At 60.0% G+C, this 221677-nt stretch carries 148 protein-coding genes (1 of these 148 running past the window's edge); 74 read left to right on the plus strand and 74 right to left on the minus strand.

What is annotated here, in order from left to right; genetic code table 11:
- Positions 1-1272: the final stretch of a circularly permuted type 2 ATP-grasp protein gene (locus tag TBK1r_RS33055; RefSeq protein ID WP_419580634.1), read on the plus strand. It extends 1284 nt beyond the left edge of the window; 1272 of the gene's 2556 nt are visible here — the last part of the coding sequence; its start codon lies off the left edge, out of view; the stop codon is at positions 1270-1272.
- Positions 1269-2216, plus strand: a complete 948-nt coding sequence (locus TBK1r_RS33060) for a transglutaminase family protein (RefSeq protein WP_145219840.1) — start codon at positions 1269-1271, stop codon at positions 2214-2216. The genes TBK1r_RS33055 and TBK1r_RS33060 overlap by 4 nt, the downstream gene beginning before the upstream one ends.
- A gap of 255 nt (positions 2217-2471) precedes the next feature.
- On the opposite strand, the gene TBK1r_RS33065 is transcribed toward TBK1r_RS33060, so the two are convergent.
- The 3 genes from TBK1r_RS33065 to TBK1r_RS33075 all read right to left on the minus strand — a co-directional run bounded on the left by TBK1r_RS33065 (position 2472) and on the right by TBK1r_RS33075 (position 8386).
- Positions 2472-5783, minus strand: coding sequence for a transglutaminase family protein (locus TBK1r_RS33065; protein ID WP_145219842.1), 3312 nt, complete (start codon positions 5781-5783; stop codon positions 2472-2474).
- Complete coding sequence (locus TBK1r_RS33070; protein ID WP_145219845.1) at positions 5780-6730, minus strand: alpha-E domain-containing protein; 951 nt, start codon at positions 6728-6730, stop codon at positions 5780-5782. Before TBK1r_RS33070 ends, TBK1r_RS33065 begins: the two co-directional genes overlap by 4 nt.
- A gap of 108 nt (positions 6731-6838) precedes the next feature.
- Entirely contained in the window at positions 6839-8386 is a 1548-nt protein-coding gene (locus TBK1r_RS33075; protein ID WP_145219847.1) for a circularly permuted type 2 ATP-grasp protein, read from the minus strand.
- A 370-nt stretch (positions 8387-8756) separates the two neighbouring features.
- On the opposite strand from TBK1r_RS33075, the gene TBK1r_RS33080 reads away from it, so the two are divergent.
- The 6 genes from TBK1r_RS33080 (at position 8757) to TBK1r_RS33105 (ending at position 16057) form a co-directional block, all read left to right on the plus strand.
- On the plus strand, positions 8757-10955 hold the full coding sequence (locus TBK1r_RS33080; RefSeq protein ID WP_419580635.1) for a hypothetical protein: 2199 nt from the start codon (positions 8757-8759) through the stop codon (positions 10953-10955).
- Between the two features lie 174 nt (positions 10956-11129).
- A complete protein-coding gene (gene fliP / locus TBK1r_RS33085) occupies positions 11130-12035 on the plus strand; it encodes a flagellar type III secretion system pore protein FliP (protein ID WP_419580636.1) in 906 nt (301 codons plus the stop codon).
- Complete coding sequence (locus TBK1r_RS33090) at positions 12036-12299, plus strand: flagellar biosynthetic protein FliQ (protein WP_095742551.1); 264 nt, start codon at positions 12036-12038, stop codon at positions 12297-12299.
- Positions 12300-12392: 93 nt separating this feature from the next.
- Positions 12393-13205 (plus strand): flagellar biosynthetic protein FliR, encoded by an 813-nt coding sequence (locus TBK1r_RS33095; RefSeq protein ID WP_145219853.1) that lies wholly within the window; start codon positions 12393-12395, stop codon positions 13203-13205.
- Positions 13205-13948 (plus strand): EscU/YscU/HrcU family type III secretion system export apparatus switch protein, encoded by a 744-nt coding sequence (locus tag TBK1r_RS33100; protein WP_145219855.1) that lies wholly within the window; start codon positions 13205-13207, stop codon positions 13946-13948. Before TBK1r_RS33095 ends, TBK1r_RS33100 begins: the two co-directional genes overlap by 1 nt.
- A 531-nt stretch (positions 13949-14479) precedes the next feature.
- Positions 14480-16057 (plus strand): 2-isopropylmalate synthase, encoded by a 1578-nt coding sequence (locus TBK1r_RS33105; RefSeq protein WP_145219857.1) that lies wholly within the window; start codon positions 14480-14482, stop codon positions 16055-16057.
- 187 nt (positions 16058-16244) lie between these two features.
- On the opposite strand, the gene TBK1r_RS33110 is transcribed toward TBK1r_RS33105, so the two are convergent.
- Positions 16245-18167, minus strand: a complete 1923-nt coding sequence (locus TBK1r_RS33110; protein ID WP_145219859.1) for a glucuronate isomerase — start codon at positions 18165-18167, stop codon at positions 16245-16247.
- Between the two features lie 292 nt (positions 18168-18459).
- Here TBK1r_RS33110 and TBK1r_RS33115 point away from each other — a divergent pair, with 292 nt between their 5' ends.
- The 16 genes from TBK1r_RS33115 (at position 18460) to TBK1r_RS33190 (ending at position 39709) form a co-directional block, all read left to right on the plus strand.
- Positions 18460-20208 (plus strand): S1C family serine protease, encoded by a 1749-nt coding sequence (locus tag TBK1r_RS33115; protein ID WP_419580637.1) that lies wholly within the window; start codon positions 18460-18462, stop codon positions 20206-20208.
- Positions 20209-20570: 362 nt separating this feature from the next.
- A complete protein-coding gene (locus TBK1r_RS33120) occupies positions 20571-21758 on the plus strand; it encodes a formylglycine-generating enzyme family protein (protein WP_145223259.1) in 1188 nt (395 codons plus the stop codon).
- A 106-nt stretch (positions 21759-21864) separates the two neighbouring features.
- Entirely contained in the window at positions 21865-22884 is a 1020-nt protein-coding gene (locus tag TBK1r_RS33125) for an aspartate-semialdehyde dehydrogenase (protein ID WP_145219861.1), read from the plus strand.
- Positions 22885-22887: 3 nt separating this feature from the next.
- Positions 22888-23664, plus strand: coding sequence for a tRNA pseudouridine(38-40) synthase TruA (gene truA, locus TBK1r_RS33130; protein ID WP_145219863.1), 777 nt, complete (start codon positions 22888-22890; stop codon positions 23662-23664).
- Positions 23665-23860: 196 nt separating this feature from the next.
- Positions 23861-25378, plus strand: a complete 1518-nt coding sequence (locus tag TBK1r_RS33135; protein WP_145219866.1) for a serine/threonine-protein kinase — start codon at positions 23861-23863, stop codon at positions 25376-25378.
- Between the two features lie 69 nt (positions 25379-25447).
- Positions 25448-26317 carry an FHA domain-containing protein gene (locus TBK1r_RS33140; RefSeq protein ID WP_145219868.1) on the plus strand — a complete coding sequence of 290 codons (870 nt, stop codon included), beginning with the start codon at positions 25448-25450 and terminating at the stop codon, positions 26315-26317.
- A 557-nt stretch (positions 26318-26874) separates the two neighbouring features.
- A complete protein-coding gene (locus tag TBK1r_RS33145) occupies positions 26875-27441 on the plus strand; it encodes an NYN domain-containing protein (RefSeq protein ID WP_145219870.1) in 567 nt (188 codons plus the stop codon).
- A gap of 147 nt (positions 27442-27588) precedes the next feature.
- Positions 27589-28701, plus strand: coding sequence for a 3-phosphoserine/phosphohydroxythreonine transaminase (gene serC / locus TBK1r_RS33150; protein ID WP_145219871.1), 1113 nt, complete (start codon positions 27589-27591; stop codon positions 28699-28701).
- Positions 28702-28803: 102 nt separating this feature from the next.
- Entirely contained in the window at positions 28804-29979 is a 1176-nt protein-coding gene (locus TBK1r_RS33155; RefSeq protein ID WP_145219873.1) for a phosphoglycerate dehydrogenase, read from the plus strand.
- A 402-nt stretch (positions 29980-30381) separates the two neighbouring features.
- Positions 30382-31557, plus strand: coding sequence for an FG-GAP repeat domain-containing protein (locus tag TBK1r_RS33160; protein ID WP_145219875.1), 1176 nt, complete (start codon positions 30382-30384; stop codon positions 31555-31557).
- Between the two features lie 306 nt (positions 31558-31863).
- The gene (locus tag TBK1r_RS33165) at positions 31864-33984 is read left to right on the plus strand and encodes a flagellar biosynthesis protein FlhA (RefSeq protein WP_145219877.1); all 2121 of its coding nucleotides are present in this window, start codon (positions 31864-31866) and stop codon (positions 33982-33984) included.
- Between the two features lie 40 nt (positions 33985-34024).
- Entirely contained in the window at positions 34025-35200 is a 1176-nt protein-coding gene (gene flhF / locus TBK1r_RS33170) for a flagellar biosynthesis GTPase FlhF (RefSeq protein ID WP_145219879.1), read from the plus strand.
- A 315-nt stretch (positions 35201-35515) separates the two neighbouring features.
- A complete protein-coding gene (locus TBK1r_RS33175) occupies positions 35516-36337 on the plus strand; it encodes a FliA/WhiG family RNA polymerase sigma factor (protein ID WP_095739298.1) in 822 nt (273 codons plus the stop codon).
- Positions 36338-36409: 72 nt separating this feature from the next.
- Positions 36410-37609, plus strand: a complete 1200-nt coding sequence (locus TBK1r_RS33180; protein ID WP_145219881.1) for a glycosyltransferase family 4 protein — start codon at positions 36410-36412, stop codon at positions 37607-37609.
- Between the two features lie 180 nt (positions 37610-37789).
- On the plus strand, positions 37790-38740 hold the full coding sequence (locus TBK1r_RS33185; RefSeq protein WP_145219883.1) for a serine/threonine protein kinase: 951 nt from the start codon (positions 37790-37792) through the stop codon (positions 38738-38740).
- A 6-nt stretch (positions 38741-38746) separates the two neighbouring features.
- Positions 38747-39709 carry an acetyl-CoA carboxylase carboxyltransferase subunit alpha gene (locus tag TBK1r_RS33190; protein ID WP_145219885.1) on the plus strand — a complete coding sequence of 321 codons (963 nt, stop codon included), beginning with the start codon at positions 38747-38749 and terminating at the stop codon, positions 39707-39709.
- On the opposite strand, the gene TBK1r_RS33195 is transcribed toward TBK1r_RS33190, so the two are convergent.
- Genes TBK1r_RS33195 through TBK1r_RS33205 form a run of 3 tightly spaced genes read right to left on the minus strand, consistent with a single transcriptional unit; the run spans position 39661 to position 41860 of the window.
- Positions 39661-40599, minus strand: coding sequence for a serine protease family protein (locus TBK1r_RS33195; protein ID WP_145219887.1), 939 nt, complete (start codon positions 40597-40599; stop codon positions 39661-39663). The two genes, TBK1r_RS33190 and TBK1r_RS33195, sit on opposite strands and share 49 nt — an antisense overlap.
- 39 nt (positions 40600-40638) lie before the next feature.
- Positions 40639-40875, minus strand: coding sequence for a hypothetical protein (locus tag TBK1r_RS33200; protein ID WP_145219889.1), 237 nt, complete (start codon positions 40873-40875; stop codon positions 40639-40641).
- The gene (locus tag TBK1r_RS33205) at positions 40853-41860 is read right to left on the minus strand and encodes a DUF1559 family PulG-like putative transporter (protein ID WP_372894567.1); all 1008 of its coding nucleotides are present in this window, start codon (positions 41858-41860) and stop codon (positions 40853-40855) included. Before TBK1r_RS33205 ends, TBK1r_RS33200 begins: the two co-directional genes overlap by 23 nt.
- Positions 41861-42528: 668 nt before the next feature.
- On the opposite strand from TBK1r_RS33205, the gene TBK1r_RS33210 reads away from it, so the two are divergent.
- Both TBK1r_RS33210 and TBK1r_RS33215 read left to right on the plus strand, forming a co-directional pair.
- Entirely contained in the window at positions 42529-50925 is an 8397-nt protein-coding gene (locus TBK1r_RS33210; RefSeq protein ID WP_145219893.1) for a choice-of-anchor I family protein, read from the plus strand.
- Positions 50926-51036: 111 nt separating this feature from the next.
- Complete coding sequence (locus TBK1r_RS33215) at positions 51037-51708, plus strand: PEP-CTERM sorting domain-containing protein (RefSeq protein ID WP_145219895.1); 672 nt, start codon at positions 51037-51039, stop codon at positions 51706-51708.
- 464 nt (positions 51709-52172) lie between these two features.
- On the opposite strand, the gene TBK1r_RS33225 is transcribed toward TBK1r_RS33215, so the two are convergent.
- Positions 52173-52844: a CvpA family protein gene (locus tag TBK1r_RS33225; protein ID WP_145219897.1), complete on the minus strand. Its 672-nt coding sequence runs from the start codon at positions 52842-52844 to the stop codon at positions 52173-52175.
- A gap of 289 nt (positions 52845-53133) precedes the next feature.
- Here TBK1r_RS33225 and TBK1r_RS33230 point away from each other — a divergent pair, with 289 nt between their 5' ends.
- Positions 53134-53916, plus strand: a complete 783-nt coding sequence (locus TBK1r_RS33230; protein WP_145219899.1) for a metal-dependent hydrolase — start codon at positions 53134-53136, stop codon at positions 53914-53916.
- 99 nt (positions 53917-54015) lie between these two features.
- Here the strand turns inward: TBK1r_RS33230 and dtd are convergent, their stop codons facing one another.
- A complete protein-coding gene (gene dtd / locus TBK1r_RS33235; protein ID WP_473772528.1) occupies positions 54016-54447 on the minus strand; it encodes a D-aminoacyl-tRNA deacylase in 432 nt (143 codons plus the stop codon).
- Positions 54448-54545: 98 nt separating this feature from the next.
- On the opposite strand from dtd, the gene TBK1r_RS33240 reads away from it, so the two are divergent.
- Positions 54546-55451 carry a DUF1559 family PulG-like putative transporter gene (locus TBK1r_RS33240; RefSeq protein WP_145219903.1) on the plus strand — a complete coding sequence of 302 codons (906 nt, stop codon included), beginning with the start codon at positions 54546-54548 and terminating at the stop codon, positions 55449-55451.
- Between the two features lie 8 nt (positions 55452-55459).
- On the opposite strand, the gene TBK1r_RS33245 is transcribed toward TBK1r_RS33240, so the two are convergent.
- The 3 genes from TBK1r_RS33245 to TBK1r_RS33255 form a co-directional block, all read right to left on the minus strand.
- Positions 55460-56899: a DUF1501 domain-containing protein gene (locus TBK1r_RS33245; protein WP_145219905.1), complete on the minus strand. Its 1440-nt coding sequence runs from the start codon at positions 56897-56899 to the stop codon at positions 55460-55462.
- Between the two features lie 77 nt (positions 56900-56976).
- Positions 56977-58851 (minus strand): DUF1800 domain-containing protein, encoded by a 1875-nt coding sequence (locus TBK1r_RS33250; RefSeq protein WP_145219907.1) that lies wholly within the window; start codon positions 58849-58851, stop codon positions 56977-56979.
- A gap of 738 nt (positions 58852-59589) precedes the next feature.
- Positions 59590-60810, minus strand: a complete 1221-nt coding sequence (locus TBK1r_RS33255; RefSeq protein WP_145219909.1) for an argininosuccinate synthase — start codon at positions 60808-60810, stop codon at positions 59590-59592.
- A gap of 253 nt (positions 60811-61063) precedes the next feature.
- Here TBK1r_RS33255 and larB point away from each other — a divergent pair, with 253 nt between their 5' ends.
- The 7 genes from larB to TBK1r_RS33290 all read left to right on the plus strand — a co-directional run bounded on the left by larB (position 61064) and on the right by TBK1r_RS33290 (position 68915).
- Positions 61064-61966, plus strand: a complete 903-nt coding sequence (larB, locus tag TBK1r_RS33260; RefSeq protein WP_419580638.1) for a nickel pincer cofactor biosynthesis protein LarB — start codon at positions 61064-61066, stop codon at positions 61964-61966.
- A 145-nt stretch (positions 61967-62111) separates the two neighbouring features.
- Positions 62112-62987, plus strand: coding sequence for an NAD(P)H-hydrate dehydratase (locus TBK1r_RS33265; RefSeq protein WP_145219913.1), 876 nt, complete (start codon positions 62112-62114; stop codon positions 62985-62987).
- A gap of 138 nt (positions 62988-63125) precedes the next feature.
- A complete protein-coding gene (locus TBK1r_RS33270; protein ID WP_419580639.1) occupies positions 63126-64133 on the plus strand; it encodes an ABC transporter substrate-binding protein in 1008 nt (335 codons plus the stop codon).
- Complete coding sequence (locus TBK1r_RS33275; protein WP_419580640.1) at positions 64133-65626, plus strand: sugar ABC transporter ATP-binding protein; 1494 nt, start codon at positions 64133-64135, stop codon at positions 65624-65626. Before TBK1r_RS33270 ends, TBK1r_RS33275 begins: the two co-directional genes overlap by 1 nt.
- On the plus strand, positions 65623-66690 hold the full coding sequence (locus TBK1r_RS33280) for an ABC transporter permease (RefSeq protein ID WP_419580641.1): 1068 nt from the start codon (positions 65623-65625) through the stop codon (positions 66688-66690). The genes TBK1r_RS33275 and TBK1r_RS33280 overlap by 4 nt, the downstream gene beginning before the upstream one ends.
- Before the next feature lie 275 nt (positions 66691-66965).
- Positions 66966-67910, plus strand: a complete 945-nt coding sequence (locus TBK1r_RS33285) for a bifunctional riboflavin kinase/FAD synthetase (RefSeq protein WP_419580642.1) — start codon at positions 66966-66968, stop codon at positions 67908-67910.
- A 15-nt stretch (positions 67911-67925) separates the two neighbouring features.
- On the plus strand, positions 67926-68915 hold the full coding sequence (locus TBK1r_RS33290) for a DHH family phosphoesterase (RefSeq protein ID WP_145219921.1): 990 nt from the start codon (positions 67926-67928) through the stop codon (positions 68913-68915).
- A gap of 245 nt (positions 68916-69160) precedes the next feature.
- Here TBK1r_RS33290 and TBK1r_RS33295 read toward each other — a convergent pair whose 3' ends face one another.
- On the minus strand, positions 69161-71173 hold the full coding sequence (locus TBK1r_RS33295; protein WP_145219923.1) for a membrane or secreted protein: 2013 nt from the start codon (positions 71171-71173) through the stop codon (positions 69161-69163).
- A 272-nt stretch (positions 71174-71445) separates the two neighbouring features.
- On the opposite strand from TBK1r_RS33295, the gene purB reads away from it, so the two are divergent.
- Complete coding sequence (purB, locus tag TBK1r_RS33300) at positions 71446-72894, plus strand: adenylosuccinate lyase (protein ID WP_145219925.1); 1449 nt, start codon at positions 71446-71448, stop codon at positions 72892-72894.
- Between the two features lie 361 nt (positions 72895-73255).
- Here the strand turns inward: purB and ppk1 are convergent, their stop codons facing one another.
- From ppk1 to TBK1r_RS33320, 4 genes are all read right to left on the minus strand, one after another.
- The gene (gene ppk1 / locus TBK1r_RS33305; RefSeq protein ID WP_145219927.1) at positions 73256-75493 is read right to left on the minus strand and encodes a polyphosphate kinase 1; all 2238 of its coding nucleotides are present in this window, start codon (positions 75491-75493) and stop codon (positions 73256-73258) included.
- Positions 75494-75601: 108 nt separating this feature from the next.
- A complete protein-coding gene (locus tag TBK1r_RS33310; protein WP_145219928.1) occupies positions 75602-76486 on the minus strand; it encodes a hypothetical protein in 885 nt (294 codons plus the stop codon).
- A 158-nt stretch (positions 76487-76644) separates the two neighbouring features.
- Complete coding sequence (locus TBK1r_RS33315; RefSeq protein ID WP_145219929.1) at positions 76645-77694, minus strand: c-type cytochrome domain-containing protein; 1050 nt, start codon at positions 77692-77694, stop codon at positions 76645-76647.
- 325 nt (positions 77695-78019) lie between these two features.
- Positions 78020-78712, minus strand: coding sequence for a hypothetical protein (locus TBK1r_RS33320; protein ID WP_145219930.1), 693 nt, complete (start codon positions 78710-78712; stop codon positions 78020-78022).
- A 169-nt stretch (positions 78713-78881) separates the two neighbouring features.
- Between TBK1r_RS33320 and TBK1r_RS33325 the strand changes: the two genes are divergently transcribed.
- Together TBK1r_RS33325 and queC are read left to right on the plus strand one after the other, a co-directional pair.
- Positions 78882-79844, plus strand: a complete 963-nt coding sequence (locus TBK1r_RS33325; protein WP_145219931.1) for a 3'-5' exoribonuclease YhaM family protein — start codon at positions 78882-78884, stop codon at positions 79842-79844.
- Entirely contained in the window at positions 79841-80530 is a 690-nt protein-coding gene (gene queC, locus TBK1r_RS33330; protein WP_372895931.1) for a 7-cyano-7-deazaguanine synthase QueC, read from the plus strand. The genes TBK1r_RS33325 and queC overlap by 4 nt, the downstream gene beginning before the upstream one ends.
- 47 nt (positions 80531-80577) lie before the next feature.
- On the opposite strand, the gene TBK1r_RS33335 is transcribed toward queC, so the two are convergent.
- The 7 genes from TBK1r_RS33335 to TBK1r_RS33365 all read right to left on the minus strand — a co-directional run bounded on the left by TBK1r_RS33335 (position 80578) and on the right by TBK1r_RS33365 (position 93576).
- A complete protein-coding gene (locus TBK1r_RS33335) occupies positions 80578-82779 on the minus strand; it encodes a hypothetical protein (RefSeq protein ID WP_145219933.1) in 2202 nt (733 codons plus the stop codon).
- Complete coding sequence (locus TBK1r_RS33340) at positions 82769-83755, minus strand: prenyltransferase/squalene oxidase repeat-containing protein (protein WP_419580643.1); 987 nt, start codon at positions 83753-83755, stop codon at positions 82769-82771. The genes TBK1r_RS33335 and TBK1r_RS33340 overlap by 11 nt, the downstream gene beginning before the upstream one ends.
- Before the next feature lie 191 nt (positions 83756-83946).
- Positions 83947-87135: a hypothetical protein gene (locus tag TBK1r_RS33345; protein WP_145219934.1), complete on the minus strand. Its 3189-nt coding sequence runs from the start codon at positions 87133-87135 to the stop codon at positions 83947-83949.
- A 149-nt stretch (positions 87136-87284) separates the two neighbouring features.
- On the minus strand, positions 87285-89471 hold the full coding sequence (locus tag TBK1r_RS33350; protein ID WP_145219935.1) for a hypothetical protein: 2187 nt from the start codon (positions 89469-89471) through the stop codon (positions 87285-87287).
- Positions 89462-91441 (minus strand): BatA domain-containing protein, encoded by a 1980-nt coding sequence (locus TBK1r_RS33355; protein ID WP_145219936.1) that lies wholly within the window; start codon positions 91439-91441, stop codon positions 89462-89464. The genes TBK1r_RS33350 and TBK1r_RS33355 overlap by 10 nt, the downstream gene beginning before the upstream one ends.
- Positions 91438-92349, minus strand: coding sequence for a DUF58 domain-containing protein (locus TBK1r_RS33360; protein WP_145219937.1), 912 nt, complete (start codon positions 92347-92349; stop codon positions 91438-91440). Before TBK1r_RS33360 ends, TBK1r_RS33355 begins: the two co-directional genes overlap by 4 nt.
- 174 nt (positions 92350-92523) lie before the next feature.
- Complete coding sequence (locus tag TBK1r_RS33365; RefSeq protein WP_145219938.1) at positions 92524-93576, minus strand: AAA family ATPase; 1053 nt, start codon at positions 93574-93576, stop codon at positions 92524-92526.
- Between the two features lie 385 nt (positions 93577-93961).
- Between TBK1r_RS33365 and TBK1r_RS33370 the strand changes: the two genes are divergently transcribed.
- Complete coding sequence (locus TBK1r_RS33370; RefSeq protein WP_419580644.1) at positions 93962-94660, plus strand: outer membrane protein; 699 nt, start codon at positions 93962-93964, stop codon at positions 94658-94660.
- 150 nt (positions 94661-94810) lie between these two features.
- On the opposite strand, the gene TBK1r_RS33375 is transcribed toward TBK1r_RS33370, so the two are convergent.
- From TBK1r_RS33375 to TBK1r_RS33435, 13 genes are all read right to left on the minus strand, one after another.
- On the minus strand, positions 94811-96814 hold the full coding sequence (locus TBK1r_RS33375) for an arylsulfatase (RefSeq protein ID WP_419580645.1): 2004 nt from the start codon (positions 96812-96814) through the stop codon (positions 94811-94813).
- 171 nt (positions 96815-96985) lie between these two features.
- On the minus strand, positions 96986-97714 hold the full coding sequence (locus TBK1r_RS33380) for an ABC transporter ATP-binding protein (protein WP_145219944.1): 729 nt from the start codon (positions 97712-97714) through the stop codon (positions 96986-96988).
- A 6-nt stretch (positions 97715-97720) separates the two neighbouring features.
- Positions 97721-98962, minus strand: coding sequence for an ABC transporter permease (locus tag TBK1r_RS33385; RefSeq protein ID WP_145219946.1), 1242 nt, complete (start codon positions 98960-98962; stop codon positions 97721-97723).
- Between the two features lie 7 nt (positions 98963-98969).
- Positions 98970-100232, minus strand: a complete 1263-nt coding sequence (locus TBK1r_RS33390) for an efflux RND transporter periplasmic adaptor subunit (protein ID WP_145219948.1) — start codon at positions 100230-100232, stop codon at positions 98970-98972.
- A gap of 143 nt (positions 100233-100375) precedes the next feature.
- The gene (locus TBK1r_RS33395; RefSeq protein ID WP_145219950.1) at positions 100376-100846 is read right to left on the minus strand and encodes a YraN family protein; all 471 of its coding nucleotides are present in this window, start codon (positions 100844-100846) and stop codon (positions 100376-100378) included.
- Between the two features lie 184 nt (positions 100847-101030).
- Positions 101031-101384 (minus strand): 50S ribosomal protein L19, encoded by a 354-nt coding sequence (gene rplS / locus TBK1r_RS33400; RefSeq protein ID WP_145219952.1) that lies wholly within the window; start codon positions 101382-101384, stop codon positions 101031-101033.
- 99 nt (positions 101385-101483) lie between these two features.
- Positions 101484-102179, minus strand: coding sequence for a tRNA (guanosine(37)-N1)-methyltransferase TrmD (trmD, locus tag TBK1r_RS33405; protein ID WP_145219954.1), 696 nt, complete (start codon positions 102177-102179; stop codon positions 101484-101486).
- 74 nt (positions 102180-102253) lie between these two features.
- Positions 102254-102619: a 30S ribosomal protein S16 gene (rpsP, locus tag TBK1r_RS33410; protein WP_419581611.1), complete on the minus strand. Its 366-nt coding sequence runs from the start codon at positions 102617-102619 to the stop codon at positions 102254-102256.
- A 109-nt stretch (positions 102620-102728) separates the two neighbouring features.
- The gene (ffh, locus tag TBK1r_RS33415) at positions 102729-104204 is read right to left on the minus strand and encodes a signal recognition particle protein (protein ID WP_145219958.1); all 1476 of its coding nucleotides are present in this window, start codon (positions 104202-104204) and stop codon (positions 102729-102731) included.
- A 134-nt stretch (positions 104205-104338) separates the two neighbouring features.
- On the minus strand, positions 104339-107569 hold the full coding sequence (locus TBK1r_RS33420; RefSeq protein ID WP_419580646.1) for an ATP-binding cassette domain-containing protein: 3231 nt from the start codon (positions 107567-107569) through the stop codon (positions 104339-104341).
- A 153-nt stretch (positions 107570-107722) separates the two neighbouring features.
- Entirely contained in the window at positions 107723-108874 is a 1152-nt protein-coding gene (locus tag TBK1r_RS33425; protein ID WP_145219962.1) for a hypothetical protein, read from the minus strand.
- A 312-nt stretch (positions 108875-109186) separates the two neighbouring features.
- Complete coding sequence (locus TBK1r_RS33430) at positions 109187-110899, minus strand: hypothetical protein (RefSeq protein ID WP_145219964.1); 1713 nt, start codon at positions 110897-110899, stop codon at positions 109187-109189.
- Positions 110900-110997: 98 nt separating this feature from the next.
- Entirely contained in the window at positions 110998-111570 is a 573-nt protein-coding gene (locus TBK1r_RS33435) for an HAD family hydrolase (protein ID WP_145219966.1), read from the minus strand.
- A gap of 55 nt (positions 111571-111625) precedes the next feature.
- Here TBK1r_RS33435 and TBK1r_RS33440 point away from each other — a divergent pair, with 55 nt between their 5' ends.
- The 4 genes from TBK1r_RS33440 (at position 111626) to TBK1r_RS33455 (ending at position 122059) form a co-directional block, all read left to right on the plus strand.
- A complete protein-coding gene (locus TBK1r_RS33440) occupies positions 111626-112870 on the plus strand; it encodes a GspE/PulE family protein (protein ID WP_145219968.1) in 1245 nt (414 codons plus the stop codon).
- 6 nt (positions 112871-112876) lie between these two features.
- Complete coding sequence (locus TBK1r_RS33445; RefSeq protein WP_145219970.1) at positions 112877-115717, plus strand: site-2 protease family protein; 2841 nt, start codon at positions 112877-112879, stop codon at positions 115715-115717.
- Between the two features lie 257 nt (positions 115718-115974).
- Entirely contained in the window at positions 115975-117267 is a 1293-nt protein-coding gene (locus TBK1r_RS33450) for a hypothetical protein (RefSeq protein ID WP_145219972.1), read from the plus strand.
- A gap of 1036 nt (positions 117268-118303) precedes the next feature.
- Complete coding sequence (locus tag TBK1r_RS33455) at positions 118304-122059, plus strand: bifunctional proline dehydrogenase/L-glutamate gamma-semialdehyde dehydrogenase (RefSeq protein ID WP_145219974.1); 3756 nt, start codon at positions 118304-118306, stop codon at positions 122057-122059.
- A gap of 201 nt (positions 122060-122260) precedes the next feature.
- On the opposite strand, the gene TBK1r_RS33460 is transcribed toward TBK1r_RS33455, so the two are convergent.
- The 6 genes from TBK1r_RS33460 to TBK1r_RS33485 form a co-directional block, all read right to left on the minus strand.
- Positions 122261-125845, minus strand: a complete 3585-nt coding sequence (locus tag TBK1r_RS33460; RefSeq protein ID WP_145219976.1) for a cytochrome c biogenesis protein — start codon at positions 125843-125845, stop codon at positions 122261-122263.
- A 56-nt stretch (positions 125846-125901) separates the two neighbouring features.
- On the minus strand, positions 125902-127089 hold the full coding sequence (locus TBK1r_RS33465; RefSeq protein ID WP_419580647.1) for a hypothetical protein: 1188 nt from the start codon (positions 127087-127089) through the stop codon (positions 125902-125904).
- Between the two features lie 131 nt (positions 127090-127220).
- Positions 127221-128903, minus strand: coding sequence for a helix-turn-helix domain-containing protein (locus TBK1r_RS33470; RefSeq protein ID WP_145219978.1), 1683 nt, complete (start codon positions 128901-128903; stop codon positions 127221-127223).
- An 84-nt stretch (positions 128904-128987) separates the two neighbouring features.
- The gene (locus TBK1r_RS33475; RefSeq protein WP_145219980.1) at positions 128988-129419 is read right to left on the minus strand and encodes a hypothetical protein; all 432 of its coding nucleotides are present in this window, start codon (positions 129417-129419) and stop codon (positions 128988-128990) included.
- 238 nt (positions 129420-129657) lie between these two features.
- A complete protein-coding gene (gene hisN / locus TBK1r_RS33480) occupies positions 129658-130512 on the minus strand; it encodes a histidinol-phosphatase (protein ID WP_419580648.1) in 855 nt (284 codons plus the stop codon).
- 21 nt (positions 130513-130533) lie between these two features.
- Positions 130534-131199, minus strand: a complete 666-nt coding sequence (locus TBK1r_RS33485) for a signal peptidase II (RefSeq protein ID WP_145219982.1) — start codon at positions 131197-131199, stop codon at positions 130534-130536.
- Positions 131200-131494: 295 nt separating this feature from the next.
- Here TBK1r_RS33485 and dapB point away from each other — a divergent pair, with 295 nt between their 5' ends.
- The 5 genes from dapB (at position 131495) to TBK1r_RS33510 (ending at position 136074) form a co-directional block, all read left to right on the plus strand.
- Complete coding sequence (gene dapB / locus TBK1r_RS33490; RefSeq protein WP_095737632.1) at positions 131495-132298, plus strand: 4-hydroxy-tetrahydrodipicolinate reductase; 804 nt, start codon at positions 131495-131497, stop codon at positions 132296-132298.
- On the plus strand, positions 132298-132663 hold the full coding sequence (locus TBK1r_RS33495) for a hypothetical protein (protein WP_145219984.1): 366 nt from the start codon (positions 132298-132300) through the stop codon (positions 132661-132663). Before dapB ends, TBK1r_RS33495 begins: the two co-directional genes overlap by 1 nt.
- 195 nt (positions 132664-132858) lie before the next feature.
- Positions 132859-133044, plus strand: coding sequence for a hypothetical protein (locus TBK1r_RS33500; protein ID WP_145219986.1), 186 nt, complete (start codon positions 132859-132861; stop codon positions 133042-133044).
- Between the two features lie 73 nt (positions 133045-133117).
- A complete protein-coding gene (locus TBK1r_RS33505; RefSeq protein ID WP_145219988.1) occupies positions 133118-134380 on the plus strand; it encodes a DUF1559 domain-containing protein in 1263 nt (420 codons plus the stop codon).
- A 377-nt stretch (positions 134381-134757) separates the two neighbouring features.
- Positions 134758-136074 carry an MFS transporter gene (locus tag TBK1r_RS33510; RefSeq protein WP_145219990.1) on the plus strand — a complete coding sequence of 439 codons (1317 nt, stop codon included), beginning with the start codon at positions 134758-134760 and terminating at the stop codon, positions 136072-136074.
- Positions 136075-136263: 189 nt separating this feature from the next.
- On the opposite strand, the gene TBK1r_RS33515 is transcribed toward TBK1r_RS33510, so the two are convergent.
- The 4 genes from TBK1r_RS33515 to TBK1r_RS33530 form a co-directional block, all read right to left on the minus strand.
- On the minus strand, positions 136264-136638 hold the full coding sequence (locus TBK1r_RS33515; RefSeq protein WP_145219992.1) for a YkgJ family cysteine cluster protein: 375 nt from the start codon (positions 136636-136638) through the stop codon (positions 136264-136266).
- Positions 136635-138080 carry a phosphomethylpyrimidine synthase ThiC gene (gene thiC, locus TBK1r_RS33520; protein ID WP_473772529.1) on the minus strand — a complete coding sequence of 482 codons (1446 nt, stop codon included), beginning with the start codon at positions 138078-138080 and terminating at the stop codon, positions 136635-136637. Before thiC ends, TBK1r_RS33515 begins: the two co-directional genes overlap by 4 nt.
- A gap of 15 nt (positions 138081-138095) precedes the next feature.
- Entirely contained in the window at positions 138096-139472 is a 1377-nt protein-coding gene (locus TBK1r_RS33525; RefSeq protein ID WP_419580649.1) for a c-type cytochrome, read from the minus strand.
- A gap of 309 nt (positions 139473-139781) precedes the next feature.
- A complete protein-coding gene (locus tag TBK1r_RS33530) occupies positions 139782-141443 on the minus strand; it encodes a glycosyltransferase family 39 protein (protein WP_145219996.1) in 1662 nt (553 codons plus the stop codon).
- Between the two features lie 246 nt (positions 141444-141689).
- Between TBK1r_RS33530 and hisD the strand changes: the two genes are divergently transcribed.
- The 5 genes from hisD to hisB all read left to right on the plus strand — a co-directional run bounded on the left by hisD (position 141690) and on the right by hisB (position 149191).
- A complete protein-coding gene (gene hisD / locus TBK1r_RS33535; protein WP_145219998.1) occupies positions 141690-143054 on the plus strand; it encodes a histidinol dehydrogenase in 1365 nt (454 codons plus the stop codon).
- Positions 143055-143187: 133 nt separating this feature from the next.
- Positions 143188-144252, plus strand: a complete 1065-nt coding sequence (gene hisC / locus TBK1r_RS33540) for a histidinol-phosphate transaminase (protein WP_145220000.1) — start codon at positions 143188-143190, stop codon at positions 144250-144252.
- A 28-nt stretch (positions 144253-144280) separates the two neighbouring features.
- Positions 144281-146779 (plus strand): hypothetical protein, encoded by a 2499-nt coding sequence (locus TBK1r_RS33545; RefSeq protein WP_145220002.1) that lies wholly within the window; start codon positions 144281-144283, stop codon positions 146777-146779.
- Between the two features lie 4 nt (positions 146780-146783).
- Complete coding sequence (locus TBK1r_RS33550; RefSeq protein WP_419580650.1) at positions 146784-148352, plus strand: Hsp70 family protein; 1569 nt, start codon at positions 146784-146786, stop codon at positions 148350-148352.
- Between the two features lie 251 nt (positions 148353-148603).
- Complete coding sequence (gene hisB, locus TBK1r_RS33555) at positions 148604-149191, plus strand: imidazoleglycerol-phosphate dehydratase HisB (protein WP_145220006.1); 588 nt, start codon at positions 148604-148606, stop codon at positions 149189-149191.
- Here the strand turns inward: hisB and TBK1r_RS33560 are convergent.
- Together TBK1r_RS33560 and amrS are read right to left on the minus strand one after the other, a co-directional pair.
- Positions 149188-149871, minus strand: a complete 684-nt coding sequence (locus TBK1r_RS33560; protein WP_145220008.1) for a hypothetical protein — start codon at positions 149869-149871, stop codon at positions 149188-149190. The genes hisB and TBK1r_RS33560 overlap by 4 nt on opposite strands.
- Positions 149872-149980: 109 nt before the next feature.
- Positions 149981-153154: an AmmeMemoRadiSam system radical SAM enzyme gene (gene amrS / locus TBK1r_RS33565; RefSeq protein WP_473772473.1), complete on the minus strand. Its 3174-nt coding sequence runs from the start codon at positions 153152-153154 to the stop codon at positions 149981-149983.
- Between the two features lie 139 nt (positions 153155-153293).
- Between amrS and TBK1r_RS33570 the strand changes: the two genes are divergently transcribed.
- Positions 153294-154205: a sugar phosphate isomerase/epimerase family protein gene (locus tag TBK1r_RS33570; protein ID WP_145220012.1), complete on the plus strand. Its 912-nt coding sequence runs from the start codon at positions 153294-153296 to the stop codon at positions 154203-154205.
- A 396-nt stretch (positions 154206-154601) separates the two neighbouring features.
- Here the strand turns inward: TBK1r_RS33570 and TBK1r_RS33575 are convergent, their stop codons facing one another.
- The 11 genes from TBK1r_RS33575 to mnmG all read right to left on the minus strand — a co-directional run bounded on the left by TBK1r_RS33575 (position 154602) and on the right by mnmG (position 166080).
- A complete protein-coding gene (locus TBK1r_RS33575) occupies positions 154602-155711 on the minus strand; it encodes a dockerin type I domain-containing protein (protein ID WP_145220014.1) in 1110 nt (369 codons plus the stop codon).
- Positions 155712-155765: 54 nt separating this feature from the next.
- Positions 155766-156365 carry a methyltransferase family protein gene (locus TBK1r_RS33580; protein WP_419580651.1) on the minus strand — a complete coding sequence of 200 codons (600 nt, stop codon included), beginning with the start codon at positions 156363-156365 and terminating at the stop codon, positions 155766-155768.
- Positions 156365-156661, minus strand: a complete 297-nt coding sequence (locus tag TBK1r_RS33585; RefSeq protein WP_145220018.1) for a hypothetical protein — start codon at positions 156659-156661, stop codon at positions 156365-156367. The genes TBK1r_RS33580 and TBK1r_RS33585 overlap by 1 nt, the downstream gene beginning before the upstream one ends.
- Positions 156662-156805: 144 nt before the next feature.
- A complete protein-coding gene (locus TBK1r_RS33590) occupies positions 156806-157663 on the minus strand; it encodes a hypothetical protein (protein WP_145220020.1) in 858 nt (285 codons plus the stop codon).
- On the minus strand, positions 157663-158145 hold the full coding sequence (locus TBK1r_RS33595) for a hypothetical protein (protein ID WP_145220022.1): 483 nt from the start codon (positions 158143-158145) through the stop codon (positions 157663-157665). The genes TBK1r_RS33590 and TBK1r_RS33595 overlap by 1 nt, the downstream gene beginning before the upstream one ends.
- Positions 158146-158237: 92 nt before the next feature.
- Entirely contained in the window at positions 158238-158477 is a 240-nt protein-coding gene (locus TBK1r_RS39305) for a hypothetical protein (RefSeq protein WP_419580652.1), read from the minus strand.
- A 195-nt stretch (positions 158478-158672) separates the two neighbouring features.
- Positions 158673-160145, minus strand: coding sequence for an Asp-tRNA(Asn)/Glu-tRNA(Gln) amidotransferase subunit GatB (gene gatB, locus TBK1r_RS33600; RefSeq protein ID WP_145220024.1), 1473 nt, complete (start codon positions 160143-160145; stop codon positions 158673-158675).
- Positions 160146-160148: 3 nt separating this feature from the next.
- The gene (gatA, locus tag TBK1r_RS33605) at positions 160149-161609 is read right to left on the minus strand and encodes an Asp-tRNA(Asn)/Glu-tRNA(Gln) amidotransferase subunit GatA (protein ID WP_145220026.1); all 1461 of its coding nucleotides are present in this window, start codon (positions 161607-161609) and stop codon (positions 160149-160151) included.
- Positions 161610-161961: 352 nt separating this feature from the next.
- A complete protein-coding gene (locus TBK1r_RS33610) occupies positions 161962-163293 on the minus strand; it encodes a sensor histidine kinase (protein ID WP_145220028.1) in 1332 nt (443 codons plus the stop codon).
- A complete protein-coding gene (locus TBK1r_RS33615) occupies positions 163294-163881 on the minus strand; it encodes a response regulator (RefSeq protein ID WP_182866292.1) in 588 nt (195 codons plus the stop codon).
- A gap of 363 nt (positions 163882-164244) precedes the next feature.
- Complete coding sequence (gene mnmG / locus TBK1r_RS33620; protein WP_145220030.1) at positions 164245-166080, minus strand: tRNA uridine-5-carboxymethylaminomethyl(34) synthesis enzyme MnmG; 1836 nt, start codon at positions 166078-166080, stop codon at positions 164245-164247.
- Between the two features lie 126 nt (positions 166081-166206).
- Between mnmG and TBK1r_RS33625 the strand changes: the two genes are divergently transcribed.
- Both TBK1r_RS33625 and TBK1r_RS33630 read left to right on the plus strand, forming a co-directional pair.
- A complete protein-coding gene (locus tag TBK1r_RS33625) occupies positions 166207-168531 on the plus strand; it encodes a hypothetical protein (RefSeq protein ID WP_419580653.1) in 2325 nt (774 codons plus the stop codon).
- A gap of 43 nt (positions 168532-168574) precedes the next feature.
- Positions 168575-169999: a sulfatase-like hydrolase/transferase gene (locus tag TBK1r_RS33630; protein WP_145220034.1), complete on the plus strand. Its 1425-nt coding sequence runs from the start codon at positions 168575-168577 to the stop codon at positions 169997-169999.
- A 56-nt stretch (positions 170000-170055) separates the two neighbouring features.
- Here the strand turns inward: TBK1r_RS33630 and TBK1r_RS33635 are convergent, their stop codons facing one another.
- The gene (locus TBK1r_RS33635) at positions 170056-170856 is read right to left on the minus strand and encodes a GxxExxY protein (protein ID WP_145220036.1); all 801 of its coding nucleotides are present in this window, start codon (positions 170854-170856) and stop codon (positions 170056-170058) included.
- 181 nt (positions 170857-171037) lie between these two features.
- Here TBK1r_RS33635 and holA point away from each other — a divergent pair, with 181 nt between their 5' ends.
- Positions 171038-172084, plus strand: a complete 1047-nt coding sequence (holA, locus tag TBK1r_RS33640; protein WP_145220038.1) for a DNA polymerase III subunit delta — start codon at positions 171038-171040, stop codon at positions 172082-172084.
- Between the two features lie 40 nt (positions 172085-172124).
- On the opposite strand, the gene TBK1r_RS33645 is transcribed toward holA, so the two are convergent.
- The 4 genes from TBK1r_RS33645 to TBK1r_RS33660 all read right to left on the minus strand — a co-directional run bounded on the left by TBK1r_RS33645 (position 172125) and on the right by TBK1r_RS33660 (position 178216).
- Positions 172125-174410: a suppressor of fused domain protein gene (locus tag TBK1r_RS33645; RefSeq protein WP_145220040.1), complete on the minus strand. Its 2286-nt coding sequence runs from the start codon at positions 174408-174410 to the stop codon at positions 172125-172127.
- A 189-nt stretch (positions 174411-174599) separates the two neighbouring features.
- Positions 174600-175538 carry an ABC transporter ATP-binding protein gene (locus TBK1r_RS33650; RefSeq protein WP_145220042.1) on the minus strand — a complete coding sequence of 313 codons (939 nt, stop codon included), beginning with the start codon at positions 175536-175538 and terminating at the stop codon, positions 174600-174602.
- A 30-nt stretch (positions 175539-175568) separates the two neighbouring features.
- The gene (locus tag TBK1r_RS33655; RefSeq protein ID WP_145220044.1) at positions 175569-177902 is read right to left on the minus strand and encodes a hypothetical protein; all 2334 of its coding nucleotides are present in this window, start codon (positions 177900-177902) and stop codon (positions 175569-175571) included.
- Positions 177899-178216 (minus strand): MazG nucleotide pyrophosphohydrolase domain-containing protein, encoded by a 318-nt coding sequence (locus TBK1r_RS33660; RefSeq protein WP_095737597.1) that lies wholly within the window; start codon positions 178214-178216, stop codon positions 177899-177901. Before TBK1r_RS33660 ends, TBK1r_RS33655 begins: the two co-directional genes overlap by 4 nt.
- A gap of 215 nt (positions 178217-178431) precedes the next feature.
- Between TBK1r_RS33660 and TBK1r_RS33665 the strand changes: the two genes are divergently transcribed.
- Positions 178432-179652, plus strand: a complete 1221-nt coding sequence (locus TBK1r_RS33665; protein WP_419580654.1) for a sulfotransferase family protein — start codon at positions 178432-178434, stop codon at positions 179650-179652.
- 4 nt (positions 179653-179656) lie between these two features.
- Complete coding sequence (locus tag TBK1r_RS33670; protein ID WP_145220046.1) at positions 179657-181036, plus strand: 3-keto-disaccharide hydrolase; 1380 nt, start codon at positions 179657-179659, stop codon at positions 181034-181036.
- 233 nt (positions 181037-181269) lie between these two features.
- On the opposite strand, the gene ispH is transcribed toward TBK1r_RS33670, so the two are convergent.
- Entirely contained in the window at positions 181270-182208 is a 939-nt protein-coding gene (gene ispH / locus TBK1r_RS33675; RefSeq protein ID WP_145220048.1) for a 4-hydroxy-3-methylbut-2-enyl diphosphate reductase, read from the minus strand.
- A 14-nt stretch (positions 182209-182222) separates the two neighbouring features.
- Between ispH and hpnC the strand changes: the two genes are divergently transcribed.
- The 4 genes from hpnC to TBK1r_RS33695 all read left to right on the plus strand — a co-directional run bounded on the left by hpnC (position 182223) and on the right by TBK1r_RS33695 (position 188103).
- Positions 182223-183131 carry a squalene synthase HpnC gene (hpnC, locus tag TBK1r_RS33680; protein ID WP_145220051.1) on the plus strand — a complete coding sequence of 303 codons (909 nt, stop codon included), beginning with the start codon at positions 182223-182225 and terminating at the stop codon, positions 183129-183131.
- A gap of 2 nt (positions 183132-183133) precedes the next feature.
- On the plus strand, positions 183134-184114 hold the full coding sequence (locus TBK1r_RS33685) for a phytoene/squalene synthase family protein (protein ID WP_145220053.1): 981 nt from the start codon (positions 183134-183136) through the stop codon (positions 184112-184114).
- Complete coding sequence (hpnE, locus tag TBK1r_RS33690; protein ID WP_419580655.1) at positions 184111-185565, plus strand: hydroxysqualene dehydroxylase HpnE; 1455 nt, start codon at positions 184111-184113, stop codon at positions 185563-185565. The genes TBK1r_RS33685 and hpnE overlap by 4 nt, the downstream gene beginning before the upstream one ends.
- 63 nt (positions 185566-185628) lie before the next feature.
- Complete coding sequence (locus TBK1r_RS33695; RefSeq protein ID WP_145220055.1) at positions 185629-188103, plus strand: FAD-dependent oxidoreductase; 2475 nt, start codon at positions 185629-185631, stop codon at positions 188101-188103.
- A 126-nt stretch (positions 188104-188229) separates the two neighbouring features.
- Here TBK1r_RS33695 and TBK1r_RS33700 read toward each other — a convergent pair whose 3' ends face one another.
- Positions 188230-188793: a peroxiredoxin gene (locus TBK1r_RS33700; RefSeq protein WP_145220057.1), complete on the minus strand. Its 564-nt coding sequence runs from the start codon at positions 188791-188793 to the stop codon at positions 188230-188232.
- Positions 188794-188990: 197 nt separating this feature from the next.
- Here TBK1r_RS33700 and TBK1r_RS33705 point away from each other — a divergent pair, with 197 nt between their 5' ends.
- The 4 genes from TBK1r_RS33705 (at position 188991) to TBK1r_RS33720 (ending at position 195613) form a co-directional block, all read left to right on the plus strand.
- Positions 188991-190415: a hypothetical protein gene (locus TBK1r_RS33705; RefSeq protein WP_419580656.1), complete on the plus strand. Its 1425-nt coding sequence runs from the start codon at positions 188991-188993 to the stop codon at positions 190413-190415.
- A 122-nt stretch (positions 190416-190537) separates the two neighbouring features.
- On the plus strand, positions 190538-193477 hold the full coding sequence (locus TBK1r_RS33710) for a PVC-type heme-binding CxxCH protein (RefSeq protein ID WP_145220059.1): 2940 nt from the start codon (positions 190538-190540) through the stop codon (positions 193475-193477).
- A gap of 94 nt (positions 193478-193571) precedes the next feature.
- Positions 193572-194489, plus strand: coding sequence for a metallophosphoesterase family protein (locus tag TBK1r_RS33715; RefSeq protein WP_419580657.1), 918 nt, complete (start codon positions 193572-193574; stop codon positions 194487-194489).
- A 155-nt stretch (positions 194490-194644) separates the two neighbouring features.
- Positions 194645-195613 (plus strand): Gfo/Idh/MocA family protein, encoded by a 969-nt coding sequence (locus TBK1r_RS33720; protein WP_145220063.1) that lies wholly within the window; start codon positions 194645-194647, stop codon positions 195611-195613.
- Between the two features lie 452 nt (positions 195614-196065).
- On the opposite strand, the gene metH is transcribed toward TBK1r_RS33720, so the two are convergent.
- Positions 196066-199767 (minus strand): methionine synthase, encoded by a 3702-nt coding sequence (metH, locus tag TBK1r_RS33725; RefSeq protein WP_145223275.1) that lies wholly within the window; start codon positions 199765-199767, stop codon positions 196066-196068.
- Positions 199768-200062: 295 nt separating this feature from the next.
- Here metH and TBK1r_RS33730 point away from each other — a divergent pair, with 295 nt between their 5' ends.
- On the plus strand, positions 200063-201235 hold the full coding sequence (locus TBK1r_RS33730; RefSeq protein WP_145220065.1) for a RodZ family helix-turn-helix domain-containing protein: 1173 nt from the start codon (positions 200063-200065) through the stop codon (positions 201233-201235).
- Positions 201236-201337: 102 nt separating this feature from the next.
- A complete protein-coding gene (locus TBK1r_RS33735; RefSeq protein ID WP_145220067.1) occupies positions 201338-202678 on the plus strand; it encodes a P-loop NTPase in 1341 nt (446 codons plus the stop codon).
- Between the two features lie 151 nt (positions 202679-202829).
- On the opposite strand, the gene TBK1r_RS39310 is transcribed toward TBK1r_RS33735, so the two are convergent.
- Positions 202830-205382 carry a protein kinase domain-containing protein gene (locus TBK1r_RS39310; protein WP_419580658.1) on the minus strand — a complete coding sequence of 851 codons (2553 nt, stop codon included), beginning with the start codon at positions 205380-205382 and terminating at the stop codon, positions 202830-202832.
- Positions 205383-205564: 182 nt separating this feature from the next.
- On the opposite strand from TBK1r_RS39310, the gene TBK1r_RS33745 reads away from it, so the two are divergent.
- The gene (locus TBK1r_RS33745) at positions 205565-206173 is read left to right on the plus strand and encodes an RNA polymerase sigma factor (RefSeq protein ID WP_145220069.1); all 609 of its coding nucleotides are present in this window, start codon (positions 205565-205567) and stop codon (positions 206171-206173) included.
- Positions 206174-206536: 363 nt separating this feature from the next.
- Complete coding sequence (locus TBK1r_RS33750; RefSeq protein WP_419580659.1) at positions 206537-207238, plus strand: hypothetical protein; 702 nt, start codon at positions 206537-206539, stop codon at positions 207236-207238.
- Positions 207239-207277: 39 nt separating this feature from the next.
- Here the strand turns inward: TBK1r_RS33750 and TBK1r_RS33755 are convergent, their stop codons facing one another.
- The 3 genes from TBK1r_RS33755 to TBK1r_RS33765 all read right to left on the minus strand — a co-directional run bounded on the left by TBK1r_RS33755 (position 207278) and on the right by TBK1r_RS33765 (position 217072).
- Entirely contained in the window at positions 207278-208240 is a 963-nt protein-coding gene (locus TBK1r_RS33755; protein ID WP_145220072.1) for a bile acid:sodium symporter family protein, read from the minus strand.
- Between the two features lie 38 nt (positions 208241-208278).
- Positions 208279-215457 (minus strand): dockerin type I domain-containing protein, encoded by a 7179-nt coding sequence (locus tag TBK1r_RS33760; RefSeq protein ID WP_145220074.1) that lies wholly within the window; start codon positions 215455-215457, stop codon positions 208279-208281.
- Between the two features lie 139 nt (positions 215458-215596).
- The gene (locus TBK1r_RS33765) at positions 215597-217072 is read right to left on the minus strand and encodes a sulfatase (protein WP_419580660.1); all 1476 of its coding nucleotides are present in this window, start codon (positions 217070-217072) and stop codon (positions 215597-215599) included.
- 296 nt (positions 217073-217368) lie between these two features.
- Between TBK1r_RS33765 and TBK1r_RS33770 the strand changes: the two genes are divergently transcribed.
- Positions 217369-219339: a sulfatase-like hydrolase/transferase gene (locus tag TBK1r_RS33770; protein WP_473772474.1), complete on the plus strand. Its 1971-nt coding sequence runs from the start codon at positions 217369-217371 to the stop codon at positions 219337-219339.
- Between the two features lie 93 nt (positions 219340-219432).
- On the opposite strand, the gene TBK1r_RS33775 is transcribed toward TBK1r_RS33770, so the two are convergent.
- Entirely contained in the window at positions 219433-219972 is a 540-nt protein-coding gene (locus TBK1r_RS33775) for a Uma2 family endonuclease (protein ID WP_145220076.1), read from the minus strand.
- A 118-nt stretch (positions 219973-220090) separates the two neighbouring features.
- Entirely contained in the window at positions 220091-220486 is a 396-nt protein-coding gene (locus TBK1r_RS33780; protein WP_145220078.1) for a VOC family protein, read from the minus strand.
- Between the two features lie 86 nt (positions 220487-220572).
- Here TBK1r_RS33780 and TBK1r_RS33785 point away from each other — a divergent pair, with 86 nt between their 5' ends.
- Together TBK1r_RS33785 and TBK1r_RS39315 are read left to right on the plus strand one after the other, a co-directional pair.
- Positions 220573-221358 (plus strand): GxxExxY protein, encoded by a 786-nt coding sequence (locus TBK1r_RS33785; RefSeq protein WP_145220080.1) that lies wholly within the window; start codon positions 220573-220575, stop codon positions 221356-221358.
- Positions 221359-221400: 42 nt separating this feature from the next.
- Positions 221401-221677: hypothetical protein (locus tag TBK1r_RS39315; protein WP_419580661.1), on the plus strand; the 277-nt coding region annotated here is incomplete at its 3' end.

The following is a 221677-nucleotide window of genomic DNA, read 5'->3' on the forward strand; positions in this document are numbered from 1 at the left end:
ACGGGCAAACAGATCGAACCCCAGAAGACGACGTTGCGGTCTTTTCAACTGCTGACCGGCGACGGGGTCACCGTCCTGCCGGGCGCACTGGCCCGCGTCGGATATGACCAATTGGAATTGTCGCGGTCACCCATCAGCGGGCAGATGACGCAGGACTGCTGGGTCACCAGCGACGTGCCGGTCGACGAACACAAGACGCTGCTTCCCGATTCCGAGACGGTGATCAGACTGCGCCGCGGCGGTGACGAATTACCCAGCCGCGTCGCCGAGCACCTGTACTGGCTCGGCCGCTACGCCGAACGCGCCGAGGCGATCTCGCGGGTGATGCGGACGACGTTGGCGCGGATCGCCGGCGAGGAACACTGGGACACGCTGGCCGAAGTCCAACGTCTGGTTCGCACGCTGGCCTCGATGGGACAAATCGAACCCGGCTTTGCCGTCGAACCGTTCATCGCCAATCTGCCTCATGTCGAACAAAATCTGCCACTGTCGGTGCTGGACCGCGGACAGCCTCGCGGACTCGTCCGCACGCTCGAATCGGTGATGCACAACACGATCGCCGTCCGTGGACGCCTGTCATCGGAAGCCTATCGAATCGTGCATCGCGCCACCGCGGAATTGACCCAATCCACCGGCGCGACCACTCCGTCGGGAGCCAACTCGATCGGCATCGGCGAAGCGATCGAACGCGTCGACCGGTTGATCGTCGACCTGTTGGCACTGGCGGGACTGACCAACGAGAGTCTGGTTCGCACCCACGCCTGGCAATTCCTCGAACTGGGCCGCCGACTCGAACGCGCCGAACACCTCTGCGAACTGCTGACCGCGACCCTGTGCCCGCCGACCGACAACGGCAAACCGGTTTGCGAAGCGGTCTTGGAAGTCACCGACAGCATCGTGACCTATCGTTCACGCTACAAGAACCTGGTCCGCTTGGCACCGGTGATCGATCTGCTGGTGACCGACGAAACGAATCCGCGTTCGCTGCGATTTCAACTCGATCACATCGCCACGTTGTTCCAAAAACTGCCCTCGACCGAAGGCCCCGTCGGACTCGACGCGATCAAACGCATCGTGCTGGACTTGCAATACCACATCACCACGGCCGATCCGATCGAATTGTCACAAACCAGCGAGGACGGCACCCTCGAACAACTCCAATCGGTACTCGAACATGTCGCCGCCGACCTGCCCCGACTCGCCGAAGGCATCAACGCCCGGTATCTGATCCATACCGAATCGAGACAGTTCCTCACCGGGACGGGACGATGAACGAGAACGCGAACGACGACGCACAGATTCGCTACCGTGTTCGGCATTTGACCGAATACCGATACAGCAACAATGTCGCGGTGTGCCAAAACCAGGTTCGCATGCAACCGGTGACCGGTGGCAATGTGACTTGCGAGCGGACGGATCTGTCGATCGCCCCCGAGCCGACCAGCCGGGACGAGCACATCGACTATTTCGGCAATCGGGTGATCACGTTTTCGATCGAAGCGATCCACAAGTCGTTGACCGTCGACGTCGAAAGCATCGTCGCCGTGTCGGCACAGATGACGACCGAGACCCAACCGTCACCGGAATGGGAAACGCTGCTGGCGACCAGTCCGGACGACCTGCGGCGACCGATGATCGATGAACATCGCTTCGGCTCGCCACGCATCACACCGTCCGAGCCGTTTGCCAAGTACGCGGTAGGTTCGTTCACACCGCGGCGGAACATCATTGACGCGGCGCTCGATCTGACACGCCGCATCAACGCCGATTTCAAATACGACACCACGGCGACCACGGTCGCGACGACGACCAAGGAAGCGTTTACGCTTCGCGCCGGAGTCTGCCAAGACTTCGCCCATGTCGAAATCGCCTGCCTCCGCGCGATGGGCTTGGCCGCGCGGTACGTCAGCGGTTACTTGCGAACCCTGCCGCCGCCGGGGAAAGAACGATTGATCGGCGCCGATGAATCGCACGCCTGGGTCGAAGTCTACGCCGGTGAAACGATCGGCTGGCTGGGACTGGACCCGACCAACGCCTGCCTGGTCGGAACCGACCACATCCCCGTCTGCATCGGACGTGATTACGATGACGTCAGCCCGATGCGCGGCGTCGTCCTGGGCGGCGGAACCAACACGCTGAAAGTCAGCGTCGACGTGGAACCGATCGAGCCCCGAGAACGGACATCCCAAGCGTCCGGTTCAAACGGCGCCGGTTGAGTGTTGGTGTGCAGCCTAGAGACCAATACCCCTAAGTTAACAAGCGGCAGTGCCCGGACGCTGGCGCGAACCGGCTGATATCAAACAATGATCAGCCGTTTGGCTCGAGCCTACGGGCCTTCACCTGAGGAAACGACGCTTAACTTAGCGGTATTGGCCTTGAGACGCCCCGCCGACACCCGAGGGCGTTTGCGTGATACCGAGAATCGGCTAAAGCCTAGACACCAACACGCATGCCCGGGCGAGTGGTGTTTCTCACACCCCGGCCTTTCTCAAATCAAACGTGACAGGGAAATCGTTGGGCGCATCGACCGGTGGCAGATCCGGCAGTACCAACCGGCCTCCGGTCAGCGTCTGGGTGTGGAACCGTGCCGTCCGCCGCGTTTCCGCTTCGTTGGCGTTGACCGGATAGATCTCGTGGGCCCGCCCGCTGGGGTCGGAGACGAAGTAACGGCATCCGCCGATCGAGTGCTCGGTGAATCGATCCACGATGTCGAATTGCAACGGCACATGAACGCCGATCGTCGGATGCAAACAACGTGGCGGTTGCCAGGCGCGGAACTTGATTCCCGCCAAATACTGCCCGGCCACTTCGCTGGGATGCATCGGCACACGATGACCGTTGCACAAGACGGCGTAGCGCGACGGATCGAACCCGTCCAGACTGAGCTGCAAACGTTCCATCGACGAATCGACGAAACGCGCCGTGCCGCCGCCGGACGGTTCTTCACCCATCAGGTACCACGGCTCGATCGCACCACGAAGTTCCAATCTCGCATCGCCAAGTACGACTTCACCAATCTTGGGAAACCGAAACTCGTAGTGCGGCAAGAACCACTCCAGTTTCAAATCGACGCCCATCTGACGCAGCAGGCTGAGCGATTCATCTAAATCACTCCAGATGAAATGCGGCAACATGAATCGATCGTAAAGCGACGTGCCCCAGCGCGCCAAAGGCTGTTTGTAGGGTTGATTCCAAAACGCGGCGACGATCCCCCGAATCAACAACTGTTGGGCCAAATTCATCCGAGCATTCGGCGGCATCTCGAATCCGCGAAACTCGACCAGCCCTAATCGACCGGTGCTCGAATCGGGCGAATAAAGTTTGTCGATACAGATTTCGGCGCGATGCGTGTTGCCGGTCAAATCGACCAGCAGATCGCGGTACAGGCGGTCGACGGTCCAGGGCATGATGGTCTGGCCCTCGCGGTAAAACCGCTCCATCTCCACCAACGCGATCTCCATTTCATGCACGCTGTCGCGCCGGGCTTCGTCCATCCGCGGCGCCTGGCTGGTCGGCCCGATGAATTTGCCACTGAACAGATACGACAGGGCAGGGTGGTTGTGCCAGAACCGAATCATGCTGGCCAACAAATCGGGACGGCGGATGAAAGGGCTGTCGGTCGGAGTCTTACCGCCCAGCACGATGTGGGCACCACCGCCGGTCCCGGTGTGCATGCCATCAATGTCGAACTTCTGCGCCGTCAATCGGCTCTCGCGCGCTTCACGATAAATCGTCTCGGTCAATCCGACCAAGTCACGCCACGAGGACGTGGGCTGGACGTTGACCTCGATCACTCCCGGATCGGGAGTGACTTTGAACATTTCGACGCGGTGGTCGTGCGGCGGCAGGTAGCCTTCCAAAACCACCGGCATGTCCAAGTCGACACAGGTTTCTTCGACCGCCGACACCAGGTCCAAATAGTCTTCCAGATTTTGCGTCGGGGGCATGAACACGTGCAGTCTTCCGAACCGACATTCGACACACAGTGCCGTCGGAATCACCTCGGCATCGACCGGCGCGTCGTCCTCGCGACGTAACTCCTCTTCGACTTTCTCGATCCGCTGTTGGTCTTGCCGGATCGTCGAAACCTCCGGCAGTGGATTGCGTGGCGCGAAGGGATCGCGGGGCAGATTGTCCACGGGGGTGGGCGCGGCGGATTTAGGCAAACTGTCCAGCGGCAATCGCAGCCCGATCGGAGAGTCTCCGGGGATGACGAACACCTTTTCACCGCGGACCGGCCAGCGCCCGCCGACCCAACCCGGGTGTGCCTGCCACCAAGCTCGTTTCAGCGGCATCACAAACCCGACCGGTTTGTTCAGCCCCTGGGTGAAGGTCCTCACCATCATCGCCCGTTCGTTGGGATCTTCCAACTTCGGATCGGTGGGCTCGACATCGATCGGCAGCTTCTGTTCTTTCCACAAGTAGTGGAAGGTGTCCTCGTAGACGGGAAGCGTGACTTTGGCCTCGATCCCCAACGTGACGGCCAGGTGTTTGACAAAGCGCTCGGCATCGTCGTGGGTGAACCCGTAATCCTTGCCCTCGTCGGCGATGTACTTGGGGTTCTGCCAGACGGGCTGTCCGTCGGTGCGCCACAGACAGGTCAGCGCCCAACGCGGCAGCGATTCGCCGGGGTACCACTTGCCTTGCCCGTAGTGCAGCAACGCGCCGGGTGCGACGGTGTCACGCAGTTTCAAGAGCAGCACGTTGGAAAGCACGCGTTTCTCTTTTCCCACCGCATCGGTGTTCCACTGGGGATCGTCGACATTGTCGATGGCGACAAACGTCGGTTCGCCGCCCATCGTCAACCGCACGTCACCGATCGCCAGCACCTCGTCGACGCGATCACCGGCCGCCAGAATCTCGGACCACTGTTGATCGGTGTAGGGCTTGGTCGTCCGCGGCGCTTCCAAGATCCGCGTGACAGTCATCTCGTGCACGAATTCGACTTCGCACGGTTCATGACCGCCCGTGATCGGCGCCGCATCGCTGTAGTGTGGCGTGCACGCCAAAGGGATATGTCCTTCGCCGGCCATCAACCCGCTGGTCGGATCCAATCCGACCCAACCCGCACCCGGCAGATAGACTTCGGTCCAGGCGTGCAGATCACAGAAGTCGGCGGCCGGACCGGCCGGACCTTCGATCGGTTTTTCGTCCGGCGCCAGTTGGATCAAGTAGCCCGAGACGAACCGCGCGGCCATGCCGATGTGGCGAAACGCTTGAACGAGCATCCAGGCCGAATCGCGGCACGATCCGCTGGCCAATTTCAAGGTTTCCTCGGGCGTTTGCACACCGGGCTCCAGGCGGATCTTGTAATCGATCCGCTGTTGAGCCATGCGGTTGACATCGACCAGAAAATCGATCACCCGCTCAGACTTCTTGGGCAGTTCGCTGACCCAATCAGCCAACAGGGGCGTCATCGGTTCGGTGACCAGATACGGCGCCAGCTGAAGCTCGATTTCGGGTGCGTATTGAAACGGCCAGGATTCGGCGCTCTCTTCGACGAAAAAATCGAACGGGTTGATCACCGTCATGTCGGCAACCAAATCGACGACGATCGACAGTTCTCGCGCCTTCTTGGGGAACACGACTCGCGCGACCGGATTGGCGAACGGGTCTTGTTGCCAATTGATGAAGTGGTCTTCGGGACGGACACTCAGATCGTACGAGACGATTTTCGTGCGGCCGTGATAGGCCGGGCGAAGCCGTATTTTTTGCGGGCCAAGCCCGACGGAGCGGTCGTATTGATACTGAGTCTTGTGGTGGAGAGCGACGCGGATGGTCATGCAGATTGGGTTGCGTAAAAGTAGTCTTGTCCGAGTGAATCACCGACGGCGTTGAGTTCAATCTGCAAGCGATCGACGAATTGATGCATGCCGCCGGCGATCACTTCTTTGACGTTGGTGTTTTCCAAGCGATGACGAAGTGCGGCGATTCGCTGCCTGGCTTGTCCGGGCAACTCCGATTCGGATTCGCTTTCGATCTCGCGAAGCGATCGGTCAACACCGGCGACACAGGAATAGATGCTGCGCGGGAACGTCCGGTGGAAGAGGAAAAAGGCGACGATCTTTTCGATATCCATCAGCTGATGTTCGCGGCGATAGGCTTCGAATCCGCTGATCGCCAGCAGCAGCGTGGACCACTGCAGGTCATCGACCGCGGTGCCGACGTCTTCCACACGAGGCAGCAAGTTGAAGTACTTGACGTCCAAAATCCGGGACGTCTTGTCGGCCCGCTCGAGCAAACGCCCGACGTTGAGAAAGTGCCAGGCGGTGTTGTGGGGCATCGTGTTGTCCAACACGCCGGTCCACATCAGTGCGTGGTCGCGAACCTGCTCAAAAAAATCCGCCGTCGGGTCGGTCAACTGTGACGGGCTGCTGTCGCGAACGAAATGGTAGAAATCATTGAGTTCCTCAAACGCCTCGGTCGACAACGCCTCGCGGACGCTCCGTGCGTTTTCGCGCGATGCCCGTAAACACGTCAGCATCGAACTGTGGTACTCGCGATCAAACGCCAAGAATTGCACCACGTTCTGACAGTTCGCCGTGCCGTACTTGGCCTTGAACCACTCGTTGTCGCCGGTCACCTGAACCAACGGTTTCCAGGGATCGACCAGATATTCCGGTTGGTCCAACGTCATGTGCAACGTCACTTCGATGAATCGAGCCAAATTCTCAGCTCGCTCGGCCTGACGGCTCATCCAGTAAATCGATTCAGCAACACGTGAAAGCATAAAAGGCTCAGTTAAATGGTAGCCGGTTCGTTTTCAATCGGTCATTCGTCTACGTCGCATCTCGCCTGGGGCGGTCGAGCGACTCACATCCGCGATTTGCGGTTCGGGTCAGTGATCGACCGGGTCGGTTTCGTCGTCGTGCGCACTGGCGACCGCCTGTCCCTGTTCGGCGACCACCCAGGTATCCTTGCTGCCGCCGCCCTGTGAGGAATTGACGACCAACGATCCCTTGCGCAGCGCCACGCGGGTCAAACCGCCCGGCAACACCCAAACGTCATCCGGTCGGCTGCACAGAATGTAGGGTCGCAAATCGACGTGACGGCCTTCCAAGTGATCGTCGATCACCGTCGGGGCGCGCGACAGTTCCAGCGTCGGTTGGGCGATCCAGTTCCGCGGATCCGCTTTGATCTTCTCGGCGAACTCCTCGCGTTCTTCCGGTTTCGCGTGCGGACCGATCAGAATGCCATAACCGCCCGATTCCCCGGCCGCCTTGATCACCAATTCGTCCATGTGCGACAACACGTACTTCCGATCCTCTTCCTTTTGGCAAACGTAGGTCGGAACGTTCGGCAAGATCGGCTCTTCATCCAAATAATACTTAATCATGTCCGGGACGAACGCATAGATCACCTTGTCGTCGGCAATGCCCGTCCCGGGGGCATTGGCCAAGCAGACGTTGCCCGCGCGGTACACGTCCATCAATCCCTCGACCCCCAGCACGCTGTCTTTGCGAAACGTCTTGGGATCCAAAAACGTGTCATCGACCCGCCGGTAGATCACGTCCACACGCTGCAGCCCGCGTGTCGTTTTCATGTAGACGAAGTCGCCTTCGACGACCAAGTCGCGGCCCTCGACCAATTGAACCCCCATCCGCTGGGCCAAGAACGAGTGCTCGTAGTAGGCGCTGTTGAAAACACCGGGTGTCAACACGACGACGGTCGGATCGGAAACATGCGGCGGCGCGACATCGCGCAACAGCTGAAACAGTCGCGACGTGTAATCGGTGACCGGGCGAACCCGCGACGCGCCGAACACCTGCGGAAAGTTCCGTTTCATCACGTGACGGTTCTGCAACACATACGACACCCCGGACGGACATCGCAAATTGTCTTCCAGAACGTAAACGGTCCCCGTATTGTCACGGACCAAATCCGTGCCCGTGATGTGACACCAGACGTCGTTGAAGGGTTTCAGTCCGCGACATTCCTCGAGATACGCCGGGGCCGTGTCGACCAACTCCGCCGGAATGATCCCCTCCTTGATGATCGCCCGTTCGTTGTAGACGTCACAGAGGAACCGATTCAGCGCACGGATCCGTTGACGCAAACCGGCGTCGATGTGCTTCCACAAGATCGCCGAGACGATCCGCGGCACCACGTCAAAGGGCATGATCTTTTCGGTGCCCGACTTGTCACTGTAGACCGTGAACGTGATCCCCATCCGGAACAGGGCCTGCTCGATCGCATGCTGGCGACGCGACAGTTCCTGCGGCGGAAAGCGGTTGAACAGCGAGACTAACTCTTCAGCATCCGGACGAGCGAGATTGTTTTTGTCGACTAACTCGTCGAAGAAACCATCCGTCTGATAATTCGGCAGGGACGGAATCGGACCAAGTGACTGCATCTGAGACACGGATCCGGAAGTTTGTTTTTGCATGGCGGACTCTTTTGCGCGTGCTGCAAAGCAGTGCGCAACAGGCAAACGAAACGACACGAGTAAAAAAAGGACGTTCGGTGGTGGAGCTGGATCCGCCAAGTTCCAGACCATGGACAGATTCTAATCAGATCTGTCTCCGGACGCCTCCTGGCAGTCGCCCGGCAGCACCTTGCGGGGCACAGCCCTCCCGAAAGCCTACTTTAAGGGAACGGCGTGATCTCCGCATCCATCCCAGGCCAAGGTTTCGACAACATTGACCAAATCGCTCCGCCGCGCGGTCGGCCGACGGCGCTGTATCATGAGCCTGTCGTTTTGCGACGGAATCTCCCTTCGACTGCTTCTTTCCTACTCTTTGCGATCTGACCCACCCGTGCGCGGCGACACCCTGAAACGGCTACCGCTCTATTCGCTCGCCTCGGGCGTGATCGTCGCGATCGTGTTGATGGCCGTCGCCCTCTCCGGGGCACCGATCCCCAACATCGGCCTCGGGGCGCTCGGTTTGCTGCCACTGGCGGCGGCACTGGTGGATGCCGTTCGTTTGAAAACGAAATACGCGTCCGGCCGGCCCAATCGGGACGACGGGGCAGGGCAGGGGGGGACGGGCCAAACGACGCCCCAGTCGGAACTGCAAGAGTGGCTCAAGGAAAAGGCGGAATCGCTGGCCGCGCAGGAACAGGAACTCAACGCACGCGCGCTGTCGTTGCAGCAGTGGATGCAATTCCCCGATGCGATCGACTTCAAGAACACCGACCCGACCCGCCGGCCGCCGCCGACCGAGACGCCGGAAATCTCCGTCGATGACCCGATGGCACGGCACGATCGCGAGTTGCTGGAATTGGTCGAAGCCAAAACGCGAGAGCTGTTTGACAGCATTAAACAAGACGCCTACCGCAAAGAAATCGGCGACCGCAAAGTTTTTGACAATGAAAAAGTCCGCACGGATCTGGTCGCCCTGGTTTCCGACGTCGTGGCGATCTACCGCCCCGGCGAGACAGCACCGCTGCTGAAAACCAATGTCGACGCCGTCTCACGGGCCGTCGGACGGGCTTCGTTGAGACTGTTGGTCGCGGTGGAAAGTCTGCCGGGCGGATTGGCCAGCTATGATTTCCAGTCGATCTACAACGTGGTCATGCGGGCAGTCAAAACCTTCGGCCTCTACAAGTCGGCCCGACCGTACATCGATGTCGCCTCCAACGTGCTGTTCGCCGGCCGGATTGTCAGCAGCACCAACCCGCTGACCCTGGTCGCGTGGTGGGCAGCCAGCAAAGCGACAACCTACGGCGCATCCAAATTGGGCACCCACGTACTGGATCAACAAGCCGTCGGGCTGATCCGCCAGCTCGTTGAAATCGTTGCCATCGAAGTCGCGTCGATCTACAGCCCGATGGTCCGCTACCGAGACGTCCATTGGATTTACGGCGTCGAATTGGTTCATCTGGCCAGCGAACTGGCGATCTCCGACTCCGCCCGCGTGGCGGCGATGAAACAATTGTCGGCGCTGAACCTGCGCGATGAGTACGGTCGGGTTTCACTGCTGCGCCATCTGGCCGACGGTTCCACCTCGCGACCGTCCGACTACCAACCCGCCCAATCCCTGCCGGCATCGGATCGCAAGATCGTGGCCGAGCGTTTGGAAGCGTTCTTGCTGACCTACGTTCTGGACGACAAAAAAAATCGTCCTCAAAAAGCCACGATCGACGCCTGGCAAACCTCGGCGGCGGACCGCCTGGAGATTCAATTCCGTGTCGGCCAAGTCGACGTGTCACCCGAAGAACAAACCGAACGGGCGATCTGCGCGCTCGCTTCGTTTGCCCTCCAACACTTCGGGGACGACCCCGAACCGGCGATCGGCCGGCTTAAAATGACGCAAACCTTCAACGCAATCGATTCGTCGTCCCGCGCCCGCCTGGTCCGAGAAATCCAAGCCGAGCCGCCGTTCTTGTACCACCCACCTAGCCTGGATCCGGACGGCGAAATTTGCAAACGCTTCCTGACCGATCTGATCCACTTGGCCGCCAACGGTCGCAAACCACCCGAGCTTCTCGTTGCGGGGCCTCGGGCAAGCGACACTGCGGTCGAATTGGTGTCTTGGTCCGGCGAGGAAGCCATTCGTGTGACCGCCTACTTCATGCGTGCCGACGCTGATGAGCTGATCAAGCAATACCGCCAACGCGACGCCGCCCAACTGCTCGGTCAAACCAACCCGGCGAGTCTGTCACCGGAGATTGCCACGGCGCTGCATTATCTGCTCGGCCGAACCGGCTCGGAGCAAGGGGTGCGTTGTGTGTTCAGCGATGCAACGCTGTCGGCCGATGACCAACCGGTTGCGCTGGCCCGAATCGGTTCGTCGCTGATTTGTTTTCGGCTCCAGGGCGATGCCGACCGGGCGACCGCCAGTCTGACCATCCTGTCCCGATGCGCCCTGCAGCAAGCGACGATCGAAAAAGTCCCCGGATATGTCCGCAGCGATTGCCGCGTGACCTTCCCCGACGCGACCGCGGTGTTGATCCCCGGAAGCGCGCTGGCGGGCTACGACGCGTACTTCGCCGGGCTGTTGGCCGGCGCGTGATCAATTCACCACCCCCACGCGCCACTGGCTCACGCCACGTGCTGGCATGACCTCCCGGCGGGGACGGCGAACCGGCGAAAACTAATCTTTCCATTTCAGGCCTGTTTTTCCTAAAGTCCCGGTCGCTGGCGGCCGATGCGGTCGCCGCGTTCGCTGATCCCCCGCGACCCGGCTATGATTCTCAACCGCCTCCTTCGACTTTCGCTGCCCCTGATGCTGCTGGCCCTGGCCGGACCAGGGATCGCTGTCGCGGAGCAGGGCAGTGTCGTCGCGGAGCAGGGCAGCATCATCGCGGAGCAGGGCAGGGCGGTTCCGCCGAACGATTCAGTTCCACAGCTTGTTTCACGCCCCACCATCTCGCTTTCGGCCGAGGCGATCGAAACCATCGCCGGTGGCCCGGAATCGTGGGCCAGCCCCGACAAGGTCGGTGGCAGCATCCAAACGATGCTGCTGCTGTCGGTCATCTCGCTCGCTCCGGCGATCCTGCTGATGACGACCTGCTACATCCGGATCATCGTCGTGCTGTCGTTGCTGCGGCAAGCGATCGGGCTGCAAGCCCTGCCGCCGACTCAAGTGCTGACCAGCATTTCCTTGTTCATGACGCTGCTGGTGATGACCCCGGTTTGGACGCGGGTCTATGACGAAGCGATCAAACCGTACAGCGATCCTGAGACCGAGATGACGCTGGCGGAGGCCTATGAAGCCGGAGCGTTGCCGGTTCGCCAGTTCATGAGCAGGCAAATTGCGGCGGCAAAGAATCACGCCGATGTGGTCCTGTTTTACCGCCACGCGGTCCCCGACGGGCCGACCCCCAGTTCGTTCGCCGACATTCCGATCCGCGTGCTGCTGCCGGCGTTTGTGATCAGCGAACTGAAGATTGCATTTTTGATGGGCTTCAGCATTTACCTGCCGTTCCTGGTGGTCGACATCGTCGTCGCCAGCGTCACGATGTCGATGGGTATGTTCATGCTGCCACCGGCGATGATTTCGTTGCCGCTAAAACTGTTGTTGTTCGTGCTGGTCAACGGCTGGCATTTGGTCGTCGGCATGTTGTTAGCCAGTTTTGGACCGGTGGGTTAAATGACGCTCGATTCAAGCCAAGCGATTGATCTGTGCCGCCAAGCCCTGATGCTGGCCGCGCTGTTGGCCGCGCCCGTGCTGGTGATCGGTGCGGTGGTCGGTATCGTCACGGGTCTGTTGCAAACCCTGTTTCAGATCCAAGACCAATCGATTTCCTTTGTGCCCAAATTGATCGTCTCCAGCCTGGTGCTGTTGGCCTGCATGCCGTGGATGTTCTCGCGGATGATCGAATTCACACAAACCATGTTCGTCGGCCCGTTCTAATGCTTTGATGACAACCAGACACGCCGGACGAGCGGCCATCGAGAGAGACTCCCACACCGTTTCTTGCAGGATGCAGATTAAGGAGAACGCTGGGTGACCACGGGAATGTTGTTACCAGGAATGGATGACGCGTTGGGCGTCGTGACCGGTCAGTGGCTGCTGCACCAGCTGATGATCTTCGCGATGGTTGCGGCCCGACTCGGCGGACTCGTCATCGCGTTGCCGACGTTGGCCAGCGGCTTGCCGGCGCGAATCCGAATCCTGCTGGTGCTCGCGATCACATTGGTTCTGGTTCCCGGTGTCGGTGCCGCGGTGCCCGCTGACGGCATTCGGCTTTCCGGTGTGGAGATTGTTTTTGCCGCCGGCCGCGAGATCATTTTCGGGATGGTCATCGGCGGCGTCGTTCAATTGCTGGTCTCGGGCATCGCCTTGGCCGGCGAACTGATTTCCAACGCCACGGGAATGCAACTGGCCCAGACCGCCGATCCATCCAGCGGTGAATCGGTCCCGCAACTCTCCCGGCTTCTGGGATTGCTGGTCACCGCCATCCTGTTTGCCGCCGGCGGTCATCGGTTGTTGATCGATGCCTTGCTGACCAGTTTCCACCGATTCCCGCCGATGTCGGTCTCGATCGACCAAACCCTGTCCGCTCTGGTGATCGACCATCTCGCGATCGGGATTGAATCCGGACTGCGTGTGGCCGCGCCGGTCGTCGCCTGTGTCTTGCTGACCAATCTGGTCGTGGCGCTCGTCAGTCGGACCGTTCCGCAGTTGAACGTGCTTGCGATCGGATTGAACATCAACGTGATGGCCGCCCTGCTGCTGATGGCGTTGACGATCGGATCGGCCGGGTTGGTGTTTGAAACCGAACTCTCCAACGCGATCGCTCGGCTGGGATTGAATTGATGTCCGACAAGATCCATCCACCGACACCGCGCCGTCGCAAGCAAGCGAAAGAGCAGGGCAGGGCACCGCGCAGCGGCGATGTGGTGTCCGCGGGCCTGTTGTTGGCGACCACCGGATTGCTGGCCTGGTTCGGTCCGGGGCTGGCCCAATCGCTCACCGCCTCGCTGACCGAAACGCTCAGCCGGCCGAGCGAGCTTTCACTCAGTTCGTGGGAATCGCAACGGATGATCGTCAAGGCATTTGCGGCCGTCGGCAGCCTGTTGCTGCCACTGCTCGTCGCGATGATGATCTGCGGGATCGGGCTGAATCTGTTGCAAACCGGGCTGATGATGACGCCTTCCAAACTGGCTCCCTCGCTGGATCGGATCTCGCCGGCGGCACGTTTGCAATCGATGACGTCGGCGCGGTCGCTGGGGCGATTCGCGATCACGCTGCTCAAACTGATCGCCGTCAGTACCGTCGCGATCGGGGTGGTGCGATCCAGTCTGCCCACGTTGATCGGCGTGACGCAGCTGCCGATCGCCGCGATCGCGACAACGATCTTCGACACCTTGATCGGCTGTTGTGGTTGGATGGGCGCGACCCTGCTGGCATTGGCCTGTATCGACTACTCGCTGGCCCGATGGCAACATGAACGCGATCTGATGATGACCGAGCAAGAGCTTCGCGACGAAATGCGTGATGCCCAGCGGGCCGCCGCCGGGTCGACCGCCAGGACTCAGGCGGTCCAGGGTGTGAGCTAGTATTCCGCTGCACCTTGGTTTTCGGGTAGGCGGTAGTGGACGAGGCGACGAGTCCTCTGTAGTCGGCATATTGGCAAGGACCCCTCGCCTCGTCCACTACCCGAAAATGGAGCTGCGATAGACGACGAGTGCTCTGACCACATTTAAGGTGGAAGCCGCGTTGGTCGAGCGGAAATGGGCTCAGGTATCGAAGAACCCGCGAACCTTTCTCTGCCGGTGGCGTCCACTTTGCGGACCAAAATGACTTGACGCCCGTCGCACCTCTGATTTACCTTGAGTGGTATGAACATCAGCCTGCTCATCCTTCTACTCCTACTGCTACTGCCATTTGGGCGGGAGATGAAGGTTTGCACGCTTCGCTTGACATGCCGCTGACACGCGGAATCAAACGACAAAACAGCGAAAACCCGAGTCCCCGAGGACTCGGGTTTTTTTGTTCGTCAGACAATTGTGCCGGGTTTTTGGGATCCCCGTGTTTTTTAAATGCCACCAGCTTCCCATACTATCCCAACTTCTTTCATGGACACCGTCATGGAATCCGCCACCCCCGACTCTCCGATCGCGACCCGCGAAGCCGTGCCAGACACTACCCCCCAAACCCAGCGTCAGATTCGAATCTTTGACACCACGCTTCGCGACGGCGAACAGTCCCCCGGGGCGAGCATGAATTTGGCGGAGAAGCTGGAGGTCGCCCACGCGTTGGCGGACCTCGGCGTGGATGTGATCGAAGCGGGTTTCCCGATCGCCTCACCGGGTGACTTCGATGCGGTCAAACAGATCGCCGAAACGATCAAAGGGTCAACGATCTGTGGCTTGGCCCGCTGCAGTGAAAAGGACATCTTGCGTGCCGCCGAAGCGGTCCAGAACGCCGAGCAATCTCGCATCCATGTCTTCTTGGCGACCAGCGCGATCCATCGCGAGTTCAAGTTGCGGATGACACCGGACGAAATCGTCCGGCGCGCCGTCGAAGGCGTCAAACTGGCTGCCAGCAAGTGCGACGACATCGAGTTCTCGCCCGAGGACGCCTGCCGCACCGAACACGATTTTCTGTGCCGCGTGGTCGAAGCCGCGATCGACGCCGGTGCGACGACCATCAATGTGCCTGACACGGTCGGCTACGTCACACCCGCTGAGATCTACAAGATCTTTGACATGCTCCGCAACCGTGTGCCCAACATGGACAAAGCAGTGCTCAGCACCCATTGCCACGATGACTTGGGGATGGCGGTTGCCAACAGCTTGGCCGCCGTCGCGGCGGGCGCCGGCCAAATCGAGTGCACCATCAACGGCATCGGCGAACGCGCCGGCAACGCGGCCTTAGAAGAAGTCGTGATGGCGATGAAGACACGCGGCGATTTCTACGACTGCACCACCCGAATCAATTCCCAACGATTGGTCCCTGTCAGCCGACTGGTCAGCAAGGTGACCGGAATCAGCGTGCAGCGCAACAAAGCCATCGTGGGACGCAACGCCTTCGCCCACGAATCGGGGATCCACCAAGACGGCATGCTGAAAGAACGCAGCACGTATGAAATCATGTCGCCCGAAGAAGTCGGGTTTGCCAAAACCGATCTGGTGCTGGGTAAACACAGCGGACGGGCCGCCTTGGCCGACCGCGCCAAAACACTCGGCTTTCACATCGACGGCGAGGAACTCAACTCGGTCTTCGAGCAGTTTAAATTGTTGGCCGACAAGAAGAAAGAAATCTACGACGGCGACATCATCGCCTTGGTGCAACAAAAGATCAGCACCAGCGGCGGCCAAACCTGGTCATTGGTCGACTACGAAGTCACCTGTTCGAAACAGCAATCACCCAAAGTGAAGTTGACGCTCAGTGACGGAAGCGAAGAAAAGTCCGCCGAAGTCACCGAGGGTGACGGGCCGATCGATGCCGCGTTCTGGGCCGTCGAACAGATCACCGGCGTGCAACTGGTCTGCAAGGACTATCGCGTCCGCAGCGCCACGCTCGGCCGCGACGCGATCGGCGAAGTCAACTTGGAAGTCGAACACAAAGGCCGACTGTATCGCGGCACCGGCGTCAGCACCGACAGCGTCGAAAGCACGATCCTGGCCATGCTCAACGCCATCAACCGCATCGCCGCGGAGTGAGTTCGGGGAAACGACGCACGACACGAGAGCCGTAGGGCATGCTGTGCATGCCACTCCGTCGCGCCCGCGAAGAATCGCGGTTCGTCATGCACAGCATGACCTACGCCTTTGATCATAGCGGAAGGGCGCAAGCCCTCCGGTCTTGCCGGCACCGAACGGCTCACGCCGCACCGCTAACAGCGGGCACCTACTTCTCAAACACACCGACTCCGAAACCGCCCTCCTCGTCATCGGCACCGTCATCGTCGCCGATGGGAAAATGCAGTTCGCCGGTCATCGGATCGGGTTTCAGCTTCATCGTGTCGCTATCGGGCGTGAATTCACCGTCGCCGGCGAGCATGTGAATGCTGGAACCGGGCGTATCGGGTCCCGGCGGATTGGCGTCGTTGCCGCCCAACAGGTCACCGACGTCCAACGGCAGGGGATCGATTTCCGCATCCAGTGCGGTCGCGTCAAAACCGCCCGACGCATCCTCCAGCACCACGTCGGGAACCTCCGCCGAATCGACTTCTTCGGCCGTCGGAATCGGATCCAAGAAACCCAACTCGTCGTCCGAATCGATCGTTTCGGCCAACTGCCCGACCGATCCAAAGGAATCCGAGCCGACGGTGCGGTCGGAATCATCGGTGACTGTCGCGAACCCATCTTGCTCGTCACTTTCGTCGGAGTCGCCGGCCAGGAACGCGGACAATTCAGAATCCTCGTCCGCCAACCCTCTGTCACCATCATCGCCCGACGAGCCGACCACGATCGGTGACCCGCTTGTTCCGCTGGCGATATCCAGGGATTCGGCGTCGATCAGCGGAGACTGAAAGACTTCATCCACATTCCCGCGCAACACCTGACGCCCCAATTGAATCGCCTTCTCTTCACTCCAACCGTTCTCGCCGACAAACTCTTCGGCCAGCACGCGTGCCAGGATGCGTCGGTACATGTCAAACTTGGGCAACACGAATTCCAACTTGTACGCATCGCTGTAATAGCCGATCTGCTTGTTGCGCGGCACCGCCTCCAAACGTGCCGCCGCGTCGCGATGAATGAAGGACGGTGTGTTGCTGTACCACCAATGCCCGTTGGTCAACACGTTGGGAAAGATCCAGCTGTAACTGACCAATTCCTGGTTGGTCACGCTGGCCAACACCGAGATCGGAAACTTGACTTTGGGGAATGCGTTGAACAACTCGCGATACTGGATCAACGAAACCCGACTGTCATACAGGTCTTGCCCCTGGTAGACCCCCGACGGATAGACGCCGCGGTTCACACCGATCATCAAGTCAAATGGCAATCCGTACTGATCACACAACTCCGCGAGTGTCCAAAACACACGTCGTGAGAGCGAGTCGCGTTGCGACGCTTCGGACTGACTGTCGTGGCGCAGCACATGGTCCAGTGCGTTTTGGGCTTCACCGTCGCCGACCATCGTGGGTTGGAAACTCGGTGGGATGGAAATCGCGCAAGCACGCGCGCCATGCGAAACGAAGTGTTCGAAACGTTGCTCCAGGGCCGCCCGCAGCGAGGACAAGGTTCCATCGAGCGGCACGCCACTGCAACGCTCCAGACGTTGGCGGACTTCCGGCTTGGCCAGATGAAACACCAAGTCGTCGGTGCGCAGACAGGGGATGTAGGTGCTCGAATCAAAGCCTTCCAATTCATCGTCGAAGTCGTTCGTCAGAAACACCGCTTCGACGTTGCTTTTGTCCAATACGGTTTGCGCCCAACCGGCGCCGTTCATCTTTTCCTCCGCGGTATCGAACAGCGACTCCCAATTGTCCGGTGTGATCGCATCGTCGGTGAAATCAAAAAACTCGCGACAGATCTGGATCAACCAGTGGTAGTTGGCGGTGTTGGTGATGTTGCCCAGACCGTGAACCATGCGGCCGACCAGCTCGCGAGGCGAAATCCCCGGCTCCTCGATCTCCTGTCGCGGCATCCCCGCCGAGTGGACCAGCTCGGTGTAATAGTGGTAACCCAGAATGTCCGCCAGCGTGCTCGACGCAGGTGAATAAGGGTTGATGTGGGTGTGGGGATCGATCAGACGAATGGCGGAGATTGCCTGGTAAATCGTCTCGCGAGCCGACGATAGATCACGTGCCGCTGAAGAAGCCATAAGGGATTCGAATCCGAGAAAGACAGAGAGGCGGTCAGTTTTGATTGCGTCGCACCCCCGCGGCCACGGACCGCCCTTGGACGGCCCCGGTGCGGTCGTACGTCGCCGGGAAACACCCGCCAATTGTCACGCAAACCCGGGCCGAAGGCGAGCCACCCGGACCGGTTTTTCCGCCCGCCGGGAGGGATTTGGTCGCGTTTTCGTCAAAAAAACTTGCCGATTGGTAATCCTGTCGCGCTAGAATAGGGCCATTCCAACTTCCGTCCGTTTGCGTGTGGGACCGAGCTCCATTATGGATCGACCGCCAGAAGGCCCGCAGGCTGAAAAGCCATCCGACGAAATCCCGATTGCCGAAATCCAGATTTCAACGACGCAAACCCCCGACAGCGACCTGCTACCGCAGGACCAGCCCGAACCAGAACGCCCGCCGTCGGTCGAGGACACGCAGGCGGCCCCGCAAAGTGGCTCGCCAAGTGGTTCCAATGCTGACTGCTTCAGCGCCGATCGCTGCTCCGCAGACACCTGCAGCGCCGACGAACCGGCCGCCACGCCGATGACGCATCGGATTGAGAACGAAGACCCCGAGCCGCCCCGGACCGTGATCTTCCATCGCTTTCACCCCAAAACGTCAGGCCCCGCCCGACCACACTTCGATCTCGACGTAGATGCGACTGATGACGACGCGACCATAGAGGACGCAGCAGGAACGGCGTCGGACGACACCCTTTCCGACCGGTTCATTTTCGGCACATCACCCCCACCCGTTCCATCCCAGCCCGTCTCGCTCGGCAGTGCCCCCCAGGAATCGTGCGCCGACATCACCGACATCGACGTGTCGGACATCGTGGTCAGCCCCGAACCGGACCTGCATTCGACCGCGACGAAACACCGTCAGCACGCGCGGCGAAGCGACCCGGTGCGACACGGCATGGTGATGCTGGTGACCGTGCTGGTGATGTTGGCTGCAGCCCGTTACATCCTGCCGGGAATTGTCGAAGAGATCCGGTACGCACAACATCGCGGACAGCTGCGGGCCGAATTCGAAGTCGCCGGCGAGGGATTGAAAAACGTCTCGCTCGACACGCTCAGCCAGGCCTACCAGATGGTCAACGCGGCGGCCGGACCCAGCGTCGTCCACATCGACATCCACCGCACCGCACACGAAGCGGTCGCCCACCACGATGTCCCCGGTGCGCCGGCGATCTTGATCTCCGACCAGGGCAGCGGGGTGGTGGTCGATGCCGACGGCTACATCCTGACCAATCGCCATGTGGTCGCCGGCAGCGACCAGATCTCGGTCACACTCAGCGATGGCCGAACCGTCGATGCGATGATCATCGGCACCGACGAACTGACCGACCTGGCCGTGCTGAAAGTGAACGCCGATCGTTTGATGCCGATCCCGTGGGGCGACAGCGAGCGGATTCGAGTCGGCTCTCCGGTCTGGGCCATCGGCAGCCCCTTCGGCCTGGATCGCACCGTCACCTTCGGCATTCTCAGCGGCAAACACCGAGTGGTCCGCGCCAAAGACCGCTATCAAGATTTCATGCAAAGCGACGTGGCGGTCAATCCCGGCAACAGCGGCGGCCCCCTGGTCGATTCGCGGGGCACGTTGATCGGCATCAACACCGCCATCGTGGGCGACACCTACCAGGGCGTCAGTTTTGCCATCCCCAGCGGTATCGCCAAAAAAATCTACCTGCAGCTGCGTGAGAAAGGATCGATCGAGCGGGGCTGGCTAGGCGTTTCACTGGTCGAGGTTCCCGACGACCAGCTACAAAGCCAGAACCACCGTATTCGCGGCGCGATGATCGCTGCACTGGCCGACCAAAGTTCCGGTGCCGCGCGGGCGGGGTTGAAATCGGGAGACTTGGTGATTTCGCTGGATGACCAAAAAGTGCGTGACGTCGATCATCTGATGCAATTGATCGGAAACGCGATGGCCGGCACGGCGATTCACCTGAGCGTCATCCGCGACGGCCAGCCGTTGGAATTTGACGTCCTGCTCGGCCGACGCCCGCCGCCGTTGGATGTTCGTTAGAGCTCTGGCCGGCGATCGGGTCTTGGACGCCCGCCTTTGCGCCCCTCATCATTCTGCTCTATCTCCCCACCGACTTGCCAGGACAGCGTGGCTGAATGGAGAGGTAGGAAGATTTTGGAGGTAGGAAAATGAGCCCCATCCAATTGATAGAGTCAGTCACCATTTTCTTACCCCCGAAATCTTCTTGCCTGATCTCGACCGGGCCCCCCGGCACACCCCAGGCGTTGATTCTGCCGCTGGCCACCATTTCCGGTGCGTAATCCCACCTACAGACGATCGAAAATCCTCGATCTCTGCGCTATACTATCAACGTTTGCTCCCCTCGACCTCTTTTTCACCCGCGAGACCCCAGCACCGTGAATATGCCCAGAGCCCTCGCTGTGATCGGCTTGTCCCTTTCCGCAGCACTCGTGTCCTTCGCATCACCCGCGTCCGCTGACGACGCAACCCCAGGGATCGCGACGGAAAAACCCGCCGAAGGCCCGTCGGTCAAAGTCGACGAAGGTTACATGGTTCCCTACACCTTTCGTGTGCCCGGCACCGACGAAGAAGTCGAAATGATTCCGGTCCCCGGCGGCGAATTCATGTTCGGCAGCCCCGAAGACGAAGCGGATCGCCGCGACGATGAAGGCCCGCAAATCAAGGTCAGCGTCGACCCGATGTGGGTCGCCAAGACCGAAGTCACCTGGGGCCTGTACCAGGAGTACATGGACCTGTACGGCATCTTCAAAGAGTTTGAATCCAGCGGTATTCGGGTCGTCAACGACGACAACAAAGTCGATGCGATCACCGCCCCGACGGAACTTTACGACCCGACGTTTACCTACGAATACGGCGAAGACGAAGATCAACCGGCCGTCACGATGACCCAGTATTCGGCGCAACAGTTCACCAAATGGCTCAGCTTGGTGTCCGGCCAACAGTACCGGTTGCCGACCGAAGCCGAATGGGAATACGCCGCCCGGGGCGGAACGACGACGGCTTACTCGTGGGGCGATAGCGCCGACGAGATCGATGACTACGCCTGGTACTTTGACAACGCCGACGACGGACAGGTCGCCGTCGCCTCGAAGAAACCCAACCCCTTCGGCCTCTACGACGTGCACGGCAACGTCGGCGAATGGACCGTCAACCAATACACCGAAGACGGCTACGTTGACTTCGCCGACAAGCAGGGCATCAACGCGACCGATCTGGTCAAATGGCCTGAAGTCCCGTCGCCCTGTGTGGTTCGCGGCGGAACCTGGGAATCGGACGCCGAAGACCTGCGCAGCGCCGCACGCATGGCTTCGGACGACGAAGAATGGAAGTCGGAAGACCCGAACTTCCCACGCAGCCCCTGGTGGCACACCAGCGATCCGTCACGCGGTGTCGGATTCCGCATCTTCCGATCCTACAAACCGCTCCCCAAAGAAACGATCACCAAGTTCTGGGAAGCCCAAGCCGAAGACACCGTGCTGGACGTTGAGTCTCGAATGGACGGCGGTCGTGGCGGCATGGGCGTGATCGACAAAGAATTGCCCAAAGCGATCGAAGCAATCAAGAAGTAGGACATCGCAACACGTGGGGCAAGCTTGCAGCTTGCCCTTGAGAACCAGACACCCCGGGCGCAAGCTGGACGCTTACACCCCTTCACTCCAACCTTTTTTGAATCCTGTGTACGAAACCTTAGCTGTCGTCGGGGCCACCGGTGCGGTCGGACGAATCGTTCTTGAGCAACTTGCCAATCGCAACTTTCCCTACAAGCGGCTGAAACTGCTGGCCTCGCAGCGTTCGGCCGGTCAACAGGTTCGCTTCAAAGACGAAACGATCACAGTGGAACTGTTGGCCCCCGGTGCGTTCGAAGACGTCGACATCGTGATCGCCAGCACACCCGACGAGGTGTCCGCCGAGTTCGCCCCCTACGCCGTCAAAGAAGGCGCCATCGTCGTCGACGAAAGCGGTTACTGGCGGATGGACCCCAAGGTCCCGCTGATCATCCCCGAAGTCAATCCGGATGCGATCGCCGATCACCAAGGCATCATCGCCAGCCCGAATTGCAGCACCACGCAGATGGTCGTCGCGCTTGCACCGCTTCACAAAGCGGCCAAGGTCAAACGCGTCGTCGTCAGCACCTACCAAGCCACCAGCGGCGCCGGCCTGGCCGGCAACGCCGAACTGGAATCCAGCGTGCGACAAATCCTGGACGGGCAAACCCCTGGCCACGAAACGTTTCAACACCCGATCGGTTTCAACCTGATCCCGCAGATCGGCAGCGAGAAGTTCGAGGGCTACACCAGCGAAGAAATGAAGATGGTGTACGAAACCCGAAAGATCATGGGCGATGACAACATCCAAGTCTGTCCCACCGCCGTTCGCGTTCCGGTCACGATCGGGCACAGCGAATCGATCTTGGTGGAAACGGAAAAACCGCTCACCGTCGCCGAAGCAACCGAATTGTTCCGCGCCGCGCCGGGCATCACCGTTGTCGACGATCTGGCCAACCACCAGTATCCGATGCCGCGCGACTGCGACGGCAAAGACGACGTCTTTGTCGGCCGGATTCGACGCGACATCAGCGGCGATGGCCACGGGATCGCGTTCTGGTGTGTCAGCGACAACCTGAGAAAAGGTGCGGCGACCAACGCCGTTCAGATCGCCGAATTGCTCCAGCAGTCCGTCGCCTCGGCTGGCTGATCGGTGACGCGAACCTTTGCGCTCAAAATCGCCTATGACGGAACGGACTTCGCCGGCTGGCAAGTCCAACCGGGTCAGGCAACGATCCAAGGAACGCTCCAACAAGCCGTCAAGCGATCGACCAAACAGGACGTCACCGTCACCGGCAGCGGACGCACCGATGCCGGTGTCCACGCGCTCGGCCAGGTCGCCAGCTGCCGCTTTCCGACCTGGACCGCCTCGGCCGACGCGCTGTCCAAGGCGATCAATTCGCGACTCCCCGAAACGATCGTGGTGACCGAAGTCCACGAGGCGCCGTCGGATTTCCACGCGATTCGTGACGCGATCGGAAAACGCTATCGGTATCAAGTCCAAGTCCGCCATCAGCGTGACCCGTTCGAACATCGATACCGCTGGCGACTCCGTCGCAAAGTCGACGTCACCGCGATGCAGTGTGCCGCGGCCAAGATCATCGGGCATCGTGATTTTTCCAGCTTTGAATCGGCCGGCGCCCAACGCAAGTCATCAGTCCGCGACGTGCGAGATTGCCAAGTCCTGCCCGCTGCGGATTACGCAACCAGCGGGCACCTGGCCATCGAAGTCGAAGCGAACGGGTTCCTCTACAACATGGTCCGCAACATCGTCGGTACCCTGGTCGAAGTCGGCTACGGCAAACAGCCTCCGCAGTGGATCGACGAGGTACTGGGACAGAAAAATCGCATCTATGCCGGTCAAGCGGCACCGCCCCAGGGTCTGTTTCTCAAAGAAGTTTATTACCGGCCCGGATTTGAGCCCGCTTAACGTCGCTGCAAGTCCCATAAAGCAGCGGTCTTCGCCGATCACAACCACCGCCGCCAACCCTCACCGGATCGACACCATCCCTTAACCAATCCTTAACCGGCTGATCGGCCTGATGCTCAATAATGAAGACTCTCTCAGGTGACGCGACCGTGCGGTCGTGACTGGAGAAGTTCTCGGAGTACAGACGCATCGCTCAATGTCGGTTGAAACCATCGCTGCCGAACCGGTCCTGGACCAGGCAACTCGCGACTTCGTTCGCCGGTCCATGCAAGCCGGACTGGTCGAACTGGCCGATGTCAAAAAGGTCGTCGTTTCGCTGATGACCGAAGACGTCGTGTTCACGCCCGACCGACTGGCCCAAGGCCTGGTCGGCGCGGACCTGCTGACGCCCTGGCAAGCCCGCAAGTTGTTGGCCGGCAAAGCACGCGGATTCCATTTGGGCAACTATCGTCTGCTACGCCCCTTGGGACGCGGCGGAATGGGTGTCGTCTTCCTGGCCCGACACGCGGTCATGAATCGATTGATGGCCCTCAAGATCCTGCCCGCAGAAGCTTCGAAAGATTCTCGCCGGATCGAACGTTTCAAAGAGGAAGCACGGGCGTCGGCGAAACTGGAACACCCCAACATCGTTCAAGCGTTCGATTTCTCCGAATCCGATGGCAAACTGTTCATCGTGATGGAATACATCGAAGGCGTCGACCTGCACCGCGCGGTCGCCCGTGACGGAGTGATGTCGCCGACCGAAGCGCTCGACGCGATGATCCAGACGACCGACGCACTGGCCCACGCACACCAACGTGGTATCGTCCACCGCGACATCAAGCCATCGAATCTATTGTTGCGAAATGACGGAGTGATCAAAGTCAGCGACATGGGACTCGCTCGGATCGGATACACCGCCGGAACCGACGCGCCCAATCGATTGACCGGCACCGCCGATTTCATCGCCCCCGAACAGGCCATCGATTCCCAGTCCGTCGACGCCCGCGCGGACATCTATTCCCTGGGATGTACGTGGTACTTTCTGCTCGTGGGAAAACCGCCGTTCCCGGGAACCAGCGTCGCGCAGCGACTGGCCAAGCACCAGACCGCCAAAGTGCCATTGGTTTCCGACACACGTTCGGACTGTCCGCCGGCGATCAGTTTGCTGATCCAACGGATGATGTCCAAACGCCCGGTCGACCGCCCCGCCTCGGCAGCCGAACTGTTGACCCAACTGCGGCGGATCGCGGGATCCAAATTGGCCGGCCGGGAACTGGCCAACCGGCCCCGCTCGGCGCAACTGGCGATCACTTCGGACGACTCCTCCAGTTTTGCCTCACTCGACGACAGCGGGCCACTGGGCGAAGCGTCACAGGGAGCGATGGCGGAGATCGCCGAGATCGCCGAGATCGATTTTGGCAGTCTGCCGCCGATCGACCTGGCAGCCCTCTCCCCAGTCGCCCTCTCTCCCGCTGCCGTTCCCGTCTCACCTTTGGCGACGTCCCAAACTGCCGCCGGAGCACCGCGCAAGTCGACGAAGAAACGCGGCTCGGCAAATGAAACGGATGCCAGCCAGAGCGTCTTGTTGGGCGTCGGGCTGGCACTGTCCATCGTCGCCTTGCTGGCCGTCGTCGGCGTCACGTTCTATCAGATGACGAAAGACGAAAAGGCCGTCACACGTCTGAAAACCATGGAAGACGGCAAAGGAAATGTCATTGTCATTGAAGACTAGGTTCGCAGCCGACCAGTGCATCTTTTCCGCTTCATCCACCGTCCCCGAACGCCCCAGCAGTGATTCCCCATGTCCGTTGAATTGATCATCACACAGGGAAGCAATGCCGGCACCGCGGCACCGATCCACCCTGGTTATTACCTGGTCGGCCGGCTGAAAGAATGCCAAATTCGGCCCAAAAGCCGATCCGTCAGCCGACGGCACTGCTTGTTGCTCCACAACGACGACGGATTCGGAGCACTCGATCTGAAGAGCACGCGCGGCACCTACGTCAACGGCACGCGGCTTGAGCCGCATCGGTGGAGAGTGCTTGCCGACGGCGACGAATTGCGTTTCGGGAAAGTCGTGTTCAAGGTCTCCGTCAAGCAACCCGTCCTGGCCGCAGCCGGACATGCCGATGCAGCGATCGAACACGCCGATGCGAGCTTGAGCGAACCTCCCACGTCATGGAACAACCAGGACGTCGCGGAATTCCTGGAAGAAGAAGACCAGGCGGAGTTTGATTGGGACGACGACTTGCCGTTGGCGCCACATCGGCCGGCCCCAGCGCGTTTGGAGTCCGATCCTATCGCGGGGGGCGAAGCCGTCAATGTCGACGTGCTCTCCGACAGCGCGATCCGCTCCGGCAAACCGAATGACACGTTCATCGGAGACGCTGCAGATGACCTCGAAGACGAAGAAGAAGTCGCAAAGGACATCGAAGTGGATTCGGTACCGAAGAAGCGACCGCCGCGACAGAAGATCGACCACAAGCAATACAAACGGGCCGCGAAGCGTTCCTTCCAGCTGCCAAGCTTCTCCATCCGCTCGGCCGACGGCGTCGACTGGAAACTGCTCGGCACCGTCGCGTTGGTCGCCATGACCCTGGGTGTATTGGGTTACCAGGTCTATCATTTCGGCGGACCGGCGGACGTCGAAGTCCGACAGGATCTCGATTGACGCCAGAACCGCCAGCTCGGTGTAAGTCCCCCCAGCCGCAAGGAAAGCAGCCGGACCTCCGAGGGCATGCCCGCCATCGGTTTGGCATCACACCTCTCAAGTCACCCTCCCTGGCAGCATGGGCATCTACACATCTTTTGCATGTCAGATTTGTTCTGAGTGGATGGCTTCGGCCAACGGCCGTTTACATCCCTAGCCTTGGGCATCGCCCAAGGTCCGCAAACGAGAACGAGAGGGATTGGCCAACGGCCATACACAAATGCCTCGTTAAACGCGAAGGTTGTGCATGGCCGTTGGCCAAATCGAACCTCATTGCGATGACGTTCCTGGGGCGGCGCAACCCTCGCAAATGCTCGGTTTGCTTGCCCCAGGCTATGGATATGCATGCCCTTTGGGCAAAAACGACTTGTGTAGATACCAACGCCCTGGCAGGGAGGGGTCGAGCGAGGGGAGGGTCGACTGCTTGTCGCGGATGAGTTCTCAGCACATCGATCACCGCGCCACAACGCCGCGACTGCCGCTGCATCAAATCCGACGCATGGTACCCTACACGGACCATGTCACTTTTGTTGCTCATTGACGGCTACAACATCACGCAGCCGATCGCGCCGACTCGCAATCCCGACCCGCGTTGGCTCGAACGCGATCGGAATGTTCTGCTGCGCGAGCTGACGAATCAACTCAGCGAGCCGGTTCGCCGAAAAACCTGTGTCGTCTTCGATGCCGCCAACCCGCCACGCAATCGCCCCAGCGAGTTTGTTCACCACGGGATGAGCGTCCGTTTCGCGGTCGATTACCTGTCCGCGGACGATTTATTGGAGGAAATCATCCGGGCGCATCACACGCCCAAACGGCTGATGGTCGTCTCCTCGGACCACCGAATTCAGATTGCGGCCCGGCGGCGAGGTGCGGCTCATTTCGATAGCGAGCCCTGGATGGACGACCTGACGGACGGAAAAATCCACCTGGCGATCGACGTGGGGCCGAAATCGGGCGGGGCAGGGCAGGGCGGTCGGCCGCCGGCTGACCCCGAAAAAAGCTCGCCGGCTGCTAAAAAACCTCGCATCCAGGACCAATCGGAGGTGGACCAGTGGATGCGAGAATTCGGCTTTGATCCGGATTAATCGGCATCGCCGGTCGCGGTCAACCGCCCTGCGACGCGATGCTCCTTCCGCACTCGACCGGCTCGACATAGAATCCCCACTCACATTGCCGACGCAGGCGTGCCGTCGGCGGCCCCATCCCCCCCCAACGTGACACCGATTCGTTCGATGACAGCCACCGCGACCGCCCAACGAGCTTATAACTTTTCCGCCGGCCCCGCCGTCTTGCCGGTTTCGGTACTTGAGGAAGTACGCGACGAACTGGTTTGCCTGCCCGGTGCACGCAGTTCCTTGCTGGAAATGAGCCACCGGGACAAGACATTTGTCGACATCCTGCACGACGCCGAAAACAGCCTGCGGTCGCTGCTGAACATCAGCGACGACTACGCCGTGCTGTTTCTGCAAGGCGGTGCGGCGCTTCAGTTTTCGATGATCCCCGCCAACCTGCTTCGCGATTCGGGCAAATCGGCGGCCTACATCCAAACAGGCACCTGGGGCAAGAAAGCGATCGCGGAAGCCAAAAAGGAAGGGCAGGTCGAGGTCGTCTACGACGCCTCGTCGTCAAATTTCAATCATGTCCCCGGGCCCCAGGACTACAGCGTCGCCGAAGACGCGGCCTACCTTTACTACTGCAACAACGAAACGATCCAGGGTGTTCAATTCCCCACCGAACCCGAATGCCCCGCCGGCGTGCCGCTGATCTGTGACGCGTCGAGCGATTTCCTGTACCGCCCGGTCGACACCAACAAATACGGCTTGCTGTATGCCTGTGCCCAAAAGAACGCCGGCCCGGCGGGTGTGACCGTGGTGATCATCCGCCGCGACCTGATCGACCGCGGCAGCGCTTCGCTTCCGGGTTACTTGAATTACAAAAACCACGCCGACGCGGACTCCGAATGGAACACCCCGCCGACGTTCGCCATCTGGGTGCTGGGCAAAGTCGCCAAGTGGCTGCAAAACGACATCGGCGGGCTGGCGGCGATGGAAACGCTGAACCGCAAAAAAGCGGCGTTGCTCTACGACGCGATCGACCAGTCGGGCGGCTTCTACACCGGACACGCCAAACCGGATTGCCGCTCGCTGATGAACGCAACCTTCACGTTGCCCAACGATGATCTGCAGTCGGCGTTTCTTGCCCAAGCGGGCGAACGCGACCTGGTCAGTTTGAAAGGGCACCGCAGCGTCGGCGGCATCCGCGCCAGCATCTACAACGCGATGCCGATCGAAGGCGTGCAATCGCTGGCAAGCTTCATGACCGATTTCGCATCCAAGAACGCGTGATCTTCGCCGGACCGACGCGGCGGCGACTGCCTCCGGCCGGCCCCGCATGGTCCTCGCCGTCTCCCCGAACTTTCCATTCCTCCAACCACAGCAACGCCAGAGATGTACAAAATCCTGACGCTCAATAACATCTCCGTCAAAGGACTTTCACGCCTGCCCCGCGACGAATACGAAATCTCGTCCGAGTCGAGTCACCCGGATGCGATTCTGCTTCGTTCGTTCAAGATGCACGACATGGAGATCCCCGAATCGGTCGCGGCGATCGGCCGTGCCGGTGCCGGTGTGAACAACATCCCCGTCGACAAGATGACCCAGCGTGGCGTGCCGGTGTTCAACGCCCCCGGTGCCAATGCCAACGCCGTCAAGGAACTGGTGCTGGCCGGGTTGCTGATGGCATCGCGTAACATCTATCCGGCGATGCAATTTGCGTCGTCCTTGGAAGGAACCGATGCGGAAATTTCCACCGCGGTTGAAGCCGGCAAGAAAAACTTCGTCGGCTGCGAATTGCACTCCAAGACCTTTGGCGTGATCGGGCTGGGTGCGATCGGACGTCGCGTCGCCAACGCCGCCAGCGCGTTGGGCATGAAAGTCGTCGGATACGACCCGCAGATCTCCGTTGAAAACGCCTGGCGACTTTCCCGCAACGTCGAACAGGCCATCAACCTGGATCACCTGTTCTCGCAGTGCGACGCCGTCAGTGTCCACGTCCCGCTGCTGGACGTCACCAAAGGCCTGGTCAACAAGGCACGCATCGCGTCGATGAACGACGGCGGCATCATCGTCAATCTGGCCCGCGGCGGCATCTGTGATGACGATGCCGTGATCGCCGCATTGGACTCGGGCAAACTGAGTGCCTATGTGATCGATTTCCCGACCGCCCAGTTGCTCAAGCACCCCAAAGTCATTTCGTTCCCGCACCTCGGTGCGTCGACCGAAGAGGCCGAGGAAAACTGTGCGATCATGGTCGCCGACCAAGTCCGTGACTTCCTGGAAGAAGGCACCGTGACCAATTCGGTCAACTTCCCCGAAGCCTCCATGCCGCGGGGCGGCACCGGATGTCGGATCACGATCGCCAACGCCAACGTGCCCAACATGGTCGGCCAGATCTCGACGATTCTCGCCAACGCCGGCTTGAACATCGCCGACCTGTTGAACAAGTCACGCGGCGATCTGGCTTACACCATCATCGACCTGGACGGCAACATCGAAGAAACGTCCCTGAAAGCGTTGCGCGATATCGACGGCGTCCTCGCCGTGCGACATTTGCCCAACAAGTAGGGCGGCCTAAGCGTCACGCTTGCGGGCAGTGGTCCATCGAGCGTTCTATGCCATTCGGGTAAGAGCACCTGCCCGAAAGACTTGAACACGGAATGTCCGGTTCGCCAACGGCGATCAACATCATAGCCTGGGGTGAGTCCGGATGAGCCCCAGCGAATCCGGGCGTAACCCCAGGTCCACGCCCAACGAAATACCATCCCCCTTTCGATCGGCCGGCGGCTTCGCCGCCGGCCGATCGAAAGGGGGAAGAGGGACAGGGGTTTCTTTTCCTGGGGTGGCGGTCACTTCGCTGCGCTCGTTCCCTGACCCCAGGCTACGTTGTTGATGCCCGTTGGGCAAACCCTGCTTCACCTGTCGGGTAAACTGATCCCTGCCTCTCCCACGTGAGCCAGGAAATCCCTTATGCCCCCGACCGTCGTTCGCCTCTCCGGCCTCCTGATCGGATGCTCGCTTTCATGGTGCATCCATCATGTCGACGTTTCCGCGGCATCCCCTTGGAAACGACACACGATCGACGACACCCATCGCGGAGCCGACGGTGTGCGACTGGGTGATTTCAACGGCGATGGTTTGCCCGACGTCGTCACCGGCTGGGAAGAATCGGGTCTGGTGCGGCTGTACTTGAATCCCGGCAGCGCCAAAGCCACCCAGCCATGGCCGGCGTCGACGATTGCCAAGGCGAAGTCCCCCGAGGACGCCGTACCGATCGACCTGGACGGCGACGGGCGGTTGGACATCGTCAGTAGCCACGAAGGCAAACAGCGACAATTGTTGGTCCACTGGAACAACACGCCCGCGCCGCACTCAGATTCATCGCAACTGCTCCAGCGACAGAACTGGACCACCGATCGGTTCAAACAGCTCGACGGCGTGATGTGGATGTTCGCCTTGCCGCTGGGCACGATCGATTCCCGGCCAGCGTTGGTCGTCGGGGCCAAGGGTCCCAAGGCCACGATCACGCTGTTGCTCGGTCCAGCCACCCACCCACGCGACCTGACAACATGGACCACGATCCGGCTGCGTGACGCCGGCTGGATCATGTCACTGCGGGCCGTCGACATGGACTTGGACGGTGACCTAGACGTCGTGTTCAGCGACCGCAAAGGCAACCGTCGCGTCGCCGCGTGGCTGGAACAGCCCGACGATCCCGAACAGATGTGGACCGAACAGGTGATCGCGGGGCAGGGTAGGGAGGTGATGTTTCTGACCGCCACCGCGGAGCGTTGCCTGATCAGCACACGAAACAGCGACTCGCTGGATTGCCGCCGCGCCGGCGACGCCTGGCACGTGACGACGCTAGACCACCCGGCCGGAGTCAACAATGGCAAAGCGATCGAACGTTTTCCCGACGACCGGATCGTGCTGACGGCCAACACCCACGCCAGCCCCAACCGCGATCTGCCAGGAATCTGGATCCGCGATCCGCAGGGAAACTGGTCAGCGATCGATCCCACGCCCGCCGTCAAGTTCGATCGGATGGAATTGATCGACCTCGATGCCGACGGAGACCTGGACGTGATGACCTGCGAAGAACGCCAAAACCTGGGCATCATCTGGTACGAAAACCCGGCACGTTAGTTTCAGGTTTCAGGTTTCAGGTTTCAGGTTTCAGGTTTCAGGTTTCAGGTTTCAGGTTTCAGGTTCTGCCTCATTATTTTCTTGTCACCCATTTTCTTGTCTCCCGCTCCCGTCCCTCGTTTTACTGCCTACCATTTTCCTTCCCCCCATTTTTCCGCCATCTCCCTCCACCGTCCTCCACCTCCTGTTTCACGCCGCGTTTCACGTCTCGGGTACCGCAGAATCACCTAGACCCCGAGCGTCTCGATTCACTACTGTCGCCAGGAAAGTGTTTTCATCGTCCCCCTGCGTGCGACAGGTCTTGCATTGTCCCCGATCCAACGATTCCGTCCGTGGTTGCTGCCGATCGGTGTGATGGCCTGCATGGTCGTGATCTTGATGCCGTTGCCGACGGTGATCATGGATTTTTTGTTGGCCGGCAACATCGCGTTGGCGGTCGTGATTCTGTTGACGACCATTCATGTGGCCACGCCGCTGGAATTCAGCGTGTTTCCGACGCTGCTGCTAGCAACCACGCTGTCCCGGTTGGTGCTGAACATCGCGACGACGCGACTGATTCTGGCCGACGCGCCCACACTCGGCGACGACGCCGCCGGCGGCGTGATCCGAACCTTCGGGCAGTTCGTCGCCGGCAATCAGATCGAAGTCGGTTTGGTGTTGTTTTTGATTTTGGTGGTGGTCCAGTTTGTGGTCATCACCAAGGGAGCGACACGGATCAGCGAAGTCGCCGCGCGATTTGCGCTCGACGGGATGCCGGGACGGCAATCGGCGATCGATGCCGACTTGAATGCGGGAAACATCGACGCAGCGACGGCGGCGGGCAAGCGCGACGACTTGATCGCCGAAGCCGACTTTTACGCCGCGATGGACGGTGCGGGAAAATTTGTCCGCGGCGATGCCGTTGCCGGGCTGGTGATCACCGCGATCAACATCATCGGCGGTCTGTATCTGGGTGTCGTCGTCTCGGGCATGGGCTTGGCCGATGCCGCATCGGTGTTTACCAAACTGACCATCGGTGACGGGTTGGTCAGCCAGATCCCGTCACTGTTGATCTCGCTGTCGGCCGGTGTGCTGGTCACGCGCGGCACCCGGCGATCGAACCTGTCCGACAACTTCGTGACCCAATTGCTGGGAAACTCCAAAGCCCTGTTGATCGCGGGTGGGTTTCTGTTGTTGCTGGTCATCACGGGTCTGCCCCCGATCCCATTGATCTTGCTGGGCAGCGGGTGCGTGCTGATCGCGACGACGCTTGACCGGAACGAAAAACAGCAGGCCGCCGAGGCGCAGCGTGAGCGTGAAACGGAGGCCCAAGCGGCCACGCCGACGCAAAAACGTGTCGAAGACTTCTTGACGGTCGACCCGCTGGAAGTGGCGATCGGACTGGGGCTACTGCCGCTGGCCGATCCGATTCGCGGCGGTGACCTGATGCAGCGCATCGCCAGTCTGCGAAATCAGATGGCCGCGGAAATCGGCATCGTTCTGCCCAAGGTGCGGGTACGCGACGACGCGACGCTCGGCCAACAAGAATACGAAATCCGCCTGTTCGGTGACTTCGTCGCCCGCGGCGACTTGCGGGTCGACAAACTGCTCGCCAGCGGTGACGGCAGAACGACCGGAAAACCAAACGGAGAAGCGGTCCACGAATTCGGCGGCACGACGTCGATCTGGATCGATCCGGCGGGCCGCGAACAAGCGATGATCTACGGATACAAAACGCGGACGGCACCGGGCGTGCTGGCCGATCACTTGGAACAAGTCGCCCGCGCCCACGCCGACGAACTGCTCTCGCACGACGCCACCAAACACCTGCTGGATGAACTGCGGCAGGTGGCTCCGGCGCTGGTGGACGATTTGGTCCCGACCCGGCTGTCGATCAACGACGTTCAAAAAGTCTTGCAGGGGCTGTTGCGTGAAGCGATCCCGATTCGGCAACTGGGCATCATCCTGGAAGCCCTCGGTGACGCCGCGGCGCGGTCCAACGACGCGTCGGAACAGATCGAAAGCGTCCGCCGACGACTGGCAAGGACGTTGTGCTCCCAACTCCGCGACGAACAACGCACGCTGCGGGTCGTTACGCTCGAATCGTCCACCGCGGCACAGCTGCAACCGCTCCATGGGCCGGCGGGGCAGGGGGATCGGTGGACCGATCACCAAGCCGGCTCGGGCGCGACATCTCAATTGGGAATCCGACACAACAAAACACAAGACGTCACTTGCGACGCGATTCGTCAAGCCGTTAAGAACCTATCCAGCGAAGGTTACCCGCCGGTCCTGTTGGTCGGCCCACATCTTCGCCGCCGCGTGAAACAGGTGACCGAAGAAGCGGGAATCTGGACCCACGTTCTGTCCACCAACGAAATCACCACCGACACTCAGCTGGAAATTCACTCGACGGTCGGCCGGCCCACATCCACCGCCGCCGCTTAGTCCTGACGATCCTCCGCCCCGCCTTTTTACAGCCCACTTGATGCAAGTCAAAATTTTCCGAGCCGCGAATTTGCAAGCTGCCCTGGAGGAGATCCGGGAACAGCTCGGGCCGAATGCATCCGTTCTGCGAACGCGACAGTGCCGAGACGGATGGATGGGTTGGCTGGGCCGCAGTTACGTCGAAGTGACCGCCAGCAGCGGCGATCAGCAGCGCGACGCGGCCGGCATGACGGCCGACGACACGCACCGCTCACTGGGACGCCTGCCGGGCAATCAACACACTCCCAATACACTTCCGATCGACGCGCGACAAACACTGTCGGTCGTCGGCCGAATGCCGACGAACCCCAGCAGGCCGATCGGCAGGACCCACCTGAACCATTCTCTGTACTCCGACCCCACTGCGGATTACCGCACCGGTCTGATCTCGCTGGGCGTTTCCGAAGCCGTGGCCGACCGCTGGATCCGTTCGACCAGCGGTTTTGTCGCCAACCTGGGCGACCCGGTCGAACCGTCTTGGCTGGAACAGTTGCAACGCAGCGTGGCCCGCGAGATCCGTCTCAGCGGCGCAATCCAGCTCAACCCCGGCGAACGCCGAATCGTGGCGCTCATCGGCCCGACCGGCGTCGGAAAAACCACGACGGTGGCAAAGCTTGCCGCCGGATTCCGCATTCAATCCAAACGACGCGTCGGTCTGTTGACGATCGATACGTTCCGAATCGCCGCCGTCCAGCAACTCCAAGCCTACGCGCAAATCATGGACTTGCCGATGAGCGTGGTCGAATCGACCGACCAGATGCGTGGTGCGATTGACCAACTGGGCGATGTTGATTTGATCTTGATCGACACCGCCGGACGGAGTCCCAAGGGCGACATGAGCATCGCCGGATTGGCCGAACTGCTCCGCACCGCCCAACCGGACGAAACCCACTTGGTCGTCAGTGCGACCAGCACCGCCGCGGTGGTGCAATCCGCGCTGGACGGATTCGCCGCGGCCAGACCGACCGCGGCAATCCTCTCGAAACTCGACGAAACCCCTTACACCGCGGGCGTGCTCTCGGCGCTAACCTCGTCCCGAGACCGCCTCGGGCTACCGATCAGCTACGTGACCAACGGACAGCATGTCCCCGATGACATCGCCGTCGCGACCGCCCAACGGCTGACCGAGCGATTGATCCCTGCGCCCGCCGGCGTGCGGCAGTTCGAAGCCGCCTAAAAGAAACGAACAATAAAACTCAACTCACCATGAGAAACAACCGATAGAGAAAAAGCCGAGGGCTGGAAACTCAAAAGACGACTTGAGATTTTTTTTGAGAGACCACTTTCGGCGACTGGGTTGACCCCGGCACACACGAACAAGAAAGCTGGACAAGGATTGTTTGGTCCATTGATCGTGCCCGTGCAGAGATTCGACCCAGAGTGGCGCTGACGATTCTCGTTTGCAGCAATGTGATACGGATCGTCGGCAAGAGCGAAAGCGAAAGCGAACCCCAAACATGACCTCGGCGACATGATGTCGTCGGCAGTCAAATTGAAGATCACGGAGGATTGGATGCCAGCCGCAGTTTCAACAGACGATGAAATCCTAGAGGTTTGGAAACGATTCAAACAGACCGAGAAGGATGCGGACGAATACGAACCTCTACGCAATCGCCTCGTCGAGCGTTACATGCCCTTGGTTCGATACAACGGTGAACGCATTTGGCAGCGTTTGCCCGATGGCGTCGAATTGGACGACCTGATCAGCGCCGGAATCTTCGGCCTGATGGACGCGATCGATGCCTATGACATGGACCGCGGCGTCAAGTTCGAAACCTATTGCGTGCCCCGAATCCGAGGCGCCATGCTGGACGAACTACGCACCATGGACTGGGTTCCCCGGTTGGTTCGCAGCAAGGCCAGCAAGCTGGCCGTCGCCAAGAAACAATTGGAAACCAGGTACGGACGTCCCGCCACGGTGCAGGAATTGTCCGAACACATGGAACTGTCGATCGCCGAAGTCGAAAAGATGGAATCGGACGCCAATGCCGTCGGAGTCGTCTCACTGAATAAAAAGTGGTACGAGACCGACAGCTACAAGGACGTTCGCGAAATCGACATCCTGGAAGACAAGAAAGGCGAAGACCCGACCCGACGTGTTCAGAAGAACGATCTGATGCGTTTGGTCACCAAGGGACTCAATCGCAACGAACGCTTGATCATCATTCTTTACTACTACGAAGAATTGACGATGAAAGAGATCGGTGCGACACTGGATTTGTCCGAGTCGCGGGTCAGCCAGATGCACACGTCCATCGTCAACCGCTTGCAAACCCAACTGGGCATGCGACGGGTCGAGTTCGGCACGGCGTGACGGTCCTCCAGTACGTCCGAAGTCCCCGTGACTTCGACGACATGTTCTCCGTTTTGCAATTGAGTCCACCGCGTGCGCGTCGCCCACATCATCACTCGCATGATCGTCGGCGGCGCCCAGGAAAACACGCTGTTCAATTGCCTGGACTTGATCGAGCATCATGACGATGAAGTGATGCTGATCACCGGGCCGTCGCTGGGGCCCGAAGGCGACTTGCTGCACCGCGCCGGTTTCTTCGGTGACCGAAGTCAATTGCGGGGCAGGGCAGGGGAGTTGCAAATCGAACTGCTGCCGATGTTCCGTCGCAACATCCATCCGCAACGCGATTGGGCCGCTTCGCGGGCAATCCGAAAAACAATCCAAACCTTTCGCCCCGATGTCGTGCACACGCACAGCGCCAAGGGCGGCTTGCTGGGACGAAACGCCGCCTGGTCGCTCGGCGTGCCGGCCGTGATCCATACCGTTCACGGAGCGCCGTTTCACGATTTCCAGCCTCGCGTGGCGCGGGAATTCTTTCGACGTTGCGAACGCTTCGCCGCAACCCGCTGCCACCACCTGATCTCCGTGGCCGACGCGATGACCGATTTGATGGTCCAAGCCGGCGTCGCACCGCGAGAGAAATTCACCACCATCTACAGCGGGATGGACGTCGATCCGTTCCTCCGCGCCAACGAGCATCGACAATCGGTCCGCGAGAAATACGACATCGCGCCCGATCGCATCGTGATCGGCAAACTGGCGCGTTTGTTTCACCTCAAAGGCCACGACGACCTGATCACCGCCGCGGTCGATGTGATTGCCCGTTGCCCCCAGGCTCTGTTCCTGTTGGTCGGTGATGGCATCTTACGCGAACCGCTGACCCGGCGGATCGAATCACTCGGCCTGGCCGACCACTTCGTGTTCACCGGACTGGTCTCCCCCACCGATGTCCCACCGCTGATCGGTGCGATGGACGTGCTGGTGCACACCTCGCTGCGTGAAGGCTTGGCCCGGGCGCTGCCCCAGGCGTTGATCGCCGGGAAGCCCGCGGTCAGCTTCGACGTCGATGGGGCGCGTGAGGTCGTGATCAGTGACGAAACCGGTTTCCTGGTTCCGGCGCGGGACACCACCAGATTGGCGGACTCACTGATCCGTCTGGTCGAAAACGACCAATTGCGGCAAACCATGGGCGGGGAAGGGCAGAGGCGTTTCACCGAGCAGTTTCGCCACGAGACCATGACGCAGCAGGTTCGCGCCATCTACGAACGCGTTTTGGACCGCCGGTCCCCCTGAATCGTTTTCCCACGGGCAGGCCGCCGCCGAATCCCCGGCTTTCGCCACAGGCGGGGCGTCAACTATGATGCCGACACGCCAAGTCTGGTAAACTCTGCCGGCTCTGACAGCCCCCCCGACGAGATGGTCGCGGGACCGGCTAGAACTCCGACACGCTGCCATTTCGTCCATCGGTTACTAATGACCAAGACCCGAGATTTCTACGGCCCGTACCGATTGACTCGTCTGATTCGCTCCGGCTCGACCGCCGAGGTCTGGGAAGCGATCCACGAGCACGAACAGGAACGCTACGCGCTGAAGATCCTGAAAGGGCAGATGGCCAAGGACAAGAGCGAAGTCAATCTGCTCAAGCACGAGTTCAACGTCGGCAAGGACCTGCAGAACAGCCCTCGAATCATCAAGATCCTGGACTATTCGATCGCCAACGATCGGCCGTTCCTGGTCCTGGAACTGTTCAGCGAACTGAACATCAAACAGGCGCTTCGACGCGGCCCCGACTCGCTCGCCTTCATGCTCGACAAGATCATCGAACAGGCCGGCGAGGGCATCTACTACATGCACACCCGCAACTGGATCCACCTGGACCTGAAACCAGACAACTTCCTGGTCAGCCGCGACGGTGAAACCAAACTGATTGACTTCACGATCACCGAAAAGAAGAAGACCGGGCTGAGCAAGATCTTTCATCGCAAAACCCTGGCCAAGGGAACGCGGAGCTACATGGCGCCCGAGCAGATCCGCCGCAAGGTCTGTGACGAACGGACCGACATCTATTCCTTCGGTTGTGTGCTGTTTGAAATGGCCACCGGCAAGCCTCCCTTTACCGGCGACACCCCGAACGATTTGCTCAACAAACACCTGACCGCTTCGATCCCCAGTGCCATCGCCTACAACAACAACGTCACCAAAGAATTTGCCGATCTGATCAAACGCATGATGGCCAAATCGGCATCCGCACGGCCGGATTCGATGTGGGACTTTTTGAAAGAGATCCGGTCGATTCAACTCTGGACCAAACGCCCGCGCAAGCCGGAGATTAGCGTCTTCGACAACATGCCCGGCATCCGTGGCGCCGATGACATGCTCCGCAAACCATCGGCGGCAGACCTAAACGACGAAGAAGAGGATTGACAATCGATGGCCGGACCCGGACTCGATTTTGAAATCGAAATCGCGGAACTCGAAACCCGCATCAGCGCCCTCCAACGACAGACCGAACGCAGTGAAGCCGCCGAAGGCGAATTGCGGTCGTTGCGGACGGACCTTGCCAAACAATTGCGCGACGTCTATTCCTCGCTCGATCCATGGCAAACCGTTCAAGTCGCCCGACACAAGAACCGCCCCTACACCAAGGACTACTTGAACCTGGCGTTCGACGATTTCGTGGAACTGCACGGCGACAAGCACTTCGGCGATGACCGCGCGATGCTGGCCGGATTCGCAAAATTGGATCGCTTCAAAGTGATGGTGCTCGGGCACCAAAAAGGACGCACGTTCAAAGAACGCGCCGCCTGCCACTTCGGTTGTGCCCATCCCGAAGGCTATCGCAAGGCGATGGTCAAAATGCGATTGGCCGAAAAATATAAACTGCCCCTGATCTGCTTCATCGATACACCCGGTGCCTATCCCGGCATCGGCGCCGAAGAACGGGGCCAGGCGCAAGTGATCGCCGAAAGCATGTTCAAAATGAGCCAGCTGAAAACGCCGATCATCTGCATCGTGATCGGCGAAGGCGGATCCGGAGGAGCGTTGGGGATCGGTGTCGGCGACCGGATCGCCGTGATGCAACACGCCTATTACAGCGTGATCAGTCCCGAAGGTTGCGCCGGCATCCTCTGGAAAAGCCACGAACACGCACCCAAAGCCGCCGCCGCACTCCGCTTCACCAGCGATCACCTCAAACGCCTCGGCGTCGTCGATGATGTGCTCGACGAACCACTCGGTGGAGCCCACCGGGATCATCACCAAATGGCGACCCGACTCAAAACGTACCTCTCCAAAACACTCGGCGAGCTCGAAAGCCAGTCGGTCGATCAGCTGCTCGACTCACGTTACGAAAAATTTCGGCGCATCGGAGTCTTCCTCGAAGAAGCCTGCTGATTGCCTGTCCGTCGGTCGACCAAGACCGGCTCGACTCCCCAAACCCGCAACAGCTCGGCCGCCGAAACGCCGAATCCGAAAACGCCACCCTCCGGCTTTTCCGCTGTGCTGTCTTCGTCACCAGGCTCCGCCAGGTGTACTCCGACGACATGCCCCTCGTCGTCCAACAGCGGAGCGCCGGCCGTCGCCTGCAGCGAGAGCCGCGAATTGGCGAACCGGTACTCCATCCGGCCATCGCCGTCGATCCGGATCACGGTCGCTTCATGAGCCACGCGGCTCGGCGAGGCCCCCGCGTAAACCGCCGTCGCCATCCATACGGTATCACCGACACCGGGAGTCGCGGTTGCGAACTGCAGTGGTCGAAGCCCCCGAGCCAACGATCCCGTTGAGACGGCGACGAGATCGTGCGTCCATCGATCGACATCCGACTCACCGACTTCTTCAAATTCGATGACCTGCCTCAACTGTCGCATCGCATCGCTGGCACCGAACGCTTCGCTGAACATGATCTTCGTGACGCCACTTCGAGCGGCCTGCGCCGCGTCTGGGTTGACGATGGGATCGGGTTGTTGAAGCGCCGGATGCAACGGCATGATCATCACGGGATCATCCCCGGCCACCAAACGGGCCGCGAACGCCGTCGCACGGATCTCATCGGGATCGATTGGAAACTCGTTAACCGCCACGTAGGGACGCCAGATCCTGAAATCACGAACCGTCGGCCCGCGATAACGATCGACCACGGCGGGAGAGTTGGCGAGCCGATCCGTCAAGGCATCGGAACCGGACTCGACTGAGCAACCGACCAGACCAAGGGCGAGGGCAGGGGCGAGCAACAGACCGGCACCCGACAGCCGTGCTGTCGGGTGCATCCGATTGATGATCTTCAAGATGCAATTCCAAGTAGCAGAACGAAACAATTAAACAGTTCAAAGTTCACTTTCGGCGTCGATGATGGCTTCATCTTCAGCCTGAATCTCCGCTGAGATATCGGTATCGATCTCGGGCGGGGCAGGGCCGCCGCACCCAACCAACGGCATCAATAAACACGTGGCCAACACGATCAACGCGAGACGGTCACGTCGTGGTTGAAAAGAACGGGTATAGAACATGCGATTAATCTTTTTAGATGGTTCGATAGTATTAATTGACTTGGTTTTCTTCATGGGACTCTCCATCATCAACGACGCACAGATTCTTCCAAACCGTCGCATCAATGTTGAAGTTATAAAACTGCACCGACCCGTCGCAGAGGGCGGCGTGAACACCGACGTGGGCTGCACCGAAGTAATGATTCCAGTTGGTCGATCCGCCGGCGTCACGATCGGGTGCATACGCATCGTTGTCGGATTTGGGCGGGAAATGCCAACGGATCGTATCGGTATCCCAGCCCGCGTTGTTCCAGCGTTCGTTGTCACCCCCATCAAGCCCATGCTCGGTATACGGCAATGACTTTTCCGCGAACACGATGCTGTGCGTCAGCCCGTCACGGATATCAGCCAGACGGCGTTTGTCACCGTCTTTGGCCCAGATGATCGCACCGGCACGCTTCTTGACCAGACCTCCGTTGGAACGACTGCGCGTCGACACCGCTGGCGCACCAAGCGGGGCTTCGGGGATAAAGTTGACGGCCGTATCAGGTCGACCGTGGTAGAACCCGCCGTTTCCGGCGTAATCCACCCGACCAAATTTCGCACTGCCATACCCCGTCGGCGCCCGACGCGTGGGACAGTAATAGACGGGAATCAGCACTTGGGCGACGTCGTCTTCACGTGAATTGTTGGGACGATTCGGCCACCATGGCGGATCATTGGTCGCCAAGTCGTAGACGGCGGCCTGCTCCAGGAAGGGCAAAATCCTCCACTGCGCCGACCATCCGGCGCGGTTCGCCGCCCGGCAACATGCGTCGGACGTTCGGCCCGACGGGTTGCTCGTCCCGGGATCTCCGTCCCAAGGCCCCGGCGGCAATTGTTTGTAAGTACTTTCGTAGTTCAGAGTCGCGAGTGCAATTTGCTTCATGTTGTTGCTGCACTGCATTCTGCGAGCCGCTTCGCGTGCAGCTTGCACTGCCGGCAACAGCAGCCCGACCAAGATTCCGATGATCGCGATCACGACCAGCAACTCAACCAGCGTGAAACCGCTGGACACCATCCGATTCGAACCTCGCGTTCGCGCTGGGTTGTCCGATCGAATGTTACTACCTGACCACATTGTTGTCTCCTGTAAGTGATAACTGTGGTGATTCAAAATATGTTTCATGTGTAAATCGGTTGTCGTGCCACTGGTGGCAACGTGGTCCACTCCATTCGATGCATCGTCCGCAATGGACAGAGTGAAGAGAGACTCTTCGACAGAGCGTTCGTGCTCCGGGCGATACCGTAGCGACCGGATCTCGATACAAAAGACGAGTTCCAAAGTCTTGTCTCTTATTCATCTAAACCGCGCCAAAGCCTTCGCCGGTTTCTAACATTTGCGACACCGAATGACGGGGGCACGGCCGCCACCTGCGACGCATGCGATGAGCTATCTGGTACGTGACGTCTGCGACACCAACAAGCATGTGAAGGCACTCTGATTGCTTCATCGTTTCAGCATGAAACCGAGGTGCGCACCACTGCATGAAGCTCTTGTGAATGTTCCATCGAGTAATGGTGTGAACTGTGTGAATAACAACAACGTCGCATTGATCAAGTTTTTGCGACCGCTATTCTCCGCCGCATCGGTCCAAACCGATCGATGAGACGCACCACTACAAACACGTTGCCGCGTCGCTCCGCATACAACCATTCACCACAGAAACTTTCACCGTGAAATCAAGCATGAACAAGCGTCGTACGAAGGATTCAAGTTCACGATCAAAGCGTCGTCGCCTCACCAAAAAGCACCTCAAACTGGAATCCCTTGAAGCGCGTCAGTTGCTTGCGGCGAATGTCGTCAACGACTCATTGACGTTGGCAACCGACAGCGCGATCAACGTCCTGGTCAATGACACGTCCGGAAGCGAGGTGCAGTCAGTCTCTGCGTTTCAGGCAGATTTTGATCCGACCAATTACGACCCGGCCGTCAACGCCACCGATTGGTTTGTGCTTGAAAGGCCCGGGCAAGCCGGCGTGCCCCAACGATCTCTCATCCCCGGCGGCATTGTCCCGATCGGTGGAAACCTCGGCGACCTGGACATCGCCCGAGACACCGATGCCGACGCGAGTAACGATGCGTCACTGACCGCCGCAGACCATGGCGTGGACGCGTCCGAAGGGATTGCGTTGCCCGTCATTCGTGACAACAGCCCGGTCGACGTCGCCGGCACGAACCTGGGTGTGCCGCAATATGCCTCCGAAGGCGGCGGGCGTAGCTGGATCGCGATCGCCGCCGCGCCGGAAAACAGCGGTGAAACGTCGATCGGTTTCTCGACGGCGTTCTTCCCCTACCAAGCCGGCTGGGTTGGCGGATCTTACAACTCCGCCGGCGCCCTGGTTCCCCAAGTGGACGGCGCACCGCCCGCGCCGATCGTCACCGGATCCGGCGGTGTTTATGAAGCGACCGTCCCGGGTGTCACCGATGCCTACAGCGAAGGATTCCTGTTCGCCGTCGGAGGCGATAACGAGGACAACTACACGCGGACGCGCCCGATCGATGGCGGCCGTTGGGCGATTCAGCACCGTGACAACGCTGCCGAGATTGGCGGCGCCGAATCGGACGATTTCAATCTGCTCTACATCCCTCGTCATGCACAAGGCCTGATCGGAGGTGTCGTCAATGGCGACTTTGCCGGCGTCAGCCCGATGCGTCAATCGTTTGGCGAGTTTGATCTCGAACGCCAGTCCGACGGGTTCTGGCGACTCAGCGTACCCGGTCACGACATCACCTCCGGCGCGCTGATCATGGAGAACTATGACCTTTCGGTCAGCCAGCCACGCAATAGCTACTTCACTTATGACGACGCCGGGGACGGCAGCGGCGACATTATCATTCGCCAGTTTGCCTGGAACAGTAATACCGAAACGCCGCTGAACTCGGACTTCGTGTTCTTCTTCGTCCCCTTCGAGAACACGCTCAGCCCCACGACGGACCTGACCGTGTCTTCACTGGGCGAAAACAACAATGGCATGACAGCCAAGGGGCTGCCGATCTCGTTGAACGCCGACGGAACGGTCAATTACGCGACCGCCGGCGCGATCCGTGCGCTCGGTGCCGGGGAAACCGATCTCGACTCGTTCGTCTATCGCGCGACCGATGGAACCACCGAAAGCGACGAAGCCACGGCGACGATCAATTGGGTCGGCGTCAACGACGCCCCCGAAGTCATCGCGTCGCCGGCCGAACTGATTCTCGACGAAGACGGCCCGGCGACCCTGATCGACCTGACAACGATCTTCAACGACTTCGACGCCAACGACGTGTTGACCTACGGCGTCGATACCGGAGTCAGTGGACTGATCAACGCTGAAATCATCGGCACCCATGCCTCGATCACACCCGCGCTGAACCGATTCGGTTACGTCCAAATCTCGCTGTCGGCGACCGACACCAGCGGCGAAACCGCTTCGGTCACGCTGGACATTTCCGTTATTCCACAAGACGACGACGTGCAGGCGGTCGATGACAACGGCACGGTGACGGATAAGTTCACCCCCGCCCGCATCGACGTGCTCGGCAACGACTTCCATCCCGACACCACCGAGTTCTCGGTTTCGGCTGCTGAAATTTATGGCGACCCGGCGGCGACCACCAATGGCGATTCGGTGTTTACCGTCATCAACACCACCGTGGCGCCCAACGACCTGACGATCCAGAGCGTCGGCAACTTGGGTGACGTTGCGGTCGGTCGTGGCGGATTCGATCTGTCGCTCGCCGACGGCGTGTTCTTGGGCACCGGCCGTGACAACACCAGCCCGTTCCCGACGGTCAATACCTACAACGCCTTCGGCAGCTACGGATTTGCAACCGATCGAGGCATCGGCGGGGGCGAACGGAACACTCCATTCAGCGCCGCGTTCTTTCCCTTCGGCGATCAATGGACCTCCGGCCACATCGCCGCCGATGGAACCGTACTCGGGGGCGTCGGCATCTCGCAAGCCAATGTGACGCTGCTTCAACCGGGACTGTTCGAAATCACCATCCCCGAAGCCAGCTTCACCGACGACGGCTTGTTGTTCGCCGTCAGCGGCAGCAACGACGACAACATCGTGTCGGTCTATCCACAGGGCTACAACAACAAATGGCTGGTCCGCCAGATGGACAGCGATTCCGACGCCACCGGATTCGAAAGTGACGCGATCAGCTTTGTTTACCTTCCCGGTTCGACGACCGGACTGATCGGCGGACGTGCGGCGTCGGAAGAAGGGCAGTATGCCTTGCGACAGCGATATGGCAACGTCTCACTCAGTTCCGACACCGACCTGGCACCGCTGGTTTCGATCGATGGATACACACCGGCCGATGGCGCCCTGATCGCCGTCGCGACGTCTTATGACTTTGCCGACGTCAACGGAGTGTCGACGCTGATCCCAGCCAATCAAGCCGTCATGGCGACGCCCCAAGGTAATGCGTTCCGGATTGACATTCTGCAGTCCCAGACCTTCACCCCGACCGGGAACTTCCCCGAGTTCCAGTTTATCTTCCTGCCCTACGACAGCCCGCTGGAGAAGATCGACGGGCTGGATTTCAGCATCGACGGGTTTGACAGTGTCAGTGCCCTGGGAGCCTCCGTCACGCTTGAGGCCGATGGAACGTTTACCTATGACCCATCGGGTGCGGGTGCACCGATCGCTGACCTGGGCAACGGTGAATCAACCACCGATACGTTCACTTACACGATCCGGGACGGCCGCGGCGGAACTTCGACCGCAACCGTTTCATTGACCGTGCAAGGAGAAAACCAAGCTCCGATGGCCAGCGACGATGTCGTCAACTTGAATGAGTTGAGCGCCCAAGGCGCCTTGATCACCGTACTGGGTAATGATGTCGACCCCGATGTGGAGTCGCTGCTGGGAACGCCGACCGGAATCCCGTCGGCCAACCTGGCGGTCGATGCATCAAGCGTGTGGTCGGTCTCTCAAACCGGCGCGTCGCCGGTTCGCTTGACGGTCGGTGCCGGAGCAACGGGGACTGTCGAAATCCTGCACGACGGAACCGCAATCAACCAAGCCGACGGCGTTGTGATGGCAACGATCCGCGAGAACTTCGACGGAGCCAACACGAACTACCGCTTGGTCCAAGCCTTTGATAACGGCAGCGGCACCTCACTCGCATTGCAACAGTTCGGAACCGACGCGGCGGCCGACGCCGACGTCTCGGTCGCGTTCTTCCCGTTTGCCGACAACTGGGTCGGCGGACACGTCACCGGCGGAGGCACGTTGACCCACGGAAACGGATTGACCGACGTCGACGTGGTCCGAACCGATGTCGGTCGCTACGAAGTCACCATCCCCGGTGTCGCCGACGCGGCACTGGACGGATTCCTGTTCGTCATCGGCAACGAAAACGCGGACAACGTGGTGCAAACGCGAGCCATTGCCGGATCGGCGGTGTACGAGGTTGCCGTCCGCGACAACCAACAGGATTTCGGTAACGGTGAAGACGGCGGGTTCTCGTTCGTCTTCGTCCCACGCAACGCACAAAACCTGGTCGCCGGTACGATTGATCCGTTTCAATCCGGCCCCAATGCCGTCAGCATGGCGATCGGCGAGTTCAACGTCGAACGTCTGGACGTCACCGACGGCGGGCACGAGTGGAAAGTCACCATCCCCGGACAGTCTCCAGACACCGGCATGTTGGTGCTGACCAACCAAGACAACGGTGAAGTCGAAGACAACTTCCTGAGCTACCAGGATGACGGAGCGGGAAGTTTCGTGATCCGCTCGCATGACATGCCGGGATTGGGCCGCCAAGACCAACCGTTCACGTTCACCTTCATCCCGTTCGATTCCATCGGCCAACCCGCGGCGCGCCCTGTTCCCGGGCTGCTGTCGATCGACAGCGTCGACCCGACGTCCAGCCTGGGCGCAACGCTGACGGCCAACGCCGATGGAACGATCCGCTACGATCCCGGCACGGTCCTGGATTCACTCTACGATGGCGAAACGGCAACCGACACGTTTACGTACACCATGACCGATGGCTTCGGTGGAACGTCGACGGCAACCGTGACCGTGAACATCGACGGATTCGGTACCGCACCGGTCCTGCATTCCTCGTCCGGTACGACCTACTACGGCGTGGGCGACGACGCGGTCAGCATTGACGGCCAATTCAACCTCGCTCCCGTCGGAGTTGCATTCTTTGACGGTGCCGTCGCCACGATCGAACTGACCAGCCGCCAAATCGCATCGGATGTATTGTCCATTCGCGACGAAGGCAACGGGGCAGGGCAGGTCGGTGTTTCGGGATCCGACGTCAGCTTTGAGGGCGTCGTGGTTGCCACCTTCACCAGCGGCAACGGAACGACGCCGTTGACGGTGACCTTTAACGCCGCGGCAACCGAGCTTGCCGTCGATCGCATCTTGCAGTCGGTGACGTACAGCAATTCAGATCCCGTCGTCACCGGCGGGGCTCGTGAAGTGACGTTCTCCTTTGTCGATGGAAACGGCCGAGCCAGCGACCCGGTCACCAAACCACTGAATCTCGGCTTGGTCTATCGACGCGAATTGCAACAAGGCGTCAACCTTGGCTATGGCACGTACCAGGGCACATCCGACGCCCAGATCCGTGAATCCGATCCCGATTCGGTCATCGCACCAGGATCCGATCTGTTGGTCGATTACGACTCCGGCGGGAACGCTTCACAGGTTCTGCTGCGTTATGGCAATTTGTTCGGAGACGGACCGGGCCAAATCCCGATCGGCTCGGTCATCACGTCGGCAAACCTGGTGGTGGAGACGAACCCGAATACGTCCAACTCACCGGGCGATGGTGCGAACTTGCACCGCATGTTGATCGACTGGGACGACGCGACCGCAACCTGGAATGCCTTTGGCAATGGCATTCAAACCGGTACAGGGGAAGCGGCCGGCGGGTTTGAATCACAAATCGGAACTGCCAGCGGAGCGGGCACCACGGGTACGGGTTTGCTGAGTTTCAGCGTGTTGCCGGACATCCAAGCCTGGGCAGACGGCGAAACCAATCACGGTTGGCTGTTGCAAGGTTGGCAAGACTTGACCGACGGATGGTTCTTCAGCAGTGCCGAAGACGAAACGCCGACGGCCCGACCCAAGTTGGAAATCGAATGGGTTCCCGCCGGCGCGAATGTCGTCAGTTTCCAACAGGGTGTCAACGGATACACATCCACGCTGGACACGCAAATCGACACCGCCAACCCCGATGACGATTTGTCTTCGGTCGAAACGTTGTTCATCGATTCACCGAACACGCGGGCACTGATCCGATTCGACGACATCATCGGTGACCTTGCCGGTCAGGTACCTGCCGGTTCACGCATCATCACCGCGCGTCTTCGCACGGCATCGTCAACCAGCAATGCTCAAGGTGACGGTGCACGATTCTTCCCCATGCTGACCTCCTGGGACGACACCGACACGTTCAATAGCCTGGTCGACGGCGTGAACATCGACGGCGTGGAAGCGGCTAGTGATTACACCACCTCCGCCGGACATCCGAGCCGCAACCCAAACGTTCAAGGCGGGTTCCACGATTGGGATGTGACCAGCGACGTCCAGGCCTGGGTCAACGGTAGCCTGACCAACTACGGATGGCTGCTGGAACCTTGGGAAAGCGGCACCGACGGTTGGGGCATGCAGAGCTCCGAAGCGGCCAATGAAATCGAACGACCGCGACTGGAAATTATTTTCGCAGCGGCGATTGATCCAGAAATCAACGTCCTCGGCGCCAACAGCCAAACGATCGTTGCCGGCACGAGCAACGTCTCGCCCTTGGCGGGAACCGACTTCGGCAGCGCGGACGCGACCAGCGGGACAGTCACCAAGACCTTCACGATCGAAAACAGCGGCGCCGCGGCGTTGAACCTTTCCAACGCCGAAATCATCGGTACCGAAGCGGACGCGTTCACGTTCGCGAACCTACCACTCGCGACCGTCATCCCCGGCGGCTCGTTCTCCTTCGACGTCGTCTTTGATCCCGCCAAACTAGGACTGCACGACGCGTCGGTGGTGCTGACCAGTGATGATGCCGATGAAGCCGTTTATCGGTTCGCCATCCAAGGCAACGGCGTCGGCTTCCCGGCGTTGTCGGCGACACCGGACGGATCGACGTCCTTCACACCGATCGGCGGCATCTCCAGTGGTCTTTCGGGTGCCGAAATCTCGGCGTTCGATCCCGGCAGCGATCGCCTATTCGTGACGTCCGATGACGGCTTGCAAGTTATCGATCTGGCTAACCCTGCCAACCCGATTCTGTTGCCCACGATCCAGCCGACCACTGAGGGCGCGAGCGACAACGCGATCACCAGTGTTGCGGTCAACCAGGCAGGCGTCGTCGCGGCGGCCGTCCCCGGATCCGATCCCCAAGCTCCCGGTAGCGTGTTCTTCTACAACGCTGCCGACGGCGCGTACTTGGGCAGCGTGACTGTCGGTGCCTTGCCGGACCAACTGACGTTCACGCCTGACGGTACGCGACTGCTGGTTGCCAACGAAGGCGAAGCATCTTCGGATGGAACGACTGATCCGGTCGGCTCGGTCAGCATCGTTGACCTCTCGACCGGAGTTGCAACCGCGACCGTACAAACCGCCGGCTTCGAGTCCTTTGACGGCAGCGAGCAGGCACTCCGCGATGCCGGTGTCAAACTGAGCCCCGGCAAAAGTGTCTCCGAAGACGTCGAACCGGAATACATCGCGGTTTCGCCTGACGGTACCACAGCGTTTGTGACCCTCCAGGAGAACAACGCGTTGGCCGAAGTTGAAATCGCCACCGCGACGGTGATCGCGATTCATCCGCTGGGTTACAAGGACCACAATGCGGCAAATGCGGCCATCGATCCGACCAACGATTCTCCCGATGCGTTAACGCTGCAAAGCATCCCGGTTCGCGGCTTGTTCCAACCCGATGCGATCGCCAGCTACGAAGTCGACGGCGTGACCTACTACGTCACCGCCAACGAAGGCGATGCCCGCGACGCGGAAGAAACGGACGTCCAAAGCGTCACGCTGGACCCGACGATGTTCCCCAACGCCGCGGCATTGCAAGCCGCAGCGTCGGCCGGTGAACTGGAACTCAGTGGCATCGTCGGTGACCCCGATGGCGACGGTGACTTCGACGCGCTCTATTCCTTCGGCGCCCGATCGTTCTCAATCTGGAGCAGGGCAGGGGAGTTGGTTTTTGACAGCGGCGATGTGCTCGCACGAGCCACCGATCTGCTGGGGCTTTACGATGATGGACGAAGCGACAACAAGGGTACCGAACCCGAAGGCATCACGATCGGACAGATCGATGGACGCACCTACGCATTTGTCGGTCTCGAACGCGCTAACGCCATCATGGTGTTTGACATCACCGATCCGACCAACGTCTCGCTTGCACAAGTGCTCAACGACAGCGCAGACGTCAGCCCTGAAGGACTGACCTTCATTTCTTCCGCCGACAGCCCCAACGGCTCGCCGTTGTTGGTCGTCAGCAACGAAGTCAGCAACACGTTGCGTGTTTACTCGATCGGGTCAACCTCGGCGACTCCCCAAGTCGAATCGGTCGTGATTAATGATGGATCGGCGTCGCGATCGCAAGTCACCTCTGTGACCGTGACGTTCGACACCGAAGTGGACCATGCGGCGCTGCAATCGGCGTTCACCCTGACCAACACCGATAGCTCGACCCAAGTCACGGGTCTGAATATCGCCGCAAGTAACAGCGGAGGGAAAACGATTGCCGTTCTCTCCTTCGCTGCCGGTGCAAGTGTGGTGACGCGGAACGGTTCCGGCCTGCAAGGCAACTCGCTCGCCGACGGCAACTACCGACTCGACATTGCGGCAAGCCAAGTGCAAGCGACCGTCGGATCCACCACGATGGCGGTCGACTATGCGTTCGGCGGACAAAACGCAGCGGGCACACCCAACGACGATTTCTTCCGTCTGCTCGGTGATGCCAACGGTGACGGGTTCCGCAACGGCATCGATTTGAACTCGATCATTCCGTCGCTGTTCAATCCTAACGAATACCGATTCGACCTCGACACCAACGGCGATGGATCGATCAACGGGATCGACTTGAACGACCTGATCCCAACCATCTTCGGCGCGGCTCGCCAGTAGCCGCATCGCCCAACTGTCCTTTGACCTTCGCGCCCCACGGGGCGCGAATTCACTCTCTCACACGATTCAACCTTTCCATCTACTTACGACTCCCAACACGAGACAAACGAAATGAATTTGCGAATAGCCACCTTTGCTTTTGCCACCTTGTCGATGCTTGCCTCGGCACACGCCGAACTCACCTACGACCTGTTGCTACGGACCAATCGCGGTGACGGCATGGACAGTGCCATCGCGACCACCGCCGGTGAACAGATCAACGCGGAAGTCGTTCTGCGAGAAACCGTCACGGGCACCGACAGCACCTTGATCGGCTCGGCCAATCTGAACGCCTTCAATCTCTCGCTGCAAAGCTTCGGCAGTGATGGCTTGTTCGAATCGCTGACGCTTAACGGCGAAGGCGGCTTCGACGCCGGATCCGGTTCCTCCACGCTGACCTTTGCCGCCTTCGGTCCGGCGTTCGGCCAACCCGGTCGCACTTCGATCGATCGCGGCAACGGCATCTTCGAAGCTTCACTGGGAACGGTCACGTTGCGTGCACCGACGCTCGGAGAAACCCAATTTGTCCTTTCCGACGGATCCGCCGTCGATGGCGATTTCACGACGTTCCAAACCGTCGGCTTCGGACTCGAGTCGGCCGCCGCTAACTCCGGAGGAGGGTTCTTCGGACGGGCGCTCACGCTGAGCAGTCAGGTGACCGCGATCCCGGAGCCGTCCAGCGCGCTGGCGTTGTCGCTGGTTTGCACGTTCGGTTTGCTGCGATCGCGTCGCCGGCGGCGTTAAGAACGCGCCAAGCGATTTGGCTCGGCGGCACAGCCGCCAAAAGCCGTCGCGGCTTCCGCTACCGCTTGGTTGTCGACAACCGAGCGGGGTGAAGTTGATGGGTTGTCGACAACCGAGCGCGATGAGAGCGATTGGTTGTCGACAACGGAGCAAACGCCCAACTGAGTACTCAGTACTCGGTACTCAGTACTCAGTACGTGGTACTCAGGACTCAGGACTCAGGACTCAGGACTCAGGACTCAGTCCAAAGCACCAAACAGGGCACAAAACACCGCTTCTGCAACGTCCGATAATCACTCTTATGTTGTATTGAGACTGCAAAAAACCCCGTGTTTGAGCGATTTCTCGCTTAGGCACCGCTCGCTGAGCTGCCCTGCTGGAATGCGATCACGCGCCGGTCGCTTACGCGTCCCGCTGGATCGGATCATGCGCCGGCCCGTACGCGTCGCGCTGGCGCCCAGGACTCACGGCCGCCAGCCGGCTGGGCGTGCGAGCGTGCTGTTCTGCTCGGGTGTGAACACTGGCTGCAACCGGTCTCGCATCTCATCGATCAAGACGCCTTCGACGCCTTCCGAGGCGTCGATCAGCCGGCCGGCCAAACCGGCATCGGACTGCGTTTGGGCCCCCTCGAACTCGGCATCGAATCGCTCCAAGTACGGATGCAAAAACTGATGGATCTCCGGCGGGATCACCGACTCGCTGCGGTCGAGATGCCGGGCGATGAATCGGCCGCTTTTGCTAGCAACAATTTTTTCGCGAATCCCATCCCCCATCAGCGTGACGGCGAACAGCGTGATCAGCGTGCAATACAGCCCACCCTTGAGCAGCCCGAATAGCGTTCCAATCTGGCGATCGAATTCCTTCAGCTTCATTCGGTCGATCGTCCGGCGGACCATGTTGAAAGCAACCCAAACGACCAGCGACGTCCCGACGAACAGAATCAACATCGCCAGAAAACGATTCCAGGGAGGCTCGGCGACGATCGAATGGCTGAGCGGCTCGCGAAATCGATAGGCCACGAAATAACTGACCACGATCGACGCGATGGAAGCCAACTGCCATGCGAAGCCCTTGACCGCGCCAAAAATGGCAGCCGCAACGAGCACGATCAGCATCAAGATGTCGTAGGTCTCCACAAGCCGTTGTCCTCGCACTCCTGTCCATGAACTTCACTCTTGCCGGCCACACCGTGACGCGACGCCCCGACGCTTCTTGGCAAATGCTTGCATTGCAAGGCGCCCACGAGCCACACCGATCCCGATAGGACCGAGGGCAGGGCGTCGCCGCGGTGACTTATACGCGATCGACGCGCCGCAAGCGAAGACCAATCGCAATCCAGTCTTGGCAGCGGACCATCGAAAGCGGTATGTACCGAGTTTCCAATTTGCTCGACCGCCCTCCCCTGCCCCTCACCCATTTGCTAGCGTGGCAGATTTCAAAACCCACATCAGCGCCAGCACGCTTGTCGGGATCGCCTACGGTTACTGGGGCGTGACCTCGCAGTCGATGACGCTGGAAAACGGGATCTTGGCCGGCGGTCTCTGTTCGGTCAGCGGCATGCTGCCGGACCTGGATAGCGACGGCGGCATTCCGCTGCGTGAGATCAGTATGTTCACCGCGGCAGTCGCCCCGATGATGATGCTCAATCGCTTTCGCGACTACGACCTGTCCCACGAGTCGATGGCTTTGGCGGCGATGTTGATCTATGTCGTGATCCGCTTCGGCGCCTTTGAGTTCTTCAAACGTTTCACCGTCCACCGTGGCATGTGGCACAGTCTGCCTGCCGCGGGGGTTTCGGGATTGATCGCCTACCTGGCGATGCCGACCACCAGCGACGCCGAGCGGGCCTACAAAGCGGTGGCGGTCGTCGTCGGTTTTTTGGTCCACTTGATCTTGGACGAAATCTGGGCCGTCGAAGTCGGCGTGGCACGGCTGCGCACGAAGAAGTCGTTTGGAACCGCGCTCAAGTTTCTAGGCAACGACGCGATCGCCAACGTGTTTGTGTACGCGCTCTTGTTTGGGCTTTGCTACACCGCATGGAGTGACAACACGATCGCGGCGCGGCTGCGTGAACGCGCCAAGTACGACCTCACACAACCCGGCTGGCGATACACACCGACGTCTCCGCCATCCGACTGGACGGCGCCCCAGTGGCAACTGCCCGAATTAGGCCTTAGCGCCTCGCGTCCTTCCGCGGAGCGGAAGTAGAGGGGGAGACAAGGAGAGAAGGGGAGTCGAAAGTTTCAAGTTCCAAGTTCCAAGTTCCAAGAAAACCTGAAACCTGAAACTCGAAACTCACCCCCCCCATCACCGTTCCAACAACATCGTGACCGGACCGTCGTTGACCAGCGAGACTTTCATGTCCGCTGCGAAGACCCCGGTTTCGACACCAATCCCCTGCCCTTTCAGTTTCTCGACATACAGCTCGTACAAGCGTTTGGCGATCGCCGGATCGGCGGCGTCGGTAAACGCCGGACGACGGCCCTTGCGACAATCGCCGTAAAGCGTGAATTGGCTGACGGCCAAGACGCTGCCTCCGATATCGATCACCGACCGATTCATTTTCCCGGCGTCGTCTTCAAAGACGCGCAACACGGCCGTCTTCTCTGCCATCCAGCTGACGACCGATTCATCATCGGCGTGGCCGATTCCGACCAAGGCCAAAAACCCCGCTTCGATTTGGCCGACCACCTCTCCTTCGACCGAAACACTCGCTTGACTGACCCGCTGCAACACCACTTTCAACTTATTGTCCTCTAGAATGAATCGCTCGCGCTCTCGGGCGCGCTGTCAATCATCATCACGTACTCTACGTCTCGCAAGTCGTTTGACCATTCATGTCATACCTGTTTACCTGCCCGCACTGCCACGCGCAAACTCAGGTCGAGGATCGATACAGCGGAAAGTCGGGCGAATGCTTTTCGTGCGGCGCACCGATCCAGCTGCCCGACTTCGCCGCTTCGACGACTCCCGCTGACCGCCCCGCAAACAAACGCCCCCTTGGCGTGCTGATTTCCGCGGGCGTTGTCCTGACGATGCTGGTTTGCATCGCGTTTGCCGCCATCCGCTTTGGCGGCGACAGCGTTTCACGACTTGCCGAGATCCGCGTCCAAAACTCGTCGATCAAGAATCTGGAAAGCATCGCCGCGGCACTCAACGCGTATGCGGCCGACTATGGAACCTATCCACCGGCAACGCTTCGCGACAGCGCCGGAATCCCGATGCATTCGTGGCGGGTGCTGATCCTGCCTTACCTCGGGGAACAGGAGACCTACGACCAGTTTGATCTGAGCAAACCTTGGGACCATGAGCTGAACCTGCAAGCGAGCTACTCGATGCCTTCGGTGTACGTGCACCCCAACGACACCAACCGAGCCGGAACGCAGTCGGGATACTACTTGATCACGGGCCCGGGAACACTCTTCCCTCCCTCAGGTCCCTTGTCTCCCGACAAGATTCAAGACAATGCGTCGCAGACCATCCTGGTGATCGCCGGCGCCCCGCCGGTCAACCGCGCGATCGGAGGCTGGGCCGAACCGGTGGACCTTGACTACACGGCGATGAAAGGCGTGATCAACGGAACGGTCGGAATCGAACCGGGCGGCAGAATGGCCAGCGGCGTGACGATGGCGACGGTCGATGGCCGCGGGCATTTTCTGCGCAATGATTTGTCGCCGCGAACGTTTGCCGCGCTGGTCACCCCCAACGGCAACGAACCGCTCCCCGACGACACCCTCGATTGATACGGTTGCTATGCCAAGAACCCGAGCGGATAGGTTGCCTGTCCTTTGTTGACAAAGTTGCGGATGTTCGGCAGGATGCTTTCCATTTGATTGTCATTTTCCAGACCGTACCACATTGCCAATTCGCACCACATCTCATCGACCGACGTCGTCGGCAACAAACGGCCGCGGCCGAGATCCAGCGGGTTGCCGGGCGCCAACGAATCCGGATACGTGCCGCACAATTGATTGCCTTTGACCGGTCCGCCCATGATGATCTGGTTGCCGCCCCAGGCGTGATCGCTGCCGCGCCCGTTGCTGTTGAGCGTCCGAGCGAAGTCGCTGGCGGTGAAGGTGACGACATCGTTCTGAACGCCCAACTCCGTCATCGCGTCATAAAAATCTTTCAACGCTTCGCTGACACGGGTCAAGTTGGTTTGCTGGTTATTGATCAGTTCGTCGTGGTTGTCCCAGCCGCCGATGTTGACGAAGAAGATTTGCCGCGAATGCCCGATCGTATCGCGCGCGCCGATCGTCTTGGCGACCATCTGCAACTGGCTGGACAGACTGTTGTTGGCGGTACGAAAGGTCGTGTTCAAGTTGACCGCATTGGCCGCCTGGTTAAACGCGATTGCCGAGTCGAGCGCGTTGCGATTGGCATTGGCAAACGTTTGCTCCACCAGGTTCCCGTAGGATCGCGACAGAACGTCATCGGTCAACTGCGTGTAGATCTTGGCCTGCGTCCACGTTTGGCCATACCATCCCACTTCGCTGGCGCCCGAGTTGGTCACGATGTACGGAATCACCGATCCGCCGGTCTGCATCATGTTGACCGAATTGAGTGCGATGTTCATCGAGATGTTGTCGTTCGAATTGACTTGACTGGTGATCAGGTCAGCCATTCGTCCGGCCCAACCGGTCACCTGCGAACGGGTTTGCGGGACCGAGGTCATCCAGTGGCGTTGCAGGTCGGCATGGGAAAACAACCCCAGTGGCAGATTGGATCGCGTCTGATACTGCGCCATCGTCGTCGGCTCGACCAAACTGCCGATATTGCACAGGAACGTCAGATCACCGGCTTGGTAAATCTGTTGCACATCGCCCATGCCCGGGTGGATGCCAAACGTTCGTCCGGTCGAGTTATCGGTGATCGGATGCAATTCATTTTCGGGCAACCCCAACGCGCCGTTCCCCGGCTGATAAACGCCTCCACGTGCAGCCAGATAATCAGCCCGCTCGGCGGCATCCATTGGCGTCAGCATGTTGAACGAATCGTTGCCGCCGTACATGAACACACAGACGAGCGCCTTGTAGCCACTCAGATCATTCGCGGCGACGGCGGCGTTGGTTGCCGACAAACTGAACAACGTCGACAGCAACGACGTGTTGGTCAGCGCCGCGCAACCGCCGGCCAGTTTCAGAACATCTCGACGAAGCGGTTCGCGGTGGATGCGATGCGTGGGTCTCATGACAATCAGTCCGGTACGGGAACAAGGAAAGCAGAATCAGTGGCGTCGGATTCAGTGACGAGCGACTGAGTCACGGGCTACTGAGTGACGGCGGCGAACGGAGACAACACGGTCGCCATCAGTGCCGCGTTGACCCGAAACTCCTCCATCCGTGGACGCCAGGTCGGGTTGTTCTTCATCCACGCGGTCTCCGCCGTCGTGACCTCAACCACCCTGTCCTTGTAGTCTTGGGGCATCGATCCATAACAGAACACCAAGTCGAACCGATCCATCAGTTCGTGCATGTCGTCGTCCTCGGTACACAGCAACTCTTCGTCTTCCAGATGGAAGATCATGTCGCTGCTGTGAGAGATCCCGCTGGTGCTGTTGGACCAGCGCTGCTGAGACATTTGATTGGAGATGTCCCAGATGTATCGCCCGGCCAACCGATTCGAGGTCACCGGCGTGTTGATTTGAAACTCGGGAGCGGCCAAGAATCCGTTCGGGATTCGACGTGACGGCGTGTAACCGAGCAAGCTGCCGGGCGGCTGGTAATCAGGCAGATAAAAATTGAACACCGTCGGCGACAGGTACGGCTCTTGAGTCCAGTTGTAATTCTGCGACATCAACATCGCGCGGCCGCTGTGATGATTGCTGGTCGCGTGGACGCCCCGGAGCAACCGCGTGTATCGAATCACCGGTTCGGAAAGTGTCGAGTAATCGGTTCCCCGGGCGATGACCTGCACGCGGTAGGGCCGACTACGGCCCAACAACCGCTGACCGCTCCACGCTTCTGGATCCAGCAGCACCGCCTTGACGACCGCGGCCAAGTCACCCTTGACGCCCTGCCCGTTGTTGTTGAACTTTCGCGCGACTCGTCGAATGTAACCTCGCGAAGGATTGCTTTTGACCAACCGCTGGATCAATCGTCGCGAAAGGAACGGAGCCACATTGTCATGGGCGAGCAGATTGTCCAGCGCCGCGGCGATATCGGCATCCCCGTCGACACTCGTTTCACTACCGATCACCTCCCCGCCGAGCAACGTTTTCAAACCGGGCTCATGCTCGAAATCGAACATCTCCATCGGCTCTTCGAATTCGTTCCCCCACCAAAACCGCCCCGTCCCCGTCGCATTGGGATGTGGCTTGAACGCCAACCCCGTAAAGACCTTGGCGAACTCCTTGATGGTTTCGTTGTCGTAGGTCGGGATCAAATTGCCCGATTCGTCCGTCTTCAGTCGGCCGTCGAGGTGCAGTTCGTACAGCCCGATCGTGAACAACTGCATGATCTCCCGGGCGTAGTTCTCATCCGGAAATCGATTGGCGGCCTCGTCCGTCTTTCGGTTTCGCATGTGACTCAGGTAAACACCCATGACCGGGTGATAGGTCACGTCCTCCAACAGATCGCGATAGTTGCCAAAGGCATGCTTGACCATTAGATCGTAGTAATGTGTCGGACCAAGCCACCGCCCTTCCCCGCTGTGATGCCCGGCGCCGACATCGTTGAACCCTGCGCCGTCCTGGCTGGTCACCAGAATTTGAATCAGCGCCCACGCCACACGTTGACGAAGTTGATCTTCGCCGGCCAACGCACAATGCCACCAGGCGTGATACCGGTAGCGTTGGATGTAGGCGTCATTCTGTTGGGAATTCAGCCCATCGCGGGCGATCATGTCGACCGCCAAAGGACGGTGATAAGCCGCCGGCAAGGCCATTTGCTGATCGATCCACTCTTCACACGCACGCCGCGTCCCGATCTGTGCCATCCGCTCGGCCAACGCTTCGATCTGCTCAAGGTTGGGACCAAAGGTCGCGCGAGAGAGAAACTGGGCGGCGCGAATCTTCCGCTTCGCCACCGCAACGTCACGACGCGAATCAACCTCAAAGGTGCCCGCATCGACTGCGGGTAAATTCAAGCCGACTGCAAGCACAAAAACCAGCAACCGGATCCAAGCCCCTGTCCGCAACGGCATCGCTCTCACCTTGAAAAGAATTCGGCTCAGCGATCCAGCCAACCCTCATCGGGCGAGCCAGCTCTCGCGAACCCATTGGAATAGACCCCTTCGCGTTCTTGAACGCTTGGGAGGCGCGAACGGCGACAACCCATGGCGGATTTTCCCAACAATCACAACATTCGCGATAGGCAAGCTAAGTCACACAACCGCGCCGGTCAATCAGCAGGCACGGATTGGGGGGGGGCAAAGAAAGGGCCGACCAGACCCCCTGCCTTTAGCGATAAGAAGACGCTCGTCTGAGCGCCGTTGGTCTCGAGATCCCCTGCCCCCTCTATGACAGGCCATTGGCACCGACACAAGCGGCAAACCGCCCAAGGGGAATGCATATCCATAGCTCGGGGCAAGCGAACCGAGCATTTGCGAGGGTTGCGCTGGACCGCTAAAACGTTGGTGTTGACACTCTGTTCGGTTTACGCGACTTCGCTTCCTTTTGATTTCCATCACCGCTCGGCCTCGCTTCAGCCGAGACAGGATGGGTCGTGAGGAACCTGGGCGGACGGAAGATTGAAAATTGAAAAATGCAAATTTGCAATTGGAAGTTTTCATTTTGCAATTTTCAATCTCTTGCTCCGTGTCCTGCAATGGGGAAACGGGCGCCAGGCATTTCAAGAATGAAACCAGCGCAAAGGAAGAAGATCGTCAACCCCGAACTTTTTGCAGCCCAGGGTTGCGCTGCCCCAGGAACCTCTTGGCCGCCTAGTACTTCCGCGGCGTCACGGTGCCTTGGACTCGGCTGGGCAAGCCCTGAATCCGCAAGAAGCCTTCGGCGTCATCCTGGTTGTACGACCCGCCGCCTTCCATCGTCGCGATTTCGGCGTCGTACAAGCTGTTCGGACTGCTTCGTGAGTCGACCGAGATGTTGCCCTTGTACAGCTTCAGCGTGACTTCACCAGTTACGATTGCTTGGGCTTGCTTGATGAACGACATCAGGGCGTCCATCTTGGGCGTGTACCAGAACCCGTAATACACCATCTCGGCGACTTCCGGAGCGAGCCGATCACGGAGGTGCATCAGGTCGCGGTCCATCGTCAATTGCTCGACATACATCAACGCGTCGTACAGGATCGTCATGCCGGGCGACTCGTAGACGCCGCGGCTTTTCATCCCGACGAAACGGTTCTCGATCATGTCGATTCGACCGATGCCGTTTCGACCGCCGATGTCATTGAGCCGTTCGACCATTTCCAACGCGTTGACGGTCTGGCCGTTGAGCGTGGTGGGGACGCCCGATTCGAATCCGATCGTCACCGATTCGCTTTCGTCGGGAGCTTCCTGGGGGCTGACTCCCATCCCGAATTCGACCAGTTCGACGCCGTTGACGTCCAATTCCTCCAGCTCGCCCGCCTCGTAACTGATGTGCAAGACGTTTTCGTCGCTGCTGTACGGTTTGGCGGTCGACGCTTTGACCGGAATGTTCTTCTCGGCACAGTAGGCGATCAATTCGGTTCGGCCGGGGAACGCGTCACGGAATGCCTTGATTCGCCACGGTGCGATGATCTCTACCGTGGGATCGAGTGCTTCGGCGGCCAGCTGGAAACGACACTGATCGTTGCCCTTGCCGGTCGCACCGTGGGCGTACGCGACCGCCCCCACTTCGCGAGCCACTTGCAGACAAACCTTGCTGATCAACGGCCGCGCGATCGAGGTTCCCAGCAGATAGATCTGTTCGTACTTGGCCTGCCAGGCGAGCACGGGGAAGGCAAAGTCGCGGCACAATTCTTCGCGGACGTCGATCAATTTCGCTGACGCCGCACCGCAATCCCGCGCCTTTTGCATGATCGCGTCGCGGTCCTCACAGGGTTGCCCCAAATCGACATACACCGCATGGACTTCGTATCCTTGGTCCTGCAACCATCCCAGGATGACGGAGGTATCCAGACCGCCGGAGTACGCCAATACGCATTTTTTGGTCGACATGAACAAATGCCTTTGTTGATGCTGTCTAGTGAAAGGTTGGGGGGTCACCGAAAGCGCCGGAGCTGGCCCGCCGGAATTGGGGGGGACACATTCTAGGCTCGCGACGTCGCCTTCGCCCGGGCGACCCTGATTGGATAACATGGAACTGCAGCACATTGGACCAGCGCATCGTCGAGTTGCGAACCCCGCTTTGACCAAGACTCCCCTGCCCTGCCCCGACCCGTCCCACTCCCCGACTTTTCACGGCCGTTCCTTGCCTCTCCATCCGCCGCACCATCCGCCGCATCAACCCGATCCCAACGACTTGGCCCGCCTGCTGACCGATGTCGCGACCGGCCGAATCAGCGCGTCGGACGCCTTGGCCACCCTGACCACTGGCCCCTTCTCGACGCCAAACGCTGGCGGCTCAAACGCTGGCGGCTCAAACGCTGGCGGCGGCACGGCGACTGATCGCGTCACCCTGGACCTGGATCGCCAGCGCCGATGCGGGTTCCCCGAAGTGATCTATGGCGACGGCAAACCGGCCGACATGATCGCGGGCATCATCCAGGCCCAACAAGACGCCGGGCAACCGTCCTTCGCCACACGCGTCGCCGCCGCAGTCGCCGAACAAGTCCAAGCCCAAATCCCCGGTGTGCGTTTCAACCCGATCGCCAGGACGCTGACCGCCGGGATCTCCGATCCGCCACTGCCGACTCCACTGCCACGTTCAAACGATGCAGCCGCCGTTCCCGACGCGGCCGAAATCGCGCACGCCGCCGTGGTCACCGCCGGCAGCACCGATGCTCCGGTGGCCGAAGAAGCGATCGAGACCCTGCACTGGATGGGAATCCCGTTTCGACAATTCGACGACATCGGCGTGGCCGGCCCGGCCCGGCTGCTGGCCGCGGTGCCGCACTTGCGTGAGGCCTCCGCCGTGGTCGTGATCGCCGGCATGGAAGGTGCCCTGCCGGCGGCCGTCGGCGGTCACTTGAGTGTCCCGGTGTTTGCCGTCCCGACCAGCGTCGGCTACGGCGCGACCCTCGGCGGGCTGACCGCGATGCTGGGGATGCTCAGTTCCTGTGCGTCCAACGTCGCCGTCGTCAACATCGACGCCGGGTTCAAAGCGGCCTACTTGGCGGGACTGGTCGTCCGACAACTTCAACGTTCCGCTTAGCGAAACGCGGCAGGCGTTTCAGTCCGTCCCCAATTCTTCGCGGCGTGTGCGTGGCCTTGTATGCGTGGCCTGTATGATGGTCTGAAATCCGATCGGTCCACCGACCCGACCACTCTTAACCCTCCCTTGGCCGCCGTCTTCCCCCATGTCCCACCCCGCGCCTCCCCTGCCCTTCCCCGCCCGTGCATCCGATGCGCACAAAGGCGACTTCGGACGCGTGTTGCTGATCGGCGGTTCGCGTGGCATGGCGGGATCGATCGCCTTGTCATCCATGGCGGCACTGAAAACCGGTTCGGGACTGGTTTCGACGGCCATCCCGGATCGCTGCCTGGAAACCGTCGCAGGCTTTCATCCCGGCATCATGACGATCCCGCTGGCCGAGACCGGTGACGGTCAATTCAGTTTGTCGGCAACTCTGCCATCGATCGATTCATTTGATGCCGTCGGCGTTGGTCCGGGCATGCGCACCGGTCCGGGTTCGCTGCGGATCGTCGAATCGCTGTTGGAAAAAAACGATTGCCTGCGTGTGATGGACGCCGACGCGATCAACCTGTTGTCCGAGCACCGACTGCTGGAGTCCCCTGCCCTGCCCCGCGATCAATCCAAGCTCGTCCTGACGCCCCATCCCGGCGAACTGGCGCGGCTGACGGGAGTCTCCGCCGGCGATCGCGACGGCCAACTTGCCGCGGCGGAATCGCTGGTGGAGAAACACGGCATGACGATCGTTGTCAAAGGCGGACCGACCGTCGTGGTCGGTCGCGCAGCGGACGGCCGCGGCGCCGTGCGGTTTGTCAACAACACGGGGAACCCCGGCATGGCCAGTGCCGGCAGCGGTGACGTCTTGACCGGGATCGTCACGTCACTGCTGGGCCAACGACTTTCGCCCTGGGACGCCGCACGATTGGGCGTGTTTGTTCACGGTCTGGCCGGTGACATCGCCGCGGCGAACCACTCCCAGCCCGCCATGACCTGCGTGGAACTGCTGCAATCGCTCCCCGAGGCGATCGGATTGCTGAACTGAGCAACACCCCAGCGGGATGCGTCAGCGAGCGCCGCGTGGCGGCTGAGCAGACGCGCCACTGGCTCACGCCGCGTGCTGAATCGGCTATCATTGCGGTTCCCCTGCCCTCCTCTCTTCCCGATCGCTACGAAGTCTCCCATGAAACGTTTTCCTGTGTCTTTCGCCTCGCTGCTGGTCATCGCCTTGATCGTGGCCGGTTGTAAATCTTCGTCCGACAATTCCTCCGCGTCCAACGCGGACAACGCATCCGACGGCAAGCAACTCCGGATCGCGGTGATCCCCAAGGGCACCAGCCACGAGTTCTGGCGATCGGTGCACTTCGGCGCCGAGAAGGCGGCCCAAGAAATCGGCAACGTCGAAATTGTTTGGCGTGGCCCGGTCGAGGAAAGCGACACCGGCAGCCAAATCGAAGTCGTCAAGGACATGATCACAATGGGCGTCGACGGCATCGCCTTGGCACCGAACCAAAAAGGCGGCCTGGTCGACGCGGTCGAAGAATCGATCGGTGAAGGCATTCCGGTCGTGATCTTCGACAGCGGATTGGACGAGGGCCCCGAGATCGTCAGCTACGTCGCGACCGACAACTTCAAGGGCGGTCAGATGGCCGGCGACGCGATGGCCAAGGCCATCGGCGAAAAAGGCAACGTCATTTTGCTGCGTTACCTCGCCGGCAGCGAAAGCACCGAGCAACGCGAAAACGGCTACCTGGACGCACTCAAGAAGTATCCCGACATCACGGTCGTTTCCTCCGACCAATACGCCGGTGGCAACGCCACCAGCGCCAAAGAAAAGGTCGACCAACTGCTGCAACTGCATGGTGAAACACTGTCGGGGATCTTTGCCGTCTGCGAACCCAACGCGAACGGGACGCTGGAAGCGATCAAGAACGCAGGCATGGCGGGCAAAATCAAATTCATCGCCTTTGACCCCAGCGACGCCCTGATCCAAGCGATGAAAGACGGCCATTGCCACGGCATCGTGCTGCAAGATCCCGTGCAGATGGGATATCAATCCGTCATCACGCTCGTCGATTCGCTCAACGGCAAATCCGCCGAAGCGTTTCAAAGCACCGGTGAATACCTGGCGACGCCGGAGAACATGGACGAAGAGAAGTATCAAAAACTGCTCCAACCCGAAACGCTGTAGTGAACCCGTTGCTCGAAGTCACCGGAATCAGCAAACGGTTCGGCCCCACGATCGCACTGGAAAATGTTTCGCTGTCGGCCCACGCGGGTCGCGTGTTGGCATTGATCGGCGAGAACGGCGCGGGCAAGAGCACGCTGCTGAAAACACTCAGCGGCGCGCATCGTGCCGATGCCGGAACGATGTCTCTCGAAGGCCGGCCCTACCGTCCATCCAGCCCCATCGACGCGCGCGACAGCGGTGTCGCAATCGTGTACCAGGAACTGACCCTGGCACCCGACTTGAGCGTCGAAGACAACGTGATGCTGGGACGCACCGGCACCGGCGCGGGAACACTGTTTCGATCCAACCAACGCGCTGCGGTCACCGAAGCACTGCATCGCGTCGGCCTCCATCACGTCTCCCCCAAAGCCCGCACCGGCGACCAATCCGTCGCCACGCAACAGTTGATCGAAGTCGCACGCGCCCTGATCAGCGACGCCAAGATCATTCTGTTTGACGAACCGACCAGTTCGCTGCCGGCGGCCGACGTGGACCGGTTGTTTCAAATCATCGACAACCTTCGCAGCCGCGGGTTGGCGATCATTTACATCAGCCACTTCTTGGAAGAAGTTCGCCGCGTCGCGGACGATTACGCGGTCCTACGCGATGGCAATTCTGTCGGCAGCGGCCAACTGGCGTCGATCACCGACGACCAAATCATCTCGCTGATGGTGGGCCGCGACGTCGACGACCTGTTCCCCTCGGTGCCCCACGAAATCGGCGAGGTGCGTCTGGAGGTCGAAGACCTGGGTGCGGCGCCGATGCCCAAAGACGTTTCGCTGGCACTGCGTCGGGGAGAAATCTTTGGCGTCGCCGGACTGGTCGGCGCCGGACGCACCGAATTGCTGCGCTGCCTGTTCGCCTTGGAACCGACCTATGCCGGCCATGTGCGACTGGACGGACGACGACTGCCACACAACGTTCGCGGGCGCCGCAAAGCCGGGTTCGGACTGCTCAGCGAAGACCGCAAGAACGAAGGCTTGGCGCAAAACCTGTCGATCGTCGAAAACCTGGCGATGGGCAACCACGATCGTTACACCACCGCCGGTTGGATCAACTTGAAGGCACGCCTGCGCGACGCCAGAGAGTGGATCAAGAAAGTCGAAATCAAAGCCCAAGATCCCGGCCAGTCGGTATCCGAACTGTCCGGCGGCAATCAACAGAAAGTCGCGATCGCGAGGCTGCTCGCCCAAGACGCGGAGATCTATCTGCTGGATGAACCGACCAAGGGAATCGACGTCGGCACCAAAGCGGAAATCTATCGCATGATGGGCGAGTTGGCGGCCGACGGGAAAACGGTCATTTTTGTCAGCTCGTATCTGCCGGAATTATTGGCGGTCTGCGATCGAGTCGGCGTGATGACGCGTGGTCGGCTTGCCGAAACGCGTGATGCAGATCAATGGGACGAAGAGGAATTGATGGTGGCGGCACTGGCTGCCGTGGAAGAACGATGACCGAAAACCAAACACGACGAAATAAATTGCATTGGCTGACTTCGTTTCGGCATGGGCCGACGTTGGCTTTACTGGCGATCATCGCACTGTTCGCGCTGCTGGACTGGCAATTCGGCAGCGGCCGGTTCTTTTCGCCGCGCAACGCCCGCGTGATCGTCAATTCCGCCGCCCTGATCGCCGTCCCCGCGCTCGGCATGACAATGATCATCATCGCCGGCGGCATCGACCTGTCCGCCGGTACCGCGTTGACACTCAGCGGGACCGCGCTGGCGATCGCGTTTCGCGACTACACGATTCCGGCCGACCAGGCCGGCGCGGCGACATGGATCGCCGCCGCACTCGCCCTCGGACTGGGCGTCGGCATCCTGTGCGGTTTGATCAACGGACTGATCATCAGCTTGACCGAGATGGTGCCGTTCATCGTCACGCTCGGCACGATGACGATCTTTCTAGGACTGGGGCAAGTCATCGCGGACGAATCGACCGTGTACCCCGAGTCGGGACACCTGCCGGACTGGTTGCGCTATCTGTGTTACACCGGCAGCAATTCGGATCACTACTGGTTGGGTTTCCTGCACATCCCCTCGAGCGCGTTGATCGCAATCGTGCTGGGATTGCTGGTCGCCGCGGTGATGCACTTCACCGTGTTCGGCCGCAACGTGGTCGCGATCGGATCAAACGCCTCGACGGCGCGACTGTGTGGAATTCGGGTCGGCTGGACGACCGCCTTGGTGTACGCCTTGGCCGGTGTCTTTGTCGCCGTCGGTGCCCTGCTCTATTTTGCCAACGTCAAAAACGGGAACCCGTCCGACGGCACGGGCAAGGAATTGGAAATCATCGCCGCAGTGGTGCTGGGCGGAGGCAGCCTGAGCGGCGGACGCGGATCGGTACTGGGAACGATCATCGGCGCGCTGATCATCAAAACGATCAGCAGCGGGTGCACCATGTTGTCGATCCCCAACACCTACACCCACATCATCATCGGCGTGATCATCATCATCGCGGTGCTGATCGACGGGCTACGCAATGGAGCCCCCAAGTGGCTGTTCGACCGACTGCGATGACGGTTTGATTCGGTCGTCGCCGGACCGCGGTGCCCGGACGCTGGCGCGGGCCGGCTGATTACAAACGATCATCAGCCGTTTGGCGCGAGCCCACGGGCCCAACGATCACCAAGCCCGGACGCTGGCGCGAGCCGGCTGACGCGTCGCCGTCGGAATCCTGCGGGGGACCGTTCGGGCGAGATTTCCGCCCCCACTCCCCCGATCCTTGCCAATCGGCCAAACTACGCGTTTTGGCCCCCGATTGCGGCCGCCCCCTCCCCGCCCATTCGCTTCTCGTGACCGAAATTGTTTCGATTCCCGATATCACCCTCTCCGCGGTCGATGCTGCGCTGCAAGGTGGTGTCGTCAGCATCGGGAATTTCGACGGCGTGCACCTCGGCCACGCCAGCTTACTGGGGCAGACCCGGCAACTGGCCGATCGACTCGGCGGCCCCGCGATCGCCTGCCTGTTTGATCCCCATCCGATCGCGATCCTGCGTCCCGAATTAGCCCCCAAACGGTTGACTTCGGTCGAGGAACGCGCGCGTCGGATGACGAAACTCGGCATCGACTATCTGGTCGTTTGCCAGACCTCAACGGACCTGTTGAACCTCTCGCCCGAACGGTTCTTTGGCGCACTGGTCCGGGACAATTTGAAATGCCGCGGCGTGGTCGAAGGCGAAAACTTTTGTTTCGGAAAAGACCGCCGCGGCGACGTCGAGGTGCTGCGAACATTGTGTCACGATCAAGGCATCGAATTCCGCGTCGCCGAGATGGAATCGGCCGACGGCGCGATGATCAGCAGCACACGGATCCGCGACCTGTTGGCCGAAGGGAACGTCCGCGAGGCGGCTGCGATGATGGACACGCCACATCTGCTCTGCGGCGTCGTCGCCCAGGGCGATCGGCGGGGCCGCACCCTCGGTTTCCCGACCGCCAACCTGGAACAGATCGACGTGGTCATCCCCGCCGGGGGCGTCTATGCCGGGTTTGCCTCGGTCGGAACCACCCGCCACCCGGCCGCAATCCACATCGGCGAAAGCCCGACGTTTCAATCGGGTGATCCGACGAAGGTGGAAGTCCACTTGATCGGTTTCAGCGGCGACCTCTACGGGCAAACCGTCTCCGTCGAGTTGATCGATCGTGTCCGAGGCGTCGTTCGTTTTGATTCCGTCGAAGCGATCGCCGACCAACTGCGAAAAGACATTCAATCCGCCCAGCAACTGCTGGCACTCCCCTAACGCGACCGATCCCCGATGAGCGTCAACTGGAAACGATTTGTCGACCAAATCAGCCACTACCAATCCTTTGTCCTGGTCAGCCACGTGCGGCCGGACTGCGACGCCCTGGGCAGCGAACTGGGCATGGCGCATGTCCTTCGCCAGATCGGCAAAGACGTCCGCATCATCAACGCCCACCGCGTCCCACCGTCGCTGCAATTCCTCGACCCCGCCGGCAACATCGAAATCCTCGGTGACGACGTCGAGCCCGAAGACATCTCGGCCGATTGCATCATGATCCTGGACACCAGCGCGTGGGTTCAACTGGGCGACATGGCCGACGTCGTGCGAGCCGCGTCGTGCGACAAGATGGTGCTCGATCACCACGTCGGTGAAGACGACCTGGGCGCGACGATGTACAAGGATTACCAAGCCGAGGCGTGCGGAACCCTGGTCGTGCAAGCGGCCGATGCGTTGGGCGTCCCGATCACCCGTCAAATGGCCCAGCCACTGTTTGCCGCGATCGCCACCGACACCGGCTGGTTCCGTTTCGGTAGCGTGACCGCGGAAACCTATCGCGTCATCGCGCGGCTGGTGGACGCCGGTGTGGTCCCGGCCGAAGTCTACAGCGACCTGTACGAACGCGACACGCTGGCGCGACTGAAATTACGCGGCCTGATCCTCTCGCGAACCCAAAGCGAACTCGACGGCGCGCTGATGCACACCTACGTCGAAACCAGAGACTTTGAAGCGGTCGGGGCGTTGCCCAGTGATACCGAAGATTCGATCAATCTGACCCTGGCGGTTGCCAACACCAAGGCGGCGGTGATCTTCGTCGGCCAACGACGCGGCGGTTTCAAAATTTCGTTCCGCAGCCGCTGCGATCTTGCCGTCAACGAGATCGCCGAACAGTTCGGCGGCGGCGGGCACAAAGCGGCCGCCGGTGCGTTCCAAGAAGGCACGCTCAGCGACGTCCAAGCCCGAGTCCTGCCGGTGATGATCGAGGCACTCAAGGAAGTGCTTTAGACCGGATCTTGGGGTGCGCGGGCGCGACCCCAAGCTTTGATGTGGCACGCCGCTGGCGTGAAACCTCAACGGAAAAGGCCCGGACGCTTGCGCGAACCGGCTGATGTCAAACGATCATCAGCCGTTTGGCGCAAGCCGACGGGCCTTACGAAGCGGCAGGGCGCGAGCCTTCCAGTTTTCCAGGGTGCTTTCGCGCTGACACAGGACGGCTCGCGCCGTTCCGCTAACAAATGTCAGACAAACGACTACTCAGCCATCAAGAACCCGGTCATGGTCCAACCGCTGTCGGTCTTTTCCCAGAACGCTCCGGCACTGGTGAAGAATTCTTTGATCGTCTCGAACGGCGGCAGCTTGCCGGCTTGAATCGGATCCGGCTCGCCGTCTTCGTCGTTTTCGACGATCCGCCGGAGCAAATTGGCGATCAGCGAATCGCTGTCCTTGAGTTGTCCTTTCCGCAGCAGTTCGTAGCGTGCCCGCAATGCGATGCTGGGGTGAACGACACTGTCGTAGGTGACCTCGTTGCCCTGATTCAAATCGTCGATCGCTGCGACGATTGTCTTGGTACGCTCGGTCGCCGCCAAACGATCTCCCGTCTCTCCGACTCGAACGCGTTTGCCGAGCTTAACCAACAATTCCGAGTGGCTGGAAAACATTAGGTAGTCGGCATCGTCATCCTGCTGGCCTTCGACAACCGCGATCGCCCAGTGGTTGAGCAACGGCGAGGTGTCTTCTTCGTCGATGTTTTCGTCAAAGCCGAGTGCCGCCAATTGGGCGTCGATATCATCACTGTCGTTCTTGCCGCGTTCGACACGCCAGACGTCGAACTCGGGCACCTCCAATTTGATCGCGTCCGGTTCGACTTCCATCGCTTTCTGAACGACCTTGGCGACGACGTCCGCGTTCTTGATCCGTAGGGCGACCAACATCCGATCCGACTCTGGCCCGGCCGGCATCGTATTGTCGGTGATCAGAATCACCTCGTTTTCCAAGTTGGGCAAAAAGTCTCTCGCGATATCGATCTGCGGGCCTTCGGGGTCATCGCGGATCCCTTCAATCATCGGCCGAAATAGATCTTCGCCCAACGCATCGTTGACCAACGATTCGGCCGCCCAAAATGCGGACTCCAATTCCCAATTGAATCGAAAGAACGCGCCGGTGTCTTCGGTCGGCCAAGTTGGAATCGGCAGACGGATGGAATTCTTGGACTGCAACATCCGAGCGGCTTTGGTCAATTTGCCGGGGGCCAACACGACGCCGCAGTGAAGCACGTCGAATCGCTTGCCGGCCACGACACCGACGCCACCGACCGCCTCGATCACGCCAAAGCCCTGTCGCTCGAGCAGCTCGATCACATCCAGATCATCGCGGCGGTCATACTCGACGACCTCGCGCAAGATCCGTCCCATGGCAAACGGCTCGGCATACCACTGCCAACAGACCGTTGCTTGTTTCTCGTTTGCCGAATCGATCTCGGCGGTCGAATCGGCGAGCACTTGTTGGTAGGACGCTCGGCTGGAAAAGGCTTTGGCGGGCGATTTTCCGGCGGCGACGTCCATCACACCTTGAACCACGCTCTCGCGATCGGCCGCGATAAAGCGATCGTCATTCCAGGTCAGCGCGATCTCGACGATTTTCAGTTGCCCGGGTTTCGGCTTGGTGCGGTAGACCCGAATCGTTTCGTCGCCGTATTTGACATCGGTGCGAACCGCGCCACCGGCTTTCAAGTCGGCGTCGATCTTTTCCGCTGCCTGGTCGGCTTCCACTTTCCGGTCGCGAATGTCCGCGATGACGCACAGTGCATACGGACGGCGTTTGTCATCGGTGAACGACAACCACGCCAGGGTGACTTCTCCCGACGCGATCTCGTACAGATCATCGGGTTTCAATCCGATCTTGCGGTTGAGCGAATCAAAGTACGACCGCGCGCGTTCCCGCTGGTCATCGAGAAACGGCTGCATTTCCTCGGAGGCAAACAGCAGCCCGATCTGCGTTCGTTCCCAGGCGTCGCAAAACGCCGGCAACTCGGGAATCCGGATGACCCCCGCAGTGGATTCGGGCAACAGATCAACCGCGGAGACATATTCGTCCGCTTTTGCCTGCCCCGGCTCCTGCCCCGGTTGGACTTCGACCTGGGGCGATTCGGCCTCCTGCTCAAGCTGCACCGGTTCCGCAGCACAAGCCAAAGGGGCCAGGGACAACAAGGCGACGCCACACAGGACAGCCGCCGACGATCGGATCAAAGGAAGACCAACTCTCATAAAATTATCTTTCGGCAAACGCTGACGTTGAGCTGCCACTATGTTGTGAAAAAATCCGCTGATTCGAAAAAACGCCGGGGCGGAGAATCGCTCAATAAGGCTCAAATGCATATTGGACTCAGCGGCTTGTGAATCTCGAGGGGGAGCGAGACCTACTCGCAACGAGTGGCGTTCATCGATCGACGAATTGTCAGACATCGCAAGCCCAGTATGTTATCGCACTCGATTGAACCACGAAACGCCTTCGATTCCGACGTCCCAATACCATCGAAATGACTTTATCCTCGTCTAATCCCGCCGAATCAACGTACCAAAACCCTCTGATCGAACGCTATTCGTCTCGAGAAATGGCGACGCTTTGGGGCCCCAATCGACGTTTCCAGACCTGGCGACGCCTCTGGATTGCCCTGGCAGAAAGCGAAAAAGAGCTCGGAATCGAAATTTCTGACACGCAATTGGACCAACTCCGCGCGTTTGAGTCCAATCTAAATCTGGACGTGGCCCAAGAATACGAGCGGATTCGACGCCACGACGTGATGGCCCATGTCGAGGCCTACGGGGACCAATGCCCCGACGCCAAGAAAATCATTCACCTGGGCGCCACCAGTTGTTTCATCACCGACAACGCTGACGTCATTTTGATCCGCGACGCGCTGCGATTGGTCGCCCGACGGCTGGCCGCCACCATCGACACGATGGCCACCTTCGCCGCCCAGCACCGTGCCCTGCCCTGCCTTGGCTTCACCCACCTGCAACCCGCCCAACCGACGACCGTCGGCAAACGGTGCTGCCTGTGGACCTATGACCTGGTCCTGGACCTGCACGAAATCGAACACCGACTCGACACGCTCTGCGCCCGCAGCGCCAAGGGAACCACCGGGACCCAAGCCAGTTTCCTGCAATTGTTCGGGGGCGATCACGACAAGGTCCGCCAGCTGGAACGCCGCATTGCAGAGAAAATCGGATTCGAACGAACCTACGCCGTGACCGGGCAAACCTATCCGCGGAAAGTCGACGCGCAATTGCTGGACGCACTCAGCGGGATCGCCCAAAGCCTGCACAAGACCGCGACCGACATCCGGCTGTTAGCCAACCGCAAAGAAATCGAAGAACCGATCGAAAAACAACAGATCGGTTCGTCGGCGATGCCCTACAAACGCAACCCGATGCGGAGCGAGCGGATTTGTGCCCTGACACGGTTTGTGATGAGCTTGCAAAGCAGTCCGGCGATGACGGCCGCCACGCAGTGGATGGAACGCACGCTGGACGACAGCGCCAACCGCCGGCTGGTGATCCCCCAAGCCTTCCTGGCGATCGACGCCTCCTTGGTGCTGATGCAAAACATCGCCAGCGGATTCGTCGTCTACCCCAAGACCATCGAGCACAATCTGGCGAAGGAATTGCCGTACATGGAAACGGAAAACATCATGATGCGCGCCGTCGAAGCGGGCGGAGATCGCCAAGAGCTGCACGAACGGATTCGCGTCCACAGCCGCGAAGTCGCTCGATTGGTCAACGCCGAAGGCAAACCGAATGACATGATCGAACGGCTCAAGAACGACGACGCCTTCTCCGCCGTCTCGTTCGACACCGAAATCAACCCGCTCGATTTCGTCGGACGCGCCCCCGAACAAGTCGACGAGTTCATCGAACAAGAGATCGAACCGATCCGCCGCCGCTACGCCGATCAAGATTCATTGAGCGTCGAAGTCACCGTGTGAGGCCGGGTCACCGACTTGTTCCGAGGCTCCGCCTGGACGGCGCAAAATCGGTCGCTGCGGAATGGGTCGCTGATGCCCAATTCACGTTGCTGCGCAACTCATACCGCGGCCGTTGCCCAAAGGGCATCCACAACAGAGCCTGGGGTCAGGGAACGAGCGCAGCGAAGTGACCGCCACCCCAGGAAAGAAAGCCCAAACCCTCTCCCCCCTTTCGATCGGCCGGCGGCAAAGCCGCCGGCCGATCGAAAGGGGGGAGGTTGTCGGTAGCAATTGGCATGCACAGCATGCCCTACCCAAGCCCGCCGGCGGAGCCGGCGTGGATGGCAAGCAGGATGCTTACCCCACTCTAGCTTCCCGCGCTCTAGCTTCCCGCACTGATCGGGCGGAACGTCGCGCGGCGACTCGATTCGGCTTTCTTCCATGTGTTGACCACACGGTCGTACAACACCCGCTGGGAACGCAACGGAGGCTCATCACCTCGATCGGGCTGACGGTATTCGCCGTCGGGCATCATCTTCCAGCAATTGGTGTTGTCCTGGAAATAAGTCTCCAACACTTCCTTCAACCGATCACAGCACTTGCGATCCGCCACAGGCACCAACAGCTCGACACGGCGATCCAAGTTCCGTGTCATCCAATCCGCACTGCCGATCAATAGTTTCTCGTCGCCGTCCTGATGGAAACAGAAAATCCGCGCGTGCTCCAGGAACCGATCGATGATCGAAATCACTTCGATTGAATCGCTCAAGTTCTTCACACCGGGCCGCAAACAACACTGTCCACGGACGTTCAAGCGAATCTTCACCCCCGCGCGACTGGCACGATAAAGCGTATCGATGACCTCCGGGTCCACCAACGCGTTGAGTTTGGCGGTGATTTGCCCGCGGCCGCCCTGCAGACTGCGCTGCGTTTCCTCTTCGATCAAATCCAGAAAGCGGCGTCGCATCGTGGTCGGTGCGGCGGCCAACTCTTCCAGCGCCCTGGGCTGGCTGGCACCGGTGATCGCATTAAAAAAGTTCGTCGCGTCGTGGCCCAACACCTCGTCACACGTCAGCAATGAAATGTCACTGTACAGCTTCGCCGTGGCCTCGTTGTAATTGCCGGTGCCGAAGTGCATGTAGCGGACGATGCCTTGCGGTTCACGCCGAACGATGATGCACACCTTGGCATGCGTCTTGAGCCCGTGGATTCCATAAATGACCTGGACGCCGGCGCGTTCCATTTCCTTTGCCCATTCGATGTTGCGCGCCTCATCGAAGCGGGCTTTCAATTCCACGATCGCGGTGACGTACTTGCCGCGTTCGGCGGCGCGTTCCAACGCCGCAACGACCGGGCTGTTTTTGCTGGTTCGATACAACACCTGTTTGATCGCCAACACATCCGGATCCGCCGCAGCCTCCTCGATCAACCGCACGACGGAGTCGAATCGATCGTAGGGATGGACCATCAACACATCGCCCGCCGCGATCGTCGTGAACATCGACTCTTCCGGATCGATCCGCGGATGTGGCTTGGCCGGCCAGACTTCATCGCGGAGGTGATCGAAACCCTCTTCCCCGTGCAGCGTGAACAGAAAGCTCAGATCGATCGGGCCGTCGATCGCGTACAGGTCTTCGGGGTGCAAGTGGTGAACCTTCTGCAAGAACTCGACCGCCTCCTCGCTGGCCGACGCTCCGTATTCCAGACGAACCGGTCTGGCGTAGCGCCGGTTCTCCAAGATCTCTTCCATCCCGCCCAGCAGATCGCTCGCGGCGTCTTCGCGAAACTCGATGTCGGCGTTGCGGGTCAGCCGAAAGGGGACACACTCGAGCACTTCGCGGCCCGGAAAAAATTCGTCGACAAAGTGTGCCGCCAAACTCTCCAACAAGACATACCCGTGCCGTTTGTCGCCCGAGATCGGCAACACGCGTTGCAGCGACCGCCCCATCGGAATCAACGCGTATTCCGACGTTTCGGCAGAGCCCTCTGCTTCGCCCGACTCCGGACCGTCGCTCGCCTTGCCGAGCCGGGTGTCGGGATCCCGTTTCAGACGGATGAACAGGTGCAACCCCAGGCCTTGCAGCAGCGGAAAGCTGTCCGAGGAAACCGCTTGGGGAGAAAGCACGGGAAAGACATCTCGCCAGAATCGGGCGGTCGCCGAGCCATGCTCGGCCTCGCTGGCTTGCGTCAAATCGATCTGCGCGATGCCGGCCGACTCCAATTTCGGCTGCACCTCCTGGCGAAGTAATTGGTACTGCCGTGAGACGATCTCATGCCCCTTTTTGGCGACTGCCTGCAGTTGCTCGACCGCCACCAAGCCTGCCGGATCCCGCTGCGTCGGGTTGCGTTGGTGCAAGATCTTGAGCCCGCCGACGCGGACCATCATGAATTCGTCCAGGTTGGAACTGGTGATGGCCAGAAACTTGGCGCGTTCGAGAATCGGCAAGCTGCCGTCGGCCGCCTGGGCCAGAACGCGTTGATTGAATGCCAGCCAGCTGAGTTCGCGGTTGAGAAAACGATCCTCCGGCAGCGGACGATCGATCAGTGCTTTGCGTGAGGCGGTTTTGGAACCCGGTTTTTTCTTCTTTTCGCTTTTCGCCACTCGTTTTCCCGTGTCCATGATTGCGTGATTCGTGCCCGGAACGTCCCTCACACAGAATACGCGATCCGCCGATCACCAGAAATCACCCGACGTAGAAATACGGGCTAGACGACACCCCGCCACCGATCATTCGCCGATCACGTGCAACTGCGGTGGTGCGTCGCGGTAGTCATCTCGGTAGTCGTTGCTGTAGCCGTCGCAGAAGAAATCGTCTTCTTCGATTTCCACCTCGTCATACTCGATGTCGATGCCATCACTCGGGTCCAGAGCTGAATCCTTAAAATCCATGCTGACTGGGGTGACACAGAGGTGATTGCCGTCGACGCGACGAAACGATTCCCGCGGCGCCACGAGCGCGTCGAACGACGCACACGCCAAAGCTTCCTGCGATTGGCGCCGCAACCGCTCGCGACGCTCTTCATACCTCATCCCGGGAAACAATCCGCGGCCCGGATAGTTCGACAAGACGGCTGCCAACAGCAACACCACCGCAACAAAACCGACGTAGGGAAGTTCATAGGTGGATCCGATCACGGCAGCGCTCGCTAACAAGAATCCGATGAATCCTTTCAGCACAAAACTTGACACAGAACTGACCACTGCGGTCGCCAAACGTCCACGCCGTCTGCGCGAAAATCGACCGCCAACTGCTCCCATTAGACGAGCCGTCCTGCCGAAAAAACGCAGCCCCATAAACGCGACCACCAACATCGGCAACGACAGCGTTGCGTATCCGGAAAACTCCGGAAAGAAAAGAAACAGGAACACCGCCACCACGCACAACACGGCGATGACACCTCGGATGGCCAGTCGCAGCTGGTGTGACGCTTCGAGTGCCAGAATCGCGGTCGCAGACCCGCTGGAACGGTTTTGTCGCAAGGCTTGGCGGCGAGACCTGAGCGGCGCCGTCGACTCGGGCAGAGCCCCCACCACCGGCGGATCCATTTCGTCTACTGCACTGTTGAACTGGCCTTCCGCTTGATTGATAACGCCCACGATTCGCACTCTCACTGTTGTTTCTTTCTTGTCAGGCCACCCTCCGTGCAGCGTTCGCTTGCAATCCTTTTTCCCGGCGTCAGACAGCCGGTTCACAAGCGTTGTCCTCGTGTGGCAATTACCATGCCGATTGAGCCGGTGAGAGTCGGCTCAAACACGCGTGACGCCCCGCGTCAGTTGGACGGTACGGGGGTAACCGACGCGGCGATGATCTCATCGTCAGCCGATGCCGCGGGTTCCTCCGCGAGCTGTTCCTCAGCCGGTTCGCCTTCGGTGCCCATCAAAATTCGGAACGCCTTGGGATAGAAATCCTTGCCATAGGTCATCTCGCCACCCTGGTGTCCGACCGCGCCGACCATTCCCGCGACGACCAACAGGCCGATCTTCCAAGTCCGTTCGAGCGAATCATTTTTCGTCGCCAACGCTCGCAGTGCGACCAGCGCCAGCACGGCGGACGTGACGGCCACGATCACCCCGCTCCAGCGATGCCAGAACACTTCGCTATCCATGTCGACCTTGGTCCAGGATCCGTAGCCTTTCTCGATCGCGAACGACCATCCCATCGCGGTCGAAGCGATCGCCATCAAGGAACCCAACAGCAAACAGGCCAAGGGGATCTGTTGCCCCAGACCCGGCCACTTCCATCCTAAAACGACGAACAGCGCGCCGAACAGCAACAGCGCGATCGGGAAATGGACGGTGGCGGGATGCAAAAAACCCTGGAACGCCCAGACCCGATCCACGAGCGACTTGGGTGCTTCGGCGACCGGCTCGGCAACCGCTTGTTCCGGCTGAGACGAGATGGGGACGATCGCGACGTCCTCGGGCCAGTCGGCGCCTTCGTCGATCCAAACCCGCACCAACGACAACTCGTGCGGCGACATCGGGCCGCCTTTGGATGGGGGCGGCATCAGCATGTCGGGATCGTCCGAAAGCATGTAGTCCGCCAACACGGTGCTCGACTCGGCATCTTCCGGTTCGACGTACGACAAGAACGTCTCGGCGTCATCGACACGAAAGTCCCCCTTCGCTTCCTCTTCGTTGTGACACTCCAAACATCTGGCCCGCAGGATCGGAACGATGTCACGTTGAAAGTTGACGATCCGCCCCTCCTCGTCCACCGCGGTGCGTTCCTGAGCCTTCACGGAGCCGACGTCGACAAGGATTGCCACACTGATTGCGGCAAGGACGAGGCGGAACGGGAAACGCATGAAAATGGACATCGCGTTTGTTTCTCCAAAACGATAACGACACCGAACGCACTGCCCGTTGACGACCGACCGGAACGCAGGCGACGCGTCCGCCTCGTTGGTACGGTTTGCGTCGAGCCCCGGTCGGCTCAAGACTTCAGTGGGTCACAGGGATCGTTGCCGGAAAAAGCGGGTGGTAGGGGGAGGGGGGGACCGGCCGGCGGGCGCAATGCGGCAGTGCATGGGGCAACCCGAATGGCGATCAAGACCGGCCGGTGCGTCCGAGATTGCGGGCGGGCCACAACAGCGGACACGCCACCATTATGACACACGACGGCCCCGGTTCCAATCACTACCGTTAAACCGTCAATCCGCTGAACGCGCTACCGATTCCGAGCGACTGGATTTCCTTCTTGACCGCTGCTTTGTCCGGGTTTTCCAGCGTTTCGACCACTTCGTCGGCCAACAACTGTGCGAAGGCCGCTTTGGCTTCCAATTTCAATTGCTGCAACTGAACTTGATCCAGCTTGACCGAGCACGCCTTTTCGACTTCGACGGCGATCTCTTCCAAGCTGGCCTTGGGATGAATCGTGCTGGCCCACAAGACGCTGTACAGCGGCCGGCTGGCATCTTGGTGCTGCATCCGTTCCAACGCTCGCCACGCCCGCTCGAGCAGACAATTTCGCCACAACACGAGCCACTGCTTGGAATCGAGTGTCACCGAGGGCGATTTTTCCTGGTCCGATTCGGCGCCGCCCTGTTCGACCAACCGCGCCTTGGCACAGGATTTCACCGCCCGCGCCAAAAAGTCTCGCAGCCGCCCCTTGCGATGCTCGCCGAATCCCGCCGAAACCAGGTGCGTCAATAGAATCCGCAACGCCTGATCCGCTTCTTCGGTCGACCCCATCACCGTGGTCAACTGCTTTCGCATCGGCGACAGATAACGCAACACAAATCCGGCCGCACTTTCGGCTTCGGTCCACGAGTGCGAGGACCGAACCAAGTTGACCGAGGATCGGGTTTTGCCGGTGGATGAGATCTGAGTCGACATGCTGCCAGTATAACAGTCCACCGCCATAAACGAAGCGGTTTGCGAGAATTCGTCCCTTTGCCGGTCGCGTCGCAGGGGATCCCACGCCTCCACACCTTGCCATCGGCGGCCATCACACGCATCCTTTGCATCGACTCATCATTTTACGCCCCGCCAAAGGGAATCTGCCGTGCCTCGTACGCTTGTCACCGAACTGACCGACGGCCAATCTCTGGACCAATCCTTCCGCTTGGCCGACAAGCAAATCCGCGTCAACCGGCAGGGCGGCAAGTACCTGCTGCTCAAACTGGCCGACCGCAGCGGGACGATCGTCGCCATGATGTGGAACGCCGATGATTCGGATTACGAAAAAATCCGTCGCGGCGGCTATGTCCATTGCGTCGGCCGCACACAAGTACACCAGGGTGCGTTGCAAGTCATCTTGACCGCCATCGACGATCTGGCCGAGACCGAAGTCGATCCCAGCGATTTTGATCAGTTCGACGCCGGCGCCGCCGACCAGGCCCTGGCGACCTTGCGAGACATGATCGAGAACCTGCACAACGTCTACCTGCGCGGATTGGGAAAGGCGTTCCTGTCCGACGAATCCTTCATCTCCAAACTTCGTCTGGGCACCGCCGCCGTGTCCAACCACCACGCCTACCCCGGCGGGCTGCTGCGGCACACCGTCGACCTGATGGAAGTCTGCCAGTTTCTCGGACCTCGCTATCCCGGCGTGGATACCGAGCTGTTGATGTTTGGCGCGTTCCTGCATGACCTGGGTAAGATCGAAGAGATCTCCGCCAGCGGCGAACTCAGCTACACCGACCGCGGCCAACTGGTCGGGCACATCGTCATCGGCGTGCAGATGCTCGGCGACGCGATCGCGGCGTTTGAAGAAGACGCCGACGAAGATTTCCCCAACGACTTGCGGTTGCAACTGGAGCACCTGATCGTGTCCCACCATGGCCAACTCGAGTTCGGCAGCCCCCGTTTGCCGGCCACCTTGGAAGCGATCGCGTTGCATCACATCGACAACCTGGACGCCAAAATCACTTCCTTTACCAGTCTGATCGAATCGGATTTGACCAACAACGAAAACTGGACCAACTACCATCCCTCGATCGGACGCAAGCTATGGAAAAAGCAGTGACCGAAAACCGCCCCCCCGCCGTCGTCTTGCTCTCCGGTGGACTCGACAGTGCGACCTGTCTGGCGATCGCACGCGAAGCAAACTTTGCCATCCATACGATCAGCTTTCGCTACGGCCAACGACACGAATACGAACTCGAACGAGCCGCCGCGTTGGCCCGGCAATTCGACGTCGCGTCGCACCGAGTCGTCGAAATCAATCTGTCCCAATTCGGCGGATCGGCGCTGACCGATCAGTCGATCGTGGTTCCCAAATCAGACTCCGTCGAACAGATCGGCGTGGAAATTCCCGTCACCTACGTGCCGGCACGCAACACTGTGTTCCTGTCTCTGGCGTTAGCCTTTGCCGAAACCATCGGCTCGGTCGATCTGTTCATCGGCGTCAACTCGCTCGACTACAGCGGCTATCCCGATTGCCGCCCGGAGTACATCGCCGCGTTTGAGACGATGGCCAACCTGGCGACCCAAAGCGGCACCAGCGGGCGAAAGCTGACGGTCCACACCCCGCTGATCCATCTGACCAAAGGCGAAATCATTCAAACGGGCCTCCGCCTGGGCGTCGACTATTCGATGACCCTGTCCTGTTACGATCCCGGCCCGGGCGGAAAACCCTGTGGCCACTGCGACGCCTGCCTGCTGCGCCAAAAAGGGTTCGATGAAAACAACCTGAAAGACCCCGCAGGCTGAGGATCTGGCTGCGAATCAGACTGCGGATCAATCGGCAGAGGCTGTCTTCACTCAAACGTCTTCGGTTCCTTCACCGGCACCAGATCCCACGTCTCGCCCGGCGACGCGTCTCTGGTTCCGAACCGAAGACTTTCCAGCGCCGCCGCGGGGACGCGACAGTTCCCCAATTCGGTTTGCCTGCCCGACAACTCGCGGCCATCAAATCCGGCCGTCTGCAGCCCCAACCGCGCACCGTCACGGGTTGTGATGACGTAGCGACACGCGGTTGAACCTTCGTCGGACGGCCCGAGCCAAATCACCTCCGCCACGCTTGAGCGATTGATCAGCCGCGTCCGACCGCGGATTTCGATGCGAGCGGTGTCTTCGTCCATCGACAACAATCGCCCCCGCAACACGTCACCGTTGGGCGAAACCAGCAAGTGTGTCGGCGGCGAATCCGCCATCCGTCGCGGCAGACGCGTCAACCAAGGCGCATCGGTCTCGCCCGCCGCGACCGCCGGACCCGTTCGAATTCGACGGACCTCGCCCAACGCCACCAGTACCTCCCCACACCAATCGCTTTGAAAACGGACACCGTTGGGCTGAATCGAAATCAATTGACCGGGCAAGCGATCGCCGCAACGCAGTTCCAGCATGCCGGGTTCGGGCACGGACTCTGCATCCGAATCCGACGTCGACGCGAACCGAATCGTCACGCCATCGGTCGCCGAGATTCCGACGTCATTCTCGCCGGACAAGCATCGCCAGCCGAACGTCGCTCCAACGTCGCGACCGTCCAGCAAACGTCCCCACAGCGACACGCCGTCCGCTTGGAATTGAGACGCATCGACGGGCGGCGCGGTCACGTCCTCCGATCGGCCCACCCAGCGCGTGACCCGCGACGTTGCGACGGCCAAAACGGTTCCCGTCCCATCACGCACAAGGATTGCACCATCGGGATCTCGGCCTTCCACCTGCCCGCGCACTCGACTACCACCAGACAGACTCACATCACACGCCGATGTAACGTGCGTCGCCACGGCAAACTCCATCCGCGCAAGATCGTCTATGGCGTGCCACGTGCCGTCGACACGAAATCGATCCGCATCCCATTCCTCGGCGACTTGATCAACGATCGATCCGTCGCGAAACAGGGTGAAGCGATCGGGCAAGAACTGTGACGGCGGCGCTTGGCCATCCCAGTGGAACAATTCGAAACTCGTCAGCTGCACCGGATCCCCGCGGTTGATCAACGTCAACTCGCGCCGCACGACGGGCTCCTCATCGACGAGCGAGACGTCCGCTTGCAGCACGCCGTCTCGGTAAGCCAGCAGCCGCCCGGTCACCTGGTCACAATACAAATCCAGCTCCAACCGTCCCGGCGAATCCGTCACGTCAAACACGCCGGCATCGGAAACACTCGCATTGCTGCGGACCAACGAGACACTTTCACCGAACCACTCCACTCGGGTGACGAAACGCTCGGTCGGCAAACGTGAAATCGACCCACCCCGCCGATCCACCCGCGCACCGCCCTGCCCTGCCCCGCCCGGCGACCGATCACCGAGCGACAGTTCAAAATCGGCCGTTCCCTCGCAATCCACTTCGATTCGAATTCGAAATCGATCCGGCAGATCGATGCCTGCGACCGCCGTCGATTCCGGGACGGTGCATGCCATGCCCTGTTCGGTAAAGCTCCACCCCGTTTCTCGACGAAAGCGATAGCGAGCGTCGGACAAGGCCAGAATCTGATGCGGCATGCTCGCCTGGTCGACGATACGGACCACGCGTTGGGCGGCAAACGAAACCCGCCCCAAGTCTTCGGTTTCCAGCGCGATCACTCCGTCTAACCATGAGGCGACGTTGCCAACAAATCGGCTGCCGTCGTTCAACAGAAATGCAAACGTGTTGGTGGAAGTATCAAGACCATCACCTACAACACTGCCAGAGTTCAAGGGTTCGCGACGAGCCTCCAACAGACTTTCGGTCGAGATTTCGATCGGCTGGGCGAACCGTGTGCTGTTGATCCGCAGCCTCCCCGACTCCTCGGCGGCGGACAACGTGCCGTCAAACTTGCTGCCGTCGACCAGCAAAAAACGCATGCCGGGATCGTCAGCGGACGCATTCCCCACCGAACCGATCAACAGGAACAAGACACCGACCACGAGCGCGCAGGCGGCTGATGTCAAACGATCTGCAACCGTCTGGCGCAAGCCTGCGGGCTCAACGCCATCTGATCGCACCGGGATGTCTTGAAGGTTATCGTTCATAGATCGGCAAAAATCGATAGTTCACAGCCAACGCCAACAAGGACATCGACGTGCTGTTGGTGACGCCGAGATCTCCGTCAAAACTTCCGTTCGGCTTCTGGTCACGTTTGAGTCGTTGGATCAGCCGATCATTCCACTGTTTCCAAACCGCAACGTCCGATTGGAAGTACGCCTGGGCTTGATAGTAGCGGGCGTATTCGGGCCACATCGGCTCGGCGTCGCGGTTGACAACGAGGTACTGCAACGTCGACTGGTAGGCCTGTAACTCTTTTCGTCCGGCGATGGCGAGCACGAGGTTCACGATGCTGCTGCGGGCGACCGATTCGCCACCACCGCCTTCGCTTGCACTGGTGTAGCCGACCGAGCCGTCTTCGGCTGTCATCGAAACGAGGTAATCGATCGCCCGATCGATCGACTCATCCGGCACCTCGATTCCCGCGTTGCGCGCGGCCAACAAGCCCATCACGACGGCGCCGGAGACGGAGGTATCGGCATCGCTTGCGTTGGGAGCGTAACGCCATCCACCGCGACGATTATTCTTTTGTGCCGTCAGCGCCGCACGAACGGCCAGCTCCACCGCTTCGGCGAGACTGCGCTGGGATTCCCGCTCGCCGGGCGGATACAGATCCGAGTCGTCGACCACACCGTAGGCTTCACAAAGAGCCAGCATCGCGAACCCGTGATGATACATGCTGGGAGAAATGTAACCGGTCACCGCGGACTGGCCGGCGATGATATGCCGCAACCCTTTGCGGATCACGTCGCGATGCGGACCAAAATTGGGGTCTTCGCCGGAAGCCAAAAAGGCCAGCACGGCCAGCCCCGTCGTTCCCGGTCCGACGCCCTCACCGGCCGGCCACGTCCCCCGCTCGTCCTGGGTCTGCGTCAGAAACTCCAGCCCCTTGGCATAGATCTCATGCACGTCACGCGAGACCATCTCTCCGACATTGGTCGACGCCGAATCCGATGAGGTCACACGAGGGGCCTGGGCGTAGGCTGACAGCGCGCCAACAAACGTCACCGCGCAAGTCAAAACGATTGAAGCGATCCATCGGCGAGTCACCCTCGCATGGCCTGTCCAGAAAGCGGTGCGAAGGCAGCCGGCGCGCACCCATGCAACTTGTCGTAACGGCAACACCCAGAGAGTCAGAATGCCCATTGGCTTGTTCATTGCCCCGCCTCCACGGCCGCTGCCGACCGGCGTTGTTCCAGCTGATCAAAATACCGATCCAAACCCGCTCGCCATCGTTCCGGCACCTCGTCACGGTCTCGCCCGACGGACAACCGCGTTTCCGATTCACGAGTGATGGCGAGTTGATTGAGCCCTTGACCCAGCAACGCGATCGCCGCCTGATCGGTCTCGCCGCCCTGCCCTCCCCCGGCGCTTCCTCCGCCACCGCCGCCGCCCTCGGGGCTGATCTTGTTACTCCGCAACAACAATTCGATCGCTTCGGTTTGCGCCGCGATCGCGACCGGTCCGGTTTCGGGCGTGACCAATGTCTTCGACGCGTCGACCATCGCGGCACTGGCCAACCCCAGCACTTCGATCTCTTCTCCAAAATTCAACAACCCGTCCGGCAATGCCTCGATCCCGTCGACGACCGCGTCCAAACGATCTCGCAACAAATCCTGTGATTCACTCAACCGAATCGCCTCGCTGACGTAGTCCGCTTCCTGCATCGCCTCGCGTCCCTGATCGGCGACGCGCGTCTGTTCGCGCAACGTCACTTCGGCTTCCAAGATCCTCAACACTTCCACGATCACCGCCGGCGAAAGCGACTTTTTATTCTGTGGTCCCGATTCAGATTGCTCGGAACCCGGATCCACCAAGTCATCGGCCCAGCGATCCAAGTTGTCCGACCAATATTCGGCCGCGGAGATCGAAACGCCGGGCCGCGACGGGACTCCTTCCTGCAACGCTTTGAGCTGTTCCAAGACACGCGCCTGTGTCATTTCATCCAACACGGACTGAAAATGTTCGATCTCTCGTCGTCGACAAAACGCTTCCAAGTCGTCCAGCACCGTGCGAACCCGAGCCGCCGACTCGATCACGTCGGCAACAACCGACTGCAACACCTCACCATTCGATTCGGCGGCTTGGCCGAAGGTGGATTCGATGCTTCGCCCCAGCTGCATGGCGACCCGATCCTGTAACCGGCTGACCGATTTCAAACGTTTGACCAGTGTGCTGCCTTCCATGTTCCCCATCAGCGTTTTGAGTTCCTCGGCCACGGCATCGAATTCTGCGACCAGGTCGGTTTGATCTTCGATGGCGATCGTCAAGCTGTCTTCTTCCGATTTCTCACTTTCACTCTTGGGCGACCGCTTGGACGTATCAACGATCGTGGTGCCCGCCAAACTAATCCGCTCGGATGATTCCCCGTCAGCGTCCTGCGGTGAGTCGTCGGCAACGTCGCCATCACTCGACTCGGCCAACGTGCCTTGCGAGCTTTCCTGCCCCGCCAGTTCCGCGAACTTTGATTCTTCGTCTTCTTGCTCGGACGCTTGCTGCAGCAACTCGGCGACGCGCGGCATGCGATCATCGGACATCTCTTGCAGCGTCTGGATCGTTGCGGCGAACTTTTCGACATAGTCCACGTCGACTTGATCATTCCGCGCCGCCTGTCGCAACAACGCTTCCCCTTCACCGGTCAATGCTTCCAGTTGCCGACCGTTGAATGCTTCCGCCCGCGCCTGCTCGGCCACCGCGTCACGCCAAAGGTCATCTCGCTCTGCGACGGCGACTTCGGCCAATTCGCGATTGCGAGAGAACAGATTCAGTTCTCGATCCCGAACATCCATCGCGGCCTGACGCCAACGAGCGAATTGGCCGGCGATCCAGACGGCGTGCTCATCGGCGGTCAGCACATGGATCGGCAGCGGATCGGAATACACCCGCTCGCGTCCCGGAAAGTCGTCTTCGGCCCAAAACCGCACGCTCACTTCACCCGGCGGAACCGACAGCGACGTCGCCTGAAACACCGCGGCCAACGAACCGCCCTCGTCGCCGGATCCCAGCACCCGTTCCCCCGACTCGGAACTCGAATCCGCGGACCACTGCATCCCGACTCGGCGGACGGCAAAGTCGTCTTGTGCCGTCACCGTAAAACGCAACGCTTGACTGTCCAACACCCGCGGCGGAATCGATTCGTTTTCGACCAGCAGTGTCGGCCGCTGATCGGGAACACGCTGCACCGTCACCGTCATTGGCTCGGTTGCCGCCAATCCGTCTTGATCGGTCCAGTGCAAACGGGCATCTTCCGCCGATGTCCCCAGTTCCGCCACGAATTGATTCCCCTGCACAGCGACCGGCGTGCCGTCGACGGTTGCATCGGCCAAAGCCGACGAAACCTTCAACCGCAGCGTCGCCGCGGCGCCTTCGACGATGCGAATCACACCGGCGTCGTAATCGGTCTGCAGCTTGCTGCCGTCGATTCGCCCGGCCAAGTAATCCGGCAACCGAACCGTTGCAACGACGCTCGTCAATTGTGGCCGAAGCTTGGGGATCAATCGGACCCGGTGGCGTGCATCACCCACTTGAACGTCCGCGATCGAAGGCTCGAACAACCGTGGCAATTCGAACGAATAGCGTGCCGGACCGGAGTCGTCGGATCGAGTCACACGAGCGGTGGAGCGATGGGTTCCAATCCGAAGCGTCGCATCACGCGGCGTCCAGCGACTTTGGGAATCCAACGCCATCGTCCAATCTGACGGCTCGTCGCGCGGCACGACCCGCTCAGGCGGAAGCGGTTGCAATGTCACAAACGTAAAACGATCGATCGCAGCCGACGGAGCGAACAGTCGTGTCGCCGCGTTCCAAACCGCTTGCGGGGCCAACGCAACCATCAACACGGCGGACGCCAACAACGCCAACAATCCGCGTGTCATGACACGAAGATGAGAGTCGGGAAGCGCCTGCTGGAAATCTCGCGCCACCGCTTCATCGGCCACTTGCTCCAGCGCCGCGACACACAGCGTCACCGAACGAGCCTGCTCTGATTCACAGTCTGCCAATTCCAACGCACCGACCAAGTGATCACCAAATACAGGATCGCGCCGACGGATCACCTCAGCAACACGCAACGGTGACCGGCAATCCCAAATGGTTTGCCACAGTCGCATCACCGCAATGCCCATCGCCACGGCGATCACCGCCAACAGCCCCCAGCGAATCGAGACGGGGGTTTCGACGAATCGGTCTGCGATCAGCAACACCCAAAACACGATCATGCCGATCAACAGAAAACGAACCAGATGATCACGCCCCACCAGCCACACCAACCCGCGCCGAAACTCAGCCAGTTTGTCAAGCAAACGAGCGGGAATCGCGATGTGATGGGATTGACGGGTTGTCATGGAGGAGATGCAGGAAAGAGGGGTTAGCGGTTAGCAGTTAGCTGTTAGCTGTTAGCTGTTAGCTGTTAGCTGTTAGCTGTTAGCTGTTAGCTGTTGAAATCTGAAATCTGATATTCGATATTTGAAACTTGAAACTTGAAACTTGAAACCTAAACCCCTCCCGCCCATTTTCTTCCGACCCAAAAGAGCGCCAATCCGGCGATCATGGCCGACAGCACCGCGGGGTGATTCCACCACTGGATGCGTCGCACGGTGGAAGGATCGGGTGGCAAGCGATTGAGTTGATCGACGAGTTGATTGATTTGATCGGGCGCGAATGTCTGGCCGCGGCCAACCTTGGCCACTTCCATCATGATATCACGCCGCGCCGGCCGACCGACCTGTTCGTCCCCCCTGCCCTGCACCGCAACACGCGCCGTGACGGTGGAGTCTTCCGTGGGGTGCCGGAGCGTCAAGGCGTAGACGCCGTACTGGTCCAACTGGGTCTGCGCGGTGAACACACCCCACTGCGAATCTTCGCGTTGCAGTCGCAGTGATTGGTTCGAACCGGTTGGTGAAACGATTTCCAACATCGCCGCATCGGCTTGGGAGGGTGTCCCGTCGCTGGTCATGACGCTGGCCCTCAACGTCACGGTTTCTCCGATCTCCGGCTGATCGGGTCGATAGGACAATCGCATGGTTTCTCCGACCGCCATGTTGCGTTGATAGGCCATCCAACGAATCACTTGGCCCCAAAAACGATAGTGGTATTGATCCTCGACACCCATCCGCCAACGCCAAACCGAATCGATGCCCATGAACAGGACCTTGCCGGCGCCGGCCGGACGCGTGACCAGCAGCGGCACACGCCCGTATTGATTGCTTGATTCGGCATGTACCGCCAGCACCTCGCTGCCCGCTTTGGCGCGGACCACTGCGGCGTGCCAATAAAATCCCGGCAGCGATTCCCAGACCGCCCAGTTGGTCTGTGGGTCATCGTCCAGCGCCGTCAACAGGCTTCGTCGGCCCGCCCCGGTCAGTGCGAACGATGCCGGCGCGCCGTTGCCAACCCCTAACGGCCTGGCAGGGTCGATCACGACAGGCACCAATTCCCCGAGTTCACTGGGCAACAACGACGCTTGCTGTCCGCGTGTTCCCGGCATCAACACCAAGCCCACCGCTTGCTGCTCGACCAACCCTCGAATCTGTCGACACTGCTCGACGGTCAATTGCCCTTCCGCGATACCGACATCGCCCAAGAAGATCACATCGTAGGACGCCAACTCCGCGGGATCCTCCGGCATCGACGCCAAGTAGTCTTCTCCGCCGCCGCCCATCCCCGGCAACTGGGGGTGAAAGAGCAAACACGAAACATCGATCCCCGGATCACGCAACAACGCATTTCGCAAATAGCGATACTCCCATCGTGGAATCCCTTCGATGATCAACACACGCAGTTTCTCTTCGCGAATTTCAATCGTCTTGCTCAGCCGATTGTTCTCCCGATTCATCTCCGATTCGATCACGGGCGTTTGGAAGGTCAAGGCATACGTGCCTGCCTGGTCGGATCGCCACACAAATGCCCCGTCGAAACGCGCACCGCCGCGGATCGAAACCGTCTGGGCGTCCGCGGCGCGATCGTCTTGGAGCAACGACACGGTCACTTCGCGTGTCTCGCTGAACCAGTTCCGTATCGTGAACGGAATCCGGACGGGTTTACCGACAACACCAAAGGTCGGAACGTCGGCGGAAACGAGTTCGATGTCGGGCAAGCGATCGGCACTGCCAATGGGAATCGAGTCCACGCGTGCGCGACCACCGCTGCGGGCGGCGATTTCCGCCGCCGCCTGAACCGGCGAACGCCCCCGATTGAAATCGCCATCGGACACCAACACGAACGCGACGGCTGATTCATGACGCTCGGCCGCCCGATCCAACGCGCCGCCCAGGTCGCTGCCCAGGTCGCTGCCCAGGTCGCTGCCACCATCACTGGAACCGTCGCGGCCCTCATCGAGCGAGACATCAACTTTTTTGAATCGACCGTCCAACCGCGCCCACGCCGCGTCCTCGTCGATGCCGTCGGCGATCTCCTGACGACTGGCCGACCGGAATTCGGACAGAACATCACGTGTTTGCATGCTGCCCGAGCGATCGATCAACAAGACAACTTCTCCCTTGCGATCCGAATCAATATGGTACGTCGTCTCGGGTTGCCACAGCAGCACGATCGCGACGGTCACCAAAGCGACGCGCAAGCACTCGACCACGGCGACGCGCCAACGACGACCACTTCGTCGCCAGGCGGTCAATGAGAACCAAATCACAGCGATGATCGCCGCAGCAGAAATCAAAACCATCGCGACTCACCTCGTGCCCGCCCCGGCAACGTCAACCAGGCTTCGCACAACATCCCGATGATCATCATCACCCAGATCACACCCCAAATCTCCTGCACCAGACCGCCGTCGGAGTCGGCTTGGGGACCACGTAGGACCACGCGGTTCCAGCGAACATCGCCCAGCAGCCCCTGGAGCTGCGAGTCGGAGATTGTCTGGCGATCGGATTCAGCCGCCGGCCGATTGACCGCGACCAACCGCGGTGCACTTTCCGTGGAGTGCCTCACCGCAAACACCCCGGCGCCGTGCCCCAGTGGCATGCCGATCGCTTCGTCGCGGGCAAGCAGCGTTTCGATGTCTGCCGTCTCGCTCAACGGATCCGCCCCGTTTTGCAGACGGCGGTCATCTGTTCCCGCCACGATCCCGCCATCACCGGCAACCTGCAGCGGGCTGGCATTGAGCGCTTCGGACATCAATCCATACAGCACCAATCCATCGGTGACGAACAAGCTGTCGGCGTCGATCACGTCGGCTCCGCAAAACCAAGCGGCTCCTTCGCCGACGCGAATCTTTCCGATCCAAAGTTCCCCCTCGCCGATCTCCGCCAATCGCACCATTTGGCCGTCGAGGGAACACGAAGCGGCGATCGGCAATTCCCACTGATCGAAGCTCGCCTGCCGAACGGTGCCCCGAGTCCATTGCGCCCAACGGACGCCTTGGAACTCGATTCCGCGGTCGACATCGGATGGTGGAAAAAAAACGACGCTCCCGCCGCTCTCGAGAAACCGCGTGACCGCCGCGGCATCGTCGCCGACGGGCAGCTGTCCCTGCCAGATCAAACACGCCACACCGCCGGGCAGTTGTCTCGGTTGTTGCAGACGACTCCCCTGCCCTGCCCCGCCCTCGGCAGCCACCACGTTGCCCAGCACGTCCGCGGCCACCTCCAAGGCCAAACACGGCGACTCGGTGACCAACCCGATGGGACGATCCTGATCGGCAGCCGCAACAAAAAACCAATCATCATCCGCGGCGTTCACATCCGCCGGAATCGAAACCTGTCCGTAGATGACGTCCTGGTCTTCCGGCACCGGGACACGTGCATCAATCAATTCCCCTCGTCCATCGTCGACCTGGACATCGAAGGATTGGGTCACGCCCCCGACCACCAGACGCAGCGGAACGACGACCGACGCGTCGTCCTGCCGCTCGACGAGCACCGAAACCGCCAGTTCCTTGCCTGGACCTGCATCGATGACGCGTAGACGGGTCAACACAACCGAAGTATTCACGCGTGGATCATCGGCAACGTCCACCAGATGCAGACGAACGCCGTCACCTAAGGATTGGGCCGCCTGAACGACTCGGTTCCATGACGCGGCATCGGGACGCCAATCGTTCACTTGACCATCGCTGCAGACCCAAACGTCGGCGACCGAATGATCGTGATCCATCAAGTACTGCATCGCGACGCGCAGCATCTTTGGCACGTCTGCCGCGGACGCCGCCCCGCCGGTGAGCTGTGGATCGGTCAACGCATCGACATCCGCCAACTCGATCGGTGCGGCGCTGACGCTGTCAATCAACACCACACGCTCGGTGCCCAACGTCCGCAGCGTCTCCGCGACGCGGCGCAGTGCGGCCGCCTGGTGGGTCAATCCAGACTCGGTTCGACGCTGCATGCTGGCAGACCGATCCAAGACCACCACCGAAGGCGCCCCCGAAACGACACGACTGGCCGCGACGCCGAACATGCCGCTGGAAAGTGGACGCGCCAGTGCGAACACGACAGCCGCGACGACCAAGGTTCTCACGGCAAGGATCAACCACCGTCTCAGCTTTGCCGGACCGCGACGTGCTTGGGTGGCGCGGCGGAGAAACATCATCGCCGCCCACGGCGCCGTGGGATGCCTGCGACGGTGAATCAAATGAATCACGATCGGGATCAGAACCAGCGGAAGAGCCCACAGTGCTCCGAGTCTCAGAAAGCTCATACAGCCGAATCTCTTCCTCGCCCGGCCAAAAATCCCATCAGCGACTCTTCGATCGGCCGGTCCAACATCACACGGTGATAGTCGACCGCCGTCTCGCGACTGATCCGTTCGACTTCTTCGAGAAAGTCCTGGACGGCGTCTGCGTAGCCGGCGGCGATCTCATCGGGATCGACCAAAATCGATTCATCGCCCTCCATGTCGTCCAATCGTATCGGTCGATCCCAATCGGGTTGCAACTCGACCGGATCCATCAAATGAAAGACGGCGACATCGTGTTTGCGAAACGCCAAGTGCTCGACCGCGCTGCGGAGCGTCGGCGGCTCCAGCAACAGATCCGAGATCACGACGATCAAGGCGCGTTCACGAATCGTTTCGGCCAGCTGATGAAGGGTTTCTTCCAGGGTCGTCACCCCGGCGGCTTGCAGGTTTCGCAACCGCTCGAACAACACCGACACCTGGCCGGCAATCCGCCGCGGCGGCAACAATTCCGATCCGGCGTCGCTGGCACAAATCAATCCCGCGGCATCGCCTTGACGAATCGCGATGTAGGCGAGCGTGGCTGCGATCTGCCGCGCCGCCTGCAGCTTGTCACCGAACCCCATCGATCCGCTGCCGTCGAGGACCAAGACCAGACGCAAGTTGGTGTCGGCTTCGAATTCCTTGACATAGTAGCGATCGCTTCGCCCGTAAGCCCGCCAATCCAATCGCCTCAAATCATCGCCGGGCTGATAACGTCGGTACTCGGCAAACTCAACGCTCGATCCGCGATGCGGACTCTGGTGCCGCCCCGAAACGGTGCCCAACATCGGCCGCCGTGTCGTCAACGGAATCGCCGACAAACGCTCCGCGAGCACGGGATCGAAAAACGATTCCGTCACGGCATCGGGGTCAGAACCAGGTTCGATCATGCGTGTGACAAAAGTAAAAACATCCAGCGGTTCGTTTCAGTACTCCGCACCCCACCCCGTCAACAAATCTCAAATCTCAAATCTCAAATCTCAAATCTCAAATCTCAAATCTCAAATCTCAAATCTCAAATCTCAAATCTTGAAACTTGAAACTTGAAACTTGAAACATAAATCTCAAATCAACTTCGCAATGATCTCACGGGCGGTGATGCGTTCGGCTTGTGCGGCGAAGGTCAAAACCAACCGGTGGGAAAGCACGGGCGATGCGACGGCCAGGATGTCTTCTTGGCGAACCATGTAGCTGCCGTAGAGCGCCGCTCGGCTTTTCGCCCCCAGAATCAAACTCTGCACCGCGCGTGGTCCGGCGCCCCAGGCGACCAGCGGGATCAGCCAATCCGGTGCCGTGCCGCCGTCGGGCCGCGTCTGACGCACCAGCTTGGCGGCGAATTCGTACAAATGATCGGGCACCGGAACGCGGCGAACGACTTCTTGGTGGCTTAGGATTTGTTCGACCGACAGCAGCGAATCCAAGACCGGCTGACGCTCCCCGGTGGTCATCCGTGCGATCTGGATTTCTTCCGCTTCGCTGGGATAGCCCAGTTCGATCAATGACATGAAACGATCCAGCTGTGCTTCGGGCAACGGATACGTCCCCTCCTGCTCGACCGGATTCTGGGTCGCCAAGACCATGAAGGGCGATGGCAAGGCAAACTCTTTGCCCAGCACGGTCACGTTGCCTTCCTGCATCGCTTCCAACAACGCCGCCTGAGTTTTCGGCGGGGCCCGATTGATTTCGTCGGCCAGCACCACGTTTGCAAACACGGGACCACGGACGAACTGGAATTCACGCCGTCCCTCGGCCGTGTCTTGCAGGATGTCGGTCCCGGTGATGTCCATCGGCATCAAGTCCGGCGTGAACTGAATCCGACTGAAACTCAGCGACAACGTCTCGGCGAATTTGCCGACCAACAGCGTTTTGGCCAACCCCGGCACCCCGACCAGCAACGCATTGCGGCGGGCGAAAAAACAGATCGCCAATTGCTCGATCGCTTCGGCTTGACCGACGATGACGCGCGACAGCTCGCGGCGCAAATCGGCATACGCCTGCTGCAACCGATCAATCGCGTTGACATCATCACCCGAAAGATCGCCTTGTGAGCCGTGCTTCTGCGGTGGGGGATTCAGTGCCGTGTGATCCTGTGCTGCTGATTGAAGTTGTCCAGACATGTAACTTTTCGTCGACGATCGTGTCACGTTAGCGTTGCTTGAATCTCAGCCGTGCGCGACCGGCTTGCACGGGGTCGGCCCCCCTTTCCCATTGTCCGATTCGAGTCGAGCTAGTGTAACCCAAACCGCCTGCAGGCGAACCCGCGGACGGTCATCCTCCCGAAAATGACCGGCCTGTCGGCGATTCTTCGGCCTGGGCGGTAAACCGTATCGATTGGTCAAAGCGACGCGGTGGTCCACGTTAGACGGAGCAGAATTAATTTCGCCAACCCAGAGGGGGGCAACGCCCGAAATCCCTTAATGCGGGGAAGCTGGGATGCTTTTTCCTGCGGACAGAATGGTGACTGCTTCCCCCATCGAAATCCCCCATCGAAAGGATTCGGACATGCGTCTCGGACAAAAACTGTTTCTCACACTCGTGATGTCCGTCGTCGGACTCTCGTCAGCCTCCGCCCAGCGTTTCGATTTTACGAATTGCTATCTCTCGGGGTCCTTCGCAGGCGATTTCCTGACCATGGAAGGCTCCGGACGCAATACCAACGGAAACTTCGACGCGTCGGGAATCGAACATGAAACCAACGAAGGGTACGGATTCGCCTACGGACGGGAATACGACCGCTGTGGCTACCAGATCCGCCTGGAGTCCCAATACACGTTCTACGACGATTCGCAATTCACGCTCAACAGCTTCCCCGGACCTCCGGGACCGTACACGTTCTTTTACCGTGGTGCGTTCACCGAGCGCTGGAGCGGACTGAGCAACGTTTGGATCGACAAACCGATCAGCGACAACTTCGAAGTTTACGCCGGTGGCGGTCTGGGCTGGTCGCACTTTGAATTCGCCGCAAACGACGGTGTCGTCTCCAGCGTCAAAGAAGACGACGACCTCGCCTACCAATTCGGCGTCGGACTGACGTGCAAGCTGCTGTCCAACGTTGAACTGGATTTCGGCTATCGCCGCGTCGATCTCGGCAACGCCAACACGAACCTGACCACGATCACTGGCGGTGCCCCCGCCGGCAACCTGAACGTGGATCTCGATTCGGATCAACTGCTGCTGACCCTACGCATCTTCCGCCGCTAGATCTCAGCGACAGAAACATGGGGGCAGAAAAACGACGGACCCCGCCTGACATAACAATCAGGCGAGGTCCTTCTCATTTTCTTGTCACCCATTTTCCTGTCTGATCTCCCCCAAAACAGTTTTCCTGCCCCCATTTTCCTGCCAACCGGATCACTTCCGTTTCCACTCCAAACCGACAGTCACCTCACCATCCGCCAGCGTCGTGACCGTCACCGGATGCATGCCTTTTTCGAGTCGTATCCTGGTGGAATACGTTCGGCCGGGATCGAAACCGAAATCGGCATCGATCAACTCCGCATCATGAATCCGCGCAAAGGTTCGTGAACCGGCCGACAACGTGACTTCGTACATCCCGGTTTCGGGGGCGACAAAAACGCCACGAAAGCGAACCGCTCCCTTGGCATCGTCGACGGACAATTCATCCGATCGCCCCGTCTCGGTCGGCTGCAGCTCCTCGACATCGGGCACGTAAGGAAACGGCCCGGGGTAAACGTCATACGTCCAACCTTCCTGTTGGCTCACGTTCACCGCCGGAATCGCCACATCGTCATAAGGCCGCGGTGCCGACGGATTGGCCCGGCGCAGTTGCAGCACGCGGTCGTGCATCTTCTGTTGTAACTCGGCGAATTTCTCGCCCGTGCCGGCAAGGTCATGAAGCTCTTTGGGATCGTTTTTGAGATCATAAATCGCGAACGGCTGGCTGTGATCCTGGATGTCGACCCGCACGCCCTTGTAGCCATCGACAAACACCACCTGCATTTGCCGGCGTCGCTGGTTCCGTTTCGACGCATCAAAATCGCCGTACGTGGGTGTCCTGCCGCCGTTGAAATACTCGATGTAAACCTGCCCCTGCCGCTGCGTCCCTTCGCCTGTCAGCGTCGGCAACAACGAAACCCCGTCCGTTCTTGCCGGCGGTGCGATCCCACCGGCACGCGCGAACGTCGGCATCCAATCGTGAAACTGAGAGGGTGACCGATCGATCGATCCGGGTGCCACCTGTCCGGGCCACCACGCCAACGTGCCGACACGAATCCCACCCTCCCAAACATCCCGTTTGGTTCCGTCAAAGGGACCATACGACTGAAAGGATTGTGGCGTGTAGTTGACGCGATTGTCTTGCGCATCACGCAAATACGACTCGTGGTGCGGACCGTTGTCGCAACTGACGACGACCAGCGTGTTCTTGTCGATCGATAGATCACGCAACGTCTGCAACAAGTCGCCGATGCTATGATCGATGCGGCGGACCATCGTCGCAAAACGTTCTTCGACATCTGACCAACCCTTGCCGGTGTAGTCGGGATGCCGATACCCGTCCACCGTCCCGACTGCGGTGTTGATCATGGCCCCCGGCTTGCCGAGCCACTGCAATCCACCGTCGAGACCGTAGCCTTTGGGGAATGCAACCGATGGCAATTGAAGCGCCGCGTGTGGCGTGTCGTAGGCGAGATACAAAAAGAACGGCTCGGTGGAACCACTTTGCACATGCTTGGCGATCCAGTCTTTGCTGCGGGCGGCGAACAGGTCCGTCGTGTAGCACTTGGCCAAACCCTTGCTGACCTCCCGATCGTTGTGCCAAATCTGTTTGGGCGTGCGATGCAATTCGTTGTCGCCCAGGTTCCAGTTTTCCGCCGGATAATGAACGTGACCGTCGCGGTGGCGGACATAGCCGTAGAACTCATCGAAGCCACGCTTGGTCGGGTAAGCGGGCCAGTCGGCCGGAGTCCAATCGTCGTCCTGGCCGTTGGTTGCACCCTGCAGACCATACTTGCCGACCAACCAGGTCTTGTATCCTGCCGCCTTCATCACCGTCGCAAGCGTGTGATTGTCCTCCAGCGCCTTGTCAAACTGATTGTCACGCACCACCGCGTGGCCTTGATGCACCCCCGTCAACAGCGACGAACGACTTGGGGCACAAACCGGCGCCGGACAATAATGGTCACGCAACTGCATCCCTTCGGCAGCCATCCGATCCAACATCGGCGTATGGTGACGTTTTGAATGCGTCGAATCATTTTGATGCAACACGCCAAAGTCTCCCCACCCCATGTCGTCGAGCAGGATGAAGATCACATTGGGCTTGGTTTCGGCGCTGGCCGTGGAAACAAACAGGAGGGCAAGAAAGACGAGTGAGGTGGTAAGGGAACGTATCATCGAATGCATGGATTGAGAGACAACGGGATCGCGTACAGCAAGCCAGTTTAACCGCTCGTCCAAACAATATCATTCCGCCCCGAGTCATTCTGCCAATTTGCCGTACCGGAAAAGAGAGGTGGCAGAATGATTCGGGGCAGAATGATGGCCGGACAGGAAGCCGCGTCCCCCTTACTCGTCCGTCTCGGCATCAAGGGCCGCTTTGGCTTTGGAAAAATCGGTCGTGTCCTCGACAACCTCCCCGTCGCGGAGCACGATCGTCCGCTTGGAATTCCGCGCGATGTTGGGATCGTGCGTCACCAAAATCACCGTGATCTCTTGAGTTTCATTCAGCTCTTGGAACAACGCGATCACCTCGCGGCTGGTCTGAGAATCCAGATTGCCGGTCGGCTCATCCCCCATCAAGATTGACGGACGATTGACGAGCGCCCGGGCGATCGCCACGCGCTGCTGCTGACCGCCGGAGAGCTGGCTGGGATGATGATGGTAGCGGTCTCCCAACCCGACCTGATCCAAGACCTCACGCGCCCGATCATGCCGCTGGCGGGCGGACAGACGTGGGCCGTACATCAGCGGCAACTCGACGTTTTCCAACGCCGACGTCCGATTGAGCAGATTAAAGTTTTGGAACACGAAACCGAGTTGCTTGTTTCGAATCCGGGCCCGCTGGTCGCGATTCATCGAAACGATCTCCTGGCCGTCGAGCAAGTAGCTGCCGTGCGTCGGTCGGTCCAAACAACCCAGCGTGTTCATCAACGTCGACTTGCCACTGCCCGAGGGACCGACCAATGCGATGTATTCGCCCCGATCAATCTCCAAACTGACCGTGCGGAGCGCATGCACTTGGACTTCGCCCAAGTCGTAGACGCGTCTGACATCTCGAAGCTCGATCAATGCCATGATGGGTTACTCGTACCTGAGCGCGTCGATCGGGTCCAACTTGCTGGCCCGCCGAGCGGGATAAAAACCAAAAAACACGCCGACGGCCGCGGCAAATCCCATCGCGACCAACGCGGCGGGAAACGAAACCACCATCGGCCATTCCGTCCCTGGCTTGTAGGCGTTGATCAACATCGTGGCCGCCATCGACATGCCCGTTCCGAGCGCCAATCCGATCACCCCGCCGATGCTGGACAAGACCACCGACTCGATCAGAAACTGCCACAAGATGTCGCGGCCCCGCGCCCCGAGCGCCATCCGGATGCCGATCTCTCGCGTCCGTTCGGTCACCGAGACCAACATGATGTTCATGATCCCGACGCCCCCGACGACCAACGAAATCCCCGCGATCGCCGACAACATCAGCGTCAGCGTCCCGGTGATCATGCCCAACGTTCCGGCAACCTCTTCCATGTCCGTGATGTCGAAATCGTCCTCCTCCCCCGGCGCGATGTCATGTCGCTCGAGCAACAGATTGCGAATCTGCCGCGTCGCCGTGCTCATCTGGTTGGTGCTTCGAGCCGAAACCATGATCGCGTGAATGTTATCCATCGGTGACCCGAGCAACCGCTTCCGCACCGTCGTCTGCGGCATCAGCAACAGATTGTCCTGGTCATCACCAACCATGTTGGCCCCTTTCTTGGACAGGATTCCGATCACGCGAATGGGCACATTGTTGATGCGGAGCGTCTCGCCGAGCGGATTGGTGGTGCGAAACAATTTTGGAATCAACGTCTGACCGATCACGCACACCTTGGCCTTGGACTCGATGTCGGCTTCGCTAAAAAACGACCCCGCCTGAAGACTCCAATTGCGGACCTGCAAGAAGTCCGTGCCGACACCCAACATCTCCTTGGGGCTCCAATTCTCATTGCCGTAAATGACCTGCCCGCCGGTGAACACCAGCGGTGAAGCGGCCAAGACCGCCGGACATTCCATGCTGATCGCTTCGGCATCGGCGGCGGTCAACGAAGGCGCATCGTTCTGACGAACGCCACCGTCGGTGGTCTGCCCCGGAAGCACAAAGATCACGTTGGTCCCAAGGTTCTCCAATTCACCTTGCACCAGACGATTCGCGCCCTGACCGATCGACACGATGGTCGTCACCGCGGCGATCCCGATCACCACGCCGATGATCGTCAACACCGCGCGCATCTTGTTTTTCAACAAGGCCCTCAGCGCGATCCGAATGGTATCGAAGAAAGACATGGGCGAATTACTTTTTCACTTCCTTGCCGGTCACCAACAGATCACCGACCGAAAGCGCCGCCGACTTCAGCTCGGTGAAACCGCTTTCGCTCAAACCGGTTTCGATCTCCACGGCACGCAACCACTTTCCATCGACGACCCAGACGTGGCGTTTGTTCCGCACCCTTCGCTTCTCCGCTTTCTCCGCGGCCGGCAGTTGCCGCTCTTCGTCATCGCGATCCCGTTTCGTGTTCCACAACGACCCATCGATCAGATGCCGATCGGACTCGCGCACCCATTGGACATCTTCGGGAAAGAAACGCAGTGCTGCGTTGGGCAATTTCGGCACGTCGCTGATCGAATCGACTTCGAACGAGATGCTCGCTGTCATTCCCGGCAAGAGTTTCAAGTCGGGATTGCTGGTCACGATGACGACGGGATAGGTGACCACGTTCTGGTTGGCGACGCTGCTGACGCGGATCTGTTCGATTTCACCGCTGAACAACTCATCGGGGTGAGCGTCGACGGTGAAGGTCACCGGTCGCGATTCAGCTTGAGCCTTTTGGACCAGTCCGATGTCCGCTTCGTCGACGGAGGCGAACACGTGAACCTTGTCACGTAAATCAGGGGCGACAATGAACAGTTCCGGCGTCTGAAACGATGCGGCAAGCGTTTGGCCGGGATCGATCTTGCGGTCGATGATCACGCCGTCGACCGGAGCCGTGATTTCACAATAATTCAAGTTCGCCTGCGAGTTCTCTAACGATGCCTCGGCCTGCTGAATCATCGCGTGCGCGACCTTCAACTGCGCTTCCAACGACTTCACGTCGAACACCAACGCGTCCATTTCGCTATCGGAGAGGAAGCCGACTTTCTTGGTGTATAACTTCTGACCGCGCTCGTAGCTGTTGTTGGCCTGGATCAGTTCCGCTTCGATCCGTTCCAGTTCCGCCTTTCGCGTGGCCAAGGTGGCTTCGTCCCTGGCGACATCGGCTTTGAAGAGTCGCGGATCGATCGTCGCCAGCACGTCGCCCTTCTTCACCTCGTCGTTGAAATCAACGTTCAACTCCTCGATGGGCCCCGAGACGACCGAACCGACCAAGACCGATTGGACCGGCCGGACCGAACCGGTGGAGTTGACATAGCGGGTCACATCGCCACGGACGATCGCGGCGGTTTCCCACTTCACCCGATTGCGTTCTTCCCAATACGTCCGCGCCGGTTTGTATCCGACTGTACCAATGCCGACCAAAACGCCAATCACGACCAGCATTTTGACAAGCATCTTCATTCGACTGCGGGGTGGGAGGCAGAATCTGACCAACGCCCTTCCAAGTCTAATTCATCGACGAACCGGACGAGCGCGTTCGTGATGGGATTCGCGTGGCGATCGAGAATCTTGCCACCGCGAGCATCCACTTCGCGGAACTCGCCTCAGGCCCACATCTGAAAATCACCGGCGGCTTCGAACGCGTGTTCGTAATGCTCGATTTTGGCCGGCACCGGTTCGCCCTTGGGCCACCAGATGGCGATCACATCGAAACGGCACGATGCGCCGAGCAGTTTGCGACGTTTGAGAAATCGCAGCGCCGCCCGGGTGATCCGGGCCTGCTTGTTTTCATCGACCCGATCCGCGGGATGCCCCGGGCGGGTCGTCTGCAGCGTCTTGACTTCGACGAAGATCACCGTGCGGGACTTCTTGTCGGCGGCAATCAAATCGATTTCGCCGCCGCGGTCGGATTCACTTTCAGCGACCACCACGAATCCCTTTTGGCGCAACAACCGTGCCGCCACCTGCTCGCCCTGTCGGCCGATCGGGGCATCGGGATCGACCCGCCCGTAGCGCCACTGGGAATAACGATCCAGAAGCTGCCGGATGAACCGCGGGGGCGTTGGACGTGTCATGGGCAAACACGAGCGGGATAGGCTTCCAGGCAAGCTGGCATGCAGAGCATGCCCTACGGCAGTCGCCACATCGTGCACCGTTGGTGTTTAGCCTTTAGGCGATTCCGGTCGCTGCAACGCAGCGACCGTGGACGGCTAAAGCCTGCACACCAACGCGTCTGCCCGCGCCATGTTAACGAGCGGTCTACGATCGGCGGCGTTCTTTCAGACGCACGGCCTTACCGACGCGGTTACGCAAGAAGTACAGTTTCGCGCGACGCACGACACCGCTCCGCTTGACTTCGACCTTTTCGATGCGGGGGCTATGCAGCGGGAACTTTCGCTCCACACCCTCACCGGCGACGATCCGTCGGACGGTAAACATCTCTTTGGATCCGCTACCGGAGATGGCAATCACGACACCGGTGAAGACCTGGATCCGCTCCTTGTTGCCTTCCAGAATTCGCAAGTGAACGTCAACGGTGTCGCCGATTTCGAACTGCGGCGGGTTCTCTTTGATCGCGGTCTTCTCGACCTTGTCCAGAATGGCTTGGCTCATCGTACTACTCTCTTCGTCTGACTGATCGCCGAAGTCGCCAGACTTCGGGCGTGGAATTCAAGTTCCCGGAAACTGGCGAATCCGGTTGTCTGGTGCTGTCTACTCTTCTTCATCGAGCAAATCCGCTCGACGTTGTTTCGTTCTGATTCGACTTTGCTCGGCCCGCCACGCGGCGATCGCTTCGTGGTTTCCGCCGAGTAAGACTTCGGGAACGTGGTGCCCCCGAAAGTCTCGCGGTCGCGTGTACTGCGGAAACTCCAACAACCGATTTCCGCGGCTGAAGGAATCATCCACATGACTGTTTTGATCACCCAACACGCCGGGCAGCAACCGCACGACGCCGTCGATGATCGTCATCGCCGCGACCTCGCCTCCGTTCAAGACGAAATCGCCGACACTGACTTCCTCTGGTTCCAATATGTCGACCACTCGTTGGTCGAACCCTTCGTAACGCCCGCACAGCAATAGGACTCGGTCGCTGAGCGCCAAGTCCTCCGCCATGCGTTGGTCAAATCGCTCGCCTTGCGGCGTCAGCATGATCTTTCGCGACGGCGTTTCCGCCATCCGCTCAATGTCTTCCACACAAGGCACCGTGACATCGACTTGCAATAGCATGCCCGGGCCTCCCCCGAAGGGCCGATCATCCACTTTTCGGTGCGGCGTATCGGCGGCCCAGTCACGCAAGTCATGTCGGTGGATTTCGACCAGCCCTTTGGCGATCGCTTTTTCCAACAGACTTTGCGTCAGGTAGCCGTCGAAGATCGCCGGGAACAGCGTGACGATGTCAAATCGCACTCGTGTCTCTCCCGGGATCCAAATTGCCGTTGAACAGGTGACCGATGAGAAGCGGACGAATCAGCAATCCGAAATCACTCGGCGGTCGCTTCGGCTTCGGCAACCGACTCACCGTCAGCGGCAGCTTCTTCGGCCGGAGCTTCTTCGGCGGCGGGTTCTTCTTTGGCCACCGGCTTGGGTGCTTCGGCGGGTGCCGGGGTGTATTCCTTTCGCTTTCCGAGTCGCGCGAGCGCTTCTTTTTGGGCTTCCAGATGCGTGCCGTCGGTGCCGTACTTTTTGATCAGCACGGCGACCTTTTCACTCGGCTGCGCGCCGACGCTCAACCAGTGGTCCACGCGATCGCTCTTGAGTTGAACGCGGGCGTCGGTCTCGGGGCACATCGGGTCGTAATATCCCAACTCTTCGATCACCCGACCGTTGCGCGGCGACCGTTGGTCCATTGCGCAGACTCGGAAGAAAGGTCGGTGGGTGCGACCCATCTTTTTCAGACGGATTCGAACTGACATTTCAAACTCACTCCAGGAAAAAACAAATTGTGTTGGTGAACTGCTATCTCTTGTTTCGTCGCTTTTGACGCTTCAACTTGTCACGTTGCTTTCGCAACTTGGCGCGTTCGGCGTTTGACAATCGCTTGCCGGTGCCTTTTTTGACACGCATACCGTCCAGGCTGCCATTGCCACTGGCCATCGCCCCCTGCAGCTGCTGCATCATCTTGGCCCGATCCATCATCGAGCCGCCGGCCATGCCCTGCATCAACGGTTTCATGACGTCGAACTGCTTGACCAACTGGCTGATCACCGGCGTTTGCACGCCGGCACCCTTGGCAATCCGCGTCCGACGCGAGGCGTCGATGATCTTGGGATTCCGGCGTTCTTCCGCGGTCATGGCATTGATCGCGCCGATCGTCTGCCGAATGCCCCCGGCCGCCTCTTCGCTTTCCAAAGCTTCCTTGAACTGACCCATGCCGGGCATCAAGCCCATCATTCGGCCCATCAAGCCAGGCTTGCTGACTTTCTCCATCATGTTCTTAAAATCGTCCAACGTGAAGTCGCCAGAAGCCATTTTGGCCTCCAACTCCTCGCGTTCCTTCTCGTCGACGATCCGATGGGCTTCCGCGGCGGCGGCCACGATGTCGCCCATCTGCAGGATTCGGCCGGCCATCCCCTCGGGACGAAACGGCTCCAGTGCGTCAAAATGCTCGCCGGTTCCGATGAATTTGATCGGGACGCCGGTGACATGCTTGACCGACAACAACGCCCCGCCGCGGGCGTCGCCGTCCAACTTGGTCATCACCACCCCGTCCAGCTCGAGCGATTTGTTGAACGCGTCGGCACTGTTGACGGCATCCTGGCCGGTCATCCCGTCGACCACCAGGTAAACCTGATCCGGGCCGACCTTTTTGTCGATCCGCTCCAATTCCGCCATCAACTCCTCGTCGATGGCCAACCGCCCGGCGGTGTCCAAAATCACGACCCGCGAACCGTCCGCTTCGGCCTTGGCGACGCCGTTCTTGCAGACTTGGACGGGATTTTTATTGTCCGGCTCGCTGTAGACCGGCACGCCCAATTGCTCGCCGATCACCTTCAACTGCTCGATCGCGGCCGGTCGCTGAAGGTCAGCGGCCACCAACGTCGGCTTGATCTTTTGCTCGATCAACAACTGCGCCAACTTGCCGCAGGTCGTCGTCTTTCCGCTCCCCTGCAGGCCGCACAACATGATGATCGTCGCACCATCTTTCTTCAGATGGATCGACGGATCGACCGGCCCCAATATCGAAACCAGCTCGTCGTGGACGATTCGTACCAGCTCTTGTTCCGGCCGCAGGCTCAGCAGCACCTTCTTACCGAGCGCCCGCTCGGTCACGTGCCCCATGAACTCCTGCACGACCGGATAACTGACATCCGCTTCCAACAGAGACCGCTGAACGATCTCCAACCCCTCGCGCATATTGCCCTCGGACAGCTTGCCTTTGCCGCGCAAGCTCTTAAATGCCGATTGCAATCCGTCTGAAAGGGAATCAAACACGCTGAAACAGGAAAATTACGAGTGAAAAAAGCATCATGCACCCTCCGAAGCACCCAACGGGCGCACCGATAGCGGGCGCGGGAAAGCCCGGCAGTGTACGAGGGGCAGTGCCGTTTTGTAAATGGAGAAAGCCCCTACTTTGCCAGCGGTTTCTCCGGTTCGGCCAACCCGGTGACCGCCAACACCCACTCTAGTGGATCGGCCGAGTACACCAAACCGGTGTGAGTCAGCGAAAAAGTCTTCCTGCTCGCCGGATTCGGCAACCCCAACGCACTTTCCACCGTTACCGCACCATCACCCAACCCCTCAAACAGCTCCTCCGCCTTCATCAACGCCTCGACGCGGGCGGCATAGGCCGGGGAAACCGCCAACCGAGCCAGTTCACCGGGCAGGCTTGCCGCCAAACGCTCACGCCGCGACGCAGTCAGAAAGCTCTTCGTCCCCGCCGCCAAGTGGAAACGGATCCCCGCCGGCCGGGCCCGACGATGCAAGCGCACCAGGAATTCGCTCTGCGGATCCAACGCCTCGGCCGCCTCCCCGCGCCCATCGGCGATCGTGTTGAGCGCCCCCGGAGTCCCGGTGATCAGCCGAAACGCCACGTCAAACAGCTCCAGCTCGTCATGAAACGCCGCCAGGGCCGATCCGCGAAACGGAGCCCCCAGCGTCACCACGTTGGGGACGATTCGCGACGGGAAATCAGGCTCGGTGACCGCCCACGTCGAGACCAGACCGCCGAGCGAATGGGCCACCAGGTGGACGCGCACGCCAGGATGGTCCCGCCCGAATTCGACCAGCTGCTCGGCAAGCCGACTGCCGATCTCATCGGGAGGCCCGTCGTTGGGGTACTCAAACCGCATCGACACAATCTCACGCTCGGCCAACGCATCGGCCGCACGGTCAAACGTGGACTCGCTGCCCTCCAATCCGTGCACAAACACCACGACGTCGTCCGAATCGCCGACGTCCTCCCGTCCGATCAGCCGCGGCGGCGCCAATTGTTTCATCAGTTCCCACTTGGGCGTCTGCTTCAACTCGATCACCAACTCGCGGTCATTGAGCGTGAACTCGATCTTGCCGACCAGCTCCAAGGCAACCAACCCGATGCGATCTTGATTACCAAGCTCTCTCCACCGCGGAGCGTCACCGGCTCGTCCACCCAAGGCGCGGCGCAACTTGGTTTCGTCATAACGCCCGTCGACCAACGGCAATCGAATCGTGGTCGACGCCGGCTGGTCGGGTTGCGGGGTGGGCTGCTGGCAGGACGCCGCGCCGGGGATGACGGCCAGCACCAGGGCGGCAACCAGCGTCGCCGCAACACGGACACGACGGATCCCCAACCGCGTCGACTGCATCCACAGCACAATCCACGACGCCACAAAACACAGCCCGGAGATCACCGCCAACGCGGCGGCCGATGCCCACTGGACCGACCGCGCTCGCTCCGGCGGCTCAGTGGTCACCGCGAACGAACGCAACCACTGGTCACCGTAACGGGACAGCGTCGCATACGAAAAAAGAGACGTGGCCCACAGCGGTCGTTGTTCTTCCACCCAATCGTCCTCCCACTCGTCTTCCCAGTCCTCCTCCTCTTCATCGACGTCCGATTCAACCGGAAACACCGTCAAGTAATCATAGTCGGCCAGCGGCTCGTAGCCGTCGGGATCCGAAATCGCAAACGGCGCGCTAAACAAGATCTGAAACATCATCACGACCGGCAAGATCGCGGCGGCCACCAACGGCGCCCGCCCGGCCACCGCCGAGATCAGCAATCCGAGCATCGTCGCGGCGACCGACACGCCCAACAAACAGACGACGACCCCGGGCAGCTGCGTCACCCGCTCGTCCACAAAAAACGAACGCGCCAGCCAGCGGTCACGGATGACGTACAACAATCCCGCAAACACCAAGGTTTGCAAGGCCCCGGCAAGCGAAAGCACCACCGACTTGGCCGCCAACACTTGCCCCCAAGTCAAACCGTAGGAACGTTCGTAGTCATAAAGCTCTCGATCGCGGGTGATCGACAAATGGCTGCCGCTGGCCGACATCCAAATCACCGACACCACCGCCAAAAACCCCAATCGGTTGATCGGTGCCATTTCGCCGTACAACCCATCGGCGACGTCCCGATCGGGATCCGTCGGCACGCTGATCGCGATCGCCACGGCAAACAAGACCGGAACCAACAGCATGCCGATCACGACGTGCGGGATGCGGATCGGTCCCAGTGAGAGACGCGACAATTTGGGCGAAGTCAGTTTTTGCCGTTCGCGGCGAAGCAGAATCGCCATCCGATTTGCAACGCGGTACAGCGCGGAAGGAACATCATCGTCGTCGTCCGCCGATCCCGCTAGCTGCGCCGCGGGCGGCGCCCCGTCACCCGGATCTTCAACGGCACCTCCCTCCGGCGTCGGCCGCATCGTGATGACGCGATCAAACGACTCCAGCACATGTCGGTGGTGGGTCACTGCGACAATAGTCGCCCCGCGGACAGCCAACGAGTGCAGCAGCGCAATCACCTCGCCGGCCGTTTCATGATCCAGTCCGCTGTCGGGCTCGTCCAGCACGATCACGCCGGCTCCGGACAACAGCGCGCCGGCGATTCGAAACCGTCGCAACTGTCCGCCGCTGAGTTCCGCCGGAAACTTGTCCTTGGCCGACGTCGGCAGCCCCACCGAATCGAGCGCCGCATCGATCTCAAACGGCAGCAGATCGCGTTGATAGAAACCCGCGATCGCCTGCAACGCATCGCCGAGCCTTAAATCCTGGTGTACCAAATCACGCTGCGGCACAAAGAACACACGTCCGCCCGTTTCAACATCATCGGCCAATCCGCTGCCGTCGCGGATGGTTTCCAACAACGTCGACTTGCCGCAACCACTCGGCCCGACCAACGCCGTCATCTGGCCACGCGACAGGTGCAGCTTGGTCGCAGTCAAACGGCCTTCGACTTCCGCATCCACGGAGAGATCGAACCCGGCGATCGGCGTGACCGGTGTCAAAATGCGTTTGGTCTGGTTGAACTTCCACGCCAGCGGACCGATTTGAACCACCGCGCCGTCGACCAACCGACACAGACGCGTTGATCGTCCATCGACGAACACTGCCGCCTGATCGTAACACAAATCGACCAGCCAGATCGCGTCGGAGTCGCCGGACAAGAACGCCACGTGACGCTCGTGCAGATCACGATGGCGAAACGCTTGGACATCAAATCCGTCCATCGCCCGATCGCCGCGACCAACGATCACTTTGTCATGATCGGCCAACCGAATCAACGCGCCCGCATTCTGAAATTCGATCGGTGGCCGAGTGGCGGTCGGACCAGTCTGTTTCGGCGCAACGTCCAACGCCCGAAAGGTGGCCATCGGGAACCCGCATCGCGAACAACTCCCCTGCCCTGCCCCGACGTTCTGCCCTGCCCCGGCGCTTGCATCACAATGCGGGCACGACTGCGAATCCTCCTCCATTTTTTGACCACTCAATGTTTTGACCCACTTTCCCGCCCACTCATGTCCCGATCACTGCCCCTTGGACAGCAATTTCGCCTCGTATCGAAAATCGGTCTTCACGTCACGTTGCCATTTGGTTCCGAACAACAAGTGGTTCTTGCTCCGAACGTTGGCCTGGATGTCACAGGTCCCACTGGCTTGCAACACCAGATAGTCATTCTTGCCGTAGAACACACGCCCCTGAATCCCCCGCACGCGGGCGTCATACTTTTTGGCGTTCTGGTCGAGCGACATCGTCAGTTCGCCGCGTTGAATCGCCAACTGACGGCAGGTCTGTCCGTCGTAGGTTTCATCACGCAGGTACTTGAGTTTCAGTGAACCGTCGGACTGGCCACCTTGCTGGTGCACCATCATGCCGCTGGCGTCTTTCGCATCGACGTCCCAAGTATCGCCGACGGGACGATCGACGTTTTCCATCACGTAGTAATCCAGTAGCGGATCGGCGGCTTCGGCCCATCGCCGAATGTCATCGAGCTTGACGGTCACCGGGCCATCGGTTTGCCGGACGCGTGTCACGCCCAGTCCATTGGACCAGACCACTTCAAACGTGCATCCGGAATACTGCGCGGGGTCCTCGACCAGTTGCGCTTCATCAATTTGCGTCAATCGCTCCACATCAAATCCGCTGACTTCGGCCAACCGCGTCAACGCCCGCTCGTACCTCGGGTCGACCTTCCCGTAGGTGATCAGCAACTTGTAGGCGACGTCGGCCGGCGGCAGTGTCGTGCGTGTGATGTCGAGTAATTGCTCCAAGCCGATCTTGAGAATCGGAGAGGTTTCGCTAAAGTCGGCCACGCGCAACCGTTTCTCACTCGTGATCCGCTGCTGTGACGCTTCCAAAACATTGATCTCAAAGGTCACGTCGCCGAATTGGTTGGCCACCACACGAGTCTTGCTGGAATAGCGGTTCGTATAAACCACATTCGTGCGGCCTTCGATGCCCCAGTTCTCATTGACCGCCAACCCGCGAATCCGCAGCACCTTCGACGCGGCCCACGACTTGCCGACCGGGTAACGCCGCAACAATTCACGCGTGTCGATCTTCGCCCGCTTCGGCGCCGTCGACTTTTCCGATCCCAACGACAGCCAATCGCTCGGATCGATCGCCGACGATGACGACGCCGCAGCAATGGCCATCAAGAAACAAAGCAGATAACGCATTCGTGTGGTCTCCAAGCGATTTCGAAATTTAAGCGGTGAGCGGGGGTTTCAGATTTCAGATTTCAGATTTGTCAGCGGAGCGATGGCCGTATCGACGGCGTGCGAACAGTCCGCACCGTTGAATGACACAAATCGATTTCAGACGCTTCCTCTACACGTCACTCCCATCATCCTGCCTTCCCATCATTCTGCCCCGTATCATTCTGCCCCCCTTCTCCCTGCCCCCCTTCTCCCTGCCCCCCTTCTCCCTGCCCCCATCGTTTTGCCTCCATCGTTTTGCCCCATCATTCTGCCCCCGATCTCCCTCCCCCATCACTCCAGTCCGAAGGGCAAATCATCCATCGGGTCCACCACTTTCCGTTTCTCCGCTTCAACCACCGCGACCGACGACGCATCGAGCTTCACCGGAGGCCCGAAACGGGCGTTGGTCGACAGCAGCACGGCGTAACCGCTTTCGCTGTTTTCCAATCTCAACCCCTTGGCCAACTGCCAGGCCAATAGCGGGCTGTCAAACGTGTGCTGGATCACCGTTCTGTCCCAATACGGGATCGAACTGTCTTGTTTCAGCCAATACGACAGCGTCTGGCCGGCATGGTAATCATCGATCTGCACGGCAATCGATGCATCACCGCCGTCGGTCGACTCCCAAGTCCAATCCACCGATTCAGAATCCGATGGCGTTTCGAATCCGATGACGTGTGCCAGGAACGAATTTTCCTCCCCAACCTTGACCACGCGGGTCCTCAGATCGAAGGACCGGAGTTCCAGTGCCTCGGCGAGCCATTGCCCCAGGAACTCTTTCACCAAACCCGACGGCATCAAATCATGCTGTGTCCTGATTTCCTCGATGCTGCGATTGCTGCGTGCCCACTCGGTCCAGCGGGCATGGGCTCGACCGAGCGATGCGATCCGATCTTGAGCGTCTTGAACGGCATCATCATCCCAGGGCGTATCGACGGCCCGTTGGATCAGTCGTCGCAGTGTTTCATCAATGGTGCGCCATTGTTTTTGACCGGGAAGTTGCTGTAGGCCGATCAATCGATCGCGCCACTGACTGGGCTGGAAATCGACCGACGCATCGATCGCTTGTTCCAACGACCGGCCGGCAAACTCCGTCGTCCAACGCCCGCGATCATTGGGACGCACGACCGCCGGTTCGGGGACCGCGACGGCCACGGGCGGCGCGACCGTCTGTGGCGTGGCGTGTTCCACGGATTCGGCCCGGCGCTGCAACTCGTCGACCTGACTGGCCAACATCGCGATCTGTCGATCGTGCTGTGCATTCATGTTGCGATACAGCGTCGCGCCAACGGCGACCAGGGCCAACAACAAGACAGCAACGGAGACGAACGTCGAGGTGCGATGGCCGGCCGCGGGACGCGTCGTCAGTTTGCCGATCGTGGCGTCATCGACTTTGCCCGTCGCCCCTTCACGGATCAAGGCGATGGCGAGTTTGCGAGTTCGTCGATCACCCCGCGAGCGTTTCAGATTTTTGATCAGACTTTCGACGAACTTCCCGTCCTGGCGGCTGAGTTCCCAGATCTTGTGCACCGACGCGGACGAGAGTGCGATTTCCGCCAAGACGATTCCCAGCGCGTACCAATCGTCGGCCGGTTGCGGCGGCTTGCCCGATTGAAGTCGCGCGGCGGTCCAGTACATCGATTCGGGATCACCGTGATGGACGGCATCGATTTGCACCGCGCGTGACGGATCGATCCACAGCGTGGCGGCGGGCTCGGTTTCGGATCCGCGATTGTGAAACGCCGTCGACGTGATCCGCCCATAGCACAGCCCGGCCTCATGCAGCGTCTTGAGCGATCGGGCGACGTCGACCCAGGAATCGGCCAGGGACCGCAGTGCCGTTTGCGGCAGCCCATCGATCGGCAAGGGTTCGAATTGGCGAAACGCATGGACCGCGCGACCATCGTCGGTCTCAACCCCGGAGATCGGAAGCGAGCATCCGGGCAGCAGCTTGCCCGCGTCGAGCGTCGAGAATTCAGAACGATTGACGTCGTGGCGAATCATCTCGGCTCAGGCGTGAATACGGGTCAATCCGGGCACAGGGAACACCGCTCCCCCGGGGCGACGGAGCGATGCACAAAGGATAGCACGCCAGAAGCGACCTAGCGGACATCAACCCAATCCATCCCCGCAGCCTCGGCGGCTTGGAATCCGAGCGGAGAATCCTCAAAAACGACACAGTTTTCCGGAGCGACCTCGATTCGCCGCGCCGCTTCCAGAAAAACATCCGGCTCGGGCTTGTGACGCTCGGTGTCTTCGGACGTGACGACGACGGGAAACCAGTCGTCGATTTGCAGGGCGACCAATTGTTTGACGACGATGACTCGGCCGCTGCCGCTAGCCACCGCCATCGGTTTTTTCCCCCGAAACGCCGCCGCGATCTGGCAAACGGCGTGCATCGGCTGGACCTGATCGATCAAACTCTGAAAATGCGTTTCTTTTTCCGCCGCGACCGCCTCGGCATCCACCTGCAGACCGCGTTCTTTGGCCAACAGGGCGACAATCTTGGCACTCGGCATCCCTCCCATCGAATAGAATCGGTCTTCCTTGAATTCCATCCCGTACCGCATCAACGTGTCGCGCCACGCCACATAATGCACCGGCATCGAATCGGCCAGCGTGCCGTCGCAGTCAAAGATCAAGCCTTCGTATCGTTCAAAATCGTTCGCGTCCATCGCCACAGAATCGCAGAAGACGCAGCGTTCCGGAACCCGACCCCCGCTTTTCTCCATGAACCAGCCCCCGCAAATCACTCCGAAGGTATCGGCATCGACGCCCTCCATGAAAGACGAGCTGCAGAGCGACAAAACAGGCAGTGAGAACATTGCGTTTTGTGACTCGATCTTTGCCAAAGCCTTCAAAGCGGGCGCGTCGGACATTCACTTCGAACCCTTCGAGCAAGCGTTTCGCGTCCGCATGCGAGTCGACGGCGTGCTGTCCCAGATCGCCGCCGGCCCCGCTGCCGAGTACCCCCAACTCTCCTCTCGCGTCAAAGTCCTGTCGGAACTGGACATCGCCGAACGCCGGCGGCCCCAAGAAGGCCGCTTGAAATTGGTCATCGACAATCGCAGCATCGACTATCGGGTGTCGTCGGTCCCCACCCGCTTCGGTGAAAAAATTGTCCTGCGGGTCGTCGACGCGACCGGGCTGAAAGCCGACCTGACCAAACTGGGCATGAACCCGAAAGAAGCCCAGTTGATGGCCCAGGCGACCGGCCAACAGTACGGCATGTGCCTGGTCACCGGACCGACCGGCAGCGGAAAAACCACGACGCTCTACTCCGCGCTCAATCGCCTGAACCAGATGGACCGCAACATCTCGACGATCGAAGACCCGGTCGAATTTGACGTGTTCGGCATCACCCAGATCAATGTCAAACGGGAACTGAACATGGACTTCGCCCAAGTCCTGCGGTTGCTGTTGCGTCAAGACCCGGATGTGATTCTGGTCGGTGAAATCCGCGACACCGAAACCGCCAAGACATCGTTCCAAGCGGCGATGACCGGCCACATGGTGCTGTCGACCCTGCACACCAACGACACCGTGTCGGCCATCGCGCGGCTGCGCGATATGGAAATCGAACCGTTCCTGATCACCGCCGGCTTGAACGTCATCGTCGCACAGCGGCTGGTGCGACGAATTTGCCAACACTGCAGAGTCCCCGTCACGATCTCCGCCGCCCAACTCAAATCGCTTGGCATCAGCGAAGAACAGGCCGCCAAAGCAAGCTTCCATCGCGGCCGAGGCTGCGTCAAATGCAACGGATCAGGCTGTCGCGGCCGAGTCGCCATCTTTGAAATGCTGACGCTGTCGTCAAAGCTTCGCGACATGATCTTTGAAAACGCATCGGTCGAAGCACTCCGCAAACAAGCGATCAAGGAAGGCATGCGGACGCTGCGTGTCAGTGCGCTCAGCAAAGCCTTTCAAGGCATGATCACGCTGGAAGAAGCCGCCCTGTTCTCCGGCCGGACCTAGTGCATCATGTTCTTTAAACTGAGCGCCCCGCACGTTTCGATTCGCGAATACATGTACGAAGGCAACGTGATCACGATGCCGATCGTCTTGTTGATCGCGGTGATCGTCAAACTGCTACGCATTCCGATCCCCGGATCCACCGACATCCCGGCCGTCGAATCGCTGCAACCGTTCCGCGTGCCCGCCGAAAAAGTCGACCCGGAAATCCTCAAATCAATCACGGACCTGGACCTGCAAGTCCACGAACTGGGATTCACCCGTATCGACTTGATCGGCATCAACGACCGACAAAACAACACCCGTTACGGAGGTGCGGCCTACCGTTCAGCCGACGGCGAAACGGTTGCTTGGATCCGCTATCGACTCTGGCCCAACCTGGAACGACGGAACAAGTTTGCGCGACTGGCGTTGTATTCGCTCGGACCGGCCGGTGAAATCATCCTGACGACCGCGGCAACCCGCGACCTGCTCGATCCGCCCGACTGGCACGTCCAATACCATCCCAAAGTCGACGCGAATCGGCTGCGTGACCTGCACCAGCAACACGTCCGCCGCGTGCTGGGAAACGCCCGATCGATGATCGCCGGCGACACCGAATCGGCCTTCGATCTACTCGAACACACCCACCGCGAGTTCGTCGAATTTCAACTCGATCGCGGCGTGTTCGTTCGAGCGACGCCCCGCAGCGTGACGCCCAGCAGCGTGGCACACAGTGTGCCGTCAGCCGAGATGGCCGACACAACGGTTGCGAGCCCGGTCGAAGACGATGTACTGGTCGCCGAACTGGTCGAGGAGGTCGAACGCGTCGAACAGTCTGTCGGCGGTGATGACGTGGCCGTGCAAACGCCCGCGGTCGATGAAACGCTGCCGATCATCGAAGCGGTCCGCAAACAGGAAACGAAACAATCCGGCTGGCTCAGCAAACTGTTGATCCTGGCCGTTTCGATCGGATTGTTTATCGGGCTCGGTGCCTGGCAATGGGAACTGGAACTCGTCTTGATCCTGGTCCCGATCCTGCTGGTGCACGAACTGGGACACTACGTCGCGATGAAAGCGTTCGGGTACAAGAACATCCACATGTTCTTCATCCCGTTGCTCGGTGCCGCAGTCAGTGGGCGTCACTATCGCGTCAGCGGTTGGAAAAAGTCGATCGTTGCGTTGGCCGGCCCGCTCCCGAGCATCGCACTGGGTCTGGTGCTCGGCGGCATCGGTTTTTGGTTCGAAAACGAATGGTGCGCCAAAGCCGCCGTGATCACGTTGATCCTGAACGTGTTGAACCTGGCACCGTTTCTGCCCCTGGACGGCGGCCAAGTCGCACACGTGACCCTGTTCTCTCGCTCCAAAGTCATCGATCTGTTGTTTCGAATCGGGACCATCGTCATTTTGATGTTGGTCGCATGGTTACTGGACGCCAAGCTGATGTTTGGAATCGGAATCGCGATGGCGCTCGGCTTGCCGACAGTTTGGCGGACGATGACCGTCACCGAATCGATCCGCCGACGAGACCTGCCCGAACCCGATAACGACCATATGCCCGACGAAGCGATCCGCGCGATCGTCGATGAAATCCAACGAGCCAACCTGCCGACCCAAGGCACTTCGACGCTGGCCAAATTGACGCTGTCGGTTTACGAAAACGTAATCGCCCGGCCCCCGAGTTGGCCGGCGACCCTGGGGATTTGGGCACTGTATTTCGGCGGCCTGTTTGTCGGCGTGGTCGGCATGTTCGCGATCACGCTGGCGACCGTCGGCGGTGGGATGTTTGACGACTTCCCCGAATTCGAAACGCTCTACATCACCGTCGAAACCGACGACGGACAGTTTCGACTCGGCAAACCGGACGCGGACCCGAAGAAAACGAAACTGGACTTGTTGGCCTGGCGATTCCCCGATGCCGACGCGGCGACAGTGGCCTATGACAAACTGACCGAAACAACCGATGACTCCGTCGCGCGGCTCGGCGACTTTGTTTTCACCAGCACGGTGGTCGACTCCGGAGACGCAGAAGTCATCGACGACGACTTCGGTGATGACTTCGAAGCCTTTGCCGAAAACGACCCGCGACTCGACCTGCTCTCAGGTGCCCTTTGGCGACGCTCCTTCTTCGGTGCAAACCCGCAATTGATCGTCGTCGTCTCCGCCGACCAGGCAGACGACCTGATCCAGGCAACCGATAGCATTCCCTACAACATCGGAGACTCCGTAGCGATCTCCCCCTGGACCCCGAAGATCAAGCCGACGGAAGCTCAATTACAACTGCAAGCCAAACTCCTCGTCCTGCAAGGCAAATCCGATCCGCTCCCCTGGGGCTCTGTCCAACCACCCGACCAGGACGACTCCGCAGACGAAGACGAACCGGTGGACTTTCGCAATTTGATGCAGCAGTCCGCCGAACGCTTTGAACAGATCCAACGGAAACGACTCGACTGGATCGGCGAGCAAGCCGAATCCAGCGAGGGTGCCGCGCGCGAACTCTACAGCGCATTCCTCGACTTCGAATCCGAGTCTCAAGCATGGCGGCAAGACGAACGACCGTACGAGCAAAAAGGACCGCCGCCGACGCTGCCGGACTACCTCAAACCTCTCCTGCCCAAACTCGGCTTCCTACACCCCGACCATCCACTCCGCGCGACCAGCGTCAACATCGAGGCGTACCAATGGACGCCGGACGCCGAAGACGCATCGTTCAAGGAGACGTTTCCGCTGGAATATGACGACCGGTCGCTCGTCTACCTGCAACTGACCCCCACCCGCGACGCCGCCGCCGCCTACGCCACCGTCCACGCCTGGCTGAAAAACCAAGGCATCGAAACCGTCGTCTGGAGTTACGAGACGGCGGTGGAGTGAGTTTTAGCTGTTAGCTCTTAGCTGTTAGATTTGAGATTTGAGATCCCTGCCCCAATGCGATTATTTCCTTACCCCGCTTCCCCGTTTTCCTGCTCCCCATAATGCTGCCGTCTCCCCGCCCCCTCTCTCATCCCACCATTTGCTAGCAAAACTCTCTTGCCGCGAATCTCTCTCGGCCACCGAACCGATCTACCCCTGTCCCCGGCCTGCCACCTAGAATCTCGGGTGAACTGTCGCCACCAAAGGGGATTGCATGGATGCATGAACGGACCCAGCGAGCCGTCGCTCGATTGCTGTTCGCTTTCTGCTGCGCGGTCCCGACCTCGATCGTCGTGTTCTCGATCCTGGTCACTTGGACGTCGTGGTACCAGTCACGCAAGCTGGCCGAGCTGACGCACCATCTTAATTTGCAGACGGGGTTGGTGTTTCAAATCGACACCTGTCGGCGGATCGCCCCGGGCAAATACGTGTTGAAGAATGTGCGGGTCAGCGATCCGGATACTCGGCAACACGTCGTGACCATCCGATTGATCGACTACCTCCACGAACGTGATCACGTGGCGATGGTGCTGCACCAACCGGAATTTCAGTCCGCCGGTCTGGGCCATGCCTGGACGATGCTGCATGACCGTCTGATCAGCCGACCGGCGCAAACGGTGCTGCCGATCTCGATTGCGGCGACGGACGTGAGCATTCTCAGCCGCACCGGATCGATGCCTCCGTTGGACGTTTCGGCAACGATCACACCCGAAGGCGAGAGCGTGCGTTTGATCGCCCGCGCGGAGAACACCGCCCGTCAGATCGGTCCGCGAATCCGGGTCGAGTTGTTTCGCGATCGCGACCGCGAGGTGCCGGCGACCGAACTGGTGCTGTCGACCGACGGCACCGCCCTACCCTGCTCCGCGCTGGCCGAGTACGCACCGGCGATCGAGCACCTCGGTCCGCGGGCAGAATTCACCGGCGTGATCGCATGCCGGCAAACCACCCATGGCTGGTCGTTTGACTTGGGCTCGTCGTCGTTGACCAAGCTCAGCCTGAACGACTTGACCGACCATCTGCCGCATCGTGTGATCGGCCAGGCAGCACTGCATTTCCGTCGCTGCGTGATCGATCCGGGCGAGTCGGTGCACTTGGTCGGCACGTTGCAATCGACCAAGCCCGCGAATTTGCGGATCAAAACCCCACTGCTGATGGCGATGCGCGACCACTTGGCGATGGCGGTCGACGAGCGGGAGTTGGTTCCCAATCCGAACGGGATCGAATGTGAACTGGCGCTCGATTTCGACATCCGAGATGAAACGATGACGCTGACCGGCATCGGTGACAACGTCGTGCTGTACTCGCGCGGTCGCCCGATCGCCGCGCCGCCTGCCCAGCGGATCGACGCCGCCCGGGTCACGGCGATGCTGGCACCGCCGAGTCGCTGGATGGCGGCCTGGAATTCAGTGCTGTTGCCGTCCTCACCCGCGGCCGCCTCCGACGGCCTGCCGGCAGCCACGTTCCGCAGCGTCCGCAACCTCGATGGCGAAGCCTCGATCCGCCAGCGGTAGTGACGCAGACGCGGCTTGTCCCGGCAATCCAATGCCGCACGGTCGCACGATGATCTTTTTCTGAACGGGTCACAGCGTTGCCCGGAGGGTGTCGAATCAAGTGCCAGCCCCCCAGGATGCAAAAGCCCAGCGGGCTGCTGCAACAAAAGAGTCTCCCTACCGGACTGCTCGCGACCAATGCCACTTACTTTGGCTCTGAGGGAGGTAGGGGAACGCCGCGAGCCGTCCTGTCGATTTAGTGAGCCGACGGCGCTAGCCGCGGGCCTAGTGGTGACGACGTTGCCCTTGGAGGCCCGTGGCTAGCGCCATCGGCTCACCATTGTTTCGATGACGACTACGGCCATTCGACTCACGAAGCTGGCGTTAGCATTACGCTCCGTGATCCGAATACCCAGATTCCATGGGCTTCGAAATCAAGACAGATTGGCAAATCAAACTCTCGACTTCAAGGTAAATCACGCTGGTCGCAATCAAGCGGTTCTCGGTAGCGGTGGCGCACATGCTGGCTCGATCGAAGTTTGCGATGCCTGATACGGATTGATCATTCCAATAACTCGAACATCGATCGGATAACAAATTGCGATCTAGCCACCTATGGGGAGGAATAGGAGAAGGAACAGGGATTCATCGGCCGTCAAAACCTTGTCGTCCCTCAGATGATCCCGTGATGGGACTCGATTAGAACGAATCCTGGGGGAGGGTGCCAAAACTTTATCAGCGTGGGCCCTCTCTGGCGTTTGCTTGCCGCGCAAACGCCGTCTCTCCCAGGGGGAGAGAATCTAAATTGGTTACCAAAAGCCGCCGCTATACAATCGATGTCCCTAGCAGAACACCAACTTACGTTGGCACTGCAGCCTCCTGTGTCTACCTGTGTTTACACCCATTCTACGGTCATCCCTGCCCCGTAGGATCGCCGAGAGCGGCCGATCACCGACCCACCTCGCCGGTTCGAACCAGCGACGGGGCGACACACCTTCGTTTGCTGTGATAAAACGATTCCACTCTCTCTCGACCTTCACGCTGGGAACCTTGTGCGATGAGTGACACCCCGCTGGACCTCGCCACGCTATTGGCGATCGCAGACGATCACTTCGACGACGATGCCGACGCGGCGATCGAGATTGCCAAGGCGCTGCTACAGCGATCGCGTGCCCTGCAAACCCCTCAGGAACGCCATCAACAAGCCGAACTTGATCGGATGATCAGTCGCCCCGGTGACAAAGCCACGCTGGTCGAGATGACCGACCAGGCGTTTCGCACGCACAGCCCGGCACGGGTGGCCGATCAGTTGACGCACATCTTGGACGTTCAGGGCGTGCCGCGTTTTTTCAGCCCGCTCGAACAAACGATGCTCCGCGGATTCCAGACCTTCGGCGGCTACTTGCCCGGAGTCGCTGTGCCGCTGGTCAAGGACAAGATGCGGCAAGAGACGGCGAACGTGATCCTGCCGGCGGAGGAACAACCGCTGCGCGAACACTTGGCCGCGCGTCAGGATTCCGGCGTGCTGATGAACGTGAACTTCTTGGGCGAGTCGTTGCTGGGGGAAGACGACGCCAACGCCAGACTGCAAAACTATTTGCGTGCTTTGCAAATCCCCGAGATCGCTTGCATCAGCGTCAAGCTCTCGACCCTGTTGAGTCAGATCTCGACGATCGCACGTCGCCACACCGTCGCGGTCGTGTCGGATCGATTGGAGTTACTCTATCGCGCCGCGGCGCGGGAACGATTCACCCGTGCCGACGGAACCGTCAGTTCCAAGTTCGTCTATCTGGACATGGAGGAATACCGCGATCTGCATCTGACCGCCGACGCGTTCACCGAAACACTCGGCCGACCGGGGCTGGAACAAGTGCGTGCCGGCATCGCCTTGCAAGCCTATATCCCCGATTCCTTCGACGTGCTGACCCATCTGATTGAGTGGTCCGCCGAACGGGTTCGCGCCGGCGGTGTTCCGATCACCGTCCGATTGGTCAAGGGCGCCAACATGGAAATGGAACGCGTCGAAGCGTCCGTGGGCGGGTGGCCACAGACTCCGTACACGCAGAAGACACAGACCGACGCGAACTTTAAACGCATGCTGCGGTCGATGATCCGGGCCGCCGCCGACGGTCATCTGCTGATCGGTGTCGCATCGCACAACCTGTTCGACATCGCTCTGGCAATGCTCTGGGGCTCTCGCACCCAACGTCGCGGTATCGAGACAAACGACGCGTTGCAAGCGACGGTGCTGGACCGAATGCAATTCGAAATGCTTGAGGGGATGGCCAATCACCAACGACGCGCGCTGTTCGAATCCGCTCCCCGAATGCTGCTCTATGCCCCGGCCTGTCGCCGCGAAGACTTCATCAACGCGATCGGCTACCTGATCCGCCGATTGGATGAGAACACCGGGAAAGACAATTTCCTGCGTTATTCGTTCCGCCTGACCCCCGACTCAGACACGTGGGACCGGCTTGCCGACGGCTTTCGCGAATCACTGGCAATGATCGACAGTGTCGCGACGGCGCCTCGTCGCAGCCAAGACCGACGAACGCCTCCCAGCCAACCGGCCGCCGCGGCGAACTGGAGGTCCTACGTCAACGAACCGGACACCGATTGGGCACTCACGCAGCACAGCGAGTGGGCCGAATCGATTGTGGCGGATTGGAAGCCCCGCTGCGATGACGCCGCCGAACACGTCCCCTTGAACATCGCCGGTCAGACGCGCGCCCCCGATGCACCGTCCGGTTCTTCCGACGCTCCCCAAGCTCGTGTGCTGCGCGAATCCATGGACCCTTCGCGGCCCGGTCATGTGGCTTGCCGTTTTACCGAAGCGACGGCGCAAGATGTCGACGATGCGATCGGCTGCGCCAGCGACGATCCGGCTCGTTGGCGCCAGATGTCTTGGGACGCTCGGTACGAATTGTTTCGCAAGGCCGCACAGAACATGCGTGTGCGGCGGGGGGAATTGATCGGTGCGATGATGATCGACGGGGGAAAATTAATCTCCGAAGCCGATCCGGAAGTCAGCGAAGCGATTGATTTCACCGAGTTTTATCCGTTGACCGTCCGGCCTTACCTGCAGCGTGCCGGACGACCGGGCAGCCCATTCTCGACCTCGCCGCGCGGAACCGTGGCGGTGATCAGCCCCTGGAATTTCCCGCTGGCGATCCCCTGTGGCGGCGTGGTTGCCGCTCTGGCCGCAGGCAATACCGTGATCTTAAAACCCGCCAGCGATACCGTTTTGCCGGCCTATCGGTTGGCGAAGTGTTTCTGGGACGCAGGCGTTCCCGAAACCGCACTACAACTGGTCCCCTGCAGCGGTTCCGGTGCGGGCAAACGGTTGGTCGACGATCCGCGAATCGACGCGGTGATCCTGACCGGCGGGACCGAGACGGCGAAAACAATGCTGCGACAGCGTCCCGAATTACAGCTGATCGCAGAAACCGGTGGCAAGAACGCTACGATCGTGACGTCCTTGTCAGACCGTGACCTGGCGATCAAACATGTCTTGCACAGTGCCTTCAGTCATTCGGGACAGAAATGCAGCGCGACGTCGTTGCTGCTGCTCGATCAAGAACTCTACAACAATGCCGACTTTCGAAACACGTTGGCCGATGCCGCCGAAAGCTTGCCGGTCGGCTCGGTGTGGGACCTGTCCTCTCGGGTCGGCCCCTTGATTCGTCCGCCCAGCGGCGTGCTGGAACAAGGCATCAAGGAATTGGAATCCGGTGAAGAGTGGCTGGTGATGCCACGCCGGGTCGGCGACAACCGACAGTTGTATCGGCCGGGAATCAAGTGGAACGTGCGACGAGGAAGTTTCACCCATCGCACCGAACTGTTCGGTCCAGTGTTGGGCGTGATGTCCTTCACACGACTCGAAGAAGCGATCGAGATGGTCAACGCGACCGGTTACGGCCTGACCAGCGGGCTGGAAAGTTTGGACGATCGCGAGCAGCGACTTTGGCGAGACAACATCCGCGCCGGCAACTTGTACATCAATCGTCCCACCACCGGCGCCATCGTCTTGCGACAACCCTTCGGCGGCATCGGCAGCAGCGGCTACGGCCCGGGCGCCAAAGCCGGTGGCCCGCACTACGTGCTGCCGCTGATGCGACTCGAAAACACCGACTGCACCAAGTCGAATGAAGATCACGACGCTGCCAAGAACCCGCCGACGACCACTGAAACCACGTCGGTCGACGACGCGCTCGAAGCGATCGGCGGGCTCGATGCAGACGTGATCGACATCGACCGCGCGACGCGATTCGCCACGTCCGCCAAACGGACCGCCGGTCAATTGACCGGCACGATGCACGATCACGTTCGGTTGATCGGCCAAGACAATTGGCGACGTTATCTGCCGGTGGGACAACTTCGCGTACGGCTACAAGGAAGCGAAACGACAGACGACCTGGCCGTCTCTATGCTCGCCGCGGCGGCGGCGAAATGCCCGGTGACCTACTCGCTCTGCAACGAGTCCTCGGATTTGGTCCCGGTACTCGAACGGATTTCCGAACACCTGATCGACAATGCGGTCTGCTCGTGGCGATGCGAATGGGTGCAGGAATCCGACGAAGCGTTGGCGGAAGAAATCTCCGACGGCCGCGTCGATCGTCTGCGTGTGCTGACTGCGACGAAGCAACTGCCGACGCTGCTGCATGATGCCTGCCGACAGGCGTTCATCAGCATCATCGCGGAAACGGTGGTCGATGACGCCGAGATCGAGATGCTGCGTTACCTCAACGAGCAATCGATCTCCCACGACTACCACCGCTACGGCAACCTCGGCCGCCGGCAACCCACCGCCTAAGCCCACCAGTGGCGTACGCCCATCGCCACCCACTTCGGCACTGAAGGTGTTAGCGGAACGGCGCGAGCCGTCCGGTGCGACCTTGACAGACCGGAGGGCTCGCGCCCTACCGCTAACAAGTAACACCCCGTTCGGAATCAAGTCGACGCCAGTGGCGTACGCTTCCAGCTTGCGACTCAGCCTGGATGCCAAGCAGGATGCTTACCCCACTTTGCGCCAAGCGAGTAGGCCTGCGATCAAAAACGCGAACTGCGTCGCCATGAAAATCGTCAGCCACATCAGCACGCCTTGGGTGAAGCCGTAGCTGTGCAACCCGATCCCCAATTCGTTGGTCCCGAACCAGCTCCACGCCGTGACGATATTGCCGCCGATGGAGAGGATCGCGAAGCCGCGCGCCTTGACCATCCCGTCCCAACGGGCGTGCAGCATCAACGCGTTCCAAATCACAATCAACAACGCGCCATTTTCTTTCGGGTCCCAGCCCCAGAAGCGACCCCAGCTGTCATCGGCCCACAACCCGCCCAGGATGGTCCCGACGGTACTGAACAGGATCCCGAAGCACGCGGCGCCGTAGATCATGCGATACAGCGATCGCCCCGCGCGTTCTTCGGCGCCGATCCAGTTACTGATCAGATAACCGATCCCCAGCATGCCGGCCACCATCGTCGCGACGTAGCCCAGCGAAACGCTGATGACGTGGGTCGCCAACCAGAACTGGGTGTCCAAGACGGCTTGCAAGACCGGCATCGTGTCGCCACTGCTAAGCCCGCGTGCGACTAACAGCGAAAGCGTTCCCGCGGTCGCGGCGACCAGGTTGCCGAATCCGAGTCGATAGATTCGGTCGATCACCAACCCGCCCAGAACGGCCGCCCAGCCGATGAACACGGCCGACGAGTAAATGTTGATGACCGGTGCCCGGCCGGTGATGTAAATGCGGCTGAGAATGGCGACCGAGTGAATCAGTGCGGCGACCAGCAACACGCCCCACGTCGCGTTCCTTAGGCGGTGGTCCCCGATCGCCAAGAACAGCAACGCCATCACCATCGAAAGGATGTACAAGATGGTCGCGCGGATCTCTGGTGAATTGGATTCCATCCAACGTTCCAGCGCCACCTTTTTAGAATTCAGCCCGGGGATCGGGTACGCGGCTGAAAGTGCCAATTGGTCATCGACGGCTTGGTTAAAACCTTCGTAATCCTTCTTTTCGTCACTGTACGATTCGATCATCCGGCTGAACGGGTCCGAAGCCAGCTGGCGATCAGGGTCATCTGACGGCCCCATGGAAGCATCGGCAAAGAACGCGGGGGCGAAGGCTGACCAATCGGGATCGCTGACGGCGTCGGTCGCCTCGTCCTGAGTCGGAGGAACGATCCGAGCGGTCGGCATGTTCTGGATCGATGCCATCCGTCGCTGCAATTCGTCGATCGCGAATCGCCGCACCATTTCTTCGGTGATGCCTTCGGGCAAGTTGTCTGTCGGAATCTCTGGCGGACGCGGCAATTGGAACGCTTCGGCGGTCAACATGTATTGACGGGTTCGGCGATCCAGCTCGAGCAGCTTCTTTTCTTTAAACGACAACGCCGCTTCGTCTTTACCGCGAGCCGCCTTAATCAGCGCGTCGGCCTTGGGCCATTCGGTCAGCAACTCATCAAGCGAGTACAGCCGACTCTCACGCCGGTCCAATTTCAATTGACTACGCACCTCTTCGGCATCGACGCGGAACATCGGCAAGTAACGCAGTGCGGGATCGTCGATCGCGACTTCCATCAACCACTGCATCGCCGACATGCTTTTCTTGTCGACACGGCTCTTGATGGCCCCCGGAGCGTTTTCCATCGGCAGCGATTCTTTGTTGCTGATCGCCTTGAGCGTCTGGCGGGCGAAAGCATCGAGCGGCAAGACCCGGCCGCCGAACTGGGCGGGGATTTTGCCGGCGGTATAGAAGTCATAGTCCTTGTCACGCGAATCGGGCCGCAACGACGTCATCGCCGCGGGCCATGGAATGAGCATCATCAGGGCAAGCACGGCCGCGATGTTGAACGCGATCACGGCCGGCCGCGAGGACGTCAACACTTGTCGGTCCTCTTGGCTCAGTTCGGCCATCTCCTTGGCTCGCTCTCGTTCCCGACGTCCGACGAAACGCTTGAGCGTGCCGGTGAAGTGGGCCAGCATGCCGAGCGCCATGATGCTGCAAGCGACGTAGGGGATCAGCCAACCGCTGTTGCGCACCACCTGCAGCCCCGTCAGTTCTTTTCCACCGGGTAGCGGTGTGTAACTGGATTGGAAAAACGTTTCGCCGCGGTAGCGAAGCGGGTTGTTCATCCAGACCCGCTCGCGACGATCTTCGCCGGTTTCGGTGTCGATGATGCGAATGTAAGAACTGTAGTCCCGTGGCGTTTCGGTGCCGCTGTAATTGCGGCGTTGGACGTCTTCCAAGTGAACCCAATACGGCTTCACCTCGCGATGGTACTTCAGCCCGATCTTGTATTCCGTCTCGTTGATTGTGACTTCGTCGTAAACGTCCTTGGCCGTTCCGCCCGGTACCAAGGTCTCTCGATCGGACAGCATTTGGCTGACCAGATGCGTGCCCAGCGACTCGCCAGTCTCCTTGTCGATCAATTCGATGTAAGCCGCCGCCACGTTCACTTCACCATCGGTCCCGCCACGCTTGCGTGCTTCGACGGCCTGGACTTCCAAACCGACACCCTTGGTTGCCGGGTTGCCGGTCGGTTTCGGATTGATCAGATCCGAGTTTTCGTAGAACGCGACCACCTTCACATCGGCCGGCAACGCGTCGTCGCGAATCAATTCGCCCGTGGACAAGGCTTGACCGATTTGCGGGCCGGGAATGGCCGTCACCATGTCCTCTTCTTCGCCGGGCACGATGAAGGTCAGTTCCACCTTGTCCAGGTTGATCAACGCGTTGGTCGATTCGCCTTCGACCAGACTGATCCGCTGTTCCAACTGGCGATCGCCGAACGCGAACTGCCCGAACATCAACAGTCCGACGCCGAAGTGCAGCAACAGATTGCCGCCTTGGCGTCCGAAGATCAGCAAACACCCGACCAACAAGATGACGCCGGCACCGAGTCCCTTGGTCAATTGCCAAACAATTCGCAGCCCCGGATCACCGATCCGCGCGCCGCTGAACAACGTGTACGCGATGATGCCCGCCAACAGCGCCGCGGTGATGTAACCGAGGACGCGTAGTGAGCGATGCTTGACATTGGTCGACACGGCAGTCAAACCGATCGCGGCGGCGACCCCGATGCCCTGCACGACGTACCAGAGAGACTCATAGGAGATCGGTGGCGCGCCCTGCAATCCGTCGCTGCTGTGTCCGCTGGCGATGATCAATCCCGCGACGACAAACCCGGCCAGGATAAACGTGATGCCGGCGGCCAAGCGTCCGCCCGTTGCCGACACTCGGAACCGTGTCGTCTTGGACGCAATCAAGTTCATCATCAGCAACACGCCGATCAACGCACCACCGGGAAACGGAATGATCCCGCGGATCGGATTGGCGTGTGGAAAAAACGCTTGGGGGAAGAAATCATCAAAGTGCATCCAAGCGATCCAAGACACGAAGTACCGCTCCTTGACGTCTTGCATGTTCATTTCGTCCTGGGCCAGCGTGCCGACCAAGACGATGATCAACGAGGCGGCAAACAGGCCGACGGTCAGCTTGAGCGAACCGAGTGCCGCCAGCACATCGGCCGACGAGATCACGGTCGATTCTTCGCGTTCTTTCGGAAACTGGCCGGACGGGTTGGGAATGGTCGCCATGTGCTTTCTACGGTTTGTTTTGATTCGGCTGAACGGGAATTCGGCTGAACGGGGATTTAAAACGAAAGCGAATCCAAAAACGCTCTCATCGCGTCGGACTGCTCTGCGACGGTTTCGGGATCACCCGTCATTTTAATGAACTTGCTGCGTCCACCTTCCATTTCAACAATTGTCGCATCGATCGATTTCTGTCCCTTTTCGGCGTCGCCTGCGATGATAAACCGCTGTGCCGGACGGCCGGAAACGTCGAATTTCTCCGCACCGGCCATCATTTCATCCACCGCGGACTCCTCAGGCTTTCCACCGGCGACCTGCCCCATCCAGCGTGCGACGTTACTACGCAGGTCTCCGCCGGCCGTGATCACCGTGATTTCTGACTCGCCGACTTTGAACGCCGCTTCACGCATCCCGCCGGGCCGGACGTCCAAGCGTTCCCAACCCTCGGGCGTCTCCGACTGAAGCGACGTTTGCGTCGGCGTGCCCTGTGGCGGGCTGCCGGTCGACGCGTTGACGGGTGGTCGCGCGGCCGGCGGCATGCCCATCGGACCGGCACCGGGCATCATTCCCATCGGAGCGGCCGTGGCGGCTCCGGGCTGTCCCACCAGATCCACCCAGACGGCTTGGCCCTCGGCCGCAGCCAGCTCGATCGATTCGCCGCCGGACCATTTCTCCGACGACGGCTTCAAGCCGACTTGGCCGCGCCAACGGTTCACGTTTTGCTGGACGTAATCGTTCCACGCCGCCTCGTCCATTGTGCCGGGAACCGACAGGTTGGAAATGCTCAGGTCCAATTGCTTCTTGGGCGTGTTGATATCGATCGTGGCGAAACGCATCGGCTTTTTTCCGCCGCGACGCCATCCTTCAGGCAGCGGTTCCAGCACGGGTTCGTCACTGGAATCGAATTGGACACTTTTGACAAACGATTGAAACTCGTCGTCGATCAGCGCCACCGCGTCTTCGGGGCCGAGAATCTTGAAGAACCAGACCTTTTCGCCGCGAGGGACCATCACCGCCAACAACCGATCCTTGCCCGGCAGCAACTGCTCGGGGACCTTCGTGGGAATCTTGTAGGTGACGATTCCTTCGGGTTGCTCACACCCACCGATGATCAGCATCGCGAACATCAGCGCTGCGATCTTCAGCGTGGCCAGCATCCGCACCGGCGGGACGGCCAGCCGTCTTCGGATCCCACCACCGTGGTGGCGTACTTTCTCTCTCAGATCCGGAATCATGGGCGCGGTCATAGCGGGGGCAGGCGGGAGGGTGAAGTCCGTTTCGGGGTGGGAACGCGGCGTCCGTACCTGGTTAGTATAGACGCGCCACCACCCTTCTTCGTACCCGCCAAGGCCAAAGCCGAGTCAGGAATCCCAGCCGATCAGGAATCCCAGCCCATCAATCCGATCAGCGAATCGGTCAGGGCGCTGACCGGCGACGAGATATCGTTGTAGGTCCACATGTTGCGAACCAAGTCGGTCATCAGCATGCCGCCCAGCGAAAGCGTCAGGATGATGAACATCAGCGCCAGACACTGCAGCATCGAAAAGGGAACTTCGTAGCCCCCCATGCCGGAGACTGCACCGACCGAAGGCGATTCGTCGACCTCATCCATCTCGATCGATTCACCACCCAGGACGTCCCCGTCCATGCCGGCGGGTGATTCATCGAACGCATCGGCCTCCAGCGGTTCGGCATCGCTAAACCCGGCATCGGCAAATCCCGCGTCGTCGGCGAAGTCATCGTTGAATTCAACGGCCTCACCGACCAATTCCGAATCCTCGACTTCGATGACCTGCGAGCTGCTTTCCAGATCCGCGTCCAAGCCGACGCCGGAGGGTGAAAGCTGGAACTCCTCGTCCGACCCGCTGCCTCCGGCGTTCTTGCCGCTGGAGCCAGAAATCCCGCTGCCGTCGGTCAGTTCGGCACCCAAGTCCAGCGCCGACAGACTGCTGCCGGCCAGATCCAGGGGCTCGCTCTCGAGCGACAATCCGCTGTCGCTGGGGCTCATCAGGTTGATGCCACTGTCGCCGGCGACCGAAATATCGCTGACGCTGTCGAGCATCAAATCGGCGTCGTCATCGGCGATCACCAGGTCATCGTCCTCGTCCAACGCGTCGTCCATCTCGTTGATGACGCTGGAACCGAGCCCGCTGCCCAGGCCCGACGAGGTCAACAGATTTTCGCTGTCGCCCGAAATCAGACCGCTTCCGCTGCCGGATTGTTCGGCACCGAGCAGATCCAATTCGCTCAAGACATCCGCACCAGACGACTTCAGCTGTTCCCCGGAATCCGGCGAATCGAGTTCGTTCATCAATTCCAGACTGCTCGCCCCGGCGGCTTTGACCTGCAGTTCGTCCTCGGACAGCGAATCCAAATCCAAGCTGTCCGAATCCTCGCCCAACATCAAATCATCGCTGTCGTCTTCGGACAATGAACCGGCGAAAGCGAATTCATCGTCTGAACTGGCGCCATCGGTGACATCGACGTCGCTGATCGAGATTTTGTCGGCCTCGGCTTGGATCTCTGCTTTGGCGACCGGCCCGGTGCTGCCCTCTTTGGGATCGATGGCGACGTCGATCGAATCAACGCTATCGTCCATCAACGCCGGGTCGTTGAGTTTTAATTCCGCCGAATCGATTTCTTGCAGTGCGTTTTCGTCACTCTCGAACAGCGAATCCTGCTCCAACTCGTCGCCCAGCTTGCCGCTGTCCGAGGCCACCAGTTCGACGTCGCTGCCCTCTTCTTTGGAGCCCGTCACCAAGTTGACGTCGCTGCCTTCGCCGGGCGTTTCCGATCCGATGCCCAAATCGCTGCCGTCAGCGTCGGCGGCCGAATCGCCACCGATCACGCTGCCCGATCCCGAGCCGGATTCACCGACCAGAATCCCAGACCCGAATCCGTCGGCCAATTCATCCGCCAAACGGTCGATTTCGGTGTCGGGGAACTTCCAACTGGAACCGTCACGAAAACCGCGGACTTGGCCTTGGCTGCGAAGTTCAACGAGGCGATCGGTGCTGATCCCAAGTTTTGCAGCAGCTTCTTCAAGTGACAGATAAGACATGGGCGAAGATTGATTCGAGCGGGGGGGAGAAACTATGGGTACGACTGATGCCCCTTTCCCTATCGCTCGGATCGCCGGCAAACGCTACTTCACCTGACTGCCAAGAAGTCGGATTTGACCGGGAAGTGGCTTCGTCAGATTGAGCGATAAGGAAAAGTCGGCATCGATCGGGCGGCTGCTGACCAAGCGGATCTGGCCCGACCTATCGATATGATACACGGCGATTTGCATTTTTCCGGTATGAACCAGCGTAATTGTTTGACTTCCCGAGCCGTCAAATCCGTTAAACCCGATCAACTCCCCCGCCGCCGCGACTTGCGGCCCCTTTTCGCTCGCGCCGAGCTGCATCGCGGACGGTCCCACACCCTGCACCGCCTGTCCGGGGGGCAACGCGGTTTCGTAACCGCCGGCCCCCGCGTTTTCCGGAATCCCATAAGGCGACGGCTGGTCGGCAACCCCGCCGACGACCAAGGCTGACAGCAGTCCCAATCCCAGCAATCCGATTCGCCAATGCATCCTGCAGTCTCCTAAAGTGGATTCGATCATCCGTTGTTTTTACTAGCGGTAGGGCGCGAGCCCTCCGGTCTTTCAACCTGTTTTCAAACCGCCACCGGACGGCTCGCGCCGTTCCGCTACCGCCTCAGCGCCAAGCCACCGGACGGCTCGCGCCGTTCCGCTTCAGCGCTGATACGGATGGGCCCGCTCGCCGTCCGTCGCGTCTCAGCTTGCACCCCGTGCTACCAATCCGCCGGCATCACTCGCAACCCAGAATCTGGCAAACCGCGTCGTGAAGCGACCCATTGGTGCCCAGCCCGTCGCCCCCGCGGACCGTCGCGACGCCTTTCCAATCTGTGAACCGGCCTCCCGATTCCACCATCACCGGCAGGATCGCGGCCACGTCCCAGGCATTGCAGACCGGATCGATCATCACATCGGCCCGCCCCGTCGCGACCAGCAAATAGCCGTAACCATCGCCCCAGGTCCGGGTGATCCAGCACGCCCGCTCGATCCGTTTGAACGTCTCGGCTGAGTCGCGGGCGTCAAAGGAATCCACCTGGCTGGTCACAAATACCGCTTGAGACAACTCGGTCCGCCCGGAGACGCGAGCGGGTGTCCAGCCCTGCAGAGTTCCATCGATCGATCGCGTCTGATGCCAGCACCCATGACCGAGTGCCGCGACCACCATTTCACCGAGTGCGGGAATGAAGATCACGCCGCCGATCGGCTGGCCATCTTTTTCCAATGCCAGCAACGTCGAATACAGCGGCACCCCACACACAAACGACTTGGTGCCGTCGATCGGATCGACCACCCAGCGATACCGTGACTGGCCCACCGTCTCGGCGAATTCTTCTCCCTGAACCGTGTCCTCGGGAAAGGCCTCCGCGATTTGCTCGCGGACGAGCTGCTCGGCTTCGCGATCGGCGATCGTCACCGGCGAGTCATCTTTTTTCGCATCCACACGCAAATCCCCCGAGCCGAAGTACTTCAGGGTGTGCGTTCCGGCGGCGCGTGCGATCGAAACCATGGCCGAAAGCCGGCCGGATTCGAGCGACGACCAAGCTTCCGGTCCAGTCAATTCCGTCGATCCCATGTTTGAATCCGTCATGCGTTTGTCGTTGTCTTTGGGTCACGTTGTCGGTTGGTCAGCTTGTCCGTCATCGCCGACCGCTGGACCGGCAAATTGTCCGGGAAAGAAGCTTTGGTACAGCAGCATCCCGGCCCCGACGACCAACAGCGAATCGGCGATGTTGAAATTGGGCCAAGTCCACTGTTCGTTGATCCGCCACAGGATCCAGTCGCGGACGCCGCTGCGCCATTGGTCTGGATAGCCGGTTTGCCACCAAAACCCCAAGCGATCGTAAAGATTGCCGATGATCCCGCCGCCGACCATCCCCAACGCCACGGTCAACCACATCGACTCGGCCGCCCGGAACCAAAACAACCAGACCACAATGCCGATCGCCGCGATGACGCTCATGCCGGCAAAAAAGGTTCCCTGCCCTGCCCCGACGCCGAACACGGCGCCGATATTGACGGCCGTCTCGATTCCGAAATACGGCTCCCAGACCCACCAAATGTCACTCTGGGTCGGCAAGCCTCGCCAGCGAAACACCGCGGCTTTGCTCCACAAATCCAGTCCTCCGCCGACCACCGCGATCGAAAGAAAAATCCAGAATCGGCCGACCAGCGATAGCGGGGCAGGCGTCGCATCATCGGAACGCCCGGTTTCGGAGTGATCGGCTTCGGAGTGATCGGCGTCGGAGTGATCGGTTGTCGGTTCAGCTTGATTCATCGTCGTTCTGCTGGCCCGATTGGGACGCCGCCAGCGATCGTTGCGTGGGAGTGATGGGAACGCCTACACGGTAGAATCGTTCGCCCCGCTTGCCCAGGTCAACCTGCGCGAACCGCCGGTCCCCACCCCAGCGGGACGCGTCAGCGACCGGCCCCCATGCCACCCCAGCGGGACGCGTCAATCCGCCCGTTCCCGCCCTTCCCCTGCAGTTCCCTGCCAAGCGACCGTCCCAGGGGTTACATTGTTGCCGTGTCCCCCATCGAAGCCGCCTCCCTTGCGAGATTCCCCATCCATCATGTCCACTCCACTGAAAATTGCCGTCCACGGAGCTGCGGGTCGCATGGGTCGCCGAGTCGTGGCACTGGCGTCGGAAGACAAAACGCTGCAGCTCGTCGCCGCGATCGAAAATGACCAGCACCCCCTGCTGGGCCAAGACGCCGGTGATCTGGCAGGTGTGGAAACCATGGATGTCCCGCTGTCGTCCAAGTGGCCCAACGATGCCGACGTGGTGATCGATTTTTCGCTGCCCGAAGCGATCGATCGCTGCATCGAAAAATGCGAACTGCACGAAACCGCGTTGGTCGTGGCCACCACCGGGATGACCGACGCGCAAGTCGAACGTCTCAATGAAGCGTCCGAGAGCATCCCGATCGTCTGGGCCCCCAGCATGTCCCTGGCGGTCAACCTGTCGATGAAACTGGCTCAGCAAATCACCGAAAAACTACTCGATGTCCCCGGCGGCCTGGACATTGAAATCATCGAACGCCACCATCGCTACAAGGCCGACGCCCCGAGCGGAACGGCGCTCAAATTCGGTGACTTGATCGCCGAAAAACTGGGCGATGACACCAAACACGTGCACGGACGCGAAGGCCACACCGGTCAACGCACCCGCAATGAAATCGGCTACCACGCCGTCCGCGTCGGCGACAATCCCGGTGAACACACCATCGTGTTCGGCATGCTGGGCGAACGGATCGAGCTGAACGTGGCCGCCAGCAGCCGCGATTGCTACGCCGCCGGTGCCTTGGCCGCCGCCAAATGGCTGTCCGACAAACCGGAGGGCATGTACGACATGTTCGACGTGCTGGAAATGTAATGAAGTGTGACGAGGGTTATCGATGTGACGTCTGTGGCCAAGACGTGACCTCCATCATCGACAGCGACTTGTACTTGCGCTACGTCATCGGCCAGCTCGACCCCGAAACCCTGCACACGACCGCCGAACGCCACCTCCGCTGCAATCCGGTCTTGGCCCAGTTCATCGACGACCCACGCTTTGAACCGGTGGTCGTCGACGGACCGATGGGACTGGCCAACCTGGACCCCGACTTCGTCGCCCAGCGCCGCGATTTGGTCACACGTGGCTTCCAACGGCTGCACGAAATCAATCACTGGCCCGGCGATCGAGACCTGACCCAGTACCCGCTGCCCGAGGCGATCGAAGCCTACCGTTCAAAGTAGAACCGAGGGTGACCATTGTGCACCGTCGGCGGCAAAGCTTGTACATCGACCTGGCAAGGTGTAGTCTATCCTGGAAGGAATCACGTGCTTTGCGGTCCTTTTCCGGCATGTGCTTCGATCGATCTTCTCCGATTTCTGCCTCGTCCCAGTCTCGCGACGGCACCTCGCCAGACTCGTCTGCTCACCGGATACATCATGACGCGATCTGCGATCCTCCTGCTCTCCTTGATCCTTGGTACGTTTGCGATCGCGGGATGTGGCAGATCGACGACGATCGATAAACCCACTGATTCCGACGCAATCGCATCGGGTTACGATGCGATGTCGGACGCCCAAAAGGCAGAATACGATCAAGAAATGGCGAAGCAAATGGAAAATTAATGAGAGCGACGAGAGCCATTTGCTCGTCTAATAGAGATCTTATTCTACTGTCTCGGTAACCTTGGAGTTTTCAATGCGAAGGTACACGGCGCGTGCCGGCTTTACGCTGGTCGAACTGCTGGTGGTGATCGCCATCATCGGGATCCTTGTCGGACTGCTGCTGCCGGCCGTCCAAGCGGCGCGTGAAGCGGCGCGACGGATGAGTTGCAGCAACAACTTCAAGCAAATCGGTCTGGCACTGCAGAACTACCATTCCGCCTATCAACGCCTACCAATGCACTACGGTGGCACCACGCCAGTTGCGCCACTGGTAAGCGGTCCCGGTGGTGTGCAATATTGGTACGAAAGCAACAACTTCGGCAACCACGAACTGCTCAGCATTCTGGTTCCGCTGACTCCCTACATGGAACAACAAGCGCTCTGGGAATCGATCAGCCAACCGTTTCCCATCACCACCCCGGTCGCCTTCACCTTTCCGCCAATGGGTCCGACCCCGACCCCCGGCACCGGTGCCGACCCGGCGCGCAACAGTTACGACCCGTGGTGGACCGACGTGCCGGCGTTCCGTTGCCCCAGCGATCCGGGCGAAGGACGGCCCGCGATGGGACGTTCCAACTACGGCGCACAATGCGGTGACAACCGTAGCCTAACTTTTGGTGCCAAGCGTTTGGACCTGACCGTCAACAATCTGATCGAAGACCAAAATGGCAAGGTCAACCGCGGTTTCTTCATGCCGCGTGAATTTACCCGCTTCCGCGATATCCTGGACGGACTGTCCAACACCATCGCGATGGGCGAGATCGCCACCGACCTGAAAGATGGCGACAAACGCACGACACCCGCCGTTGCCGTTGCCGGGGCGGTTGTTGCCCCAATTACGGCACCACTGCCATATACTAATAACCCCAACTACTGCGAAGAAAATTTCATCGACCCAGATAACCCCACGTTCTGGCTCGATCCCGACGGTGTCATCACCGGCAACTTCCCGGGCGATCAACCACGAGTCGCCGGGTTTGGCGAAGGCCGAGGCTTTCGCTGGTGCGATGCCCGCCCGATCTACCAAGAAGTCAATTGCATCCTGCCGCCGAACAAGGGACTGTGCACCAACTCGTTCGCCGAAAATGAAGCGATCGCCCCGCCCAGTAGCCGACACCCCGGTGGCTGCCACGTCCTAATGGGTGACGGTGCCGTCGTCTTCACTACTGACTCGGTGGAATCGGGTAACGCCAACGCCCCGCAACCCGGCCCCGGCGTCGAAAGCCCCTACGGCCTGTGGGGCGCCCTGGGGACACGTTCCGGCAAGGAAGTCATCGAGGATTCACTCAACCAGTAACGCGGCCCCGGCTTCCGACCAGCCCACTGACCATCCACCCTGCCCGATTCACCTCGGGCAGGGTTTTTGATGCGCCCGCCCAGCCACCCCAGCGGGACGCATTAGGGGCCTGTTGATTTATTCCGATCGCACGTGGGATTAGCCGTTTCGCGCAAGCGTACGGGCATTCATTATGTCGATTACTCACCGGCGCCCGTAGGCTCGCGCCAAACGGCTGATTAAATCAACAGGCCGGTCAGCGACCGGCACCCCAGCGGGACGCGTCAGCGACCGGCATGCCAAAACCGGTCTGATCGTGACATCGGTCGGATGCTAGAATCTGGCGACGCCGCATCGCCAATCCCCGCCGCATCGCCAAACCCCGTTGAACCCCAGCCGTGAAAGAACCCTCTCCCAAGCTGTTCAATGCCGGTTTCCTGGGTTTGATGGTGGCACAGTTCTTCGGGGCGATGAATGACAACCTGTTGAAAGTCATCTTGGCGTTCGCCGTCGTGCGCGGCGTCTGGGAAGGCCGGCTGGGCGACGGCGGTGAAGGCATCGTGAGCGTCTGTTTTACGCTGCCGTTTTTGCTGCTGTCAGGATTCGCCGGCCAAATCGCCGACCGCTATTCCAAACGCACGGTGACGCTGTGGGTCAAGATCGCCGAGATCCCGATCGCCCTGCTCGCGGGCATCGGCTTCTACTTCGAAAGCCTCTACCTGACGCTGCTGGCGCTGGTGGCATTGACGTGCCAAAGCTCGTTCTTCGGCCCGGCAAAGTACGGCATGATCCCCGAGTTGGTCAGCGACAAGAATCTCAGCCGCGCCAACGGCTCGATCAACATGATGACCAACATCGCCGTGATCCTTGGCACCGTGATCGCCGGCTCGGCCAGCGTCCGCTACCACGGCAGCGAAGACATTGCGCGGACCGCATGGCTCCCCGGCGTGTTGTTTGTCGCCACCGCACTGCTGGGATTCCTCGCCAGCTTGCTGATCACCCGCCTGCAGCCCGGCGATCGCGATCTGGACATCAATTACAACCCGTTTGTGATCTATGTGGAAACGATCAAGAAGATGGGCCGCACACGTTTGCTGACCGTGATGATGGCCTGGGGCTACTTTTACCTACTCGCCGGGCTGGCCCTGTCGACATTGTTTCGTTATCCCGAGGTACTCAGCGTGGGCGACGACGAAGCCAGCGTCCTGATGGGCGTGCTGGGCATTGCCATCGGCCTGGGCTGTGCCATCGCCGGATTTATCTCCGGCGACCGGATCGAACCCCGACTGACCACGATCGGCGCCGCAGGCCTGGTGATTTTCTTCTTCTTGCTGGCCGCCGTCCCGCCCTGGATGCCCGACATGCAACCGATGATCCGCGTCGCGCTCAGCAACGTCGCGTTCTTCATCTTCTTTGCCGGTTTCTTCGCCGGGTTCTACATCATTCCGCTGCAGGCACTGCTGCAAAAACTCTCGCCGGATGATGAGCGCGGCCAATTCCTGGGGACCGCCAACGCCGTCTCCTTCGCCTTCATGACCGTCGCGGGACTGTTGTACTGGGTCGTCATGTCGACGCCGGCCTTCAACACTCGCCCCCAACGCATGTTCTACGTCTCCAGCGGACTGATGCTGGCCGGGGCGCTGTTCTTCTTGTGGAAGCTGCGTGGCACCGGCATCCTGATCGGTTCAAAACCCGACGAGCAACCGGACGGTTAACGCGGCGGAACACGCCGGGTACAGCGGAATAGTGGGCCCACGGATGGCAACGCGAACCCACGGATTTTTTGCACCCTGCCATCCGTGGGTATTTGTTTCGATCGTTAGCCCGGTGAAATTGCTGGAGTGCTTCGTCAAGATCGAATGTAGCCGGAGCACTCGTATGCACAGCATGCCCGACAAAACGTTTCACGGCACGTCGACGTATGCCGCCCGCCACTGGAGACAGCCGACGCTGCCGACGGCAAAATCGCGACAGACCTGTGGTCGATGCTGGTGATGGCGACATTGCTTGGTTTCCAGGTCCAACCACGTGCAAGGTCCGTCCAGCGTTGCGCCGATCGGCGCAACGTAGTCCGCCATTTGCTGCAAGATCCCATCGCGCAACCGTGACGGCATCGCGACCCAACGCGCCAGATCAGCCTGCGCCACCGGGGAAAGCGACGCCACGTCAATGGTTTCTACGTCCGCCAACTGATCGAGCGTCAAATTGAATGCGGGGTAGCCCATGTGCAAACAGCACACACCGCAACCCTCGCAATCGACAACCGGCAATTCACTCACTCGGCGACCGGAAGCCCGACCAATTGCTTTTCCTTGGCCATCTTGCGAATGTCCTCGGTGATCTTCATCGAGCAATACTTGGGTCCGCACATGCTACAAAAGTGAGCGCTTTTGAAGGTGTCTTGCGGCAGCGTTTCGTCGTGGTAGCGGCGTGCCGTTTCGGGGTCCAGTGACAGACGGAATTGTTCGTTCCAATCGAATTCAAAGCGTGCTTTGCTCAACGCATCGTCACGGTCTTGCGCGCCCTTGCGGCCGCGTGCAACGTCGGCGGCGTGGGCGGAGATCTTGTAGGCGATCACGCCCTGTTTGACGTCTTCTTCGTTGGGCAACCCGAGGTGTTCTTTGGGCGTGACGTAGCACAGCATCGCCGCCCCGTGCCAACCCGCCATCGCGGCACCGATCGCGCTGGTGATGTGGTCGTAGCCGGGCGCGATGTCGGTGACCAGCGGCCCCAACACATAAAACGGCGCGCCCTCGCAGAGCTCCGCCTGTTTTTCCATGTTCATTTGAATCTGATGCATCGGCACGTGCCCCGGCCCTTCGACCATCACTTGCGTGCCGTTCTTCTTGCCGCGCTTGGTCAGTTCACCCAGCACTTCCAGTTCCGCGAACTGGGCATCATCCGACGCGTCGGCGATCGACCCGGGTCGCAATCCATCCCCCAGCGACCATGTGACGTCATACTCACGCATGATGTCACACAGATCATCAAAGGCATCGTAGAGGGGATTTTGTTTGTTGTGCGACATCATCCATTTGGCGATCAACGAACCGCCGCGACTGACGATGCCGGTCACCCGATTGATGCTCAGGTGCAAATGTTCCAGCTTCACGCCGCAGTGAATCGTCATGTAATCGACGCCCTGCTTGGCCTGGTGCTCGACCATGTCCAGAAAGTGCTGGGCGTTCATGTCTTCGATGTTGCCGCCCAGCTCTTCGAGCATCTGATAAATCGGCACCGTTCCGATCGGCACCGGGCTTTTTTCGATGATCTGCCGGCGGATGTTGTCGATGTCCTTGCCCGTGGACAAATCCATCACGGTGTCGGCACCGAAGTGGACGGCCGTGTGCAGCTTTTCCAACTCTTCGCCGGCGTTGCTGGTCACGGCACTGTTGCCGATGTTGGCGTTGATTTTGCATTTCGCCGCGACACCGATGCACATCGGCTCGAGTGCGCCGGCGGCATGAACTTTGTTGGCCGGGATGACCATGCGACCGGCCGCCACCTCGTCGCGAATCAATTCGACCGCCAGATCTTCGCGTTTTGCGCAAAACTCCATCTCCGGAGTGATCTCACCTGCCTGCGCCGCCAAAATCTGCGTTTTGCTCATCGATTTACTCCGATTGTCCCGCGCAAGCGCGGTGAAAAGCTCTGAATTGGAGGCTCTGTTATACGCCCGAACGGCGATTGGGAGTAGATCCCCCGCGACGTAAGCTTCCAGCTTGCGTTTCCGCCGCTACAGCGTTTTCAGATACTCGAGCACCTGCCGTTTTTCCGACTCGGTGAGGGCATCGGGAAAGTCGTGCCCGCGGTTGCTCTTTCCGAACTTTCTGGTGTCGAAATAACTGCGTATGACGGCCACGTCGGCCTCGTCCTCGGGCACCCCCTCCACCACCTCCACCGTCACCCCAATCTTTTGCGGGTCCATCTCGGTCGAGGTGGGCCGCCAAACCGTCGGCCGCTGCAGGGGATTCAAGACATCCCACAACGTCGGCACGCTTCCGTTGTGAAAATACGGCGCACTGGCCCAAACGCCGTCCAACGGCGGTGCGACGTAGCCGTCGGGATCGATCTCCGTTTCCTGCTGACCAGGCTCCCCGGCATGGGCAAACCAACTGCGGGCATATTTCCTGCGGCCTTCGACGGTCAACGCGTTCAATCGGACGGGGTCGGTGCCGATCTCGTCAATCGGCACGCGGCGATTGGGATAGTCGGAATCAACGCCGTAGGTTCCATGGCACTCGGCACAATGGGCGAAAAAGACCGCCCTGCCCTGCTCCGCCAATTCCCGATCCACCGATCCTTCATAAACCGGTGCCCGTAGCGAACTCAAGTAGGCGAACACGTCTTCGAAATCTTTCTCGTGCTCGCGATAAAAATCGGGGCCGTTCTCGGGCACGAGTGTGAACTGCATCAGCCCGCGATGTCCCTTGGCGGCAAAACCGTCGATGTAGATGTTGGGTCGCTTGTAGAAGTGCCACCACGGCGGTGCGTCCATGTCGTGGTGCGTAAAAAACCTCGGTCGTCGGGCGACCAGATTCAACCGCTCGTCGCGACCGTTCATCAATCCCATCCCGAACACGACCGCGTTGGTCGTCCCATTGGTCGTCCCCAGCGGGATGAACATCGCGCCCAGTTCCATGCGTCCGGGCAACAACCCCAACCCGAGTTTCGCCTTTCCAATTTCCTCGGTCAGCGTTTGCAGCGCGAATCGGTTGTTCGGTGCTCCAGGCATGGGTTTGCCATAAACGGTCCCACCGTGACAGGAGAAACAGTTCATCGTCCAGTCGTTGTCGGAGTCGACGACATACTGAAGCGGTTTGCCCGAAGCATCGCCCGGACGAGTCGTCAATCCGTACCGCTCAAATGCCATCTCACGACGCCGCTGCAGCGACGCTTTCTCCGCCTCGCTGCGCAGCGGCTCGGGCCACACCGTCCACAGCGCGTCAAACGTCGATTGGCGGAAGTCACTCGGCAGCACCGCCGTCTCGGTCAAAAACCGATACCCCCGCGCGGCCGCCTCCGAATCAGCGGCAGCGACGCTCGCCGGAAACAGGCACACCGTGCCGATCCCCAACGCGACGATCCAAGCGGCAATGAACGACGATTTCATCAGTTGTTTGAAGTTGCAATGAGGTGCGAACAATGACGGATAACGGCTTCGCTTCCGTCCAGCCTCCAGGCTTCGTTGGTGTCCAGCCTTTAGGCGCTCCCCTGTTAGCCTTCAGGATTCGCTGCCGTCTAGGCTCCAGACGATTCCCGCTCGCTGCGGAGCAGCGAGACGGTGCGGCTAAAGCCTGGACACCAACGACCAGACATGCGGCTAAAGCCTGGACACCAACGCTAGGGAACCCTACGAATCCGCCCAGCCCCGAGCGGCGGCAGACCTTGTAGTCTGCGCCATCAACCGCAGGACCGCAAATCAATTCACTCGCACGCCGAAATCCAATCGAAACACCACCGGCCGGCCGGGAAACGTTTTGACCGCCGAAACGGGCCGAAAACGCTCCAACCGGTCGATGAATCGCCTGGTCGACGGCTCGCCCGATCGCGAGACCAACCAGACCCTCGTTTGGGGCTGCGGCAGGTTTTCCACATGATGCCGGACCCAACTTTCGTGCTCAAACGCGCCCACGACCACCACGGGATCGAGTGCGTACGGCCCGCGGAGCGGAAACGCCAGGTAGTCCCACTGGTCCTCGCTGACCGAGCCGGCCTCGGAGATCGGCCGGCGAAGAAAACTCGCTTCAATCAGCTGGCTGTCCAACCAGACCACGTCGCCTTCGCCGATTTCGCCGCGAACCGCCTCGACCGCATCACGCCATTGCTCACCGCGCAGCTGAACCGGCCATCGACCCGCGGCCAACGTTCGCAACGTGCCCTGGTACCAAAGCGTAAACCCGAGAAACAAAACCACGACCGCGATTCCGCATCCTCGGCGCAACCACGGCGACGGGTTGCCATCTGCACCGACGCAACAAAACCCGCGCGTGATGCGAAGCATTTCGGAACCAAAGATCGCGACCATCTCACCGGCGGTCCAGGCCAACAACGGCAGCGCGGCGACGTAGTAGCGGCGATGCCACAGCGGCACCCACTCCAAATACGACGCACAAAAGAACAGTGTCGTTCCCGTCACGGCAACCAAACCGGGGATCACTCCGATCCAATCCACGCGTTCGGCCCGCTCTCGGTCGTCGTCGACCGAACCCGACCGAAACCACTTCACCAGACGGATTGCCACCCACATGCCGAGCGCGGCGCCCAGGGGCACCAGCACAATCGGTACCCAAGCCCAAGCGTACCAGAGCTGCCACCAAGACGTCGCCTGCCCGAATGCTTTCCACAACTGACGCCGCTGCCATGAATCCGGCAGCGACGACAACGCGAGCGCGGCAAGGGTTGCCACCGCGACGACGCCCGCAATCACATCGGCCCGCCACCAACGCAATCGCCCACGTTTCCATGCAACCCAGAGGGCACAGGGGACCAGCAACGACAACACCCCCAGCGACGTCGGGTGGACCAGGGCGGCGACACAAATCCAAAACAGCATCGCCAATCGCCAGCGTGCACCGCCGTAACTGTGCGTAGCCGGGGCCTTTTCCAACCAAGTCATCATCGACCAGACGGCCAGCACGGCGTACAGCATGACGAAGGCGTAGGCCCTCAGCTCGCATCCAAAAAACACCCCGTTGGGATCAATCGCCAGCATTCCCCCGGCGACCAACCCGGCAGAGACGTTTCCGGTTCGGCGGGCAACGCCCACGACCAGCAACGCCGACGCCAACGCACTGGCCAGCACGCTGCTGAGCCGCATCGGCAATTCGCCGGCCCCGACCAAGGCCGACCAGATCCACAAGAGGTGAAAGTAGCCGGTGGTTTGATTTCCTGCGGCCGCCCGCGGAGCCACATCGGAAAACCCGTCCGCGACCACCCACGCCGAATGCAGTTCGTCGAGCCAGAAACTCTCCTGGCACGAGGGCAACCGGAACGCCAGCGACAGCGACACCACGACGACGACGGCCAACCACGTCGCCCGCCCGTTGATCGCTGCCGAACGTGTCTCCATCAAATCATTCATCCGTATCGATTCACATCTTTTTCTGGCCCGGCCGCCCGCTCGAGTGCTCGCCCCCCGCACCTCTCCGCGCCGTGTCGTGTCGTGTCGTGTCGTTCCGCCACATGGCTACGATTGGGCATCGGCGCTATCATAGGGACTCTGCCCGAATCGCCATGCCCCCTCGGCCGTCATTCCCCCGAAAGTGATTGCTCCGAGCGGCATTTCCCAACCGCTTTGGGCCTTCCAACGAGTCGAAAGAAAATCGCGATGTCCGCTCCCGAAATCCCCACGTTGAACCTGCAACGCGTCGACGCACGCGTCGGGTCTGCCGAAATCCTGCAACAGCTCCGCGACAAGCTCAGCCCCCAAGGCGACGTCGTTTCCCCCCGCGGACGGGCACTGACCGAAGAGGTTTTCGGCGCCCCACTGACTCCCGTCGAAGTGGTCCAGCGAATTTGTGCGGAGGTTCAACGGGACGGGACCGAGGCGCTGCTGAAATTCAATCAACAGCTCGACAAGGCCGACCTGACCGCCGACCAGCTCCGTGTTCCCGCGGAGGACTTGGCCGCCGCACATGCCGCGGCAGATCCGGAATTGATCGATTCCATCCGCCGCATTCGTGACAACGTGGCCACCTTTCAGCAAGCGATTCTGCATCGCGACGTCACGATCGAGCCCAAACCGGGTGTCACGCTGACGCAGCGTTACGTGCCGCTGCGTCGCGTCGGTGTTTGCGTCCCCGGCGGCGCGGCGGCCTATCCATCGACCGTATTGATGACCGTGGTCCCGGCCCAAGTCGCCGGTGTCCAGGAGATCGCCGTAGTCGCACCGCCGACACCGTTCGGCGCGTACAACCAAGACATGCTGGCAACGTGTCATGAACTCGGCGTGACCGAGGTGTATCGGATGGGCGGCGCCCAAGCCGTCGCGGCGCTGGCCTACGGAACCGACGTCGTCCCGGCGGTCAACAAGATCGTCGGCCCGGGAAATCTGTTCGTCGCCCTGGCCAAAAAACACGTCTACGGCACCGTCGACATCGATTCCTTCGCCGGCCCCAGCGAAGTCATCGTGATCGCCGATCAAACCGCCCGCCCCGATTTTATTGCCGCCGATCTGTTGGCCCAAGCTGAACATTCACCCGGCAGCGCGATCTTGATCACGTGGGACGAGGCGTTGATCGACGCGGTCAGCCAACAGGTCGCCAAACAACTCGCGCTGCTCGAGCGAGCTGAGTTGACGCTGGACAGCTTGGAAGCCTTCGGTGCGCTGATCCTGGTCCGCGACGAAGCCCAGGCGTGTGAACTGACCGATTCTTTCGCCCCCGAACACCTGCACATCCAAACGGCCAACCCGCGCGACCAAATCGCCAAGATCAACAACAGCGGCGCCGCCTTCCTGGGGCACCACACGCCGGTCGCGCTGGGCGACTATGCCGCCGGCCCCAGCCACGTGTTGCCGACCGGAGGCACTTGCACCTGGGCCGCCGGACTGTGCAGCAACAGTTTCCTGCGCAGCGGCAGCATCACCGAGTTCGACGAATCGGCGATGAACCAGATCGCCCCCGACGTCGAACGCCTGGCCGAAAAAGAAGGCCTGACCGCCCACGCCCGCAGCGTCTCGATTCGGAGATAGGTGTTTCAGATTTCAGGTTTCAGGTTTCAGATTTCAGATTTCAGATTTCAGATTCATTTTCCTGTCACCCATTTTCTTGTCTTCCCTTCCCGTCGTCCATTTTTCTGCCCTCCCTTTTTCTGCCATCTCCCCCATGTCAAAAACCGACCTCCGCCCTGCTCTTTCGCGGATGTTGCCCTACACGCCCGGCGAGCAACCGCCGCCGGGCAAATTCATCAAGCTCAACACCAACGAAAATCCCTACCCGCCTCCGCCGTCGGTCGTTTCGGCGATCCGAGATGCCGCCTCGGGTCCGCTCAACCGCTACCCCGACCCGACCGCGACCGTGTTTCGCCGCGCCGCCGCCGAGGTGCTCGGTCTGCCCGGTCCCGATTGGATTCTGGCCGGCAACGGAAGCGATGAAATCTTGACCATCCTGGTGCGGGGCTTTGTCGGCGAAGGCCAAAAGCTGCGACTGCCCTACCCCAGTTACATCCTGTACCGGACGCTGGCGGACATTCAAGGCGCGTCGTGGGAACAGATTCCCTTTCTCGACGGCTGGCATCTGCCGGCGATGTTTGGCGAAGGCGACAATGACTTGCGGTTGGTGCTGTTGCCCAATCCGAACAGCCCCAGCGGAACCGTGGTACCGGCCGAACAGATCGAACAACTCGCCGCCTCGTTGCCCTGCCCGCTGGTCGTCGACGAAGCCTACGTGGATTTTGCCGACTTCAATTGCCTGGATCTGGTGCGGCGACACGACAACATCCTGGTCACACGGACGCTGAGCAAATCGTACGGCTTGGCGGGCATCCGTTTCGGTTTCCTGGTCGCCCAACCGTCACTGGTCGCCAAGTTGTCGAACATCAAAGACAGCTACAACTGCGACTACCTGGCAACCGTCGCAGCGACGGCGGCCATCCGTTCGCAGGAGTGGCTGAAGGACGTGGTGACGAAAATGAACGCCACGCGGGCCCGGATGGAGTCTCAATTGACCGAGATGGGATTCAACGTGACGCCCTCGCACGCGAATTTTGTCTGGTGCCAACATCCCAGCGGTCGGCATGCGGACCTGCACCAGTTCCTCAAAAAACATCAAATCTTGATCCGCTACATGGACTTCCCCGACTGGGGCGATGGTTTACGCATCTCGGTGGGAACTGACCAACAATCCGATGCGTGTATGATGATGATCGAGCGGTTTCTGCAATCGCTCTAAGACCGCTCCCGCCGCCCCACAACGTGCCATGTTTGACCCACTTCACAAGTGGCTGGGCATCCCGCCCTCGGAACAGCCGCCGAATGACTATCGGCTGCTGGGGCTGGCCAATTTTGAAGACGATCCGGAAGTCATCGACATGGCCGCCGATCGTGACCTGACGTTTCTGCATGGTCTGACCAACGGCGAACACGGCGAGGCCGCCGAAGAGCTTTCCAATCGGATTTCGGCGGCCCGTCTGCGGTTGCTCAACTCCGAAAAAAAAGCGGACTATGACGCCCAGTTGCGTGAGTTGCTCGACGACGGCGAGATCGACATCGACTCCGTCATCGATTCTCTCGGCACAGCCAAAACGACTCCGGCCGAAACCTCCGAGCCCGTCGCCGCACCGCAAAATGCGTCGGCCATCTTGGGGATTGCGGCGAGCACCCCAGCCGCTTCGCCAGCCCCGACCACACCTCCAACGACACCCCCGACCACCGTCGCGGTCGCTCAAACGCCCCGCCCCGAAGCACCGCCAACTCCGCGGGTCCACGCGCGGCCGAACGCCAAGACGTCGCGTCGAAAACGCTTGAGCCTGTTCTGGGCCATCGGCGTCTTGCCCGCACTGATCTTGCTCGGATACCTGCTCTTTTCGATCTGGAACGGCGAACTGCATCTGGATCCGGACAAATTGGAACGTCTTGGAGTCCCCGCCGAACAAGCGGCCAAGTTTGCCGCTGATTCCAACGTCCCCGCCGAAGCCGAAGCGTTGTCCGACGACGAGGATGCAACGCCCCCCTCCGGCACGCCGAAAAAAATCGCCGCGTCACTGCCGCCCAACCAGACCGATTCGAACCAAGCTGAATCGAACCAAGCTAAATCGAACCAAGCCATGGCCGCGGTTTCTCCCGGCCCCGCACCACCCGCGTCCAATCCGTCGCCCAACCAGACGCCCCCATCGGCCGCTTCCACCAACCCGGCATCTCCGCCGAGCACGTTCTTCCCGACGACCACTCCACCCGTCTCTCCCAGTCTGGCCGAATACGTGACGCCGGCGGGAAAGCAACCGATTCCCTCGGCCGATACGATCACCGCGAAGATGCAAACGGTCAAGGACCTGTTCCAACCGGAATACTTACAGGCCAAACAACGCGAGCAGCGGATTGCGGTCGCAGACAAGATGCGCGAAACGGCCGACGAAACGAGGAACGACCCTGAAGGCCGATTCGCTCTGTACCGCGTCGCCCGCGAGATTTACATCGGCGAAAGCGACTTTGATTCGGCGTTTGAAATGGTCGATCTGCTCGACCAATCCTTCGAAGCGATCGATGTGATGGGTCTGAAACGTGATGTCATCGAAAGTGTCGCCGGCCGAGGTGTCCCCACGACCGAGTTTTCCGACGCGGCGATCAGCGTTGCTGAAGACTGTCTGCACGCCGGCCGACTCGATGACGGGATCGCGATCTGTAAGACGCTGCTGGAGACGGTCAAACGAATCCCGACGCCCCAATTGGGCCGGCTGAAAGATGTTCAACAACAACTCGCCGACGCGCAGACTCTGTTCAGTGCTTCGCAACGCGGCCTGACAACGTTGGAATCGATTCCCGACGACGCCGACGCCCAATCGGCCGTCGGCAAGTACCTGTGCCTGGTCGAAAACCGCTGGGCCGACGGGCTGCCGCGACTCGCCGCCGGTTCCGATCCGCTCTACCGCGAAGCCGCCGCGAATGAATTGACACTCGCCAATGCAGACATGACGCAGCTACAGGTCGCCGACGGTTGGTTCAAGATCATCGACAGCTCCGAATCGAGTTTTGAAAAACGGTCGCTGGCCAATCACACCAAATCGTTTTATCAGTCGGCCCGACTCAAGACCGCCGGATTGGAAGTTCGAAAAATCGATCAACGTCTGATCGTGCTCAACGCGTTGGGAACGCCCGGCCCGCTCAGCGCCGCGCGCATTCGCGCCGAACAACGCGAGGCAGCGGCCAAGGCCAAACTGGATGCCAAGAACCGAGCGTTGGCCGCGCAACCCAAAGTCATCCAGACCCGCACCTACGATTCAACCGCCTCCACAGACTTTGCCCGCATCCGCGGCAACACGATCGTCGTCGGAATGGGCAACACGTCGTCGGGAACCGGCGAAGCCGCAGCCGGAATCGAGTTTGAAAACGTCGGAACGATCAGCGTGCAAGGTGCTCCCTCCCACGCCACCATGGTCAGCTCCTCGGCAACCTCGAAAATCGGCTTCGTCATCGATTACCACACCGGTTCCAGTTACACCAAGCGGGTGTTCCTGAACTTTGGCACGAACACTCCGAACTACTTCTATCCCAATCCTCCCTGGGGCACCGGCAAAGCGCCCGACGACCGTGATTTCCTGCCCGTCAGCCCCCAGTACACGCTTGACTTGGAGAAATGGGCGCCCGGCAATTGGGACGGCAAGTGTTGGTTCTCCGTCTACATGCAAAATTCAGGCATGAATCGCATGTTGACGGCAACCGTGGCGTGGCAGCCCCGATCCAACCCTCTCGATTCAGAGTAAACGATTGAGCATTCAAGGGTCCGAAAAGCCGACGTCCAAGCCCCACAAGCCGTTGGTCGTGGGCATCGATCTGGGAACCACGTACAGCGCCGTTGCCTATGTCGACGACCGCGGCCAACCCCACACGATCATCAACAGCGAGGGCGATCTGACGACACCGTCGGCGGCGTTGATCGAAAATCAAGAAGTCACGATCGGCAAGCTTGCGCTCAAAGCACAAATCACGCTGCCGGGCAATGTCGCCACCTTTGCCAAACGCGACATCGGCAAACCCACACTTTCGCATCCCGTCGACGGCCGCAGCGTTGCCCCCGAAGTCATCGAGTCGTTGATTTTGGGTCGGCTGAAACGTGACGCGGAAACCAAACTCGGGCGGCCGATCACGCAGGCCGTGATCACCGTGCCCGCCTACTTCAACGAACCCAAACGGCGCTCGACCATTCGCGCCGCCGAACTCGCCGGGCTCGAAGTGCTGTCGATCATCAACGAGCCGACCGCTGCCGCAATCGCCTACGGGATCGAAAAACACAGCGAGATCCTCGGTCCGCAAACCGTGTTGATCTATGACCTCGGCGGCGGCACCTTTGATGTGTCCATGGTCAAAGTCGATCATTCGAAAATCACCGTCGTTGCGACCGATGGCAACGCGATGCTCGGTGGCATCGACTGGGACCGTTGCTTGGTGAAGTGGCTCGACGATCAGTTTGCCAAAAAGTGCAAATTCCGCCCGTCCGAAGTGGAAACCGGCGCCGCCTGGCTGATGCAGGAAGCGACCGAACTGAAACACGCCCTGACCTCGCGAACCGAAGTCAAGATTCGTCTGACCTTCCAATCCTCGACGTTAATCACCACGATCACGCGAAGTGTCTTTGACGACCTGACGGCACATTTGCTCGATCGCACGCGGTTCACCGTCCGCAAATTGATGAAAGACTCCGCAACCCGATGGGAGCAGATCGATCAAGTGATCCTGGTCGGCGGCTCGACGCGGTTGCCTCAAGTCGCCGAGATGATCACGGCACTTTCGGGCATGGAACCCAACCGGTCGATCTCGGCCGACGAAGCGATCGCCCATGGTGCGGCCCTCTACGCTTCGACGATCCAGTCACGTACCGCGACAAAGAAAAACGGTGAACCTGAATCCGGCCGACTCGTCATTTCGGATGTCAATGCCCACAACCTGGGCGTCCTCGGGATCGACCTGGAGACCCGCCTGTCGTGCAACTACGTGATGATCCAGCGAAACACACCCATTCCGGTCAAACAAACCACGCGGTTTCAAACACTGCGCGATGACCAACGCAGCGTCGCGGTGGAAATCGTCGAAGGCGGTGACTCACGCGGCCGGTACGGGACACACATCGGCAAATGCGTCCTTGGTCATCTGCCCGCCCAGCTGCCCGCAGGAACGCCCGTTGACGTCACCTTTCGCTACGACCGCGACGGGTTGATGCAAGTCGAAGCCAAATTACCCGCAACCGGCCAACAAGCCAGCATCCAAATCGAACGCCACTCCACCAGCGTCCCGTCAGAAACCGTCGACCCGTTCGATCCCGAATGGTCGATCCTGTGATCGTTCACAATCGCACCATTGGTCGCATCGGCCCAACGGCGAGGAAATGGGACGTAGAGGACCGATAGGACACATGGATCCCATCTGTCCGATAGGTCCTATTCGGCCTGGGTCCCCGCGTTCAGCCGCCTGGAAAATGGGACCTATGGGACAAATACGACACATGCGTCCCATCGGTCCCCTTGGTCCCATTGGGCCGCTATATTCTGCCAACGACAGGTCGATCCCATCCCCATCACCTCACACCCACCATGCCACGCTCCGCTCAAATTCAACGCACCACCGGTGAAACCGATATCCGCCTTTCGATCAATCTCGACGGAGACGGCTCGGGGACGCGCAACTCGGGGATCGGGTTTCTGGATCACATGCTGGACCTGCTGGCCAAACACGCGTTGATCGATTTGGACGTCGAAGCCAAGGGAGACCTGCATGTCGACGACCACCACACCGCCGAAGACATCGGGATCGCGCTGGGACAGGCGATCGATCAAGCGCTCGGCAATCGCGCCGGGATTCGTCGCTACGGCCACTTCACGCTGCCGATGGATGAATGCCTGGTCACCGCGGCGGTGGACTTGGGCGGGCGTTACGCGTTCGAATACAACGCCCCGATTGCGGCTTCAAAGATCGGCACCTTTGACAGCGAACTCGTCGAACACTTTTGGCAATCGTTTGCCGCCAATGCGAATTGCAATCTGCATGTCGTGCTGCATCACGGACGCAACGCACACCACATCGCCGAGTGCGTGTTCAAGTCCGTCGCCCGGGCGATTCGAATGGCCGCCGAATCCGACCCGCGCAGCGACAGCGTGCCGAGCACCAAGGGCGTGCTTTAGCGGGCGATGATGGAATCGAGCGCGAAGTCTTCGTGAGCGTCATACGGATAGAACTGCCGTGCGATTCGCTTGCCGAGAATCCCCAGATAAAGCTTTCGGAACCGGGCTTCGGTCGTCTCGTTGGTATAGACCCCGGCGGTGTTGGGGTACGTGAAGTCGTCGATGTCACGGCGGAATAGCTCTTCGCCGGTCTTGGCATCGATCACCGTGATTTGAACGTCGGCGTGACCGCGATACAACGTCGCTCCGTCGCGCAACTTCAAATTCATCACTTCGATCGCCAGCACCTTTTCCGCATCGACGCCGCGGCCGATCTCGGCGAATTCGACTTGGTCCCAGCCGTGGGTGTCGCGCCAATTTGCGATTTTGTCTTCGCGAATCAGTTCGATGTCATCCACCTCTTTGGACAGCCATTGCATCACATTGCGGCCCAAGATCCGCGCCGACACGTCGTCGCTGTATTGGCTGTTTTCGGTCAACGTGACAACCGCCACGCGCGAATCCTCCAACCCCTCATAGGCCGCCGGTACCTTGTCCGCGCCGGAGGCGTGAATCAGGTTGGACAGCAATCCGAGACAACCGGCTTGGGTGGAAACAAGAATGCAAGCGACCGCCGTCAAGCCGAGGCTTGCGACCAGGCGTGTCCCCTTGCCCGAGGAATGAAAACGAGACAATCGCATCGGCACAAAATCCTTTTCGTGGCTGATCTTCTGGTGAAACCTTACGCCATACCGAAAATCCGACCTTGCCCGCAAGGTTCATCACCGCGAGTTTTTCACGGAAGCCAAATTACGCATTCTTCCAAATCACCCCGGCATACCCCACCACGCGTTCTTTGCCACCGCCATAGTCTGCACTGGTCGCGTAGGCGATTTCCTCCGCTTGGGCGGTTTTTCCAAGTTTTCGCATCACCATCAACACCAGGGCCGCGGGAATTTGGCCGCACATGCTGATGCTCTCTTCGCCGCAAACCCGCAACAATTCGGCGCCGTCGCCGGTGGCCAATGCGTCCAGTGCCAATCGGTCTCGCCGCCGGTTTTCTTCGTCATCGGCGAAATGATTCATGTCACTGCTGATCACCAGCAGCGGCGGTTCGTCCTGCTCCTTGATCCACTCGGCCAACGCCGACGCGGCGGATTCCAACGCTTGGACGTCCCCGCCGTGCATCGCGATCGCTGCCAATCGGGCGTCGGGGCACAGGCGATTGATCAACGGCAATTGCACTTCGATCCCATGTTCGCGCGCATGGGCGCGTGAATCCAGCTCCATGCCGGGAATCTGTTCGGCCAACTCGCGGGCCAGCTCCTCATCGCCCGCGATCTGAACCGTATCGCTCAACTGCCAGTGATGATGCGGCGCGACCGCCCAATCGACTCCCTCGGCGGTGTGCTTGGGTCCGATGATCAACACGCGATCGGGAACATCAATTCGCCGCCAAATCTCCGCCGCCACACGGCCGCTGAATCGAAGCCCCGCGTGCGGGACCATCACGGCAAACGCCTTGTGTTTTTCGCAATCCGGCAATCCATCCAACAACCCATCGACCTCCGCCTCTCGGGCGCTGTCCTCGGCCGGGTAAAACGCCCCGGCCACGGCGGGCCGTCGGACGGTGAAATCCGCATCGGCCCGGGGACCGAGCGACACCGAAATCGCGTCGCAGGAACAGTCACAGTGCATCGAATACAACTGTTCGCCGCCGCGAAACCGTTCCATCGCCCGTGCCGCTTCGATCAACGCCTGCGGCTGCTGGTCCTGTCCATACTGAATCGCCCAACGCCGGCCATCGGTCAGCACCATCGCGCGCGTCCCGCCATCGGTTCCCCGCATGTCCGCATCCTCGAGCGGGCCGTGATGCACACAATCACTCAAGACCGCCAACTCGACGTCGCATTCGTTTGCCGAAAACACGCGTTCATCCAACCACAGCGACGCCTGTTCGGTCATTTGATACAGCGATGTCTGCATCGGGCGGGTGTCTTTGATGCTCAGTTGCAGCCACTGATGCGAACCGTGACTGGGATGTCGAATCGAAAGGATCAGCCCCAACACCTCCAGATCGCTGACCCCCATCGCGTAATACATCGGCGTGGCACCGATCTGCAGGGCGATCAAATTGCTGCGAACCCAATCGCGACAGAGTGACAACTCATGCCCGGTCAACAATTGTTTTTCATGTCGCAACAGCGACGGATCGGTTTCGAATTTGCAACCGAAATGAACTCCATCGAACAACATCACTTGGGCATCGTCGCGCAACCACACGCCGGCCGGCAACCCCGCCTTGCGACACACGGCATCCAAAAATTGACGCGCATTCCAACCTTGTTCGGTCGCAACCTGCGGCAACAACAAACCGCTGTTGTGTCCGAACTGGATCCGCAAGCCGTGCGTCCCGACATGCACCGCCTGCTCCCGCTGTTCCCCGGGGACACCGATCGGCCGCAGCGGTCCGAGCAGCGAAACCGACAGATCCAGATACGGCAATTCGCTCATCGACAGCGGCGCCATACGCGGATCGCGTGCCGTCCGCGCCGCCGAATCCGCCATCGCTTCCCCGAGTTTCATCAGCCCGCCCTGCCGGCCGCAACAGCCGCGAAGTGTCTCGCCGCGTTTGACGGTCACAAACACCCCGTCGATCGGCAGCTCCGCCAGCTCACCGAGCGATCGGATCGCAACGGACTGATCCAGTCCGCCGACCGCGGCCTGCACCATCGCCGAGGCCGCTTTTAAGATCGTCGACTTCTGATCGTCTGTCAGCTTCGTCAGATCGTTCCATTGTGTCGTCGCCATCACTTTATCCTCCACTGCTGGTTGCCGTTTGGTTTCGTCTGCTCGCGAGCCGGCGTCTTCGATCTGCACGAGCCGTTGCTGCGACGCGACGGTCTGCATCGGTTGCTCGATCGGCTCGATGCGGACGCGTTGCCGTCGCCCACCCCAATCCCCGGGAACATCTTCAAACACGCCCGGGATCGTGGCGTCACACTTGGAACACCGATTCCCCGACAAGGTGTACCGCCCCAACTGATGCCAGTCACGTTCGATCAACAACGCCCCGCAACCGTGACAGTACGTACTCTGTCTGGCGATGTCATGCACGTTGCCGACGTAGACGTAATTCAACCCACACCGTTTGGCGATGTCATAGGCCATCACCAGTGTCGACGAATCAGTCCCGTTGCGATCGGTCATTCTGAAATCGGGATGAAAGGCCGTGAAATGAATCGGCACGTTCGGCCCGACGTGCTCCATCACCCAGGTGCACATCTGCCGCAGTTCGTCGGCGGAATCATTCGCATCGGGAATGATCAAATTCGTCAGTTCGACCCAACAATCGGTTTCATTGCAGACGAACTCGATCGTGTCCAAAACCGGTTGCAGGTGCGAACTGGTGACCTTGTAATAAAAGTCTTCGGAAAAAGATTTCAGGTCGATGTTGGCGGCATCCATCGCGCCGAAAAATTCACCGCGAGCCTGTGGGGTGATGTAGCCGGCGGTCACCGCGACCGACTTGATTCCGATCTCGCGGCAGGCCAGCGCCGTATCGATCGCATACTCGGCCCAAATCACAGGATCGTTGTACGTGTACGCGACGCTTCGACACCCCGAACGCTGGGCCGCCAATGCGATTTCGTTCGGCATCGCTCGATCGCTCAACCGAGCCACTTCACGACTTTTGGAAATGTCCCAGTTCTGACAGAACTTGCACCCCAGGTTGCATCCGGCCGTTCCAAAACTGAGCACCGGGGTGCCGGGCAGAAAATGATTCAGTGGTTTCTTTTCGATCGGGTCGATGCAAAACCCGGTGCTCTTGCCATAGGTGTCCAACACCATTTGACCGGCGACGTTCTTGCGAACAAAACAGAACCCCCGGTCGCCCTCTTTCATCCGGCACGCCCGCGGGCACAACTGACATAGAATTCGCCCGTCTTCTGTTTCCGTGTACCAGTGCGTTTGAGTTATCATGGGTATCGCCCTTCGGTCTCTCGCCATCGGCACCCATCACGGCACCGAACCGTGGCAGAGGCTTCCAGCCCGTCGTCCCTGGGGTTCTTCAGGCCTGAAGTCGTTTCCTCGGATACTACACCAACCAAATCCACCATCGATGACCACCAGCCGCCGTCAATTCATCGCCGCGTCCGCCGCCAGTGTGGCCGCCAGCTTCGCCGCCGCCCCGTTTCAATCGGCGCTCGGAAACGACGACACCGCATCTGATAAGAATACCATCTGTGTCTTCACCAAACCGTTTAACTCGCTGACCTTTGACGAACTGGCCGAAAAGATCGCGGAAATCGGATACGACGGGATCGAGGCTCCGATTCGTCGCGGCGGACACATCGAACCGGAAGCGTGTGCCGATGAACTGCCCAAACTGGTCGAAGCACTCGCCAAGTACGGCCTGGAAATCACCGTCATGACGTCCGACATCAATGACCCGGCCGACCCGCTGACCGAGCGGGTACTGCGCACCGCCGCAACCCTGGGGATCCAGCGATACCGCATGAAATATGTCCACTATTCCCCGGATCGGGCGATCAACGACCAGCTCGCCGATTGGCACGACCAATTCGTCGATTTGGCGGCCTTGAATCACGACTTCGGCATCACCGGACTGTACCAAAACCACGCCGGCACCAAATACATGGGCGCTGCGATCTGGGATCTCGATCGCGTCCTGGACGGCATCGCGCCGACCGACATCGGTATGGCCTATGACATTCGACATGCCACCGTCGAGGGAGGCACAAGCTGGCCGACCACCTTCCGCATGATCCGTGACCACATCGACACGGTCTACGTCAAAGACTTCGTCTGGGAAGGGACCAAAATGAAGAATGTGCCGCTGGGCGAAGGCCGGGTCGCCCCCGCCTTTTTCAACATGCTGGCCGAGACCGACTTCACCGGCCCGATTTCACTGCACGAAGAATACATCGATCACAAAGCCCCCGAACTCGTGCCCCAACACCTCGCCGCGATCAAAAAAGACCTCGCAACGCTGCAGGACATGATGAAGTAGTCCCAATGGCACGGGCATACGTGTTGGTGTGCAGGCTTCAGCCGCCCAAGATCGCTGCTCCGCAGCGACCGGGAATCGCCTCAAGGCTAAACACCAACGTGCGCTGGTGTGCAGACTTCAGCCGCCCGTTTCGCTGCTCCGCAGCGACCGGGAATCGCCTCAAGGCTAGACACCAACGTGCGCTGGTGTGCAGGCTTCAGCCGCCCGTTTCGCTGCTCCGCAGCGACCGGGAATCGCCTCAAGGCTAGACACCAACGTGCGCTGGTGTCCAGGCTTCAGCCGCCCGTTTCGCTGCTCCGCAGCGACCGGGAATCGCCTCAAGGCTAGACACCAACGTGCGCTGGTGTCCAGGCCTCAGCCGCCCAAGATCGCTGCTCCGCAGCGACCGGCAACCGCCTAAAGGCTAACGACGACCAGTTCTGTCAGACTGATCGGATCCGCCGGCGGATTGTCTGATCGGAGCACCGTCCAGATCCTCTGCGCCAGGTCGGTCGGAACCGTCGCCCCGTCCACGTTCACCGTCAACGACTCTCCCGTCGCCAGACTTGCAGTGACAGAAATCAGATTTTCCGCCGACGCCTCTTCGTATCGAAATTCAATCGAGGAACCGTCCGCGTATTGCGTGTGGTGCGACACGATCGCTCCCAAAGTCTCTTCAAATCCCTCGATCGGTCGACGGATGTCATCGGGATCAAATAATCGAAGCGGCCAGATAAATGGATCCTCAGGGGACACGATCACCGTCGACACATCACTCGTCCACCCGGGAAGGCAAACATACTGCTCGGTTGTTTCGCTCCCGTCGGCTCCGAAACGCGTGACCGTTGCCGACCCATCTCCCTCCAGATACTCAGCGCTCAGCAAACCGCTTGCCGGTTTCGCAATGATCAACGGCAAACCATCCCGATTGCGAAGATAGACGTTGCCCTGGTCCCAGATCACCGTCACCCCAGCATCGACAACCTCGACGGACTTCGATCGTCCGTCCGCCGCCGTGAACACCACCGATGTCGGCTCCCCCTGACCATCCGGAATCACCGCGACCGTTCCGTTGGATGGTTCTTCCGCAGCCTGATCAATGGCCAATCGATTGATCACCCGCAAGATATCCACCAGCCCGATCACCCCGTCTCCGCTGACGTCGGGATGAAATCCGGCGTAGGGCTCCATCGCCGCGGGATCGTCCTCCGACCACGCCGACTGCATCGTTTCGATCGCCGACAATTCATAGTCCCCGATCAGATTGATCAGCTGCAGCACGTCGATCGGACGCACGTACCCATCGCCATTGACGTCATACGCATTGCTCTGATTGTGCCAGTCCCCGAACTCAACGCCCCCGGCACCTCCGGCAAGCGGCAAACGCGGCTCCAGCGGTTGCATTCGAACCGATCTCGCGGCGATTCGAGACCGTGACTGATGTTTCAACATGACGTCACCGGTAGATTTCAATTCCCAGGGAGCTTCACTCAGTCCTGTTCCATTGTTGGCAGATTCGTGCTTCAACTGTCACTCGCAATAGAAAAATTTCATCAAGAATCATCCTCTCGCCGTTGCGGGCTACCAAATCAGCGGGATGAGACGCCAACGGACTTGCCGACAGTAACGCTGGTAGGCTTCGCTGCTCAACAACAACCGTTCTTCGACATGGATCCGGATCGCGAACAGCGCGACGATGGGCAGCAAGATCACAAGTTGCTGCCAGTGCAACTCGGCGGCGACGAAACAAGCGACGACCATCACCAGTTCACCGAGATAGGCGGGATGCCGAATGATCGAGAACGGTCCGCGCACGACCGTGCCGCGAATCGCCGGCAAGATCGCGAAGCAGCGGCCGAGGAAGGCGAAACTCACGATCGCCAGACCACAGCCCGACACGAACAGAATTTGCGCCGCGACATTCCAATCGTTGGGCGACCACCCGAACACCCAGCCGCCGACAAGCACCGCCGGGACGGCCATCAAACCGGTTGCCCAATCACTCTGTTTTTCAGCACCACGCCGGACCAGAAAAAGCACGCCCACCATCAAGTGCAACAGCGACGTCGCGATCAAGATTGCCATCGGGCGCTGTCCCAGATTGGACCACGTCGCCGCGCCGGCCCAGCTCAGGATCGAAACGCCGATCGCGATGTCAACGAGACGCGGCGGCGGGGGCACTAGTAGATCCAGAATCCCCAGTTGAACATCCAGCTGAGCAAGTTGATCACGATCAACCCGCCGCCCCAGATCATCCATCCCTGCACTTCCGATCCGCCACCGGCGTGTTGCGCTTCCATCATGTGATGCTCAATCGAACCGACGAAGCCGGCCGCTTCATCCGGATCCCATCCGCTGTCGACCAACTTCTGCGAGATCGATTGCGGGTCTTCACCCTCGGCCAAACTTTTTGCCACGACCTCGGCCAAGCCTTGAATCTCATCGGATTCCTGTCCGGGTGGCAATTCCTGATTCATTGTCAATTCGACCGCGTGAAAAAGAGGGGATTTGACGGCCACTCTATGGCGATCGGAGTCGGCTGTCAAATCGACGTTTACTCCTTTGAGTCATCGCCGTCTCCTTCGCCGCATCCCGCTGGCCGTCGCATTCCAGCCGTCACGTCAGCCGGTGGCGCGCGTCGATGAGTCGTTCATCGTTTTCGGTACAAAAAAACCCACCGCCGACAATCCGATCATGGCCAAGAGCACCGAATACAACAGGTTGTTGGAAAAGAACGCGATCGAAAAAAAGATCGTCACGCCCGCCGCGGCCGCCCAGCGCGGCGGCAGTAACCACAATCCGAACCCGAACAACGTTTCCACCACAATCACCTTGCGGCTGTACCACGTCGCGATGCCGCGCAGCGTCTCGGCGTCGTACGTCTCTCGCAAATAGTTGAACACCCAGAAGTCGCGTTCGCGAAAATAAATGTCGTAAAAGACTTCACCCGACCAGTACTCCGGTGTCCACTTTCCGACCGCGCCGCCGAGCAGAATCATCGACGCGATCGCGCGGCCTAAAAATGCCCCGCGACGCAGCAGATCCGATGGCTCGTCCCGTTCCATCCGCGTCGCAAACCAGAACACCCAAATCGAAGCCCACAAGCTGGTCGCAAACGTCATGTCGTTGTGACTGCCCTGATGAAGCAACATGATTGCCAGGCAACCGACCTGTGCCGACGCACACAACATGCGAATCCAAGGCAACATGCCGACCACGCCCAAGATGATCGCGGTCAGTGATCCGAGATAGGCCCAACGGATCACATCGGCCGATTGCAGCCACGCCGGAAAGAACGGATCGGACAGCAGCAGCCGATGATAAACCTGATCGGCCAGTAAGAAGAACTCGTACTTCCATGCCAGTCCTGCGAACACGCTGATCTGAACGATCAAGTACGCCCACAACACCCGTCCCGAGTAAGGCGCCGCGACTTCGACTTCCTCTCCACTGCCGTCTGTTGCCTTGCCGCCGAACATCACCGGTCACCCCCGGGCGAAAGAATCTCAGACGACTCGCGAATCCACTCGAATCTGCCTTCGCCGATCGGCTTGGCGTGGATCTTGGTTTCCAACGTCTGCCCCCGATAAGACGATCTGATCGTCACCCAGCGATCCTGACCGGGACTGAGCAACGAGTAGCGTCCGTTGGCGAACGTCAGCACCCGAGTGGGAAAGTGGTTGATGTAGCGGGGTCGGCTCGCGTCGAGCACCGGCGTGATCAAACCTTCCGGTAAATCGCGGATCTCGTATTGATTGCCGAAGTTGTACATCGCCGGAACCGGCGCCTGGATGGCCCAACACGCAAACGATTCGGTCGACAAATGAAAACGCTTCATCGTCACGCGGGCGATCGCCGGATAAAACGGCATCAGCAACAACCAAACCGTCACCGCGCAGACGCCCAGCAGGATCAGCACGAACAGCGGATCGCGACGGGGCCGGCGAGTTTCTGTGTCCATGGCATCCTCCGCAGCAACGCGACGATCGGTTGTATCGTTTCTCAATCGTGGGATAGGCTTCTGAGCAGGGATGACGCAACCTGCCTGATCGTTTAAATCGCCAAACCCTCATACGCCCGGTCAAGCTCAAGCGTCAGAGTTTCAATCGGCAATTCGAACCGCTCCCCTGCACCGTACTCCTGACGGAGGAAGCCTGAATCCCCGCGAGTGTAAACCACTGCCGATTTCACGGTTTGTTCCATCAGCGAAGGTTGTGCATGGCCGTTGGCCAAAAAGCCACTTGTGCAGATACCAATGCCAGGGGGAGAGTGACCAATACCTTTGATGATCAACGATGCAAAAACTGCTCGACCTCAAAATGGCAAAGCTAAAAAAATAGCCCACCGATGGCAGCGCGAACCCACGGATCCCTGGCTGATTCGCATCCGTGGGTTCGCGCTGCTATCCGTGGGCTTTTAAACCGTTGCAGAGTTCCCGGAATTGCCCATCAATCCATCAACGGACCGCGACGGGCCTTTCACCACGACTCACGCATTCTCGATCAACCGCAATGCGATCTCTCGAATTATTTGCGGATTGGCGTTGGGGTTCTTGCTGCGGGCTTGACCGATCAAGGAACCGACGGCTTTTTGATTGCCGTTTTTGACATCGTCGACGACCTTGGGGTTAGCCGCGAGCAGCTCTTTGACCAACGTTTCCATTTCCGAATCGTCAACGGCCTCGATCCCCAAGGCCTTGATCGCCTCGTCGATGCCGCCGCCGTTTTCGCTGAGGTGCTTGAACACGTCGCGGGCGCGGTCGTTGGTCAGTTCTCCGCTGCTGACTTTGGAGAGCAGTTGAGCCAGTTGTTCGGCCGTCACGCCGAAGGACTCGATGTCCCCGCCCTGCTCTTTCAACGATCGCATCACGTCCTGCTGGATCCAACTGCTGGCGCGTTTTCCGTCACCGCAGGCCATCGCGACGGCGTCATAATACTGGACCATGCCGCGGCCTTGAGAAACGATCACGTCGGCGTCGTAGGCTTTGATGCCGTACTGCGACTGCAATCGCTCGCGGGTCTCTTCCGGAGTCTCCCCGAGTGACGCGCGGATCTCTTCGACGCGTTCGCTGGGGATTCGGATCGGCAACAAGTCGGGACAAGGAAAATAGCGGTAGTCGGCGGATTCTTCTTTCTCACGCTGCGGATACGTCACGCCTTTGACGTCATTCCAGCCGAAGGTGCGTTTGCCGTGAGTCTCGATCGTGTTCCCCGTTTCCTCCCACTCGGCATACTGTCGGTCGACTTCAAAGTGCAGCGCCGCGACGACGTTGCGAAAGCTGTTCATGTTTTTGACTTCGACGATCGGCGTGGCAATCCGCTCGCCATGTTTGTCGATGTGCAAGTTGACGTTGGCATCCACCCGCAGACTGCCCTCTTGCATTTCGCAATCCGAAACGCCCAAGTGCGTCATCATCTCTTTCAGTTTGGTCAGATACGCCAACGCCTCTTCAGCCGTTCGCAAATCCGGCTCACTGACGATCTCCAACAGCGGCGTTCCGCAACGGTTCAGATCGATGCGACTGTCGGCGCGGCCGGCCGCCTCGTCGTGCATGCTCTTGCCGGCGTCTTCTTCCAGGTGGGCGCGGGTGATCCCGATCTTTCGCGTGGAATCATCATCGGCCGGATCCGCGATCTCCAAACACCCGTCGGCACAGATCGGCAGATCGAACTGGCTGATCTGGTAACCCTTCGGCAAATCAGGATAGAAGTACTGTTTGCGATCCCATTTGGTCAGCGGCGGAATATCACAATTGATCGCCAACCCGGCTCGGATCGCCAGCTCGATCGCGTGCTCGTTGATCACCGGCAACGCGCCGGGCAAGCCTAAACAAACCGGGCAGACTTGCGTGTTGGGGGGGCTGCCGAATTTGGTACTGCAACCGCAAAACAACTTGGTCGCCGTCTTCAGTTGGACGTGGACTTCCAGTCCGATGATCGTCGTGGTCGGTAGCTGTGACATCGTTTATTGATTCGGTCGTTGGGTGTGATAATCGGTCGCCGATTGAAAAGCAGATGCCGCGAATAGCAAGCGACTCTCTTCCAACGTCGGGGCCTGCAGTTGAATCCCGATCGGCAATCCCGCAGGATCGAATCCGCCCGGCAACGAGATCGCGGGGACGCCGGCCAGGTTCGCGCCGACGGTGAACAGATCGCACAGATACATCTGAATCGGATCGTCAATCTTGTCGCCCAGCGGAAACGCAGGCGTCGGTGTGACCGGTCCCAACAACAGATCGACTTGCGAGAATGCGGCGTCATAATCGCCGCGAATCAACCGTCGCACCTTAAGCGCTTTGTTGTAGTATTCGTCGGCATACCCTTCGCTCAGTGCGTAGGTCCCGATCATGATGCGGCGTTTGACTTCCGCGCCAAACCCTTCGGCACGACTGCGGCAATACATCGACACCAAGTCTTTCGCCTCTTCACCGGCGCGATGTCCATAGTGTGCCCCGTCGTAACGCGACAGGTTGCTGCTCGCTTCGCTCGGCGCGATCACGTAATAGGTCGGCACCCAATACTCGCGGTGCGGCAGATCGACATCGACGATCTCGGCGCCCAGTTCCGCAAACACGCCGATCGCGTGCGCGACCGCGGTTCGGATCGATTCGTCGATGCCTTCGGCTTGCAACGATTCACGCAACACCCCGATCCGCATGCCACGAAGATCGTTCGATTCGGTCGCCAAGGTGAAATCGGGAACGGCTTGGTCGAGCGACGTCGAATCCCGCGGCTCGAACCCCGCGATCACGTTCATCAACAACGCGCACTCGTCGGCCGACCACGCCATCGGGCCGATCTGGTCCAAACTGCTGGCAAAGGCCACCAAACCGTATCGGCTGACCCGACCATAGGTCGGCTTCAATCCCGTCACGCCGCAAAACGCCGCGGGCTGACGGATGGAGCCTCCGGTGTCGGTGCCCAGACTGAGCGGAACGGTCCCGGCAGCCACCGCCGCGGCGGCGCCACCGCTGCTGCCGCCGGGAGTCCGCGAGGTATCCCAGGGGTTCTTGGTGATCCCGAACGCACTGGTTTCGGTACTCGCGCCCATTGCGAACTCGTCCATGTTCGTCTTGCCGACGATCACGGCGTCGGCGGCGCGGAGCTTTTCGACGACGGTCGCATCGTAAGGCGGACGAAACCCACGCAGCATTTCCGACGAGCAGGTCGTCGGCATGTCGGACGTGCACAACACGTCTTTGACGGCGATCGGTACACCGGCCAGTGCCCCCAGCGGTTGCCCGGAGGCACGCTTGGCATCGACCGCTTGGGCGGCCGCGAGCGCCGCGTCGCGATCGACGTGGGTGTAAGCGTTGTGCGTCGACTGAGACGCCTCGATCGCGTCGAGGGCACGTTCGGCGATTTCAACCGCCGACGCCTCACCGGCAGCCTGCAATCGCAGCACTTCCAAAGCAGAATCAAGCATGAAGGGGGTGACTCGTTACGACCAGATGGATGACAGTCATGAATTATCGACCATCCTCCGCCGATCGACCACCGGGCATCGAAGGGGGAATCGAGCGCATGTTGGTGTCCAGCCTTCAGGCGCATCCCGCTCGCTGCGAAGCAGCAAGACGGGCGGCTGAAGCCTGCACACCAGCGAATGTTGGTGTCCAGCCTTTAGGCGCATTCCGCTCGCTGCGGAGCAGCGAATCGGGCGGCTGAAGCCTGCACACCAGCGCATGTTGGTGTCCAGCCTTCAGGCGCTTCCCGCTCGCTGCGAAGCAGCGAATCAGGCGGCTGAAGCCTGCACACCAACATGCGTGGGCGTCTAACCTTCAGACGCGGGCGGACGGATCTGGAATCGCGATCGTGGCGACGCAGCCGGCCAAGCCGCCGGAGAGCCGAATGGTGGCGTCATGCAATTGGGCGACTCGGTAGGCTCGACACAGCCCCAATCCCAACCCGCGGCCGGCCTCGCGACCGCTGTAAAATGGGTCAAAGGCATGCTTGGACGCTTCGACGCTCAGCCCCGGTCCGCTGTCGGCGACGTGGATCAACCACTGTGGGTCCCGCGATGGGTCATCCACCCGCTCCATCGACAACACGACCGTGCCGCCGCTGCCGATCGCCTCGATCGAATTTCGCAGTAAGATTCGAATCGCTTCCAAAATCATCGACCGATCCACTGACACCATCGCCGGCTCCGGCAACGTTTCAGCCAACAACCGGATGTCGAATTCCGCAGCGATCGCGGCAAACTCCTCGCCAGCCGCCTCGACCAGCGCGTTCAAATCGACACGCTCCCGATCGACCTCCGGCGGGTTGGCGAAAAACATCAACCCGGCAATCATCTCATGGGCGCGATAGACCTGTTGGACGATCTGCTGAAGCGATTGCTGACGCTGTGGATCGGCTTCTTCACGCGCGAGCTGTTGTGCCCGGGCGGAAATATTTGCCAACGGGTTGTTGATTTCATGGCTCAATCCATAAGCCAACTGCTTGGCGGCAGCCAACTTCCGTTTCTCTGCCAGGGCGGACAGGCTGGACTGAGTCACCAACTCCCGCTCCCGAGCCCGCGCCAATTGCTGCAGCAAACGGCTGCCTTCGATTTTGCGTTTCGGCTCGGCGACACAGTCCCAAATCACCGCCGGTAGCTGCTCGATCCAGTCCGAATCGATCGCCGGTCCTAAAACCTGCAACCACTCCGCCGCTCCGGCAATCCAATCGTTCGGTTCGGTCGTTCGGCTGCGGGCCAACAAACGGGACCAACGATGCTGGTGCGCATTGGTGATCTCTGGCGCCGCAAGCATCCACTCGCCGTCGGCGAATTCAGCGGGTGCCGCACCGATGAACCACTCCGCCAATTCCGTCGCGGACACAAATTCATCACCCGGCCAGCTCAACAGGGCATACAGCAAGAACGGCGGGTCTTCGAGAAACGCCGAGGTCACCCGGCGAACGGCCAGCGGATTGACGTCCCCCCAGCCGGCGGTGGATGACGAGATCGCCGTCGAGATCGCGACCATGGCGGTGTCCGATAGCGGCAACCACCAGCGTTTGTCCTCGCGCGAGATGGGCGGCAGAACGCCCCACCAGCCGAGCTCTAACACCGAGCCCGGAAACGGGAATTCATTCGACTGGTCGCGGAGACTCGTCACCGCATTCATCTAATTCGGGACTTTGCGTTCCATTTCCAGCAGATCGCATGATCGCAACACCAAGTCGTCGATCGCAAACGGCTTCTGCATGAAATCGTTCGCACCGGCGGCACGCAGCGCGTCGACCTTGTTGTGCTCCACCATCCCGGAAATGCAAAGAATCTTGACCATGTCCAAAGCCGGATCGCTGCGGACCCGCTGGCAGACTTCTTTGCCGTTGATGTCGGGCAACATCACATCCAACACGACCAGATCGGGTCGAAATTCCTTCACGCCCATACCGGCGTCAAAGCCGTTGTTGGCCGTGCGGATATCGAATCGCCCGTCGCGTTCAAAGCCGTCCTTCATCAATTCGACCAGATCCTGGTCGTCATCGACGATCAACAACTTCTTCTTGCCGCTCTCCAGCGCGTCTGTCGGTATCCCGTTGTCCTTCATGAACAGGTAGAGCTGTTCACGTGGAATACGTCGAAATTTGCTTCCCGGCACCCGGAAGCCCTTCAGCGAACCATTGTCAAAGCAACGAATGATCGTCTGCTGGCTGACTTTGCAGATTTTAGCCGCTTCGCCTGTCGTAAAGACCGTCTTCGTGGTCATCGCAGAAACCATCCTCCCTGCAGGACGAGCCGTTTCCCAACCTGTGCGTTTGTCGCGAGTGAGCCTTCGTCGAAGCCTCACCCTGTTCCATGTCTTTCCGTGCTAGCATTCGCCAACACTCTTGTGCCGGTCACCAAACCAGCACGACAGGCTTCTTTTAGCAAAACCCCCACGCTTCCGCACAAGAGCATTTCAGTGCCAATTTGCGTCAAAAACGTAAGTAACAGCAAACTCCGAAACCCTCAAGCTTGCCGATCTTGCCCGACCAACGAATCTTACCGAATCCACAGGATAGGTCAAGATAGGTTACCAGCGAACTTTGAGCGGCCAGCGATCAGTGCGGTCGATCGGAGAACGATCACATCACCTTGATGACGGGGCTTCGAGATAGGCCAGCAACAACGCGATATCCGCCGGGGTGATCCCGCTAATTCGCTGTGCTTGGTCGAGCGAAACGGGCCGAATGTGACTGAGCTTCTCCTTGGCTTCGTTACGCATCGCGGTAATCGCGGCATAATCGAATCCGCCGGGGATTTTCTTTTTCAGCATCCGCTGCTGGCGGGCAACTTCGTCGCGTTGCCGGCTGACGTAGCCTTCGTATTTGATGTCGTAAACGACTTGCTGAGCGGCCTGGTCACCGATGGTTGCAAGCTGGGGAATGAACTCGCACATCTTCGCCCAATCGACTTCGGGGCGGCGCAGGTAGACGTCACCTTTGACGTCGCCCTTGGGCGTGCTGATCCGCACCGCCCCGAGCAACTCGATCGCCCGATCGATGTCGGCAAGTTTCGTCGCAAACTTTTCGCGGCGTTGGGCATCGATCAATCCCAGCGAGTCGGCATCGGGCGTCAATCGGCGATCGGCGTTGTCTTGCCGCAGCAGCAGTCGATACTCCGCACGGCTGGTAAACATTCGATAGGGTTCGTCCGTGCCGCTGGTGACCAGATCGTCAACCAGCACGCCGATGTAAGCTTGATCCCGGGTCGGAACCCACGTCGATTTTCCGGCGACTTGCCGCGCCGCATTGAGACCGGCGATCAATCCTTGGCCGGCTGCCTCTTCGTATCCGGTCGTGCCGTTGATTTGGCCTGCGAGATACAGCCCCGAGACCCGTTTGGATTCCAGGTGCGGCCAAAGCTGCGTGGGCGGACAATAGTCATACTCCACGGCGTATCCGTAACGCATGATGGTCGCCCGTTCCAAACCGGGAATCAGCCGGAACATCCCGTCCTGGACATCACGTGGCAGACTGGTCGAGATGCCGTTGACGTAGACCTCTTCGGTGTGATGGCCTTCCGGTTCGAGGAACAACTGGTGGCTGTCTTTATCGGCAAAGCGAACGACTTTGTCTTCGATCGAAGGACAATACCGCGGTCCGCGCGTGTTGATTTGTCCGCTGTACATCGGCGCTCGGTGAAGGTTGGCGCGAATCAGATCGTGCACCGCATCATTGGTCATCGCGATGTGACAGGGCACCTGATCGATGGACAAGGAATCATTGAGGAACGAAAACGGTTGGGGCTGGTCATCACCGGGCTGTTCGTCCAGGCTGGCATAGTCGATCGTGCGTCGATTCAATCGGGCCGGTGTGCCCGTCTTGAAGCGATCGATTTGGAATCCCAATCGATTCAGCGCGCCGCTGATCCCCGTCGTCGTTCCCTCTCCGGCGCGGCCGCCGGCGGTTTTGGATTCGCCGGTATGCATGATCGCTGACAAGAACGTGCCCGTGGTCAGCACCACCACCGCCGCGCGATACTCCGCCTGACCTCGCACGCGGACCCCGACGATCCGCTCGCCCTCGGCGGTGGTCTCGGTCAACAGATCTTCGACCGTTTCTTGACGCAGATCCAAGTCGCTCTGCAATTCGATCGCGTGTTTGATGTATTGCTGATACGCCTTTTTGTCGGCCTGCGCGCGGGGGCTGTGCATCGCCGGCCCCTTGCGGCAATTGAGCAATCGAAACTGGATGCCGGTCGCGTCAATCGCGTGCCCCATCAGTCCGCCGAGCGCATCGACTTCGCGGACGATCTGGCCTTTGGCGACGCCACCGATCGCCGGATTGCAGGACATCTGCCCGACGGTATCCAAATTGGTCGTCAGCAGCGCCGTCCGCGCGCCCAAGCGAGCCGCTGCGGCAGCCGCCTCGGTCCCGGCATGCCCTGCCCCGATCACCACCACATCATATTGATACTGAATCATGAACTCTTACTCGTTTGCCTTGGCTCGATCAGCCTGCCCCGTCACTCTGCCCTGGCGCCCGCGCGGGACCCCGCGGGCCTCGGCGAAACGATCGATGCAGCACTTTTTCCTGCTTCCCCATCAAGATTGGCCCTTCATTTTGCCGAACCGGAAGATGAGGTACACCCGTTTCTTTCGACTCCGGCATATCCGATGGGCGTTTTCCGCCAATTCGTCCGGGCGATCAATCATCGCCCCCCGTTCATCCCGGCGACATCCCGCCGTAGGCCGGCGGCCCACCGCAGGACGGCGTTACGCATGTTGGAATGCGATCGCGTCACACTGTCGATCTCGCTGTGGACGGTGTTTGCCATCTTTGCCGTTCCGGCGGTCGCGGTCGACCCGGACGCTATTGTCCTCACATCTCGGGTTTTTGATATCCCATTTCAGATGGAACGGGACAGCGGAGCGACGATGGTGCGGCTCTACGTCTCCTCCGACCGCGGACAAACCTGGGCCAAGGCGGCCGAACAGCCCCTGCCGATTCAACAATTCCACTTCGAAGCGACCGCCGATGGGGACTACTGGTTCACCCACGCGACCGATTTGGACGCGCCCCCCCAGCCGACGGAATCGCTGACTCCGGAACGCAAGATCTTCATCGACACGACCGGGCCGGTGATCGATCTTCAAGCCGGCGCCGACGTCGACGGTACCCTTTCGGCGCAATTAAAACTGACCGATCCGCATCAAGTCGCCACGCTCCGCGTGCTGTACGCAACCGATGTCGGACGCCAGTGGGTCACGGTCCCCAACGCGTCGATGGATCAGGAAGGCCGCTTTTCGATTCGCCCCGCCGACGATTGGCAACAGATGTCCGTCCACGTCACGGCTACCGACTCGATCGGCAACGCGTCGGTCCAAGCGAAAACGTTCCGCCGTCCCCGCGTGGCGGCCACCAAACTGCCGCGGATGGCTGCGTCACCGAACCAGCTGCGTATCCAAACCGTCGCCGGCCCCAGCGATCCGCCCAGCTTTCGACTCGGCCCAACGGCCGACACCCACCAACCACCGTCGTCGTCTGCCCAGACCTCTCCGCAGTCGCTCCCGCATTCGCCCACGCGCGGCGCCGCCTTGCAATCGCCGGGATCCGGTCCGCTGCGATCGACCGGCAACGCGAGCACGTCTGTCCGCGGCACGGCACCCGCCGCCGCCCCGACCGCGGGACGTTCGCTGCAATCCTTCGGTTCGGCGTTCGGCGCCAGCACCCAACCGGTGACCAAACCGATCGAGCCCACACCGACGGGCACGGCAGTGACCCCTGCAACCAACTCGCCGGCGGCCAAACCACCCGGCAATCCGTCGCGTCCGATGACGTTGCCCGCGTCGGGAGTGACCGCCAAACTGACGCCCGAAGGCATCGAGGTGTTGCCGGCACCACAGCCCGAACCAGCCCCCGCTGAAGCGCCGAAAGCAACCGCGGCGGCGCCCGAGGCATTGCCGGCACCCGCACCAACGCCGGAAACGACAGACGCGCCGACGCTGAACTTGGCTCCACCGAAATCGCCCGGCGACCCGATCACCGAGTCGATCCCGCTGCCAAACGCGGAGGCGGACGACGAAGCCGCCTCCCAGCGATCGCGGACACTCGAAGAAGCCTTGCGGCCGATCACCCCACGATCCCAAACGACGCCGAACCAGCAATCACCCCGGCCCGCCGCGGAACAGATTCCGACACCGGCACCGAGCAGCACGCCGGACGATCAACGGCGTTACCGAGCCGAGCGTGCCGAACAACTCAGCCGCGAGCAACAACAACGCTACGATCGAGCTCAACTAGCCCGCACCGTTCCGTTTCGCTGGAGCGACTCCAATCGCTTTAGTCTGGAATACGAACTCGAAGCCGTCGGCGCGTCGGGGGTCGAAGCGGTCGAGTTGTACGGCAGTCTGGATGCCGGGCGGACGTGGAAACGATGGGGCGCCGACCCGGACCGGACCAGTCCCTTTGACATCGAAACCAAGGGCGAAGGCGTCTTCGCGTTTCGAATCGTGGTGCTCGGCAACAACGGCTTGGCCAGCCCACGCCCGTTGCCCGGCGATCAACCCGACATCGCGGTGATCGTGGACCAGACGTTGCCCAAGATCAAAATCACTTCGGCGCGCTACGGCGAAGGGGATCGCACCGGGTCGTTGATCATTCGCTATGAATGCAGTGATGAAAACCTGATGGACCGCCCCGTCGCGATCGCGTTCAGTGATTCGATCGACGGGCCGTGGACGACCATCGCCGCGGGGCTACGCAACGACGGACTCTACGTCTGGCCGGCCGATCCGAAATTGCCACACGAGATCTATCTGCGTGTCGATGCGACCGATCAGGCCGGCAACACGGGCAGCTACTTGCTGGACCAACCGATCGCCACCGGCGGACTCGCCCCGCGGGCCCGCATCCTCGGCTTCCGGTCACGTTAGAGGTTAAACTACGGCTCCGCCCTACCCTGCCCCGGAGCCCGTGATGCGTTACCTGTTGTTGATCCTGGCGTTGCTTCCCGTCGCGGCCCAAGCCGCCCGACCGAACATCATCTTGGTGATGGCCGACGATCAAGGCTGGGGCGAAACCGGTTACAACCAGCACCCGCGGCTTCAGACACCGAACCTGGACGCGATGAGCCAATCCGGGCTGCGGTTCGATCGGTTCTATGCCGGTGCGCCGGTTTGCTCGCCGACCCGCGCCGCCGTGTTGACCGGACGGTCGTGTTACCGAGTCGGCGTTCCCGAACACGGCTACGCCTTGCGTCATCAAGAGATCACGTTGCCGCAAGTGCTGTCCGACGCGGGTTACCAGACCGCCCACTTCGGCAAATGGCACTTGAACGGATTGCGTGGTCCCGGCGCGCCGATCCTGCGGGGCGACAAATTTCATCCCGGCACGTTCGGCTTTGACCATTGGTTGTCGGTGACCAACTTCTTCGACCGCGATCCCTTGCTCAGCCGCGGAGGAGAGTTTGAAGATTACCGGGGCGATTCGTCGGACGTGATCATGGAGCAGACGCTCAAGCACATCAAACGCCAATCCGCATCCGACCAACCGTTCTTTACCGTCATCTGGTACGGCACGCCCCACTCTCCCTTCAAGGCGTCAGCCGAAGACAACGCAGCGTTTTCGGATTTAGACGAACCATCGATGCATCACTACGGTGAACTGGTCGCGCTGGATCGCAGCATCGGCGCGCTGCGTGCTGGATTGCGCACGCTGGGCATCGAAAAGCAAACCCTGTTTTGGTACTGCAGCGACAACGGCGGGTTACCCAAGATCACGCCGCCAACGACCGGCGGTCTGCGTGGAAACAAAGGAACGATTTTCGAAGGCGGCTTGCGGGTGCCGGGCATCATCGAATGGCCCGGAACCGTCACTCCACGACAAACCGATTATCCGGCCAGCGTGATGGACATGATGCCCACGATTCTTGAACTCGCCGGCGCCGACCATCCCGCTCCCAAGCGTCCGCGGGACGGCATCAGTTTGACGCCGCTGTTTGGCGGACCGTCAGAAACGGTGCGTCGCCGCCCCGAACCGATTTTCTTTCGCTACAAATCCGCCGCCGCGGTGGTCGACGGCGACTGGAAACTGCTGACCCAAGATTTCAAGCAGGACGGGTTTGAACTCTACAATCTTGTCGACGATGTGGCGGAATCCACGAACGTCGCCGAACAACATCCCCAGCGTTTCCAAACGCTCCGCCTGCAACTTCGCAACTGGCTCGAATCCACCGACGCCAGCGAAGCGGGCAAGGATTACCCCGAAGGCCGCGTCGCGGCGGACCATCCCCAACCCATGTTCTGGGTCGACCGCCCCGACTACCAACCCCACCTGGAAAACTGGAAAGACCGCTGGGAATACAAAACCTGGCTAGACCGACGCCGCAAGACGAAGCGGTAGTAAACGGAAGGCAGAATGATACGGGGCAGAATGATGAAGACAGTGCCCGATGAGGATCACCGAATCGTTTCAAACGCAATTTGATGATGATGCATGTTGATCCATTGGATACACCGCATTCGTGTATGGTTCAAGAATCGTTCCAACTGCTGCCTCATCTCATCGATTCCGGTAATGACGGCGGTGAGCGCCAGAATGCTGTCTTTTGACAATAGAAAGACATCATGCATGCCGATCTGCCGGTCACCGTCGAAGATCGGAACACGGCGCAAGGTCGTCTGTGGTCCATTCAACAAGTGCCCAAGAGCCTCTCGATAAAGTGCCAAATTGAGGAAGGCTCCCCAGTCGGCGAGGAGGTCTTCGAATGTCCGACGCAACCGTCGACTCGCTGCGTCTACCTCCTTCCATCTGCCATCAACAATTTCGTAATCGCGACGGGCGTCGGCATCTAAGCTCGTCGAAACAAAACGTTTCTCGACTCTTGGATTGCGGAGATTCACCAGGAGTCCGTGTTGCATACCGGCCAACATTAGATAGTGGAGCGATTGGGCAAGGTGGGTTTCGTTCAGCCGTTCGACGGTTTTCGCTTCGACCATCAGAGCGCATCCCAGCAGCAGGTCCATGTAATAGCGTTTGCTGAAGTTCTTGTGAGTGACAACGATTTGTACTTCGCGCCGCACCGGCGAGATCCCTGCGGCCTCGCAACGCCGCTGAATGACATTCTTAAACGGTGCTTCTTCGATCAATCGGCTGCACTCGTTGTGAGCCGAAAAGATGATGCCCATTACTTGGTGCGCAAATTCGTGAAACGCATCTTCGTCGAGAACCTTGATCTCAGAGTCGACGAAGATTGGCATCGTATCGTGGGGAAACGGGATCTATTGGCAGAATGATAAGGGGCAGAATGATATCAGACACCGAAAGACAGGACTACCCCCAAAACCACCCACACCCATCATTCTGCCACCCATCATTCTGCCACCCATCATTCTGCCACCCATCATTCTGCCACCACCAGCGGTTTGCTAAACTCTCCTCATGCCCAAAACACATGCGTTTGAATTTCTGACCAGCCATGCTTCTGCCGCTCCGGTCGACTTCGCGGTCGCGGCGGTGTTTGGTGGGGACCATACGTTGGCGTCCTGGACGACGTCGGTCTTGACCGGCGCAGCGGACGTCACCGATGTCGATGGCACGACGGCGCGTTGGGCCGACATCAACGACGAACTGTCCACCGCGTCGTTGTTCGACATGGGCGAAAAGCGATCGGTGGTCATCCGCGATGCCGACAAATTCGTCTCGGCCAACCGCAACGAAATCGAGCACTACCTGGCCAAGCCCGGATCGGCGGCACGTCTCGTGTTGCAATTCGAATCCCTGGCGTCGAACACCAAAGTCTACAAGGCGCTCGACAAGTCACATGTCCTGGTTTGCTGCAGCGGCGAAACGGGCCAGAAAACGGGTGCCACGGCGGCGTCACGGCGCAAGTTCTTGACCCAGTACATCGCCGCTCGCCACCAAACCAAACTCAGTGGCGGCGCGGCCGACGCCCTGGTCGAAATGCTCGGCGACGACATCGGTTTTTTGGACACCGAGATCGCCAAACTCGCGCTCTACCTCGCACCCGGTGAAACCATCGAAGAACCACTGGTCCGGGACGTCGTCGCCGGCTGGCAGGGCAAAACGATCTGGCAGATCACCGAAGCGATCTCGTCGGGCAACGCCGCCGAAGCGCTCAAGCAGCTCGACAAGCTGATTTCGGGCGGGCAACCGGCCATCGCATTGCTGCCGCAAATCGCCTGGTCCCTGCGCCGCCTCGGATTGGCCGCGTCGGCCCACGTGGCCGCCGAACGGGCCGGCAAACGGCAGACGTTGGAAGACTCGTTGGCCCAAGCCGGGATCCATCGTCCGGCCGAAATCTCGCGGGCGATCGCCGACATGAAACGCATGAAACGTGAAAAGGCGGTCCAGTTGTTGGCCTGGTTGCTCGACGCCGACCTGCGGCTCAAAGGCACGCACAGCGCCGACGGCCGCGACCGGTTTATGCTGGAGCAATTTGTGATGCGTCTTGCCAGTGCAACCTAAGCAGCCCGTGCGTCCTGAGCGGCAGGGGCGACCTGAGCGGTTAGCGTCGAAACCAGCCCTTTCGTTTCACATAACAATCACGCATCAAATCGAAGAACACCGCGTGATTGTTCTTTTCCAGCAGTGAAAGGAATTTGTGAATGCCGCCGGTGTCGATCAGCTTGCGTTCCGCTTCGGTGATCGTCATCAACCAGAACAACTGAACCACTCCGCCGATCACCTCTTTCGCCGGGATCGGTTTGGAATCGGATTCGACCACCGGCAACATGTACACACAGTCCTTTTGCTGACTGTCGGACAACTGATCGCGCAGTCCATCGAGCGATTCCGTCGTCCCGATCGAAAGCCCCTTCTTTTTTCGAAACGGAAGCTTGGCCGCGCCGCGTAGAATCTGGATCGCCAATTCATCCAAGTGGGTGACATAGAGCAACAGTTCGGCACGCACGCTCCGCTGGCCGTTAGGCATCGGAATCGGATAGTCACTCATGCCGCTGGTCACCAGCGTCGTGAAATCGCGTGCGTCTTCGGGAAGATGGACTGAGACGTCCACTCGCATCGACGGGTCATCATCGACGTCATAGCGACTGCAGGGCCCGAACCGTTCTTCATAGGCGAGTCGCCGCAGTTCACTCAAACCTGTCTGAGCCGCAGCGACATCGCTGCGATCGTCCTCCGGCTTTGTGGCGACGGCGACGTCACCGGCCGCGGTAACGCGTTCGGCGGAGACTCCGTCGTACTCGGCCAGTTCAAAATCAGCGGGCTGTTCTTCGGCCCGCCCCAGCACGTCCTGCCAAGACGAGGCTGCGGCGCTCGTCAAATCAGACGCCGAATCAGACTCTGCCGCAGCAGGCTCCACCGGCCGCCGGGGCTCCGAATCTTGAACCGTGGTCACCGATTCCGCCGGTTCACTTGCGGTTGCCGTTGCGGGTTTCGGTTTGGATTCGGATTCACGTTCGGGTTCGGGTTCAACTTCAAGTTCCCACCCCGACTCCGTCGTTGCATCATGCGTCACGACGCTATCCAATTCGCGACGGGTCAATTCGTTTTCACGTCGAATCAATTCCGCTTCGCGTCGCGACAACGATGCTTGGCGATCGGCGAACTCTTGCAACAGCCGTTTCTTTTCCTCCAGAATCGATTCGGCCGACGCGTCGCGGGCATCATCGCTGGCCGCCACAGGCACCGCTGCCGGAGCGGCTTGGTCGGCGGCGGCGAGCTGCTGCTCCTGCAGCGACTGCTCCAATTGACGCGTCGTTTGCTCACGTTCGGCCAACGCTTCTTCACGCTGGTTCATTTCTTTGCTGCGTTGTTGCAGCGCGGCCTGCTCGGCTTGCAAGCGAGCTTCCAACTGCTGCGTCTCGGCGAAGCGTGCCGCCAAGTCCGACTCGCGTTGCTCCAGCTCCGACCGTTTGGATTCATCATCGGCGTGCTGCTGGGCAAGCGTCGTTTCTTGCTGCTGGAACGACGTCGCCTGCTCGGCCTCCCGTGCCGCTTGAAGTTCCCGTTGTTGATCCAGTTCTCCAGCAAGCGTGTCCAGTTCCTTTGCCCTGGCATCGAGCTGTTTCTGCTGCAGTTGAAGATCCGCTTCACGTTGCTGCAAATCCTGCGACTGGCACTGGATCTCTTGCTGCTGTTGGCCGAGTTCCGATTCACGCTGGTCCAGCTGCTGCGTTCGCTCCTCCAACTCCTGCTCGCGCTGAAGCGACTCCTGCTCACGCTGCTCTAACTCATTCGCCCGGACGTCTAGCTCCTGACCACGGGAATCAAGCTCGTTGTCACGAGTGTCCAACTCACTGCTGCGAGCGTCCAACTCACTGCCGCGAGCATCTAACTCACTGCTGCGAGCATCTAACTCACTGCTGCGAGCGTCTAACTCACTGCTGCGAGCATCTAACTCACTGCCGCGAGCATCTAACTCACTGCCGCGAGCATCTAACTCACTGTCGCGAGCGTCTAACTCACTGCAGCGAGCGTCTAGTTCAATGCCACGGGCATCTAACTCTTCCGCCCGATCTTGCACTGCCTGCTCTCGCGATTGCAGCTCCGCCGCCCGCTGATTGAGCGCGGCGTCGGTGGCGTTCCCGGTCGTGACCGACGATTTCGCGGCCGGAGTGGAGGCGCGCACTTTCGCGATCGATTCGGCCGAAAAGCTCAATCCCTGAACCGTTGCTGCGGCCACCCACGGACCTTGCCCGCTTCCCACTCCCGAATTGGGCAGGATGGCTCCGGCGTCGACGTAGCGTTGCAGCTGCTGGACCGAATAGGGACCACGTTTTCCGTTCTTGGTCTTGATGTACCACTGGTCTGGTATCACCTGGTCTGGCATCAGCGTATTGGGGGCATCAGAGTGATTTCGTCATCTTGGAACAGCGAGGATTGCACGAGCAGCCTCACCCACCATGATCCTAGCACGTTGATCCCGGCCCGGACGTTCCAGCACCCGATCAGCCGGGTTGTGAGGAACAGTCCGTCGTTTTGGGTGCTTGATGCAACGGCAAGCGTCGCAGCGAGACACCTACATACGGGTGCTGGTCCCCTTCGTCAGAGCCATAAAGGCCGACTCCAGGTCCAGCTCTTCCTCCGAAAACCGCTTCAGATCGATCTCGTTTTCGATCAACAGTTTCGGCAAGTCGCTGTACTCTTCGACATCGGGCTTCAACACCACTCGAATCGACGCATCACCGAGTTCGCAATTCTGGACCTTTTCGTGCTGGGCGAGCAAGTCGATGATCGCATTCAACTGGTCCGGCCGGTTCGGTTGGATCACCAAGACGACGTGTTCACGGACCATCCGAATCACTTCGGTGACTTCGGCATTTTGTTTCAGTTCACCACGATCGATGATGCCGACCTTGTTACACACGTCGGCCAGCTCGGGCAGAATGTGACTGCTGACGATGATCGTTTTCCCCATCTCGCCCAACTTACGCAACAAGTTGCGCATCTCGATCCGCGCCCGGGGGTCGAGTCCCGACAAGGGCTCATCCAACAGCAGAACTTGGGGGTCGTGCAACAGCGTCCGCGCCAACCCGAGTCGCTGGGTTTGCCCGCGTGAGAGCGTGTTGGCAAAGGCATCGCGTTTGAATTCCAGGTCGACGATTTCCAGCATTTCATTGACGCGCTCTCGTCGTTGCTGGCCGTTGATTCGGTACGCTGCGGCGAAAAACTCCAAGTACTCGACCACGGTCATGTCGTCGTAAACGCCGAAGAAGTCGGGCATGTAACCGACCAGGCGGCGGATTTCTTTGGGGGCGGTGTGGACCGAATGATCGCAGACATACGCTTCGCCCCAGCTCGGTTCGAGCAACGTGGCGATGATCCGCATCGTCGTGGTCTTGCCCGCCCCGTTGGGTCCGATGAACCCGAACAGATCGCCTGCCTTGAGATCCAGGTCGATGCTGCGAATCGCAAACGCATCGCCATACTTTTTTGTCAAATCGACTGTCTTGATCACGGGAGTCTTTACTCGTTCAGTTCTGGCGAATCAGTTCAGGCGCGTCGAACGAACCGGCACGACCACGCGCACCATCGACAACACTCGACCACCGGGCTGGATGAATCCCGCTGAATCATCCATCGTTTCTTTTACGTCCAATTCAAACAGCGGTTGCTCGGTCCGCCCCATCAACAGACATCGGTCCTCGACCAACAAGTCCGATAGATCCAGATCGCCGAGCACATGGTGCCCGAGCCCGGTGTAGAGTTCTCCCCCGGCGGCGCGATGAAACAGGATCATTTCGGCGACCCGTTTGGCGTCTGAAAAATCACTCGGCGACCACGGAGTCGTCACTGTCGTGCTTTGGTCGGCCGACTGCTGTCGCGTCAGACGCCAACGAAAATTCTTCTGTCGCAACTCACTCAACTCCGCCACACTCGATCCGGCGGGAACACGTGTCGGCAACAGATACACCCAGTTTCCATAGATCAGCACGCCATCGAGAATGTCATAGGGCAAGGGGTTGACCAGCGCGCCCCGCAACAACTCGCTTCCCGGCCGGCGGATCACGGCGACGGCCCTGTCGGTGTCGGCGGTGAACGAGCAGCGTGCCGCAATCGACTTGCTGCTGCGTGGGGCGATCGTCAAACCGTTGAGTTCTGTCTTCACGCCCCGACCGACTTCTTGATCGATCTTCGACGGGGCCACCGAGTACGCTTCAAACACGGTGTTCTCCCCGGCCAACTGAATGCCGCCGAACTCTCGGCCGGGATAGCCCATGGGAAAGACAAAGGAGCGAGAAGCGGTCGAACCGGGTTGTCCGCTCGATTTCGGCTCGAGCGGCGCCAGCGCTTCACGAGCCCCATAGCGCAGGTCCACCCGCACCGGGTCATGCGAATACAGCGAGCACCACGCGAACCCGCGTCCGGCCCCGTTGACCAGATCGATGTCAGTCACTTGAAATTGATTCGCCCGCAACAGCGCGGACGTCGGTGATGCGGCACCGGTCGAGTCGCCGCCTGCCGATTCCGTGTCCGCCGCGTCAGCGACGGTTTTGGGCGCGGCCTGGATGACCAGGAACACCGACAGGAGGATCGCCATCAGCGGAAACGTCACCCATCCCAACAGCGGCTTTCCCCACACGCGATTGATCAACAAGTAATCCAGCGGCCCGATCAAGGCGATCAACAACATCACGACGACCGAGACGACTGAAAAACTGAAGCGTGGCTTGATCACAAACTGATCCAACACACCTCGCATCTGGCCGGCCAAATCAGAGAACGATGTCGAACCGGTCCGGCTGTCCCGCTCTCCGGTCTGCTCCTCGAGCAATTCGCCGACGACTTGCTTGATCAGATCCAGACGCTCGGGCCACTGGGCAAACCGGGGTCGATCCAAGTCGGCCGTGACGACCGTGATGTGCCCCAGTCCGGTCACGTAGTCGGCACCCAGCACGGCGGATACGCGACGCGTCGTGCGGCCCGAGATCAACACGCGGCCCTCGCGACGGGGCAGCTTGATGCCTTGAAATACATCCAGCGGCGTCTGGCTGGAGGTAAATGTTTCGAAGGCCGCGGGATCATAGCGTGACAGCGTGACGTCCTCGACCGGCAACAGCAACTCCAGCCACGGTGCCGCCTGCAACGTTCGCTCGGTGGCCTCTCCGAGTGTGACGAACAAGTGTCCGCCACGACGCAGCCACGAGACCAAGGCATCGGACTGTTCCCCGGTCATCGCCTCCAACACCGGCACGCCGGTGGCGTTGACCATCACCATGTCGACGCCGTCATAGCCGAGCGACTGAAACGGCAAACGGTCGGCCGACTCGATTCGGGTCACGGCGATATGAGCGGCTTTGTCGAGCAACACGTTGGACGCGCCGATTTGGTCGACGCCCAGCGGATCACCGACCGAAACGATCCAGGGCATGCCGGCGGGGATCATCGACGGCCCGCGGTCCGGTCGGCCGGCTGCGGGAAACCGTGTCTGGACGACCACTTCGGTGCCCGCTTCGGTCGTGCGTTGAATCTGCAGCGGAGCCGCCTCGGAGCCCGGCACCACGTAACCCAGTTCGATCGGCTCGGAATCAGCGGTGGGATAGGTACCATAACGTACCCGCACGCCGTCGCCGTCGAGCGTCTCCAGCGCGAACTCCGAACGCGACCCGCCGTCTGATTCCATCGCCGAACGGGTCGATTCGGCCAACCGGATCGCGGTCGGTCGGCCGACTCGATAGTGTCCGTTGATTCCAACGACCACGGCCGCCGGAGTGGTTTCCGCTACCGCCGGTTCCTGCTCCGCCACCGCAACGGGGGCTGACGAGAGGAGAACGAGCGAGAGGAGTGCAGCGGCGGCCGCGAACTTGACGTGGTCTGTCATGGCTTCTCTGAATCGGGGCATTCGCACACCAGTTTGCCACATCCCGGACATCCCCCGCCGTACTTGGCGACCAGGGCTGCGTTGAGGTCGATTTCGGCGACGTTGGCAATCGTGGTCAGCCAGGCGATCACGTCGGCGAACTCTTCGGCCAGATTGGCGCGATCATCGCCCCGCAACGCCGAGGAAAGTTCTCCAACCTCCTCCATCAGCCACATGAACGTGCCTTCCACCCCCCTGGCCACGTCCTTCTCGTGGTACATCTGACGAATATGCCGCTGAAGATCCGCAAACGATAATTCAGTAGAATCACTCATGCTGGCAGATTGTAGCGCGTGCGTAGCGCTTTCGCGATTGGGGTGGGCTGAGTTAGATTAGGGTTTAGCCATCCGTACAGCATTTGCGACGGTTTGGTTCAGTGCTCCGAACCGTTTGATTCTGTGTCCCCAGCGGTTTGGTTCTGCACGTCCGCACAATTGTTCTGAAAAACCCGCCTCTGGCTCTCTCTCTTTTAACCCCGCAGCGACCTTCGTTGACTGATTCTGAGCACCGCCGGATGGCCGCCCCCGATGACAAAGCTGCGGGAAAACCGGCGGCCGAGTTTCACCGTTACCCTTGGTACGCCCCGCGATTTTGGCACGGGATGCGACCGCTGACCTGGTGGGGCCTGCTGCGTCAGGGACGGTTCAGAATCCACCCGAGCCGGCTGCCGAATTTGCTGGGCGTTTCGCTGGCGACGCCGTGGAACACGGTCTTGGCGGGAATCCAGCAACTGGTTTTCCGCAATCGGCTGGCAGCGGCCGAATTGCACGGGCCCCCCGTCTTTATCATCGGACATTGGCGCAGCGGCACCACACTGCTGCACGAGCTGCTGGTGCTCGATGAACGTTACAGCAGCCCGACGACCTTTCAGTGTTTTGCGCCCCATCACTTTCTGGTCACCGAGTGGATTTTCCAAAAGTTTTTCGGGTGGCTGATACCGGGAAAACGCCCCATGGACAACATGGCGGCCGGTTGGGAACGACCCCAAGAAGACGAATTCGCGTTGATGAACCTGGGGCTGCCGTCTCCCTATCGCCACATCGCGTTTCCCTGTGAAGCCCCCGTGGACATGAACTACCTGGACTTTCAGGACGTCTCCCCGTCGGCGCTTCGCCAATGGCTGGACGCACTGAGACGTTTCTTGCTGGGGGTCAGCACCGTGACCGGACGCCCCCTGGTGATCAAAAGCCCCACCCATACCGGCCGCATCGCCGCGTTGGCCAGAGAATTTCCCGATGCGAGATTCATCCACGTCACCCGCGACCCCCGCGCCCTATTCCCCTCGACCTGCCGGCTGTGGGCCGGACTGGCCGAAGCCCAGGGCATGCAAGTGGCGCGACGCCCCGACGCAGCCGCATCAACCAACTCGTCCGACGACGGCGACGACCAGCCACTGTCGGCCGACAAACAATACGTGGTCGATTGCCTGCGGCGAATGTACGACGCCTTCCTCCGCGATCGCCCGACCATCGACTCCAACCGAATCATTGACATCCGCTACGAAGACCTGGTTGATGACCCGGTCACCGTCCTGGAAACAATCTATCGCTCCTTGCGATTGAGCGATTTTGATTCGGTCCGCCCCGTGATCGAATCCTGGGCCGCCAGCGAACACCGCTCCTACCAAACCAACCGGCATCAATTGTCTCCCCAAGACGAAGCGACCATTCGCTCCGCCTGGAAACATTACTTTGAAACCTATGGCTACTAATCGCATGAACCCGCGCCTGAACGACTCGCGTCGCCTTCATCCACAACGCCTCGGCGGACGGCGAACACCCCATGCCAATTACGTTGGCATTGGGCGAACACCGCCAGCCTTCGCCTGCTGCGCGATACTTGTCCTGACGACAGCGCTGATCGGTTGTGCCCGAAAGGATCCCCAAACACCCACCGCGGAGCAGACAACCGCCCAGCAGTCGCCCGCCCAGGCGGAACCGGCGACCGAGCCGATTGCACCGCAAACCTACTCGGCCAGCGCCGATGAATTGCTGGCCGCACGACTGACCGACGAAGAAACCGCGGCAGGCTGGGTCCGTCTGTTCGACGGTCACACGCTGTTCGGATGGGAAATCACCGGCAACGCGAACTTTCGCATCGAAGACGGCGCGATCGTGGTCGACCAGGGTGAGAAATGCTTGCTGTGCACGTCGACCACCTGGGGCGACTTTGAATTGACATTCGATTTCAAAGCGGATGAAGAAACCAACAGTGGTGTGTTCGTTCGCACGCCGCTGAAGCCGGAAAACGTGACCTCGGATTGCTACGAAATCAACATCGCCCCCGACGACAACCCGTTCCCGACCGGCAGCATTGTCCAGCGACAGAAAGTCGACGGCGAAGCGGCGGGCCCGCAAACCCCGGCGGAGTGGCGAACGATGTCCGTCATCGCCGACGGCAAGGATGTCACCGTGTCCCTGGATGGCAACGCCGCCTGTCGTTACACCGATCCGGTTGACCTGGCCGCACGCCGCATCGGGCTGCAACACAATTCCGGACGCGTCGCATTCAAGAACATCAAAATCCGCCCGCTGGGCATGCAGCCGATGCTCGATGCGGACTTGTCCCAGTGGAAGAAATACCCGGAGATGGAAGGGACATTCACGATCAATGATGACGGCGACCTGCACGTGCTCGGCGGCAAGACTCAATTGGAAACCCGACAAAGCTACGGCGACTTCTTCATGCTCGCGGAGTACAAAATCGATGACCCCGAAATGAATTCCGGGATCTTCTTTCGCTGCATCCCCGGCGATGAAATGATGGGCTATGAATGCCAGATCAACAACGGATTCAAAGACGGCAACCGATTGACGCCCTTGGATTGCGGCACCGGCGGCATCTTTCGTCGCCAAGACGCCCGCGTGATCGCCGGAGAAAACGGGGAGTGGTCGACGGTGCTGCTGCATGCCAGCGGCAACAGAATCGCCGCCTGGGTCGGCGGGGTGCAAGTCAGCGACTGGGAAGACACCCGCGAAGAACACGAGAACCCGCGCAAAGGAAAACGGACGTCACCGGGAACCATCATGATCCAAGGACACGACCCGAAGACCGACGTGCTGTTCCGCAACCTGCAAATCGCGGAACTCAGGTAGGGGACGGGCGCCTGCGACGCGGGAGAGAAGAGGTGGCAGAATGATATCGGGCAGAATGATGAAGAGATCGGCCGGAAGGGGCAAGATGATGGGGGCAAAACAATAATTCAGCCAGTTCCCATTCCCCACCCCATCATTCTGCCACCCCATCATTCTGCCACCCCATCATTCTGCCTTCCCATCGTTTTGCCCCCATCGTTTTGCCCCCATCGTTTTGCCACCCCATCCCGACGTCACTTCGCAGCCGAGATCGCCCGCAACGGTTTCGGCAACGGAAACTCCACCGATTCTTCCCGCACGGTCGCCGTTTCCACGCTGGCGTCGAATTCTTGCCGGAGCCAATCAATGGTCTCTTGCACCACCGATTCGGGCGCACTGGCCCCGGCGGTGATCAGCACCGTGTCGGCGTCACGGAAATCATCCCGTTTCAAATCGCCCGGCCCATCGACGAGGAACGCGCGCTTTCCGCGGTCGGCAGCCAACTCCCGTAAGCGGGCGCTGTTGCTGCTGTTTTGGCTACCGAGCACGACGACGACGTCGGCATCTTCAGACAGTATTTTGACGGCATCTTGTCGATTCTGGGTGGCGTAACAGATGTCGCCTTTGGGCGGACTTTGGATCATCGGAAACCGCTCGCGCAGCTTGGTGATGATTCGGTTGGCGTCATCGACGCTGAGCGTGGTTTGCGTCAACAGGGCGATCTTTGATTCGTCGGCGACCTCCAACGTCTGCACGTCCTGTTCATCTTCGACCAACACGATCGCTTCGGGCGCCTCGCCCATCGTCCCGATCACTTCATCGTGCCCTTGGTGCCCGATCAAGACGATCGTGTAGCCCAGCTTGGCGTACTTGATCGCTTCCAAGTGAACCTTGGTGACCAGCGGACAGGTGGCGTCCAGTGCGGTCAGGTTGCGAGCGGCGGCGGCGGCACGGATTTCCGGCGACACGCCGTGTGCGGAAAACATCAGCACGCTTCCCTCGGGCACCTCCTCGACCGAATCGACAAACACCGCCCCTTTTTGCTTGAACGTGTCGACCACGAACTGATTGTGTACGATCTCGTGGTACACGTAGACCGGAGCGCCAAAATGTTGGAGCGTCAAATCCAACGAGTCGACAGCCATGTTGACCCCCGCACAAAATCCCCGGGGGGCGGCCAGCACAATTTTCATTGAATCAATCCTGAATGTCGTCCGGAACCACGCCGCCGATCGAGTTAAAAAAAAGCCAGCGGTATTGCCGTCAGCTCGCCACGTCCCACTACGAAAACTTCCTCGTCGCTTCTATTTTACTGCCGCGGCGAATGCGACAACCGTTTTACAACATTTACGCGTTTTGTCGTACCGCCGACGACGTCGCGGACGAATCGGCCGACGACCGCACCGCCCTGGCTGGCCTGGACCGCTTGCAACACCAGATCGACCGGTTGTTTGCCGGCCAGCCTCCAGCGGACAGCCAGGCCCCGACAGACAGCCAGGCCCCGACAGAGGGACTCTTCCCCGCCTTGGCTGACACCGTCGCGACCTATCGCCTGGACAAACGCCCCTTTGATGATCTGTTGTCGGCGTTTCGGCAAGACCAACAGATCAAACAATACGAATCGACGCCCCAACTGATCGATTATTGTTCGCGTTCGGCCAATCCGGTCGGACGTCTAGTGCTGCAATTGGCCGATTCGCTCGACCCGACAACGGCTGCCCTGTCGGACGAAATCTGCACCGGACTACAGCTGGCCAATTTTTGGCAAGACATTTCGCGGGATCACGCGATCGGCCGGATTTACATGCCCGCCGACGTCCGCGAGCGGTTTGGCGTCAGCGTGTCGATGCTCGCCGAACCGTCCACGCCCCCAGCCCTGCGTGAATTGCTCGCTTTTCTGTGCGACCAAGCCGAGAATTATTTCCATCGCGGATTGCCTCTGGTCGATCATGTCCCCGCTTGGCTGCGCGGCGACATCAAACTGTTCGCCCACGGCGGTCTGGCGACGCTCGACGCGATTCGAGCCATCGACTTCGATGTCCTGCGTGTCCGGCCCAAAGTTGGGAAAATCAAACAAGGACTGCTCGTCGGGCGTGCATTGTTCGGCAAACTGTAATCATGCGATCCGCTTCCATCACGACCGACAGCTACCGACGGGTGCGACGCATTTCGCGCCGCAGCGGCAGCAACTTTTATCGCTCGTTTTGGCTGCTGCCACGCGAAAAACGCAACGCCATGTGCGCGCTCTACGCCTTCGCCCGGATCACCGATGACATCGGCGATTGCGACGAACCGGCGGCGCTGCGAACCCGCTGGCTGGATTGGTGGCGACAAACCACGGCACTGAACCTGATCAGCGACACCCCGGTGGACCATGTGCCGCTGTCTCCGGGATTGGCCGACGACACCTCGGACTGGCCGATCGATCTGTTTCGCCATGCTAAAGAAATCATGCCGGCGCTGCGCGACACGACGCGACGGTTTCAAATCCCCACTCGCTACCTGTTGGAAATCGTCGACGGCGTCCTAGCCGACCAACAGAAAACGCGTTTCGACACCTACGAACAACTGGAACATTATTGTTACCTGGTCGCATCGGCCGTCGGGTTGGCGTGTCTGCACATCTGGGAATTCGACGCCCCGTTGCCCATGCGTGCGGCCGTCGACTGTGGACTGGCGTTTCAACTGACCAACATCCTGCGCGACATTTCCGAAGACGCCCAGCGGGGACGGATTTATTTGCCCCGCCAGCACTTTGCCCAACACGGATTGTGCGAAGATGATCTGCTGGAACCGCGTCCGGACGACCGCTTGGTTTGTCTGATCGAAGACGAAATCCGTCGCGCCAAAACACTTTATGTCAGCGGCTGGCAGGTCTGGGATTCACTCGGCCCCGACGGCCGCCCGATGTTTTCGATGATGTGGCGGACCTACCGTCGATTGCTCGATCGCATCGCGGAAAACCCACGCGCGGTCGCGACGCGGCGGGTCGAACTGAGCACTGCGACGAAACTCGGCCTCGTTTCGCAGCACTTCCTCAAACCGATTTTTCATCGTCTGCCCGTGCCACCGATCGAAGTCACCGAGGCCGGCGCGTGACCGGGCAGCGTGTCGTGATCGTCGGCGGCGGGTTGGCCGGGATGGCCGCCGCCGAAACACTCTCGCGGGTTCATCCCGACGATCAAGTCACGCTGCTGGAATCCAAACGGATCCCCGGCGGTCGCGCCGGATCCTACGTCGATCCCGAAACGGAAACGGCAGTCGATTACTGCCAGCATGCCGCGATGGGTTGCTGTACCAACTTGATCGAGATGCTGGATCGATGTGGTTTGCAACAACACTTCCGACGCTACCGCTCGCTGACGTTCTTGCACCCCGATCATCCGCCGAGTCGATTCGCACCGAACCGTTGGCTGCCGCCGCCGTTGCACTTGTTGGGGACCATTGGTGCGCAGCGTTACCTCGCCGCCCGGCAGAAACGCGAGATTCTTTGCGGGCTGTGGAAACTGATGCGGACGCCGCCGCGAGCGTTGGGGGACTGCCGCGCCCGGCAGTGGCTGGCCCAGGCGGGTCAAAGCGACGACAGCGTGCGGGAGTTCTGGGACGTGATCCTGGTCAGCGCCTTGGGAGAAACGACCGGACACGTCTCGATGGCTGCCGCCCGCAAGGTGCTGATCGACGGATTCGCGATCGCCCGCGGTGCCAGCGATGTGCTGGTTCCCACTCTGCCGCTGGCCGAGCTGTTTGGGCGTCAGCTCTCGGCAGTGTTGACCGGGCGAGGCGTGGAGATTCGGACCGGGCACACCGTGGAACAAATCACCCCCGAAGCACGTGTGATCACCGCATCAGGCGACCTGGATGCAGACGCCGTGATCTGCGCCGTGCCTTGGCACCGGATCGACAAACTGTTCGACCGATGGCCTGACGCGGATCGAAGTCGGTTGCCGGACGTGGACGCGATTTCGCAAATCCCGTCGTCTCCCATCACGGGGCTGCATCTCTGGTTTGATTCGCCCATCACGGCATTGGATCATGCAGTGATGGTGGGCACGACCGCACAGTGGCTGTTCCGTGACCCGTTTGATTCGCATCACCCGCCGGCCGCGACATCCACCGATGAGCCGTCGCAATATTACTATCAGGTGGTGATCAGCGCGTCCAAGGAATCGATTTCGGGGTCCAAACAGGAACTGATCGACACCGTTTTGGCCGAACTTCGACACGCCTTTCCGGCCGCCAGAAACGCAAGCCTGTTGCGTCACCGCCTGGTCACCGACCCAAACAGCGTGTTTTCGTTGCGTCCGGATGTCGATGCGATCCGTCCGGCTGCGACCACGCAACTGCCCTGGCTCGCTCTAGCGGGGGATTGGACGCAAACGGGTTGGCCGGCCACGATGGAAGGCGCCGTGATCAGCGGTCGCTTGGCGGCACAGGCGGTCGCGCAGCAGCCTGGGCGCGATTCCCATCCGGACGTGGTCCCGCCAAATCGCTACCTTTGCCCTGGCCTGCCCCCCGGACGCCTCGCCCGCTGGATGATCCGCCACGACTGAAGGTTTGCCACTGTCATACGATGTGACGCAGGATCGTCTTTTCTCCGACCGAGACCGGAACTCTTGGACACCGCACTTCCCAAACACATTGCCGAGCGTCTTCGTTGGATGGCGTCGCCCGAGGAGCGGGCGTACGAGCCAGGGCAGTTTGTGCTGTACTGGATGCACAACGCGCTGCGTGCTCACGAGAACCCGGCGCTCGATGCCGCGATTTGCCTGGCCCGCCAAAACGGACTGCCACTGCTGGTCTACCATGGGCTCAGCGAAGAGTACCCGTACGCTTCGGACCGACTGCACGCGTTCATGTTGCAGGGCCATCGCGATGTGCAACGTGAACTGGCCGACCGCGGCATCGTGGCCGCGTTTCATTTGCAGCGTCAAGGACAACGCGGACCGTACCTGCGGAACCTGACGCGTGTGGCCGCCTGCCTGATCACCGAAGAGATGCCGGTACAACCGCTCGTCGGCTGGATGGATCGATTGGTCGCCACCTGCAAGACACCGGTGGCTACCGTCGACTGCTCCTGTGTCGCCCCGGTCACCTTGCTCGACCAGGCATTCACCTCCGCCGCTGACTTTCGCCGCCACGCTCAACCTCTCTACGACGAACGGTTAACCAAGGTCTATCCCGAACAACAGGTCGACGTCCCGATGTGTGACGTCGAACGGCTCACGTCGTCACTCGGCCTGCATCCGATCTCGTTGCAAGACGTGGATCTGGCGTCCTTGATCGGCCAGTGCCGGATCGATCATTCGATCGCGCCGGTCGCGGACACCCCCGGTGGAACCCGCGCCGGATATGCGCGTTGGAACGCGTTCAAAACACACGGACTGGAAACGTATCGCCAGGCGCGCCACGACCCGCTGCGACCCGAAGGCGCCAGCCGAATGAGCGCTTACCTGCATTACGGCATGGTCAGCCCGTTCCGGATCGCGCGGGAAGCGGCACAGCAAAACGCGAAAACGTTTCTCGACGAGTTGCTGACCTGGCGTGAGATGTCGTTTCACTATTGCTTTCACCATCGCGAGATCATTGACAGTTTGGACGCGGTGCCGGATTGGGCCAAGCAGTCGCTGTGCCGCCACGAAGGGGATCCGCGTGAAGCCAATTGCAGTTGGGAAACCCTGGCGCGGGCAAAGACGGGACGCCCACTTTGGGACGCCGCCCAGCGCAGTCTGCTCAAACATGGCGAATTACACAACAACCTCCGGATGACGTGGGGAAAAGCGTTCCTCCCTTGGCTGGACACTCCCTCCCGCGCCCTTCAATTGACGTTGGATCTGAATCACCGCTACTCACTCGACGGTCGCAACCCGGCCTCCTACGGCGGCGTGCTTTGGTGTTACGGCCAGTTCGATCGCCCGTTCACGCCCGAGCAACCGGTGATCGGCAAACTCCGTCCGCGCTGCCTGGAGGCACACGCCAGTCAAATCGATCTGCAACGTTTCCGCCGGCATGTCGACCGCCCCATCGCCGCGACGCTTCCCCGTGTCGCGGTCATCGGTGCCGGCATCGGCGGACTGACGGCCGCACGGACGCTGGCCGATCACGGAATCGATGTCACGGTGTTCGACAAATCACACAGCGTCGGCGGACGGACCGCCACCCGCCGCGCCACGCACCCAGACGTCAAGGGCGAGCTGCTGTTCGATCACGGCGCCCAGTACTTCACGGCCCGCGACGCACGGTTCTGTCGACTGGTCAACAGCTGGATTCACGACGGGGTGGTCGAACCCTGGATGGGTCGAATCGTGCACCTGGATGCCCAAGGCGAGATCCTCGGCGAAAAAAATGACACGCCCCGCTACCTGGGCATCCCCGGCATGAACGCCGTCGCCAAACATTTGTCCGAAGGATTGACGCTGCGGTTGGGGAAAACGATTTCGCGTTTGACCGAGGCAGCCGGGCAATGGCAGATCGAAACGACCGACGGGGAAAAACACGGACCGTTCGACGTGGTGTTGTGCAACTGCCCGCCGACTCAAACGCTCGCGTTGATCGACGGCCGTACCGAGTTGGCCGAGACGGTGCGCTCGGTCAACATGCGTCCGTGCTGGGCCGCGATGATTGCCGACCCGTCGCTGTCGGATGTCCCGTATGACGGTGCGTTTGTCGACAACAGCCCGATCGCATGGATCGCAAGGAACGACAAGAAACCCGGCCGGACTTCACCCGCTTCGTGGGTCATCCATGCGTCGGCGGAATGGTCGAACGCGCATGTCGATGACGATCCTGCTCGTGTCCTGCAAACCTTGCAACAGGCCTTCGAGTCGCTGCTGGGTGAAACGGTCACGCAGCCGCTTTACGCGACCGCACACCGTTGGCGTTACGCCGTGCCCGAGAAACCGCTCGATCAGGAATGCCTATTCGACGCCACCACCGGAATCGGCGTCTGTGGTGATTGGTGCGGCGGCAGCCGAGTCGAAGCGGCCTATTTGAGCGGTATCGCCCTGGCCGGCTCGCTGCTACGCCGCTACACGATCGATCGACCGGCCTACCGCCCTGTACCCGCGAAACAAGTCTCGCTGTTTGCGTAGGTCACGCTGTGCGTGACATCCCGAGTAGGTCACGCTGTGCGTAACATCCCAAGTAGGTCACGCTGTGCGTGACAGAAGGCATGCACAGCATGCCCTACCAAAGACGAGCGGCATGCACCGCATGACTCACTTCAACGACTTGATCACTTCCTCGATCTTCTCTGGATCTTGCTTGGCGTTGACCGCGGAATCTTTGTAAGCGATCTTGCCGTCGAGCCCGATCACATAGGTCCATCGCTTTGCCGTGGCGGTTCGCAGCAACTCGGTTTCGGTGCCATCGATGATCTTCGTCACCGTTTTTTCACCCAGGGTGACGGGGACGCCGAACGCTTTGGCGACCTTCCCATCGGTGTCGGCCAACAGCGTAAAATTCAACTGGTGGGCTTTCTTGAAGACGCGATGATTCTTGGCCGAGTCACCGCTGACCCCGACCACTTCCACACCGTCGGCGGTAAACGAATCCATCTTGTCGCGATAGCCACAGGCCTGGGCCGTGCATCCCCCCGTCATGTCGGCCGGATAGAAATAAACGACCAGGATTTTTTTGCCGACGTGGTCGGACGACTTCCAGGTCTCATCGCGATCATCGGTCGCCTCAAAGGACGGCGCCTCGTCACCGACATCAATCGCCATCGCTTCGGCGGCGACGAACGACAACAACATGCAAACGGAAATTTTGAAGAAACGCATCACTGGGAACTCTTTCTCGGGTGGGTGGGACGATCGGGCAGGAACTGAGATTGTAATTGATCCGGGTGTGCCAGCGTCGTCTTTTGCTCCCCAAAAGTTGCCAGACGGATGGATCGCATCGAGCGTGTTTCCGGCGGCGTGACCGGCTATCATGGGAAACCCCACCTCCCACCCAATTCCCGCCGAGACGATTCTCTATGTCGCACAAGATTCATCGCCCCCACCTCAACGCTGTCGTGTTTCTCGCCTTGCTCGTGCTGAGTTGGCTTCCAGACTTTGCTGCCCGCGGACATGCCGCCGAAAGCGATGCGGTCAAGATCGCGACCTTCGATTTGGACGTCACCCCGCCGGTCGGTTCGATGATGGCTTACGACCCGGTTCGCCGCAGCGACGAGCTGGGATTGCGATGTCGCGGTCTGGTGATTCTGGGCGCCGACCAGCCGATCGTGTTGTGTGCGGTCGATTGGATCGGAATCGCCAACGGCGCCCACGACACGTTCCGCGACGTCCTGGCGGCGGCCGCCGAAACGACTCGTGACCGCGTCGCCGTGCATTGCCTGCATCAACACGACGCACCACGCTGCGACTTCACCGCCGAGCAGATCCTCCACCACGCCGGCGCGACGGATCTGGGCCCGTACGAAAGCTCTTTCCAACGCGGCGTGCTGCACCAGCTTGGTCAAACCGTCACCGCCGCCCTGCCCCACGCCCAGCCGATCACACACGCCGGATTCGGCACGGCCGTCGTCGAGAACGTTGCGTCGAACCGACGGTTGCTCGGTCCCGACGGAAAGGTCAAAGCGACGCGGTACACCACCTGCCGCGACCCTGACTTGCGAGCCGAACCGGAAGGAACGATCGACCCCGAACTGAATTGCCTGGTGTTCTACGACGGCGACAAGGCGCTTGCTTCGATGACCTACTATGCCTGTCATCCGCAAAGCTATTACCGCACCGGCGTCCCCAGTCCCGATTTCCCTGGTATCGCACGAATCATCCGCGGGCAAGACGTCCCCGAAACGATGCACATCCATTTCAATGGGGCCGGCGGAAACATCGGCGCGGGGAAATACAACGACGGCGACAAGGCGAATCGTTTGATCCTGGCCGCCCGTGTCGCCGACGCGATGAAACGCGCGTTCGAGTCTGCCGAGCGTTTCCCGGTCCGCCCCGAATCGATTGCCTGGTCGGTCGCCCCGGTCGCATTGCCGCCGGCACCCCATTTGGACCGAGAGCAGTTGCTAGCGGCATTGCAGAACCCATCGTCATCCGACACCCAAAACGTGCCCGCCGACCTGGCTTGGCTCGGACGCTGTCAATCCGGTCACAAGATCGACCTGGCGTGCCTGGCCGTCGGCGATGTTCGCGTGCTGCACATGCCCGGAGAGCTGTTCGTCGAATACCAACTGGCCGCGAAGAAGATGCGCGACGACTTGCACGTCGCCATGGCCGTCTATGGTGATTATGGTCCAGGCTACATCGGCACCGAGATCGCCTACGGACAAGGCGGCTACGAAACCAGCCCGCGGGCGTCGCGCGTCGACAAAAGTTGCGAACGCATTCTGATGGACAACATCACGCAGTTGCTCGGCGTGGAAGACTCAGCAACGAGTGGTCAATGACTGGCGACTGCGTAGCTGCCGTCGCCAGACGGCGGAACGTCCACGCTCTGGCGAGCGTAGCTACTCTCGACATCAGCTCCCCCTCCCCCTTCCCTCCCCCTCCCGCCTTATTCCGACGCATCATGATTCGTCTGTCCTACCGTTTGTTCCTCCCCTGCCTGGCCGCCCTGCTCTTTTTTACCCCCACCCCTGCCGCCGACTTCGCCGATCAATTGCCGCGGATCGCACCGACCGAACCCGGCGACACCCTCGATGATTTCCGGGTCGCCGACGGTTACCACATTCAACTCGTCGCCGCCGAGCCCTTGGTCAACAGCCCCGTGGCGATCGAATGGGATGCCGACGGCGCACTGTTTGTTTGTGAGATGCGTGGCTACAGCGAAGACCGTGATGACAAGCTCTCACGCATCACGCGGCTGATCGATACCGATGACGACGGCGTCTTCGATCGCCACACCGTTTACGCCGACAACTTGCTCTGGCCGACGGCTCTGTTCCCCTACGACGAAGGCCTGTTCGTGGCCGACGCGCCGGACATTTTTTACCTGAAGGATCACGACGGTGATGGCGTCGCCGATTCAAAGAAAGTCGTCTTCACCGGATTCTCGATCGGAAACGTCCAAGGCCTATTGAACTCCTTTCATTGGGGTTTAGACAACCGCATCCATCTGGCCTGCGGCACCGTCGGCGGCAAAGTTCGACGAGCCGACGAAGACGAATCTGCGGCCGTGGAAGTCCGCGGACACGACATGGCGTTTGATCCGGAAACCTACGCGTTCACATTGACCAGCGGCGGCGCCCAGCACGGAATGTGTTTTGATGACTGGGGACGCAAATTTGTTTCCTCCAACAGCGATCACCTGCAACAAGTGATGTACGAAGATCGCTACATCAAACGGAACCCGTTGCTGGTCGCCCCGTCGGCTCGTCAATCGATCGCCGCCGATGGACCGCAAGCCGAAGTGTTTCGGATCAGCCCGGTCGAACCGTGGCGTGTCGTTCGAACACGGCTGCGCGTCGCGGGACTCGTTCGCGGCCCGATCGAAGGCGGCGGCCGCGCGGCAGGCTACTTCACCGGCGCGACCGGCGTGACCATCTATCGCGGCGACGCCTGGCCCCAAGACGATCACTCGCTGGCAATCGTTGGTGATGTCGGCAGCAACCTGATCCATCGCAAACGTTTGACGCCCACGGGTGTGCAGTTGGTCGGAGAACGAATCGATCCGAAATCGGAATTCGTGGCTTCTAAAGACAACTGGTTTCGGCCTGCCCAATTCGCTTGCGGCCCCGATGGCGCACTCTCGGTCGTGGACGTTTACCGCGAAGTCATCGAACACCCCAAAAGTCTTCCGCCGGAGATCAAGCAACATGTGGACCTGACATCAGGTCGCAATCGGGGCCGGATCTATCGCGTCGTGCCCGACGGGTACCACCATCGGCCGACTCCCAAATTGGACACGTTCGATACCGAGTCGTTGGCAAAGTTGCTACAGCACCCCAACGCGTGGCACCGCGAGACGGCGGCCCGATTGATCTACCAACGCCAGGACAAAACGATCAGCGAGACGCTGCGTCGTCAAGTCGGACAAAGCGCGTCCGCCCAGGGACGCTTGCATTCGCTTTACGCGCTCGACGGCCTCGGTTTGCTCACGCCCCAGGACGTGATCGACCGCTTTGACGATCCTCATCCCCAAGTCGTCCGCCATGCGATTCGATTGGCCGAACAGTTTGCGTCGGACCAAGACATCGTCGGCCATCTGAAACCGCTGGTTCGCCATCCATCGATCGACGTCCGCTATCAACTGGCGTTTTCACTCGGTGAGTTTTCGTTCGAGGCCAAGTCGGATTGGCTCGCCGAGCTGGCACTGCAAAATCCCACCGACCGCTGGATCCAGACCGCCGTGTCGAGTTCCACGAGCGGTCACCCGGATCGATTGTTTGCCGCGTTGTTGAAATCCGACTCCGTCGAACCGCTTGCCCCGTTCCTGCTGCGCCTGTCCAGCCAAATCGACCGTCGTGACGAGAACGACCAGCGGCGTCGGTCGCTTTCTGCGTTGGTCAGCGCAGCGCATCATCCCGGCTTGTTACCCGCAATCGGGCGTTTGAATCGGGCCGATCGTCGGGATTCAATCGGCGAGGAACTGTATGCTCGCGCCGAGTCGCTCGCCGCCGGCCTGATCTCGATGGCGTTGGCCCAGGTTGCCGAGACGAAGCGTTCTGATGCCGAACGCATTCGGGCGATCGGCTGGTTGGCCGACGCACCGATCGATCAAATCTTCCCCACGCTGGTGAAGGTCTTGCGCGATAGTGAATCGTCGGAGTTACAGCTGGCCGTCATCGGTGCGTTGGACCGCAGCGAGTCGCCCGAGTTGGTTGAGATTCTGTTGGAGCCCTGGCCGACGTGGAGCCCACGGCTTCGCAGTGCCGCCGGCGACGTCCTGTTTGCGACCGCCAAGCGATCGGCCGCCGTGCTGGATGCCATCGACGCAGGAACGATCGACGCGGCGGACATTTCGTTGGCGCGTTGGAATGCACTCGCCTCCAGCCGCGATCCGGAACTGCGAAAACGGGCCGAAGGCTACCTGGCAACGATAAAGGGTCCGTCACGGGAGGCGGTCATCCAGCAGTACCAGGAAACGTTTCAGTTGACCGGTGATGCCCAGCGCGGTGCCGAGGTATTTAAGAAGCAATGTGCCGGCTGTCATCAGTCGGGCAATGTCGGGCACGCAATCGGTCCCAGTTTGGCCGCAGCAGCCACACGCGGCGGAGAATCGATTTTGACCAACGTGTTGGACCCCAACCGTGAAGTCAATCCGCAATACGTCAACTACGTCGTGTTGACCACCGACGGCCGGACGGTTGCCGGCATGATCGCATCGGAAAACGCCAACAGCATCACCCTGCGTCGCGCGGAAAATGTGTCCGACACCATTTTGCGGCAGGACATCGAGTTGCTCCGAAACACCAATCAATCGATCATGCCCGAAGGCTTCGAAAAAGCGATCCCGCCCCAAGCGATGGCCGATTTGATCGAGTACCTGCAGGCGAGTCTACGCAACTAACCCCAGCGGGACGCATCAGCGACCGGCGCGTGACCCATCGTTTACAATCATGACCCACACCAGCACCGTGAATCACCCGAATCAACACCCATCCATGAACCACCGAATCAACCGCCGCCAATTCCAGGCGATCGCTGCGTCGTCCACCCTCGCCTTTTCCACCGCCGCGAACGCCCAGCCGGCTCCGCAACCTGCACCGCAAATGGCGTTTCTGTCAGACACGCACGTTGACGCGGACACCAACACGGTCGCGCGGGGCATCCGGATGGCGGAGCATTTGGAACAGGTCGTCGGTCAAGTCGTCGACGCTCTCCCCTCCGGATCGCACGTCATTGTCAACGGCGACTGCGCGTATCTGAAAGGGCTGCCGGGTGACTACGCCACCTTTGCGAAACTCGTCGCGCCGCTGAACAACGCCGGCCTCCAGCTGCACGTCACGATGGGCAACCATGATGACCGCGGCCCGCTCTATCAAGCCCTCAGCGATCAGCAATCCAACGACGTTGCGGTCGAGGACAAGCATGTCGATGTGATCCGACTCGGCCAGACCGACGTCGTGCTGTTGGACTCGCTCTGGAAAGTCAATCAAGTCACCGGAGAGATCGGCGCGGCGCAGCTCCAGTGGCTGAAGGAATTCCTGGCCGCCGACACGCAGCGCCCGGTCGTCGTCGTCAGCCACCACAACCTGCAGTTCTCACCACCCGCTGGCGGAAAAGCCTATTCGGGCGTGAAAGACACGGTGGCGTTTACAACATTGTTGCAGCAGCACCCTCGAGTGAAAGCCTACTTCTACGGGCACACGCATCGCTGGGAGAATCGAGTGCTTGACGGCGACGCCGCGCAACTTCATTTGGTCAACCTTCCCGCCGTCGCTTACGTTTTCGATGTAAAACAGCCAAGCGGCTGGGTGCAGGGGACTTTTTCTGATTCTGAGCTGCGGCTGAGAATCAACACACTTGACAGGTCCCATCCAAACAGCGATGAAGAGCTTCGAGTTTCGCTGAAAGTCTAGACGCGTCGGCACGCAGGACGTCGCGTTTGGGCTGGGATCGGCTTCCAGACCGCCATCCCAGGATCGGTGAAGCTGGATGTCTTCTCTACTTTTCGTCCGATCTTTTCTCTGCGGCATTCGCTGCCAATGACTTCCTCGGAAACGCAAAACGCATCATGACGATACGCTGGGGATTGCTGGGGTGCGGCGATATCGCCAGCAAACGGGTTGCCGACGCGATTATCGCCGATGAACGCTCCGAATTGGCGGCCGCCTGCCGGCGGACCGAACACCTACTGGAGGATTTTGGAAAACGATTCGACATCCCCACGTTGACGACGTCGGCGAAGCAACTGTTTGCCCGCGAAGACCTGGACGCCATCTACATCGCCACTCCGGTCTACCGGCATTGCGCTCAAACGATCGCCGCCGCCCAAGCCGGCAAACACGTGCTGGTCGAAAAACCGATGGCCTATTCGCCAGCGGAATGCCAGCGGATGATCACCGCCTGTTCCACGGCCAAAGTCACCTTGGGCGTGGCGTACTACCGGCGTTTTTATCCCGTCGTCTTGCGGTTGGCCGAATTGATCGCCGACGGGACCCTGGGGCGTCCGCTTTCGATCCTGGCGACGACGGGCAATCCGACACGATTCCCCACCGAAGACTGGCGGGTCGTGAAAGCCCTCGGTGGCGGCGGCCCGCTGATGGACATCGGCAGCCACCGATTGGACTTGTTCCTGCAACTCTTCGGCAGACCGCGACACGTCCAAGCATCCTGCGCCCCATCGCCGGAACATGACACCGAAGACATGGCGTCGCTGCTGATCGAATTCGAAAACCGGTGCCATGGCGTGCTGCAATGCTACTTCGGCACCGTCGACACACCGGACCGTTTGGAAGTGGTCGGCACCGACGGTCGAGCGACCACCGAAGACCTCAACGGCGGCGACTTGACGATCATCACCGCGGAAGGACGCCGTACCGAGTCGCATCCGCCGCACGCCAATTTGCACGCCCCACTGATCAGCGACTTCACCGACGCCCTTCTCTCCGGCCGCCCCCCGACGGTGACCGGCGAACTCGGCATGGCGACCAACGACATCATGGCCACCGCCTACCGCGAAACGTCGGGTAACCACCGGTGAAGTCCCTGGAGGCAGGTTGCGCCTGAAGGCTGGACACCAACGTGCGCTGGTGTGCAGGCTTTAGCCGCTCATTTCGCTGCTCCGCAGCGACCGGGTTGCGCCTCAAGGCTGGACACCAACCTGCGCTGGTGTGCAGGCTTTAGCCGCTCATTTCGCTGCTCCGCAGCGACCGGGTTGCGCCTCAAGGCTGGACACCAACCTGCGCTAGTGTCCAGGCTTTAGCCGCCCATTTCGCTGCTCCGCAGCGACCGGGTTGCGCCTCAAGGCTGAACACCAACCTGCGCTGGTGTGCAGGCTTTAGCCGCCCATTTCGCTGCTCCGCAGCGACCGGGATGCGTCTGAAGGCTGGACACCAACCTGCGCTGGTGTCCAGGCTTTAGCCGCTCATTTCGCTGCTCCGCAGCGACCAGGTTGCGCCTCAAGGCTGGACACCAACGTGTGCGGTCCCAACCCTACTCCGGTTCGTACGCCAGGTTGGGCGTCAGCCACTTTTCGATCTCCGCGACCGGCTTGCCCTTGCGGTGCGAGTAGTCTTCGATCTGGTCTTTGGTGACTCGGTCGACGGCGAAGTAACGGGCATCGGGGTGGGCAAAGTACAATCCGCTGACCGCGGCGCCCGGCGTCATCGCGTACGAACTGGTCAGCTCGACCGTCGTGTTGGCTTCGGCGTCGAGCAGATCGAACAACGTTCGTTTCTCGGTGTGGTCGGGACAGGCCGGGTAGCCGGCGGCGGGACGGATGCCGCGATACGCTTCGTCGATCAACTGTTCGGTGGACAACGTTTCTTCGGCACCATACGACCAATCGCGGCGGGCTTGCTGGTGAAGCATCTCGGCGAGCGCCTCGGCACAACGATCGGCGACCGCTTGGACCATGATGGCGTTGTAATCGTCATGCTTGGCTTTGTAACTCGCCGCGAGTTCGGCGGCGCCGATTCCCGCCGTGACGACAAACCCGCCGATGTAATCCTGGCGGCCGCTGTCGACCGGGGCGACGTAGTCGGCCAAGCTGCGGAAGTCCTTTTGCCCCTTGCGTTCCCACTGTTGTCTCAAGAAGTGAAAACGCGTCAGCTCGGTCTGACGCGACTCGTCGGTGTACAAGATCACGTCGTCACCGTCGCTGGCCGCGGGCCAGAAACCGTACACCGCACGAGCCTTCACGCTGCCGTCGGCGATGATTTGATCCAAGATCTTGTTCGCGTCGTCATAGATCTTTTTGGCCTCTTCGCCGACGACCGCGTCGTCAAAGATCTTGGGATACTTGCCTTTCAATTCCCAGGTCATGAAGAACGGTGACCAGTCGATGTACTCGCGGATCTCCGCGATCGAGATGTCTTGCAAGACGCGGGTTCCGGTAAACGACGGTTGGTCGATGCGAACGTTTTCCCAATCGGTTGCGAATCGTTTTTCGAGCGCTTCGGCATACGGCACCAGCTTTTGTTTCCGCTCTTTAAAACTCGCCACCAACTTGACTTGATCTTCCGCGTTTTTGGCGATGAAAGCGTCTCGATGCTCCTCGCTGAGCAAACGCTCGACGACGCCGACGCTGCGGCTGGCATCGACCACATGCACGACGGGCGATTCGTAGACCGGTGCAATTTTGACGGCCGTGTGTTTGGCGCTGGTGGTCGCCCCGCCGATCAACAACGGCACGCTCATCCCGCGACGTTTCATCTCGCGGGCGACACTGATCATCTCGTCCAAGCTGGGCGTGATCAGCCCGGACAGCCCGATGATGTCGGCGTTGTGCTTGACCGCTTCGTCCAGGATGGCGTCGGCGCTGACCATCACGCCCAGATCGATGACCTCAAAGTTGTTGCACTGCAACACCACGCCGACAATATTCTTGCCGATGTCGTGGACGTCACCCTTGACCGTCGCGATCAAAAACTTGCCCCGCGCCGAAGCATTCTCCAGACCCGCGGCGAGTTTTTCTTCCTCCATGAACGGTTCCAAGTAGGCGACCGCCTTCTTCATCACGCGGGCCGATTTGACGACTTGGGGCAAGAACATCTTCCCTTCGCCGAACAGGTCGCCGACGACTTGCATGCCGTCCATCAAGGGACCTTCGATGACTTGCAAACAGCGGTCAAAACTCTGACGAGCTTCTTCGGCGTCTTGTTCGATGAATTTATCGATGCCTTTGATCAAGGCATGCTTCATCCGCTCGGCGACGGGTGCGTCACGCCACGCCAAGTCCTCGCCGGCCTTTTTCATGCCGGTCCCCTTGAACGTCTCGGCCAGCTCCAGCAATCGATCGGTCGCATCACTGCGGCGATTGAGCAGCACGTCCTCGACGTGCTCGAGCAGATCCTTGGGGATCTCTTCATAGACTTCCAGCTGGCCGGCATTGACGATGCCCATGTCCAATCCGGCTTCGATCGCGTGATACAAGAACGCGCTGTGCATCGCCTCGCGGACGCGGTCGTTGCCGCGGAAGGAAAAGCTGATGTTGCTGACACCGCCGCTGGTTTTCGCCCCCGGGCATTCCTGTTTGATCCGGCGAATCGCGTTGATAAAGTCGACCGCGTAGTTGTCGTGTTCGGCGATCCCGGTGGCGACGGTCAGAATGTTGGGGTCAAAGATGATGTCTTCGGGCGGAAAGTGGACGCGATCGACCAAGATCTGGTAGGCGCGTTTACAAATCCGCACCTTCTCGTCCTCGGTCGCCGCTTGGCCTTTTTCGTCGAACGCCATCACGACCGCCGCGGCACCGTATTGCCGCACCAGTTTGGCACGCTCGATGAATTTTTCTTCGCCGTCCTTGAGCGAGATCGAATTGACGATCGCCTTGCCTTGGACGTTTTGCAGCCCCGCTTCGATGACTTCCCACTTGCTGCTATCGATCATCACGGGCACCGACGCGGTCACATCATCGCCGGAGATCAACCTCAAAAAACGGACCATCGCCTCGGCACCGTCCAACAGCGCGTCGTCGAAGTTGATGTCGATGATGGTCGCGCCGTTTTCAACTTGCTCACGCGCGACTTCGACTGCGGTGTCGTAGTCTTCGTCGCGGATCAGTCGAGCGAACTTGCGGCTGCCCGTGACATTGGTTCGTTCACCGACCATCGTGAAGGGCACTTCGGGCCGCATCACCATCGGCAACAAACCGGACAAACGGGTGTAGACCGGCCCGGGAGTTTCCTGCTTCGGTTTCAGCCCCGCAACACGCTCGGCCATCGCACGGATGTGGTCCGGCGTGGTGCCACAGCAGCCGCCCAAAATATTGATCCACCCGTTGTCGGCAAATTCGCCGACGATGTCCGCCATCGCCTTGGGACCGAGATCGAACTGGCCCATTTCGTTGGGCAACCCGGCATTGGGGTGGCAACTGATCGGGATTCCCGCGACGTGGGACAGGGCTTCGATGTGGGGACGCATCACATCCGGCCCCAGGGCACAGTTCATACCGACCGACAGCAGTGGAAAATGCTCCAGCGCCGTGAAGAACGCTTCGACCGACTGACCGCTGACGAACGTTCGGCCGCCCTTGTCAAACGTGCCGCTGACCATCACGGGGACGCGGCGCCCACCGGCATTGAAATAATCTTGGATCGCGAACAGACAGGATTTCAAGTTCAACGTGTCGATCGCCGTCTCCGGCAACAGAATGTCGACACCGGCATTGACCAGCGATTCGACCTGGGCGCGGTAACTGGCCCGCATCGCTTCAAACGTCGTGGGGCGAAAGGCCGGATCGTCGACCTTGGTGCTGATCGCCAGCTGCATCGTCGTCGGACCGATCGAACCGGCGACGAAACGAGGCTTGTCGGGTGTTCGCTCAGTCCACTCGTCGGCCGCTTTTCGTGCACAGGCGACCGCGGCACGGTTGATTTCATCCACCAGCTCCAGCGGCAGATCAAACTCCACCATGCCCACCGGCGAGGCACCGAAGGAATTAGTTTCGACGATGTCCGACCCGGCCTCGTAATAGGCCCGGTGGATGTCCGTGATCTTTTCGGGGTGCGTCAGGCACAGAATGTCCGAAAAATTCTTCAGATCCTTGTGGTGATCGGCGAACCGATCCCCTCGGACGCCCGCTTCATCCAGCCCCAATCGCTGGATCATGGTCCCCATTGCCCCATCGAGCAGCAGAATGCGGTCGCGAACGAGTTCGGACAGGAGATCGGCGGTCGAATTGGCTTGCAGCATCATTAAAATCACTATCGAGTGTGGGCTCTTGAAGCCCGTATTCTCGTGCTCCGGCGGAAATTCACAAGGCGAACCACGAAAGTCGGCGAGAAGACGACATTCAGCCTTGCCGTAACCGCTCAAGTTTCGCTATTCCGCAAAAGCCTGAAGACAGACACAGAGAAACACCGATGAAGCCTTACCAGGGCCGGTCGGTGGTCCCCAGGTGAAACGGTTCCACGGATGGGCCGATTTCGGGGGTTTTCTGACTTTCTTGTGCCGAACAGGCGTGGAAACTCGCTGCGGAAAATCACTGATGGATCAGGAACGAGACACGACCAATAACGCCAAACGTTCGCGACCGGGACGCTTTCGGGCCGAGAAATCGCCGAAAGTTGCTCGTCCGAGCAACGCGCCGCAAACGCCAGCCCCTTCCTACAGGGGGGAATTCCAGGAAATCCCCGACCCGACGGCTGAACGGGTCGCTTCGGCGGCTGATCTCCTGCCCACGCTGTTTGAACTGCCCGATCGTACGCCCGAAGGCTTGCTGCGAAAACGCGACGCCGCACGATTCTCCATCCACGACGCCCACAGCGGGCCTCCGGCCAGCCATGTCGATCCGCCTTCGGGAAACCACAGCCACCTCAGCCACTCCGGACCGATCTCGCCGGTCAGCTCCGATTCCGCGATGCCCGGTGGCATCGGCCAGCATTCCGATTCGGATCCTTCGCCGCTCGAACCATCACGCGACGGCAGCGAATCGCCGGATGAATCGCGCGTCGCAGCCTACCGCGACGAATCGATGAACTGGGCCACCGCCAAAGCGTCCTGGGCGACGCGATCGGCCATCGTGATGCTGGTGTTGCTGATGGTCACCCTGGCGTTCTTCTCCGGACGCGGATTCAACAAGACCGGTACGACCGAAGATCCGTCTCGTTTGACCGATGCCGACGCCGAAGACCTGGGTGAAACCATCGTGGTGATCACCGAAGACATTCAGCTGATGGATGACTCGGCCGCCGCAGAACCGCCGCAGACCGATTCGGACAATGTCTCGTCAACGCTGATCGCACAGGAATCCCACGCCGCCGACGTTTCCACCGAACCCGTCGACGCCCCAACCAGCTCGATCGCTGACGCACCCACACCGGCGAGCATGCTTGGCGAGCCCTCGGCGGTCCTGCCTGGGGAATTCGACCTGGCCGACCAAGACATCCCGCCCGCCCCCTCGGCAAACGAAGTCCCCAACATTCCGCCGAGCTTTGATTCCAATCAGTCGGTCGTCGCGTTTCGTAGCGGCGAATCGCCAAATGTTCCACCGACCGCCGCAACCGATGTCGATTCCGATCCACTGCCTGCCGGAAACCTGCCCGCCGGAATGGAAGACCGCCTGCGGCTGGAAGATGGCCTGCGGTACAGCGACACGCCGTATGCGATCGGCAACTTTTTGGAAATCTTGAAAGCCTGGGAAGACTCCGAACAGCAGTAGGCCCCAACGCTTCGTCGCCCGACGCGGCCGAAACGCCAGTCTGACCGTGCAGCACTTGCAGTCGCGACCTGTCTGTCCTCCTGATTGAAAACGAACCAAACCATGAAGACCAACCAGACGTTTATCGGCGCCTACACACGCAACCGTCGTCGCGCAGGCCTGCATCCCAACGACGCCCCCACCGGCAATGAATCCGCCGGCAATGACCTCGCCGGCAGTGACCTCGCCGATGCAATCGCTGCACCGGTTGCCAAGGTGGTCGCCGAAGCGTCTGTCCGTCAGGTCGTCGAGCCGCCGCACGCGTCCCCGCCGTCTTCGCATCTGCCACCGGCACCGGTGGAGGATCACGAAGCACTCGAAAAACTGCTCAGCCAATCGATCACGGTGTCCGACACCTTCGTCGCCGCCAGTGAAGTCTGGATCGATCAGCCCGAAGGACAGGTCATGCGGATTGATCGTCCGCAGACTGCGCACCCAATGCCGAACCCGATCGAACCCGCCCCGACCGTCGAGTCGGCAGAGCCGGTCGTTCAAGCAGAGCCGCTCGTTCAAGCAGAGCCGACAGTGCAAGCCGAACCAGCTGCCTGCGCCGATTCCATTGAGCCCACCGCCTCGACAGCAGTTGCCCCCATCCCGGATACAGCCGACGTTCGAGACGGAAACGTGATCACTCACGAACTCGACGCGTTGGTCGAGGCGGTCGAGCAACAAGCCGAAGAGGAGTTTTCCTATGACGCGAAAGCTGACGCACATGCTCCGCCCCTGACGAACACGATCGCCGACGATTCAACGGCCGCCCGCTGGGCCGGTGCGACATGGGAGGTCGACGCGTTTGACCTGCCCTCCACCGTCGCGGAACTGTTTTTTGACGAAGCGTTCTTTCGATCGATCGCCGAACACCTCGGCCAATCGGTGCGTGAAGGCCTTCGCAGCGTGCTGGTGACCAGTCTGAGCTCGGGCGAAGGGCGTTCGACCGTTGCGATCGGCACCGCCATTGCCGCAGCCGCCACCGGCGTGCGAGTGGCCTTGATCGACATCGATCTGGACACGCCCAGCCAATCGGAACTGTTGCGTCTCGAAGTCGAAACCGATTGGGTTGCCGCGATCCGCCAGGGTGAGCGCATCGAAGATGCCGCGATCGCGTCAATCGAAGACGGCGTGACGCTGCTGCCGCTGGTACTATCCGGTCACCGCGGCGTGCCGATCACTCCCACGGAAATCGACCTGCTGCTCGAACAACTCGACGGTTGTTTCGATCTGCTGTTGTTCGACGGCCCCGTTGCCGGTGCCTGGGCGACACCTCAAATCGCCGCCGCGGTCGACTCCAGCCTGATCGTCCGTGACGCCCGCCGAACCAGCCCATCGGAAGTCGCATTGGCCGCCGCTCAGCTCCGTCGCCAAGGCGTCAAGGGCATTGGCGTGGTTGATAATTTCTGCGGGTAAGGTGATGGAGAGTCCGATGGCAGAAATGTGACAACAAGTAGACAGGAAAATCGGTGACAAGAAAATGAAGTCACCGGCACTCTTTTCCTGTCACCTATTTTCTTGTCTTTCCGTCCTCACTCTTTTCTTCTGCCATCACCACGCCCCCTCTTCAACGAGCAATCACTTCGCCGCCGTCGCGGGTGATCAGTTTCTTGAGCAACTCCCGATCGAGCTTTTCCATCGTGTGCACACTGCCGTCGGCCATCAGGTAGGTCAACGGTTCAAAGAACTCAGCCTCTTGATCCCAGCTCAAGTCCTCCGGCTTGGTCCACGGCACGCTTTGCTTTGATTCGATCACGAGCAGCGTGTTGCTGGTTCCGTCGAGGAAGTCTTGCAATCCAACTCCGTCTTCGGTTCCGAGCGCACTGTTCCCGGTGGCATAGCCGAGGTAATTGGTGTGACCGCTGGGTTGGTCCTTTGACGCATTTGGGCTGCGATAGACTTCCGGCATCTGATCGAGCAGTTTGAGATTGTTTTCGCTGTTCCAGGGCTCATCAAACTTGTACTGCTCGAACAAGGCGTTCCCCTCAATAAAGGGCAAGATGGCGACGCGCCAGCTGAAAGGCTGAATCGTTTGGTTTCGGTCACCCACCGAGCCTTCGCGCAGATTGACCGAGCCGGGAAATTTGCGGTAGACGGCATGGAAATTGTGAAACGCGACTCCGATTTGCTTGAGCTGATTACGCAAACGGGTCTGCGGGGTGATCTCCGAGGCGTTCCTTCTTTTCGGAGCGACAAACTGATCAGCGCCTTTTTTCCTCAACTGTTGAATCATCGCAAGCGCCTTGGCATCGTCCGATCCTGTGGGCCGCGGCATGGCATCGATCTCGGCCAAGCTTCCCAGTCTCTTGAAACGGTATTCACGTGGAATGCCTCCTTCGCTCTGAAGTGTTCCCTGAAACGGCATTTCCGGGGTACGGAGGAACGGATCAAACCCGATCACCATCGTGTTTGGATCCGGGAATCGGCACGTCACCGGGATGACATTGCCCGTGCCTTGATCGGCCATGGTCAGGTGCAGCCCGGACTGGTCCTTTTGCAGCCTGGTGATCTTGCCCGCGGAAACCTGCCAATCGGTCTGAGCATCTTTTTTGGTGACCGCATAGAACTCGGCCTGGTCAATGGCAAACAGCATGCCTTCGGGCACCACGCGGTTGGGTACGTCATACGCGGTCAGCAGCCAAAGTCCCGAGAGTGTTTCCAGCACATCGTTCTGTAGGGCTCCGAGTCGGTCGGCAGGTCCTTCGGGAGTTGCGGGCTTGGCAGCGTCAGCGGAGTCCGCGTCGCTGGCGGCACCGTCTCGCAACACCTCCAACTTGGCCCCATCCAGGGGCGCTTGGAACACGGTTCCGTCGGGGAACGTGATTTTGATGAACAATCCCATCAGCAACCCGAGCAACACCCCCAGGAACCCCGACGCGATCGCCGTCGTGATGGGAACCGGACGTCGATACCACGGCTTGCATTGCGTCGTCGTCGACTGCGGTAACGGCTGGGTCTTGGCTTCCAATGCGACGGCGTTTTCAACCAGACGAACCAAGTCATGCCCGGCGGACCATGTCGCCAACGTTCCAGCCACCTCGCTGGGTGATTGTGGACGTCTGGAGGGATCCTTGGCCAACATCGAATCGACCAGACGCACGAGCGCCGGCGGACAATTTGGAACCCGATCGGCGAGACTCGGCGGCGTCTCGCTGACCTGGGCGGTCATCTTGGCGAACACCGTTTGGTGCGCCTGATCCGCAAAGGGCGCATTACCCGAGAGCAGTTTGAACAGGGTGCATCCGAGCGAATAGATGTCCGATCGGCAATCCACCTCACGACCGTCGGTCACCTGTTCCGGTGAAACATAATCCGCCGTCCCGATCGCCTGTCCCGCCGCAGTCAATTCCTGCTCCCGGCCGGATTGGTAGCGTGCCAGCCCCAGGTCCAACAGTTTTACTTCACCCTTTCGGCTGATCATGATGTTGGACGGTTTGACATCGCGATGGACAAACCCTTGGTCGCTGGTGTACTGCAGCGCCGCGGCGACTTTGCGAATGACCTCGCAGGCATCCGCGACGGAGACCGGACCGTGTTTTGCGACCAGCTCGCCCAGGTCCAGTCCGTCGATGTACTCGGTCACCAAAACCGCCGTCCCGTCCACTTCGCGAGCATCATGCGCGGTCAGGATATTGGGGTGGCTTAGCTGGCCGATGGCGCGCATCTCGGAATCAAAACGATCGCGGGTGCGTTGGTCGGCCAAGCGGTGACCGGACAGCAGTTTCACGGCGACGTGACGACCGAGTTTGTTGTGCCGCGCCAAGAACACCTTGCCCATCCCGCCGCGGCCGAGCAAGCGGACGATTTCGTACTCGCCGATCGTCTGCGGGATGTCCTGCAATTCGGTGGCGGAAAGTTCATCGGCGGCGGCCAACGCCCCCAACGCTTTGACCATCGCCAGCTTGCAATCGGGCTCGTCGGCCAGGCTTGCCAATGGATCCCTCGCCCGCAGCTCGCTGATCAATGAGTCTTCAGCGTCGTCGACCGTTTCCAATTCGGCCTGACACGTGGTACAGGAACGCAGGTGTTCGAAAAGCTCGTCATTGTCGGCCTCGGGCAGCCGCCCGAGCGAATAAGCTCTTAATCGTTCCGCCGTCGGGCACTCGGTCACTGTCATCATCGTATTCTCCTCGTGTTTCCAGTCAGGTTCAAGTCATCATCATGGGAAAGGTTTGCCAGCGGGACGCGTGAGCGACCGGCGGGCGATAAAACCACGGTCAACACGCGCCACTGGCGTCCCTTTAGATGAACGCAGGCGTCTGACACCAATTTCCGAAAATGGATTCGGTTACACTTTTCCCTATGAATGCCAATCCCGATGACCTGCGACGCCACGAGCACCCGACGCTGTCCGATCCGTTTTTGCAAGGCGTGAAACAGAACGATCCGGTCCAGTGGAGCCGGCTGGTGGAGACGTTTGGTCCGATTGTGTATCGCTGGTGCCGCACCTCGGGCATCGCCGAAACGGATGCGTCGGACGTGGTTCAAGAGGTCTTCGCCTCGGTCGCGAGGGGCATCGACGGATTCGAGCGTCAGAAGGACTCAGGCAGCTTTCGAAGCTGGCTGGCCACGATCACGCGGAATCGCGTCCGGGATCACTTTCGAAAGCTCGCCGGCCGACAACCAGCCGAAGGCGGCACGGAGGCGTTGACACGACTGCAACAGAAAGCGGACTCATTGGATGAGTCGATCGACGGCGACTCGATCAGCAGCCCGCTGGTGCGACAGGTCTTGAAATCGGTCGAAACAGAATTCGAACCGGCGACGTGGAACGCTTTCTGGATGTCGACGATCGAAAATAGGCCCGCATCCCTGGTCGCCGAGACGACCGGGCTATCTGTCGCGAGCGTCTATCAAGCCAAATCCCGTGTCTTGCGCAAATTGAGACAGCGGTTGAGCGAGTTGCCGTGATCTGCACATCCCATTTCAGCTTCCATTCGAGATAACGGAATTCGTCGACGACTTGTTGAGTGAATTAGATCGCACCTGGGATTAGCCGTTTCGAACAAGCGTTTGGGCGTCTGTGTTAGCCGGTACGGAAATGAGGTAGGAAAATTTCGGAGGTAAGAAAATGATGAGCTGCACCATCCGTACGATCTAGCCAATCTTCCCACCTCCAAAACCTTCCCACCTCCAAAACCTTCCTACCCCCAAAATCTTCCTACCTCTCTCCAGCCTCCGTGCCTCCGTCAGCGGCGATTGACATTGCCCCGTTCGTTTTGTTAGGGATGATCGCGAAACCCTGCCCCCTCCCATCGTCAATGCGAATTCACCGTGATCCCCGACCGAGCGTTTGCCCCGATGCTGGCGATAACCGTCACCGCGCTGACGCAGCTCGGTTGCGCGCTGCCGACCGGAGTCCTGCGATCGCGGTGGGCGATGGAGGACCCCGAATACGCCGAAAAGTACTGCGACGGAGCGGAGAAGAGTGACGTGCTGGGCAAGCTCAAACAGGCCGCCGATGCGCGATTCCAAGAAGACGCCACCGGCCTGTTCGTCTCCAGCGGCGTCACCAAACGAACCGATGCCGACCACGGGCTGTTCACGGTCGACATCGGAGCGGAAATGTATGCGACCAGTTTCATGACCGCGCGGGCCTCGTTGATGGGCATGGGCAACGGCGACGACTGGTTCACCGGTCTCGACGCGGGGCTGCGGCTGCAAACGCCCAGCCGGCTAGCGCCCTTCGTCGGCGCAGGCGTTTACGCCGGATACGCCAAAGAAGTGGTTTCCGCCGACGACGACTGGATCGACAACGACGATGACGGGTTCATCGATGAACACGGCGAAGACGACGAACGCATCTCGGGCTCCCTGGCGGCGATCTACCCCGAAGTCGGTGTTCATTTTTGGTGGACGCCGCGAATCCGCTTGACCAGCTACGGACGCTACATGGTCACCACCGAAGGACGCGATGCCGATGACTGGCAAGCCGGCTTCGGCCTGGCCCTGTTCACCAACCCCAACCTTCCCTAACTCCATGGAATAAGTAGCGTAAGCTTCCAGCTTGCGTTCTTATCCCGCCTGCCCCTTCCCCGCCCAAACCGCTGCGACCAGTGTCCCGGTCAACATGCAGCCGAACGTGTACGCCGCGGTCGGAATCTGCGCCGGCGAATCGGCGCCCAGCAAGGTGGCCGCCAGCATGGTTCCCAGCCCCGCGTTTTGCATGCCGACTTCCAACGTCAGCGCGCGGCGCATCGCTTCGGGCATCTTCGCGATCCGCCCGACGGTGTAGCCGCCCAAATAACCGAGCACGTTCATCACCAACAGTCCGGCCAGCAGGCTAATCGCAACCTGTGACAATCGATCTCGATTGCCGGCGACCACCGACGCGATGATCCACAACAAGGCAAACGTTGCCAGCAGCGGTGCGACCGCGACGGCGTGACGTCTGACGACTTCACTCCGGCACTTGACCCAGTACCCCGCGATCACCGGAACGACCACCGTCAACAACAACGTCACCGCCATCTTTGCCGGTTTAAAAACTTCGGCCCCTGTTTCCAGCCCCGCGACGACGACTAATGCGACCGGAACGGTCACCGGAGAAAGCAACGTCGCCACCGAAGTCAGACTGACGCTGTAGCTGACATTGCCGCGCGCGGTCATCGTTAACACATTCGACGCCATCGCTCCCGGGACACAACCACACAGCAACACGCCGTAGGACAACGGACCGTCCAGCCTCAAGGTCCGCACCACCAACCAGGCCAGCGCAGGCATCGACGTGCACTGGACGGCCACGCCCAGAAACACGGTCAAGGGTCGTTGCCGAAGCTCCGTCAATTCATGCCGCTGGACGACCAACCCCAGGCAAAACATCGTCACCACGACCAGTCCCGAAAGAGCCTTGGAACTCAAACGAAAAGGATCGAATGACTCAGTAAAAACCGGCCAGAAGTACGCCAGCATCGAACTGACCACCAGCGCCATCAGAACGCCCGCGCCGCGAAAGCTATTTCGATTTGTACTGTTCATGTTTTTTCCGGCGGACTGGCATAACGACCCGTCACGACTCACGCGTCGCTTCGATCCCCCGCCACATTGCTGCGTGCAAGATCATTGATGATCAACAAAACGTCCAAGGGTGAAACCCGTCGATCGCCATTGACATCCACCAAGTACTTTGGCAACGCAAACGTCGATGTCGCCGAACCGAGCGGAAGATTCGAAAAATCAATCCCGCCAGATTCAGATCGTGCCAGCTGATTGATCACAAGCAACGCGTCGCGAGGCGTGACCATGCCGTTGTTGTCGACATCCCTGGACAAGACCGAGTTGGTCAACATGCGAAGCGACAAATCGCCAAACCTGATTTCATCCGGGTCTCGGGCACGCAGGGGCTGATCCGTTTCCAGATGCTCGATCGGTTCACCAAGCTCCGCCCACACCACATCGGCTGCTGATTCGAGATTGGTGCGTAGAGCCATCAGGTCCGCCGCATCCACGATCCCGTTTGCGTTTTGATCCAACGTCGGATCCTCGGCAAGGACGTCCAACGATGCTCCCAAACGCTGCTCGTAGCTGCGACGCAGCACCGGTGATACAGCGAACGACTTACTGAGCACGAGCGCTTCGGCTTTTTCGACCAGCAGACGACTCGTCGAATCCCCTGGTGCGGCATCGATAGCGACTTTCACACGAACTTTACCGAGCGGACGAGCCGAACGAACGGTTAGCCGATAATACCCGGGTTTCAAGATCACCAACCGCGTCAAACGCTCCGTTTCAACCGTCGCATTTTCCGTCGCATTTTCCGTCGGATCGACGATCGATTCGACCGGCTGACCGTCGAGATCAACCAACGTGAATTGCAATGGTTCGCCGCTGGCACTTGGACCGCTCGCGCCGGTGACAACCACTTCGACGCGATACACCATCGAAACGTCGCTCGCATGGGCAGTCTTCATCTCAAACGTGACGGCCGAATCCGTTCCCACCGACAGCACCGTCGACCCGACCACGGAGCCGCGCGGCATGACAAATGGATGTGCGACCACCGCCCCGTCTCGCTCGACCAACACGAGCGTGTCGCCACCGGTTCGCCGAACGCTGACCGGATTGCCACGATAGAACTGTCGATACAACAACTCGCCGTTTGTGTCCCAGTATTCTGCAACCGTCTGACCACTTTCGGCAGCACGAACGGTTGCAACCACATCATCGGTCAACCAATCGGCATCGCTAAATGCTTCGGCGGGCAATGCGTTGCGAAACGACAGTGTTTCTCCAACCTTCCAAACATCGCCGCGTTGCGAAAACAAGAACTGACGATTCGGCGACAGACGCAACCACTCTCCCACCACAACCGGATCTTGCCACTTCGTTTCAGCCCCGTATCCGATCTGGCCTTGGGGCGAAACCGGTATTTGGTAGACGGAACCGACGACCGGTTGATCATGCCCCACCGCCCCGTGGGGGAGCAGATTGAGCACCCAGCCGCCGTCGAACGCGGGAAGCACGTGCTCCCCGATCAAATTCCCCAAGGCAATCTGATTCCCGTCGTCGTCAAACGTGTAATGTTCGCCGGCGACGACATACAAGAATTCCGGTTGAGCGACGAGGGTCGTCACGGGCACACCGACATCACGACGATCCAGAACCGTTGTCACGAGCGTTTCAACGAAACTCTCGCTGGCAAGATCGATCCGCGAGACATGGCCTGTCTCATATCCGACGAACAACTGCTGCCCCGCAGCATCGATCCCCAGTGCCGTTGGGCGTCCGCGGTCAGATTCCGCCATACGAAGGGGCGGCAAATAATCATGTTCGATGGCAGACCAGCGATGCACCAAACGCCGACCTGCATCCAACAGGTAGACGATGTCGCCGCCATCGGACTGCACCACATCGGGAACGAATTCGGCAACGCAGTGGCTTTGACCAAAGATGCGATCCGATTCGCGATGGCAGTGTTCGTTGCCGGGAAACGCATCCAATTCCAATCCCGGAGTGACGGTTGATTGCGAATACCCGTCATGCCAAGCATCGGGGTATCCATCGCCGTCTGTATCGACGGAGATCGATGCATCGAGCGGGAACGCATCTTCCTGGTACGTCCGCCCGTCGCCGTCACTGTCTTCGTTCAGCGTCAGTCGCTCCAACTGCAATCGACCGTCCTTTTCACTCGCCAACAACGCCTCATGACCTGCCGCGACCAATCGCTTCGGCACTCCATCGATTGAGACTCGGTCGACCAGCCCGAACTTCGGATCGTGCCACTCGATGAAGGAACCCGATTCGTCGCTGCGAAGCACAACGGCCATCGCGTCGTCGAACAAGACCGCATCGTCATGTCCGTTGATCGTCGTCAGCGGGCTGCTCAAATCATCGGCCGAATAAACGTCCCCATTGCCTAATAGGACGTGAGATCCGGAGGAACTGACGGTGATCGGAAGCCGGAAATTTCTGTTGCGTGGGGATCTGAGCACACGGATCAGTTGACCGGTTAACGGATCGACCTGAGCGACGACCAGTGAATCACCGTCCAACGAAGTCCAAGTCGACGCCACCTCGTTCCAAACTCCAGAATGAAACGCCGACAAACGCTGGACGCTACCGTCGCCGCCGATCAAGTGAATTCCGTTTGTACCGCTGACCCTGATCGAGTCTCCATAAGACGCGATCCCATATTCGGTCCGACCGTACGACTGGAGCACACGTTCGATCGGCAAGTCCGTTCCCAAGTCATAACCCAACAGCCGACCGCCGGCGTCACCGACCAATAACGTTTGCGACGCAGGGTGGATTTCAATTTGTGTTGCTCCGTCGATCATCAACGGGTTCAAGTATTCGTTCTCGATGCTGTCCCAGCGATGAACCACGCCGCCGGCAGCATCGAGCAGGTAGACCACACCGGCGGAATCGAAGGCGGTATCCACGATCTCAAAATCGGTCGGTGGTCGGTCCACCTCGCCGTCACGATCGGCGAACAACGTGACGAAATGAAACCGCGTCAACGAATCCACGTCGGTCACCACCGCAACTTGATCTCCCACAACGGCCAATTCGCGGACGTCCCCGTCAAGCTCTTGGTGGTCAAGACGCTGTCCGTTCACGCTCCACACGTCAACGTGGGTGGTACCGTCTGAACCACTTGCCGTCACGATCGTTTCATTATCAATCCAACGAGCCTGCCACCGACTCGGGTCCCTTGACCACAGCACACCGAGCAAGTCGAACGTCGCCAAATCAACGACGCCGCCGCCCGGAAAAACCGTCCGACTGCCATCGGGAGAGTTGACGCCCTTGCCGAAACGATAGCTGTGCAGTTCCGATGCATCGTCGACGACGATCGAGTCGGAGTGGTCACCTGTTTGTTGATCGAACGTCACTGAACGCACTTGTGCACTGGACGATCCGTAGGCGTTATCCGTGTAGTACAGCGTCGCGTTCGCCGGATCGAAAACCACCAACGATTTGCCATCGAGTAGCAGCGACGGGACGGGCGGAACTGAATCGAAATGGATCGTGCGAAGCGGTACGGTGGAAGCCGACAGGAACAGCCGATCCCCATAGATCACCATGTCGCCAACGTATTCGTCGGACTGATACCAACGCTGTTGCACTCGAATCGATTCGGATAAATCGATCACATCGATTTCATACGAATAGGCGATCAACAACCAGTTCTTTCCGGCGGCATAGGCCAGTTGCCGTGGAGCGAGCGAACTGCCCAGATAGCGTCCCCCGTCGCCAAATTTCGCGTCGAGCAGAATCGGGTCCAAGTACTCTCCCGTCGTGGTCTCACGACGCAAAATCCGGTTGGCGTCCTGATCGAGCAGATAGATGATTCCATCGCCATCCACGGTCGAGTCGGCGGCCCAGAATTCGCCGACCGCAGCTTCGATATCGCAAACATCGGGTTGGTTGATCACGGCATCGGCGCGCGTTTGGCAGGCTGAATGTTTTGGAAACGCGTCGACCACCAAACTGCCATTCTCCGCATTCTCATGCAGCGCGTCCGGTGCCCCATCACGGTCGGTGTCAACGGATGCCGTCGCGTCGATCGGAAAGGCATCGTCCACGGTCGCTACGCCATCGCCGTCGAAATCCGTCGACAGGTCGTAGCGATAGAAATGCGTTCGCCCTTCGTGCAGCGTCACGATCGTCGCCACGTCGCCCGATCGAACAATCCCGACCAGATTTCCGGAGAGGTGCCTCACATCGATGCGTTCCAGTTGGTCATTCCAAGTTTCCACGATCGTCACGCCGCCGATCGACGTTCGAAGCGTAGTGACATGCCGGTCATCGATCCACAAGGCATCGTCGGGACGCAACGACAGGAAAGCGTTGAACTGGAACTGTTGGACGCTGCCGTTCCACGCATACAGCACGCCGGCTGTATCAATCATCTGCTGACCATCGGCCGACAATGCCAGCGGGGCGAGCCCCTGAGAACCGACACTTTGAATTCGCGATAGCGAACCATCTTGTTGGTTGATGGCGATCGCACGCCGATTCCTGTTGATCGCGTCCGCCGAGTAGACTGCTGACCGCATCGAATCAACAGTCAAGGTTTCGAACGTCCTGTAGTTCGAATCCTGGTCAGCGAGTTGGCCTGTCCGATCCAAGGAGAACAACGAACGGTCGCCGAGCACCACAACAAAGTCACCGACCAACGCGAGTGACTTGACGCTTTCATCAAGGTTTGCGATTTGGATCGGGCGGGACGTCAATTGGGACAGATCAACCGAATAAATCGTTCCGTCATTTGCCCCCACATACGCCGTCGACTGATCGTCCGAAATCGCCAACGCCGTCACGTGGACCGCAAATTGGCACGAAGCCGCGTAGTCCTGGAGTGTCGTCGACCAAACGTGCACCCGTTCATTGGCCGGATCCAACAGCGCCACGGTATCGCCTGGACCGCGATGAATCTGCGTCGGAACGGAACCATGGATCGTCGACGCGATGTCACAGGAGCTTGGGTCCTCGGAGCGACCATGCTGGGGAAGAAAGCAGACTTGTATCTCAGGAAACGCATCGAGTCGCAGTCCGCTCGTGCTGTCCGATGCGTCTTTCCCTTCGTTCCATCGATCGGGATACCCGTCACCGTCGGTGTCTTGCGACGCAGCGGGATCAAACGGGAACGCATCGTCAAAGGTTGTGAACCCGTCCCCGTCCTTGTCATCAGTCAATTCGTAATGACGCACCGGCCGTCCCGCCTCCACCACGAAGACCTGTTCGCCAAACCGCAGCACCTCGCGATGAGCGTCGCCACTGTAAAAATCGACCAGTTGGAATTGACTGTCCCACTGCCTCAATTGATTGAAGTTGGCCGCCACCAAAGTCCCATCGCTGAGCCAAACGCCGGAGGTGACGGAGTCGAACAGATCGATTTCACCGCCGTCCTCAAGATCGATCACGAATTCTGTGCTGAGCAGATAGCGGCCGTCCGGTGAAACAGCGACCGGCGAACCGAAGCGGGAAATCAAGCTGACTTCAGTGCCGAATTCTCCCGTCTGAAGGTCAAAGCTCTGACGGCGTATTCCAGACGATCCATGGTAAAAGAAGTTATCCGAAGGGTTCCAGACCACGTTTGTCAGTCGTTGCCCGGGCTTGGTCGAAACCACCGTTCCGGCAGAATCAAGCACGACATTGCTGGCGACTCTACCCTTCGTTGTTGCGACAATGACATACTCTCCAATCGCACTCAACCCGCTGACGGACGATCGAATCGTCGCAAAGGGGACCTCCGTCGGATACTCTTGGCGATAGTCGATTTGGGTGATCGCGCCATGCGAATTCGAAGTCTCGTAAAGCAGATAGATTCGTTGGTTGGCCGTGGAAATCACCATCTCGTCAGGCCGTCCAGCGTCGCCATTCAACACGATCGGATTCAGATACCTCTGACCCTGCACCGAATATCGGTAGATCGTTTTCCCGCTACTATCAACGTGATACAGAATCTCCGCCTCGTCACCGAATGCGGAAGAACGACCGATGGGCGCCTTGGCCGCTTGGCGGACGGAATCGCAATCCACGACGTTGATGAACGGATAACGGCAAGCTGAATCAAACGGATGCGAATCTAAGTACAGGTTCGTCGTGCTGTCGGAGCGTTCCTTGCCGGCATTCCAAACATCGGGATACCCGTCGTGATCGGTGTCAACCGAAGCGGCGACATCATTTGGAAAGGCGTCTTCACCAAGCGGCACGCCGTCCAGGTCGATGTCCAGGTACGCTGCAGTGGCGAAGTCATGAAAGTGGACTTGATCCTGGCCATAGGTCACGATCGTCGCCGCGTGATCTGCCGGAAACACCGCCAGCGGTGAACCGGCGACGGTCGCTACACGCAACTGCTGCAACGACTCCGCCGACGACTGACGGATTTGGGTGCCGCCGGAGGATGACCGAAGCGAAATGACTTGCTCGTTCGAGATCCAGGCCGCCTTATCAAACGAACCGACCAACCATGTATCAAACGCGAGCGGCTCGGTCGTATACAAGTAGCCTCCACCGGTGACGATTCTGGATCCATCGGGCGAAATGACAAGCTCGCCACCATTGGGATACGAACCGCTTACGTCACTCCATTGCCCTGTCTCAGCGAGCAGCCCGAGTTGCAGCGATTGCACGCGGCCGCTGTGATCTAACGAGTAGAGACGTCGCTGATCGGCGTCATACGAAAAGGAATCGGATTGACCGAGATCAAAAAACGCGATCCGGCTGCCGCTAGAATCTCGAACGTCAAGCAAGCGTTCGGCGTATTGTTCGACGACGGCCAACACCCGATCACCGACGACAAACAATTCGTCGATTTCGCCCGGCGAAACAAACACATCCTGTTCGGCAAACAAACCATCGGTCAGGTCGACGCGGGTCACCTTGCCGTTTGCATAGCCCAGATAAAGGTCTGACTGATCGTCGCTGAGCGTCGCTTCGGTCGCCGATCCGGAGAGTGTGATCGACGGCAACCGCGAATTCGTCTCCGTGGACCAGCGATGCAGATAACCGACTGAGTCGGAAACGCCCGCCCCCGTCCGGTCGGCGGGCTCAAGTAAATAGACGACGCCATCGCGATCCTGAAACACTTCGATCGGCTCGGACGAAAGGCTCAGGCTGCCCGCCAAGACGCGCCGCGGTTCCAATCGCTGAACCGTCAAACGTCGACTCGTCCGAACGGCTCCCGCGTTGTCATCTGCCCCGCGACGACGCCTGTGCCCCATCGTCAGAATTAAATCGTCACGCAACGCCATCGCCCCTGAACTGAATCGCCGGAAAAACAACCCCCAGCTTTGGCAGCGCACGAGGCCGGAGGGGCAATAGTCTAGCTGAAACACCGGTCGATTGAAGCAGCTCCCGTCAATCGATTCCAAAAGGCGGCAACGTTCAGTTTCCCCCGTTCAGCCGTTGATTCATCTGACCGACTAGCTCCTCGATCAACGCGTCGGGACGATTATCCGATGTCGCCAGGTTGGCCGTTTCGGCATCCGGATTGCGATGATCGTACAGCTCCACAAATCCGTCCTTGTGCACGATCAATCGATGTGTGTCGGTGCGAATCGTTTTGGCGTTATTGCGATACGCGATTGCCGGATGCCCCTCGGCGTCTTCGTTTTCCAACAGCGGCCGAAGCGATCGGCCTTGAACGAACGCCGGAACTCGCACCCCAGCCAACTCACAGAGCGTGGGAAAGACGTCGAGGGTTTCGACGATTCCGTCGGTCGACTTTCCGGCTCGTTTCATCCCGGGGTGGCGGATGATCAACGGCGAACGGAGCGATTCTTCGAACAAACAATGCTTGCCCCAGATCGCGTGCTCGCCGAGATTCCAGCCGTGGTCGCCCCACAGCACAACAATCGTGTTGTCGGCCTGCCCCGATTCCTCCAAACGTTTCAGCACTCGTCCGACCTGGGCATCGGCATAGGTCACACAGGCTGCGTAGTGCCGACGGACTTCGGTGGCAAACGCTTCGTCGTCGTTGGGGTTCCGCCCCCAGCGGTTGTACTTCATGAATTCGCCCGACGAGTGCCAGGTCGTTTTCCCCTGCGGCTTTTCCGGATGCGGAATCGGCGGCAGTTCCACATCGATGTAGGGCTTCATGTACTTGGCCGGCGCTCCGAAAGGCAAATGGGGACGCAGGATTCCGACGGCCAGAAAGAACGGCGGCTGGTCGGCGGCGGACAATTGATCCAGCTGACGCAGGGCTTCGTCGACCGAGATGCCGTCGGGGTAGATGGAATCATCGCCGTCGACCGACTGGAACACGTCCATCTCTTTGGCGTTCTTGCGGATCTCGCCGTGGGCCAGCCCGTGCATCCATCCGCGGGGATGTTGCCAAGGGCCGGCCGGTAGCAAATGCCGATCCCAAGAGTTCGGCATCTCGGGCATCGCTTCATCGTCCCAGTCCGAGCCGCCGCGCCCACCGGGATGATGAGACACCTTGCCGACTGAAACGGTTCGGTAACCATGCTTGCGAAACCAAGCCGGCATGCTCGGCGGGACCGCGCCGGAATCCTTCTGCATTCGTTTGGCACGATCAAACAAAGCCCCGTTGCTGGATGAACCGTACAAGCCCGTCAGCAAGGTATAGCGGGACGCCCCGCACGTCGGTGACTGGACGTAGTGGCGATGAAACGCACGCCCCGACGCCGCCAGAGAATCAATGTTTGGAGATTCGATGTACGATTTCCCGAAACAATTCAATTCCGGACGAAGATCGTCGACGCAGATCAACAGGACATTGGGCCGATCGGCGAACACGGTCGACGCCGTGATGAGGAAAACGACCAGAGCGGAAATAGAACGGAAGCGGTGCATCGATTTGGGAATTACGCGTGCGGTGGGAATTCGGAAGCCGTCCATGGTATCCGGAGAGTGGGTCAAAAAATGGGTTGGTCAAAAAATATTAGAAATCGAGTCGCTGATAAAATCACGCTGCCGGCAGGAAGGTCGAACGAAAGAGGTCGTCACTCCCATCGTTCGCTCCCCATCTTTCCCTCCCCATTTTTTGACCAACTCATTTTTTGACCAAAAAGCTCCCCCACCGCCCTGACAAGATTTCAAAGCAACAATACGCCTGTTTACATGGCACAGGCGACAATGACAGGCTGTAATAGAGCGGCTCGCTCCCGACCGTCCTCCCTCCCCACACGGCACCGATGAACCACCGCCTCCATTTCTCATCCCTGCAACTTTGTTGTCTGCTCGTTCTTTGGTCGGCCACGATGAACGTCTCAGCCGAACGGCCCAACGTGTTGATGATCTTGGTCGATGACTTGAAACCGGCGCTGGGATGCTACGGCGATCCGATCGCCAAGACGCCGAACCTGGACGCGCTCGCCGGGCGGGGCATGCGATTCGACGCCGCCTACTGCAACCAAGCCGTCTGCGCCCCATCGCGATTCACCCTAATGCTCGGCTCACACTCCACATCGACCGGACTGTACGGACTGGGCAGCCAGCTGCGACAAGTGATGCCCGACGCGATCACGCTGCCGCAACACTTTGCCGCGCACGGCTACCGCACCGAATCGCTCGGCAAGATTTTCCACATCGGTCACGGCAACCATGGCGATCCCGAATCGTTTTCCGTGCCGCACTTTAAAGAAAAAGTGATCGAGTACGTTGATCCGGAAAGCACCGGTGGCGGACAACTGACGCGTGAAGAAGCGTATTTCACCAATCAACAGCTCGACCGAATCAAGTCGCTGCCCCGCGGCGCGGCCTACGAGTCCCCCACGGCCGACGACGAAGCCTACGCCGATGGGCGTGTGGCGGCCGAAACGATTCGTCGACTGCATGCAGCCAAACAACGACGCGACACAGAAGGAACACCGTTCTTCATCGCCGCCGGTTTCGCCCGCCCCCACCTACCGTTCTCTGCGCCCAAGAAATACTGGGACTTGTTTGATCCGAACAGCCTGCCAATGCCGGTCAACGAGGACTTGCCGAAAGACTCACCGACCGTCGCGCACAAACGCGGCGGTGAAATCACGAATTACAAACCCGTCCCCGAAGACCGCGATGCCGAGTTCTCCGACGAACTCAAACGCAACCTGATCCACGGCTATTACGCCAGCAGCAGTTATGTCGACGCCCAGATCGGCAAGGTCATCGACGCTCTCGATGAATTAAAACTCGCCGACGACACGATCATTGTGCTGTGGGGCGATCACGGCTTTCACCTCGGCGACCTCGGCATCTGGACCAAGCACACCAACTACGAACAAGCCAATCGGATTCCGATCTTCATCATCGCGCCGGGGACGACGAAGCCGAATCAATCGACCGGCCAGCCCGCCGAGAGCGTCGACATCTACCCGACGCTCGCCGAGTTGGCCGGGCTGCCCCAACCCTCCGGCCCGCAATCGATCGACGGCGTCAGCCTGGTGCCGGTGCTGAAAGACTCCACTGCTCGCGTGCGGGGGCATGCCTTCCACGCCTATCCCAAACGAACGATGGGCCGGGCGATTCGCACAGAACGCTATCGGATGGTCGAGTGGAAAACGCCGGGCGATGACCCGACCGATGCCGAGTACGAGCTGTATGACTATCAAGCCGATCCGAACGAAACACAGAATCTGGCGAGTTTAAAACCAGACGTCTTGGCGGAATTGAAAGCGATTCTCGCAAGCTATCCCGAAGCGGTTCAGAAAGACCGGCGCGTGCCAACGCGATCCTCCCAAAAGAACCTCCCGGTCCTGAAGACGTCGCCGATCGCGAACCGAAATTTGGTAATCGAAGCGACGATCAAAGGCCCCAAACCGCACGGCGTGGTCGTGGCACAAGGCGGACGCGAACACGGCTATGCGTTGCACGTGATCGACGGAGAACCGGTATTCGATGTCCGCCGGTCTGGAGAAGTCACGCGGCTGAGAGCCAACATCAAAGTCAGCGGACAGAGTCGCCTAGTCGCAACCCTGGACGGCCAATCGATCGGCCTGTCGATCAACGGCGGAACGCCGACGACGATGCCCTCGCCCGGATTGATCACGGTGCAACCCAAGGACGGAGTGTCAGTCGGTTCGGACGACCAATCGGCCGCCGGAGACTACGAGGCACCGAACCCGTTCACCGCAACGATCGTCTCCTGCGACGTCACGGCGTCAACCTCAGCTAACGCCCCCTGAAACACAAGCCCCCCTATGCCTTCCCCATCATTCTGCCTTCCCCATCATTCTGCCTTCCCCATCATTCTGCCCCCATCATTTTGCCCCGCCTTATTAACGCAACATGCGTTTCACATCGAGAGACAATCGGCAGCCACTGCAAATGTCAACGGCGAGAGATTCGGTTGCGGGAACCGACTGATAGATTCCGCCGGCGTCGAGCGACCACGCGGAGAGGCTGTTCGCCTCGGGGTCAATGACCAGATACCAACGGACGCCTTGGTCGCGATAGAGGTCTTTCTTTTCTCCGACATCGCGACTGCGGGTCGCATCCGAAAGAACTTCGGCGACGAGCGCGGGCGGCTGTTCGACATGCCTGGCCGGGGCGTCTCCACAAACCACTGACACATCGGGGCGCACGACCGTATCGTTGGAAATGATCCAATCAATCTCGGCGAGCACCGCGGCCTGGCATCCGCTCCGCTCGACCGCAAGCTCCAGTTGGGTTGCGATGCGAACGAGCAGCTGTGAATGCCGACCGAAAGGACTCGGGCTCATCGAAACGGGCAACCCATCCCAAAGTTCCCACTCGCCTTCCCATCGCGCGTAATCCTCCACGGTGTAGGTCGGACGGTATCGAGGCGCGGTACTCATGCGAACTCAGAGGCTAGAAGGAAAAGCGGCGGAATGTCCCTCAGTTTATCGGCCTCTGAGAGTGCACGCCAACTGGCTTCAATGCCATGCTACCCATCAACCGCGGTTTCGACGACGCTCAACCGCCCATCGGCGAACAGATCTCGATCAAGAACCCGTTGTTATCTCGTACATAAGAAACGGTTTGCCCCCAGGGCTTGGTTTTCGGCGGTGACACCGCGACCGCGCCGTTCGCGATCGCGCGGTCATAGCCCGCCTGGACATCCTCTGTGGTGAACGCAATCTCGAAAGCCGCCGAAGGACCATCGGGGCGCGTTTCTGCATAGTCGAACCCGTGTGACTTGGCCAAGGCATGGGAGACAAACCCGAGCGTCACGGCGCCGCTGTCCAGTTCACCGTACTCCTGGTCACCGTCCTTGTGCATCGATTTGCGAGCAAAACCGAACGCGGCCTCATAGAACGCCAGGGCCTGTTCCACATCGGCAACATAAAGCAGCGTGTAACCAAAGTTCATCGAAAGACTCTTTCGTAAAGGAGATCAACAAGAGCAGGAAGATTTTATAGAATCCAATCCTCTTCTGCTCATTAAAAGGAAGGATCATGCCCATTTCATGCCCACTGGCAATCCGCAGCCCTGAAACTGATGATTTCCGTGAATTTGACTACGTGGTTATGAGGCACGCATTTGAGACCCACAAGAACCTCGGACGACTGGCAGATGAATCAATATGCAAGGTCTATTTTGGGCAGCATTTAAAAGAGTCAAGCTTCGAGGTTCACCGAGAGGTCCCGATCGACGTCGCCTACGAAACCTTCCACAAACAGTACCTTCTCGACATGGTGGTCAACCGCTTCGGTGTTTACGAGGTGAAGATGGCCAGTGAACTGACGCTGGAACACGAGATGCAACTCCTAAACTACCTGTTACTGCTTGACCTTTCGCGTGGCAAGCTAATCAACTTTCGCCCACAGTCCGTGCAATACAAATTTGTGAATGCCCCCGCACGAAGAAAAAGCCGCCAGCATTTTAAGGTGACCGTAGATAGGTGGACCGATCAATCGTGCTTGAGATCGAAAGCACTGGGCTTCCTTCGCGACTGGGGCACCGGCCTCGCGTTGCCACTCTACACTCAGGCGGCAACTCATTTCCTCGGCGGCGAATTTCACGCGATTCGAAATATCCAAATGGATCGCGATGGGTATCCGTTGGGTAGACAAAGATTCCACATGACGAGCGAGAGCGAAGCGTTTCGGATAACCGCTCTGGCGAAAGGATTGGGTGAATATGAATCGAACCTTCGCAAATTGCTCCGCCACAGTGCCTTGGATGCGATTCATTGGATCAACATTACGCTTTCCGAAGTGAGACTGTTGTCGGTGGAGTAGCGGACGGAGGGTAGGAAAATTTTGGAGGTAAGAAAATTACCAATGACCCGACAAGACACGACGTCCCCCCTAGCAATCTTCCTACCCCAAAAATCTTCCTACCCCAAAAATCTTCCTACCCCAAAAATCTTCCTACCCCAAAAATCTTCCTACCCCAAAAATCTTCCTACCCCAAAAATCTTCCTACCCCAAAAATCTTCCTACCCCAAAAATCTTCCTACCCAAAAATCTTCCTACCCCAAAAATCTTCCTACCCCAAAAATCTTCCTACCCCAAAAATCTTCCTACCCCAAAAATCTTCCTACCCCAAAAATCTTCC

It is taken from the genome of Stieleria magnilauensis (genome assembly GCA_007753675.1).
Taxonomy (GTDB): Bacteria; Planctomycetota; Planctomycetia; order Pirellulales; family Pirellulaceae; genus Stieleria; species Stieleria magnilauensis.

Coding starts and splice junctions, on each gene's coding strand:
- TBK1r_RS33155 (WP_145219873.1), top strand. CDS start 28,804: ATGTACAAAATCCTGACGCTCAATAACATCTCCGTCAAAGGACTTTCA.
- TBK1r_RS33465 (WP_419580647.1), bottom strand. CDS start 127,089: ATGACCGCGCCCATGATTCCGGATCTGAGAGAGAAAGTACGCCACCAC.
- TBK1r_RS33585 (WP_145220018.1), bottom strand. CDS start 156,661: ATGAATCAGGAATTGCCACCCGGACAGGAATCCGATGAGATTCAAGGC.
- TBK1r_RS33475 (WP_145219980.1), bottom strand. CDS start 129,419: ATGCATTGGCGAATCGGATTGCTGGGATTGGGACTGCTGTCAGCCTTG.
- TBK1r_RS33395 (WP_145219950.1), bottom strand. CDS start 100,846: ATGACACGTCCAACGCCCCCGCGGTTCATCCGGCAGCTTCTGGATCGT.
- TBK1r_RS33120 (WP_145223259.1), top strand. CDS start 20,571: ATGCCCAGAGCCCTCGCTGTGATCGGCTTGTCCCTTTCCGCAGCACTC.
- TBK1r_RS33780 (WP_145220078.1), bottom strand. CDS start 220,486: ATGAACTTTGGTTACACGCTGCTTTATGTTGCCGATGTGGAACAGGCC.
- metH (WP_145223275.1), bottom strand. CDS start 199,767: ATGCTGCAAGCCAATTCGACCGCCGATCTCCTGTCCGAACTCGTTCGC.
- TBK1r_RS33615 (WP_182866292.1), bottom strand. CDS start 163,881: ATGACCACGAAGACGGTCTTTACGACAGGCGAAGCGGCTAAAATCTGC.
- TBK1r_RS33705 (WP_419580656.1), top strand. CDS start 188,991: ATGTCGCACAAGATTCATCGCCCCCACCTCAACGCTGTCGTGTTTCTC.
- mnmG (WP_145220030.1), bottom strand. CDS start 166,080: ATGATTCAGTATCAATATGATGTGGTGGTGATCGGGGCAGGGCATGCC.
- TBK1r_RS33270 (WP_419580639.1), top strand. CDS start 63,126: ATGAAACGTTTTCCTGTGTCTTTCGCCTCGCTGCTGGTCATCGCCTTG.
- TBK1r_RS33370 (WP_419580644.1), top strand. CDS start 93,962: ATGCGTCTCGGACAAAAACTGTTTCTCACACTCGTGATGTCCGTCGTC.
- TBK1r_RS33685 (WP_145220053.1), top strand. CDS start 183,134: ATGCGATCCGCTTCCATCACGACCGACAGCTACCGACGGGTGCGACGC.
- TBK1r_RS33110 (WP_145219859.1), bottom strand. CDS start 18,167: ATGGCTTCTTCAGCGGCACGTGATCTATCGTCGGCTCGCGAGACGATT.
- TBK1r_RS33070 (WP_145219845.1), bottom strand. CDS start 6,730: ATGCTTTCACGTGTTGCTGAATCGATTTACTGGATGAGCCGTCAGGCC.
- TBK1r_RS33385 (WP_145219946.1), bottom strand. CDS start 98,962: ATGTCTTTCTTCGATACCATTCGGATCGCGCTGAGGGCCTTGTTGAAA.
- ppk1 (WP_145219927.1), bottom strand. CDS start 75,493: ATGGACACGGGAAAACGAGTGGCGAAAAGCGAAAAGAAGAAAAAACCG.
- hisN (WP_419580648.1), bottom strand. CDS start 130,512: ATGACGGATTCAAACATGGGATCGACGGAATTGACTGGACCGGAAGCT.
- TBK1r_RS33460 (WP_145219976.1), bottom strand. CDS start 125,845: ATGGCGACCATTCCCAACCCGTCCGGCCAGTTTCCGAAAGAACGCGAA.
- TBK1r_RS33785 (WP_145220080.1), top strand. CDS start 220,573: ATGCCCATTTCATGCCCACTGGCAATCCGCAGCCCTGAAACTGATGAT.
- TBK1r_RS33060 (WP_145219840.1), top strand. CDS start 1,269: ATGAACGAGAACGCGAACGACGACGCACAGATTCGCTACCGTGTTCGG.
- TBK1r_RS33500 (WP_145219986.1), top strand. CDS start 132,859: ATGACGCGATCTGCGATCCTCCTGCTCTCCTTGATCCTTGGTACGTTT.
- TBK1r_RS33350 (WP_145219935.1), bottom strand. CDS start 89,471: ATGGTTTTGATTTCTGCTGCGGCGATCATCGCTGTGATTTGGTTCTCA.
- TBK1r_RS33530 (WP_145219996.1), bottom strand. CDS start 141,443: ATGAATGATTTGATGGAGACACGTTCGGCAGCGATCAACGGGCGGGCG.
- holA (WP_145220038.1), top strand. CDS start 171,038: ATGCCCAAAACACATGCGTTTGAATTTCTGACCAGCCATGCTTCTGCC.
- TBK1r_RS33115 (WP_419580637.1), top strand. CDS start 18,460: ATGGATCGACCGCCAGAAGGCCCGCAGGCTGAAAAGCCATCCGACGAA.
- TBK1r_RS33670 (WP_145220046.1), top strand. CDS start 179,657: ATGAACCCGCGCCTGAACGACTCGCGTCGCCTTCATCCACAACGCCTC.
- TBK1r_RS33645 (WP_145220040.1), bottom strand. CDS start 174,410: ATGCCAGACCAGGTGATACCAGACCAGTGGTACATCAAGACCAAGAAC.
- TBK1r_RS33545 (WP_145220002.1), top strand. CDS start 144,281: ATGTTTGACCCACTTCACAAGTGGCTGGGCATCCCGCCCTCGGAACAG.
- TBK1r_RS33745 (WP_145220069.1), top strand. CDS start 205,565: ATGAATGCCAATCCCGATGACCTGCGACGCCACGAGCACCCGACGCTG.
- TBK1r_RS33700 (WP_145220057.1), bottom strand. CDS start 188,793: ATGCGTTTCTTCAAAATTTCCGTTTGCATGTTGTTGTCGTTCGTCGCC.
- TBK1r_RS33290 (WP_145219921.1), top strand. CDS start 67,926: ATGAGCGTCAACTGGAAACGATTTGTCGACCAAATCAGCCACTACCAA.
- hisD (WP_145219998.1), top strand. CDS start 141,690: ATGTCCGCTCCCGAAATCCCCACGTTGAACCTGCAACGCGTCGACGCA.
- TBK1r_RS33250 (WP_145219907.1), bottom strand. CDS start 58,851: ATGCCGTTGCGGACAGGGGCTTGGATCCGGTTGCTGGTTTTTGTGCTT.
- TBK1r_RS33135 (WP_145219866.1), top strand. CDS start 23,861: ATGTCGGTTGAAACCATCGCTGCCGAACCGGTCCTGGACCAGGCAACT.
- TBK1r_RS33630 (WP_145220034.1), top strand. CDS start 168,575: ATGCGTTACCTGTTGTTGATCCTGGCGTTGCTTCCCGTCGCGGCCCAA.
- TBK1r_RS33635 (WP_145220036.1), bottom strand. CDS start 170,856: ATGCCAATCTTCGTCGACTCTGAGATCAAGGTTCTCGACGAAGATGCG.
- TBK1r_RS33090 (WP_095742551.1), top strand. CDS start 12,036: ATGACGCTCGATTCAAGCCAAGCGATTGATCTGTGCCGCCAAGCCCTG.
- TBK1r_RS33560 (WP_145220008.1), bottom strand. CDS start 149,871: ATGCGATTGTCTCGTTTTCATTCCTCGGGCAAGGGGACACGCCTGGTC.
- TBK1r_RS33470 (WP_145219978.1), bottom strand. CDS start 128,903: ATGTCTTATCTGTCACTTGAAGAAGCTGCTGCAAAACTTGGGATCAGC.
- TBK1r_RS33075 (WP_145219847.1), bottom strand. CDS start 8,386: ATGCAAAAACAAACTTCCGGATCCGTGTCTCAGATGCAGTCACTTGGT.
- TBK1r_RS33435 (WP_145219966.1), bottom strand. CDS start 111,570: ATGGACGCGAACGATTTTGAACGATACGAAGGCTTGATCTTTGACTGC.
- TBK1r_RS33735 (WP_145220067.1), top strand. CDS start 201,338: ATGAAGACCAACCAGACGTTTATCGGCGCCTACACACGCAACCGTCGT.
- TBK1r_RS33240 (WP_145219903.1), top strand. CDS start 54,546: ATGTCATACCTGTTTACCTGCCCGCACTGCCACGCGCAAACTCAGGTC.
- TBK1r_RS33730 (WP_145220065.1), top strand. CDS start 200,063: ATGGATCAGGAACGAGACACGACCAATAACGCCAAACGTTCGCGACCG.
- TBK1r_RS33655 (WP_145220044.1), bottom strand. CDS start 177,902: ATGACAGACCACGTCAAGTTCGCGGCCGCCGCTGCACTCCTCTCGCTC.
- fliP (WP_419580636.1), top strand. CDS start 11,130: ATGATTCTCAACCGCCTCCTTCGACTTTCGCTGCCCCTGATGCTGCTG.
- TBK1r_RS33570 (WP_145220012.1), top strand. CDS start 153,294: ATGACCACCAGCCGCCGTCAATTCATCGCCGCGTCCGCCGCCAGTGTG.
- TBK1r_RS33505 (WP_145219988.1), top strand. CDS start 133,118: ATGCGAAGGTACACGGCGCGTGCCGGCTTTACGCTGGTCGAACTGCTG.
- TBK1r_RS33280 (WP_419580641.1), top strand. CDS start 65,623: ATGACCGAAAACCAAACACGACGAAATAAATTGCATTGGCTGACTTCG.
- TBK1r_RS33390 (WP_145219948.1), bottom strand. CDS start 100,232: ATGAAGATGCTTGTCAAAATGCTGGTCGTGATTGGCGTTTTGGTCGGC.
- TBK1r_RS33190 (WP_145219885.1), top strand. CDS start 38,747: ATGGCCGGACCCGGACTCGATTTTGAAATCGAAATCGCGGAACTCGAA.
- serC (WP_145219871.1), top strand. CDS start 27,589: ATGACAGCCACCGCGACCGCCCAACGAGCTTATAACTTTTCCGCCGGC.
- gatA (WP_145220026.1), bottom strand. CDS start 161,609: ATGCTTGATTCTGCTTTGGAAGTGCTGCGATTGCAGGCTGCCGGTGAG.
- TBK1r_RS33485 (WP_145219982.1), bottom strand. CDS start 131,199: ATGAATCAAGCTGAACCGACAACCGATCACTCCGACGCCGATCACTCC.
- TBK1r_RS33420 (WP_419580646.1), bottom strand. CDS start 107,569: ATGGCCACCTTTCGGGCGTTGGACGTTGCGCCGAAACAGACTGGTCCG.
- TBK1r_RS33660 (WP_095737597.1), bottom strand. CDS start 178,216: ATGAGTGATTCTACTGAATTATCGTTTGCGGATCTTCAGCGGCATATT.
- amrS (WP_473772473.1), bottom strand. CDS start 153,154: ATGATAACTCAAACGCACTGGTACACGGAAACAGAAGACGGGCGAATT.
- TBK1r_RS33200 (WP_145219889.1), bottom strand. CDS start 40,875: ATGAAGAAAACCAAGTCAATTAATACTATCGAACCATCTAAAAAGATT.
- TBK1r_RS33440 (WP_145219968.1), top strand. CDS start 111,626: ATGAACCAGCCCCCGCAAATCACTCCGAAGGTATCGGCATCGACGCCC.
- TBK1r_RS33205 (WP_372894567.1), bottom strand. CDS start 41,860: ATGGTGTCCAGCGGTTTCACGCTGGTTGAGTTGCTGGTCGTGATCGCG.
- TBK1r_RS33360 (WP_145219937.1), bottom strand. CDS start 92,349: ATGATCGAACCTGGTTCTGACCCCGATGCCGTGACGGAATCGTTTTTC.
- TBK1r_RS33160 (WP_145219875.1), top strand. CDS start 30,382: ATGCCCCCGACCGTCGTTCGCCTCTCCGGCCTCCTGATCGGATGCTCG.
- TBK1r_RS33315 (WP_145219929.1), bottom strand. CDS start 77,694: ATGTCCATTTTCATGCGTTTCCCGTTCCGCCTCGTCCTTGCCGCAATC.
- TBK1r_RS33265 (WP_145219913.1), top strand. CDS start 62,112: ATGTCCCACCCCGCGCCTCCCCTGCCCTTCCCCGCCCGTGCATCCGAT.
- TBK1r_RS33425 (WP_145219962.1), bottom strand. CDS start 108,874: ATGCGTTATCTGCTTTGTTTCTTGATGGCCATTGCTGCGGCGTCGTCA.
- flhF (WP_145219879.1), top strand. CDS start 34,025: ATGCAAGTCAAAATTTTCCGAGCCGCGAATTTGCAAGCTGCCCTGGAG.
- TBK1r_RS33140 (WP_145219868.1), top strand. CDS start 25,448: ATGTCCGTTGAATTGATCATCACACAGGGAAGCAATGCCGGCACCGCG.
- TBK1r_RS33775 (WP_145220076.1), bottom strand. CDS start 219,972: ATGAGTACCGCGCCTCGATACCGTCCGACCTACACCGTGGAGGATTAC.
- TBK1r_RS33255 (WP_145219909.1), bottom strand. CDS start 60,810: ATGTCGACCAAAAAATGCGTATTGGCGTACTCCGGCGGTCTGGATACC.
- TBK1r_RS33375 (WP_419580645.1), bottom strand. CDS start 96,814: ATGATACGTTCCCTTACCACCTCACTCGTCTTTCTTGCCCTCCTGTTT.
- TBK1r_RS33185 (WP_145219883.1), top strand. CDS start 37,790: ATGACCAAGACCCGAGATTTCTACGGCCCGTACCGATTGACTCGTCTG.
- TBK1r_RS33345 (WP_145219934.1), bottom strand. CDS start 87,135: ATGACAACCCGTCAATCCCATCACATCGCGATTCCCGCTCGTTTGCTT.
- TBK1r_RS33755 (WP_145220072.1), bottom strand. CDS start 208,240: ATGAACAGTACAAATCGAAATAGCTTTCGCGGCGCGGGCGTTCTGATG.
- TBK1r_RS33770 (WP_473772474.1), top strand. CDS start 217,369: ATGAACCACCGCCTCCATTTCTCATCCCTGCAACTTTGTTGTCTGCTC.
- TBK1r_RS33065 (WP_145219842.1), bottom strand. CDS start 5,783: ATGACCATCCGCGTCGCTCTCCACCACAAGACTCAGTATCAATACGAC.
- TBK1r_RS33295 (WP_145219923.1), bottom strand. CDS start 71,173: ATGAGAGTTGGTCTTCCTTTGATCCGATCGTCGGCGGCTGTCCTGTGT.
- TBK1r_RS33335 (WP_145219933.1), bottom strand. CDS start 82,779: ATGAACGATAACCTTCAAGACATCCCGGTGCGATCAGATGGCGTTGAG.
- TBK1r_RS33715 (WP_419580657.1), top strand. CDS start 193,572: ATGAACCACCGAATCAACCGCCGCCAATTCCAGGCGATCGCTGCGTCG.
- hisB (WP_145220006.1), top strand. CDS start 148,604: ATGCCACGCTCCGCTCAAATTCAACGCACCACCGGTGAAACCGATATC.
- TBK1r_RS33495 (WP_145219984.1), top strand. CDS start 132,298: ATGAAGTGTGACGAGGGTTATCGATGTGACGTCTGTGGCCAAGACGTG.
- TBK1r_RS33105 (WP_145219857.1), top strand. CDS start 14,480: ATGGAATCCGCCACCCCCGACTCTCCGATCGCGACCCGCGAAGCCGTG.
- TBK1r_RS39310 (WP_419580658.1), bottom strand. CDS start 205,382: ATGATGACAGTGACCGAGTGCCCGACGGCGGAACGATTAAGAGCTTAT.
- TBK1r_RS33590 (WP_145220020.1), bottom strand. CDS start 157,663: ATGTTCGGCGGCAAGGCAACAGACGGCAGTGGAGAGGAAGTCGAAGTC.
- TBK1r_RS33720 (WP_145220063.1), top strand. CDS start 194,645: ATGACGATACGCTGGGGATTGCTGGGGTGCGGCGATATCGCCAGCAAA.
- TBK1r_RS33455 (WP_145219974.1), top strand. CDS start 118,304: ATGAGTGACACCCCGCTGGACCTCGCCACGCTATTGGCGATCGCAGAC.
- rpsP (WP_419581611.1), bottom strand. CDS start 102,619: ATGGACCAACGGTCGCCGCGCAACGGTCGGGTGATCGAAGAGTTGGGA.
- hpnC (WP_145220051.1), top strand. CDS start 182,223: ATGTCGTCCGGAACCACGCCGCCGATCGAGTTAAAAAAAAGCCAGCGG.
- TBK1r_RS33430 (WP_145219964.1), bottom strand. CDS start 110,899: ATGATTCGCCACGACGTCAATCGTTCTGAATTCTCGACGCTCGACGCG.
- TBK1r_RS33610 (WP_145220028.1), bottom strand. CDS start 163,293: ATGAATGCGGTGACGAGTCTCCGCGACCAGTCGAATGAATTCCCGTTT.
- TBK1r_RS33355 (WP_145219936.1), bottom strand. CDS start 91,441: ATGAGCTTTCTGAGACTCGGAGCACTGTGGGCTCTTCCGCTGGTTCTG.
- TBK1r_RS33365 (WP_145219938.1), bottom strand. CDS start 93,576: ATGTCTGGACAACTTCAATCAGCAGCACAGGATCACACGGCACTGAAT.
- rplS (WP_145219952.1), bottom strand. CDS start 101,384: ATGAGCCAAGCCATTCTGGACAAGGTCGAGAAGACCGCGATCAAAGAG.
- TBK1r_RS33145 (WP_145219870.1), top strand. CDS start 26,875: ATGTCACTTTTGTTGCTCATTGACGGCTACAACATCACGCAGCCGATC.
- TBK1r_RS33445 (WP_145219970.1), top strand. CDS start 112,877: ATGTTCTTTAAACTGAGCGCCCCGCACGTTTCGATTCGCGAATACATG.
- TBK1r_RS33595 (WP_145220022.1), bottom strand. CDS start 158,145: ATGGACACAGAAACTCGCCGGCCCCGTCGCGATCCGCTGTTCGTGCTG.
- dapB (WP_095737632.1), top strand. CDS start 131,495: ATGTCCACTCCACTGAAAATTGCCGTCCACGGAGCTGCGGGTCGCATG.
- TBK1r_RS33245 (WP_145219905.1), bottom strand. CDS start 56,899: ATGAGACCCACGCATCGCATCCACCGCGAACCGCTTCGTCGAGATGTT.
- TBK1r_RS33525 (WP_419580649.1), bottom strand. CDS start 139,472: ATGAAATCGTCGTTCATTGCCGCTTGGATCGTCGCGTTGGGGATCGGC.
- TBK1r_RS33215 (WP_145219895.1), top strand. CDS start 51,037: ATGAATTTGCGAATAGCCACCTTTGCTTTTGCCACCTTGTCGATGCTT.
- hisC (WP_145220000.1), top strand. CDS start 143,188: ATGTCAAAAACCGACCTCCGCCCTGCTCTTTCGCGGATGTTGCCCTAC.
- TBK1r_RS33210 (WP_145219893.1), top strand. CDS start 42,529: ATGAACAAGCGTCGTACGAAGGATTCAAGTTCACGATCAAAGCGTCGT.
- TBK1r_RS33710 (WP_145220059.1), top strand. CDS start 190,538: ATGATTCGTCTGTCCTACCGTTTGTTCCTCCCCTGCCTGGCCGCCCTG.
- TBK1r_RS33320 (WP_145219930.1), bottom strand. CDS start 78,712: ATGTCGACTCAGATCTCATCCACCGGCAAAACCCGATCCTCGGTCAAC.
- TBK1r_RS33765 (WP_419580660.1), bottom strand. CDS start 217,072: ATGGACGGCTTCCGAATTCCCACCGCACGCGTAATTCCCAAATCGATG.
- TBK1r_RS33100 (WP_145219855.1), top strand. CDS start 13,205: ATGTCCGACAAGATCCATCCACCGACACCGCGCCGTCGCAAGCAAGCG.
- ispH (WP_145220048.1), bottom strand. CDS start 182,208: ATGAAAATTGTGCTGGCCGCCCCCCGGGGATTTTGTGCGGGGGTCAAC.
- purB (WP_145219925.1), top strand. CDS start 71,446: ATGACTTTATCCTCGTCTAATCCCGCCGAATCAACGTACCAAAACCCT.
- gatB (WP_145220024.1), bottom strand. CDS start 160,145: ATGTCACAGCTACCGACCACGACGATCATCGGACTGGAAGTCCACGTC.
- TBK1r_RS33380 (WP_145219944.1), bottom strand. CDS start 97,714: ATGGCATTGATCGAGCTTCGAGATGTCAGACGCGTCTACGACTTGGGC.
- TBK1r_RS33450 (WP_145219972.1), top strand. CDS start 115,975: ATGCATGAACGGACCCAGCGAGCCGTCGCTCGATTGCTGTTCGCTTTC.